211 protein-coding genes, 3 tRNA genes and 1 pseudogene (1 of these 215 cut by a window edge) are annotated in these 225,138 nt (G+C 64.2%); 108 read left to right on the top strand and 107 right to left on the bottom strand.

The features are described from left to right. The first annotated feature begins 74 nt into the window (after positions 1-74). Positions 75-1,487: an MFS transporter gene (locus AC1RGE_RS26505; RefSeq protein ID WP_492585296.1), complete on the top strand. Its 1,413-nt coding sequence runs from the start codon at positions 75-77 to the stop codon at positions 1,485-1,487. Here AC1RGE_RS26505 and AC1RGE_RS26500 read toward each other — a convergent pair. Further along, entirely contained in the window at positions 1,470-2,564 is a 1,095-nt protein-coding gene (locus tag AC1RGE_RS26500) for a bifunctional transcriptional activator/DNA repair enzyme AdaA (RefSeq protein WP_011058754.1), read from the bottom strand. The genes AC1RGE_RS26505 and AC1RGE_RS26500 overlap by 18 nt on opposite strands. Positions 2,565-2,935: 371 nt before the next feature. On the opposite strand from AC1RGE_RS26500, the gene glnL reads away from it, so the two are divergent. Together glnL and ntrC are read left to right on the top strand one after the other, a co-directional pair. After that, complete coding sequence (gene glnL / locus AC1RGE_RS26495; protein ID WP_011058753.1) at positions 2,936-4,021, top strand: nitrogen regulation protein NR(II); 1,086 nt, start codon at positions 2,936-2,938, stop codon at positions 4,019-4,021. After that, positions 4,018-5,454, top strand: a complete 1,437-nt coding sequence (gene ntrC / locus AC1RGE_RS26490; protein ID WP_011058752.1) for a nitrogen regulation protein NR(I) — start codon at positions 4,018-4,020, stop codon at positions 5,452-5,454. The genes glnL and ntrC overlap by 4 nt, the downstream gene beginning before the upstream one ends. 767 nt (positions 5,455-6,221) lie before the next feature. Here the strand turns inward: ntrC and AC1RGE_RS26485 are convergent. Beyond that, entirely contained in the window at positions 6,222-6,662 is a 441-nt protein-coding gene (locus AC1RGE_RS26485; protein WP_103290634.1) for a hypothetical protein, read from the bottom strand. Here AC1RGE_RS26485 and trmL point away from each other — a divergent pair. Beyond that, entirely contained in the window at positions 6,661-7,116 is a 456-nt protein-coding gene (gene trmL / locus AC1RGE_RS26480) for a tRNA (uridine(34)/cytosine(34)/5-carboxymethylaminomethyluridine(34)-2'-O)-methyltransferase TrmL (protein WP_047283558.1), read from the top strand. The genes AC1RGE_RS26485 and trmL overlap by 2 nt on opposite strands. Before the next feature lie 95 nt (positions 7,117-7,211). On the opposite strand, the gene secB is transcribed toward trmL, so the two are convergent. The 3 genes from secB to AC1RGE_RS26465 are packed head-to-tail and all read right to left on the bottom strand — an operon-like array spanning position 7,212 to position 8,401. Further along, entirely contained in the window at positions 7,212-7,691 is a 480-nt protein-coding gene (secB, locus tag AC1RGE_RS26475) for a protein-export chaperone SecB (protein WP_011058749.1), read from the bottom strand. 42 nt (positions 7,692-7,733) lie between these two features. Then, positions 7,734-7,988 (bottom strand): glutaredoxin 3, encoded by a 255-nt coding sequence (grxC, locus tag AC1RGE_RS26470; RefSeq protein ID WP_011058748.1) that lies wholly within the window; start codon positions 7,986-7,988, stop codon positions 7,734-7,736. Then, positions 7,988-8,401, bottom strand: a complete 414-nt coding sequence (locus AC1RGE_RS26465; protein ID WP_011058747.1) for a rhodanese-like domain-containing protein — start codon at positions 8,399-8,401, stop codon at positions 7,988-7,990. The genes grxC and AC1RGE_RS26465 overlap by 1 nt, the downstream gene beginning before the upstream one ends. A 164-nt stretch (positions 8,402-8,565) precedes the next feature. Between AC1RGE_RS26465 and gpmI the strand changes: the two genes are divergently transcribed. The 5 genes from gpmI (at position 8,566) to AC1RGE_RS26440 (ending at position 14,910) form a co-directional block, all read left to right on the top strand. Next, positions 8,566-10,107: a 2,3-bisphosphoglycerate-independent phosphoglycerate mutase gene (gene gpmI / locus AC1RGE_RS26460; RefSeq protein ID WP_011058746.1), complete on the top strand. Its 1,542-nt coding sequence runs from the start codon at positions 8,566-8,568 to the stop codon at positions 10,105-10,107. Positions 10,108-10,273: 166 nt separating this feature from the next. Beyond that, positions 10,274-11,188, top strand: coding sequence for a DUF1460 domain-containing protein (locus AC1RGE_RS26455; RefSeq protein WP_492585294.1), 915 nt, complete (start codon positions 10,274-10,276; stop codon positions 11,186-11,188). Positions 11,189-11,359: 171 nt separating this feature from the next. Then, on the top strand, positions 11,360-12,646 hold the full coding sequence (locus AC1RGE_RS26450; protein WP_019093876.1) for a murein hydrolase activator EnvC family protein: 1,287 nt from the start codon (positions 11,360-11,362) through the stop codon (positions 12,644-12,646). A 31-nt stretch (positions 12,647-12,677) separates the two neighbouring features. Beyond that, positions 12,678-13,988 (top strand): S41 family peptidase, encoded by a 1,311-nt coding sequence (locus tag AC1RGE_RS26445; protein ID WP_011058743.1) that lies wholly within the window; start codon positions 12,678-12,680, stop codon positions 13,986-13,988. Between the two features lie 115 nt (positions 13,989-14,103). After that, a complete protein-coding gene (locus AC1RGE_RS26440; RefSeq protein WP_492585292.1) occupies positions 14,104-14,910 on the top strand; it encodes a divergent polysaccharide deacetylase family protein in 807 nt (268 codons plus the stop codon). 38 nt (positions 14,911-14,948) lie between these two features. Here the strand turns inward: AC1RGE_RS26440 and AC1RGE_RS26435 are convergent, their stop codons facing one another. The 7 genes from AC1RGE_RS26435 to AC1RGE_RS26405 form a co-directional block, all read right to left on the bottom strand. Next, the gene (locus tag AC1RGE_RS26435; protein WP_169892965.1) at positions 14,949-15,704 is read right to left on the bottom strand and encodes a substrate-binding periplasmic protein; all 756 of its coding nucleotides are present in this window, start codon (positions 15,702-15,704) and stop codon (positions 14,949-14,951) included. 63 nt (positions 15,705-15,767) lie between these two features. Further along, positions 15,768-16,538, bottom strand: coding sequence for an imidazole glycerol phosphate synthase subunit HisF (hisF, locus tag AC1RGE_RS26430; RefSeq protein WP_492585290.1), 771 nt, complete (start codon positions 16,536-16,538; stop codon positions 15,768-15,770). Positions 16,539-16,547: 9 nt separating this feature from the next. After that, entirely contained in the window at positions 16,548-17,285 is a 738-nt protein-coding gene (gene hisA / locus AC1RGE_RS26425) for a 1-(5-phosphoribosyl)-5-[(5-phosphoribosylamino)methylideneamino]imidazole-4-carboxamide isomerase (protein ID WP_011058739.1), read from the bottom strand. 42 nt (positions 17,286-17,327) lie between these two features. Further along, a complete protein-coding gene (locus AC1RGE_RS26420) occupies positions 17,328-17,588 on the bottom strand; it encodes a DUF2164 domain-containing protein (RefSeq protein WP_011058738.1) in 261 nt (86 codons plus the stop codon). After that, positions 17,589-18,227, bottom strand: coding sequence for an imidazole glycerol phosphate synthase subunit HisH (gene hisH / locus AC1RGE_RS26415; protein ID WP_011058737.1), 639 nt, complete (start codon positions 18,225-18,227; stop codon positions 17,589-17,591). Next, positions 18,227-18,820 (bottom strand): imidazoleglycerol-phosphate dehydratase HisB, encoded by a 594-nt coding sequence (gene hisB / locus AC1RGE_RS26410; RefSeq protein WP_011058736.1) that lies wholly within the window; start codon positions 18,818-18,820, stop codon positions 18,227-18,229. Before hisB ends, hisH begins: the two co-directional genes overlap by 1 nt. A 237-nt stretch (positions 18,821-19,057) precedes the next feature. Beyond that, entirely contained in the window at positions 19,058-20,719 is a 1,662-nt protein-coding gene (locus tag AC1RGE_RS26405) for an OFA family MFS transporter (protein ID WP_011058735.1), read from the bottom strand. 343 nt (positions 20,720-21,062) lie between these two features. On the opposite strand from AC1RGE_RS26405, the gene AC1RGE_RS26400 reads away from it, so the two are divergent. The 5 genes from AC1RGE_RS26400 to AC1RGE_RS26380 all read left to right on the top strand — a co-directional run bounded on the left by AC1RGE_RS26400 (position 21,063) and on the right by AC1RGE_RS26380 (position 26,278). Next, a complete protein-coding gene (locus AC1RGE_RS26400) occupies positions 21,063-23,288 on the top strand; it encodes an AsmA family protein (RefSeq protein ID WP_492585288.1) in 2,226 nt (741 codons plus the stop codon). Next, the gene (gene mutY / locus AC1RGE_RS26395; protein WP_011058733.1) at positions 23,285-24,352 is read left to right on the top strand and encodes an A/G-specific adenine glycosylase; all 1,068 of its coding nucleotides are present in this window, start codon (positions 23,285-23,287) and stop codon (positions 24,350-24,352) included. Before AC1RGE_RS26400 ends, mutY begins: the two co-directional genes overlap by 4 nt. Beyond that, positions 24,349-24,621, top strand: a complete 273-nt coding sequence (locus AC1RGE_RS26390) for an oxidative damage protection protein (RefSeq protein WP_011058732.1) — start codon at positions 24,349-24,351, stop codon at positions 24,619-24,621. Before mutY ends, AC1RGE_RS26390 begins: the two co-directional genes overlap by 4 nt. Before the next feature lie 105 nt (positions 24,622-24,726). Continuing rightward, positions 24,727-24,802 (top strand) — tRNA-Phe (locus AC1RGE_RS26385). 321 nt (positions 24,803-25,123) lie between these two features. Next, the gene (locus AC1RGE_RS26380) at positions 25,124-26,278 is read left to right on the top strand and encodes a Fic family protein (RefSeq protein ID WP_492585286.1); all 1,155 of its coding nucleotides are present in this window, start codon (positions 25,124-25,126) and stop codon (positions 26,276-26,278) included. 73 nt (positions 26,279-26,351) lie between these two features. Here the strand turns inward: AC1RGE_RS26380 and AC1RGE_RS26375 are convergent, their stop codons facing one another. The 3 genes from AC1RGE_RS26375 to AC1RGE_RS26365 form a co-directional block, all read right to left on the bottom strand. Then, positions 26,352-26,564, bottom strand: coding sequence for a hypothetical protein (locus tag AC1RGE_RS26375; protein WP_492585284.1), 213 nt, complete (start codon positions 26,562-26,564; stop codon positions 26,352-26,354). A 240-nt stretch (positions 26,565-26,804) separates the two neighbouring features. Continuing rightward, positions 26,805-27,263 (bottom strand): hypothetical protein, encoded by a 459-nt coding sequence (locus AC1RGE_RS26370; protein ID WP_019093885.1) that lies wholly within the window; start codon positions 27,261-27,263, stop codon positions 26,805-26,807. 252 nt (positions 27,264-27,515) lie between these two features. After that, positions 27,516-27,857 (bottom strand): isochorismate lyase, encoded by a 342-nt coding sequence (locus tag AC1RGE_RS26365; protein WP_492585282.1) that lies wholly within the window; start codon positions 27,855-27,857, stop codon positions 27,516-27,518. Positions 27,858-27,979: 122 nt separating this feature from the next. Here AC1RGE_RS26365 and AC1RGE_RS26360 point away from each other — a divergent pair, with 122 nt between their 5' ends. Both AC1RGE_RS26360 and AC1RGE_RS26355 read left to right on the top strand, forming a co-directional pair. Continuing rightward, positions 27,980-28,309, top strand: coding sequence for a hypothetical protein (locus AC1RGE_RS26360; protein WP_041751913.1), 330 nt, complete (start codon positions 27,980-27,982; stop codon positions 28,307-28,309). A 49-nt stretch (positions 28,310-28,358) separates the two neighbouring features. Then, positions 28,359-29,336 (top strand): alpha/beta hydrolase family protein, encoded by a 978-nt coding sequence (locus tag AC1RGE_RS26355; protein ID WP_492585280.1) that lies wholly within the window; start codon positions 28,359-28,361, stop codon positions 29,334-29,336. Here the strand turns inward: AC1RGE_RS26355 and gltS are convergent, their stop codons facing one another. From gltS to AC1RGE_RS26340, 3 genes are read right to left on the bottom strand one after another with little or no spacing between them, the layout of a single operon-like run. Next, positions 29,337-30,545, bottom strand: a complete 1,209-nt coding sequence (gene gltS / locus AC1RGE_RS26350) for a sodium/glutamate symporter (RefSeq protein ID WP_011058726.1) — start codon at positions 30,543-30,545, stop codon at positions 29,337-29,339. Between the two features lie 52 nt (positions 30,546-30,597). Beyond that, a complete protein-coding gene (gene hutG, locus AC1RGE_RS26345; protein ID WP_492585278.1) occupies positions 30,598-31,536 on the bottom strand; it encodes a formimidoylglutamase in 939 nt (312 codons plus the stop codon). A gap of 18 nt (positions 31,537-31,554) precedes the next feature. Next, positions 31,555-32,280 (bottom strand): IclR family transcriptional regulator, encoded by a 726-nt coding sequence (locus AC1RGE_RS26340; RefSeq protein ID WP_011058724.1) that lies wholly within the window; start codon positions 32,278-32,280, stop codon positions 31,555-31,557. Positions 32,281-32,539: 259 nt separating this feature from the next. Between AC1RGE_RS26340 and AC1RGE_RS26335 the strand changes: the two genes are divergently transcribed. Further along, positions 32,540-32,950, top strand: a complete 411-nt coding sequence (locus tag AC1RGE_RS26335; protein ID WP_011058723.1) for a hypothetical protein — start codon at positions 32,540-32,542, stop codon at positions 32,948-32,950. An 82-nt stretch (positions 32,951-33,032) separates the two neighbouring features. Here AC1RGE_RS26335 and AC1RGE_RS26330 read toward each other — a convergent pair whose 3' ends face one another. From AC1RGE_RS26330 to gabP, 3 genes are all read right to left on the bottom strand, one after another. Beyond that, on the bottom strand, positions 33,033-33,353 hold the full coding sequence (locus AC1RGE_RS26330; RefSeq protein ID WP_011058722.1) for a hypothetical protein: 321 nt from the start codon (positions 33,351-33,353) through the stop codon (positions 33,033-33,035). A gap of 358 nt (positions 33,354-33,711) precedes the next feature. After that, on the bottom strand, positions 33,712-35,742 hold the full coding sequence (locus tag AC1RGE_RS26325; protein ID WP_492585276.1) for a DKNYY domain-containing protein: 2,031 nt from the start codon (positions 35,740-35,742) through the stop codon (positions 33,712-33,714). Positions 35,743-35,930: 188 nt separating this feature from the next. Continuing rightward, complete coding sequence (gene gabP / locus AC1RGE_RS26320; RefSeq protein ID WP_011058720.1) at positions 35,931-37,322, bottom strand: GABA permease; 1,392 nt, start codon at positions 37,320-37,322, stop codon at positions 35,931-35,933. 831 nt (positions 37,323-38,153) lie between these two features. Here gabP and AC1RGE_RS26315 point away from each other — a divergent pair. The 5 genes from AC1RGE_RS26315 to AC1RGE_RS26295 all read left to right on the top strand — a co-directional run bounded on the left by AC1RGE_RS26315 (position 38,154) and on the right by AC1RGE_RS26295 (position 42,397). Continuing rightward, a complete protein-coding gene (locus tag AC1RGE_RS26315) occupies positions 38,154-38,927 on the top strand; it encodes an ABC transporter ATP-binding protein (protein ID WP_011058719.1) in 774 nt (257 codons plus the stop codon). Between the two features lie 13 nt (positions 38,928-38,940). Beyond that, positions 38,941-39,693 carry an ABC transporter substrate-binding protein gene (locus tag AC1RGE_RS26310; protein WP_492585274.1) on the top strand — a complete coding sequence of 251 codons (753 nt, stop codon included), beginning with the start codon at positions 38,941-38,943 and terminating at the stop codon, positions 39,691-39,693. A gap of 65 nt (positions 39,694-39,758) precedes the next feature. After that, complete coding sequence (locus AC1RGE_RS26305) at positions 39,759-40,451, top strand: ABC transporter permease (RefSeq protein ID WP_011058717.1); 693 nt, start codon at positions 39,759-39,761, stop codon at positions 40,449-40,451. Beyond that, positions 40,451-41,140, top strand: coding sequence for an ABC transporter permease (locus AC1RGE_RS26300; RefSeq protein ID WP_011058716.1), 690 nt, complete (start codon positions 40,451-40,453; stop codon positions 41,138-41,140). The genes AC1RGE_RS26305 and AC1RGE_RS26300 overlap by 1 nt, the downstream gene beginning before the upstream one ends. A 48-nt stretch (positions 41,141-41,188) precedes the next feature. After that, positions 41,189-42,397 (top strand): methyltransferase, encoded by a 1,209-nt coding sequence (locus tag AC1RGE_RS26295; RefSeq protein WP_492585272.1) that lies wholly within the window; start codon positions 41,189-41,191, stop codon positions 42,395-42,397. Positions 42,398-42,682: 285 nt separating this feature from the next. Here the strand turns inward: AC1RGE_RS26295 and AC1RGE_RS26290 are convergent, their stop codons facing one another. Then, the gene (locus tag AC1RGE_RS26290; RefSeq protein ID WP_103290615.1) at positions 42,683-44,266 is read right to left on the bottom strand and encodes a zinc-binding metallopeptidase family protein; all 1,584 of its coding nucleotides are present in this window, start codon (positions 44,264-44,266) and stop codon (positions 42,683-42,685) included. A gap of 283 nt (positions 44,267-44,549) precedes the next feature. Between AC1RGE_RS26290 and AC1RGE_RS26285 the strand changes: the two genes are divergently transcribed. The 9 genes from AC1RGE_RS26285 (at position 44,550) to AC1RGE_RS26245 (ending at position 55,128) form a co-directional block, all read left to right on the top strand. Beyond that, positions 44,550-45,467 (top strand): LysR substrate-binding domain-containing protein, encoded by a 918-nt coding sequence (locus AC1RGE_RS26285; RefSeq protein ID WP_011058712.1) that lies wholly within the window; start codon positions 44,550-44,552, stop codon positions 45,465-45,467. Between the two features lie 149 nt (positions 45,468-45,616). Continuing rightward, on the top strand, positions 45,617-46,708 hold the full coding sequence (locus AC1RGE_RS26280) for an ABC transporter ATP-binding protein (RefSeq protein WP_019093895.1): 1,092 nt from the start codon (positions 45,617-45,619) through the stop codon (positions 46,706-46,708). An 85-nt stretch (positions 46,709-46,793) separates the two neighbouring features. Then, positions 46,794-47,906: an ABC transporter substrate-binding protein gene (locus tag AC1RGE_RS26275; RefSeq protein ID WP_015633809.1), complete on the top strand. Its 1,113-nt coding sequence runs from the start codon at positions 46,794-46,796 to the stop codon at positions 47,904-47,906. Between the two features lie 10 nt (positions 47,907-47,916). Continuing rightward, positions 47,917-48,753, top strand: a complete 837-nt coding sequence (locus tag AC1RGE_RS26270) for an ABC transporter permease (RefSeq protein WP_011058710.1) — start codon at positions 47,917-47,919, stop codon at positions 48,751-48,753. 7 nt (positions 48,754-48,760) lie between these two features. Beyond that, positions 48,761-49,576 (top strand): ABC transporter permease, encoded by an 816-nt coding sequence (locus AC1RGE_RS26265; protein ID WP_019093897.1) that lies wholly within the window; start codon positions 48,761-48,763, stop codon positions 49,574-49,576. Positions 49,577-49,980: 404 nt separating this feature from the next. Next, positions 49,981-50,457 (top strand): formate dehydrogenase subunit gamma, encoded by a 477-nt coding sequence (locus AC1RGE_RS26260; protein WP_019093898.1) that lies wholly within the window; start codon positions 49,981-49,983, stop codon positions 50,455-50,457. Next, positions 50,457-52,016, top strand: coding sequence for a formate dehydrogenase beta subunit (locus AC1RGE_RS26255; protein ID WP_492585270.1), 1,560 nt, complete (start codon positions 50,457-50,459; stop codon positions 52,014-52,016). Before AC1RGE_RS26260 ends, AC1RGE_RS26255 begins: the two co-directional genes overlap by 1 nt. Further along, positions 52,013-54,910 carry a formate dehydrogenase subunit alpha gene (gene fdhF, locus AC1RGE_RS26250; protein ID WP_492585268.1) on the top strand — a complete coding sequence of 966 codons (2,898 nt, stop codon included), beginning with the start codon at positions 52,013-52,015 and terminating at the stop codon, positions 54,908-54,910. The genes AC1RGE_RS26255 and fdhF overlap by 4 nt, the downstream gene beginning before the upstream one ends. Further along, positions 54,907-55,128 (top strand): formate dehydrogenase subunit delta, encoded by a 222-nt coding sequence (locus tag AC1RGE_RS26245; RefSeq protein WP_011058705.1) that lies wholly within the window; start codon positions 54,907-54,909, stop codon positions 55,126-55,128. Before fdhF ends, AC1RGE_RS26245 begins: the two co-directional genes overlap by 4 nt. A gap of 53 nt (positions 55,129-55,181) precedes the next feature. Here AC1RGE_RS26245 and AC1RGE_RS26240 read toward each other — a convergent pair whose 3' ends face one another. Beyond that, positions 55,182-55,826, bottom strand: coding sequence for a hypothetical protein (locus AC1RGE_RS26240; protein WP_011058704.1), 645 nt, complete (start codon positions 55,824-55,826; stop codon positions 55,182-55,184). A 198-nt stretch (positions 55,827-56,024) separates the two neighbouring features. Here AC1RGE_RS26240 and AC1RGE_RS26235 point away from each other — a divergent pair, with 198 nt between their 5' ends. From AC1RGE_RS26235 to AC1RGE_RS26190, 10 genes are all read left to right on the top strand, one after another. Then, complete coding sequence (locus AC1RGE_RS26235) at positions 56,025-57,410, top strand: sodium:solute symporter family protein (protein ID WP_053148563.1); 1,386 nt, start codon at positions 56,025-56,027, stop codon at positions 57,408-57,410. A 29-nt stretch (positions 57,411-57,439) separates the two neighbouring features. Further along, on the top strand, positions 57,440-58,396 hold the full coding sequence (speB, locus tag AC1RGE_RS26230) for an agmatinase (RefSeq protein WP_019093902.1): 957 nt from the start codon (positions 57,440-57,442) through the stop codon (positions 58,394-58,396). 113 nt (positions 58,397-58,509) lie between these two features. Further along, a tRNA-Thr gene (locus AC1RGE_RS26225) sits at positions 58,510-58,585 on the top strand. 265 nt (positions 58,586-58,850) lie between these two features. Continuing rightward, positions 58,851-59,834, top strand: coding sequence for a helix-turn-helix domain-containing protein (locus AC1RGE_RS26220; protein ID WP_123431230.1), 984 nt, complete (start codon positions 58,851-58,853; stop codon positions 59,832-59,834). Positions 59,835-59,995: 161 nt separating this feature from the next. Then, entirely contained in the window at positions 59,996-61,030 is a 1,035-nt protein-coding gene (locus tag AC1RGE_RS26215) for a DUF1254 domain-containing protein (protein ID WP_053155951.1), read from the top strand. Between the two features lie 213 nt (positions 61,031-61,243). Next, a complete protein-coding gene (locus tag AC1RGE_RS26210; RefSeq protein WP_174395549.1) occupies positions 61,244-62,095 on the top strand; it encodes a MipA/OmpV family protein in 852 nt (283 codons plus the stop codon). Positions 62,096-62,130: 35 nt separating this feature from the next. Further along, positions 62,131-62,958 carry an acid phosphatase gene (locus AC1RGE_RS26205; protein WP_011058698.1) on the top strand — a complete coding sequence of 276 codons (828 nt, stop codon included), beginning with the start codon at positions 62,131-62,133 and terminating at the stop codon, positions 62,956-62,958. 13 nt (positions 62,959-62,971) lie between these two features. After that, complete coding sequence (locus AC1RGE_RS26200) at positions 62,972-63,766, top strand: hypothetical protein (protein ID WP_492585266.1); 795 nt, start codon at positions 62,972-62,974, stop codon at positions 63,764-63,766. Positions 63,767-63,845: 79 nt separating this feature from the next. Continuing rightward, the gene (locus AC1RGE_RS26195) at positions 63,846-64,232 is read left to right on the top strand and encodes a c-type cytochrome (RefSeq protein ID WP_011058696.1); all 387 of its coding nucleotides are present in this window, start codon (positions 63,846-63,848) and stop codon (positions 64,230-64,232) included. Between the two features lie 24 nt (positions 64,233-64,256). After that, the gene (locus tag AC1RGE_RS26190; protein ID WP_492585264.1) at positions 64,257-65,387 is read left to right on the top strand and encodes a lysozyme inhibitor LprI family protein; all 1,131 of its coding nucleotides are present in this window, start codon (positions 64,257-64,259) and stop codon (positions 65,385-65,387) included. Between the two features lie 71 nt (positions 65,388-65,458). Here the strand turns inward: AC1RGE_RS26190 and AC1RGE_RS26185 are convergent, their stop codons facing one another. Then, on the bottom strand, positions 65,459-66,154 hold the full coding sequence (locus tag AC1RGE_RS26185; RefSeq protein ID WP_011058694.1) for a tetratricopeptide repeat protein: 696 nt from the start codon (positions 66,152-66,154) through the stop codon (positions 65,459-65,461). A 5-nt stretch (positions 66,155-66,159) separates the two neighbouring features. Further along, complete coding sequence (locus AC1RGE_RS26180; protein ID WP_232643933.1) at positions 66,160-66,825, bottom strand: hypothetical protein; 666 nt, start codon at positions 66,823-66,825, stop codon at positions 66,160-66,162. 136 nt (positions 66,826-66,961) lie between these two features. Between AC1RGE_RS26180 and AC1RGE_RS26175 the strand changes: the two genes are divergently transcribed. Next, on the top strand, positions 66,962-67,810 hold the full coding sequence (locus AC1RGE_RS26175) for a hypothetical protein (RefSeq protein WP_492585262.1): 849 nt from the start codon (positions 66,962-66,964) through the stop codon (positions 67,808-67,810). A 79-nt stretch (positions 67,811-67,889) separates the two neighbouring features. Here the strand turns inward: AC1RGE_RS26175 and AC1RGE_RS26170 are convergent, their stop codons facing one another. The 3 genes from AC1RGE_RS26170 to AC1RGE_RS26160 form a co-directional block, all read right to left on the bottom strand. Beyond that, positions 67,890-69,176 carry an OprD family porin gene (locus AC1RGE_RS26170; RefSeq protein ID WP_342403520.1) on the bottom strand — a complete coding sequence of 429 codons (1,287 nt, stop codon included), beginning with the start codon at positions 69,174-69,176 and terminating at the stop codon, positions 67,890-67,892. 238 nt (positions 69,177-69,414) lie between these two features. Continuing rightward, positions 69,415-69,804, bottom strand: coding sequence for a nuclear transport factor 2 family protein (locus tag AC1RGE_RS26165; RefSeq protein WP_015633792.1), 390 nt, complete (start codon positions 69,802-69,804; stop codon positions 69,415-69,417). A 27-nt stretch (positions 69,805-69,831) separates the two neighbouring features. After that, positions 69,832-70,527 carry a DsbA family protein gene (locus AC1RGE_RS26160; protein ID WP_492585260.1) on the bottom strand — a complete coding sequence of 232 codons (696 nt, stop codon included), beginning with the start codon at positions 70,525-70,527 and terminating at the stop codon, positions 69,832-69,834. Between the two features lie 262 nt (positions 70,528-70,789). Here AC1RGE_RS26160 and AC1RGE_RS26155 point away from each other — a divergent pair, with 262 nt between their 5' ends. Continuing rightward, positions 70,790-72,889, top strand: a complete 2,100-nt coding sequence (locus tag AC1RGE_RS26155) for a TonB-dependent receptor (protein WP_011058688.1) — start codon at positions 70,790-70,792, stop codon at positions 72,887-72,889. Between the two features lie 81 nt (positions 72,890-72,970). Here AC1RGE_RS26155 and AC1RGE_RS26150 read toward each other — a convergent pair whose 3' ends face one another. From AC1RGE_RS26150 to AC1RGE_RS26135, 4 genes are all read right to left on the bottom strand, one after another. Further along, a complete protein-coding gene (locus AC1RGE_RS26150; RefSeq protein WP_011058687.1) occupies positions 72,971-73,171 on the bottom strand; it encodes a hypothetical protein in 201 nt (66 codons plus the stop codon). A 244-nt stretch (positions 73,172-73,415) separates the two neighbouring features. Further along, positions 73,416-74,522: an agmatine deiminase gene (aguA, locus tag AC1RGE_RS26145; RefSeq protein WP_011058686.1), complete on the bottom strand. Its 1,107-nt coding sequence runs from the start codon at positions 74,520-74,522 to the stop codon at positions 73,416-73,418. A gap of 5 nt (positions 74,523-74,527) precedes the next feature. Beyond that, the gene (gene aguB, locus AC1RGE_RS26140) at positions 74,528-75,406 is read right to left on the bottom strand and encodes an N-carbamoylputrescine amidase (RefSeq protein WP_011058685.1); all 879 of its coding nucleotides are present in this window, start codon (positions 75,404-75,406) and stop codon (positions 74,528-74,530) included. A 269-nt stretch (positions 75,407-75,675) separates the two neighbouring features. After that, positions 75,676-78,594 (bottom strand): aminotransferase, encoded by a 2,919-nt coding sequence (locus tag AC1RGE_RS26135; protein WP_103290598.1) that lies wholly within the window; start codon positions 78,592-78,594, stop codon positions 75,676-75,678. 239 nt (positions 78,595-78,833) lie between these two features. Between AC1RGE_RS26135 and rfbB the strand changes: the two genes are divergently transcribed. The 7 genes from rfbB (at position 78,834) to AC1RGE_RS26100 (ending at position 86,025) form a co-directional block, all read left to right on the top strand. Then, a complete protein-coding gene (gene rfbB / locus AC1RGE_RS26130; RefSeq protein WP_011058683.1) occupies positions 78,834-79,916 on the top strand; it encodes a dTDP-glucose 4,6-dehydratase in 1,083 nt (360 codons plus the stop codon). Then, complete coding sequence (gene rfbA / locus AC1RGE_RS26125; protein ID WP_011058682.1) at positions 79,913-80,788, top strand: glucose-1-phosphate thymidylyltransferase RfbA; 876 nt, start codon at positions 79,913-79,915, stop codon at positions 80,786-80,788. The genes rfbB and rfbA overlap by 4 nt, the downstream gene beginning before the upstream one ends. Then, on the top strand, positions 80,785-81,330 hold the full coding sequence (gene rfbC, locus AC1RGE_RS26120; protein ID WP_019094903.1) for a dTDP-4-dehydrorhamnose 3,5-epimerase: 546 nt from the start codon (positions 80,785-80,787) through the stop codon (positions 81,328-81,330). The genes rfbA and rfbC overlap by 4 nt, the downstream gene beginning before the upstream one ends. Continuing rightward, on the top strand, positions 81,327-82,208 hold the full coding sequence (rfbD, locus tag AC1RGE_RS26115) for a dTDP-4-dehydrorhamnose reductase (RefSeq protein WP_072443789.1): 882 nt from the start codon (positions 81,327-81,329) through the stop codon (positions 82,206-82,208). Before rfbC ends, rfbD begins: the two co-directional genes overlap by 4 nt. 34 nt (positions 82,209-82,242) lie before the next feature. After that, a complete protein-coding gene (locus AC1RGE_RS26110; RefSeq protein ID WP_011058679.1) occupies positions 82,243-84,051 on the top strand; it encodes a sensor histidine kinase in 1,809 nt (602 codons plus the stop codon). 74 nt (positions 84,052-84,125) lie between these two features. Beyond that, complete coding sequence (locus tag AC1RGE_RS26105) at positions 84,126-85,532, top strand: sigma-54-dependent transcriptional regulator (protein ID WP_011058678.1); 1,407 nt, start codon at positions 84,126-84,128, stop codon at positions 85,530-85,532. Positions 85,533-85,569: 37 nt separating this feature from the next. Continuing rightward, positions 85,570-86,025 carry a YiiD C-terminal domain-containing protein gene (locus AC1RGE_RS26100; protein ID WP_011058677.1) on the top strand — a complete coding sequence of 152 codons (456 nt, stop codon included), beginning with the start codon at positions 85,570-85,572 and terminating at the stop codon, positions 86,023-86,025. 141 nt (positions 86,026-86,166) lie between these two features. On the opposite strand, the gene cysQ is transcribed toward AC1RGE_RS26100, so the two are convergent. Continuing rightward, entirely contained in the window at positions 86,167-86,994 is an 828-nt protein-coding gene (gene cysQ, locus AC1RGE_RS26095; RefSeq protein ID WP_019094905.1) for a 3'(2'),5'-bisphosphate nucleotidase CysQ, read from the bottom strand. An 11-nt stretch (positions 86,995-87,005) separates the two neighbouring features. Continuing rightward, positions 87,006-87,572 (bottom strand): ADP compounds hydrolase NudE, encoded by a 567-nt coding sequence (gene nudE, locus AC1RGE_RS26090; RefSeq protein ID WP_019094906.1) that lies wholly within the window; start codon positions 87,570-87,572, stop codon positions 87,006-87,008. A 224-nt stretch (positions 87,573-87,796) separates the two neighbouring features. Here nudE and yrfG point away from each other — a divergent pair, with 224 nt between their 5' ends. After that, the gene (gene yrfG, locus AC1RGE_RS26085; RefSeq protein ID WP_015633779.1) at positions 87,797-88,459 is read left to right on the top strand and encodes a GMP/IMP nucleotidase; all 663 of its coding nucleotides are present in this window, start codon (positions 87,797-87,799) and stop codon (positions 88,457-88,459) included. A 68-nt stretch (positions 88,460-88,527) separates the two neighbouring features. Here yrfG and lysM read toward each other — a convergent pair whose 3' ends face one another. Beyond that, positions 88,528-88,968, bottom strand: coding sequence for a peptidoglycan-binding protein LysM (gene lysM, locus AC1RGE_RS26080; protein ID WP_011058673.1), 441 nt, complete (start codon positions 88,966-88,968; stop codon positions 88,528-88,530). Positions 88,969-89,104: 136 nt separating this feature from the next. Here lysM and AC1RGE_RS26075 point away from each other — a divergent pair, with 136 nt between their 5' ends. The 3 genes from AC1RGE_RS26075 (at position 89,105) to AC1RGE_RS26065 (ending at position 93,395) form a co-directional block, all read left to right on the top strand. Further along, positions 89,105-89,992: a LysR family transcriptional regulator gene (locus AC1RGE_RS26075; protein WP_011058672.1), complete on the top strand. Its 888-nt coding sequence runs from the start codon at positions 89,105-89,107 to the stop codon at positions 89,990-89,992. Positions 89,993-90,273: 281 nt separating this feature from the next. Next, positions 90,274-92,622, top strand: a complete 2,349-nt coding sequence (locus AC1RGE_RS26070; protein WP_011058671.1) for an FdhF/YdeP family oxidoreductase — start codon at positions 90,274-90,276, stop codon at positions 92,620-92,622. 299 nt (positions 92,623-92,921) lie between these two features. After that, the gene (locus AC1RGE_RS26065; protein ID WP_011058670.1) at positions 92,922-93,395 is read left to right on the top strand and encodes a glycine zipper domain-containing protein; all 474 of its coding nucleotides are present in this window, start codon (positions 92,922-92,924) and stop codon (positions 93,393-93,395) included. Positions 93,396-93,597: 202 nt separating this feature from the next. On the opposite strand, the gene AC1RGE_RS26060 is transcribed toward AC1RGE_RS26065, so the two are convergent. From AC1RGE_RS26060 to AC1RGE_RS26040, 5 genes are all read right to left on the bottom strand, one after another. Continuing rightward, positions 93,598-94,032: an acyl-CoA thioesterase gene (locus tag AC1RGE_RS26060; protein WP_011058669.1), complete on the bottom strand. Its 435-nt coding sequence runs from the start codon at positions 94,030-94,032 to the stop codon at positions 93,598-93,600. Positions 94,033-94,099: 67 nt separating this feature from the next. Then, positions 94,100-95,326 carry a 3-hydroxyacyl-CoA dehydrogenase gene (locus AC1RGE_RS26055; protein WP_492585258.1) on the bottom strand — a complete coding sequence of 409 codons (1,227 nt, stop codon included), beginning with the start codon at positions 95,324-95,326 and terminating at the stop codon, positions 94,100-94,102. Positions 95,327-95,430: 104 nt separating this feature from the next. After that, complete coding sequence (locus AC1RGE_RS26050) at positions 95,431-97,365, bottom strand: RecQ family ATP-dependent DNA helicase (protein WP_346625227.1); 1,935 nt, start codon at positions 97,363-97,365, stop codon at positions 95,431-95,433. A 168-nt stretch (positions 97,366-97,533) separates the two neighbouring features. Next, positions 97,534-98,664: a polysaccharide deacetylase family protein gene (locus AC1RGE_RS26045; RefSeq protein WP_492585256.1), complete on the bottom strand. Its 1,131-nt coding sequence runs from the start codon at positions 98,662-98,664 to the stop codon at positions 97,534-97,536. Between the two features lie 67 nt (positions 98,665-98,731). Next, the gene (locus AC1RGE_RS26040) at positions 98,732-99,889 is read right to left on the bottom strand and encodes a YfaP family protein (protein ID WP_053148509.1); all 1,158 of its coding nucleotides are present in this window, start codon (positions 99,887-99,889) and stop codon (positions 98,732-98,734) included. 233 nt (positions 99,890-100,122) lie between these two features. Here AC1RGE_RS26040 and AC1RGE_RS26035 point away from each other — a divergent pair, with 233 nt between their 5' ends. Beyond that, on the top strand, positions 100,123-100,476 hold the full coding sequence (locus AC1RGE_RS26035; RefSeq protein WP_492585254.1) for a DUF1493 family protein: 354 nt from the start codon (positions 100,123-100,125) through the stop codon (positions 100,474-100,476). 40 nt (positions 100,477-100,516) lie between these two features. Further along, positions 100,517-101,371: an EamA family transporter gene (locus AC1RGE_RS26030; protein WP_181000791.1), complete on the top strand. Its 855-nt coding sequence runs from the start codon at positions 100,517-100,519 to the stop codon at positions 101,369-101,371. A gap of 115 nt (positions 101,372-101,486) precedes the next feature. Here AC1RGE_RS26030 and AC1RGE_RS26025 read toward each other — a convergent pair whose 3' ends face one another. Together AC1RGE_RS26025 and hslO are read right to left on the bottom strand one after the other, a co-directional pair. Continuing rightward, positions 101,487-103,031, bottom strand: a complete 1,545-nt coding sequence (locus tag AC1RGE_RS26025) for a phosphoenolpyruvate carboxykinase (RefSeq protein WP_011058662.1) — start codon at positions 103,029-103,031, stop codon at positions 101,487-101,489. 179 nt (positions 103,032-103,210) lie between these two features. After that, complete coding sequence (hslO, locus tag AC1RGE_RS26020; RefSeq protein WP_011058661.1) at positions 103,211-104,113, bottom strand: Hsp33 family molecular chaperone HslO; 903 nt, start codon at positions 104,111-104,113, stop codon at positions 103,211-103,213. A gap of 98 nt (positions 104,114-104,211) precedes the next feature. On the opposite strand from hslO, the gene AC1RGE_RS26015 reads away from it, so the two are divergent. Beyond that, the gene (locus tag AC1RGE_RS26015; protein WP_492585252.1) at positions 104,212-105,024 is read left to right on the top strand and encodes a phosphatase PAP2 family protein; all 813 of its coding nucleotides are present in this window, start codon (positions 104,212-104,214) and stop codon (positions 105,022-105,024) included. 38 nt (positions 105,025-105,062) lie between these two features. Here AC1RGE_RS26015 and AC1RGE_RS26010 read toward each other — a convergent pair whose 3' ends face one another. Then, entirely contained in the window at positions 105,063-105,467 is a 405-nt protein-coding gene (locus AC1RGE_RS26010) for an RNA-binding S4 domain-containing protein (protein ID WP_011058659.1), read from the bottom strand. Positions 105,468-105,582: 115 nt separating this feature from the next. Here AC1RGE_RS26010 and rimA point away from each other — a divergent pair, with 115 nt between their 5' ends. From rimA to rimK, 3 genes are read left to right on the top strand one after another with little or no spacing between them, the layout of a single operon-like run. After that, on the top strand, positions 105,583-106,362 hold the full coding sequence (gene rimA / locus AC1RGE_RS26005) for a S6 modification regulatory phosphodiesterase RimA (RefSeq protein ID WP_011058658.1): 780 nt from the start codon (positions 105,583-105,585) through the stop codon (positions 106,360-106,362). Between the two features lie 16 nt (positions 106,363-106,378). Continuing rightward, positions 106,379-106,861, top strand: coding sequence for a retropepsin-like aspartic endopeptidase RimB (gene rimB, locus AC1RGE_RS26000; protein ID WP_007931742.1), 483 nt, complete (start codon positions 106,379-106,381; stop codon positions 106,859-106,861). Further along, entirely contained in the window at positions 106,858-107,763 is a 906-nt protein-coding gene (gene rimK, locus AC1RGE_RS25995) for a 30S ribosomal protein S6--L-glutamate ligase (protein WP_007931744.1), read from the top strand. The genes rimB and rimK overlap by 4 nt, the downstream gene beginning before the upstream one ends. Positions 107,764-107,838: 75 nt before the next feature. Here rimK and AC1RGE_RS25990 read toward each other — a convergent pair whose 3' ends face one another. Together AC1RGE_RS25990 and ompR are read right to left on the bottom strand one after the other, a co-directional pair. After that, positions 107,839-109,152, bottom strand: coding sequence for an ATP-binding protein (locus AC1RGE_RS25990; protein WP_011058657.1), 1,314 nt, complete (start codon positions 109,150-109,152; stop codon positions 107,839-107,841). A 105-nt stretch (positions 109,153-109,257) separates the two neighbouring features. Continuing rightward, complete coding sequence (gene ompR / locus AC1RGE_RS25985; RefSeq protein WP_011058656.1) at positions 109,258-109,998, bottom strand: osmolarity response regulator transcription factor OmpR; 741 nt, start codon at positions 109,996-109,998, stop codon at positions 109,258-109,260. Between the two features lie 359 nt (positions 109,999-110,357). Between ompR and AC1RGE_RS25980 the strand changes: the two genes are divergently transcribed. The 7 genes from AC1RGE_RS25980 (at position 110,358) to tauD (ending at position 118,770) form a co-directional block, all read left to right on the top strand. Continuing rightward, positions 110,358-112,682 (top strand): Tex family protein, encoded by a 2,325-nt coding sequence (locus AC1RGE_RS25980; RefSeq protein ID WP_492585250.1) that lies wholly within the window; start codon positions 110,358-110,360, stop codon positions 112,680-112,682. Continuing rightward, positions 112,682-113,065, top strand: coding sequence for a PaaI family thioesterase (locus tag AC1RGE_RS25975; RefSeq protein WP_011058654.1), 384 nt, complete (start codon positions 112,682-112,684; stop codon positions 113,063-113,065). The genes AC1RGE_RS25980 and AC1RGE_RS25975 overlap by 1 nt, the downstream gene beginning before the upstream one ends. A 215-nt stretch (positions 113,066-113,280) precedes the next feature. Further along, positions 113,281-114,864 carry a glutamate--cysteine ligase gene (gene gshA / locus AC1RGE_RS25970; RefSeq protein ID WP_026020196.1) on the top strand — a complete coding sequence of 528 codons (1,584 nt, stop codon included), beginning with the start codon at positions 113,281-113,283 and terminating at the stop codon, positions 114,862-114,864. A gap of 169 nt (positions 114,865-115,033) precedes the next feature. Next, positions 115,034-116,011 (top strand): taurine ABC transporter substrate-binding protein, encoded by a 978-nt coding sequence (gene tauA, locus AC1RGE_RS25965; RefSeq protein WP_492585248.1) that lies wholly within the window; start codon positions 115,034-115,036, stop codon positions 116,009-116,011. Positions 116,012-116,038: 27 nt separating this feature from the next. Then, entirely contained in the window at positions 116,039-116,833 is a 795-nt protein-coding gene (tauB, locus tag AC1RGE_RS25960; protein WP_011058651.1) for a taurine ABC transporter ATP-binding subunit, read from the top strand. After that, positions 116,830-117,669 carry a taurine ABC transporter permease TauC gene (tauC, locus tag AC1RGE_RS25955; protein ID WP_053148493.1) on the top strand — a complete coding sequence of 280 codons (840 nt, stop codon included), beginning with the start codon at positions 116,830-116,832 and terminating at the stop codon, positions 117,667-117,669. The genes tauB and tauC overlap by 4 nt, the downstream gene beginning before the upstream one ends. A gap of 261 nt (positions 117,670-117,930) precedes the next feature. Then, complete coding sequence (gene tauD, locus AC1RGE_RS25950; protein ID WP_011058649.1) at positions 117,931-118,770, top strand: taurine dioxygenase; 840 nt, start codon at positions 117,931-117,933, stop codon at positions 118,768-118,770. Positions 118,771-118,827: 57 nt separating this feature from the next. Here tauD and lpdA read toward each other — a convergent pair whose 3' ends face one another. The 8 genes from lpdA to AC1RGE_RS25910 form a co-directional block, all read right to left on the bottom strand. After that, entirely contained in the window at positions 118,828-120,282 is a 1,455-nt protein-coding gene (gene lpdA, locus AC1RGE_RS25945) for a dihydrolipoyl dehydrogenase (RefSeq protein WP_492585246.1), read from the bottom strand. Next, positions 120,279-121,040, bottom strand: coding sequence for an alpha/beta hydrolase (locus AC1RGE_RS25940; protein WP_169892889.1), 762 nt, complete (start codon positions 121,038-121,040; stop codon positions 120,279-120,281). The genes lpdA and AC1RGE_RS25940 overlap by 4 nt, the downstream gene beginning before the upstream one ends. 202 nt (positions 121,041-121,242) lie before the next feature. Then, positions 121,243-121,440, bottom strand: a complete 198-nt coding sequence (locus AC1RGE_RS25935; RefSeq protein ID WP_011058646.1) for a rubredoxin — start codon at positions 121,438-121,440, stop codon at positions 121,243-121,245. A gap of 37 nt (positions 121,441-121,477) precedes the next feature. Then, a complete protein-coding gene (locus AC1RGE_RS25930) occupies positions 121,478-123,457 on the bottom strand; it encodes an alpha/beta fold hydrolase (RefSeq protein WP_015633761.1) in 1,980 nt (659 codons plus the stop codon). A gap of 18 nt (positions 123,458-123,475) precedes the next feature. Beyond that, entirely contained in the window at positions 123,476-123,796 is a 321-nt protein-coding gene (locus AC1RGE_RS25925) for an acyl carrier protein (protein WP_011058644.1), read from the bottom strand. 52 nt (positions 123,797-123,848) lie between these two features. After that, complete coding sequence (locus AC1RGE_RS25920) at positions 123,849-124,805, bottom strand: acyl-CoA desaturase (RefSeq protein WP_015633760.1); 957 nt, start codon at positions 124,803-124,805, stop codon at positions 123,849-123,851. 31 nt (positions 124,806-124,836) lie between these two features. Next, on the bottom strand, positions 124,837-125,745 hold the full coding sequence (locus AC1RGE_RS25915; protein ID WP_015633759.1) for an acyl-CoA desaturase: 909 nt from the start codon (positions 125,743-125,745) through the stop codon (positions 124,837-124,839). Then, the gene (locus AC1RGE_RS25910; protein WP_041115188.1) at positions 125,742-127,523 is read right to left on the bottom strand and encodes a fatty acyl-AMP ligase; all 1,782 of its coding nucleotides are present in this window, start codon (positions 127,521-127,523) and stop codon (positions 125,742-125,744) included. Before AC1RGE_RS25910 ends, AC1RGE_RS25915 begins: the two co-directional genes overlap by 4 nt. Before the next feature lie 371 nt (positions 127,524-127,894). Between AC1RGE_RS25910 and AC1RGE_RS25905 the strand changes: the two genes are divergently transcribed. Then, the gene (locus AC1RGE_RS25905; RefSeq protein WP_011058640.1) at positions 127,895-128,941 is read left to right on the top strand and encodes a GlxA family transcriptional regulator; all 1,047 of its coding nucleotides are present in this window, start codon (positions 127,895-127,897) and stop codon (positions 128,939-128,941) included. 14 nt (positions 128,942-128,955) lie between these two features. Here the strand turns inward: AC1RGE_RS25905 and AC1RGE_RS25900 are convergent, their stop codons facing one another. Next, a complete protein-coding gene (locus tag AC1RGE_RS25900) occupies positions 128,956-130,551 on the bottom strand; it encodes a DHA2 family efflux MFS transporter permease subunit (protein WP_011058639.1) in 1,596 nt (531 codons plus the stop codon). A gap of 77 nt (positions 130,552-130,628) precedes the next feature. On the opposite strand from AC1RGE_RS25900, the gene AC1RGE_RS25895 reads away from it, so the two are divergent. Further along, entirely contained in the window at positions 130,629-131,816 is a 1,188-nt protein-coding gene (locus AC1RGE_RS25895) for an HlyD family secretion protein (RefSeq protein ID WP_011058638.1), read from the top strand. Positions 131,817-131,911: 95 nt separating this feature from the next. Here the strand turns inward: AC1RGE_RS25895 and mgrA are convergent, their stop codons facing one another. From mgrA to AC1RGE_RS25880, 3 genes are all read right to left on the bottom strand, one after another. Continuing rightward, positions 131,912-132,949 (bottom strand): L-glyceraldehyde 3-phosphate reductase, encoded by a 1,038-nt coding sequence (mgrA, locus tag AC1RGE_RS25890; RefSeq protein WP_011058637.1) that lies wholly within the window; start codon positions 132,947-132,949, stop codon positions 131,912-131,914. Between the two features lie 150 nt (positions 132,950-133,099). Continuing rightward, complete coding sequence (locus AC1RGE_RS25885) at positions 133,100-134,428, bottom strand: LLM class flavin-dependent oxidoreductase (RefSeq protein WP_492585244.1); 1,329 nt, start codon at positions 134,426-134,428, stop codon at positions 133,100-133,102. 143 nt (positions 134,429-134,571) lie between these two features. Next, positions 134,572-136,830: a TonB-dependent receptor gene (locus tag AC1RGE_RS25880; protein ID WP_103290583.1), complete on the bottom strand. Its 2,259-nt coding sequence runs from the start codon at positions 136,828-136,830 to the stop codon at positions 134,572-134,574. A 205-nt stretch (positions 136,831-137,035) separates the two neighbouring features. Between AC1RGE_RS25880 and AC1RGE_RS25875 the strand changes: the two genes are divergently transcribed. Next, on the top strand, positions 137,036-138,082 hold the full coding sequence (locus tag AC1RGE_RS25875; protein ID WP_492585242.1) for a LacI family DNA-binding transcriptional regulator: 1,047 nt from the start codon (positions 137,036-137,038) through the stop codon (positions 138,080-138,082). 138 nt (positions 138,083-138,220) lie between these two features. On the opposite strand, the gene AC1RGE_RS25870 is transcribed toward AC1RGE_RS25875, so the two are convergent. Further along, positions 138,221-139,111, bottom strand: coding sequence for a LysR family transcriptional regulator (locus AC1RGE_RS25870; RefSeq protein WP_011058633.1), 891 nt, complete (start codon positions 139,109-139,111; stop codon positions 138,221-138,223). A gap of 132 nt (positions 139,112-139,243) precedes the next feature. On the opposite strand from AC1RGE_RS25870, the gene AC1RGE_RS25865 reads away from it, so the two are divergent. Both AC1RGE_RS25865 and AC1RGE_RS25860 read left to right on the top strand, forming a co-directional pair. Further along, the gene (locus tag AC1RGE_RS25865) at positions 139,244-139,984 is read left to right on the top strand and encodes an SDR family oxidoreductase (protein WP_019094920.1); all 741 of its coding nucleotides are present in this window, start codon (positions 139,244-139,246) and stop codon (positions 139,982-139,984) included. Positions 139,985-140,036: 52 nt separating this feature from the next. Next, entirely contained in the window at positions 140,037-140,294 is a 258-nt protein-coding gene (locus tag AC1RGE_RS25860; RefSeq protein WP_015633747.1) for a hypothetical protein, read from the top strand. 9 nt (positions 140,295-140,303) lie between these two features. Here AC1RGE_RS25860 and betT read toward each other — a convergent pair whose 3' ends face one another. Next, positions 140,304-142,265 carry a choline transporter BetT gene (gene betT / locus AC1RGE_RS25855; protein ID WP_161466434.1) on the bottom strand — a complete coding sequence of 654 codons (1,962 nt, stop codon included), beginning with the start codon at positions 142,263-142,265 and terminating at the stop codon, positions 140,304-140,306. A gap of 386 nt (positions 142,266-142,651) precedes the next feature. Continuing rightward, entirely contained in the window at positions 142,652-143,578 is a 927-nt protein-coding gene (gene epsC / locus AC1RGE_RS25850; RefSeq protein WP_011058630.1) for a serine O-acetyltransferase EpsC, read from the bottom strand. Between the two features lie 189 nt (positions 143,579-143,767). On the opposite strand from epsC, the gene AC1RGE_RS25845 reads away from it, so the two are divergent. The 11 genes from AC1RGE_RS25845 (at position 143,768) to AC1RGE_RS25795 (ending at position 155,166) form a co-directional block, all read left to right on the top strand. Then, positions 143,768-144,763, top strand: a complete 996-nt coding sequence (locus tag AC1RGE_RS25845) for a D-cysteine desulfhydrase (RefSeq protein ID WP_011058629.1) — start codon at positions 143,768-143,770, stop codon at positions 144,761-144,763. Positions 144,764-145,142: 379 nt separating this feature from the next. Next, positions 145,143-145,940 (top strand): cystine ABC transporter substrate-binding protein, encoded by a 798-nt coding sequence (tcyJ, locus tag AC1RGE_RS25840; protein WP_011058628.1) that lies wholly within the window; start codon positions 145,143-145,145, stop codon positions 145,938-145,940. Further along, positions 145,940-146,605, top strand: coding sequence for a cystine ABC transporter permease (gene tcyL / locus AC1RGE_RS25835; protein WP_011058627.1), 666 nt, complete (start codon positions 145,940-145,942; stop codon positions 146,603-146,605). Before tcyJ ends, tcyL begins: the two co-directional genes overlap by 1 nt. A 4-nt stretch (positions 146,606-146,609) precedes the next feature. Next, the gene (gene tcyN / locus AC1RGE_RS25830; RefSeq protein ID WP_011058626.1) at positions 146,610-147,371 is read left to right on the top strand and encodes an L-cystine ABC transporter ATP-binding protein TcyN; all 762 of its coding nucleotides are present in this window, start codon (positions 146,610-146,612) and stop codon (positions 147,369-147,371) included. Between the two features lie 486 nt (positions 147,372-147,857). Next, complete coding sequence (locus AC1RGE_RS25825) at positions 147,858-149,099, top strand: SfnB family sulfur acquisition oxidoreductase (RefSeq protein WP_011058625.1); 1,242 nt, start codon at positions 147,858-147,860, stop codon at positions 149,097-149,099. Between the two features lie 39 nt (positions 149,100-149,138). Then, entirely contained in the window at positions 149,139-150,338 is a 1,200-nt protein-coding gene (locus AC1RGE_RS25820; protein ID WP_492585240.1) for an SfnB family sulfur acquisition oxidoreductase, read from the top strand. Continuing rightward, entirely contained in the window at positions 150,338-151,705 is a 1,368-nt protein-coding gene (locus AC1RGE_RS25815) for an LLM class flavin-dependent oxidoreductase (RefSeq protein WP_492585238.1), read from the top strand. Before AC1RGE_RS25820 ends, AC1RGE_RS25815 begins: the two co-directional genes overlap by 1 nt. Positions 151,706-151,817: 112 nt before the next feature. Then, the gene (locus AC1RGE_RS25810; RefSeq protein ID WP_011058622.1) at positions 151,818-152,627 is read left to right on the top strand and encodes a MetQ/NlpA family ABC transporter substrate-binding protein; all 810 of its coding nucleotides are present in this window, start codon (positions 151,818-151,820) and stop codon (positions 152,625-152,627) included. A 1-nt stretch (position 152,628) separates the two neighbouring features. Continuing rightward, positions 152,629-153,753 carry a methionine ABC transporter ATP-binding protein gene (locus AC1RGE_RS25805; RefSeq protein ID WP_492585236.1) on the top strand — a complete coding sequence of 375 codons (1,125 nt, stop codon included), beginning with the start codon at positions 152,629-152,631 and terminating at the stop codon, positions 153,751-153,753. Then, on the top strand, positions 153,743-154,387 hold the full coding sequence (locus tag AC1RGE_RS25800; protein WP_011058620.1) for a methionine ABC transporter permease: 645 nt from the start codon (positions 153,743-153,745) through the stop codon (positions 154,385-154,387). Before AC1RGE_RS25805 ends, AC1RGE_RS25800 begins: the two co-directional genes overlap by 11 nt. A gap of 152 nt (positions 154,388-154,539) precedes the next feature. After that, the gene (locus AC1RGE_RS25795; protein WP_492585234.1) at positions 154,540-155,166 is read left to right on the top strand and encodes a class I SAM-dependent methyltransferase; all 627 of its coding nucleotides are present in this window, start codon (positions 154,540-154,542) and stop codon (positions 155,164-155,166) included. A gap of 174 nt (positions 155,167-155,340) precedes the next feature. Here the strand turns inward: AC1RGE_RS25795 and AC1RGE_RS25790 are convergent, their stop codons facing one another. From AC1RGE_RS25790 to AC1RGE_RS25780, 3 genes are read right to left on the bottom strand one after another with little or no spacing between them, the layout of a single operon-like run. Further along, complete coding sequence (locus tag AC1RGE_RS25790) at positions 155,341-158,427, bottom strand: efflux RND transporter permease subunit (protein WP_011058618.1); 3,087 nt, start codon at positions 158,425-158,427, stop codon at positions 155,341-155,343. Beyond that, a complete protein-coding gene (locus AC1RGE_RS25785) occupies positions 158,424-159,494 on the bottom strand; it encodes an efflux RND transporter periplasmic adaptor subunit (RefSeq protein WP_210692854.1) in 1,071 nt (356 codons plus the stop codon). Before AC1RGE_RS25785 ends, AC1RGE_RS25790 begins: the two co-directional genes overlap by 4 nt. After that, the gene (locus tag AC1RGE_RS25780; protein WP_011058616.1) at positions 159,491-160,585 is read right to left on the bottom strand and encodes an efflux RND transporter periplasmic adaptor subunit; all 1,095 of its coding nucleotides are present in this window, start codon (positions 160,583-160,585) and stop codon (positions 159,491-159,493) included. Before AC1RGE_RS25780 ends, AC1RGE_RS25785 begins: the two co-directional genes overlap by 4 nt. Before the next feature lie 274 nt (positions 160,586-160,859). On the opposite strand from AC1RGE_RS25780, the gene AC1RGE_RS25775 reads away from it, so the two are divergent. After that, positions 160,860-162,056: an AAA family ATPase gene (locus AC1RGE_RS25775; protein WP_011058615.1), complete on the top strand. Its 1,197-nt coding sequence runs from the start codon at positions 160,860-160,862 to the stop codon at positions 162,054-162,056. 223 nt (positions 162,057-162,279) lie between these two features. Here the strand turns inward: AC1RGE_RS25775 and AC1RGE_RS25770 are convergent, their stop codons facing one another. From AC1RGE_RS25770 to AC1RGE_RS25720, 11 genes are all read right to left on the bottom strand, one after another. Continuing rightward, on the bottom strand, positions 162,280-163,164 hold the full coding sequence (locus tag AC1RGE_RS25770) for a transporter substrate-binding domain-containing protein (RefSeq protein WP_011058614.1): 885 nt from the start codon (positions 163,162-163,164) through the stop codon (positions 162,280-162,282). Next, positions 163,161-163,943: an amino acid ABC transporter ATP-binding protein gene (locus tag AC1RGE_RS25765; protein ID WP_011058613.1), complete on the bottom strand. Its 783-nt coding sequence runs from the start codon at positions 163,941-163,943 to the stop codon at positions 163,161-163,163. Before AC1RGE_RS25765 ends, AC1RGE_RS25770 begins: the two co-directional genes overlap by 4 nt. Further along, positions 163,940-164,599 carry an amino acid ABC transporter permease gene (locus AC1RGE_RS25760; protein ID WP_011058612.1) on the bottom strand — a complete coding sequence of 220 codons (660 nt, stop codon included), beginning with the start codon at positions 164,597-164,599 and terminating at the stop codon, positions 163,940-163,942. The genes AC1RGE_RS25765 and AC1RGE_RS25760 overlap by 4 nt, the downstream gene beginning before the upstream one ends. Beyond that, positions 164,580-165,245, bottom strand: a complete 666-nt coding sequence (locus tag AC1RGE_RS25755; protein ID WP_011058611.1) for an amino acid ABC transporter permease — start codon at positions 165,243-165,245, stop codon at positions 164,580-164,582. The genes AC1RGE_RS25760 and AC1RGE_RS25755 overlap by 20 nt, the downstream gene beginning before the upstream one ends. A gap of 471 nt (positions 165,246-165,716) precedes the next feature. Then, positions 165,717-166,499, bottom strand: a complete 783-nt coding sequence (locus AC1RGE_RS25750; protein ID WP_011058610.1) for a MetQ/NlpA family ABC transporter substrate-binding protein — start codon at positions 166,497-166,499, stop codon at positions 165,717-165,719. Positions 166,500-166,786: 287 nt separating this feature from the next. Then, entirely contained in the window at positions 166,787-167,719 is a 933-nt protein-coding gene (locus AC1RGE_RS25745; RefSeq protein WP_011058609.1) for a sigma 54-interacting transcriptional regulator, read from the bottom strand. Between the two features lie 57 nt (positions 167,720-167,776). After that, complete coding sequence (locus tag AC1RGE_RS25740; protein ID WP_011058608.1) at positions 167,777-168,358, bottom strand: alpha/beta hydrolase; 582 nt, start codon at positions 168,356-168,358, stop codon at positions 167,777-167,779. A 422-nt stretch (positions 168,359-168,780) separates the two neighbouring features. Continuing rightward, complete coding sequence (locus AC1RGE_RS25735) at positions 168,781-169,182, bottom strand: ExbD/TolR family protein (protein ID WP_011058607.1); 402 nt, start codon at positions 169,180-169,182, stop codon at positions 168,781-168,783. A gap of 1 nt (position 169,183) precedes the next feature. After that, positions 169,184-169,909: a MotA/TolQ/ExbB proton channel family protein gene (locus AC1RGE_RS25730; protein ID WP_011058606.1), complete on the bottom strand. Its 726-nt coding sequence runs from the start codon at positions 169,907-169,909 to the stop codon at positions 169,184-169,186. Between the two features lie 55 nt (positions 169,910-169,964). Beyond that, positions 169,965-170,780 (bottom strand): energy transducer TonB, encoded by an 816-nt coding sequence (locus AC1RGE_RS25725; RefSeq protein WP_011058605.1) that lies wholly within the window; start codon positions 170,778-170,780, stop codon positions 169,965-169,967. A 512-nt stretch (positions 170,781-171,292) separates the two neighbouring features. Beyond that, positions 171,293-172,156 (bottom strand): LysR substrate-binding domain-containing protein, encoded by an 864-nt coding sequence (locus AC1RGE_RS25720; RefSeq protein WP_011058604.1) that lies wholly within the window; start codon positions 172,154-172,156, stop codon positions 171,293-171,295. Between the two features lie 108 nt (positions 172,157-172,264). Here AC1RGE_RS25720 and AC1RGE_RS25715 point away from each other — a divergent pair, with 108 nt between their 5' ends. The 4 genes from AC1RGE_RS25715 to AC1RGE_RS25700 all read left to right on the top strand — a co-directional run bounded on the left by AC1RGE_RS25715 (position 172,265) and on the right by AC1RGE_RS25700 (position 175,236). Further along, positions 172,265-172,927 (top strand): ankyrin repeat domain-containing protein, encoded by a 663-nt coding sequence (locus AC1RGE_RS25715; RefSeq protein ID WP_011058603.1) that lies wholly within the window; start codon positions 172,265-172,267, stop codon positions 172,925-172,927. A gap of 28 nt (positions 172,928-172,955) precedes the next feature. After that, positions 172,956-173,417: a nucleoside deaminase gene (locus AC1RGE_RS25710; RefSeq protein WP_011058602.1), complete on the top strand. Its 462-nt coding sequence runs from the start codon at positions 172,956-172,958 to the stop codon at positions 173,415-173,417. Beyond that, positions 173,404-174,609, top strand: coding sequence for a CynX/NimT family MFS transporter (locus tag AC1RGE_RS25705; RefSeq protein WP_065364769.1), 1,206 nt, complete (start codon positions 173,404-173,406; stop codon positions 174,607-174,609). The genes AC1RGE_RS25710 and AC1RGE_RS25705 overlap by 14 nt, the downstream gene beginning before the upstream one ends. 150 nt (positions 174,610-174,759) lie before the next feature. Beyond that, positions 174,760-175,236, top strand: coding sequence for a DUF6392 family protein (locus AC1RGE_RS25700; protein WP_015633728.1), 477 nt, complete (start codon positions 174,760-174,762; stop codon positions 175,234-175,236). A 179-nt stretch (positions 175,237-175,415) separates the two neighbouring features. On the opposite strand, the gene AC1RGE_RS25695 is transcribed toward AC1RGE_RS25700, so the two are convergent. Next, positions 175,416-176,612, bottom strand: coding sequence for a type II toxin-antitoxin system HipA family toxin (locus AC1RGE_RS25695; RefSeq protein WP_093407305.1), 1,197 nt, complete (start codon positions 176,610-176,612; stop codon positions 175,416-175,418). Further along, positions 176,612-176,863, bottom strand: coding sequence for a helix-turn-helix transcriptional regulator (locus AC1RGE_RS25690; protein WP_072452164.1), 252 nt, complete (start codon positions 176,861-176,863; stop codon positions 176,612-176,614). The genes AC1RGE_RS25695 and AC1RGE_RS25690 overlap by 1 nt, the downstream gene beginning before the upstream one ends. Before the next feature lie 227 nt (positions 176,864-177,090). Here AC1RGE_RS25690 and AC1RGE_RS25685 point away from each other — a divergent pair, with 227 nt between their 5' ends. The 5 genes from AC1RGE_RS25685 (at position 177,091) to AC1RGE_RS25665 (ending at position 179,512) form a co-directional block, all read left to right on the top strand. Next, positions 177,091-177,669 (top strand): hypothetical protein, encoded by a 579-nt coding sequence (locus tag AC1RGE_RS25685; RefSeq protein WP_065364767.1) that lies wholly within the window; start codon positions 177,091-177,093, stop codon positions 177,667-177,669. A 9-nt stretch (positions 177,670-177,678) separates the two neighbouring features. Next, positions 177,679-177,894 (top strand): helix-turn-helix domain-containing protein, encoded by a 216-nt coding sequence (locus tag AC1RGE_RS25680; RefSeq protein ID WP_011058598.1) that lies wholly within the window; start codon positions 177,679-177,681, stop codon positions 177,892-177,894. A 75-nt stretch (positions 177,895-177,969) separates the two neighbouring features. Continuing rightward, positions 177,970-178,641, top strand: coding sequence for a hypothetical protein (locus tag AC1RGE_RS25675; RefSeq protein ID WP_047335383.1), 672 nt, complete (start codon positions 177,970-177,972; stop codon positions 178,639-178,641). Between the two features lie 95 nt (positions 178,642-178,736). Continuing rightward, positions 178,737-179,174 carry an SMI1/KNR4 family protein gene (locus AC1RGE_RS25670; RefSeq protein WP_011058596.1) on the top strand — a complete coding sequence of 146 codons (438 nt, stop codon included), beginning with the start codon at positions 178,737-178,739 and terminating at the stop codon, positions 179,172-179,174. Then, the gene (locus AC1RGE_RS25665; RefSeq protein WP_170866341.1) at positions 179,171-179,512 is read left to right on the top strand and encodes a hypothetical protein; all 342 of its coding nucleotides are present in this window, start codon (positions 179,171-179,173) and stop codon (positions 179,510-179,512) included. The genes AC1RGE_RS25670 and AC1RGE_RS25665 overlap by 4 nt, the downstream gene beginning before the upstream one ends. Before the next feature lie 57 nt (positions 179,513-179,569). Here the strand turns inward: AC1RGE_RS25665 and AC1RGE_RS25660 are convergent, their stop codons facing one another. Both AC1RGE_RS25660 and AC1RGE_RS25655 read right to left on the bottom strand, forming a co-directional pair. Further along, the gene (locus tag AC1RGE_RS25660) at positions 179,570-180,919 is read right to left on the bottom strand and encodes an aryl-sulfate sulfotransferase (RefSeq protein ID WP_072443766.1); all 1,350 of its coding nucleotides are present in this window, start codon (positions 180,917-180,919) and stop codon (positions 179,570-179,572) included. A gap of 66 nt (positions 180,920-180,985) precedes the next feature. Next, a complete protein-coding gene (locus AC1RGE_RS25655; RefSeq protein ID WP_492585232.1) occupies positions 180,986-183,358 on the bottom strand; it encodes a TonB-dependent receptor in 2,373 nt (790 codons plus the stop codon). Between the two features lie 154 nt (positions 183,359-183,512). Here AC1RGE_RS25655 and AC1RGE_RS25650 point away from each other — a divergent pair, with 154 nt between their 5' ends. Next, positions 183,513-184,457 carry a LysR family transcriptional regulator gene (locus AC1RGE_RS25650; RefSeq protein WP_492585230.1) on the top strand — a complete coding sequence of 315 codons (945 nt, stop codon included), beginning with the start codon at positions 183,513-183,515 and terminating at the stop codon, positions 184,455-184,457. A gap of 241 nt (positions 184,458-184,698) precedes the next feature. Beyond that, positions 184,699-186,315 (top strand): alkaline phosphatase family protein, encoded by a 1,617-nt coding sequence (locus AC1RGE_RS25645; protein WP_492585228.1) that lies wholly within the window; start codon positions 184,699-184,701, stop codon positions 186,313-186,315. Between the two features lie 158 nt (positions 186,316-186,473). On the opposite strand, the gene AC1RGE_RS25640 is transcribed toward AC1RGE_RS25645, so the two are convergent. Further along, positions 186,474-187,379: a TauD/TfdA dioxygenase family protein gene (locus tag AC1RGE_RS25640; protein WP_011058590.1), complete on the bottom strand. Its 906-nt coding sequence runs from the start codon at positions 187,377-187,379 to the stop codon at positions 186,474-186,476. A 183-nt stretch (positions 187,380-187,562) separates the two neighbouring features. Between AC1RGE_RS25640 and AC1RGE_RS25635 the strand changes: the two genes are divergently transcribed. Further along, entirely contained in the window at positions 187,563-188,483 is a 921-nt protein-coding gene (locus AC1RGE_RS25635; RefSeq protein ID WP_011058589.1) for a LysR family transcriptional regulator, read from the top strand. A 151-nt stretch (positions 188,484-188,634) separates the two neighbouring features. On the opposite strand, the gene AC1RGE_RS25630 is transcribed toward AC1RGE_RS25635, so the two are convergent. Then, positions 188,635-189,657, bottom strand: a complete 1,023-nt coding sequence (locus AC1RGE_RS25630; protein WP_492585226.1) for an ABC transporter substrate-binding protein — start codon at positions 189,655-189,657, stop codon at positions 188,635-188,637. Positions 189,658-190,025: 368 nt separating this feature from the next. Between AC1RGE_RS25630 and AC1RGE_RS25625 the strand changes: the two genes are divergently transcribed. Genes AC1RGE_RS25625 through AC1RGE_RS25615 form a run of 3 tightly spaced genes read left to right on the top strand, consistent with a single transcriptional unit; the run spans position 190,026 to position 194,058 of the window. Then, positions 190,026-191,621, top strand: coding sequence for an ABC transporter permease (locus tag AC1RGE_RS25625; protein WP_019095371.1), 1,596 nt, complete (start codon positions 190,026-190,028; stop codon positions 191,619-191,621). Further along, the gene (locus AC1RGE_RS25620) at positions 191,618-192,433 is read left to right on the top strand and encodes an ABC transporter ATP-binding protein (protein WP_346625238.1); all 816 of its coding nucleotides are present in this window, start codon (positions 191,618-191,620) and stop codon (positions 192,431-192,433) included. Before AC1RGE_RS25625 ends, AC1RGE_RS25620 begins: the two co-directional genes overlap by 4 nt. A gap of 14 nt (positions 192,434-192,447) precedes the next feature. Further along, positions 192,448-194,058: an arylsulfatase gene (locus tag AC1RGE_RS25615; protein WP_236203004.1), complete on the top strand. Its 1,611-nt coding sequence runs from the start codon at positions 192,448-192,450 to the stop codon at positions 194,056-194,058. A gap of 82 nt (positions 194,059-194,140) precedes the next feature. Here the strand turns inward: AC1RGE_RS25615 and AC1RGE_RS25610 are convergent, their stop codons facing one another. Both AC1RGE_RS25610 and AC1RGE_RS25605 read right to left on the bottom strand, forming a co-directional pair. Then, entirely contained in the window at positions 194,141-194,587 is a 447-nt protein-coding gene (locus AC1RGE_RS25610; protein WP_077933186.1) for a pesticin immunity protein, read from the bottom strand. 113 nt (positions 194,588-194,700) lie between these two features. Continuing rightward, positions 194,701-195,774 carry a fatty acid desaturase gene (locus AC1RGE_RS25605; protein WP_220223525.1) on the bottom strand — a complete coding sequence of 358 codons (1,074 nt, stop codon included), beginning with the start codon at positions 195,772-195,774 and terminating at the stop codon, positions 194,701-194,703. Between the two features lie 99 nt (positions 195,775-195,873). Between AC1RGE_RS25605 and AC1RGE_RS25600 the strand changes: the two genes are divergently transcribed. Then, positions 195,874-196,878: an AraC family transcriptional regulator gene (locus tag AC1RGE_RS25600; protein WP_011058582.1), complete on the top strand. Its 1,005-nt coding sequence runs from the start codon at positions 195,874-195,876 to the stop codon at positions 196,876-196,878. Positions 196,879-196,994: 116 nt separating this feature from the next. Here the strand turns inward: AC1RGE_RS25600 and AC1RGE_RS25595 are convergent, their stop codons facing one another. Both AC1RGE_RS25595 and AC1RGE_RS25590 read right to left on the bottom strand, forming a co-directional pair. Further along, positions 196,995-198,383, bottom strand: coding sequence for a heavy metal sensor histidine kinase (locus AC1RGE_RS25595; RefSeq protein ID WP_492585224.1), 1,389 nt, complete (start codon positions 198,381-198,383; stop codon positions 196,995-196,997). Continuing rightward, a complete protein-coding gene (locus AC1RGE_RS25590; RefSeq protein WP_011058580.1) occupies positions 198,370-199,050 on the bottom strand; it encodes a heavy metal response regulator transcription factor in 681 nt (226 codons plus the stop codon). The genes AC1RGE_RS25595 and AC1RGE_RS25590 overlap by 14 nt, the downstream gene beginning before the upstream one ends. A gap of 136 nt (positions 199,051-199,186) precedes the next feature. Between AC1RGE_RS25590 and AC1RGE_RS25585 the strand changes: the two genes are divergently transcribed. Both AC1RGE_RS25585 and uraH read left to right on the top strand, forming a co-directional pair. Further along, positions 199,187-199,675 carry a GlcG/HbpS family heme-binding protein gene (locus AC1RGE_RS25585; protein WP_072452175.1) on the top strand — a complete coding sequence of 163 codons (489 nt, stop codon included), beginning with the start codon at positions 199,187-199,189 and terminating at the stop codon, positions 199,673-199,675. 99 nt (positions 199,676-199,774) lie between these two features. Next, a complete protein-coding gene (gene uraH, locus AC1RGE_RS25580) occupies positions 199,775-200,185 on the top strand; it encodes a hydroxyisourate hydrolase (protein WP_011058578.1) in 411 nt (136 codons plus the stop codon). Between the two features lie 361 nt (positions 200,186-200,546). Here uraH and AC1RGE_RS25575 read toward each other — a convergent pair whose 3' ends face one another. Continuing rightward, complete coding sequence (locus AC1RGE_RS25575) at positions 200,547-201,233, bottom strand: Crp/Fnr family transcriptional regulator (RefSeq protein WP_492585222.1); 687 nt, start codon at positions 201,231-201,233, stop codon at positions 200,547-200,549. 102 nt (positions 201,234-201,335) lie between these two features. Between AC1RGE_RS25575 and AC1RGE_RS25570 the strand changes: the two genes are divergently transcribed. Beyond that, a complete protein-coding gene (locus AC1RGE_RS25570) occupies positions 201,336-201,860 on the top strand; it encodes an Mpo1 family 2-hydroxy fatty acid dioxygenase (protein ID WP_041115120.1) in 525 nt (174 codons plus the stop codon). A 141-nt stretch (positions 201,861-202,001) separates the two neighbouring features. On the opposite strand, the gene AC1RGE_RS25565 is transcribed toward AC1RGE_RS25570, so the two are convergent. The 6 genes from AC1RGE_RS25565 to dibA all read right to left on the bottom strand — a co-directional run bounded on the left by AC1RGE_RS25565 (position 202,002) and on the right by dibA (position 208,433). Then, positions 202,002-202,991, bottom strand: a complete 990-nt coding sequence (locus tag AC1RGE_RS25565) for a sulfate/molybdate ABC transporter ATP-binding protein (protein ID WP_011058575.1) — start codon at positions 202,989-202,991, stop codon at positions 202,002-202,004. A gap of 3 nt (positions 202,992-202,994) precedes the next feature. Then, the gene (gene cysW / locus AC1RGE_RS25560) at positions 202,995-203,867 is read right to left on the bottom strand and encodes a sulfate ABC transporter permease subunit CysW (RefSeq protein ID WP_011058574.1); all 873 of its coding nucleotides are present in this window, start codon (positions 203,865-203,867) and stop codon (positions 202,995-202,997) included. A 12-nt stretch (positions 203,868-203,879) separates the two neighbouring features. Then, positions 203,880-204,698, bottom strand: coding sequence for a sulfate ABC transporter permease subunit CysT (gene cysT, locus AC1RGE_RS25555; protein ID WP_011058573.1), 819 nt, complete (start codon positions 204,696-204,698; stop codon positions 203,880-203,882). 150 nt (positions 204,699-204,848) lie between these two features. Then, on the bottom strand, positions 204,849-205,859 hold the full coding sequence (locus AC1RGE_RS25550) for a sulfate ABC transporter substrate-binding protein (RefSeq protein ID WP_011058572.1): 1,011 nt from the start codon (positions 205,857-205,859) through the stop codon (positions 204,849-204,851). A gap of 171 nt (positions 205,860-206,030) precedes the next feature. Beyond that, positions 206,031-206,213, bottom strand: a complete 183-nt coding sequence (gene oscA, locus AC1RGE_RS25545) for a sulfur starvation response protein OscA (protein WP_011058571.1) — start codon at positions 206,211-206,213, stop codon at positions 206,031-206,033. 300 nt (positions 206,214-206,513) lie between these two features. Continuing rightward, positions 206,514-208,433 carry a phosphodiesterase DibA gene (dibA, locus tag AC1RGE_RS25540; RefSeq protein ID WP_011058570.1) on the bottom strand — a complete coding sequence of 640 codons (1,920 nt, stop codon included), beginning with the start codon at positions 208,431-208,433 and terminating at the stop codon, positions 206,514-206,516. A gap of 146 nt (positions 208,434-208,579) precedes the next feature. Here dibA and desA point away from each other — a divergent pair, with 146 nt between their 5' ends. Together desA and AC1RGE_RS25530 are read left to right on the top strand one after the other, a co-directional pair. Further along, positions 208,580-209,764, top strand: coding sequence for a delta-9 fatty acid desaturase DesA (gene desA, locus AC1RGE_RS25535; RefSeq protein WP_011058569.1), 1,185 nt, complete (start codon positions 208,580-208,582; stop codon positions 209,762-209,764). Between the two features lie 216 nt (positions 209,765-209,980). Further along, positions 209,981-210,973, top strand: coding sequence for a GGDEF domain-containing protein (locus tag AC1RGE_RS25530; RefSeq protein WP_011058568.1), 993 nt, complete (start codon positions 209,981-209,983; stop codon positions 210,971-210,973). Positions 210,974-211,067: 94 nt separating this feature from the next. Here AC1RGE_RS25530 and AC1RGE_RS25525 read toward each other — a convergent pair whose 3' ends face one another. The 9 genes from AC1RGE_RS25525 to AC1RGE_RS25485 all read right to left on the bottom strand — a co-directional run bounded on the left by AC1RGE_RS25525 (position 211,068) and on the right by AC1RGE_RS25485 (position 218,765). Then, positions 211,068-212,282 carry a response regulator gene (locus AC1RGE_RS25525; RefSeq protein WP_011058567.1) on the bottom strand — a complete coding sequence of 405 codons (1,215 nt, stop codon included), beginning with the start codon at positions 212,280-212,282 and terminating at the stop codon, positions 211,068-211,070. Between the two features lie 138 nt (positions 212,283-212,420). After that, complete coding sequence (gene gabT, locus AC1RGE_RS25520) at positions 212,421-213,698, bottom strand: 4-aminobutyrate--2-oxoglutarate transaminase (RefSeq protein ID WP_011058566.1); 1,278 nt, start codon at positions 213,696-213,698, stop codon at positions 212,421-212,423. Between the two features lie 177 nt (positions 213,699-213,875). Further along, positions 213,876-215,318, bottom strand: a complete 1,443-nt coding sequence (gabD, locus tag AC1RGE_RS25515) for an NADP-dependent succinate-semialdehyde dehydrogenase (RefSeq protein ID WP_011058565.1) — start codon at positions 215,316-215,318, stop codon at positions 213,876-213,878. Between the two features lie 380 nt (positions 215,319-215,698). After that, the gene (locus AC1RGE_RS25510; protein WP_011058564.1) at positions 215,699-216,013 is read right to left on the bottom strand and encodes a RebB family R body protein; all 315 of its coding nucleotides are present in this window, start codon (positions 216,011-216,013) and stop codon (positions 215,699-215,701) included. A gap of 54 nt (positions 216,014-216,067) precedes the next feature. Further along, entirely contained in the window at positions 216,068-216,382 is a 315-nt protein-coding gene (locus AC1RGE_RS25505; RefSeq protein ID WP_011058563.1) for a RebB family R body protein, read from the bottom strand. A gap of 113 nt (positions 216,383-216,495) precedes the next feature. Further along, entirely contained in the window at positions 216,496-217,053 is a 558-nt protein-coding gene (locus tag AC1RGE_RS25500) for a hypothetical protein (RefSeq protein WP_492585220.1), read from the bottom strand. Between the two features lie 141 nt (positions 217,054-217,194). Next, the gene (locus tag AC1RGE_RS25495) at positions 217,195-217,863 is read right to left on the bottom strand and encodes a hypothetical protein (protein WP_011058561.1); all 669 of its coding nucleotides are present in this window, start codon (positions 217,861-217,863) and stop codon (positions 217,195-217,197) included. 24 nt (positions 217,864-217,887) lie between these two features. Further along, entirely contained in the window at positions 217,888-218,115 is a 228-nt protein-coding gene (locus AC1RGE_RS25490; RefSeq protein ID WP_011058560.1) for a RebB family R body protein, read from the bottom strand. 119 nt (positions 218,116-218,234) lie between these two features. Beyond that, positions 218,235-218,765, bottom strand: a complete 531-nt coding sequence (locus tag AC1RGE_RS25485; RefSeq protein ID WP_492585218.1) for an RNA polymerase sigma factor — start codon at positions 218,763-218,765, stop codon at positions 218,235-218,237. Positions 218,766-218,953: 188 nt separating this feature from the next. Here AC1RGE_RS25485 and AC1RGE_RS25480 point away from each other — a divergent pair. The 3 genes from AC1RGE_RS25480 (at position 218,954) to AC1RGE_RS25470 (ending at position 220,493) form a co-directional block, all read left to right on the top strand. After that, a tRNA-Arg gene (locus tag AC1RGE_RS25480) sits at positions 218,954-219,030 on the top strand. 163 nt (positions 219,031-219,193) lie between these two features. After that, a complete protein-coding gene (locus tag AC1RGE_RS25475; RefSeq protein ID WP_015633705.1) occupies positions 219,194-220,045 on the top strand; it encodes a hypothetical protein in 852 nt (283 codons plus the stop codon). Then, complete coding sequence (locus AC1RGE_RS25470) at positions 220,029-220,493, top strand: hypothetical protein (RefSeq protein ID WP_011058557.1); 465 nt, start codon at positions 220,029-220,031, stop codon at positions 220,491-220,493. The genes AC1RGE_RS25475 and AC1RGE_RS25470 overlap by 17 nt, the downstream gene beginning before the upstream one ends. Before the next feature lie 18 nt (positions 220,494-220,511). On the opposite strand, the gene AC1RGE_RS25465 is transcribed toward AC1RGE_RS25470, so the two are convergent. From AC1RGE_RS25465 to AC1RGE_RS25435, 7 genes and pseudogenes are all read right to left on the bottom strand, one after another. Beyond that, positions 220,512-220,697, bottom strand: a complete 186-nt coding sequence (locus AC1RGE_RS25465) for a hypothetical protein (RefSeq protein WP_011058556.1) — start codon at positions 220,695-220,697, stop codon at positions 220,512-220,514. A 72-nt stretch (positions 220,698-220,769) separates the two neighbouring features. Beyond that, positions 220,770-221,453, bottom strand: a complete 684-nt coding sequence (locus AC1RGE_RS25460; protein ID WP_492585216.1) for a hypothetical protein — start codon at positions 221,451-221,453, stop codon at positions 220,770-220,772. Continuing rightward, complete coding sequence (locus tag AC1RGE_RS25455) at positions 221,450-222,031, bottom strand: RNA polymerase sigma factor (RefSeq protein WP_072443730.1); 582 nt, start codon at positions 222,029-222,031, stop codon at positions 221,450-221,452. Before AC1RGE_RS25455 ends, AC1RGE_RS25460 begins: the two co-directional genes overlap by 4 nt. A 37-nt stretch (positions 222,032-222,068) precedes the next feature. Then, positions 222,069-223,817: a vWA domain-containing protein gene (locus tag AC1RGE_RS25450; RefSeq protein ID WP_492585214.1), complete on the bottom strand. Its 1,749-nt coding sequence runs from the start codon at positions 223,815-223,817 to the stop codon at positions 222,069-222,071. A gap of 88 nt (positions 223,818-223,905) precedes the next feature. Further along, entirely contained in the window at positions 223,906-224,466 is a 561-nt protein-coding gene (locus AC1RGE_RS25445; RefSeq protein ID WP_011058553.1) for a YbhB/YbcL family Raf kinase inhibitor-like protein, read from the bottom strand. Between the two features lie 223 nt (positions 224,467-224,689). Next, a complete protein-coding gene (locus AC1RGE_RS25440; RefSeq protein WP_103407933.1) occupies positions 224,690-224,938 on the bottom strand; it encodes a BrnA antitoxin family protein in 249 nt (82 codons plus the stop codon). After that, positions 224,916-225,138: pseudogene (locus AC1RGE_RS25435) on the bottom strand (BrnT family toxin); it runs 43 nt beyond the window's last position. Before AC1RGE_RS25435 ends, AC1RGE_RS25440 begins: the two are co-directional and overlap by 23 nt.

Raw genomic sequence — 225,138 nt, 5'->3', positions numbered from 1 at the left:
AGCGGTCGGACCTTGCCAGAGGTCCATGCGCCCGATCAGGGGCGCATATAACAATAAAAACGCAGGAATTGAACATGAACGCTGCCCAGGATGCCGCTGCCCACAAGAAAGCCCGCAAGGCGGGTATCGCCTCATTCATCGGCACCACCATCGAGTGGTATGACTTCTACGCCTACGGCATCGCCGCCGCCCTGGTGTTCGGCAAGGTGTTCTTTCCCGCCGACCTGCCCCCCGGCACGGCCACCCTGCTGTCCTTCCTCACCCTGTGGGCCGGGTTCATCGCCCGCCCCGTCGGCGGCATCATCTTCGGCCACATGGGCGACAAGATCGGCCGCAAGACCACCCTGGTGATCACCCTGATCATGATGGGCCTGGCCACCACCTGCATCGGCCTGCTGCCCAGCTACCTGCAGATCGGCGTCTGGGCCCCCATTGCCCTGGTGACCCTGCGCATCATCCAGGGCATCGCGGTGGGCGGTGAATGGGGCGGGGCGATCCTCATCGCCAGCGAAAGCGCGCCCAAGGGCAAGGGCATTCTCTATGCCGCCTTCGCCCAGCAGGGTTCGCCGGCCGGCAACCTGCTGGCAACCCTGGTGTTCTTCGGCCTCAGCGCCCTGCCGGCTCCGGACTTTCTGCTCTGGGGCTGGCGCATTCCGTTCCTGCTGTCGGCGGTGCTGGTGATCATCGGCATGGTCATCCGCCTCAAGCTGGAAGAATCCGATGACATGAAGCGCCTGATGGAGCAGAAAAAGACCGTCAAGCTGCCGATTCTCGAAGTCCTGCGCGACCACTGGCGCCTGGTACTGCTGGGGGCCGGGGTGCTGCCGATCATCCACGTCACCTATTTCAAGAGCACCTTCGCCCTGTCCTGGGCCACCAAGGAGCTGGGCTACAGCCAGGGCAGCTTCCTCAGCGTGATCGTCATCGCCCTGGTGGTGCAGTTCATCACCCAGCCCCTGGGTGCGGTGCTGGTTTCACGCATGGACATGCGCAAGGCCATGGTGCTGATGGTGGTGCCCGAGCTGCTGCTGATGCCGGCGATGTTCTTCGCCGTGGAGACCGGTCACTACTGGATCGCGGTGCTGGGCATGTGCCTGGCCACGGTGCCGCACTCGATGTTCTATGGCGCGGTGGGCGGCATCCTGGCGCGGGCCTTCCCGACCCGGGTGCGCTACAGCGGACTGTCGATCTCCTATCAGCTGTGTTCACTGCTGGTGGGCGGCGCCACGCCGGTGCTGGCCCAGAGCATCCTCAATGGCACCGGCAGCATCATCGGCGTGGCCATCGCCTCGGCCTGCTACGCCCTGGTCTCGCTGGCATGCATGCTGGCCCTGCTCAAGCGCATCGGCCATAACGCCGCCGAACTGTCCACGGCGGAACAGGCGGATGCCGACGAACTGGCACGCCAGACTGGCGCCCAGCCACCTGTAGATAAGGTTTCCCGGCCCGACCCGGTGCCCGGCAGCGAGCTACAGCCCGCTCGCTGATGCACCCTGCAAGTGGTGCAGGCGCCGCTCATGTTCCAGCAGCCAGCGCTTGCGCCACAGACCACCGCCATAGCCGGTCAGGGAGCCATCGGCGCCAATCACCCGGTGGCAGGCAATGACAATGGAAATCTGGTTGGCGGCATTGGCCCGGGCCACCGCGCGCACCGCTGAGGGCGAGCCAACCTGCCGCGCCACCTCGGCGTAGCTGCAGGTGGTACCCAGGGGAATGGCCCGCAGCGCCTGCCAGACGGTACGGGTAAAGGGCGAGGCGCTCATCGCCAGCGGTGTGGCGAAGTGCACCGCCTCGCCGGCGAAGTAACGCTGCAGTTCGGCCTCGATCTGGTCGATGGGGGCAAAACGCCCGAAACCTATGCTCGAACCGCTGCTCTTCTGCAGGTTCTGCAACTCATTGGCCAGTGCCGGGCGGTCGAAGAATTCCAGCAGATGCAGGACCTGGGCGTCGGCCACCGCCAGCATCACGCCGATCGGGGTCTGCAACCAATCGACCTTGAGCAGTTCCCGCCCCCGCAGGTTCGACGGCGGCTGGCCCGCCAGGCGGCTGAAGGCGTGGCGAAAGCCGCTGTCGGAGTCGAAGCCGGCGCTGATCTGCGCCTCGATCACCGGCTCTCCCGAGGCCAGTTGCTGCATGCCCTGGCCCATGCGACGCAGGCGCGCCATTTCCAGGAAGGTGACGCCGAAATAGCGCTTGAACGCACGGCGCACGGTGGATGGGTCCAGCCCCTGGGCGACCAGGTCGTCCTCGTACCAACGGCGTTCCGGGTCGCGGCCCAACTGCTCGAGCAAGGTCTGCACCCAGGGCTCCTGGACCCCGGCCCGCTCCAGCGGACGACAGCGCAGGCAGGCGCGGAACCCTGCTTCGACACAACCCTTGATGGAGCCGAAGAACACCGTGTTCTCGCGCTTGGGCTTGCGTGCAGCGCAGGTCAGGCGGCAGAACACGCCGGTGCTCTTCACCCCGACAAAGGCAAAGCCTTCATAGGCCGGGTCCCGTGCCAGCAGCGCCTGGTACAGGGTGTCGTCATCGGGAAGCTGGAACAGCAGAGGGGCATTTTCCATGGCCGCATCCTAAACCTTGAAGCATCGGGTTCGAGCACTCTAAACCCGCCCTTTGCCCCGCGCCGCTGAAAAACGGGCGTTGATTCTTCTATCAAGGCGCGCCCATCGAGCGCCGCTCAGATTAATGCACTATATTGGTGCAATGCCTTGCACTCAGGTGCCAATACCAGCCCATTTTGGTTCGAAAATACCCGCCAGAGCTGGCAAAACGCCACAGAACCAGGCTTCAAACGCCTGTTTCAGGGCATGCGCGCTTCTTTTCGGAGCCTTGGTTTGGTTTTTGCATTTTCTCCACCACAGCGCCTTAGCCGCGCGCGCACTTCGGGACCGGCCCCGGATTGTCTTGCTTCAAAAGAGGTCACCATCTACCCATGACCATCAGCGACCCACTGCACCGCCTGCTTCTGGACAACCTGACCACCGCCACCATCCTGCTCAATGCCGACCTGCGCCTTGAGTACATGAACCCGGCGGCGGAAATGCTCCTGGCCATCAGCGGCCAGCGCAGCCATGGGCAATTCATCAGCGAGCTGTTCACCGAATCCGCCGAGGCCCTGAGCTCCCTGCGCCAGGCGGTGGAGCAGGCGCACCCCTTCACCAAGCGCGAAGCCATGCTCACCGCACTGACCGGCCAGACCCTGACCGTCGACTACGCGGTGACGCCGATCCTCAGCAACGGCGACACCTTGCTGCTGCTGGAAGTCCACCCCCGGGACCGGCTGCTGCGGATCACCAAGGAAGAGGCCCAGTTGTCCAAGCAGGAAACCAGCAAGATGCTGGTGCGCGGCCTGGCCCATGAAATCAAGAACCCCTTGGGGGGCATTCGCGGCGCCGCACAGTTGCTGGCCCGGGAGCTGCCCGAGGAAAGCCTCAAGGACTACACCAACGTCATCATCGAAGAAGCCGACCGCCTGAGGAACCTGGTGGACCGCATGCTCGGCTCGAACAAGCTGCCATCCCTGGCCCTGACCAACATCCATGAAGTGCTGGAGCGGGTCAGCAGCCTGGTGGAAGCCGAAAGCCAGGGCTGTATCACCCTGGTGCGCGATTACGACCCGAGCATTCCCGACGTGCTGATCGACCGCGAACAGATGATCCAGGCGGTGCTCAACATCGTGCGCAACGCCATGCAGGCCATCAGCAGCCAGAATGAAATGCGCCTGGGGCGCATCACCCTGCGCAGCCGCACCATGCGCCAGTTCACCATCGGCCACGTGCGCCATCGCCTGGTGAGCAAGATCGAGATCATCGACAACGGCCCGGGCATCCCCGCGGAACTGCAGGACACCCTCTTCTTCCCTATGGTCAGCGGCCGCCCGGACGGTACCGGGCTGGGCCTGGCCATCACCCAGAACATCATCAGCCAGCACCAGGGTCTGATCGAATGTGACAGCCATCCCGGCCACACCACGTTCTCGATCTTTCTGCCACTGGAACAAGGAGCCCCATCGACATGAGCCGTAGTGAAACCGTGTGGATCGTCGATGACGACCGTTCTATCCGTTGGGTCCTGGAAAAAGCCTTGCAGCAGGAAGGGATGACCACCCAGAGCTTCGACAGCGCCGACGGGGTGATGAGCCGCCTGGCCCGCCAGGCCCCGGACGTGATCATTTCCGACATTCGCATGCCCGGCGCCAGTGGCCTGGACCTGCTGGCACGGATTCGCGAGCAGCACCCGCGCCTGCCAGTGATCATCATGACCGCGCATTCGGACCTGGATAGCGCTGTCGCCTCCTACCAGGGCGGTGCCTTCGAATACCTGCCCAAGCCGTTCGATGTCGATGAAGCGGTGTCGCTGGTCAAGCGCGCCAATCAGCACGCCCAGGAACAGCAAGGCCTGGAAGTGGCCCCGACCCTGGCTCGCACCCCGGAGATCATCGGCGAAGCGCCGGCGATGCAGGAGGTGTTCCGCGCCATCGGGCGCCTGAGCCACTCCAACATCACAGTGCTGATCAACGGCGAGTCCGGCACCGGCAAGGAGCTGGTAGCCCATGCCCTGCATCGCCACAGCCCGCGGGCGGCCTCGCCGTTCATCGCCCTGAACATGGCGGCGATCCCCAAGGACCTGATGGAATCCGAGCTGTTCGGCCATGAAAAGGGCGCCTTCACCGGCGCGGCCAACCTGCGGCGCGGGCGCTTCGAGCAGGCCGACGGCGGCACCCTGTTTCTCGACGAGATCGGCGACATGCCAGCCGACACCCAGACCCGCCTGCTGCGGGTCCTGGCCGATGGCGAGTTCTATCGGGTCGGTGGCCATACCCCGGTCAAGGTCGATGTACGCATCATCGCCGCGACCCACCAGAACCTGGAAACCCTGGTGCACGCCGGCAAGTTCCGTGAGGACCTGTTCCACCGCCTCAACGTGATCCGCATCCATATCCCGCGCCTGTCGGACCGTCGCGAAGACATCCCGACCCTGGCCAGGCACTTCCTCAGCCGCGCCGCCCAGGAGCTGGCGGTGGAACCCAAGTTGCTGAAAAACGAAACCGAGGAATACCTGAAGAACCTGCCGTGGCCGGGCAACGTGCGCCAGCTGGAGAACACCTGCCGCTGGATCACCGTCATGGCCTCGGGTCGCGAGGTGCATATCAGCGACCTGCCACCGGAGTTGCTGAGCCTGCCCCAGGATTCGGCGCCGGTCACCAACTGGGAACAGGCCCTGCGCCAATGGGCCGACCAGGCCCTGGCCCGCGGGCAATCGAACCTGCTGGACAGCGCGGTACCGAGTTTCGAGCGGATCATGATCGAGACCGCCCTCAAGCACACCGCCGGCCGCCGCCGCGATGCCGCGGTCCTGTTGGGCTGGGGGCGCAATACCCTGACCCGCAAGATCAAGGAGCTGGGGATGAAGGTCGACGGTGGCGACGAGGATGAAGGCGAGGAAGGCTGAAGCCCCGGCGCGGCATGTAGGAGCTGGCTTGCCAGCGAAGAGGCCCTTGAGCCTTGCAGTGCGCCCACAGGCGCTTTCGCCGGCAAGCCGGCTCCTACGATGAGGATGTGCGTGCACCAGGATGGGGTGCATGCACTGCCCGAAGGCGCGCTGCAGTGCCATCCAGCCCGGGTACAACCCGGGCCTCAGCTCTGAAAAGCCCTCCGTCGAAAACGCAAAAGCCCCGGATTACGGGGCTTTCGGCTTTTTATCCCAGCAATCAACGCCTCTGCAGCCAAAACTGGCACGCCACCTGCAATAACCCAGTCACTACCCAGTTTCGGGGACCTTGGTACAGGCAGGCCGGGGATTCCCCTCTTTAACACCAGGCTCGGCACGCACATCGCGACGGCCAAAGGTTTCGGGAACCCCAGTACAGGCAGGCTGGGACTTCCCTCTTTAACACCAGGCCCACCCCGCTCACAGCGACGGGCCAGGCTTTCGGGAACCCCGGTACAGGCAGGCCGGGACTTCCCTCTTTAACACCAGGCCCACCCCGCTCACAGCGACGGGCCAGGCTTTCGGGAACCCCGGTACAGGCAGGTGGCCGGGACTTCCCTCTTTAATACCCGGCCCATCCCCCGCATCGCGACGGGCCACGCTTTTGGGGACCCTGGTACAGGCAGGCCGGGAATCCCCTTCTTTACACCGGGACTCATCGCCTTCGTGGCGCTCAGCCCCTCCCGCTTTTGGGGGCCTTGGTACAGGCAGGCCGGGGTTTCCCTCTTTTATTCCTCCCGCAGGTGGATCGCCAGGCGCCAGCGCCCCTCCTCCTCGCTCCCGTCCCACTGCCCCCGCAGCGGCCGCGCGGCCACCAGGTTCAGCAGCAGGCCCTGGTCCGCCCGGCGCACCCGCCAGTTCACATTGCGCTGATTGACCTGCAACTGGCCCTTCTGTGCCTGCCCCTGGGCATCGAACAGCAGCGCCACGGTGCCATCGATGTGTTCCCCATGGAGCTTGGGCTCATGGTTGAACCACAGCACCAGCCCATCGGGCGCCACCTCGACCTGCTGCAACGCCACCGGATCAGGCTGGGTGAGGCGGCCGATCATCAGCCCTACCATCACCCCGACAATCGCCAGGGAGCCGAACACCCGCAGCATTAGCTTCGGTCGCGAGTACGCTTCAGGCGTAGAATGCAGCCTGTCTTTCTCTTCGGAGCCGTGCATGTTTCACGTCATCCTCTTTCAACCAGAAATTCCGCCGAATACCGGCAACGTTATCAGGCTGTGCGCCAACAGCGGCTGCCACCTGCATTTGATCGAGCCGCTGGGTTTCGAAATGGACGACAAGCGCCTGCGCCGCGCCGGCCTCGACTATCACGAATACGCCACCCTGCAACGCCATGCCGACCTTGCCAGTTGCCTGGAAAGCCTCGGCCAGCCGCGCCTGTTCGCCTTCACCACCAAGGGCTCGCGCCCCTTCCATGACGCCAGCTTCCAGGAGGGCGACGCCTTCCTGTTCGGCCCCGAGAGCCGGGGCCTGCCGGCGGACGTGCTGGACGCCCTGCCCGGCGAACAGCGCCTGCGCCTGCCCATGCGCGAAGGCTGCCGCAGCCTGAACCTGTCCAACACCGTGGCCGTTGCGGTCTATGAAGGCTGGAGACAGTTGGGGTTCAAGTAGAGCCGGGGGTTCGCGGGCAAGCCCGCTCCTACAGGTTTTGCCCGAGCATGAAAAAAGCGCCGTTACAGGCGCTTTTTTCGTACCGCAACCCGCACTTACTGAACGGTGTTTTCGCCAGCGGACTGCAGGCGTTGCAGCTCTTGGGCGTACAGCGCATCGAAGTTCACCGGGGCCAGCATCAGCGCCGGGAACGAACCGCGGGTCACCAGGCTGTCCAGCGCTTCACGAGCGTAAGGGAACAGGATGTTCGGGCAGAAAGCACCCAGGGTGTGGCTCATGGAAGCCTCATCCAGGTTCTTGATCAGGAAGATACCGGCCTGCTGGACTTCAGCGATGAAGGCCACTTCGTCGCCGTTCTTCACGGTCACGGACAGGGTCAGCACCACTTCGTGGAAGTCGGCTTCCAACGCTGTCTGGCGGGTATTGAGGTCCAGGCCGACGCTAGGTTCCCACTGCTGACGGAAGATCGCCGGGCTTTTCGGCGCTTCGAAGGACAGGTCACGCACGTAGATACGCTGCAGGGAGAATTGCGGTGCGCTTTCGTCGTCGGCAACGGTGTTCTGTTGGTCAGTCATCTCAGAGTCCTTCTTGATCTTGGGTCTATAGGGTTGGGAATTTCAGGCCGCTAGCAGCGCGTCGAGCTTGCCGGCACGCTCCAGGGCGAACAAATCATCACAGCCACCTACGTGGGTGGCGCCGATCCAGATCTGCGGCACGGACGTACGCCCGGCCTTCTGGGCCATCTCGGCGCGTACCTGGGGCTTGCCATCGACCTTGATCTCTTCGAAGGCTACGCCTTTGCTCGCCAGCAGATGCTTGGCGCGCGAGCAGTAAGGGCAGTAATCACTGGAGTAGACGATGACCTTGGACATTACTTCACCAATGGCAGGTTATCGGCCTTCCAGCTGGCCACGCCGCCGGACAGCTTGGCCGCGGTGAAACCGGACTTGAGCAGCTCGCGGGCGTGGGTGCCGGCGTGCTGACCCTGAGCGTCCACCAGGATGATGGTCTTGGACTTGTGCTTCTCCAGCTCGCCGACACGGGCGGCCAGCTTGTCCTGGGGAATGTTCAGTGCACCGACGATATGGCCGGCGGCATAGTCCTTGGATGGACGGATATCGATCACGACGCCCTGCTCGCTGTTGACCAGCGCGGTCAGTTCACGGGTGCTGAGGCTGCGGCCACCGCGGCTCAATTCATGAGCGATCAACAGAGCCAGCAGGATGGCGAAGGCGCCGACGAGCAAGTAGTGTTCAGTGGCGAATTGAATCAGGTGAGCAACCATCTAAGGAGGTTCCAGGGCGTTAAAATGTCGGCCAGTATACACAGCCCTCCGGGTCGACCAAACCCCGCCCGGCGGTGACTCCACCGGAACTTCGCTTTAAACTGCCACTCCCTTTTTCAACACCTCCCTTTCATCTCTTTCCTATCCAGCCACGAGTGGACGCCATGACTACCACGCCTAAACCTTTGGTCCTGATGATTCTGGATGGCTTCGGTCACAGCGAAAGCCACGAATCCAACGCCGTCTATGCGGCCAAGAAGCCGGTCCTGGACCGCTTGTGCGCCAGCATGCCCAACGGCCTGATCTCGGGTTCGGGCATGGATGTCGGCCTGCCGGACGGGCAGATGGGCAACTCCGAAGTCGGCCACATGAACCTCGGCGCCGGCCGCGTGGTGTACCAGGACTTCACCCGGGTGACCAAGGCCATCCGTGACGGTGAGTTCTTCGAGAACCCGACCATTTGCGCGGCCGTGGACAAGGCCGTGGATGCCGGCAAGGCGGTGCACATCCTCGGCCTGCTGTCCGACGGCGGCGTGCACAGCCACCAGGACCACCTGATCGCCATGGCCGAACTGGCCTTCAAGCGCGGCGCCGAGAAGATCTACCTGCATGCCTTCCTCGATGGCCGCGACACCCCGCCCAAAAGCGCCCAGTCGTCCATCGAACTGCTGGACGAAACCTTCAAGACCCTGGGCAAGGGCCGCATCGCCAGCCTGATCGGCCGTTACTTCGCCATGGACCGCGACAACCGCTGGGACCGTGTGGCCCAGGCCTACAACCTGATCGTCGACGGCCAGGGCCAGTTCAACGCCGCCACCGCCCAGGAAGGCCTGCAAGCCGCCTACGCACGTGAAGAGAGCGACGAATTCGTCAAGGCCACCACCATCGGCGAACCGGTCAAGGTCGAGGACGGCGATGCCGTGGTGTTCATGAACTTCCGCGCCGACCGTGCACGGGAGCTGACCCGGGTCTTCGTCGAGGACGACTTCAAGGACTTCGAACGCCCACGCCAGCCTAAGCTGGCCGGCTTCGTCATGCTCACCCAGTACGCCGCCAGCATCCCCGCGCCATCGGCCTTTGCCCCGGGCAGCCTGGAGAACGTGCTGGGCGACTATTTGGCGAAAAACGGCAAGACCCAACTGCGCATCGCCGAGACCGAGAAGTATGCCCACGTCACCTTCTTCTTCTCCGGTGGCCGCGAAGAGCCGTTCCCGGGCGAGGAGCGCATCCTGATCCCGTCGCCGAAAGTCGCCACCTACGACCTGCAGCCGGAAATGAGTGCCCCGGAAGTCACCGACAAGATCGTCGACGCCATCGAGCACCAGCGTTATGACGTGATCATCGTCAACTACGCCAACGGCGACATGGTCGGCCACAGCGGCGTGTTCGAGGCGGCGGTCAAAGCCGTGGAATGCCTGGACCTGTGCGTCGGACGTATCGTCGATGCCCTGGAAAAGGTCGGCGGCGAAGCCCTGATCACCGCCGACCACGGCAACGTCGAGCAGATGTCCGACGAATCCACCGGCCAGGCCCACACCGCCCACACCACCGAGCCGGTGCCATTCATCTATGTCGGCAAACGCGCCTTGAAAGTCCGTGAAGGCGGGGTTCTGGCGGACGTGGCGCCCACCATGCTCAAGTTGCTGGGCCTGCCCAAGCCCGCGGAAATGACCGGAACGTCGATCCTGGTGGACCCGGCGCACTGATCCCTCCAGCTCGCCATTGCAGGCAAAAACGCCCGATGCAACCGTCGGGCGTTTTTCATGGTGGCCTTGCACAGGGCGAATCAGGGCGATGGAAGTAAAAGCAGACAAGCGTCGGGCACTTATTGAATAATGATTATCGTTATCAATAACAGCAGAGAGAATCTCCATGAACAAGACGGCTACGCTGCTTCTGGCCTCCCTCCTGTCAGGCTGTGCAAGCCAGATTCCTGCTCAACAGCCGGTGGATGCCAGTGCCCTCGCACAGCAACACAGCCCGGTGGAAATGGATGCTCAGACCGCCGATAAATTGAAAGCACTGCTAAAGATCCAGCCTCCTCGGGGCTCTACCGACATAGGCCAGATGAACGACCTGATTTCCCGGGAGTTCCTGCACACGCCTTACGCGGCGAACCGGCTGCACGGCTCCGCAACCCTGGCCGAGAAGCTGGTGGTCGACTTCAGGGGCCTGGACTGCTTCACCTACCTGGATTACGTCGAGGCCTTGCGCCAGTCCAGCGACGAGGCCGGCTTCATCAACAACCTGGTGCAGATTCGCTACGTGAACGGCGATATCAACTTCCTCAACCGCCGCCACTTCTTCACCGATTGGGCCCATGCCGGGCAACCCATGGCCGAGGATGTGACCGCCCAGCTGAGTGCGAACGCGGTGACCGTGGCCAAGCGCCTCAATCAAAAGGCCGATGGCGGCCGCTACCTGCCCGGCCTGCCCGTGGCCGAACGCGACATCACCTACATTCCCAGCGCATTGATTGACCAGCATCTGCTCAGCCACCTGCGAACCGGCGACTACATCGGCATCTATACCCACCTCTCGGGCCTGGACGTCACCCATACCGGGCTGTTCATCCAGACGGCCCAGGGCCCGGTCCTGCGCAACGCCTCCTCGAAAAAGGACCAGGGCGCGGTGATCGACTCACCCTTCATGGAGTACGTTCACAACGTCCCGGGAATCGTGGTCCTGCGGGCCCGGCAAGACAGCCAGGCCAGCCAGGATGCCTCGGCCGCGCAGGCCGGCACCCAGGCGCTGCCGCATCAGGCTCGCTCGCCCGCACAAGGTTGATCGGCGCCACCGCCCCAGGCCACGGCGGCACGCTGATAGCAAATGGCCCAATAACGGCCCGGAAACGGCTTTTTATGACGAACGCCTCAAAGCAGTTGGCTTTGAGGCGTTTTTTTTGCAGCGATGGGCGGGCATACTAGGCCGTCCCTTTCCCTGGTGTCGCCCGCCTCTATGCTTCGCGCCCTGATTACCCTTGCTCTGATCTGCCTGCTCCAACCGGCTTTCGCCGACGAGCGCGCGCAAACCCAACAACAGTTGGACGCCACGCGTCAGGACATTGCCGAGCTGAAAAAGCTGCTGGGCAAGCTTCAGGAAGAGAAGTCCGGGGTGCAGAAAGAACTGCGCGGCACCGAAACCGAGATGGGCAAGCTGGAAAAGCAGGTCGAGGCCCTGCAAAAAGAGCTGAAGAAAAGCGAATCCGAGCTGCAGCGACTCGATGAGGAGAAAAAAAAACTCCAGAGCGCGCGCACTGAACAGCAGCGACTGATCGCCATCCAGGCCCGCGCGGCCTACCAGAACGGGCGCCAGGAATACCTCAAGCTGCTGCTCAACCAGCAGAACCCGGAAAAATTCGCCCGCACCCTGACCTATTACGACTACCTGAGCCAGGCCCGCCTGGAGCAGTTGAAGAATTTCAACGAGACCCTGCGCCAGCTGGCCAATGTGGAAAAGGACATCTCCCTGCAGCAGGCCCAGTTGCTGGTGCAGAAAAGCAGCCTCGACACCCAGCGCGAAGAACTCGACAAGGTGCGCAAGGAGCGGCAGTTGGCCCTGGCCAAGCTGAACAACGATGTGAAGGCCCGTGACGACAAGCTCAAGGCCCGCGAACAGGACCAGGCCGACCTGGCCAAGGTCCTGAAAACCATTGAAGAAACCCTGGCCCGCCAGGCCCGCGAGGCAGAAGAAGCGCGGCAGAAAGCGCTGATCGCCCAGCAGGAAGCCGAAAAAAAGCGCTTGCGTGAGGCCCAGGCCGACGCCAGCGATGAACCGCGCAAACCCGCAAGATCAAGCCCTGGAGCCCTGGTTTCCAGCGCCGGCCCTTCCTATGGCGGGGCATTTGCTTCAGCCCGGGGAAAACTTCCATGGCCCGTTGATGGTCGACTACTGGCACGCTTTGGTGAAACCCGTGGCGACGACTCCCGCTCCAAGTGGGACGGCGTGATGATCAGCGCCGCCGCCGGCAGCCAGGTGCACGCCGTGCACGGTGGCCGGGTAGTGTTCGCCGACTGGCTGCGCGGCGCCGGCCTGCTGGTGATCCTCGATCACGGCAACGGTTACCTGAGCCTCTACGGACACAACCAGACGCTGCTCAAGGAAGCCGGCGACGTGGTCAAGGCCGGAGAGTCCATCTCCACCGTCGGTAATAGTGGCGGACAGGACACTCCTGCGCTGTACTTTGCAATTCGTCAGCAGGGCCGCCCCAGCGACCCGGCACAGTGGTGCCACGCGCAAGGATAAGCGCTGCATCTAAATTAGGAGTTCGTTCGACATGCTGCATTTGTCCCGCCTTACCTCGCTGGCCCTGACGATCGCCCTGGTGATCGGAGCGCCTCAGGCGTTTGCCGCCGAAACCGCTCAAGCAGCAACCGCCGCGACCACCAAGGCGCCCTTGCCGCTGGAAGAGCTGCGCACCTTCGCCGAGGTCATGGACCGCATCAAGGCCGCGTATGTCGAACCCGTAGACGACAAGACCCTGCTGGAGAATGCCATCAAGGGCATGCTCAGCAACCTCGACCCGCACTCTGCCTATCTGGGCCCGGAAGACTTCGCCGAACTGCAGGAAAGCACCAGCGGCGAATTCGGCGGCCTGGGCATCGAAGTCGGCGCCGAGGACGGCTTCATCAAGGTGGTCTCGCCCATCGACGACACCCCGGCATCCAAGGCCGGGATCCAGGCCGGCGACCTGATCGTCAAGATCAACGGCCAGCCGACCCGTGGCCAGACCATGACCGAAGCCGTGGACAAGATGCGCGGCAAGATCGGCCAGAAGATCACCCTGACCCTGGTGCGCGACGGCGGCACGCCGTTCGACGTGACCCTGGCCCGCGCCACCATCCAGGTGAAAAGCGTGAAGAGCCAGCTGCTGGAGTCGGGCTACGGCTACATCCGCATCACCCAGTTCCAGGTCAAGACCGGCGAGGAAGTCTCCAAGGCCCTGGCCAAGCTGCGCAAGGACAACGGCAAGAAGCTCAACGGCATCATCCTCGACCTGCGCAACAACCCGGGCGGCGTGCTGCAAGCCGCGGTGGAGGTGGTGGACCACTTCATCACCAAGGGCCTGATCGTCTACACCAAGGGCCGCATCGCCAACTCCGAGCTGCGCTTCTCCGCCACCGGCAAGGACGAAAGCGAAGCCGTGCCGATGGTGGTGCTGATCAACGGCGGCAGCGCCTCGGCTTCGGAGATCGTCGCCGGTGCCCTGCAGGATCAAAAGCGCGCAGTACTGATGGGCACTACCAGCTTCGGCAAGGGCTCGGTGCAGACCGTGCTGCCGCTGAACAACGACCGGGCGCTGAAGATCACCACCGCGCTGTACTTCACCCCCAACGGGCGTTCGATCCAGGCTCAGGGCATCGTTCCGGACATCGAAGTGCGCCGCGCCAAGATCACCAGCGAGTCCCAGGACGGCGAGTACTTCAAGGAAGCCGACCTGCAGGGCCACCTGGGCAATGGCAACGGCGGCGCCGACAAGCCCAGTGGCGCCGCGAGCAAGGCCAAGCCGATGCCGCAGGACGACGACTACCAGTTGGCCCAGGCCCTGAGCCTGCTCAAGGGGCTGAGCATCACCCGCGGCAAATGATTGAACCCTTCGCCGGCAAGCCGGCTCCTACAGGAGCCGGCTTGCGTAGGAGCTGGCTCGCCAGCCAAGCGCCCGCCAGGGTGCCCATTCCCCTAAAGGCCTGATCCCGATCCCCATGATTTCCCGCTGCTCACTGCTGTTGCGCTCGCTCCAGGCCTCGCTGCTCACCCTGCTGTGCCTCTTGCCCCTCGCGACCCAAGCCGCCGAACCCACAGCCGTTGCGCCCAAGGCCTACCTGAGCCTGATCATCGACGACCTCGGCCAGAACCTGCCCCGGGACCGCCGCGTACTGGCCCTGCCCGGCCCAGTCACCACGGCGATCATGCCCGACACGCCCCACGCTGCCGAATTCGCCCGCGAGGCCCATCGCGCCGGCAAGATCGTCATCCTGCACATGCCCATGGACCCGGCCACCGGGCCGTTTGCCTGGCACCCCGAGTTGCCCATCGAAGAGCTGCAAAAACGCCTGGACGCCGCCTTCCAGGCCGTGCCCTACACCAGCGGCATCAACAACCACATGGGCAGCCGCATGACCGCCCAACCCCAGGCCATGGCCTGGCTGATGGCCGACTTGCAGCGGCGACACAAATTCTTCGTCGACAGCCGCACCAGCGCCCAGACGGTGGCTGCCGCCGAAGCGCAGAAGATCGGGCTGGCCAGTGTTTCCCGAGATGTGTTCCTGGATGACGAACGTACGGAAGCGGCGATCAGCCAACAGTTGCAGACCGCGATCAAACTGGCGCGCAAACAGGGTTCGGCGGTGATGATCGGCCACCCTTACCCACAGACCCTGGCAGTGCTCGAACGTGAGCTGCCCAGGCTCAAGGCCCAGGGCATCGAGTGGATCGATATCAAGTCGATGATCAGCCTGCGCAGCAACAAGGCCATGGCCGGGCATGGCAAGAACGGGGTTTATCGCTAGAGCCCTTCGCCACAGGAACTGGCTTGCCAGCGAAGCGCCTACAGGTAACGCCCCATGATCTCCTCCACCAGCCCCTCTTGGCGCATCTGGTCCAGGGCCGCCTGGAGCTTGGCCACCACCTCATCGGAGACGTCCTTGTTCAGGGCCAGGTACAGTTCGGCGCTGTTGAAGCGCAGCACGGTCTTGAGGCCGCTGATGCCCTCCTGCTTGGCCAGGTAGCGCCCGGCCGGGTCGCCAGTGGCCCAGAGGTCGATCTGCCCCGCCACCAGCTTCTTGGCGTTGTCCTGGTCGCGCAGTACCACTTGCGGCGCCAGGCCCTGCTTGGTCAGGGTCTCGGCAATGGCATCGCCCTTGTAGGCGCCGATCTTGTACTTGCGCGCCTGCTCCAGGGATTCGAGGCTGATGGTGCTGCCGGCCTTGGCCAGCATGATCCAGTCGTCCGGGCCGATGGGGCCGACCCACTTGAACAGCGGCTCGCGGTCCGGCAGGCGCGCCATGACGAACACACCATAGCCCGGCTGCTCCAGCGCCATCTTGTAGATACGTTCCCAGGGGAAGCGCAGGGTCAGGCTGTAGTTGATTCCAGCACGCTTGAACATTTCGCGGACGATATCCACGGCGATGCCGTCGATATTCTCGCCCTGGGCGAAGTTCTTGCCGTTCTTGGCCATGTTGTAGGGGGGGAAGTTTTCCGTCAGCAACACCAGGGAGGTATCGGCGGGTTCATCAGCGCGGGCGAGGCCGCAAAGAACAAGCGAAGCGCTGGCGACAACCACTAGAAGACGTTTGAACATGACGGGTTACCGGAATCCATGGCGTGCTCAAGAGTGCCGTGAGCCCGCCATGCTGTCCAGTGGCTATCGCACAACAATCCCACGGTGAGCCATGTAGGCCTTGGCCTCGGGGACCGTGTACTCGCCGAAGTGGAAAATACTCGCCGCCAGCACCGCGCTGGCATGGCCTTCGATGATGCCGTCGGCCAGATGCTGAAGGTTGCCGACACCGCCGGAGGCGATTACCGGAATCCCCAGGGCATCGCTGATGGCCCGGGTCACGCCCAGGTCGAAGCCGTTTTTCATGCCGTCCTGATCCATGCTGGTGAGCAGGATCTCGCCGGCACCCAGGCCTTCCATCTTCTTCGCCCACTCCACCGCGTCCAGCCCGGTGGGCTTGCGTCCGCCATGGGTGAAGATTTCCCAGCGCGGGGTTTCACCCGGGCCGGAGACCTTCTTGGCGTCGATGGCGACCACGATGCACTGGGAGCCGAAGTGCTGCGCGGCCTCGCCGACGAACTCCGGGTTGAACACCGCGGCGGTGTTGATCGAGACCTTGTCCGCGCCGGCATTGAGCAGGTTGCGGATGTCCTGCACGGTGCGCACACCACCGCCCACGGTCAGCGGGATGAACACCTGGCTGGCCATGCGCTCGACGGTATGGAGGGTGGTATCACGCCCATCGACGCTGGCGGTAATGTCGAGGAAAGTGATTTCGTCGGCACCCTGCTCGTCGTAGCGACGGGCAATTTCCACCGGGTCACCGGCGTCGCGGATGTTCTCGAACTTGACGCCCTTGACCACCCGGCCGTTGTCCACGTCCAGGCAAGGGATGATGCGTTTGGCCAGTGCCATGGCGAATCCTCAGCCTTGGTACGAATCGCAGAAAGCCTGGGCTTCTGCGACATCGAGGGTGCCTTCATAGATCGCGCGACCAGTGATGGCGCCGATGATTCCTGGCGCCTTGGCGTCCAGCAGGGCCTTGATGTCGCCCAGGTTATGGATACCGCCGGAAGCGATCACCGGGATCCGGGTAGCGGCCGCCAGGGCTGCGGTGAAGGGAACGTTGCAGCCCTGCATCATGCCGTCTTTGGCGATGTCGGTATAAACGATGGCGGACACGCCGTCGGCTTCGAAACGCTTGGCCAGGTCGATGACCTGCACGCTGCTGACTTCAGCCCAGCCGTCGGTGGCGACGAAACCGTCCTTGGCGTCCAGGCCGACAATCACCTTGCCGGGGAACGCGCGACAGGCCTCGGCGACGAACTCCGGCTCCTTGACCGCCTTGGTGCCGATGATCACGTAGCTCACGCCAGCCTTGACGTAGTGCTCGATGGTTTCCAGGGAACGGATGCCGCCGCCGATCTGGATCGGCAGGTTCGGGTAGCGCTTGGCGATTGCGGTGACCACCTCGCCGTTGACCGGCTGGCCTTCGAAGGCACCGTTCAGGTCCACCAGATGCAAGCGCCGGCAACCCCCTTCAACCCATTTGGCGGCCATGCTCACCGGGTCATCGGAGAACACCGTGGAGTCTTCCATGCGGCCTTGGCGCAGACGCACACAGGCGCCGTCCTTGAGATCGATAGCGGGAATAATCAGCATCTGGCAAACCTTCAAGTTCGATTGTTCAGCTTCACTCGGAAATCAGTTTTTCTCGAGCGCCCACAGGTCGCTTTCGATGCTTTCGAACCTCTCCTTGAGGTGCGCCTGCACATCGAAAATCGCCCGGTTGTAATAGTGCGGAGCAATTTCGCGGGTAAACAGTTCAAGAACCTCCGCCGCTTCGAACGAGCCCAGCTCGAGCTCGAACCGATCCTCCAGGAAACGCTTGATCTTGTGCGTCGCCTCGCTCTCCTGTTCGGCAGTGAGGCTCAGGATCGGCGGCTTGGGTTTCTTGATCGCCATTTACCAGCGACCGTCCCAGGCGGCGAAATTCTGCAGCAGCTGCAGGCCGTGGGTATGGCTTTTCTCCGGGTGGAACTGCACGGCAAAACGCGAGCCGTCGGCCAGCGCCGCGGCGAAATCCACGCCATAGTGACCGCTGCCCACCACCTGCCGCGTGTTACCGGCATTGATGTAGTAGCTGTGCACGAAGTAGAAGCGCGCCAGGTCCGCAATGTTGTGCCATAGCGGGTGGTCCACCGCCTGCTTCACTTCGTTCCAGCCCATGTGCGGCACCTTCAGGTGCTCGCCATCCTCGATCAGGCCCTTGCCGAAGAACTTCACCTGGCCGGGAAACAGGCCGATGCAGTCCACGCCTTCGTTCTCTTCACTGTGGTCGAGCAGCGCCTGCATGCCCACGCAGATACCGAGGAACGGACGGTCCTGGCTGACCTCGCGTACCAGGGCATCGAAGCCCAGGCGGCGGATCTCGGCCATGCAGTCACGGATCGCACCCACTCCGGGGAACACCACCCGGTCGGCTTCGCGAATCACGCTGGCATCGCTGGTGATCAGCACCTTGCCGGCGCCCACGTGCTCCAGGGCCTTGGCCACCGAGTGCAGGTTGCCCATGCCGTAGTCGATGACGGCGACGGTCTGCATTACAGCACGCCCTTGGTCGACGGCATCTGGCCGGCCATGCGCTCGTCCAGCTCCACCGCCATGCGCAGCGCGCGGCCGAAGGCCTTGAACACGGTCTCGATCTGGTGGTGAGTGTTGGTGCCGCGCAGGGTGTCGATGTGCAGGGTCACGTTGGCGTGGTTGACGAAGCCCTGGAAGAACTCCTGGAACAGGTCGACATCGAAACCACCGACGGTGGCGCGGGTGAACGGCACATGCATCTGCAGGCCGGGGCGGCCGGAGAAGTCGATCACCACGCGGGACAGGGCTTCATCCAGCGGCACATAGGCATGGCCGTAGCGACGGATGCCTTTCTTGTCGCCGATGGCCTTGCTGAACGCCTGGCCGAGGGTGATACCGACATCCTCCACGGTGTGGTGGTCGTCGATATGCAGGTCGCCCTTGCTTTCGATGTCCAGGTCGATCAGCCCGTGCCGGGCGATCTGGTCCAGCATGTGCTCAAGGAAGGGCACGCCGATATCGAATCGGGCCTTTCCGGTGCCATCCAGGTTGATCGAGGCTTTGATCTGGGTTTCCAGAGTGTCGCGCTCGACAGATGCCTTACGTTCGGCCATCACCAGCTCCGCAAAATCATTGGGCGAAAAAGGCGAATAGTATAGGCCCCACGGCGGCTAAACAGAAACACGATGGACAATATCCTGACGGGCGCCAGCCAATGGCTGCGGGGCTGTACCTGTCATGACAACTATAGAAAACGGCTTGCCGGTGAAGGCGCCAGGCCTGACAGGCCCTGGCACCTTGTTCGCCGGCCAGCGGGCTCCTGCGCAGGAGCTGGCTGGCCGGCGAAGCCCTTAATGGAACAGCACCGCGGTCTTCTGCAGGGTGACCCACACGCCCCACGCCAGGGGAATGCCCACGGCCAGCCAGGCAGCGATCACCAGCGGCAGGCTGGCGGATGAGGCCTTCCATTCCAGCACGACGCTGTTGTCGGCGCCCTTGTCATGGCCCAGGGCCTGCTCGGCCGCCAGTTGCTCGTCGGTCATGAAGTACTTGTCGGCCACCGGGCGCACCAGCAGGTTGCACAAAAAGCCCAGCACCAGCAGGCCGGCGAGGATGTACAGGGTGATGTCGTAAGCCGCAGCGCGCTCGACGCCGATGCTCAGCTGGTACTCGCGCAGGTAGTTCACCAGCACCGGGCCCAGCACGCCCGCCGCGGCCCAGGCGGTCAGCAGGCGACCGTGGATAGCGCCCACCATCTGGGTGCCGAACAGGTCCGCCAGGTAGGCCGGCACCGTGGCGAAACCGCCGCCGTACATCGACAGGATGATGCAGAACGCCGCCACGAACAGGGCGATATTGCCCAGGTGGCCGAGGTTCGGGATCAGCGCATAAAGGGCAAAGCCCAGGGCAAAGAACACGAAATAGGTGTTCTTGCGGCCCAGGTAGTCGGAGAACGACGCCCAGAAGAACCGCCCGCCGATGTTGAACAGGCTCAGCAAACCGGTGAAGCCGGCGGCAATCGCGGCAATCTGCGCCAGTTGCCCGGCGTCCAGCTGGCTGAAGGTCAGGCCATTGCCCAGCAGCTTGCCGGCAAACACTTCCTGCAGCAGGGGCGAGGCCATGCCGAGGATGCCGATACCGGCCGAAACGTTGAGGCACAGCACCAGCCACACCAGGCGGAACTGCGGGGTCTTCCAGGCCACGTTCACGTGCACGTGGCGGTGGGTGATCATCGCATTGGCGGCTTTCTTCGCCGGTGCGGTCCAGCCCTCAGGCTTCCAGCCGGTAGGCGGAACCCGGTAGGCCAGGGCGCCACCGATCATGAACACGAAGTAGATGGCCGCCATCACCAGGAAGCTCTGCCACACGCCAACGCTGGTCGGCGTTGCAAAGTGGCCCATCAGGGCCGCCGCCAGGGGCGCACCGACCATGGCGCCGCCGCCAAAGCCCATGATCGCCATGCCGGTGGCCATGCCGCGCTTGTCCGGGAACCACTTGATCAGGGTCGACACCGGGGAGATATAGCCCAGGCCCAGGCCGATACCGCCGATGACCCCGGAGCCTATCCACATCAGCCAGATCTGGTGGGTGTAGATCCCCAGCGCCGAGATCAGCAGGCCGCCGCACCAGCACAGTGCCGAAACCACACCGGCCTTGCGCGGGCCGGCATGTTCCAGCCAGCCGCCCCAGATCGCCGCCGAGCACCCCAGGAAGATGAAGAACAGGGTGTAGATCCAGCCGAGCATGGAGATCGGCCAGTCACACTGGGACGAAAAGATCTGCGCGATGAAGCCCATGCCGGGCTCGCAAGCCACGGGCGCACTGACGCCCAGGGCCTTGGACAGCGGCAGCCAGAACACCGAAAAGCCATAGGCCATGCCGATGCACAGGTGGATGGCCAGAGCGGCCGGTGGAACCAGCCAGCGGTTGAAACCGGGCTTGGCGATGATGCGTTCTTTGGACAAGAACGCTGGCTGAGCGGACGGACTGGCCGCCGCGTTGCTAGTGCTCATGGATGTTTCCCCCAATTATTAGAATTGTTCATCGGCCACTCTTCTGCGACGACCTTGGCACACCGGCGCGGTCGTTTTATTGAGTAAAGCTCCATTTGGGCAGACGCGACATTAAGTCGCACAAGGGCGGACGAACCGCGAGAGGTTACCATTTGCGACAAACTAAAAAACCAAACTGACATCACCTTTTTTCCCGCAGCTGCTTTGCCCACAGGCCAGGCCGCTGGCCAAAAAAAAACCGCTACAACGAAAAAACCTCTAACTGCAATGGGTGACCAGTCGTCAGGTTCAGAGCGCTATACTCCCCCGCTAAATTTTGAATTCGACATACAAGGACTCGCCCATGAAAGCGTTCGGCAAAATCCTGGGTCTGGTAATTCTCGGGCTGTTGCTGATCATCGTGGCTCTGGGCTTCGCCCTGACCCACCTGTTTGATCCCAACGACTACAAAGACGAGATTCGCCAGATTGCCCGCGACAAGGCCCACATCGAGCTGACGCTCAATGGCGACATCGGCTGGAGCCTGTTCCCCTGGCTGGGCCTGGAACTGCACGATGCCGGCGTCGCCACCCTGGCCAACCCGTCCCAACCTTTCGCCGACCTGCAGATGCTCGGCCTGTCGGTCCGGGTGTTGCCGCTGCTGCGCCGCGAAGTGCAGATGAGCGATGTGCGTGTCGAAGGCCTGAACCTGCGCCTGACCCGCAACAAGGACGGCCACGGCAACTGGCAGGACATTGGCAAGGCCGCACCGACCGACAAGCAGGCCGAGACTCCGGCCGCCAGCACCGGCGAAGCCAGCCAACCACCAGCCGGTGCGGACAAACCCGCGCAGCCGATCCGCCTGGACATCGACAGCCTGACCGTGAACAACGCCCGGGTTGAGTACAACGATGAACAGACCGACAAGCAGTTCACCGCCGAAAGCATCCAGCTGAGTACCGGGCCGATTCACGAAGCCACCAACACCCCGGTCAAGCTCACGGCCTTCCTCGCCAGCAGCCAACCCGCAGTGCGCGTGCGCACCGAACTCAATGGCGAACTGCGCTTCGACCGCGCCCTGAAGCGCTACCAGTTCGAAGACATGCGCCTGTCCGGCGAAGCCGCCGGCGACCCGTTGCAAGGCAAGACCCTGACCTTCGCAGCCCAGGGCCAGCTGCTGCTGGACCAGGCCGCCAACGTTGCCCAGTGGACCGGCCTGAAGGTCTCCCTCAATCAGTTGCGCGCCCTGGGTGAGCTCAAGGTCAACGACCTGGACAAGACCCCGCAGATCAGCGGCGGCATCTCCATTGCCCAGTTCGACCTGGCGAGATTCGTCGACAGCATCGGCCAGACCCTGCCCGCCATGGGTGAAGGCAGCCTGAGCAAGGTCGAGCTGGTCAGCCGCCTGCAAGGCACGCCCACCAGCCTGGCCCTGGAAGACCTGAACCTGAAGCTCGACGACAGCACCTTCAGCGGCCGCCTGGCCATCGAGGACTTCGACAAGCAATCCCTGCGCGCCCAGCTCAAGGCCGACACCTTCAATGTCGACCGCTACCTGCCGCCCAAGTCCGCCGAAGCCAACAGCGCGGCATCGGCCCGCAAGGCCGAAGTGCAGAGCAGCGAAGCCGATGCCATGGCCGGAGCCGGCAGCACCCCGCTGCCCAACGCACCGACCAAGGGCGCCTGGAGCACTGACCGCCTGCTGCCGGTGGAGCGCCTGAGCAAACTCGACGTCGATGCCGACCTGAACTTCGGCCAACTGACCCTGGACAAGCTGCCGATCCAGAATGCCGCACTCAAGGCCTCCGGCCAGGGTGGCCTGCTCAAGCTTTCCAGCCTGCGCGGCGAGCTGTACAACGGCAGCTTCGATGCCAGCGGCAACCTCGATGTGCGCCAGAGCACACCGCAGTTGAGCTTGCAGACCAAGATCAACCGGGTGCCGGTGGAACGCATCCTCGAAAGCCAGGGCCAGAATCCTCCGGTCAAGGGCCTGGTGACCCTGAACAGCAACCTCAGCGGCAGCGGCAACAGCCAGAAGGCACTGATCGACAGCCTCAACGGCACCGCCAGCTTCGTCATCAACAACGGCGTGCTGCTCAACGCCAATATCGAACAGCAGCTGTGCCAGGGCATCGCCGTGCTCAACCGCAAGAACCTCAGCAGCACGCCACGGGGCAAGGACACGCCCTTCCAGGAGCTCAAGGGCAACCTGACGCTGCGCAATGGCGTGGCCAGCAACCCGGACCTGAAAGTGCGCATCCCCGGCATGACGGTGAACGGCAACGGCGACATCGACCTGCGAGTGCTGGGCATGGACTACCGGGTCGGCATCATTGTCGAAGGCGACCTGCGGGATAACCCGGACCCGGCCTGCCAGGTGGGCGAGCGCTTTACCGGCATCGAGCTGCCGCTGCGCTGCCGCGGCCCGCTGGAGCTGGGGGCCAAGGCCTGCCGCCTGGACAAGGACGGCCTGGGCCAGGTAGCAGCCAAGCTGGCCGGTGACCGCCTGCAGCAAAAGATCGACGAGAAACTGGGGGACAAGGTCAGCCCGGAACTGAAGAACGCGCTCAAGGGGCTGTTCAAGCGATGAGAGCCGAGGCGTTTTCAACGGCGGTGCTGGACTGGTACGACCGCCACGGCCGCCATGACCTGCCCTGGCAGCAGGACATCAACCCGTATCGGGTGTGGGTCTCGGAGATCATGCTGCAACAGACCCAGGTCAGTACCGTGCTCAACTACTTCGACCGCTTCATGGCCTCGCTGCCCACGGTGCAGGCCCTGGCCGAAGCCCCGGAAGACGAAGTGCTGCACCTGTGGACCGGCTTGGGCTACTACACCCGGGCGCGCAACCTGCAGAAGACCGCGAAGATCGTCATGGCCGAGTACGGCGGCGAGTTCCCCCGGGACGTGGAAAAGCTCACCGAACTGCCGGGCATCGGCCTGTCCACCGCCGGCGCCATCGCCAGCATCAGCATGGGCCTGCGGGCGCCGATCCTCGACGGCAACGTCAAGCGGGTGCTGGCGCGCTTCACGGCCCAGGAGGGCTACCCCGGGGAGCCCAAGGTGGCCAAGCAGTTGTGGGCCGCCGCCGAGCGCTTCACCCCCCACAGCCGGGTCAACCACTACACCCAGGCGATGATGGACCTGGGCGCGACGCTCTGTACCCGGAGCAAGCCCAGCTGCCTGTTGTGCCCTCTGGAGCGCGGCTGCGAAGCCCACATGCTCGGCCTGGAAACCCGCTACCCGATCCCCAAGCCACGCAAGGAAGTGCCTCAGAAGCGCACCCTGATGCCGATGCTGGCCAACCGCGAAGGCGCCATCCTGCTTTACCGGCGGCCCTCCAGCGGCCTCTGGGGCGGGTTGTGGAGCCTGCCGGAGCTGGATGGCCTGGACGACATCCAGCACCTGGCCCTGCAGCACTCCCTGGAACTGGGCCAGCAACAGCAGATGCCCGGGCTGGTGCACACCTTCAGCCACTTCCAGCTGGCCATCGAACCCTGGCTGATCCGGGTCGAAGAGTCGGCCCTGCACGTCGCCGAGGCCGACTGGCTCTGGTATAACCTCGCCACCCCGCCGCGCCTGGGCCTTGCCGCCCCGGTGAAAACACTGCTCAAACGCGCGGCCGAAGTCTTGAATGCAGGAGAGTCGTCATGACCCGCACCGTAATGTGCCGCAAGTACCAGGAAGAACTGCCGGGCCTGGAGCGCCCTCCCTACCCGGGGGCCAAGGGCCAGGATATTTTCGATCACGTCTCGGCCAAGGCCTGGGCCGACTGGCAGAAACACCAGACCCTGCTGATCAACGAAAAGCGCCTGAACATGATGAATGCCGACGATCGCAAATATCTGCAGGGCGAGATGGACAAGTTTTTCTCCGGCGAGGAATACGCCAAGGCCGACGGCTACGTGCCGCCGGCTGAGTAAAGCTGTTGAAAATCGGGGGTGGAACGTAAGCGACGGTAATAATTAAACATTTTTTTCAAAACTTGCTTGACGCCCCCCTGAAAAACCCGTTTAATGCGCCCCGTTGCCCAGATAGCTCAGTCGGTAGAGCAGGGGATTGAAAATCCCCGTGTCGGCGGTTCGATTCCGTCTCTGGGCACCACCTTCAGCTTTCAGGTGGTGTATGCATCACGTGAAAGCAACCAAGAAACCCGCCTAGTGCGGGTTTTTTGTTGCCTGAGATTTGGCCCTTCCCTCCCCCTGCGCGATACCTCCGCTTTCTTTCCTGCACAACCAAGCCCCCTGCGCGACCATCACGCCGCCAACACAGCGCATCTCGCCTCAGCTTTTCTCAAGCGTTCACTTAAATGAAGAACCATCTTGAGATAATCATCTTTTGATATTCGACCAAAACCCCTATAGAACAGGGCCTACAGCAAAAAAATCATAGATGTTTTTTTTCGGCTTTCGAGATGTTTGCACAATGCCTGCATTCTTCCATCACGATCTTGAGCTGCTAAACCCGTCCTTCGACTCCAATCTGGTGGACGTGCTCAGCGAGCTTGAGCACCTTCGGCGCTTGCGACTGGAAGGCGATACGCCTCCCGCGGTCTTCTATCAGCTGAAAACGATCTTCCACATCCTGGAAAGCCTGGGTTCGGCGCGCATCGAAGGCAACCACACAACACTTGCCGACTACATCGAGAGCAAGGTTGAAGGCACAGCCGAGGACACCGATCAGCTACGCGAAGTGGCGAACATCGAAAAAGCCTTGGACTACATCGAGCAAACCATTCGCCCGGGAACACCGATTACCGAGCTCACCATCAGAGAGCTGCACGCGATGACCGTCCAGGACCTGGAGCGAGAGGGCGATAGGACGCCTGGAGCTTATCGCCAGGGCGCAGTGCAGATCGCTCAGGCCACCCACCTACCTCCTGATGCCCTGATGGTGCCCAGCTACATGCAAGAGCTGGTGGAGTTCGTCAATCGGGAGGACCTGCCCAAATACGACTTGATGAAAGTGGCCTTGACCCATCACCGGTTTGGCTGGATTCACCCCTTTGGCAACGGCAATGGTCGCGTGGTGCGCCTCCTGACTTACGCACAGCTGATGAAATATGGCTTCAACGTCGATACGGGTGGCCGCGTACTCAACCCTACCGCTGTTTTCTTCAATGATCGGGAACGCTACTACGCCATGCTCGCCACCGCGGACCAAGGAACCAAGGCCGGGCTGGAGGCCTGGTGCACTTACGTTCTAGAGGGCATTAGGGACGACCTGGAAAAGGTCAATCGCCTCACCGACTATCGCTACCTGACCCGGCACATCCTGGCTCCTGCCATTACCTTTGCTCGGGATCGACAATGGATCACTGCAGCGGAAGAAACAGTACTGACCACAGCGATCAAGTCAGGCGTTGTTAAGTCGAGCGACATCGCCCAGGCACTGCCCAAGCTGACTGCCGGACAAAGGACCTATCAAATAAAGAAACTGGTGGACCAGGGCATGCTATTGCCCATCAGCGCCAACGCCCGGCAATACACCATCGGTTTCTCCAACAGCTACCTCATCAGAGGAATGATCAAGGCGCTTCGAGAGCAAGGGTTCATACCGGCACCGCTTGAGGCGCCATGACACTCTCTCGGGCTCTCCAAGGGCGCCCAGAATCAAACTGATCCTGGGCGCGCTGGCGCAGCGCCTGCGCCAATCAGAAGGCCTTATCCGCCCGCTCCATCTCCCGCCCCTGAGCCACATCGAGCAGGGCCACGCCATCACCGAGCAGCAGCGCGGCGATGTCGGCGATCTGGAACAGGTCGCTGGCGTCGGCCGTTTGCGCGGTCATGCAGGACAGGCTGTTCATCAGTTTGTGAAGGGCGCGTATGCGCTGATCGGCGCAGGCCAGAAGATCGAACAGCGGCACGCGGGGTAGGAAACGGTCACAAGATCCGGCCACGCCGAAGCGTGCCCGCGTACAGCTGCCATAACGCATAGACAGCAAACAACACCCAAAGCGCTGGGTGCTTCTTATGATCAGGTTCCTACACCCGGCCGCTGATTTGGCAGCGACCCGCAAAAACCCTGAATCACTCGATTCAGGGCTTTTCATGCGTGCAATTGGCCATTGCCCAGACTCAGCACCGGGCAACATTCCAGCCCTCTCTCAGTAACCGTTATTCCAGTGGACGTTGAGATCACGCATGGTCGCCACGCCCATGTCGACCATGCTGCGCTGTTCCAGCCCTTTGCGGGTGGTGATGACCTGGTATCTGCCGGCCGGCAACTGCACAAAGACGATCGGGCCCACTCCGCTCAGGCTCAACAGCTGATGCCCTTGCGGGTTCTGGATCAGCACATCGACATCCGAGGTGTATTCATTCCCTGAGCCGACGGAAAAGGTCATGTGCAGGTTGTAACCCTTGGCCTGCTGAATGGCCCGCGACTCGTCCAGGCCGATGCCGCCGCTGACATAGGAAATGCCGTTCTGTTGCAGCGGCTCTAATTGCACGCCAGCCGGGTCGATCGGCTCATTGCTGGTGGAGGCGGAGCGCACGCTCACTGGTGCGGCCAATAGCAGCACCGCGATAACACCTGACAGGACACTCATAGAAAAGGACTTCATGATGACCACTCCCGGGTTCGTCTCGAACCACTGAATGGGACGCCACCGTCAGGCCTCTAGCCCCGGGACGGCAGCGCCCGGGTCTCCCCTGCTTCATCTTGAATGGCCAGGCCATGTCTCAGGCCAGAAGCCGAATTAAAACCCTCGCTCGCCTTGTGCAACCAGGCTCGCCCATAGCTCCTGCTATTGAGTGTAAAACCTGACACAGGGCGGTTTAGATCGATTCGGCGTGAGGCCTTTAACCAAAGGTACCTAGGCTAGGGGACCAGCCCCTCGGCTCGGAGCCTGCGCCGCCTGCCAATGCTTCATCTCCTCGGCGATGAAGTGCTGCACCAGATCGCTGTACATCTTCTCGATGGCATCCGGGTTCAGGCCTTCGGCCGCCGCCCAATCGCGACGAGTGGCCAACATGGCTTTGAAACGCTCCTCGGCGCGCACGGTGGCCGCCGAGGTCTTGAATTTCGATGCCGCCAGTACGTACTGGAAGCGCGCGCCGAGCAAGGCGATGACCGCTCGATCCAGGACATCGATTTCCCGGCGGATATCGTCCATGCCCTGGCATTGTTCCGGGCTAATCTGGTTCTTCACTTCCATGCTCAAGGCTCCATCGACGAATAGGGATACCCGGGCTCGACCGGGCCCGGATTATTCCCATGGGCCCGCCTGGGAGTAAAGTTGCAGGCATCCGCCCATCCGGGCGCAAAGGAACTGCTCTCGTGAACCAGAAGCGAACCCGAGTCCGCCTGCCCCACCCCCAGCCCGGCAAGACCCGCAGCGGGGCCTGGTTTTTTTTGCTGATCGGCAGCGTGCTGCTGGCACTGACTGCGCTGCTGGGCTGGACCCTGGTAAGCGCGCTGCTGGACGGGCAGATCGTCACCAGCAACCGTGCCGGGCCGAAGCTCGCCTACAGCCAGGCGTTGCAGCCCACCAAGTTTTATATCGAGCTGCTCTGGCAGGGCACCAGCACCCTGTTGCTGGGTGCCCTGGCAGTTGCCGCGCTGTGGATCGCCCGGGTATTAATGGGCGCACAAAAAAATCGTCGCTGAACGCCAGGGGTCGGCCCTGCCCGTTACAGCCGCCAAGGAACAACCGCCCATGTCCCTGCTGTCCTCGCTCGACCTGCCGGCCGCCGGCCCCGCCACTGCCGAGCCGGCGCCCGGCCCCAGTGAACGCTTCAGCGAAGTGGCGGCGGACGGTTTCCGTCTTGGCGGCTTCAGCTGGCGCCACGCGCAAGCCGATCCGGCGCGCGCAGTGGTGATCATCAACGCCGCGACCTCGGTGCGCTGCCGCTATTACTTTCGCTTCGCCGACTACCTGTTCGCCAACGGCTTCGACGTGATGACCTACGACTACCGCGGCATCGGCGAGTCGCGCCCGGCCTCGCTCAAGGGGCTCAAGGCATCCTGGTCGGATTGGGGCGCTCTGGATTTCGAAGCCATGCTGCAACGCGCCCGGCGCGAGTTTCCCGGGCAACCGATCGACGTGGTGGGCCACAGTTTCGGCGGCTGCGCCCTGGGCCTGGCGGCCTCCGCCGGGGTGATCCGCCGCGCGGCCACCATGGGCGCGCAGTTCGCCTACTGGCGCGACTACGTGCCCGCCCAGCGCTGGCGCATGCTGGGCAAGTGGCATGTGCTGATGCCCCTGCTGACCCGCCTGTACGGCTACTTCCCCGGTAAGCGCCTGGGCTGGATGGAAGACACCCCCGCCGGGGTGGTCCGCGACTGGGCCACCCCGCACCCACGCTACGAAGGCCGCCCCAGCGGCCGCAGGCTGGCCGCAGAGCGCAGTGGGCAGCCCTTCGCCCAGGTCAGCGCCCCGATCCTCGCCATCAGCGTCAGCGACGACCCCTTCGGCACCGTGGCAGCCATCGAGCGGCTACTGGGCTACTTCGACAACAGCACGCGCACCCATTGGCGCATTCGCCCCGAGGACATCGGTGAGGTCGAGATCGGCCACTTCGCCTTCTTCCACAGCCGCTTCGAAAGCCGGCTCTGGCCGCTGCTGCTGCACTGGCTGCAGCACGCAAGCCCGGCCCCGAACAGCCCAGGGCAAGAGCTGACGCCGGGGCGCTGATCAGGCAAAGGCGTTGATGAACCAGGTGATCAGCGGGATCGCCACGATGTCGATCAATACCGCACCGCACAGCGGCACGATGATGAAGGCCTTGTAGGAAAAGACCTTGTAGTGATCACAGATCGCGCCCATGTTGGCCACCGCATTGGGCGTGGCCCCCAGGCCGTGGCCCATGAAGCCGGCACACAACACCGCCGCGTCGTAGTTGCCGCCAAACAGGCGGAACAGCAGGAACACGCACAGCAGCACCATCACCAGCACCTGCACCACCAGGATCACCAGCAGCGGCAGGCCGAGCTGTTCCAGTTCCCAGAACTTCAGGCTCATCATGGCCATGGTCAGGAACACCCCCAGGCATACGTCGCCCAGGGTGCTCACGGCGCTGTCGGGGATGTCGATGATCCGCGCCCGGTCATTGAGATTGCGCAGGATGATCGCCACGAACATCGCCCCCACGTAGCTTGGCAGGACGATGCCCAGGTGCTCGTTCAGCGCGCTGCCGATCCAGAAACCCAGCACCATGATCAGCAGAATGCAGGTCAGCAGGCGCAGCAGGGTCGGTGCATCCAAAGGCGCCACCGAACCCTGGGCAGCGCTTTCCAGGTGCTGCAGGGTACTGACCTGATCGGCCTGGATCTGCAGGCGGTTGCGCTCGATCAGCCAGCGCGCCAGCGGGCTGCCCAGCAAGCCGCCGGCAACCATGCCGAAGGTGGCCGAGGCCAGGGCCGCCGTGGTGGCCCCCACCGCCCCGAGGTTTTCCGCGATCGGGCCAAAGGCCGCCGCCGCGCCAAAGCCACCCTCCAGGGACACCGCACCGGCCATGATGCCCAGCAGCGGGTCGATGCCCAGCGCCTTGGCGGCACCGACCCCCACCAGGTTCTGCAGCAGCGCCAGGGACCAGCAGGCCCCCAGATAGACGAACAGGATCTTGCCGCCACGACGCAGCAGGCCGAGGCTGCCCCCCAGGCCCACGGTGGTGAAGAACGCCACCATCAAGGGCGTCTGGATCGCGGTGTCGAGCTTGATCGCCAGCAGTTGCTGATCGCGCAGCAGCCAGACGATCAGGGCAAAGCCGAAACCGCCGATCACCGGCGCCGGGACACAGAGCTGGGTCAGCCAGCGGCTGCGTTTCTTCAGCTGGGCTCCCACCCCCAGCAGGATCAGGGCCAGCGCCAGGGTGGTCAGCGCGTCCAATTCAAAAGTCGGCATGGCAAACATCTCTTCTTGTCATTGTGGTGTTGCGCGGCGAGGGGCATGCCCCTCAGTGAATCAGGCTGGCCAGCAGACGCGCGGCCACGCGGGCGGTGCGTTGGTCCTGGTCGAGCCCGGGATTGAGTTCGGCAATGTCGGCCACGCGCAATTTGCCGCTGGCCCGAGCACGGCGTACCAGGTGCTCGACCACCTGCACATCCACCCCGTGGGCCGAGGGCGCGCTGACGCCGGGAGCCTGGCTGGCCGGCAGCACATCCAGGCACAGGGTCATGTAGAGCACGTCGATACCGTCGAGAAAAGCGTCCAGGCAGGCCTCGACTGCCGGCAGGTTCCAGCCCTGCATCTGCCGGTCCAGCAGGTAGCGCACATCGAGCTCCCGGGCTTGCTCGAACAGCGCCTGGGTGTTGCTCAACTCGCTGACCCCCAGGCAGCAATACTCGAAAGGCATGCCGGCCTGCCGGCAGTACTCGGCGATCTGCCGGAACGGCGTACCGGAGCTGCTTTGCGGCGCATGGCGCAGATCGAAGTGGGCATCGAAATTGAGAATGCCGATGCGCGGGCAGGGCTGTTGGCGGCGCAGGTGATCGGCCAGGCCACTGAAGCTGGCAAAGGCGATTTCATGACCACCGCCCAGCCCCAGGACCAGGTGCCCCTGTTCGAGCAACAGGCCGAGGCGCTCGGCGTAGCGCTTCTGGGCGCTTTCCAGGTGGTGGTCGGTGCAGGTCACGTCCCCTGCGTCGTACAGCGGTCCGGTGCCGTGCCAGGCCAGGTTGGCCAGGGCCGCGCGCAAGGCTGCCGGGCCCTGGCTGGCACCGGTGCGCCCCTGGTTGCGCTTGACCCCCTCGTCACAGGCCAGCCCGAGCAAGGCGATACCCGCCGGCTGCTGTACGGCCCAGGGCTGCACCCACTGGTGCCAGCGCCGGGCGGCAAGGCCTTCGGCCAGGTCGATACGACCCTGCCACAGGTGCATGGGGGCGTTGCTGATCATGGTCTTGCTCCAGTCAATTCAATCCATTCGGGCGCTCAGGCGCTGGGCCGCTTCGCGGGTCCAGCGGATCAGCCGCTCACTGCGCTGTTCGGCGCGGAACGCCGGGGCCATGAGGCTGATGGCGCCTTGCAAGCGGTCACGGCTGTCCAGCAAGGGCGCGCTGACACCCCAGATGCCCAGATCGATCTCGCTCAGGCTCACCGCATGCCCGGCGGCGCGAATGGCCCCGTAGCTGTCCAGGTGCGCGGCGAAATCCGCCTCCTCGACGCCCTGCTGGCGCAGGATCGACAAGCACAGCTCAGGCTCCATGTAGGCCAGCAACACCTTGGCCGAGGCGCCCAGCAGCAGCGGCTGCGCCAGGCCTTTCTGGTAGCAGCAGCGCAAGGGCTGCGGGCTGTCCACCAGCTCGATGCAGATCGCCTGCCCGTTGCTTGGCACCATCAGCGCGACGCTTTCCTGGCTGAGTTCGGCCAGACGGTTGAGCTCCGGCTTGGCCAGGGTCACCAGCAGGCCTTCGCGGTCGAACTTCTTCGCCAGTTGCAGGCAAGCAGGCCCGGGCAGGTAACGGCCCTGGCCATTGTCCTGGGCCAGCCCCCAGCGCAGCAGGGTCTTGAGGTGGCGATAGGTGCTGCTCAGGGGCTGCTGCAGGTTCAGCGACAGCTCCTTGGCAGACATGGCCTCCGGGGATTGCCCCAGGGCCACGAGTATTTGCAGCAGACGGTCAGTGGGCGTGTGGTAGTGCATAGCGGCCTCTTGCAGCCATGGTGCATGGAGTTTCCCGGCAAATGAAATCAGATTCCCAGGCAGTGGGAAAAGGCTGCAAAAAACCTTTGGCACAGGTGCTGCGCCGCAATGGACCTCGGCCCATGCAGGATCGTCGGTACCCGCCTTGAGGCCTTGGCGAGTGCCAGCGCAGCGATTTGCTGGCATCCTTTCCCGCCTGACCGGCCGTTCGCCCCGAATCCGCGAGCGCCGCCCCTTTGCGCAACAAGGTAAGACGCCCATGGCATCGATCGACAAACAACACAAACGTGCCGCCCGGGCAAAGGCCAAGGCCAAGCAGAACCGCGCCAAGCGCACTGCACCGACCTCGGAGCTGGAACTGGACCCCAACGACAGCCGCATCGACTTCGAATCGGTGGACCTGACCGAGCTGTTCGTGAAGATGCGCGACGCCGAGAAAACCAGCCAGCAGGCGCTGTGCACGGTCTTCCTCTCGGACCCGCTGCTGGAGCTGGTCTATGAGCAGGAGGGCGAACAGGGCGCCACGGACTTCATCCTTGCGGCGCTGATCGAATACCGTAACTGGTCCACCGAGGCCGACGAGGCCACGGCCCTGGCCTGGATCGAGTCCGAGGCCTTCCAGGCCGACTACATGGCCGCATCCCAGGCACTGTTCAGCGCCGAAGGCTGAGTTTCTTCCGGGCATGAAAAAAGGGCGCATTCAGCAATGAATGCGCCCTTTTCCGTTTCAGCTAAACAGCCTGGCGTGATGCTCAGGCAGCTTCCAGCCGAGGGATTTCCATGCCGATGCGCGAGCTGGCGAAGTTCAGGTCGCCGCTGGCGATGGACTGGGCCTTGAAGCCTGCGCCGATCAGGTCGCGTACATACAGCTTGTTGTAGATGAACATGAACACCAGGTTGCTCAGGCCGAAGGTGAACATGGCCAGCAGGAACATGATGGCAGCCCATTTCCAGTCGGCGCGGAACAGCGCCGGGATGAAGCCGAAGAAGAACACGGTCCAGGAGAAACCAACTGGCGCTTCCTTGATGGCTCCGGTGTTCGGGTTTTTGAAGATGATTTTAGTGAACGCCATGCGCGTCTCCTTGCCGCCCTTTCTTTAAGGGACCAATGGCCGGGCGATCACCATTGAACCCTGAATGCTCGTTCTTCGAGCCGGGACTGTCAGGCAGGCGCTGACACTCAGGAACCATGGCGGCTACGCAGGGAACAAGGGACAGAGGCAGAAGGCGGATTCAGGGCCCCGACAAGCATTCAATCCCTTGCAATACAGCGCTATTCCATAGCTCCTCTCACGCTGGCACGCAAGAGCTCTTATCGAAGAGCGCGCAGGCTACTATTTCGCCAGCGGGCTGTCCATGAAACGCCATGTAACAAGTCACAAATCCAGCAAAAAGGCCACCGTCAATGCTGACGGCAGCCTTTTTTGCCTTTCAGAACGCCAAACTCTCAGAGTCGGCGTCCCCTGCCGGGGCCTTCTTCAGTGCCTGGTGGTACTGCTCGGCGCTGATTTCGCTGAGCGTCGCGTAACCGTCGTACTGGTAGAAACGCTGCTTGTCCCGGGCATAGCGCTGGGCAACAAACTCCAGGCTGGCCAGGTCGATGCGCTTGGCACTCACCGGCCGCCGGCCACAGAACAGCTTGCGCGTGCCCAATTGCAGAAAGTCCGGATGAGGAACCATCACTTCCTCCGGGCTGAATTCAACCTCCAGCGGTTTGCCGGCAGCAAACATCAGTGTCGCGGTGAAGGCGTAGCTGCCCATGACGCGAGTGTACGCCGGGTCGAGGGGCTTCTTTCTTGCGCCGTAGTAGTACACCGCCCCCTTGTCCCGGGCCCAGCCATGCCCGCATGACTCGAAGCTGGCCAGATCCGCTTTGGCCATAGGCTCGGGCACCTGATAAAAGACACTGTGGCAAAAAACCCTCTGGCCATCGGTCAGGTACGGGCCGCCCAGGGCACGGTAATGATCGGCGCAGGCCGAAGAGAATCGCTCCGGCACCCGGGTCTCGGCGCGATGAAAGGGGATCAGATACAAGCCATTGGCGTCGCCACACAGGTGTGTGTCCAGCAGCTTGAAACTACCGGCATCCAGACCATTGATGGGGCGGCCATGGAAGTGCACCTGGCTCCCCAGCTCGAACCCGGAGCCGATGGAACGCAAGGCCTGGGCTGTTGACGCCGATGGTGCCTGCAAGCGATGCCACCAATAATCTTGCAACTGCGGATGCGCCTCGAAGTACGCCGACCACTCTTGCAGCATGATGTCATCGATCACCCCATCCGAACCGAGCGGGCCGTGCCTGTCACCCACCAGCAACGGCGAATAGTTGCCTTCGCCACGCTCCAGCTGGGCCACCACAAAACTCTCTACATCCACGTCCAGCGGCTTGCTGCGCCGGTAGACGCGATGCCGGTCAGCGTAGTAGTCGAATCCCAGGTGACGGAAACTCGGGCCATCGGCACCACGCAGGCGGGTGCCATTGCAGTAGACGAACTGATCGTCCACGGCAAAGTACGGGTCCGCCGCTTCACTCTGGCTCAAGATCCGGCCACCGGCATCGAACACCGACTGAACACGGTTCAGCAGGCGGAAGTCACCGACATAGCGCAGGGTTTTTCCGGTCAGGTAATAAGCCCGGCGTGCGTCCTTGGCGTAGCGCTCGTTGAGCACGCTGAAAGTCGCCAGATCGACGTTGTCGATGCGGTAGAAATACTCATAGGCGATGCTCGAGCCCTGCTGCGCCTGGACGATCACCGAATGCCCATCCGTACCCCAGCGCCAGGCCAGCATCTGGAAGCCATCCGGATTGGCAATCGGCAACGGCGAACCGTCCTTCTGATGCAGCACAACGCCGCCCCGGCAGACTTGGCCGCTGATCACTTGATAAGCCGGATGGTTGGTACCGCGTACCTGCTGCTCCGCGCTGGCGATCGCTCGGGCGCCGAGGAAGACCTTGTCCCCGTCACTGAACAGCACCGACCCCGCAGGCCAGTTTTCTGGCACCGGGTGCACAAGCGCCAGGCGCTCAGGCTGCGCGCCGTCGATCACCTCCTGCCCGTAGTCATGACAGAAGTAGGCACGGCACTGATCACGCCAATGGTCATGGCCCAGGCTCTGCAAGCCCCGACACACACGCACCGGCAAGGCTTGCAACGGGTGGTAGCCATAACGCGCGAAGTAACGGGGCAACGCATAATAATCGGCCCGCGCATCACGCAGCAGGTGCCGATGAACACGATGTCGCCAGAGCGGCTCGCCCTCTACCAGGGGGGAAGCCGGGAATTGCTCGGTCGCGGCCTGGCAAGCCTGCTCAGCCGGGGTCCGCCCTTCACGCTGCAGCATGAGGTACACGTCACGGGCTCGCTCCTCCACCAACAGGGCCCCTTCCACGAAGGCGAACCCTTGATGCCATTCGAGGTCGAGCAGTTCCCACTCGGCATCATCCATATCCAGGTCTTTCATCGCTGCATCCCAAGCTAACCGAGTGGAGGATTATCAGCAGGCGCCCCGGGTGGGTAAAGCGCCCCGTCGCCAGGCCGCGAGCGAGCCTCTGCCCGCCACCAGCAGCCCCCCCCAAAGTTGCATCCGGGCATGAAAAAGGCCGCGGTCATTTCTGAGCGCGGCCTTTTCATAAAGAGCGGAGCAAACCGTCAGTTCAGTGCCAGGGCACCATTGCGCTCGGCCTTGCGCCGACGGGCCACCATCAGGCCGGCAGCGATGACGATGACACTCAGCAGGCCAGTGGCGAGGATCTCCACCCGGTGCTCTTCCTGGAACAGCATGATGCCCAGCACCGCGACGATGAACACGATCACAGCGTAAGTCAGGCCCGGGAACAGCCACATGCGGAAGGCGATCTTCTCGCCGGCAGCCATGCGCTTGTGGCGCATGCGCAGTTGCGAGACGGCAATCACCAGGTACACCAGCAAGGCGATGGCGCCGGAGCTGGCCAGGAGGAATTCGAACACCGCCGCCGGAGCGACATAGTTGGCGAACACCGCGAGGAAGGCCGCAGCGGTGGACAGGATCACCGCCCAGTAAGGCGTGCCGCTGGCGTTGGTGCGCTTGGCGGCGGCCGGGGCATCGCCACGCTTGCCCAGGGAGAACAGCATGCGCGAGGCAGTGTAGAGCGCCGAGTTCAGGCAACTGGTCACGGCCACCAGCACCACCAGGTCAACGATCAGCTTGGCATTGGGGATGCCCATGCGGTCGAGCACGGTCTGGTAGGAGCCGACCTGGGCCAGGCTCGGGTCGTTCCACGGCACCAGGGCCACAACGATAAAGATCGATACCAGGTAGAACAGGCCGATCCGCCAGATCACCGAATTGGTGGCCTTGGAGATCTGCTTGCCCGGGTTGTGGGATTCCGCCGCGGCGATGGTGACGATCTCGGTGCCCATGAAGGAGAACATGGTGGTCAGCATGGCGGCCAGTACCGCGCCCATGCCGTTGGGCATGAAGCCCTGGGTGTCCACTAGATGCGATACGCCGCTGACCTGGCTGTTGGGGAGCAGGCCGCAGATGGCGGCGAGGCCGAGGATCACGAAGCCGATGATGGCTACCACCTTGATCAGGGCGAACCAGAACTCGAACTCACCGTAGTTCTTCACGCTGAACAGGTTGGTGGCGGTCAGCAGCAGGGTGATCACCAGAGTGAAGACCCAGATCGCCACGTTGGGGAACCAGGCATGCAGAATGGTCGCGGCAGCGTTGGCTTCCAGGGGAATCACCAGCACCCAGAACCACCAGTACAGCCAACCGATGGTGAAACCGGCCCAGTGGCCGATGGCGCGGTCCGCGTAGGTGGAGAACGATCCGGTGTCCGGCGAAGCCACGGCCATTTCCGCCAGCATGCGCATCACCAGCACCACCAGGGTGCCGGCGGCAGCATAGGCCAGCAGCACGGCGGGGCCGGCTTCGGCAATGGCGTGGCCGGAGCCGACGAAGAGGCCTGCGCCGATCACACCGGCAATCGACAGCATGGTCACATGCCGCGGCTTGAGCCCCTGTTCGAGGTCATTGGAGAGTTGCGTACCGCTCATGAAAAGCACCTTTGCAACGAAAAAAGAGTAACTCCACCCGGTCTGCATTCGTTCTCGTAAAAAGAATCCAACAGGGCGTTCTTTATATCGCACGCAAGAATTGCGCCAAAATGTTACAGAACCCCGGGCAACAAGGGTTGGCGAGCCGACCGATGGAAATCCCAAGTCATTGAGAACAATGGCATTTCGCCATTTCGTTACCGGCCGACTCACTTGCAGGACGAAATGGCGCACCAAAAACACACCCGAAAAGCAGCCGATGAGCGATTAGAGTGCAGATCCATGACCTTTGGCCCGTTAACCCTTCCAACACCCGGCCAAAGCTGGCACCATCGCGCCTTTTTTTACGCGACACCTACCGGATTTCAGGCGGATCCAGGGTTCAAACAGGCGTTCGGTTGTTGATGGGGCGACAGTCTTCTGTGCTGATGCGACAACCTGCCACACACCGTCTGTTTACCTCCGGTAGCGCTGTTGGCTGCGCTTGGAACCCTATGCTAGGGTCTGTTCCCGTTTGGTGACAGGCCGCGACGGGAGCCCACTGGGCACAGGGCAAGGCGCGAGGAGCGCGGTTTGGTTGTTCCAAATAAGCTCCGAGCAACACCGCCCTGTGCCCAGTGGGTTCCGTCCCTTCGGGTTGCGTGCCAAACGGCGCGAGGCTGCGTTGCGGGATTTGCCAAGGGAACAACCATTGGCGGCATCCCGCGCCTTGCCTCGCGCCGTTTGGCCCAGCAACGCGGCTCGTCACCAAGCGGGAACAGACCCTAATTGGCGCCTCGCCAGGAAGGCCGCCCAACAGCAGGAGCACAATGAACTCAATGAGGACCGCACATGGCTGAGGCCACGCCCGCGCTTGAAATCCGCAACTTGCACAAACGCTACGGCACTCAGGAGGTACTCAAGGGTATCTCGCTGACCGCACGCGACGGTGACGTGATATCGATCCTGGGTTCCTCCGGCTCCGGCAAGTCCACTTTCCTGCGTTGCATCAACCTGCTGGAAAACCCGCACCAGGGGCAGATCCTGGTAGCCGGCGAAGAGCTCAAGCTCAAGGCCGCGAAAAACGGCGAGCTGGTAGCCGCCGACGGCAAGCAGATCAACCGCCTGCGCAGCGAAATCGGGTTCGTCTTCCAGAATTTCAATCTCTGGCCGCACATGAGCGTGCTCGACAACATCATCGAGGCGCCACGCCGGGTGCTGGGCCAGAGCAAGGCCGAGGCCATCGAAGTGGCCGAGGCGCTGCTGGCCAAGGTCGGCATCGCCGACAAGCGCCACGCCTACCCGGCACAGCTGTCCGGCGGCCAGCAGCAGCGCGCCGCCATCGCCCGGACCCTGGCGATGCAACCCAAAGTCATCCTGTTCGACGAGCCGACCTCGGCCCTGGACCCGGAAATGGTCCAGGAAGTCCTCAACGTGATCCGCGCCCTGGCCGAAGAAGGCCGCACCATGTTGCTGGTCACCCACGAAATGAGCTTTGCCCGTCAGGTCTCCAGCGAAGTGGTGTTTCTGCACCAGGGTCTGGTAGAAGAGCAAGGATCGCCACAGCAGGTCTTCGAGAACCCGCTTTCGGCACGCTGCAAACAATTCATGTCCAGCAACCGCTAACGGAGCTACACGCATGCAGAGCTATAAGAAAATCCTCCTGGCCGCTGCCGTCACCCTGGCCTTCAGCGCCAGCGCTGCCGCCGAGACCCTGAAGATGGGCATCGAAGCAGCCTACCCACCGTTCAACAACAAGGACGCCAGCGGCCAGGTCGTGGGCTTCGACAAGGACATCGGCGACGCCCTGTGCGCCAAGATGAAAGTCGAGTGCACCGTGGTCACCTCCGACTGGGACGGCATCATTCCGGCCCTGAACGCGAAGAAGTTCGACTTCCTGATCTCCTCGCTGTCGATCACCGATGAGCGCAAGCAGGCGGTGGACTTCACCGACCCGTACTACTCCAACAAGCTGCAGTTCATCGCGCCCAAGGCCAGGACCGACTTCAAGACCGACAAGGCCTCGCTCAAGGGCAAGATCATCGGCGCGCAGCGGGCGACCCTGGCCGGTACCTGGCTGGAAGACAACCTGGGCGACGACATCACCATCAAGCTCTACGACACCCAGGAAAACGCTTACCTGGACCTGACCTCCGGCCGCCTGGACGCGATCCTGGCCGACAAGTACGTCAACTACGAGTGGCTCAAGAGCGACGCGGGCAAGCCTTATGAGTTCAAGGGCGAGCCAATGGTGGAAAGCGACAAGATCGGGATTGCCGTGCGCAAGAAAGATCCACTGCGCGAGAAGCTGAACGCCGCCCTGAAGGAAATCGTGGCCGACGGCACCTACAAGAAGATCAACGACAAGTACTTCCCGTTCAGCATCTATTGATACTGACTTGCCTGACCGGCGCTCGCCCCCTGGGCGCCGGTCCTTAGCAAAGCCATCCAGACCCCATGAATATCGATCTCTACGGATTCGGCCCGGCGCTCGCCGCCGGCGCGCTGATGACCGTCAAGCTGGCCCTCTCGGCGTTATGCCTGGGACTGGTGCTCGGCCTGCTCGGCGCCTTGGCCAAGACTTCCCCGTACAAGCCACTGCGCTGGCTTGGCGAAACCTATTCGACCATCGTGCGCGGCGTCCCGGAACTGCTGTGGGTGCTGCTGATCTACTACGGCACGGTGAACATGATGAGCGCGCTGGGCGAGCATTTCGGCAACCCCGATCTGGCCCTCAGTCCGTTTCTCGCCGGGGTGATCGCCCTCGGGCTGTGCTTTGGCGCCTATGCCACTGAAGTGTTTCGTGGCGCGATCCTGGCCATCCCCAAGGGCCACCGCGAGGCCGGCACCGCGCTGGGCCTTTCCAAGTTTCGGATATTCAGCCGCCTGATCCTGCCGCAGATGTGGCGCATTGCCCTGCCGGGCCTGGGCAACCTGTTCATGATCCTGATGAAGGACACCGCGCTGGTGTCGGTGATCGGCCTTGAAGAAATCATGCGCCACGCGCAGAACGCCGTGACCTTCGCCAAGCATCCCTTCACCTTCTTCATGGTCGCGGCCTTCATGTACCTGGGCCTGACCGTGCTGGCCATGACCGGCATGCACTTCCTGGAAAAACGCGCCGCCCGCGGCTTTGTGAGGACGACGTAATGGAATGGGAAGTCATCTACAAATGGCTGCCGAAGTTCATCCAGGGCGCGACGCTGACCCTGGAGCTGGTGGGCATCGCGGTGATTCTCGGCCTGCTGCTGGCCATCCCGCTGGGCATCGCCCGCTCGTCCAAGCTCTGGTACGTGCGCGCCCTGCCCTACGCCTACATCTTCTTCTTTCGCGGCACGCCGCTGCTGGTGCAGCTGTTCCTGGTGTATTACGGCCTGGCGCAGTTCGATGCGGTGCGCGACAGCTTCATGTGGCCCTACCTGCGCGACCCGTTCTGGTGCGCCACCGCCACCATGACCCTGCACACCGCGGCCTACATCGCCGAGATCCTGCGCGGCGCCATCCAGGCCATTCCCCCCGGTGAGATCGAAGCCGCGCGGGCCCTGGGCATGTCCCGGCCCAAGGCGCTGTTCTATATCATCCTGCCGCGGGCGGCGCGCATCGGCCTGCCGGCCTACAGCAACGAAGTGATCCTGATGCTCAAGGCCAGCTCCCTGGCCAGCACCGTGACCCTGCTGGAGCTGACCGGCATGGCGCGCACCATCATCGCCCGCAACTACCTGACGGTGGACATGTTCTTCACCGCCGGGGTGTTCTACCTGTTGATGTCGTTCATCCTGGTCCAGGCCTTCCGCCAACTGGAACGCTGGCTGCGGGTCGACGCCTGCCAGGGACGCTGATCTTCTCCCGCTCCCGCCAGGGAGCGGGTCTGCCCCGGACTCGACACCATGCCCGCCATCCTCCAAGGCCCCGCGCTGCTCGATCGCTTCCAGGCCCTGGACGGCTTCCTGCTTGAACACCAGGATCTCTGGCGGCCTCGTCCGTTCCAGTATCTGCACCTGCCCTGGGAAACCTCCTACCCGGAACTCGCCCAGTGGCTGCGCCAGCGCACCCTGGAAGACGCCGAGGCTGCCCACAACCACCCGGAACACCTCCAGGCACCCGCCCCCTTCGGCGAATTGGCCGCGCGCTCCGGGGCCCTGTCTGCCGTGGCCGAATGGCCCGGCCAGGCATTGCCGCCCCTGCGCCAGCGCCTCAGTGTCGACGTCCCCGGGCGCAAATGGCAGCAGATCGAAGCCTTCGCCGGCCGCCTGCACTTCACCCAGGCAACCGAGCACTGGCTCGACTGGTGTTCGGGCAAGGGCCACCTGGGGCGGCGCCTGCTGCAGCCCGGACAACAACTGACCTGCCTGGAATACGATCCGGCGCTGGTGACCAGCGGCGCGCAGCTGAGCCAGCACCACGGCCTGCCTGCCCGGCACCTGCACCAGGATGTACTGGCCGCCGACGCCGACCGCCACCTCGATGCCCGACACACCCCAGTGGCCCTGCACGCGTGCGGCGATCTGCATGTGCGCTTGATCCAGCTGGCCAGCCAGCAGGGTTGTCCACAGCTGGCCATCGCCCCCTGCTGCTACAACCGCACCCGCGCCAGCCACTACCAGGGCTTATCCACAGCCGCCCAGGCATCCCCCCTGGACCTGTCCCTGGAAGACCTGGCCTTGCCCATGAGCGAAACCGTCACTGCCGGTGCCCGAGTTCGGCGTCAGCGCGACACCTCCATGGCCCGCCGCCTGGCATTCGACCTGCTGCAACGGCAAGTGCGTGGCCTCGACGAATACCTGCCGACGCCATCCCTGCCCAGCCACTGGCTGGACAAGCCCTTCGCCGACTACTGCCGCGACCTTGCCGTGCTCAAGGAGTTATCCAAAGTGGGCCAGCCAGACTGGCCGGCCCTGGAAGCCGCCGGCTGGCAGCGCCTGGCCCAGGTGCGCAACCTGGAACTGCTGCGCGGCCTGTTCCGCCGGCCATTGGAACTGTGGCTGGTGCTGGACCGGGCATTGTTTCTGCAACAGCAGGGCTACCAGGTACGCCTGGGCACCTTCTGCCCTGCGCACCTGACCCCGCGCAATCTGCTGCTTCTGGCGGAGCGTTGAGAGCCTGCGACGGCCTGTCGCGACCTGTGGATAAGTCTGTTGATGGAATTCAATGAAAGCCCATGAAAGCCTGGCCTGGAGCCAAAAACAGAGGCTGGTCATTTTTTGTTCACAAAATAAACTGTCGAAAAAACAGCCAGTTGCGCAAGGAATGAGAAACGGTCCACAAAACCGGCCCGTCCAGGCCCTGGCAACCCATCCGTTGTGCATAAACACCTGAACGAACGGGCATAACGCCCTCTCGTCCAGGCCGTTTCCACAGGCTCTGTCACCTCCTGCCGCGGGCTATTCGTCCGCTCGCGCCGGGATCCACCATTCTTCGCCCCGGGCGGTACTGATGTACTCCGGCCAACGGAAATCGTGGGGCACCTTGAAGTCCTCGGGCAGCAGCGGCGCCTGCCAGCGACTGCCGCCGATACCGCCACCGGTGCGCTCGACGAACTCGGCCTTGGCCGCGCTGAGCAACGCCTCGTCGGTCAGCAGGTCCACCAGGGTTGCGGCAATGGTCTTGGCGGCGACCTCGATCATCGGGTCGATGGTCTGGCGGATGCCGCCCAGGGCGTTGGACACCCAGTCCGGATAGACTGTGCCAGCTGGCGCACTGAGCATCGGCCGGGCCACCAGCAGGCGCACGGTGGGGCAGTGCCAGGTGTATTCCGGGTAGTCATCGGAGGTCAGGTAGTTCTGCCAGGCGGGCATTTGCAGGCGCATCTGGCGCTCGCATTCCTGGGGTTCGATCAAGGCTTCGGTGGCCGGCAGAAATGGCCGTTCCATGGCTTCGAGGCCAAGGTTGCGCTGGATTTCCCGAGCGATCTCCCGGGCTTCTTCGTCCCACTGTGGAGCGCCCACCGCCGCCAGGTTGTCGTAGGTGGCCTGGGCCATGATGTGGTTGGGCAGGCCGCCCCGGGACTTGCACACCCAGGTCTTTTTCCAGCGGCAGCCAGTGGCCATGGCGGCCGCTGCGGCGTTGTTGTCCATGACCTGGGAGATGGTCTCGGCCTGCTCGATGGAATCGCAGCGCAGCAGGTACTGGATCTGCGACAGGTGCGGCGGCAGGTTGTCCGCGGTGGCCTGGCCGGCGGTGAGGATCGCTTCGTTGTAGCTCCACAGGCCGGTGAACGGCAGGGTCGAACGGCGCAGGCTTTCGTTCAGGGTGTAGAAATGCACCAGGGCGTCGTTGGCCCCCGGCGCCCGGGCCGCCAGATGGTTCTGCGGGATCGGGCTGTAGCGATCGGCGGCGATCCAGTTCTGCGGATCCTCGCAGGTAAAGCTGTAGATGTAGGCGTAGGCGATGCCGCAGTGGGTGTCCCAGGTGGTGGTGTTGTTCAGCGGCAACATGTAGGTGGGGTGGAAACTGATGGCGGCATCCAGGTCATCGTAGTAGCCCTTGGCGGCGTGGACCGGCTTGGAGGCGCGGAGCTTTTCCGCCGGCTCGCCGAAGAACCTGATGCTGCCCTGCAGGCCGAATTCCACCATGGTCGCCTTGGCCGCCAGGGCCCCGCCGAGGGCGCTGATGCCCAGGGCCGAGTGCGGGTCGGTGTGCCCCGGAGCGAAGCGCGACAGGCCATCGCGCGGCTGCTTGCGCGTAGTGGCCGCCTGGCAGTTGCCGGGCACCGCGTCGTATTCGCCGTAGGTGGCCAGCAGCGGTCCCTGGCCCTGGGTGAAGGTGGCGCAGAAGGCCGTGGGCATGCCGCCGCTGGCGCGCTCGACGGTGAAGCCCTCGGCTTCCAGCAGTTGCACGTACCAGGCGCTGGACTTGTATTCACGAAAGGCCGGCTCGGCGTAATGCCAGATGATCTGGTGCCAGTCCGACAGTTGCTGGCGGTGGCGTTCAACCCAATCCATGGCGAATTCTTTGTAACGGGACATCCGCGGCACTCCTGGTTATCCAGGTTCCGGCCGGCCGGCGCCAGGACGCCACAGCGCCCCCACTCGGCCTGCGGGACCTCTTGTTGTTATTAGGCTTGTCCGGTCGGCTAAAGGCCGGATCGAGGCTCAGTATTGGTGAAGCGCCGATTACATCAATCGAATTTTTTAGGCGGCAATGTCAAAGTAAATTGACCAGTTTGCCGAGAGGGCGGCCCATACTGCGCCGCACTATGTGCGGAATACGAACGCCGTCGAACACAGGTTCCCTTGACCCGGAGGTTGTATGCGCTACCCCTCGATCACCGCCCTGCGCGCCCTCGACGCGGTCGCCCGGCTGGGCAGCGTCACTGCTGCCGCCCAGCAACTGAGCCTGACCCGCAGCGCCATCAGCCACCAGATCATCAGCCTGGAACAGAGCCTGGGTTTTGCCCTCACCGAACGGGTTGGGCGCGGCATCGGCCTGACCTACCAGGGCCAGTGCTATGCCCGGGAGGTGCGGCGCATCCTGGCCGACATCCAGGACGCCGGGCGGCGTTTCGACGGCCTGTCGGTGTCCGGAAAACTGCGCATCAGCTGCAACCCGGGGTTCGCCAGTTTCTGGCTGTGCAATCACATCAACGGTTTCCTGCGCCAGTACCCCCAGGTGCAGTTGCAGGTGGTCAGCCCGCGCTCCCAGGACGACACCAGCGACGCCGAAGCCGACCTGTTCATCGCCTATGGCATCGGCGACTGGCCGGGGCTGCTGGTGGAGCAGATCGTTACCCTGCGCTTCTCACCGGTGTGCAGCCCACGCCTGATCAACGCCATCGGCGGCCTGAAGACCCCACTGGACCTCAAGGACTTCCCGCTGATCCACATGAGCGACACCAGCGACTGGCGGGTCTGGCTGGCAGCGGCGGGCGCCAGCCAGGTCAACGCCGACAGCGGCATCACCTTCTCCGATGCGCACTGTGCCCAGTCGGCCTGCATCGCCGCCCAGGGCGTGGCGATTGGCGACAACCTGCTCAGTGGCGACGCCCTGGCCCGGGGCCTGCTGGTGCGCCCGTTCGACATCAGCATCAGCGCCTTGCGCGGCTACTTCCTGGTGATCGACCCGGCCAAGGCCGAGCGCTCGGTGGTCCAGGCCTTCAGCGCCTGGTTGAAGAACCAGTTGCAGACCAGCGCCCAGCACATCTCGGACGCCCCCTCCGGCGAACCCTGAGGCGCTCGCGACTGGGAAATTTCACTCACCAATGAGACAAAAATTATTCCATTGATGTGGCGTTGCTTTTCACAATAATGAGCCGACCGCCTGCTGTTCCGACAATAAAAATTCCATAGCGCAGGCCGGCTTTGCGGGAGATCTCCGTAGTGTCCAGCAGTCCCTCGACTCAACTCAGCGCCCAAGGAATCAGCCAGTTCTACGGCAATTTCACTGCCCTGGACGGCATCGACCTCGACGTTCGCCAAGGCGAATTCCTCACCCTGCTCGGCCCCTCGGGCTCAGGCAAGACCACCCTGTTGATGATCCTCGCGGGCTTCCTCACCCCCAGCGCCGGCAAGCTGCTGGAGCGCGGTGTGGACATCAGCCGGCGGCCGGCGGAAAAACGCAACTACGGCATGGTGTTCCAGGGCTACGCGCTGTTTCCCCACATGAGCGTGGCCGACAACGTCGCCTACCCGTTGCGCATCCGAGGCGTGAAAGCCGAGGAGCGCCAGCGCCGGGTCAAGCACATCCTCGAAGTGGTGGGCCTGGGCGCCCACCTGAACAAGAAGCCGTCCGAACTTTCCGGTGGCCAGCAACAGCGCGTCGCCATCGCCCGGGCCCTGGTGTTCGAGCCGGACATGCTGCTGCTGGACGAGCCGCTCTCGGCCCTGGACAAGAACCTGCGCGAGCAGTTGCAGACCGAGCTGCAACGCATTCATCGCCAGGTCGGCACCAGCTTCGTCTTCGTCACCCATGACCAGGGTGAAGCCCTGGCGCTGTCGACCCGCATCGCCATCTTCAACCAGGGGCGGCTGGCACAGATCGACACCCCGGAAACCATCTACGACCGCCCGCGCAACCGCTTCGTCGCCGAGTTCCTGGGCAAGATGAACCTGTTCCCGCTGCAAGGCATTTCCCGCAACGGCAGCCAGGCCAGCGGACGCTTTGGCGACAGCCCGCTGCAGGCCACCACGTCCGGGGAAATCAGCAGCCAGCCGCAATTGCTGGCGGTACGCCCGGAACACATGACCCTGCACACCGAGCGCCCGCAAGCCGGCGAGCACAACGTGCTGCCCGCCTGCCTCGGCGAGCGGGTGTACCAGGGCTCCAGCACCCACCTGGCGCTGAACATCAGCCCGGAACTGGCACCGGTGAACCTCTCGGTGCCCGGCGACCACCCCGGCGCCCGATTGCCCAGCGGCACCCCGGTGTGGCTGAGCTGGCCGGTACGCCACAGCTTCCTGCTGGAAGCCTGAGCCGGCCGCTCCCCCATCGCGCACAGCTCTCCCATAACAATAATCGGCCGGCGCGCCCTGCACCGGCCTCGCGAGGACTTGCCCCATGAGCCAGCACCATCAACGCGACTGCATTGAAATCCTCATCGAAAAAGCCCGCGGCGGGCAGGTCAGCCGCCGCACCTTCCTCCAGGCCATGGGCCTGCTGGCGGCGGTGCCCCTGGCATTGCGCAGCGGTATCAGTTGGGCCGCCGACAAGCCCCTGGTGGTGGTCAACTGGGGCGGCGACGCACTCAATGCCTTTCGCAGCGCCTGGACCGACAGCTTCACCAAGAGCACCGGCATCCCGGTGCGCATCGACGGCGCAGGCCCCACCGAAGGGGCCATCCGTTCGCAGCTGGCCAGCGGCCGGCCGAGCTGGGACGTGGTCGACGTGGACAGCTACAGCGCCATGACCCTGGGCCGCGACAAGGTCCTGCAACCCCTGGACTACAGCGTGGTGCAGCGGGACCTGGTGGCGCCGTCGCTGTCCCACGAGCACGGCATCGCCGGCTACCTGTTCAGCTACGTGATCGCCTGGGACAGCCAGAAGTTCGGCGACAACGGCCCCAAGGACTGGGCGGATTTCTGGAACGTGGAGAAATTCCCCGGCAAGCGCACCCTCTACAAGTGGATGAACGGCATGCTCGAAGCCGCGCTGCTGGCCGATGGCGTGGCCGCCGAGCAGTTGTACCCGCTGGACGTGCCCCGCGCCTTGCGCAAGATCGATGAGCTCAAGCCCCATGTCCTGTCGTTCTGGGGGTCGGGTGCGGAAAGCCAGCAGTTGATGATCGAAGGCGAAGCCTCCATGGGCGCCATCTGGCACACCCGCGCCACCCTGCTCCACGAAGACAGCGGCGGCCGCATCAAGTGGGGCTTCGACCATGCCTTCCTCAACGCCAGCAGCTGGGGCGTGCTCAAGGACAACCCCGCGGGCACCGCACCGGCCATGCAGTTCATCCAGCACGCCTTGCAGCCGGCCGGGCAACTGAAGCTGTTCGAGGCCCTGGGCAACGGCCCGTCCAACGCCGCCACCCAGCAACTGATGAGCGCCGAACAGCGGGAGATCAACTGCGCCTCCGAAGCCAACATGAAGAAGCAGATCTTCCTCGACACCCAGTGGTACGCCGACCACTACTCCAGCACCCTGGAGCAGTACCTGACCCACCTGTCCAAATGAGCCGCCGACCATGAGTGCAACCCGAACCGCACGCCTGGAACGCAGCCTGCTGCTGTTCCCGCTGCCGCTGCTACTGGTGGTGTTCTATCTGTTGCCGTTCTTCGGCGTGGTGAGCTGGAGCTTCACCCTGCCGGAGACAGGCTTCGGGCAGTACCAGCGCATCGCAACCGATCCGGCGATCCACGACATGCTCCTGCGCACCCTGCGCCTGTGCCTGACCGTGAGCCTCTTGGCCCTGGTGATCGGCTACCTGCTGGCCTACTGCTGGGTGTTCAGCCCGCCGTTCTGGCAGCGCATGGTGGAGATCTGCGTGTTCATCCCGTTCTGGATCTCGGTGCTGGTGCGGGCCTTCGGCTGGCTGATCGCCCTGCGCAGCAACGGCGTGGTCAACGACAGCCTGCTGTCCCTGGGCTGGATCGATCACCCCTTGCAACTGACCCGCAACGAACTGGGGGTGGTGATCGGAATGCTGCACTTCATGATCCCCTATGCCCTGTTCCCGCTGCTGTCGAGCATGCGCCAGCTGGATCAACGGGTGCTGCTGGCCTCACGCGGCCTGGGGGCCGGCGCCCTGCGCACCTTCTGGCAGGTGCTGCTGCCGCAGACCCTGCCGGGGCTGCTGGGGGCCTTCATCATGGTCTTCGTGTTCTGCCTGGGCTTCTTCATCACCCCGGTGCTACTGGGCGGCGGGCAGACGGTGATGATTGCCGAATACGTGTTCCTGCAGATGTTCCAGACCAGCAACTGGGGCCTGGGCGCGGCCCTGAGCCTGGTGCTGCTGACCCTGGTCAGCGCGCTGATCTGGCTGCTGATGCGCATCACCCGTGTCAATCGACTGGTGGGTTGAGGTCACTATGAATACACATCGCACTGCCCTGAGTACCCGGCTGATCGCCGTGGTCGCCATGGCCTTCATGCTGTTCCCGCTGCTGACGGTGATCCCGGTTTCCTTCACCGCCAAACGCTACCTGTCGATGCCCGACGGCCACTGGTCGCTGCGCCACTACGAGGCGCTGCTGAGCAACCCCGACTGGCTGTCGAGCATCGGCCAGAGCCTGGCCATCGCCAGCGCCACCAGCCTGATCGCCACCTTGCTGGCGGTGAGTTTCAGCCTCGGCATCTGGTACCTGCGCTCGCGCCTGGCAACCCTGCTGATCGGCCTGGTGCTGCTGCCCATGGCCATTCCGCCGGTGATCTCGGCGCTGGTGCTGTACTTCATGGAAACCAACCTCGGGCGCATCGCCCCGGGCTGGGGCTACGACACCCTGCCCGGGGTGGTGATCGCCCATGTGGTGATGGTGGTGCCCTACGGCGTGGTGACCATGCTCGTGGCGCTGAGCCAGGTGGACCGGCGCATCGAACTGGCCTCGCGCAACCTGGGGGCGAGCCTGATGCAGACCACCTTCCTGGTGATGTTGCCGAACCTCAAGCTGGGGATCTTCTCCACCGCGCTGCTGAGCTTTGCCCTGTCCTGGGAGGAAGTGGCGGTGACCCTGTTCATCACCAGTGTCGACGTCAACACCCTGCCGCGGCGGATCTGGAGCGGCCTGCGCGATAACGTCGACCCCAGCGTGGCGGCGATCTCGGTGCTGCTGATCGGCCTGACCCTGCTGGTACTCATGGGCCGCCTGGCCTTGCAGTACGCCGCCCAGCGCCGCGCCCGCTCCTAGCGCCCGTGGCGAGGGAGCTTGCTCCCTCGCCACGGGGCCCACCCTACTCCCTGGCTATTCGCTTCCGAGCTGACCGAAGTCATCCCTCACTCCCCGCGTTTTATCCGATAGTGCCCCGCTCGCCCACCCGGTTGCCCAGGCTCTTCTAGACTCAATGGGTGGTCGTAGATGGAACCGAACAAGTCGCTTTCGTGCAGATGAACCAGAAGCAGCGTGTCAAGCTGCCCTTTATGCCCTGAACAGGTGCGGCAACGACCGCGCCGGGTACAACAAGATGCCCATTCAGGGTGCATGGCCAACGGCCTGAAACGCCGCGCTACCGTGACGCGGCAACCAGCGCCGCAGCCGACACTTTCGGACAGCCGACAACCACCAGGTGTGTCCGTGACCGTGAGGAATGCTGTATGCCTGATGAAACACTGCACCTGCCTCTGATCCACCGCCTGCTGGAGCGCCACAAAGACTCCCCGGGCGCGCTGCTGCCGATCCTCCACCAGATCCAGGAAGAGCTCGGCTACATCCCCGATCCCGCCATCCCGGAAATAGCCCACAGCCTCAACCTGAGCCAGGCCGAAGTTCGCGGGGTAATCAGCTTCTACCATGACTTTCGTACCTCGCCGCCGGCGCGGCACATCCTGCGCCTGTGCCGCGCCGAATCCTGCCAGAGCCGCGGCGCCGAGCAACTGGCGGCGCAGCTGCGCGAGCGCCTGCAACTGGACGACCACGGCAGCAGCGCCGACGGCAACATCAGCCTGCGGCCGGTATATTGCCTGGGGGCCTGCGCCTGCTCGCCAGCCCTGGAGCTGGATGGCCAGCTGCATGCACGCCTGAGCGCAGAGCGCCTGGACGCGCTGCTCGACAGCTGCCGGGAGGACGCGTGATGCCCAGCCTCTACCTGCCCTGTGATTCCCTGGCCCGCGCCGTGGGCGCCGATGAAGTGGCCAAGGCCATCGCCACCCAGGCCGAACAGCGCCAGCTACCGCTGCAACTGCAACGCACCAGCTCCCGTGGCCTGTACTGGCTGGAGCCGCTGCTGGAAGTCGACACCCCGGACGGGCGCCTGGGCTTCGGCCCGGTGGGCGCCGCCGACGTACCGGCGCTGCTGGACGCCCTGCAAGGCGATGCCGCCAGCCATCCCCTGGCCCTGGGCCGGGTCGAAGACCTGCCCTACCTGAAGAACCAGCAACGCCTGCTGTTCGCCCGCGCCGGCATTACCCGGCCGCTGTCCCTGGCCGACTACCGGGCCCACGGCGGCTTCGAGGGCCTGACCCGCTCCATCACCCTGGGCGGCGAGCAGACCGTGGCCGCGGTGCTCGATTCCGGCCTGCGCGGCCGTGGCGGCGCGGCCTTCCCCGCCGGGATCAAATGGCGCACCGTGCGCGACACGCCGCAGCAGCAGAAATACCTGGTGTGCAACGCCGACGAAGGCGACTCCGGCACCTTCGCCGACCGCATGCTGATGGAAGGCGACCCGTTCCTGCTGATCGAAGGCATGGCCATTGCCGGCCTCGCGGTCGGCGCCAGCTACGGCTACATCTACGTACGCTCGGAATACCCCCAGGCCGTGGCGACCCTGCGCGAGGCCCTGGACATCGCCCGGGATGCCGGTTACCTCGGGGCCAACGCCGGCGGTAGCGGCCAGGCCTTCGACATGGAAGTGCGGGTCGGTGCCGGGGCCTATATCTGCGGCGAGGAGACCGCCCTGCTGGATTCCCTGGAAGGCAAGCGCGGCATCGTTCGCGCCAAGCCGCCGATCCCGGCGCTGCAAGGCCTGTTCGGCCAGCCGACCCTGGTGCACAACGTGCTGACCCTGGCCTCGGTGCCGCTGATCCTGGCCAAGGGCGCGGCGTTCTATCGTGACTACGGCATGGGCCGGTCCCTGGGCACCATGCCCTTCCAACTGGCGGGCAACGTGCGCCACGGCGGCCTGGTGGAACGGGCCTTCGGCCTGACCCTGCGCGAGCTGGTGGAAGGCTATGGCGGCGGCACCGCCAGCGGCCGGCCACTGAAGGCTGCGCAAGTCGGCGGCCCGCTCGGCGCCTGGGTACCGCCTTCGCAGTTCGATACGCCGCTGGATTACGAAGCCTTCGCCGCCATGGGCGCGATGCTCGGCCACGGCGGTGTGGTGGTGGCCGACGACAGCCTGGACCTGGCCCGCATGGCGCGCTTCGCCCTGCAGTTCTGCGCCGAGGAATCCTGCGGCAAATGCACCCCGTGCCGCATCGGCTCGACCCGCGGCGTGGAGGTCATCGATCGCCTGCTGGCCGCTCCCGATCAAGGCCGCCGCGATGAGCAGGCGCTGATCCTCAAGGACCTGTGCGACACCCTGCAATACGGCTCGCTGTGCGCCCTGGGCGGGATGACCTCCTACCCGGTGGCCAGCGCCCTGAAGCACTTCCCCGCCGACTTCGGTCTGGCGCCCTCGGAGGCCGAGCAATGATCACTCTTTTCGACCCAGCCACAGACATCGATCTCAATGCCGTGGACTTCGGCACCCCGGCCCGCGACAGCCAGGTGCAGGTCAGCCTGAACATCGACGGGCGCAGCATCAGCGTGTCCCAGGGCACCTCGGTGATGCGCGCCGCGGCCCTGATGGGCACCACCATTCCCAAACTCTGCGCCACCGACAGCCTGGAAGCCTTCGGTTCGTGCCGCATGTGCCTGGTGGAGATCGACGGCATGCGCGGCTACCCGGCCTCCTGCACCACCCCGGTCAGCGAAGGCATGGTGGTGCATACGCAAACGCCGAAACTGGCGACCCTGCGCCGCAACGTGATGGAGCTGTACATCTCCGACCACCCCCTGGACTGCCTGACCTGCTCGGCCAATGGCAACTGCGAACTGCAGACCGTCGCCGGCCAGGTGGGCCTGCGGGAAGTGCGCTACGGCTATGACGGCGCCAACCACCTGGACGATCAGAAAGACACCTCCAACCCCTACTTCGACTACGACCCGAGCAAGTGCATCGTCTGCAACCGCTGCGTGCGCGCCTGCGAGGAAACCCAGGGCACCTTCGCCCTGACCATCAGCGGCCGCGGCTTCGAATCCCGGGTTGCGGCGGCCGGTGGCGACAACTTCCTGGACTCCGAATGCGTGTCCTGCGGCGCCTGCGTGCAGGCCTGCCCCACCGCCACCCTGATGGAAAAGAGCGTGGTACAGATGGGCCAGCCGGAGCGGGCGGTGATCACCACCTGCGCCTACTGCGGCGTGGGTTGCTCGTTCCGCGCCGAGATGAAGGGTGACCAGCTGGTGCGCATGGTTCCGGACAAGAACGGCCAGGCCAACCACGGCCACTCCTGCGTCAAGGGCCGCTTCGCCTGGGGCTACGCCACCCACCCGGACCGCATCACCAAGCCGATGATCCGCAAGCACATCAGCGACCCGTGGCAGGAAGTCAGCTGGGACGAAGCGGTGACCTACGCCGCCAGCGAGCTGCGGCGCATCCAGTTCAAGTACGGCCGCGACTCCATCGGCGGTATCACCTCCAGCCGCTGCACCAACGAAGAAACCTACCTGGTGCAGAAACTGGTGCGGGCAGCCTTCGGCAACAACAACGTCGACACCTGTGCGCGAGTCTGCCACTCGCCCACCGGCTACGGCCTCAAGCAGACCCTGGGGGAGTCCGCCGGGACCCAGAGCTTCGACTCGGTGATGCAGGCCGACGTGATCCTGGTGATGGGTGCCAACCCCAGCGACGCCCACCCGGTGTTCGGTTCCCAGCTCAAACGGCGCCTGCGTGAAGGGGCCAAGCTGATCGTCATCGACCCGCGACGCATCGATCTGGTGGACTCGGTGCACGCCCGCGCCGAGCTGCACCTGGCCCTGCGCCCGGGCACCAACGTGGCCATGCTCAATGCCCTGGCCCATGTGATCGTCACCGAAGGGCTGGTCAATCAGGGGTTCGTCGATGCCCGCTGCGAGCCGGAAGCCTTCGCCCAGTGGAGCGCCTTCGTCAGCCGCGCCGACAACTCGCCGGAAGTGCTCGGCGCCATCTGCGGCGTACCTGCCGCCGATATCCGCGCCGCCGCGCGCTTGTACGCCACCGGCGGCAACGCGGCGATCTACTACGGCCTGGGCGTCACCGAACACAGCCAGGGCAGCACCTCGGTGATGGGCATCGCCAACCTGGCCATGGCCACCGGCAACATCGGCCGCGAAGGGGTCGGGGTGAACCCGCTGCGGGGGCAGAACAACGTCCAGGGTTCCTGCGACATGGGCTCCTTCCCCCACGAGCTGCCGGGCTATCGGCACATCTCCAACCAGGCGGTGCGCCAGCAGTTCGAGCAGGCCTGGAACGTCACCCTGCAGGCCGATCCCGGGCTGCGCATTCCCAACATGTTCGAAGCAGCCCTGGGCGGCAGCTTCAAGGGCCTGTACTGCCAGGGCGAGGACATCGCCCAGAGCGACCCCAACACCCAGCACGTGACCGCGGCCCTGTCGGCCATGGAATGCGTGGTGGTGCAGGACATCTTCCTCAACGAAACCGCCAAGTTCGCCCACGTGTTCCTGCCGGGCAGCTCGTTCCTGGAAAAGGACGGCACTTTCACCAACGCCGAACGGCGCATCTCCCGGGTGCGCAAGGTCATGGAGCCGCTGGGCGGCAAGGCCGACTGGGAAGGCACCCTGGCCCTGGCCGCGGCCCTGGGCTACCCGATGCACTACAGCCATCCCTCGGAAATCATGGATGAGATCGCCCGCCTGACCCCGACCTTCACCGGCGTCAGCTACGCCAGCCTGGACCGCCACGGCAGCCTGCAATGGCCGTGCAACGACGCCGCGCCGGATGGCACGCCGACCATGCACATCGACGAGTTCGTGCGTGGCAAGGGGCGCTTCATGCTCACCGGCTACGTGCCCACCGACGAGAAGGTCAACGGTCGCTACCCGCTGCTGCTGACCACCGGCCGCATCCTCAGCCAGTACAACGTCGGCGCCCAGACCCGGCGTACCGACAACGTCGCCTGGCACGCCGAGGACCGCCTGGAAATCCACCCCACCGATGCCGAGAGCCGGGGCATCAACGAAGGCGATTGGGTGGGCATCGGCAGCCGCGCCGGGCAGACCGTGCTGCGGGCCCGGGTCACCGAGCGGGTGGCACCGGGGGTGGTCTACACCACCTTCCACTTCCCCGAGTCGGGGGCCAACGTGATCACCACCGACAACTCCGACTGGGCCACCAACTGTCCGGAATACAAGGTCACCGCGGTGGAAGTCAGCCGCGTCTACCACCCTTCCGAATGGCAGAAGCGCTACCAGGCATTCAGCGAAGAGCAGCATCGCCTGCTGGACAAGCGTGGCCGCTCCCGGGGCGGCAAGGCGGAGGTGCGCCGATGAGCACCGCCAACCTGATCAAGATGGCCAACCAGATCGCCTCGTACTTCGCCAATGAGCCGGACCAGGTACAGGCCGTGCTCAGCGTACGCAACCACATGCAGATGTTCTGGACCCCAGGCATGCGCAAGGAACTGCTGGCCTGGCAGACCGAGCAGCAAGGGGCCGAACTGCATCCACTCGTGCAGCAGGCGGTGCGCGACGCGGGCTGGGAGGCCTAGACCAGCCCTCACCCCCGGCCTGCTACCCCAGGCCGGGGCTACCCTCCAACGGCTCAGCTACCCGGGCACTTGCTGTCCACCGGCGGCTTGGCCTGGACCGCCATCGGCATGACCGCTCCCGGCTTGCCCAGGGGCAACAACTGGTACACCGCAAAGGCACACATGGCTGCGGTTTCGCCGTTCGCCTGGGGGATGTAGTTCAGGCCGACATAGGCCTCGTAGCTCTTGCCCGGCTCGAACAGCACCACCTTCCTCACCTCAGGGCAGGTGCTGTAGGTGCTGCCATAGCCACCTGCCGCCACGCCCCCGCCTTCCAGCAGGAAAGGCCGGCCCGCCGGTACCCGGTACTCGGTGGCGATCTCGTTGTAGGCGCCCTCGCCCCTGCGGATCGCCCCTGCGTAGGCCGGCAGTTTCGGCGCGAACCTGGGCAGCATGTCGATCTGCCGGGGCTGCACCGGGAACTGCGGGTAGTTGATGTTGGCCTGTTGATCGCTGCCGAAACGCCCGGCCTTGGCCAGGCGCTTGCTGTCCCCCAGGCACCCGGCATAGGCGTCCCCGCGCACCTCGCCGTTGGTGATCACCCGCAACTGCGCGGTCGGCACGCTCAGGGGCGGTTCCGAATAGGGCTGTACCGGTTTGACACTGCAAGCGCCGAGCAACGCCAACGCGGCCAGCAGGGTGGGAGTTGCGAGATTCATCACTGAAGTTTCCTTTGACTGAAGCGGCCACCGGGCCCGCACAGGCTATCGGCCGAGTGCCCGCAGCCTTCACTGCCACCCAGGCACTTTCCACAAAACACAAGCCAGCTTGTGCCCGCCGGGATGTACCCGGCAACCCCTGCCACCTACGCTGCGCCGACCTGCCTTCAACAACAAAAACAAAAGGAAGCGACGGTTATGGCACTCGATTATCTGGTAATGGCGATCTACGTCCTGCTGATGGCCGGCCTCGGCTGGTGGGGCATGCGCAAAGTGAAAAGCCAGGATGACTTTCTGGTGGCCGGGCGCCGCCTGGGCCCGGCCCTGTACCTGGGCACGCTGTCGGCGGTGATGCTCGGCGGCGCTTCCACCATAGGCTCGGTGCGCCTGGGCTACAGCTACGGCATTTCCGGGCTGTGGCTGGTGTTCATGCTGGGCCTGGGGATCATCGTGCTGAGCCTGGTGTTCTCCCGGCAGATCGCCCAGTTGCGGGTCTTTACCGTGACCCAGATCCTGGAGCAGCGCTATCAGGCGTCCTCGCGGCTGATCGGTGGCTGCGTGATGGTGGCCTACGACCTGATGGTGGCGGTGACCGCCACCATCGCCATCGGCTCGATCACCGAAGTGGTGTTCGAGATCCCGCGGATCACCGCGATCCTCTGCGGCGGCGGCCTGGTGATCTTCTACTCGGTGATCGGCGGCATGTGGTCGCTGACCCTCACCGACATCATCCAGTTCGTGATCATGACCCTGGGGATCTTCGGCGTCCTGCTGCCCATGAGCCTGGGCCAAGCCGGCGGCCTGGAAGCCTTGCAGGCCAACCTGCCGGCGGGCTTCTTCGAGCTGGGCAATATCGGCCTGGACACCATCCTCACCTACTTCCTGCTGTACTTCTTCGGCGCCCTGATCGGCCAGGACATCTGGCAGCGGCTGTTCACCGCCCGCAGTGAAAGCGTGGTGCGCTACGCCGGGCTCGGCGCCGGGATCTACTGCATGTTCTATGGCGCCGCCTGCGCCCTGGTGGGGGCCGCCGCCAAACTGCTGCTGCCGGACCTGGCGGTGGCGGAAAACGCCTTCGCCGAAGTCACCCGCAGCGTGTTGCCCGCCGGCCTGCGCGGCTTGGTGGTGGCCGCGGCCCTGGCCGCCATCATGTCTACCGCCAGCGCCTGCCTGCTGGCGTCGGCCACGGTGCTCAAGGAAGACATCTACAGCCGCTTCCTTACCCGGGGCGGGGAAAACCACTTGGCCAGCAGCCGCTGGATCACCCTCGGGCTGGGGGCGGCGATGCTGTTGATGGCGTGCCTGGTGAACGACGTGATCGCCGGGCTGAGCATCGCCTACAACCTGCTGGTGGGCGGCCTGCTGGTGCCGATCATGGGCGCGCTGCTGTGGCGCCGCGCCTCGGCCAGGGGCGCCATCGCCTGCATGCTCACCGGCAGCCTGACGGTGATCGCGTTCATGGTCCGCGACGGCATTCTCGCCAACACCCCGATCTACTACGGGCTTGGGGTCAGCCTGCTGACCTTTGTCGGCGTCAGCCTGACAAGCCGGGCGGCACCGGCACTGCGCAGCGCCACCGAATAAATCCTTCACAGCGAACAAGGAACCCCGCCATGTCCAAGCCCTTTCCCCAACCCGTGGATGCCGCCCTGGTCCCACGCTTCGCCGGCATTCCAAGCTTCATGCGCCTGCCGCTGTTCGACGACCCGGCCCAGGTGCAGATCGCCCTGGTGGGCGTGCCCTGGGACGGCGGCACCACCAACCGTGCCGGTGCCCGCCACGGCCCGCGGGAGGTGCGCAACCAGTCGAGCCTGATGCGCAAGGTGCACCATGTCAGCCGCATCGCCCCCTATGACCTGGTCCGGGTCGGTGACCTGGGTGATGCACCGGTGAACCCCATCGACCTGCTGGATTCGCTGAAACAGATCGAAGGTTTCTTCAGCCAATTGCACCAGGCCGGCGCCGTGCCCCTGGCGGTGGGTGGCGACCACCTGGTGACCCTGCCGATCTTCCGCGCCCTGGCCCGCCACCGGCCCATCGGCATGGTGCACTTCGATGCCCACTCCGACACCAACGACCGCTACTTCGGCGACAACCTCTACACCCACGGCACGCCCTTTCGCCGCGCCATCGAAGAAGGCCTGCTGGACCCCAAGCGCACGGTGCAGATCGGCATTCGCGGTTCGATCTACAGCGCCGACGACGAGGCTTTCGCCCGGGACTGCGGGATTCGCGTGATCCACATGGAAGAGTTCGCCGACATCGGCGTCGAAGCCACCCTGGCCGAAGCCCGGCGCGTGGTGGGCGACGGCCCGACCTACATCAGCTTCGACGTCGACGTGCTCGACCCGGCCTTCGCCCCCGGCACCGGCACCCCGGAGATCGGCGGCATGACCACCCTCCAGGCCCAGCAGATGATCCGCGGCCTGCGCGGCCTGAACCTGGTCGGCGCCGACGTGGTGGAAGTCTCGCCGCCCTTCGACGTCGGCGGCGCCACCGCCCTGGTGGGCGCGACCCTGATGTTCGAGTTGCTGTGCATCCTCGCCGAATCGATAGCGCAAGGCTCCTGAGGAGGGCCAGCCAATCGTTTGCCAGCGGACGCGGCCCTGAGCGCTTCGCAAAAATAGTCAGATTTCAGGGGTTTACAGAAGCCCGCCAATCGCTATAATCGTCGCCCTGACACGCCGGTATAGCTCAGTTGGTAGAGCAACTGACTTGTAATCAGTAGGTCCCGGGTTCGACTCCTGGTGCCGGCACCATACAAAACAAAGCCCTCGCAGCGATGCGAGGGCTTTGTTGTTTCCAGGGTCAAACAATCCTCTCCCGATGCCTTCAGCACCTTGCTGGACCCGGCATCACTGCGCTTCAGCCCCCCTTACCCTTCTTCGCAAGTCCCACAAGCACAATGTCCTTCGTGTTTAATGCACATCGCCAGCACGACTCCGGCAGGTGTTTTGCGCTAGTGTTTCCTGCGGACTCGGACGTTCCTCACGTGCACGGCCTTTGAACCAGGTGCAAACGCTCATGACCCATGCAACGCCCTCCATCAAACTCAGCACGCTTCAGCAAATAGCGCCCTACCTGAGCATGCGCGGGGTGTCGCCGCTGGAGTTCTTCCGGCGTTACGGGATTTCCCCGCAGGTTTTTCAATACCCGGATGCCTGGGTGCCGCGAGCGACCTGTTTTCACATCGCCAATGAAATGGCCGCGGTCGCACAGGACCCCTTCGCGGGTGCAACGGTGGGGCATCTGATCGAAGTACGCTCACTCGGCGCCTGGGGCGGGTTGATCCTGGGTTCGACCAACCTTGCCCAGGCGTGCGCAGTGGCAGCGATCCATACGGACTTACTGCATCAAGGGAGTGACGTAAGAATCGTTACCGAAGGCCGTACGACGAAGCTGATCCAGCAATTCACCGGGCAGCACGGGGCTGATCCGAAGCAGGTCATTCTCGGCACTCTGGCGCTGCTGAGGAAAGTGCCGCTCATGTCCGGCGAGCCTTGCGCCATACGGGTGCATCTGCAAAACCCGCGGGAGCGAGGAGATGAGGCGCTGGAGGAGTACCTGGGGCCGAATCTGCACATGAACGCGAAGCACAACATGATCGAATTCGACCGTGAGCTGCTCGACACCCCACTGCAACCTGCCCGGGATGACGCCTGGAAAGTCACCGAGGCCTTGAAGTCGACCGCGCAAGCCGCCGGTGTGCTGATCGAACGGATCGCGGATCAGGATCGATCCAAACTTACCGCTATTTCAAGAAACATCGGCTTGTCTTCCCGAACGCTACAGCGGCGCCTCAAGTACTGCGGCATGGACTTCGAAGACCTGCGTGACGAAACCCGTCGCAGCGAAGCACTGCAATTGATTGCCAGCGGCAAATACACCGCGACCGAGATTGCCTACATGGTGGGCTACAGTGACCAGGCGCACTTTACCCGAGCCTTCAAGCGCTGGACCGGAAGTTCGCCGTCACGCTACCGCTCGCTCTTGAAAGATGATCGTTAACCTCTTCGCCTGACCCTCCCGCCCCACTATCGGGCGCCTTCAAATAACCCACTTCGCGGTACTTGCCTGGTGTGCTTTTGGCACCAAATGGCAAGTTTCCAGCGGGGTGTTCTTTTACAGTCTGAAAAGGTAATGCCCACTTAAAAACGCTAGAGGTTTACATGCCCGATTCATCCACGGCCTGCATCGTCGCCCTGACGCTGGCCACTTTTGCCAGTGCACACGCTCAGTCATCCGCTGATGCGCCGGTGCGGGTAAATGTCGATAACTTTGCTCGCGCCGAGTCCGACCTCTACATGGGCAAGAGTGTGAAGAGTGGAGGCTTGGGGCGGTTTGTTCACAGCCGCGAAGCGGTTGCCATCGACGCTCAGGATGTCATCCGCATGAACAGGGACACGCTTTACTCGTCAGCGGTGTTCGATCTCGATGCCGGCCCGGTGACTGTCACCTTGCCTGAAGCCGGTGAGAGGTTCATGTCGATGCAAGTGGTCAACGAAGATCACTACGTGCCGGCAGTCATTTATGGGCCAGGTCCCCATACGCTGGCGAAAGAGGACATCGGCACACGCTATGTATTTGTCGCTATCCGCCTGTTCTTCGACCCCACGGATCGCAAAGACCTCGAGCAGGTGCATGCGCTGCAGGACGCCATCCAGGTCAGCCAGGCCAGGCACGGGGAGTTCGTGGTTCCGAAGTGGGATCAGGCGAGCCAGAAAAAAGTGCGTGATGCCCTGGCTGTTCTGGGTTCGACCCTTCCCGACTACAACCAGTCCTTTGGCCCGAAGGGCAGGGTCGATCCGGTGCGCCACCTGATCGGAACCGCAACGGGCTGGGGCGGCAACCCGAGCAGGGACGCCATCTACCTCGGAGCAGTATTGCCGCACAACGATGGAAAAACCGTCTACCGGCTCAAGGTTGAACAGGTACCGGTCAAGAGTTTCTGGTCTGTGAGTGTTTACAACGCCGACGGGTACTTTCAGAAAAACCCCTATGACGCCTATTCGCTGAACAACCTCACTGCCAAGAAAAGTGCCGATGGTTCAATTGTCATCCAGTTCGGGGGTTGCGAGGCCAAGGTCGTCAATTGCCTGGTTACGACACCCGGCTGGAACTACACCGTCAGGCTCTATCGACCGAGTAACGAAATACTCAGTGGCCAATGGCGTTTTCCAACGCCCGAGCCCGTCGATTTGTAAATTCGATTATTCGAGCAAGTGCAAGTTTGTCGAAACGACGGACTCCTGCCATCGGTACTTGTAAACGCACTGGGGCGATCCATGAGGCCAGCGCTTGCGCCGGGGGTTTACCGGCCTGCACTCGCCTCGGATACCAGCACCTGCAAGTTGAATAGTGGTGATCAACTCAGCAATGGCTCTGCACTACAGAGTTCACACCCAAGGAAATGAACAATGACACTCAAGGATCATTCACATTCTTTCAGGTCTCCCGTGGTGTTCTCCCTAGGTGCAGCCCTTGCATTGATGCTGGTGCCGCCTGCCCAGGCTGCCCCGGCCGATTCAGGCGGCACGCCATCGGTGACGGTAGGCGGCGGCTTGGCTGTTGGCCCGTTGTACCAGGGCGCTTCCCACTACGCCGCCTTCCCGTCACTGAAGCTCAAGGCGGTCATGCCGACCCAGGACTGGGGCACCTTTACCGCGGCCTTTCCGGAAGGACTGCGATGGGATCTGCCGGGGCTGGCGCCTTTCGGCGTGGCCCTGCTGGTGGGTTATGACCCGGGGCGCAAGGAACGCATTCACACCCTGGACGGCCGTGATGACTACCTGCGGGGCATGGGCAACCTGGACAGCACCGCCCTGGTGGGGGCGGAAGCGTACTGGATCCTGCCCGCCGGCCGCTTGTTCGTACGCGGCCTGCAATCGAGCCAGAGGCGCAATTACGGTGGCGAAAGCCTGGGCCGTACGGCGTACCTGGAAGCCGGGGTCGCCACCACCTACCCGCTGTCTTCGACCTTGACCCTGGACTCGACGCTGTACGGCACCTGGAGCAACGAGAACGACATGATGGCCCGCTTCGGCGTCACCGCCCAGCAAGCCGCACGCACCCGGTTCGATGAATACCACCCCGGTGGCGGGATGCGCGACGTGACCTTGAAGCTGGGCCTGACCTGGCAATGGCAGCCACAGCTGGCGCTGGAAGGGGGCATCAAGACCTACGCCCTGGTCTCCGACGCCCGTGACAGCCCGCTGACGGGGGAAAAGGTCGGTGCCGGAGCCTATCTGGACGCCTTGTACCGGTTCTGATCAGCCGTGGTCATGGATAGAAAAGAGAACGCACGATGAAAAAAATACCTGAACCCTTCGCGGTGACACTGTCCCTGGCCGGCCTGCTCTGGTCGGCATGGGCGCTGGCCGAGGACGCCGCCACGAAGGTCACCGACCCGCACTTCAAGCTGGCGCCAGGCTACCTTGAACCGGCTGACTTGCCTGTACGCCTGGCATTGCTCGGGGCCCCGCCAAAACCGGGCTCCGCGGCCCTCGCGCGGGATGAAGAAGCACGGCGTGCGGCGCTGGCGCTGCGTGGCTCGAGCCGGGAGAAACTCGCGGCAACCGATGCAGAACTGTCATTCCCCGGCCCGGCGAAAACCTTCTCTTGCGCGCTGGGCACGCAGATCAGCGAAAAGAGCACCCCCCATCTCTATACCTTGATGCAGCGCACCCTGACGGATGCGGGGGGCTCCACCTACGCCGGAAAGAATGCCTACAACCGTACTCGCCCCTTCGTGGTGCATGACGAAGGCACGTGCCGCAAGGACATGGAGCCACTGCTGCGCACGGATGGCTCCTGGCCCTCCGGCCACTCCGCCGCGGGCTGGGCCTGGGGGCTGGTCCTGGCCGAGATCAGCCCGGCCCGCGCCACCGAACTGATGACCCGTGGCCTGGCATACGGCCAGAGCCGGGTCATCTGCGACGCCCACTGGCAGAGCGACGTGGACGCTGGCCGCATCATGGGGGCCGCGACGGTCGCCAGCCTGCATGGCAATCCGGCATTCCTCGCCGACCTGGCGGCCGCGAAGGAGGAGGTCAAGGCAGCGCAGCAGGCCGGCCTGAAGCCTGCCGAGGACTGCGCAGCCGAAGGCGTGGCTCTTGGGCTGACCCAGCACTGATCGGAGAAACAGCATGATCCACCGTGACCATCCGCACTCACCGTTGCTGCACCGGCGTACCCGCCTGGCGCTGCTGCTGGGCGCCTTGACGACCGCCGGAACCAGCCTGCCGCCCGTGGCCATGGCGGCAGACGACGATGGCTGGCGGTTCAACGGCGGCCCGTACGTGTGGGGCGCCGGGATCCGCGGGCACGTAGGCCACCGCAGCACAGGGACCCAGTTCATCAAGCCCGACTTCTCGGACATCGCGCGCAGTGTCGACATGTCGGTGATGCTGATGGGCGAAGCGCGGCGCGGCCCCTACAGCGTGCTCGCCGACCTGATGTACATCGACACCGACACCCGCAACCGGCTGCCAGCCGGAGCGCTGGCGTCCAAGCTAGAGGTGCAGAGCAAGACCGCCTCGGGTTTCCTGGGGGGCGGCTACCAGGTGCTGGGGGATGACGATCATCGCCTGGACATCGCCGGCGGCGTGCGCGTCTGGTACAGCAGCACCAGCATCACCCTGCACGGTGGGCCGGCCGGAGGCCTGTCGGGCTCGGACAAGGCCACCTGGGCCGACGCGATGGCGGGGTTGCGCGGGCACTACGCCGTGAACGAGCGGTTCTGGCTCTCCGCCTGGGGCATGGCGGGCGCCGGGCAGTCCCGGGAAGACTGGGACCTAGCCGCACTGGCGGGCTGGGAGTTCCTGCCGGGCTTTTCGGCGGTGGCCGGCTACCGGGCCATGGGGGTCGATTATCGCCATGACGGGTTTGTCTACGACATCGTCCAGAAGGGCCCGCTGCTGGGTATCAGTGGGCGCTTCTGAGCCTTGTATCGCAAGGCTCCCCCCAGGCATGCGCTTCATGCTCCAATAGCCGCCGATTCCAGCTGCACGCAGGCCGCCCATGAAGCCCATCGCCGTATCGATCCTGACCCTGTTGCTCCACTCCCTGCTATTCAGCGCCCCGGCCCTGGCCGGTGATGCCGAAGCCGGCGCCAAGCTGTTCAAGCGCCTGTGCAGCGGCTGCCATAACATCGGGCCTTCGGTACGCAGTTCCTTCGGGCCGCAGCTCAATGGCATCATCGACCGCCCCGCCGGCAGCGCCGCGGACTACCAGTACTCGACGGCCATGAAGTCCTCGGGCATTGTCTGGAGCCGGGACAAGCTCATCCAGTACCTGGAAGACCCCAAGGCCGTGGTGCCCGGTACCCGGATGATTTTCTGGGGGCTGAGCGATGAGGAAAAAATCGATAATCTGCTGGCCTATCTGCAGACGTTCCAGACCCCCTGACCCGTTTTCGACAAGGATGTGTTGATGAAGCTCCCTTTGCTCTCGCTGGCGGCCATGAGCCTCGCCCTGGGCGCGCTGACGCCCGATCTGCAGGCCGCCGGCTTCGACTGCGCCAAGGCCTCGACCCAAGTGGAAAAGACTGTCTGCGCCACGCCGACGCTGTCCGCCAAGGACGAGGAGATGACCCGCCGCTACCAGGCGCTGAAGCACTTGCAGGTGTTCCGCCTGCTGCAAGGCCATTGGTTGAAGAACACCCGCAATACCTGCCCCGACACCGATTGCCTGGAGTCGGTCTACCGGGCCCAGGTGAAAATGCTCACGTCGCTGCCGATTCCTCCCGAGCCCGCCCCGAACGCACTGCGCCCACTGGCTCCCGGCGAGGCGTACCTGGTCTATGACCCGGACGACTGGCAGAACTTCACCCTGGCCACCTTCAACAGTACCCTGCCCCAGGGCGACCAGCAGATCGTCGATGCCCAGGTGATAGCCGGGGTGCTGCATGTGGTGCTGTTTGTCGGGCGCTATCAGGAGGGCAAGCCGGTGTATGTCGGCACCCTGTATGAGTACGCCGATGACCAGCCGGGGCTGCATCCCATCGCCCAGGACATCGCCTTCGCCGGCTGGGCCAATCCCGGGGCCAACGACCAGGGGCCGCGCTACGCCGGGATAGTCGATGGCCAGTTCTACTACCGCGAGCAGATGGCGGGCCAGTTGCAGCAAAGCATGGTCTACCGCCTGGGTTCGCGCAGCGCGCCCGCCAGCACCCAGCAGGTGTTCCAGGTTGGCTCCAACACCTTCATGCACGCCCGGGCGCGGGTGGAGCAGGACCTCAATCGCGACAGCAGCCAGCTGTCCCTGAACTATGACCGCGCCAACGCGGGCAGCCATTCGGAGAACATCACCGAGCAGAAACAGCCCGATGCCGGATGGGCCATCGTCAACCCGACCTGGAGCACCACGCGCCCGGTGCTGTACTTCGATAACCAAGGGCCCCGGGCCTGTATCTGGCGGGTCGATATGCGGGGCAAGGAGTTGTCGAAGATAGTCACCGATCACGACGCAATGTCGGCCCGGCCGGTGGATATCCATGGCCGTGAAGCGGTGGTCTACCTGCAGGGCAACCAGCTGAAGCTCGCCATCAATCCGGACGACTGACGAACAGCGCTCGCGGATAAAAAAGGCTCGCAATCCGGCGAGCCTTTTTTATTGCATCACCCACGCTGCATTCAAGGCAGCTTGATCTTGTACTCGGCCAGCTTGGCCTGGTGCTGCGGCTCGACGTACTTCTGGTTCACCAGCTTGGCGAACTGGGCAAAGTCGGCGCGGGCGTCGTCGGTCTGGCCCAGTTTGTCGTAGGCCAGGCCGCGGTGGTAGAAGGCCCAGGCATAGTCGGGCTGCTTCAACAGGCCGGTGCTGTAGGCTTCCGCGGCCTCGCGATAGCGACCCAGGTCGTACAGCGTCTGGCCCAGGTGGTAGTAGGTCGGCATGTTGAAACCGCTGCCCTTGCCCGCCTCGCCCAGGTTGTTGTCAAGGTTGGACTGCACCAGCTCCAGAGCCTTTTGCGGGTTGCCCGCTTCGCGATACAGACGGCTCAGGTCCAGCACCGCCCGAGCATCGGGCTTGGGGCCCAACTCGATGGATTTTTCCTTGGCGGCGATGGCTTCCGGGTAACGCTTGAAGCTGGCGTAGGCATCGGATTTGAGCCAGTACACCAGGCTCTGCATGGGCTGGCTCAGCTGGTTCTTCTCAAGGCACAGGTCGGCCTCTTGCAGCACCACGTCGAATTTTTCGGCCTTGGAAGCCTGGCCCACCATGCGGCAATGGGCGTAGTTGATCTGGTCCTGGCTCTGCAGGCTGGCGCAGCCAGTCACAGCAAGGGCACACACAAGCAGGAGCGACCCGCGTACAGACAATGAAGGCATGTTTTTCAATCCAGCAGATGGGCGTTGAGGTCAGGGCGATACACCTGCAGCAACGGCGCGGTGACCGTACCCTGCAAGCTGCAGAAGATCGTGGTGCGTCCGGCAATCGGTGCGTGGGTGGTACCGATGTCGATGCTCAGGATGCGTTCGACATAACCGAACGGCGTAGCCACGCCACCGCCCGCCAGGCCTTCGGTGCGCCACTGGTCGATGGGGTCGCCGACCCGGCGGATCTCCACCCGGCTCATGGCGCTGCGGTCTGCCTTCAGGCGGCTGTTGTCCACCAGCAGCGGCTTGAGCGCCGCGGCCACGTCCTTGGGCTGGCCCTCGGCGACAAAGCCCCAGAACAGCAGGTTGCCCACCGACTTCAGCGACTGAGCTTCGTTGTAGTAGCCCACCAGGCGCACGCCATTGACCAGCAGCGGCTGTTCGAAGGCCTGGTAGCGCCCGCCTTCCTGCAAAGGGTTCATGACCTTGGGCGCGCTTACCGCACCGTACCGGGCCAGGCTCAAGGTGCCGGTCGGCAGTCGGGCGGTATTCAGGTTCTGGAAGAACTGCGCATCGCAGCGGGAGAAGTCGCTCAGCAACTGCTCGGGCGCAGTCGCTTGCTGGCCGTGGGCGATGCTGGCGACGCTCAGCAGGCACAGGCCGGATAGCAGGGTACGGAACATCGAAATCATCCGTGACAAGACAGGGGGGTGGACTGTAACAAGATTGATATGCGCCAACCACTGGCTGAAAATCCCGGCGCCCCGCGACTTGGCCATTCATGCCCTAGCTTTCCCTGCCCCAAGGACCACCTATCAAATGGAACTCTCGGAACGACTGCTGAATATCCTCAAAAACAACCCCAGCTGGATCGGGCGGGTATATGAGTCATTCATCATTTCCGCGATCAAGGAATTCGAGCGCAACAATCCGCCGGCCCATAGCCCCGACTTTGATCCAAAGACCAACCAGCGGCCTTACGGATACCGGCACAACAAGCTGTTCGACCCGGCCAGTGAAGACAATGGCGAAACCGATGTGGCGGATATCTATTTTGGCTACCCACAACCGCTGCTGGATGCGTGCAAGATCACCACAGATCCGTTGGTAGAGGACCAGAGCTGGTTCTGCCGGACAACCTGGAACGGCTGGGCAGTGGAGGTCAAAACCAAGCGCGTCGACAAAACAGATAGGCCGCTGCATCACCTGGCCTTTGCCGGGAAACTGAACACCGCACTGCCCGTGGCGCGCAAGACAGCCTGGATGCAGACCCGCAACGGCGAGGAATTGATCAGCAACCAGCTCAAGCGCCGCTGGGCAGACCTGTACGTCTACATCCTCTACCAACTCGATGACGGGCTTCCCGACTTCACGGGCGCCACCGGCACTTACATCCTGGTGATCCCAACGCTTCTCTTGAATGAAGCCTTGAGAGACACAAGTGAAGACGCAGAAACCATACAGCTGAACAAACTCATGAAGATTCTGGACCTTCATCACCTGCGCTACTTCACCCACCTGACGCAAAACATTCCGGGAAAAATGCTCCAGCTCGCCAGTGAACAGTGGCAAGCAATGTTTGCCTACAAGCGTGAAGGCGACGCCTTGAAACGACAGTGGTACGAAAACACCTACCTGCCCTCGCTGGAAAAACCCCAGAAACAATAACCCGGACATGAAAAAGCCCCGAACCAGTCGGGGCTTTTTCCATTGCGCCACCTGAAGTCAGGCGGTGATCAGGCGTTCATCAGAACACGTTGATCGGGTAGTCGACGAACACACGCAGTTCGTTGCCACCCACGTTGTACTCGGAAGACTTCTGCGAAACCCGCAGTACCGAGCTACGTACTTTCACACTCAGGTCCTTGGCTGGACCGCTCTGTACCACGTACTTCAGCTGGTTGAAGATTTCACGCTCGCTGCCGCCAGTGGTAGTGGAGGTGGTGATGTTGTCGCCACGCACGTAGGCCACGTTATAGGTCAGGCCCGGTACGCCGAAGGCGCCGAAGTCCAGACCGTAGCCCAGCTGCCAGCTGCGCTCGTCTTCGGCGTTGAAGTCGGACCAGTAGGAGTTGGCCAGGTAGATGGTGTTGCCGCCATCGCCCACTCGGTTCTGACCGCGCTGGTAGCCGCCGTAGGCATAGCCCAGGTGGCTGTCGCCGGTGCTGCGCTGGTGCGCCAGGGTGAAGGAGTGCGGGCCCATGGCGTAGGTGGCTGCCAGGCTCCAGATCTTGTTGTCTTCGCCGCCGGCTTTAGCCTTCTCGGCGTAGGACTTGTCCAGCTCGGTACGGTAGCCGTTGAAGTCCAGGGTCAGGGACTGGTCAGTGGCCAGCGGGAACACGTAGTTCAGGTTGATGTACTGCTTCTTCAGCACGTCTTCGACGTCGGAAGCGTACAGCGCGCCCTTGAACTGCTCGGTGAACTGGTAGCTACCGCCCAATACGTTGATCGACTTCAGGCCACCACTGTCACGGCCTTCGGCGCTCTTGCGCGATTCGGCGGTGAAGTGACCGGCGTTCAGCTCCAGGCCCTTGATCTCCTTGGAGGTGATCAGGGTACCGGTGTAGCTTTCCGGCAGCAGGCGCGAGTTGTCGTAGTTCAGCACCGGCAGGGCCGGCATCTGGTCACCGTAGGTCAGCACAGTGTTGGAGAAACGGAACTTGACTGCAGCACCGGCCTTGGCCAGGTCGTCTGCAGCGCTACCGCTGTCACCCTGCTTGAAGAAGTCGATGCCGCCGGCACCGCTGCGACCCTTGCCGCCGTCCAGGCGCAGTGCGTACAGGCCGAAGGCGTCAACGCCCACGCCCACGGTGCCCTGGGTGAAGCCCGAGGAGAAGGTGCCGATGAAACCCTGGCCCCATTCAGCCTTGTCCGGGTTGCCATCTTTGTAGTCACGGTTGATGTAGGCGTTGCGCAACAGCACTTTCAGGCTGCTGTCTTCAACAAAACCCTTGGCGTCGGCCTGGCCGTCGGCCATGGCCTGTGTTGCGCTCAAAATCCCCAGTGCAACCAAGCAGATCCGCTGTTTAAACATTTTATTTTCCTTATTACGGGTTGGTGACGCGCTGTGAGCTCCGCGGCTATGGCGATTGAACGCTCTTCTACCGTTGAAACAAAAAAGCCCGACCGCGGGTGAGCACGGTGGGCCTTTTATTATTCTGAAATATGGCTCCTGGCCACAGGCGTTGGGGCGAATCCTATCTGCGCCTTTAACAACGTGTCAATTTCGTGAATCGTCTTTGAATAGCTGAAAATATTCTAAGAACTGCGGGCTAGAGCATTGCCAGCTGCACACTGTGACTGTCCACGAATTGTTCGAAGTGGGTGACCTTGCCATCTTTAAGTGTCCACAAGTGAGCCACCCGTACATCGATCGGTTTGCCCGAGGCCTTGTAGACGCCCTGGTAATTGCCATAGGCGAACACCTTGTCGCCCTGGGCCACATAGTTCTCGACCTTGAAGGTGAAGTCCTGCCATTCCGAGCCCAGGCGCTTGAAGACGTGCTCCAGCACCGCCTCGAACCCTATGTAGGTGCCGGCATAGGGAAAGCCCGCCGCCTCGGTCCAGCGGGCATCGGGGGCCAGGGCCGCTGCGGTGTTGCGCGCATTTTCCTGGGAGTTGGCACCTTCGTAGGTGCTCTTGATCAACGCTAGGTTATCCATGAGTGACTCCACGCAGGTCAGGTGAGTTCAGGGTGTGCAACCGTCCAGGCCACAGGCCTGGACCACGCCATCGTGAGGGCCGCTATCGGCGCCCAGGGAGGTCTTCAGCCAGCCGGCGAAGGCCTCGGGTTTGCCCAACCAGGGGCTGATGTCGAGCAACTGGTAACGACCATCGCGCTCCAGCACCAGGGTCGGGAAGCCTTGCCCGCCGACCTTGGCCAACAGGGCCCGGCTGGCCTTTATATGGTTGTCCAGTTCATGGGCCACCGCCTGGTCGAAGGCCGCCTCGAAGGCGGCCGGGGCAAACCCTTGGGCCTGCGCCAGCTCCAGCAGCACCTGCCGGTCGGCGATCCTGCGTCCTTCCAGATAATGCGCCGTCTGCAACCGGCCCAGAAATTCCAGGCCCCGCCCTTCCATAGCCTGGGCCGCCAGTACGGCGGCAATCGGCGGCGCCGAGTCGAAGGTGGCCGTCTCATCCCGCAGCAGGCCCTCGAAATAGGCCTGGCCAAAAGGCTGCCCGGTGTACTCGGCGATCCGCCGGTCATGGGGCATGACGTAATCGCGCAGTTGCGGCGAGACCGGCTGGCGGTTGCGCCCGGTCATCATGCCGCCGGCATGGGCCACCACCGGCACCACCGCCTGGGCGGCCTGCACCAGCGGCTTGGCACCGTAGCACCAGCCGCACAGGGGGTCATATATATAGTGAAGGGTGGCCAAGGACATATCGGGGCTCCAGCAAGGTCTTGAAAATTCGATGTCACGCAGACTAGGCCGCGCGCGCCAAGGGAAAAACCTCGAATTGGCTTTTAGTCTGTTGCTGTAACCGGTCGAATCCGTCTGTTTAGCTTCAGTATGCGAACCGATACCCGAAAGATACATTCAGAAACAAATAGCCAAGGGAACTTATTAGGGAATATTTAACATCTGGTAATGACAAGCATTACCATTCGCACCCTCGAATTTCCCCTTCTCGGATGCGTTTCAGATGCCTGCCCATTTCCGCCTCATGCCCCTGTCCCTGGGTCTTTGCACCCTGCTGGCCAGCGGTTTTGCCTGCGCTGCCAGCACTACCCTGCCGATGACCTCCATCAGTGCCGAGGCCGAAGCCGACCCCGATGACCCTCGGGTCAAGGAAGTCAGCACTGCAACCCGTACCTCGACCCCGGCGCGCTACGTGCCCCAGGCCATCGACACAATCAAGACCGCCAACGTGCTGGACTACGGCGTCAACGACCTGGGCAGCGCCCTGAGTGGCATTCCCAACGTCAGCAGCGGCTCGGACACACGCTTCGACAGCCTGCGGATCCGCGGCTTCGATGCCAGTAACGACTTCTACCTGGACGGCATCCGCGACGACAGCCAATACGTGCGCGACCTGCACAACATCGAGCGCATCGAAGTGCTCAAGGGCCCGGCGGCAGTGCTCTACGGCCGTGGCAGCCAGGGCGGGATCATCAACCGGGTGAGCAAGCTGCCGGAATTCGGCCGCCGCTCCAGCGTCGAAGTCCAGGGCGGCAGCCAGGACCTGCGCAGCCTGTATGCCGACCTCAGCGCCGACCCGACAGAGAACATCAGCCTGCGCCTGAACCTGGGCAACGAGGACCGGAACAGTTTCCGCAAAGGCGTCAGCGGCAACCGCCAATTGTTCGCCCCGTCCATGAGCTGGCAACTGACCCCGGACCTGAACTGGCTGGTGCAGTACGAATACAGCCGCTACAACCGCACCCCGGACCGCGGCATCCCCGGGGTCAACGGACGCCCGGCGGACGTCAGCCGCGACACCACCTACGGCGATCACCGCGACTACATCGACGACAAGTCCCAGTCCCTGCGCTCCAAGCTGAGCTACGAGCTCAGCGAGAACTGGCAACTGCGCCACACCCTGGGGGTATTCAAGCTCGACAGCGACTTCGACAACACCTACCAGACCGGCTACAACGCCACGACGGGCAAGGTCCAACGCCAACGCTGGCAGCAGGACCTGAAGACCCGCAACGTCTACAACAACACCGAACTGGAGGGCCGTTTCGACACCTTCGGCCTGGAACATCGCCTGCTCACCGGCCTGGAGCTCGGCAGCCAGCGCCGCGACCCGATCCTCTACAACGCCGCCACTTCCGGGCCGGGCAGCCAGGCGGTGCCCGCCGTCGACCTGTACAACCCCAACCCGTACCAGAGCCACACCGGCCGCATGCAGGTCTCCAGCAACAACCACACCGAGGTCGAAAGCCGAGCCCTCTATGTGCAGGACCAACTGCGCCTGAACGATCAATGGCAATTGCTCGCCGGCCTGCGCTACGACAACTTCGATGTGCAGACCAGCAACCGCAAGAACGGGCTCTCCGAAAGCCGCGAGAGCCATAGCGTCAGCCCGCGCCTGGGGGTGGTCTGGACGCCGCTGGAGCACCACTCGTTCTATGCCTCGTGGAGCAAGTCGTTCTCACCGGTGGGCGGCGGCCTGATCGGCATCACCCCGAACGCCGCCGGTAACGGCAACGACCTGAGCCCCGAGCTCACCCGGCAGAAGGAAGTCGGAGTCAAGAGCGACTGGCTGGGCGAACGCTTGAGCACCACCCTGGCGGTGTATGAGCTGGAGCTCTACAACCGTCGCACCTCCGATCCGCAGGACCGCAGCATCACCCTGCTCACCGGGCTGCAACGCTCCCGCGGCATCGAGCTGACGGGCACCGGCAAGATCGTCGGCAACTGGTACCTGCGCGGCGGCATCGGCCTGCAGGACGCCGTGGTGGTCAAGGACAACAACGGCTTCGAAGACAAGCGCGTGAACAACGTCGCCAAGCGCAATGGCAGCCTGTTCATCACCTGGAAACCGGAACTGGGCTGGTACGCCGAGACCGGCCTGACCCTGGTCGGCGACCGCTTCGCCGATAGCAGCAACACCGTGGCGCTGCCCGGTTATGGCCGCTGGGACGCCCTGGCCGGTTACCGGCACAAGGACTGGGACGTACGCGCTGCGCTGAACAATATCGCCGACCGCGAGTACTACAGTTCCGCCACCAGCGCCTTCCAGATCCAGCCGGGCGACCCTCGCAGCCTGGTGGTCACCGGCAACTACCGCTTCTGACGCCCGGATGCCCGGCATCTGAATGCCAGGCAAAAAAAAGCGCTGCCATCCCGGCAGCGCTTCGCACAATCCCTTGTTTGTCTATCCTTTCACCACATCCCACAACGCCTGCAGTTCCGCCTCGCTGAGCAATCCAGCGGGGTAACGCTCAATGATGATCCGGCGCGGATCAGGTTCCCTGATCTGACGCGTTCCATTGGACTTCAACCACTGGGCCAGCACCTGCAGCGACTCGTTATTCATTGCCAAGGGATGGGACGCCCGCTCGCTGACCATGTTCATTCCAGCGCTCTCCTGGTATCTGAGCGGCCTAACTTATCCAAGCTTTATGACAGAACAACACCGTTCTCCATGTCTCAGAATCACGCCAGGAGAGATACAAGAGCTATGCCAATGTGCCACCTGTGCCGATATACGGCCATGAAAAAGCCCGCGGCCTGTCTAGGCTGCGGGCTGGCTGGCGAAGCTCAGGCCATGGGCCGGGCCGGCACCGGCAAACAACCGGCATCGGCTGTTACAACGGCACTCAAATCCGCTGTGGCGCGGGCTGTTGCTGGGTAAGGCAGTGGATATTGCCGCCCCCCAGTAACAGTTCACGGCCCGGCACCATCACCACTTCGTGCTCGGGAAACAGCTGCTGCAGGATGGCCTTGGCCTGGGCGTCCATCGGGTCGTCAAAGCTGGGCGCGATGATCCCGCCATTGACGATCAGGAAGTTCACGTAGGAACCCGCCAGACGCACCGAAGGGTTGCGCTCCTGGCTGCCCTCTACCGCGTCGACCCCGGCGCATTCCTCTTCGGTGGCGTACAAGGGGCCGGGAATCGGCATCTTGTGCACCTTGAAGGTGCGGCCCTTGGCGTCACGGGTGTTTTCCAGCACCTGCAGGGCGGCCTGGCAACGCGGGTAGTTCGGGTCCTGAGGGTCGTCGGTCCAGGCCAGCAGCACTTCGCCCGGGCGCACATAGCAGCAGAAATTATCCACATGGCCGTCGGTTTCGTCGTTGTACAGGCCATCCGGCAGCCAGACGATCTGCTCCACCGCTAGATGCTCGCGCAGTACCGCCTCGATCTCTTCGCGGGACAGGTGCGGGTTGCGGTTGTGGTTGAGCAGGCATTCCTCGGTGGTGATCAGGGTGCCTTCGCCATCGACGTGGATCGAGCCACCTTCGAGCACGAAGCCCTCGGTGCGGTACTCCTGGCAACGTTCGATTTCCAGCACCTTGCTGGCGACCTGCTCGTCGCGGTTCCACGGCGAATACAGGCCGCCTTCGAAGCCGCCCCAGGCGTTGAATCCCCAGTGCACGCCGCGCACTTCGCCGCTGGCGTTGATGACGAAAGTCGGGCCGGTGTCGCGGACCCAGGCGTCGTCGCTGGACATTTCCACCACACGGATATTGGGCACGTCCAGGCGTGCCCGGGCGTTTTCATACTGGGCCGCGGACACCGCTACGGTCACCGGTTCAAAGCGCGCGATGGCCTTGGCCACCGCGGCATGGGCGGCCTGCGCCGGCTTGCCGCCCAGGCGCCAGTTGTCCGGGCGCTCGGGCCAGATCATCCAGGCCTGGGTCTGGGTCGCCCATTCGGCGGGCATGTAGAAACCGTCGGCGCGCGGCGTGCTGTGCAAAGTGCTCATAGTGTTCAGGACTCCAGGGAACCGTCGAGGGTTTTCAGCGCGCCATAGAGGTTCGGACGACGGTCACGGAAACTGCCCCAGGCGCTGCGGATGTGCTCGAGCTCGTCGAGGTCGAAGCTGTGCACAAGGATACCTTCTTCAGTTTGGTTGAGCTCCTGAACCTTCTCGCCGAACTGATTGGCGATGAAGGACGAGCCGTAGAAGGTGATGTCGTAGCCGTCCTGCTCTTCGTTGCCGATGCGGTTGCTGGCGATCAGCGGCATCAGGTTGGCCCCGGCATGGCCCTGCTGCACCCGCTGCCAGTGGTCGCGGGAGGAAATTGTCTGGTCGTGGGGCTCGCTGCCGATGGCGGTGGGGTAGAAGAGAATTTCCGCGCCTTGCAGGGCCATGCTGCGGGCGCACTCGGGGAACCACTGGTCCCAGCAGATGCCCACGCCGATCTTCGCGTAGCGGGTGTTCCATACCTTGAAGCCGGTATCGCCCGGGTTGAAGTAGTACTTTTCGTGGTAGCCGGGGCCATCCGGGATGTGGCTTTTCCGATAAATCCCGAGGTTGCTGCCATCGGCATCGATGATCGCGATGCTGTTGAAACGCGCCCGCCCGGCCAGCTCGTAGAAGCTGATGGGCAGCACCACTTGCAGCTCCCTGGCGACTTTCTGGAAGTGCGCGATGGCGGCGTTGCTGTCCACCGTGGTGGCCAGTTGCAGGTAATCCGGGTTGGGCTTCTGGCAGAAGTAAGGCGCCTCGAACAGTTCCTGGATCAGGATGATCTGCGCCCCCTTGGCCGCGGCTTCGCGTACCAGTTTCTCAGCGGTTTCGAGGTTGGCCTCAAGGTCCCAGGAACAGGCCATCTGGGTAGCGGCGACGGTAACGGTACGGCTCATGGATCAACTCCTGGGCAAGGCGAAGCGGTCGATGACAACGGACACAAGGCACCGGGCACGGCGAGGCCGAGCCTGGATATGGCCACTTTATATCCGATAAATATCGACTTTAAAAGCTGAAAAACCATTAACTACGATAAATTAACGACAAAAAGCCGATAACAATCGAATTATAAAGAAACGCATTCGCCGGCAAGCCGGCTCCTACCAAGCGTTGCAGGAGCCGGCCTGCCGGCGAATGGAGGTCAACGCAAAGCAGAGCCCTGCGCCTACAGCTCTTCGCTCAACACCTTGGCCAGCATGTCGACGAAGAAATCCACGCTCTGGCGAGTCGTGACCATCGGCGGCTTGATCTTGAGGATGTTCAGGTGATCGCCGGTAGGTTGCATGAAAATCCCCAGCTCGCGCAGGCGTTCGCACAGCAGGGTGGTTTCCTCGGTGGCCGGTTCCAGGGTGGCGTGATCGCGGATCAGTTCCAGCCCCAGGTAGAAACCGGAACCATGCACCGCTCCCACCAGCGGGTGGTTTTCCTTGAGCGCCTCCAGGCGCTGCCGGAAGTGTTCACCGACCACCTGGGCGTTTTCCCAGAGTTTCTCCTCCTGCATCACGTCCAGCACCGCAATGCCGATGCGGCAACTGACCGGGCTGCCGCCGGACGAGGAGAAGAAATAGCCTTCGGCCTCCAGCGCTTCGGCGATTTCCCGCCGGGTGATCACCGCACCCAGGGGCTGGCCGTTGCCCATGCCCTTGGCCATGGTGATGATGTCCGGGGTCACGCCCTGCTCCTCGAAGCCCCAGAAGAACTGGCCCATGCGCCCGTAGCCGACCTGGATCTCGTCGGCGATGCACACCCCGCCCCGGGCCCGCACCCGCTCGTAGACCTGCTGCAGGTAGCCCGGTGGCAGCGAAATCCCTCCGGCGTTGCCATACACGGGTTCGCAGATGAAACCGGCCAGTTGGCGTTGCTGCTCATCCAGCTTGTGCAGTTGCTGGTCGACGCTGCGCAGGTAGTGCGGGGTGCTGTCCTGGCCGCGGAACTCGCCGCGATAGGTGTTGGGCGCGGTCACCGGGTGCACCCACTCCGGACGGCTGGTGAGGGCCTGGGGGTTGTCGGCGATGGAGGTGGACACTGCGTCAGCCGCCACCGACCAGCCATGGTAGGCCTCCAGCACACTGAGCATGTCGCGCCCGCCGCTGTAGGCCCAGGCCAGGCGGATCGCCAGGTCATTGGCCTCGGTGCCGCTGTTGACCAGGAACACCCGGTCCATGGAATCCGGTGCCAGGGCCAGCAGGCGCTCGGAGAACTCGGCGATCGCCGCATAGTGGAAACGCGAGTTGGTGTTGAGCAGCGACCATTGCCGCGCCGCTTCAGCGGCCATGCGCGGGTGACCGTGGCCCAGCACCGCGACGTTGTTGAGCATGTCCAGGTAGGAACGCCCCTGCATGTCGATCAAGTGGTTGCGCCAGCCGCGCTCGATCCGCGGCGGATCGACGTAATAGTGCTTCTGCGAGCGGGCAAAACTGGCGTCACGACGCTCCAGCAGGGTTTGCGGATCCAGTTCCGGCTCGGCATCGCAGGCCAGCCCCAGCAGCGCCGCCGGCGAGGGGCAAAGGGCTTGCCAGGCCGGGGCTCGGGACGGCGTACAAAACAGCGGCGGATCCAGTTCGGCAGCGCGACACAGCTGCACCTTGAGCCGACCATCCGCCGCCACGGCGCCCAGCACCTGGCCCTTGACCAGCGCCGCTCCCGGCTGCAGCGAAGGCTCGACGCCCCACAGGTGCATACTCAGGGTCGGGCCATCGAGGCGCAACAGGCCTTGCTCGGCACGGTGCAGGACCCCGGCGAACGGCGCTTCCACAGCGGTGCCTGGCGGCACTTGCAGTTGTACATGCAAGGGGCAGGTCGAGGGTTCCTCGGCGCTATCGGGACGGGTCTGCGACAGGCGGTACTGTCCATAGCGGCTGGCCGCCAGGCCATGGGCGGCGCAGGCTTCGGCCAACAGGCGATCGTCGATCCCCGGCTGCTCCCAATTGCCCGCCTCGAAGTGCGGGCTGAGCACGCCCAGGTCGATCAGGGCGAATTCGCGCCCCACCAGGCTCGGCAACAGCGGGGCGAACCCCTCACCGCCGATGGCAGGCAGTGCGTGCCCGACAGCGGTGAGAATCGCCGCCTCCATGAACTCGAACGACACCGAGTTGGCGACCTGGAAAATCTCCCACTCGTGGCTCAGGTTGGCACGGCTGTAGGCATTGCCCGGGTCGATGCTGACCTGCTGCTCGCCACTGAGCACCAGCACCGCCGCCCGGGCCACGATCAGAGGCCAGAGCGCCAGCAGCTCCGCCCGTTGCAACGGGTTGACCTGATGGTAGGCCTGGATCGCCGGGAGGATGCGCAGCGGGTCGCCCTCGGCGTGATGCAGCAGCGCCGCGCAGGTCACCGACAGGTCGGTGATGCGCCAGGTGCGGATCAGGTCGCCGAAATCGATCACCCCCTGCACCTGCCAATGCCGTGCTTCATCCCGCTGCCAGACCACATTGTCATCGGTGATGTCCATATGGATGGCCTGCACCGGCAGTTGCTCCAGCAGCGGATGCAAGCGGCGCTCGGCGCGTTGCGCGGCACTGGCGATCACCGCTCGTTGCTGCGGGTCGGCAATGACCGGCAGCAGATGCCCGATCAATGCCTGGGCATGCCGGGCGTCCCATTGCAGGGTGCGCTCCAGGCCCGGATGCTCGAAATCCGCCAGGGCCAGGTCCATCTGCCCGCACAGCCGGCCCAGGCCCGCCACCAGCTCACCGCCCAGGTGCGGCAGCTGGGTCAGGGAGCGGCCTTCTATATAGTCCAGCAGGCGCACGTGCAGCGCTTGCCCGGCGATCTCCAGGGACAGCAGGTCCGCGCCGTTTGTCGCCGGGATGACCCTGGGCACTCGCAGCTCCGGGTGCTGTTGCAGATGCTTGAGGCCGGCGTGCTGCGCCTGCAACTCCAGGACCGAGTAGTCGCCGCGGCAGATCTTCAGGACAAACCGCCCCTGGGGGCTGTCGACGCGATAGTTGAGGTCTTGCTGGCTACCCAGCGAGTGCAGGGTGCCGTGCAGGCCGTAGTGGCTTTCCAGCAACTCCAGCGCTTGCTGCGCTAAGACTTGCGGGCTGGGCAGACTGGCACGGTGGATCAAGGTGGCGAGCAACATACAACGACCCCTGGAATTGTTATAGGGCGCTTATATCGCCACTGCGCAAGTTAATGCGCAACCCCAAACCGCGCAGGCAAGACCAGAGCCTTGCCTGCTGTAAACTTCGGCCGGCGAAATTTCCGACGGTTCGCAGAGCAATCAAGCGGTTGTTGCTATTGCACCCTAGGCGTCCTATCGACAAGCTATGCTGCATTCGTCGCAGCAAATGACCGTTTTCAAGGATACAGGCCCCAAATATGCGCATTCTCGTTACCGGCGGAGCCGGTTTTATCGGCTCGGCCCTGGTCCGCCATCTGCTTCAGCACACGGAACACGAAGTGCTGAACCTGGACAAACTGACCTACGCAGGCAACCTGGAATCGCTGCACAGCATCGCCAGCAACAGCCGCTATGAGTTCGTCAAGGCCGATATCGTCGACCAGGCCACCGTCAGCGCCGTGCTGGCGCGCTTCCAGCCCCACGCAATCATGCACCTGGCTGCCGAGTCCCATGTCGACCGCTCCATCGACGGGCCGTCCGACTTCATCCAGACCAATATCGTCGGAACCTACAGCCTGCTGGAAGCGACCCGCGCCTACTGGCACGCATTGCCCGAGGCGGAAAAAGCCGCTTTCCGTTTCCACCATATTTCCACCGATGAAGTCTATGGCGACCTGCATGGCGTCGATGACCTGTTCACCGAAACCACGCCCTACGCCCCCAGCTCGCCCTACTCCGCCAGCAAGGCCGCATCCGACCACCTGGTCCGCGCCTGGCAGCGTACCTATGGGCTGCCGGTGCTGATCACCAACTGCTCCAACAACTACGGCCCGTTCCACTTCCCCGAAAAGCTGATTCCGCTGGTGATCCTCAACGCCCTGGCAGGCAAACCGCTGCCGGTGTACGGCAACGGCCTGCAGGTGCGCGACTGGCTGTATGTCGAGGATCACGCCCGGGCCCTGTTCAAGGTGATGACCGAAGGCGCGGTCGGCGAGACCTACAACATCGGCGGCCACAACGAGCAGAAGAACATCGACGTGGTACGCGGCATCTGCAGCCTGCTGGAAGAGCTGGCCCCGCAGAAACCCCAGGGCGTGGCTCACTACGCCGACCTCATCACCTTCGTCCAGGACCGCCCCGGCCACGACCTGCGCTACGCCATCGACGCCGGCAAGATCGAGCGCGAGCTGGGCTGGGTTCCGGAAGAAACCTTCACCAGTGGCCTGCGCAAGACCGTGCAGTGGTACCTGGAAAACCTCGAGTGGTGCCGCCGGGTACAAGACGGCAGCTACCAGGGCCAACGCCTGGGTTCCACCGACATCAAGGATCTGATTGCATGATCAAAGGCATTGTTCTGGCGGGCGGCTCCGGCACCCGTCTGCACCCCATCACCCTCGGTGTGTCCAAGCAGCTGCTGCCGATCTACGACAAGCCGATGATCTACTACCCGATCTCGGTACTGATGCTGGCCGGCATCCAGGACATCCTGATCATCTCCACCCCTCAGGACCTGCCGCAATACCGCAACCTGCTGGGTGACGGCAGCCAGTTCGGCGTGCGTTTCAGCTATGCCGAACAGCCTTCGCCGGATGGCCTGGCCCAGGCCTTCCTGATTGGCGAGGAGTTCATCGGCAATGACCCGGTGTGCCTGATCCTGGGCGACAACATCTTCCACGGCCAGTACTTCGGCGAACAGCTGCGCGATGCCGCCAAGCGCACCCGCGGCGCCACGGTGTTCGGCTACTGGGTCAAGGACCCGGAGCGTTTCGGGGTCATCGACTTCGACAGCGAGGGCCGTGCCCTGTCCATCGAAGAGAAACCCAAGAAGCCGAAGTCCAGCTACGCGGTCACCGGCCTGTATTTCTACGACAATGACGTGGTGCAGATTGCCAGGGACGTCAAGCCTTCGCCCCGGGGCGAACTGGAGATCACCGACGTCAACAACGCCTACCTCCAGCGTGGCGACCTGCACGTGGAGCGCTTCGGCCGGGGCTTCGCCTGGCTCGACACCGGCACCCACGACAGCCTGCTGGAGGCCTCGCAGTACGTGCAGACCATCGAGCATCGCCAGGGCCTGAAAGTGGCCTGCCTGGAAGAGATCGCCTATGAGAACCGCTGGATCAGCCGCGAGCACCTGCTGGAGCGCGCCGCTTACTTCGGCAAGACCGGCTATGGCCAGTACCTGTTCACTCTGGCGGGGGAAGCGCAATGAAGGTCATCCCTACCGACCTGCCCGGCGTACTGATCATCGAGCCCAAGGTCTTTGGCGACGAGCGTGGCTTCTTCTACGAGAGCTTCAATGCCAAGGCCTTTGCCGAGGCCACCGGCATCGACGCGCAATTCGTCCAGGACAACCATTCACGCTCGCAGAAAGGCGTGCTGCGTGGCCTGCACTATCAGTTGCAGAACACCCAGGGGAAACTGGTGCGAGTGACCCAGGGCGAGGTGCTCGACGTGGCAGTGGATATCCGCCGCAGCTCCCCCCACTTCGGCCAATGGGTAGCGGTACGCCTTTGCGCACAGAATCATCGCCAGCTCTGGGTGCCCGAAGGGTTTGCCCATGGTTTCGTGGTGCTCAGTGATTTCGCCGAGTTCCTCTACAAGACCACGGACTACTACACCCCTTCCGCCGAGCGCTGCATCCGCTGGGACGACCCGACCCTGGCCATCGACTGGGAGCTCGACGAGCCCCCGCAACTGTCCGCCAAGGATCAGGCCGGCGCCCTTCTGACCGAGGCCGATCTGTTCCCATGAACGCTCCTCTGAAAATCCTTATCAGCGGCCAGCACGGCCAGGTCTCCCGGGAGCTGCAGCAGCGCCTCGGCGACCTCGGCGAGCTGGTGGTCCTGGGTCGTGAGCAACTGGACCTGAGCCACCCGGAACAGATCCGCCAGCAAGTGCGCGCCATTCGCCCGGACCTGATCATCAATGCCGCCGCCCACACCGCCGTCGACCAGGCCCAGAGCGAGCCGGACCTGGCTTTTGCGATCAACGCCACGGCCCCCGGGATCTTCGCCCAGGAAGCCTTCGAGCTGGGTGTGCCGCTGATTCACTACTCCACCGACTACGTGTTCGATGGCAGCAAGGAAACGCCCTATGTGGAGGACGACGAGCCCAACCCGCTGAGTGTCTACGGCGAGAGCAAGCTGGCTGGCGAACGGGCGATCCGGCTGGTCCAGGGCCAGCATTTGATCCTGCGCACCAGCTGGGTCTATTCCAGCCATGGCAAGAACTTCCTGCTGACCATGCAGCGCCTGCTGCAGGAAAAACCCGAGCTGCGGGTAGTGGCCGACCAGATCGGCGCGCCCACCTGGGCCGGCACCATCGCCACCAGCACCCGGGCGCTGATCGAGCGTTGGCGAGCCGGGCAGCCCGGCGCCTGGGGCACCTACCACCTCACCGCCCACGGCGAGACTTCCTGGTTCGGCTTTGCCCAGGCCATCGGCGAGCAGTTGCTGGCCATGGACAAACCCTGCGCCGTCCTTGAAGCCATCCCTTCCAGCGCTTACCCGACACCGGCGCCGCGGCCGTTGAACTCGCGTCTGGACTGCAGCCGCCTGGCACGGGAGTGGGGCGTGGTCCAGCCGGACTGGCACACCGCATTGCGCGAGTGTCTTGCCGAGCAGGGCTAGGCATAATGCGCCTGTATCCACAGGCGCCTTTTCCATGACCCCACCCCTTCCCCGTCGCCCTCGCTGGCGCAGCCTGGCCTTGCTGGCACTGTGCCTGGCGCCGTTGCTGTGGCCGCTGGAGCATCTGGCGGAGCGCTACTACCGCAACGAGCTGACCAGCCAGAACCGCCAGACCCTCGACCTGTACGTGGCCAACCTGCTGGGCACCCTGCACCGCTACGAAGTGCTGCCGCAGATCCTCGGCGACCTGCCGGCACTGCGCGCGGTACTCGGCGCCCCGGACGATGGCGTGACCCAGGGCAACGCCAACCGCCTGCTGAAGAACATCAGTGCCCAGACCGGCGCCGAGGTGATGTACCTGATGGACACCAGCGGCAAGACCCTGGCGGCCTCCAACTGGGACAAGCACGACAGCTTCGTCGGTCGCAATTTCGCCTTCCGCCCCTATTTCAGCGAGGCCATGGCCGGGCGCCTGGGGCGCTTCTTCGGCCTGGGCACCACCTCGGCCAAGCGCGGCTACTTCTTTGCTGCCGCGGTGCGCGATGGCGAGCGGATCCTTGGCGTGCTGGTGGTCAAGGTCGACCTGGACCACACCGAAAGCCTGTGGGGAAAGACCCCGGAACAGTTGCTGATGACCGACCACAATGGCGTGGTGATCCTCACCTCGCGCCCGGAATGGCGCTTTCGCGCGACCCGGCCGCTGAGCGACGAGGAACGCCAGGCGATCGTCGCTATCCAGCCCTATCCGACTCGCGACCCAAGGCCGCTGAACCTCAACCCCAATGCCTGGCTGACCCAGACCCAGCAGATCGACGAAACCCGCTGGGCCGTGAGCATCCTCGCGCCGCGCACTCTGATCGACCGGCCGGTGCGCACGGTAGTGGCCGTGGGCGCCGCCGCGCTGCTGGTACTAATGCTGTTGCTCGGCCTGATGATGCAGCGCCGCCGCCACTACCTGGAGCGGATCGCCTTCGAAGCCAAGGCGCGGCGCGAGCTGGAGATGCGTGTGGCCGAGCGCACCAGCGACCTGGAAAGCCTCAACCGGCGCCTGAAGCAGGAAGTGCTGGAGCGCGAAACCGCCCAGCAGGAACTGGTGCGGGCCCAGGACAACCTGGTCCAGGCCGGCAAGCTCTCGGCTCTGGGCACCATGTCGGCCAGCATCAGCCACGAGCTCAACCAGCCCCTGGCGGCGATCCGCAGCTATGCCGAGAACGCCGAAGTGCTGCTGGACCACCAGCGCACCGACGACGCCCGAGGCAACCTCAAACTGATCAGCGAACTGACCGGGCGCATGGCCTCGATCATTGCCCACCTGCGGGCCTTCGCCCGGCGCGATCACCACGCCCCGGAAAGCGTGGCCCTGCAACCGGCCCTGGACGACGCCCTGGCGCTGCTGGCCAAGCGCCGCCGGGCCATGGAAGTGGAACTGATCCGCGACCTGCCGGCCGCCACCCTGTGGGTCGAAGCCGGGGAAACCCGCCTGCGCCAGGTACTGGGCAACCTGCTGGCCAATGCCCTGGATGCCCTGACCGAAAAAGGCCCCCCGCGCAAACTCTGGCTGAGTGCCGAATCCACCGCCACCGGCGTCAACCTGTACATTCGCGACAACGGTCCGGGCTTCTGCATGGAAGCGCTGGGTCGCGCCGGAGAGCCGTTCTACACCACCAAGACCCGTACTCAGGGCCTGGGCCTGGGGCTGGCCATCTGCGACACCCTGATGCGTGCCTTCGGTGGTGAACTGTCATTCGCCAACCACCGCGAAGGCGGGGCCCTGATCACCCTGCGCCTGCGGGCCGGGGCCCCCGGGGTCAGCCTGCAGCCTTCCGAGGACCGCGGGGTATGAAGCAGAACGGCAACCCGATATCAACCCTGTCCGGCCCGGCGCTCCCGGCCCCGACACGATCTGGAAAGTGAGCGATGAGCCATCCCGAGAGCCTCGATCCTCAGTTGCAAGTGGTGCTGATCGACGACGATCCCCACCTGCGCCAGGCCCTGAGCCAGACCCTGGACCTGGCGGGGCTCAAGGTGCTGTCCCTGGCCGAAGCCCAGGGCCTGGCGCCGCGCCTGGAGCGGGATTGGCCGGGGGTGGTGGTCAGCGACATCCGCATGCCCGGCATGGACGGCCTGGAGCTGCTCAACCAGCTGCATGCCCAGGACCCGGAACTGCCGGTGCTGCTGATCACCGGCCACGGCGACGTGCCCCTGGCCGTGCAGGCCATGCGTGCCGGCGCCTATGACTTTCTGGAAAAGCCCTTCGCCAGCGATGCCCTGCTGGACAGTGTGCGCCGCGCCCTGGACTGGCGGCGCCTGGTGCTGGACAACCGCAGCCTGCGCCTGGCCCTCAGCGACCGTCAGGAACTCAGTGCACGGCTGGTAGGCCAGTCGGCGCCGATGCTGCGCCTGCGCCAGCAGATCGGCGCCCTGGCGGCGACCCGGGCCGATGTGCTGATCCTCGGCGAGACCGGCGCCGGCAAGGAAGTGGTGGCCCGTGCCCTGCACGATCTCTCCGGACGGCGCAACGGGCCGTTCGTAGCGATCAACGCCGGGGCCCTGGCGGAATCGGTGGTGGAAAGCGAGCTGTTCGGCCACGAGCCGGGGGCCTTCACCGGCGCGCAGAAACGCCGCATCGGCAAGTTCGAATTTGCCAACGGCGGCACCCTGTTCCTCGATGAGATCGAAAGCATGAGCCTCGATGTCCAGGTCAAGCTGCTGCGCCTGCTGCAGGAGCGGGTGGTGGAACGCCTGGGGGGCAATCAATTGATCCCGCTGGATATCCGCATCATCGCCGCGACCAAGGAAGACCTGCGCCAGGCCGCGGACCAGGGACGCTTTCGCGCCGACCTCTACTACCGCCTGAACGTCGCGCCGCTGCGCATTCCGCCGCTACGCGAGCGTGGCGAAGACGTGCTGATGCTGTTCCAGCACTTCGCCGACGAAGCCAGCACCCGCCACGGCCTGCCCCCCCAGGAACTGCAACCCGGACACCGTGCCTTGCTGCTGCGCCACAGCTGGCCGGGCAACGTGCGCGAGCTGCAGAACGCCGCCGAACGCTTCGCCCTGGGCCTGGAACTGGCCCTAGACAACAGCGAGCCGGGTACTCTCGCGGCTGCGGCCCCGAGCCTGATCGAAGGTGGCTTGAGCGAGCAGGTGGAGCACTTCGAAAAGACCCTGATCGCCGCTGAAATGGCCCAGCCCCACAGCTCCATGCGCAGCCTCGCCGAAGCCCTGGGGATTCCACGCAAGACCCTGCACGACAAGCTGCGCAAGCACGGTTTGAACTTCGCCGACGGCGGCGCCAACCAGCCCGGCGACGAATCAGAATGAAGCGTTCCGTTATTCCCTTGACCCCTGAGGCCCCGGCATGAATCGCGACAGTCGATACCTGGAATCCATCCTCCACCACGACATCCCCCTGACACGGGACATGGGTCTGCAGGTGCTCGACTGGCAGGGGCAAGAGTTGCGCCTGCACTTGCCCCTGGAGGCCAACGTCAACCACAAGAGCACCATGTTCGGCGGCAGCCTGTACTGCGGTGCGGTGCTCGCCGGCTGGGGCTGGCTGCACCTGCGGCTCAAGGAACAGGGCATCGATGACGGGCACATCGTCATCCAGGAAGGCCAGATCAGTTACCCGCTGCCGGTGACCGGCGACGCCGTGGCGATCTGCGCCGCACCGGATGACAAGGTCTGGAACAAATTCCTCGCCATGTATCAGCGCTACGGCCGTGCCCGGCTGACCTTGCACACCCGGGTCGTCAATGCCGGCAGCGCAGAAGACGCCGTGCGTTTTACCGGCCAGTACGTCCTGCACCGCTAACCCGTTTGCGACCCGGCTCAAATCTGTAGGAGCTGGCTTGCCAGCGAAGAGGCCGGAAATGCTTGCACAGGGCCCAAGGGCCCCGTCGCCGGCAAGCCGGCTCCTGCACAAGGGTGGCAGAGGCAAGTCGCCGCGAGGTGATCAGGAGCGGGCCAGTTCCAGCAACTTGGCGCGCCAGGGCGCCTTGGCCGGCAGGGCCAGGAAGAAGCCGTTGAGCAACGACTCCCGAGGTGGATAGCAGAACGGCGCACCGCTGAGATCCAGCACCTCGCCGCCCGCGCCTTCGAGCACGCCCTGGGCCGCCGCGGTGTCCCACTGCGAGGTGGGCGCCAGGCGTGGATAACAGTCCGCCGCGCCTTCGGCCAGCAGGCAGAATTTCAGCGAACTGCCGATATTGGCCAGTTGCAATTCACCCAGGGCGGCGCTCAAACCACTGAGCAGACGTTCCTGCTCCGGGCTCGAATGCCGGCGGCTGGCCACCACGGTAAACGCCTCGCCGGCCCCTGGTTGCTCACGCACCTGGATCGCCTGCGGTGCCTGCCCGCGATCCACGCGCCAGGCCCCAAGGCCGGCACCGCCCAGGTAGCAGCGGCCACTGGTGGGCATCGACACCACGCCGAACACCACCCGCCCCTGCTCGATCAGGGCGATATTGACGGTGAATTCTTCACTGCCGGAAATGAATTCCTTGGTGCCGTCCAGCGGGTCCACCAGCCACCAGCGCTGCCAACTGGCGCGGGTGGCCTGGGGAATGTCCGCATCCTCTTCGGACAGCACCGGGATGCTCGGGTTCAGGGCCGTGAGGCCGGCCACGATCAGGTGATGGGCGGCCAGGTCGGCGGCGGTCACCGGCGACTCGTCGGCCTTGTGATTGACCGCCACATCGGCGCGCCAGAACGGCAGGATCGCTTCACCGGCACGCAAGGCCAGCTCGGCAACCGGCGCCAGCAAGGGATGGGGAAAATTCATTGACGTCTCGCTCATGCTTGATAGACCCCGCGCTGGCTCAGCAGGTCGCGGGTCAAGTACAGCGCGGCCAGGGCCCGGCCTTCGCTGAACTGAGGGTTCTGCGCCAGGCTCGCCAGTTCGCGCAGGTTGACCTTGTCGACCCGCATCGGCTCCGGCTCGTCGCCTTCCAGGCGCTCCTCATACAGATCGGTGGCCAGCACTACCTGGATCTTCTGGCTCATGTAGCCCGGGGACAGCGACAGCTCGGTCAGGTGCTCCAGTTGCCGCGCGCCAAACCCGGCCTCTTCCTTGAGCTCGCGCTCGGCCGCTGCCAGCACATCCTCCCCCGGCTCGATCAGGCCCTTGGGCAACGACAGCTCGTAGGCGTCGGTGCCACCGCAGTATTCCTCCACCAACACTGCATGCTCGGCGTCGAGCATTGCCACGATCATCACCGCGCCATAGCCGGCGCCCTTGCCCACCAGGCGCTCATAGGTACGTTCGACGCCATTGGAAAACCGCAACTGCACCTCTTCGACACAGAACAGACGACTGGTGGCGACGATCTCGCGGGCGAGTACGGTGGGTTTCTGGCGCATAGCGGGCTCCTTGGCGATAGCGGGTTACTATACAGCCTGTTTTAAAGTGACTGGGTTGCAGATTGCCGGTGCACAGCACCACGGCGGAACCTATTGTTTACTGCGTGTGACCGTCCTCTTCGAGGCGGCTCCTTTCTATCCGTTCTAGTGACCGGGCCTCCCTGCCCCACTGGCCTTGTCGACCCCGCCGGTCGGCTGTTTTCTTACCACTGGAGAAGTGTTCGATGGCCCTACTGCCCTGGCACCAGATCGATACCGTCCTGCTGGACATGGACGGCACCTTGCTGGACCTGCACTACGACAACCATTTCTGGATGGAACACCTGCCCCAGCGCTACGCCGAGCTGCACGGGGTCAGCCGGGCCATGGCCGAGCTGGAGCTGCAGCCCCTGTTCGAACGCAACGCCGGCCAGTTGCAGTGGTATTGCCTGGACTTCTGGAGCGCCGAACTGCAACTGCCGGTGCGCGAGTTGAAGCTGGAAACCGCGCACCTGATCGCCCTGCGTCCGGACGCAGACACCTTTCTTGCAGCCATCAAGCAAGCCGGAAAGCGGGTGATCCTGATCACCAACGCCCATCGCGACTCCCTGTCATTGAAGCTGGAACGGATCGAACTGGCGCCATACTTCGAACGCCTGATCAGTTCCCACGACTACGGTTTCCCCAAGGAAAGCCCACAGTTCTGGGACGCCTTGCAGGCCGATATCCGCTTCGACCCGGCCCGCAGCCTGTTCATCGACGACACCCTGCCCATCCTGCGCAGTGCGCGGGACTTTGGTGTGGCGCAGTTGCTGGCGGTGAGCCAGCCGGACAGCCGCAGAGGGCCGAAAGACACCGCGGAGTTCGCGGCGGTGGGGGATTACCGGGCGTTGATCGAAGGCTTGTGAAGCCCTTCGCGGGCAAGCTCGCTCCTACAGAACCCCGTGGGAGCGGGCTTGCCCGCGAAGAGAACCGATCATTCGGGAATACGCAGCACCTGGCCCGGGTAGATCTTGTCCGGGTGGGACAGCAGCGGCTTGTTGGCCTCGAAGATCTTGTTGTACTTGTTGGCATCGCCGTACTGCACCTTGGCGATGGCGCTCAGGGTGTCGCCTTTCTTCACGGTGACGAATACCGCAGAAACCACCGCCGGACCGGTCACGGTGATCTGGTCCTCGACACTGCCGACGCCGGAAATGTTGCCCAGGGCCAGCAGGATCTTCTCCTTCTCTTCCTGGCTCGCCACTTCACCGCTGACAATCACCTTGTCACCTTCCACCGTGGCATGAACATTGGGATTGCCCAGGCCAACCTTTTCGATGTGCTCCTTGAGTTGCTCACTGGCATTGGCGTTACCCGGGGTCAACAGGTCGATCAGTTTCTCACCGGCTTCCTTCACAAAGCTGAAAATGCTCATGTCGCACACTCCTTGGTTGATAGATCCAGACGCGAAAGACTAGACCAGCCTGGCCGGATGAGGTTCCCGGGCGACCAGTGACCCAAGGTCACAGGCCCGCGGTAGAATCCCGGCCTTTTGCCGCTCCGGAGCGAAGATGGACCTCAAGCAGCTGAAATTCCTCATCGCCCTCGACGAAACCCGGCATTTCGGCCAAGCCGCCGCGCGCTGCCACATCACCCAGCCGACCCTCTCCATGCGCCTGCGCAGCCTGGAAGAAGAGCTCGACTTGCCGCTGGTCAAGCGCGGCCAGCGTTTCGAAGGCTTCACCGCACCCGGCGAGCGGGTGCTGGCGTGGGCCCGCACCGTGCTCACCGCCCATGACGGGCTATTGGCCGAGGCCGCCGCCTGCCGCGGCAACCTGGTGGGCACCCTGCGCGTAGGGGTGGTGCCGCTGTCGAGTTTCAATCCCCAGCCACTGCTGCAGCGCCTGCATGCCGAGCACCCGAACCTGCGCTTCGAACTCTCGTCCCTGAGCTCGGAACAGATCCTCGAACAGTTGGCCAGCAATCGCCTGGACCTCGGGGTTTCCTACCTGGAGCGCCTGGACAGCGAGAATTTCGACTCCCTGCCCCTGGAACCGACCCACATGGGCCTGCTCTACGACCACCGGCACTTCAGCTTCGGCGAGCAGCCCCTGAGCTGGGAGGCGCTGATCGAACTGCCCCTGGGCCTGCTCACCAGCGGCATGCACTTTCGCCAGTCCATCGACCACAACTTCCACATCCGCGGCCTGCAACCGCAGCCGGTGCTGCAGACCGACGCCGTCCATCAGCTGGTGCAGATGGTCCATGGCGGCCTGTGCTGCGCCGTGATGCCTCTGGACAGCGGCCTGGAAACCCTCACCGAGCACCTGCGCCTGCAACCCATTGCCGATGCCCAGACCCTGGCCCGCCTGGGCCTGATCATGCGCCGCAGCGCGCCGCGCTCGGCCCTGGCACAAGCCTGCTTCGCCCTCTACCAGCAATCCTTCGGCGATTCTTGATCGACGCCATCTATCAATAGATCAGTACTAGCAATTAGACGCGACAGATTGCCGCGCTTAGTCTTGGGAGCCGTTACGCCGCTGGTCACCCCGGCGCGGCGCCAGCCCTGGCGAAACGGGCACCCGCACTCGCTGCCAGCCAGCCCCACAGCATCCCTCGAACGCTAGTACGCGAAGGCATTTGCCCGGCCAGACGCTGGTCGCGCGAGCAGCGTCTCAACCTTGTCCACCTGCCGCCGAGCGTGCGCTGCGGGTCAGCAGCCTGCGATGGAGAGTCGCCCGTGAGTACACATAACCAAGCCGATCAGAAACCCGTAGCCCGCTACAAGCCCTACAAGGGACCCGCCGGTGGCTGGGGCGCCCTGATCAGCGTGGCCCAGGCGTGGCTGACCAGCGACAACGCGCTGAAGAACATCCGCATGATGCTCAAGACCAACCAGAACGGCGGCTTCGACTGCCCGGGCTGCGCCTGGGGCGACTCGCCGGAAAGCGGCATGGTCAAGTTCTGCGAGAACGGCGCCAAGGCGGTCAACTGGGAAGCCACCAAGCGCCGGGTGGACGCAGCGTTCTTCGCCAAGCACAGCGTCACTTCGCTGCTGGAGCAGAGCGACTACTGGCTGGAGTACCAGGGCCGGCTGACCGAGCCGATGAGCTACAACGCCGAGACCGACCGCTACCAGCCCATCAGTTGGGAAAATGCCTTCAGCCTGATCGCCAGGCACCTGCACAACCTGCCCAGCCCGGACATGGCCGAGTTCTACACCTCGGGCCGGGCCAGCAACGAAGCGGCCTACCTGTACCAACTGTTCGTGCGCGCCTATGGCACCAACAACTTCCCCGACTGCTCGAACATGTGCCACGAGGCCAGCGGCGTGGCCCTGGCGCAGAGCGTCGGGGTCGGCAAAGGCACGGTGACCTTCGACGACTTCGAACACGCGGACGCCATCTTCGTCTGGGGCCAGAACCCCGGCACCAACCACCCACGCATGCTCGAACCGCTGCGTGAAGCAGTGAAGCGCGGCGCCCAGGTGGTGTGCATCAACCCGCTCAAGGAGCGCGGCCTGGAACGCTTCCAGCACCCGCAAAGCCCGATCGAGATGCTCACCAACGGCAACCGCCCGACCAATACCGCCTACTTCCGCCCGGCCCTGGGCGGCGACATGGCGCTGCTGCGGGGCATGGCCAAGTTCCTCCTGCAGTGGGAGCGCGATGCGCAGAAAGCCGGCGCGGCGTCGGTGTTCGACCACGACTTCCTCAATGCCCACACCGCCAACGTGCTCGACTACCTGGGCACCATCGACGACACCCCGTGGGAGCAGATCGTCGAGCAGTCCGGCCTGGCCCTGGTGGAGATCGAGCAAGCGGCGCGCATGTATGCCAAGGGCAAGAACGTCATCATGTGCTGGGCCATGGGCATCACCCAGCACCGCCACTCGGTGCCGACCATCCAGGAAATCGCCAACCTGATGCTGCTGCGCGGCAACATCGGCAAGCCCGGCGCCGGGCTGTGCCCGGTGCGTGGCCACAGCAACGTGCAGGGCGACCGCACCATGGGCATCAACGAACGCCCGCCAGTTGCCTTCCTCGACTCCCTGGAGCGGCGCTTCCAGTTCAAGGTCCCCCGGGACAACGGCCACAACGTGGTCGAGGCGATCCACGCCATGCTCGAAGGCCGCTCCAAGGTATTCATGGGCCTGGGGGGCAACTTCGCCCAGGCTACCCCGGACAGCCCGCGCACCTTCCAGGCCCTGAGCAACTGCGACCTCACCGTGCAGATCAGCACCAAGCTCAACCGCAGCCACCTGGCCCACGGCAAGGACGCACTGATCCTGCCGTGCCTGGGACGTACCGATATCGACCAGCAGGCGGGCGGCCCGCAAGCGGTGACCGTGGAAGACTCCTTCAGCATGGTCCACGCCTCCAACGGCCAGTTGCAGCCGCTGTCGTCACAGATGCGCTCCGAGCCCTGGATCCTCGCCGGTATCGCCGCTGCAACCCTGGGCAGCCGGCCGGTGGACTGGAACTGGCTGGCGGCCGACTACGGACGCATCCGCGACCTGATCGCCGACACCATTCCCGGCTTCAAGGACTTCAACGAACGGCTCAAGCATCCTGGCGGTTTCTACCTGGGCAACAGCGCCGGCGCCCGCCAGTGGAACACCCCGTCGGGGCGTGCCAACTTCCGCGCCAACTCGTTGCCCAGGGACCTGATCCACGAGCGCACCCGGGCCACCGGCCAACTGCCGGACCTGATCCTGCAATCGATGCGCTCCCACGACCAGTACAACACCACCATCTATGGGCTGGACGACCGCTACCGCGGGGTCAAGGGCCAGCGCGACGTGCTGTTCGCCAACGAGGCGGACATCATCCGCCTGGGCTTCAAGCCGGGGCAAAAGGCCGATATCGTCTCGCTCTGGGACGACGGCCGCGAGCGCCGGGTCAAAGGCTTCACCCTGCTGGCCTTCGACATTCCGGCCGGCCAGGCCGCGGCTTACTACCCGGAAGTGAACCCCCTGGTACCGCTGGAAAGCACCGGCGACGGCAGCCACACCCCGACTTCCAAGTTCATCGCCATTCGCCTGGAAGCGGCCAGCGACAGCGGCCTGATCATGGCTCGCTCGGCCTGATTCCTGGCTTGAGGACCTCTTCGCTGGCAAGCCAGCTTCTACGGCTAGCGCGTGAATCGTAGGAGCCGGCCTGCCGGCGACAGCCGCTGCGCAGCCTTGAACCGCAGGCACAAAAAAGGCCGCTTTTGTATCAAAGCGGCCGTTCCGAAGTAGCTAAAGACCCGCAAAAATCGCTTAAGTTCCGCATTAAAAACAATAAGTTACGATATTGTGTACAATTCGTGCTATTCGTCGGATTTCGTTTGTAAGCCCCTCGATACAGCCTCAGGATCGCGCCGTCATCCCTTTGAGGCTCCTCTATGAAGTTCTCCTCGATTCTCTTGTTGTCCCTTGGCCTGGTCAGCGGCGTCGCCTCTGCCGGAGGCACCACTGAAGCAGGTGTGGGCGGCGCATTGGGCGGGGTTCTAGGCTCGGTGGTCGGTCAGCAGATCGGCGGCAATACCGGTTCCGCCATCGGTGCGGCCCTGGGCGGCGCCGGCGGTAGCGCAGTGGGCGCGGACAAACGCAGCCGTGGCCAGGCAGCCATTGGCGGCGCCCTGGGCGCAGCCGGTGGCAACGTGGTGGGCCGCAGCATGGGCGGCAACACCGGCAGCCTGATCGGCGCAGCGGCAGGCGGTGGCGCCGGCGGCGCGCTGGGCAACTACATGGGCAATGAAAGTGCCCGGGAAGATCGCGACTACCGCGGCCGCGACGACCGCCGCTACTACCGCGACGGCCACCGTGGCCGTGGCCATGCCTACGGGCATCGCAAGCACCGCCACTACCGCGACTGATCCCCTGTAGCCGCTGCCGCAGGCTGCGAACGAGGCCGCAGGACTCGCCAGAGCAGGCGCTGCGGTGTGTCAGGCGGCTCGTGGAGACAGGTTAGCGTCTCCTGCGGAGCCGATCGCAGCCTACGGCAGCGGCTACAGATTCCAGATTCCAGATTCCAGATTCCAGATTCCAGATTCCAGATTCCAGATCGATTATCGACGTTCACGCCACCAGCAGCTGTTCCAGCGCCGCCCGCAATGCGGGCGGAATCGGCACCGGCTGGTTCGATGCCCGGTCCACGAACACATGGACAAAACGCCCCGCTGCACAGGCATCCGCCTCTCCCGCCTTGAACACCGCTAGCTCGTACTGCACTGAACTGTTGCCCAGCTTGCCGACCCGCAAACCGATCTCGATGCGTTCGGGAAAGGCGATGGACGCAAAGTAATCGCAAGCCGAGCTGACCACGAATCCCACCACCTCGCCGTCATGGATATCCAGCCCGCCCCGTTCGATCAGGTAGGTGTTCACCGCCGTGTCGAAGAAGCTGTAGTAGGTGACATTGTTCACGTGGCCGTAGACATCGTTGTCATGCCAGCGGGTGATGATCGGCTGGAAATGACGATAGTCGCCGCGTTGCGGCATAGGCTCGGACATCAGGGCTCTCTCCCATCGATTGAAGGCCGGGCGATCGGTTGATCGCCCGGCATTTCACCCCAGGCAGCTAAGCCTGGGCAAACCCTTTTCCGGCCGCGGCCAGTTCCTCGATCAACTGCGCCGGGCGCCAATGCGCCCCGTGTTCGGCTTGCAGGTGCTGCAAACGCTGGCGGACCTGCTCCAGCCCCTGGGCATCCGCCCAGCTCATCGGCCCACCCTGCTCCTTGGGAAAACCGTAGCCATTGAGATAGACCCGGTCGATGTCGGCGGCCGACTGGGCGATGCCCTCCTGGAGAATCTTCGCACCTTCGTTGACCAGCGCCAGCAGGCAGCGCTCGAGGATCTCCTCGGAGCCGATGTCCCGGCGCCGGTAACCCAGCTCCTCGCTGACCTGCAGCACCAGCGCATCCACCTGCAGGTCGTGCTCGGCCTGGCGGCTGCCGGGTTCGTAGTGGTAGTAGCCGTCGCCACTCTTCTGGCCGAAACGACCCGACTCGCACAACCGGTTGTCGATCTGCACCTCGGGCGCATCCTGGCCCACACCGTCCAGTTGCCGGGCGCGCCAGCCCAGGTCGATGCCCACCACGTCATACATGCGGAACGGGCCCATGGCGAAACCGAACCCCTGCAAGGCGCCATCCACCTGATAGGGAAACGCCCCTTCCAGCAGCATCTTGCGCGCTTCGAGCACGTAGGTGTTGAGCATGCGATTGCCGATGAAGCCGAAGCAGTTGCCCGCCACCACACTGACCTTGCCCATGCGCTGCCCCAGGGCCAGGGCAGCGTCGAGCACCGCAGGAGCGGTCTTGGCCGCGCGCACCACCTCCAGCAGTTTCATGATGTGGGCCGGGCTGAAGAAGTGCAGGCCCAGTACCTGTGGCGCCCGCTGGGTGACTGCGGCAATCGCGTCGATATCCAGGGCCGAGGTGTTGCTGGCAAGGATCGCCTCGGGCTTGAGGGTCGCGTCCAGCTGGCGAAAGATCTGCTGCTTGAGTTCGAGGTTTTCGTAGACCGCCTCGATCACCAGGTCCACGTCGGCGAGCTGTGGATAATCCGCCGCCGGCTTGATCCGCGCCACCCGCGCATCGGCCTCGGCCTGATCGATGCGCTCCTGGCGCACGTTGTGGGCATAGGTGTCCGCCACCGCCGCCAGGGCCTGCTGGAGCATCTGCGGGTTGTTGTCCAGCCAAAGTACCGGCAGGCCGGCATTGACCAGGCACATGACAATGCCACGGCCCATGGTGCCGGCACCGATCACGGCGGCGCGCTGAATATCGAAAGCTGTCTGGCTCATGTTGGCTCTCTTGTGGGCGATCCAAAGACAGCCCCCACCATAGTCAGGCCCTCATCATTTTTGAAATTTATTCCTGTGATGAGCAGCATTCAGCAGATGGATTTTCAGCCTGGCAAATGGGCCTCGCACCACGCCCGCACCGCGGCATAAGGGTAATCTTCCAGTGCCGCGAAACCGGGGATGCTCCGAGCCTTGAGCCGGGTGAACAACGGCACGCTGATACCACAGAGAAAACGGGTCAGGCGTTCCGCCCCGGGTACATCGCCGGTGTGCTGCTGGTGCCTGTGGATAAAGTGGCCACACAGCCCGTCGAAACTCTTATCCACAAGCGCGGGCAGAACCGGCGGCTCCGGCAGCCGCGCCACCTGGCCATGGCACACCGAACAATGCCCGCAACGCTGGGGTGCCTGCCGGTCGCCGAAATACTCCGCCAGGCGGTAACCCAGGCACTGCTCGGTGGCGAACAGGTCGAGCATGGCGTGGATCCGCGCAATTTCACTGCCCTCGTGGCGGGTGAAATAACCGTGCAGGTCGGCACTCAGTGCCGCCAGGTCAAAGTCCGTCTGCAACAGGCTGTAGACCTCGGTCATCTGCTTGCTTTCCAGCTCTACCCAGCCTTTTTCCTGGAAGTAGTCCAGGGCCTTGACCACCCGGTTGCGCGGCGCCTGGTACTGCTCGTAGAGCGCGTCGAAATTCACCGTGGCCCAGGTCCTGGCGCGGCTTGAAGTGTTGATCACGGCCTCGACGAAGTCCCTCCGCTCGCCTTCGAAACACGCCAGCAGGGCCTCGGTTTCCAGCAGCAGTTTGAAGCGGTATTCCGCGAAATAGGCATAGCGCGGCGCGATCAGGCCCCGCAGTTCCAACTGCACCAGCAAGGTCTTGAGTGGCAGCTGGCGAATATTGCTCTGGTCCGCCAGGGGACCGAGCAGGAACTCCCATTGCCCGTCCGCCGCCGATGCCTGCAACTCCTCCAGCACACAACGGATGCCACTCAATTCCGGGGTGTCGCCGTAGACGAAGTTTTCCAGCACGTTGAGGCTGTCGCGGTTGGCCAGCACCAGGCAATCCGAAGGCTGGCCGTCGCGCCCGGCACGACCGATTTCCTGGCTGTAGTTCTCGATGGACTTGGGCAGATCGAAGTGCACCACGTTGCGAATGTCGCTCTTGTCGATGCCCATGCCGAAGGCGATGGTGGCGACGATGCAGTGGCTGCGGCCCTCCATGAAGCGACGCTGGATCGACTCGCGCTGCTCGTGGGGCAGGCCGGCGTGGTAGGCCTCGGCGGCGATGCCTTGCTGGCTCAGGTGCTCGGCGATCTGCTCGGCGGTTTTCTGCAGGGTCACGTAGACAATGCTCGGCTGCCCGGCCCGGTCGCTCATCCACTGCACCAGCCGCCGACGCTTGTCGGCGCCCCGAACCGGCTCCACCAGCAGGTTGAGGTTGGGCCGGTAGAAACCGGTGGTTACTACGTCCTGCTGGGCGATGGCGAACTTGGCCTGCATGTCGGCGATCACTTTGGGGGTCGCCGTGGCCGTCAGTAGCAGGGCCTGGGGGATGTTGAACTGGCGCTGGTAGTCCGGCAGTTTCAGGTAGTCGGGGCGGAAATTGTGGCCCCATTCGGAGATGCAGTGCGCCTCGTCCACCACCAGCAGGGAGATGGGCACCTGCTGCAGAAAATTGCGAAAGCGTTCGTTCTTCAGCCGTTCCACCGAGATCATCAGGATCTTCAGCTCCCCGGAACGAGCCCGGGCCATGACCTCATTGGCTTCATCCCGGCCCTGGGCCGAGTCGATGCTGGCAGCGGCAATGCCATGGCGCTGGAGGAAGGCCAGCTGGTCCTGCATCAGCGCCAGCAGCGGCGAGACCACCAGGGTCAGGTGCGGCAGCAGCAGGGCCGGCAACTGGTAGCACAGGGACTTGCCCGAGCCGGTGGGAAAGATCGCTGCCGCCGAGCGCCCGGCGAGCACCGCGCTGACCGCGGCCTCCTGGCCCGGACGAAACTGTGGATAACCGAAGACCTGTTCCAGGGTGCTGTGCATAAGGGTCACTCCTTGGACCGCTGACCTGTCTTGAAGACTAGCGGGACAGGTCGGAAGGGCCAGAAAAGGTCGAAGGAAAAGCGCTACCGGATGATACCGGGCACAAGAAGCTTCATCGGCAAGCCAGCCCCAGCGCAGTAGCCGGCTTGCCGGCAAAGGAGGCCACCGCTAGCGCAAGGTCCGGCAATCCAGCCACTGCACGCCGTTGTGCTGATTGGCCTTGAGCAAGGCCGGCACCGCCTGGGCGGCCTTGGCATGGGTGTCATGGAACAGAATGATGCCCCGGCGCCAGAGCAGCATCAGTGTCTGCACCCGCTGCGCGGCCGCCTCGGCGCCGACCTTCTTGCTCCAGTCCTGGGAGTCGATGTTCCACAGCATCACCTGCACCCCCTGGGCCTTGAAGAACCCGGCGCTGTCACTGCGACGCTGCCCGTAGGGCGGCCGGAACAGCGGCAGGTACTCATTGGTCAACGTGCGGTTGGCCAAGTTGGCGCTGCGAATCACCGAGCTTTGCCATTCGTTCCAGGAGGAGTGGGACTTGTGCTCCCAGCCGTGTACGCCCACACACTGACCGTCGTACAACTCGCGCATTTTCCCTGCCGAAGACTGGCTCAGGCGCGCCTGAAACGAGTCCCCCAGGACAAAGAAAAGGCTATGCAGATCGTAGGCCCGCAGCACCTCGATCAACTGATCCGTAGGCCCGTCTCTCAGGCTCGGCCCATCGTCGAAGGTCAGCAGAAACTGCCGGTCTGCCAGTTCGTCGCCCAGGCGCTCTGCCGGGTCCATGCGCTGGATCTCACTGCTGACGGCAGGAAACAAGGCGGCCAGGCGCAGCTGTTCATTGAGGTACTGCTGATGAAACTGCCCACTGGCCTCACCCCAGGCGCCGTAGGCCGCCTTGCTGGCGCCGGTGAAACTGGCCGCCAGTTGCCGCAGCTCCCCAAGGCTGCGTACCTGCAGACAGAAAGGCTGGCCATCACAGTCCTGGCTGGCCTGCCGGTAGTTGCCCAGCAATTGGTCCCAAAAACGCTGGCGCAGTCGATCCACCGACTTGCGGTCAAGCTGCCGCACTCCAAGCCGCTGCTTGAGGGCCTTGTCATCCAAGGCCTCGGTGGCCAGCAGGGCTTTGCTGAACATCAGAATCTCGGCCCGGGAGGCGGTATCGAAATCTGCGGCGCTGGTCAGCGGATTCGGCCAGCCACTGCGGTCGATGGTGGCGAACACCAGCGGCCCGGCCGCCTGGGCCACCCCTGTGGTCAGACACAGCGCCAGCAACCAGGGGAAAACACGAATTCGCATACCAACCTCCATAAATGCACAACGCGCCACTGCCGGCGCGTTGTGGAGATAACTTCTGCCTGTGTGATCAGCGGTTCTGCAACCGCTCTATCGCCTTGTCGTACACCGGGTTGGCCTTCTGCTCCCGGGCCTTGCGGTAGTGCTCCAGCGCCGTGACCAATTGCCCGGCATCTTCGTAGATGCGCCCCATGTCGTAGTAGGCGCTGGCGCGTATGGTGGGTGCCGACGGGCCACTGGCCAAGGCGATTGCCTGGCGATCGGCGGCCACGGCCTCGTCGGGGCGGCTGTTCTTGCGGTTGGACAGCGCCAGGTTGCTGTAGGCCTGGGCAAAGCCAGGATCCAGCTCGATGGCTTCGCGATAGTAGATACCCGCACTGCCGAAGTCGCCCTTGCGGTAGGAAGCCTCGCCTTTCTGGTTGAGGCTCTTGGCATCCACCGGCCCCTCGTCCCTGGCCAGCACTTCATCGATGGGCTTGCCATTGGCCAGTAGCAGCGGATCGAGGTTGCTCATCCGCGACTCCACTTCCTCGTTGCCTTGCAGCACCCGATCGATGTCCTGCAGTTGGCCATTGGCCGTCAGGCGAAACACTACCCAGAGGTTGCCCTGGCGGTTCTGTGGCACCCGGTAGCTGCGCATCAGCGTCGGGCCCTTATAGACAAAGACCTGCGCCTGGCTGCGGCCCAGGCGCAAGGATTCGGGGTTATTGCCGTTGGTAAAGTCGTGCACCGCATACACGTAGGCATCGCCCGGCACAGGCTGTTCGATGGTGAGGGTCTCCGGCCCGCGGCTGTCGGTGCTATCCACATTCATCCGCGCCCCCGGCCCGGTGCCGGTGGCGTAATACAGCAACCGGTGGGGATAGCTCAAATGCGCATCCAGGTCTTCCCCCGGTGCACTCCAGCTCAGCACCACGCGCAGGCTTTGCGGATCCTTGAGCACCGGGCTCATGGCGTAGCTCAGCCCCTGGCACGGGCACTTGGCCCGCAGGTCGGCATATCCGAGCTTGCGGATCAGCAGTTCACTGCCCGGCGAATCAGCGGCCTCCAGCGTCACTCGCCCCTGGGCATCGGTCCGCCCGGAAGCCTGCCCCAACTGCACTTCGGCATCGGCCAGTACCGCGTCCTTGACCACCGCATCCAGCACCTGGAGCGACAACGACTGAGCCTGCACCGGACTCATCAGCATCCCTAGCCACAACAACGCCGCCAGGCGGAAAAAAGCCATAACAAAATCCCTGTAGATAACGATGGCCGGACCTCTGTCCCGCCCCACCCATCAGCGGCGAACCATACACAGTTTTGCCCGCCAATGCTCGGCCTGGCGCCGTAAATACAGCGTAAAACGACAGTCTTGCCTACCCGGAGCAACGCCCCCCGTCCCGACCTCCAAGCACTTGCAAGCCAAACCCCTACTCGCCTTACACTGCAGCTCCTGGAAACCGCAAGTGAACCGCGACCATGCAACTGGCCCCCGGCTTTCCCGACGACGACATCATGCGCCAGCTCATGCAACTGCTGCATGAGGAAATAGGCCTGCCCGAGCGCAAGACTCTTCGCCTGAACACCGCGATCAATCTCGACCTGGGTTGCGACGGCGCCGACGCCCGGCATTTACTCAACGCTCTGGAAGAACAGTTCGATATCGATTTTGTCGATTTCGACAGCTATCGCTACTTCCAGCCCGAAGGCTACGATGTGTCCCTCAAGCGTCGCGCCAAGGGTCGGGGAGACAAGCTCCCGCTGACCATCGGCATGCTGTACCGGGCGCTCAAGGAGCAACGCTGGGACACTCAGGAGCTGGAAGGCCTCTAAGGTCCACGGCAGTACATAAGGAAATGCCGTGGACGTACTGATGGGCTTGCTCGCCGCCCTGCTCTGGGGCGGCACCGATTTTCTCGTGGGGCTCAACGTGCGCGCCGTGGGCGTGAAACGTGCGGTGTTCTTCAGCCAAAGCCTGGGGTTCACCCTGATGAGCCTGCTGCTGGTGATCTTTCCCGCCTTCCTGCTCAAGGCCATGGCCGCGCCCCTGGAGGTCTGGCTGATGGGCGTGGTCGCCGCGGCCTTCACCGTCTCCGGCGCCCTGGCCCTGGGCAAGGCCTTCGCCCTGGGTAAAGCCTCCATCGTCGCCCCGTTGGTGACCTCCTACGGTGTGGTCACCACCTTGCTGTCCTGGGCCAGCGGCGAGCAGATCAGCCTGCTGCAGCTCATGTGCATCCTGTTGTGCGTGATCGGCGTGATCCTCTCCAGCCTGCACTCGGACTCCAAGCTGCCCCACAGCACCGCCGCCGGCCGCTCGATCTTCTTCGCCCTGCTCTCGGCCTTCCTCTATGGCACCAGCTTCTGGCTGCAGGGCCGCTACACCCTGCCGCAACTGGGGCCGATCAGCATGCTCTGGCTGGGTTACGCGGTGGGCAGCGGCGTAATGCTGCTGATGGTGCTGAAAGTCGCGGACGGGCTGAAGATCCCGCCGCTGAAGAACTGCGGCCTGCTGGCCTCCACCAGCCTGATGAACCTGGGCGCCTTCTTCGCCTTTTCCTGGGGCGCCATGAGCGGCTCGGTGTCGGTGGTGACGGTAATCAGCACCCTGTCCGGCGGCATCGCTGCGGTGCTGGGCTATGTGTTCTTCAAGGAGCGGCTGACGGCGGTGCAGGTGACGGGGGTGGTGCTGGTGTTGCTGGGGGCGTTGGTGTTGCACTTGAAGACGTGAGGGTGTCTGGCTGGCCCAGGGGATGCCGCGCATCCCATCGCAGCCTGCGCCTGCGGCTACAGCGGCGCACAAAAAAGCCGCCCCGAAGGGCGGCTTTTTAATGGCAGGTCGAAGCTTACAGCTTCGGACCAGCAGCCTTGATCGCGTCGCTCACGTCGAACTTCTTGAAGTTCTCGATGAACAGGCCGGCCAGGGCCTTGGCGGCTTCGTCGTAGGCAGCTTTGTCAGCCCAGGTGTTGCGTGGGTTGAGCAGGCCGGTCTCGACGCCCGGTACGGCTTTTGGCACGTCCAGGTTGACGATGTCCAGGTGCTCGGTCTCGGCACCGATCAGCGCGCCGCTCTGGATCGCTGCAATCACGCCACGGGTGGTGGGGATGTTGAAGCGTTTGCCCACGCCGTAGCCACCGCCGGTCCAGCCGGTGTTGACCAGGTAGACCTTGGAGCCGAAGCCGCGGATGCGCTTGATCAGCAGCTCGGCGTATTCGCCCGCCGGACGCGGGAAGAACGGTGCGCCGAAGCAGGTGGAGAAGGTCGACTTGATGCCCGAGCCCGAACCCATTTCAGTCGAGCCCACCAGAGCAGTGTAGCCGGACAGGAAGTGGTAGGCGGCTTGTTCTTCGCTGAGGATCGACACCGGCGGCAGTACGCCGGTCAGGTCGCAGGTCAGGAAGATCACGGCGTTAGGCTCGCCACCGAGGTTCTTCGGTGCGCGTTTTTCGATCAGCTCGCGCGGGTAGGCGGCGCGGCTGTTCTGGGTCAGGCTGTCGTCGGCGTAGTCGGCTTTCTTGGTGACCGGGTCGATCACCACGTTTTCCAGAACGGCACCGTGCTGGATGGCTTTCCAGATCACCGGCTCGTTCTTTTCCGACAGGTCGATGCACTTGGCATAGCAACCGCCTTCGATGTTGAACACCACGCCCACGCCCCAACCGTGTTCGTCGTCACCGATCAGGTAACGGCTTTCGTCAGCGGACAGGGTGGTCTTGCCGGTGCCCGACAGACCGAAGAACAGGGTCACGTCGCCTTCTTCGCCCATGTTGGCGGCGCAGTGCATCGGCAGTACGTCGGCAGCCGGCAGCAGGAAGTTCTGCACGGAGAACAGGGCTTTCTTCATTTCACCGGCGTAGCGCATGCCGGCGATCAGCACTTTCTTGGCCGCGAAGTTGAGGATCACGGTGCCATCGGAGTTGGTGCCGTCGCGCTCTGGCTCGCAGACGAAGTTCGGCGCGTTGAGGATCTGCCACTCATCCTTGCCACCGGCGTTGTACTGCTCGGGGTTGATGAACAGGCAGCGGCCGAACAGGTTGTGCCAGGCGGTCTCGGTGGTCATTTTCACCGGCAGGTAGTGCGCCGGATCGGAACCTACATGCACATGGGAAACAAAACGCTCGCGCTCGCCCAGGTAGGCTTCAACGCGGTCCCACAGGGCGTCGAACTTGGCCGCCGGGAACTTGCGGTTGATCGGGCCCCAGGCGATAGCGTCCTGGGTGCTGGGCTCTTCTACGATGAAACGATCCACTGGCGAACGGCCGGTACGATGACCGGTGCGAACCACCAGAGCGCCGGTATCGGCAAGCTCGCCCTCACCGCGGTTCAGGGCTTCTTTGACCAGATCATCCACACTCAGATCGGTGTACACGGCGTTATTGGCTTGCGTCATGAGGTTCCCCGTCGGCCATTGGCCGAGTGCTCCAAACGTTTTGTAGTAGAAACTCGCGCACTACTACCGCGAAAAAAGTGCGCCGGATTATGCCAGAAAAGCCCCAAAATAGTAGGGCCCTCCCGTCAGCACGGCGTAATTCCGGCGTTTGCCAGGTGATTTACCTGCGCTGAATCGTTTTAGTGACGAGTATCTGACGGCGTGTCCACGCCCGCCCCCGCGAACAATTGCGCGATATCAGCGGCATCGAACAGGTAGCGTTCGTTGCAGAACTGGCAATCGATCTCGATGCTGCCGCCATGTTCGACCACCAGTTGCTGGGCATCTTCCAGACCCAGGCTGACCAGCGCATTGCCCGACCGTTCCCGCGAGCAACTGCAGCGAAAACGCAGCGGCTGCACGTCGAACAGGCGCACGGCTTCTTCGTGGTACAGGCGGTGGAGCACGGTTTCGTTGTCCAGGCTCAGCAGCTCATCGGCGGTCAGGGTGCTGGCCAGGGCAGTGAGGTGCTGCCAGCTGGCGTCACGCTCTTCCTGATCACGCAGGCGGTCGGCGGGCAGTTGTTGCAGGAGCAGGCCACGGGCGCTGCGGCCGTCGGCATAGAGCCAGAAACGGGTGCCGGTCTGTTGCGACATGACGAAGTAGTTGGTGAAGCATTCCGCCAGGTTGGTGCCGTCCAGGTCGACGATGCCCTGGTAGCGCTGGCCATTGGTCGGGTCCACGGTCAGGGCCAGGACGCCGTTGGGCATCAGGTCGGCGAGGGTGGCATCAGGGGCGATCTGCTCCGCGTCGTAACGGGCCAGGCCACGGATCTCGCGCTCGCTGGAGCACTCGATCATCAGCAGCGGCACCGGGCCTTCGGAGCGGGCCTGGAGAATCAGCAAGCCATCGAATTTCAGGGTGCCGACCAGCAACGATGCCGCCGCCATCAGTTCGCCAAGCAGCTGTGCAACCGGCTCGGGATAGGGGTGTTTGGCGAGGACTTCCGCGTAACTGCGCTCCAGCGCCACCAGCTCGCCGCGGGTGTCGCTCTCATCGAAGATGAAGCGTTGAGTGAAGTCGGTATCCGGCAAATCAGTCATAGGTCTGGGTATCTGAATGATGACAAAAAGGTGACAAGCACCGAAAATTGCGGCTTTGCACCATGAGGGTGCAGTTTTGCGGTGATTGGAGATATTTTATGAACAATCCGGGTTTGTTCCAAGCAAGGTGGAACCTCGGCAAGCTGGTTCTGTGCAATTTACTCCCTTTGGCCCTGCTGGGTTTCTGGTTGTGGCCCACCGGGCAGGCGCTCTGCACGGTCTTCGACGAATGGCTGTTCCACCACCTCAACGCCCCTCTGGCAAGCAACTCGACCTGGCTGCATATCTGGGCCGTGGCCAGCCTGCGGCCGTTCGATATCGTAGTGGGGCTGATCATGCTCGGCCTGCTGATTCGCGGTGACTGGGTGTTCAAGGCGGTGGACGTGCGCCGTGCCTTCTTCGGCTTTCTATCGATCCTGATTCTGATGGTGGTGATTCGCGCGCTGTTTTCCAAGCTGGTGGCCGTCATGAACTGGCAGCACAACAGCCCGTCCATGGTGCTGGAAGGCGCCGTGCACATGAGCGACTACTTCCCGGGCTGGGAAAAGACCTGGGAACTCAAGGACCGCTCCAGCCAGAGCTTCCCGGGCGACCACGCTTCGGTGCTGCTGATCTGGGGCCTGTTCATGGGGATCTACAGCCGCAGCATCGGCCAGTTCCTGATCGTCTGGGGCCTGACCCTGCTGTTCATGATGCCGCGCCTGGTGGCAGGCGCCCACTGGGGCCAGGACGACTACATCGGCGGTGTGCTGCTGGCGGTGCTGGCCCTGGGCTGGGGCTACTACACCCCGTACGCGGCGCGGATGTCGAACTTCCTGCTGCGCCTGACCCACCCGCTGTTCAACCTGTTGAGCCGGATGCCCGTGCTCTCGCGCATGAGCGTGGTGCGCGCCAGCAGCCTGCTGCGCTAAGCAGCCCCGTAGGAGCCGGCTTGCCGGCTCCTACGGTTTCATTCGTGGTTGCTGCCGTGGAACTTGAACAGGTCCCGGCGCTGTTTCTTGCTCGGTTTACCGTCGGTGCTCACTCCTAGGGCACCAGCCTTGCGCTGGGCCGCAGCGGCTTCGCGCTTGGCGATGCTGGCCTCGGTTTCCGCGTACAGGGCCTGCGCTTCAGGAGCGCCACGGCGGACGATGGACAGGGCCTGGACCACCACGGTGCGTTCGTCGAAGCCGGCGCGAATCTGGTATTCATCGCCTACCCGCGGCTCCTTGCCCGGTTTGCAGCGCTCGCCCCGGTGATGCACCTTGCCGCTTTCAATCGCTGTCTTGGCCAGGGCCCGGGTCTTGTAGAAGCGCGCTGCCCACAGCCATTTATCCAGACGAACCTTGTCCTCTTCTTCCTGCTTGTGCGCCACTGGAATTCCCCTCGCTGAAAAATGTCGCAACTTTACCGCCTGCAAGCGGGCTCTCATAAACCCTGCCGCTCACCTAAAATAACCCAGGTTGCGCCCTGATACGCGAGGAGTCCCCGTGACTGACTTCCCCACTTCCCTGACCTCGCCCGGCAACCGTTGCGAAGGTTGCCAGCAAAGCCAGCCACTGGGCTTCGATTTTTCCTTCGCCTACCAGCCCATAGTCGATCTGCGGGACCACTCGGTCTTCGCCCATGAAGCCCTGGTGCGCGGGGTCAATGGCGAAGGGGCGGGAACGGTGCTGGGCCAGGTCAATGACAGCAATCGCTACCGTTTCGACCAGCGCTGCCGGACCCAGGCAATCACCCTCGCCGCCCAGTTGGGGATGCAAAGCCACCTGTCGATCAACTTCATGCCCAACGCCGTGTACCGGCCGGAACTGTGCATCCGCAGCACCCTGGAGGCGGCCCGGGCCCAGCGTTTTCCCCTGGACCGGCTGATTTTCGAAACCCTGGAAAGCCAGCACGTAGATAACTATCGCCATTTGACCAATATTCTGCGTGAATACCGCGAATTCGGCTTCAAGACCGCCATCGACGACTTCGGCTCGGGGTACTCGGGGCTGAACCTGCTGGCGGATTTCCAACCCGACCTGATCAAGCTCGACATGGCGCTGGTGCGCGATGTGGACCAGGATCGCGTACGCCAGGCGATCATCCGCGCGATTGTCACAATGTGTGCGGAGTTGGGGGTTACAGTCATCGCCGAAGGTATTGAAAGCGCCGGTGAACGGGACTTTCTCAGCGACTGTGGAATTTATCTGATGCAGGGCTACTGGTTCGCCAAGCCTGCATTCAAAGCCCTGGCCGAGGTTCCGGCCGCGGCCTGGAACAGCTAATTGCGGATTTTCCTTATTGAAGACTTTTGACCATTTGACCGTTGTCGGTCTGCGCGAGTGGGTGGCGCTCCCGGATCTGGGCGTGGCCGGCCTGCGCGCCAAGATCGACACCGGGGCCAGCACCTCCAGCCTGCATGCCACCGAGATCGAGCCCTTCGAGCGCGACGGTGAGCAGTGGGTGCGCTTCAATGCCCACCTGGGCAGTGTGGTGCAGTTGCGTCACCGGCGCTGCGAAGCACCGCTGGTGGCGATGAAAACCATTAAAAGCTCCAACGGCCAGGCCCAGGTGCGCTACGTGATCAGCACCACCCTGGCCCTGGGCGATCGGGTGTGGCGGGTGGAGTTCACCCTCGCCTGCCGCAAGGCCATGCGCTATCGCCTGCTGCTGGGTTCCAAGGCTCTGATCGACGGCCAACTGGTGGTCAATCCGGGCATCAAGTACGTACAAGACAAACCGGTGTTCCCGGTATCCACTACCTCTGCCACAGGTGTTGCATGAAGATCGCTGTGCTGTCGCGTAACCCGCGTCTGTATTCCACTCGTCGTCTGGTCGAGGCCGGCACCGAGCGTGGCCATGAAATGGTGGTGGTCGATACCCTGCGGGCCTACATGAACATCGCCAGTCACAAGCCGCAGATCCACTACCGCGGCAAGCCCCTGGAAGGCTTCGATGCGGTGATCCCGCGGATCGGTGCCTCGGTGACCTTCTATGGCTGCGCGGTGCTGCGCCAGTTCGAAATGATGGGGGTGTTCCCCCTCAACGAATCGGTGGCCATCGCCCGCTCCCGGGACAAGCTGCGCTCGCTGCAGTTGCTGTCGCGGCGTGGCATCGGCCTGCCGGTGACCGGCTTCGCCCATTCCCCGGACGACATTCCCGACCTGATCGAGATGGTCAACGGCGCGCCATTGGTGATCAAGGTGCTGGAAGGCACCCAGGGCATCGGCGTGGTGCTGTGTGAAACCGCCACGGCGGCGGAATCGGTGATCGAGGCCTTCATGGGCCTGAAGCAGAACATCATGGTCCAGGAGTACATCAAGGAGGCCGGCGGCGCCGACATCCGCTGCTTCGTGGTGGGGGACAAGGTGATCGCGGCAATGAAACGCCAGGCCAAGCCGGGGGAGTTCCGCTCCAACCTGCATCGCGGCGGCAGCGCCAGCCTGATCAAGATCACTCCCGAAGAACGCATGACTGCGCTGCGGGCGGCCAAGGTCATGGGCCTGAGCGTGGCAGGGGTGGATATCCTGCGTTCCAATCACGGGCCGCTGGTGATGGAAGTCAATTCCTCGCCGGGCCTGGAAGGCATCGAGACCACCACCGGCAAGAACGTGGCGGGAATCATCATCGAGCACATCGAGAAGAACGGCGGGCCGAACATGACCCGGACCAAGGGCAAGGGCTAGGGATCGCGTTGCCGGCCTTGCGCTGGCAAGCCAGCTCCTACGGGCTATGTGCTGCCTGCAGGAGCGAAGCCCTGATCAATCCGCATCACGGGGCAGCAGCAAGCCCAGCGGCAGGCGTACCCGCGCTTCCAGGCCACCATCGGGGCGGTTGCGCAGTTCGACATTGCCACCGTGCATGGCGGCAATCCGCTTGACGATGGCCAGCCCCAGCCCGGTGCCCTTGCCGCCCCGGGCACGGTCGCCACGGGTGAAGGGGTTGAAGATCGCTTCCAGTTCCGAAGGATCGATCCCCGCGCCACGGTCCATCACGCTGAGCACCACATAGGGCGCATTGGTGTCACCGGACACATAGGCCGCCACTTCCACTTCCGTACCCGCATGATTCAAGGCGTTACCGATCAGGTTGTTGAGCAGGCGCTTCATCGACACCCGGCGCAGCGGGAACGGCTGGATCGGCTCCAGGCGCAGGTGCACCCGTTCTTCGTTCTGGTTGTAGGGCGCCGCCACTTCCTGCACCAGATCGCCCAGGTCCACCTCTTCCACCGACTCGTCGCGCCCATCGCGAATGAAGGCCAGGAACTGGTCGAGAATGGCGTCCATGTCCTCGATATCCCGCACCATGTCGTCGGTCAGGTCAGTGTGATCGCCCATCAATTCCAGGGACAGGCGCAGCCGGGTCAGCGGCGTGCGCAGGTCGTGGGACACCCCGGCCAGCATCAACTCCCGTTCTCGCCCTGCCTGTTCCACGTCCTCGGCCATCTGGTTGAACGCGCGGTAGACCTCGGTCATCTCGCTGGGCGTATCGCTGATGGGCAGGCGCACGCTGCGTCCCTGGCCCAGTTGCCGGGCGGCATACACCAGGCGCTTGAGGGGCTGGTTGAGCTGGCTGACGAAGATCCAGGCCGAGGCGGTGGACAAGAGGCCAATGGCCAGGAACCAGCCCAGCACGCTCCAGATCTTCTGCCCCCGCAGCGGATGGGGGTACAGCGGCACCTTGAGCCAGCCGTCCCCCAGGCTCGGCGCCCGCACCCAGAGCGCCGGCGGCGCATGCATGCGCAGGCGCACTTCGGTGTCGGCGCCCAGTTCGGCCTGCATCTGCCGCTGGTAGATCTCGCTGTAGGGCCAATGCTGCTCGCCGGCCGGTACGCCGCTGCCCACCACCTTGATCAGGCCGGCAGCCTCGGCGATCTGGTCACGGTTGGATTCATCGGCGGCCCAGTAGGCGCGCAGGGTCAGGGCCACGCCGTGGCTGTACTGCCGGTCCACCAGCACGTCCTCGTTCATCAACAGATAAACCAGGGTCAATGCCTTGGAAAACAGCACCACGATCAGCACCAGCCACAGGGTGCGGGAGAAGAAACTCTGGGGGAACCACAGCGGGGTTTTCATAACAGCCACTACACACTTTGCAGGAGCGACTCGCGCTCGCACCGTTGCGGAATGCGAACGCCCGGGTCGTTACCGGCCCGGGCGTTGGCTCCTACAAATCAATGATCACTTGGTCGCGGTGCCATCCGGCACAAAGACATAACCCACGCCCCAGACGGTCTGGATGTAGCGCGGCTTGGAAGGATCGGGCTCGATCATCCGACGCAGGCGGGAGATCTGCACGTCAATGGAGCGCTCCAGGGCGTCCCATTCGCGACCACGGGCCAGGTTCATCAACTTGTCCCGGGTCAGCGGCTGGCGGGCGTTCATCACCAGCGCCTTGAGCACCGCGAATTCACCGGTGGTGAGCATGTGCACTTCATTGCCGCGCTTGAGCTCGCGGGTGGCCAGGGACAACTCGTAGTCGCCGAAGGTCACGCTTTCGTCTTCGCTGCCCGGCGCACCCGGCACCGGGGCGGACTGGCGACGCAATACGGCCTTGACCCGCGCCATCAGCTCGTCGGGGTTGAACGGCTTGGCCAGGTAATCGTCGGCGCCCAGTTCCAGGCCCTTGATGCGGCTCAGCTCGTCGCCCTTGGCGGTGAGCATGATGATCGGAATCTGGTTGTTCGCGCTGCGCAGGCGGCGGCATGCGGTCAAGCCGTCTTCGCCGGGCAGCATCAGGTCGAGTACCACCAGGTTGAACACTTCGCGACCCAGCAGGCGGTCCATTTGCTCGGTGTTCGGTACTGCGCGGGCACGGTAGCCCTTGCTGACGAAGAAACGCTCCAGCAGGCTGCTCAGCCCCGGGTCGTCGTCAACAATAAGAATTTTTTCGCCTTCAGCAGTTTGTACAGTGCTGCTCATTGGATGCTCCTCTAATCTCGGTGCGCATTATGGCGTAGCTGCCGTTATACGCACCGAGTGCATTGTTAGCAGATTTTTCCTCTATCGCCAGCAAACCCGCTGTCGGCCTGAGGCTGGCGATCACCCCGCAACGGCTAACGCTGGGTATAATGCGCCGCCTTTTGTGTTGGGCAATATCTGATCAGTACGCCTGCGGCCGGTTTATTTTTTTACCCGGGCCGGCAGTATTTTTTCGATTTCACGGGTCAACAGGCAGCCTTTTGATCCAGGTGGCGGCGCGTGCCAGGCCGCTCAACCAGACTCGCCGGGCCTTATTTTCGTGCCCGCGGGCCTGCTTTCACAATTTGTCAGGTGGTTTTATGGACAGCATCAACAGCCGCATTGCCGAGGAACTCGGCGTACGCCCACAACAGGTCGAAGCGGCCGTCGCTCTATTGGATGAAGGCTCCACCGTGCCCTTCATCGCCCGCTACCGGAAAGAAGTCACCGGCAGCCTCGATGACACCCAGCTGCGTCATCTGGAAGAGCGCCTGCGCTACATGCGAGAACTCGACGAACGGCGGATCAGCATCCTGGCCAGCATCGAAGAGCAAGGCAAGCTGACCCCGGAACTGGCCCGCGACATCAAGCTGGCCGACACCAAGACCCGCCTCGAAGACCTTTACCTGCCTTATAAGCAGAAGCGCCGCACCAAGGGCCAGATCGCCCTGGAAGCCGGCCTCGGCGAACTGGCCGACGGCCTGTTCAACGACCCGAACCTGGCTCCGGAAACCGAAGCCGCACGCTTCGTCGACGCCGAAAAAGGCGTGGCCGACGTCAAGGCCGCCCTGGAAGGCGCCAAGTACATCCTGATGGAGCGCTTCGCCGAAGACGCCAGCCTGCTGGAAAAGCTGCGCAATTTCCTCAAGCAGGAAGCCACCATCAGCGCCCGCGTGATCGCCGGCAAGGAAGAGGAAGGCGCCAAGTTCCGCGACTACTTCGAACACGATGAACCACTCAAAAGCATGCCGTCGCACCGCGCCCTGGCAATTTTCCGTGGCCGCAACGAAGGCATTCTCAGCTCCGCGCTGAAAGTCGGTGACGAACTGCCGGGCACCATGCACCCGTGCGAAGGCATGATCGGCCAGCAATTCGGCATCCAGAACCAGAACCGCCCGGCCGACAAATGGCTCGGCGAAGTGGTGCGCTGGACCTGGAAGGTCAAGCTCTACACCCACCTGGAAACCGACCTGCTGGGCGAACTGCGCGATGGCGCGGAAACCGAGGCGATCAACGTCTTCGCCCACAACCTGCACGACCTGCTGCTGGCCGCTCCGGCCGGCCCGCGCGCCACCCTGGGCCTGGACCCGGGCCTGCGCACCGGCTGCAAGGTGGCGGTGGTGGATGCCACCGGCAAGCTGCTGGACCACGCCACCGTCTACCCCCATGTGCCGCATAACAAATGGGACCAGACTCTGGGCATTCTGGCTGCCCTGTGCGCCAAGCACTCGGTGGACCTGATCGCCATCGGCAACGGCACCGCCAGCCGGGAAACCGACAAGCTGGCGGCCGAGCTGATCAAGAAATACCCGGCCATGAAGATGACCAAGGTCATGGTCTCCGAAGCCGGTGCATCGGTGTACTCGGCCTCGGAGCTGGCGGCCAAGGAATTCCCGGACCTGGACGTATCGATCCGTGGCGCGGTGTCCATCGCCCGCCGCCTGCAGGATCCACTGGCCGAGCTGGTGAAGATCGACCCCAAGTCCATCGGTGTCGGCCAGTACCAGCACGATGTCTCGCAACTGAAACTGGCCCGTGGCCTGGACGCGGTGGTGGAAGACTGCGTGAACGCCGTGGGCGTCGACGTCAACACCGCCTCCGTGGCCCTGCTGGCGCGGATCTCCGGCCTCAACGCGACCCTGGCGCAGAACATCGTCAGCCACCGCGACGAACACGGTGCCTTCAAGACCCGCGCCGCGCTGAAAAAAGTCGCCCGCCTGGGTGAAAAGACCTTCGAACAGGCCGCCGGCTTCCTGCGTGTGATGAACGGCGACAACCCGCTGGACGCTTCCGCAGTGCACCCGGAAGCCTACCCGCTGGTACAACGCATCGCTGCCGACACCGGCCGCGACATCCGCTCGCTGATCGGCGACAGCGGCTTCCTCAAGCGCCTGGACCCGAAAAAGTTCACCGACGAAACCTTCGGCCTGCCCACCGTCACCGACATCCTCCAGGAACTGGACAAGCCCGGCCGCGACCCGCGCCCCGAGTTCAAGACCGCCGAGTTCCAGGACGGTGTCGAAGACCTCAAGGACCTGCAACTGGGGATGATCCTCGAAGGCGTGGTGACCAACGTCACCAATTTCGGGGCCTTCGTCGACATCGGCGTGCACCAGGACGGCCTGGTGCACATTTCGGCGCTGTCGGAGAAGTTCATCAAGGACCCACGCGAAGCGGTGAAGGCCGGTGACGTGGTGAAAGTGAAGGTCATGGAAGTCGATATCCCGCGCAAACGCGTCGGCCTGTCGATGCGCATGGGCGACACCCCGGGCGAGAAGATCGACGGTGCCCGTGGCTCCCGCCCCGGCTCGGCGCCACGCTCCTCCCAGGGCAATGCACCGCGTAAGGAGAGCGCCGCGCCCGCCCCGAGCAACAACGCCATGGCCTCGCTGTTCGCCAACGCCAAGCAGTTGAAGAAACGCTGATGCAGATCCCTGCCGGCCTGACCGAAAGCGCCTTCAGCCAATTGCTCGGCTGCCGTCTGCAACGCCTGGAAACCGGCGAAGCGGACGTCGCCCTGGAGCTGACCCCGCAACTGCGCAATCGCGGGCAGAAGCTGCACGGCGGGGCGATCTTCAGCCTGGTGGACATTGCCATGGGGCTGGCCTGTTCCAGCACCCACGGCTTCGACCAGCAGAGCGCCACCATCGAGTGCAAGATCAACTACATCCGCGCCGTGGCCGAGGGCGAGGTGCTGTGCCGGGCCAAGGTGATCCACCCCGGCCGCCGCACCCTGGTGGTGGAAGCGGATGTGATCCAGGGCGACAAACTGGTCGCAAAAGCACAAGGCACCTTCGCGGTCCTATAGCTCCCTGTCATGTATTTGGGTTAATTTCGGCGCTGCAAAAGCGGCGTCGGAGTTTTCTGCCCGCGCTAAAGCCAGATTCAGGGATGAAGGATTGGCGTTTTCAGGCGAGTCGGCTTGACTCAAAAACCAGGCGAAAACGCCAGTTTTAACTTCACCCTTGTAGACCGTCCTGCCCACCCCCATATTGGGGCGACTGACGCGTGAAGGAATCCAACTTGAGCGAACTTCTCAACCGCCGCCTGGCTCTGCTCGGCGAGCGCGCTAACCTCTCTCTGCTCGAGCAGTGCCTGCACGGTATCGAACGTGAATGCCTGCGTGTCACCGGCGAAGGCCGCCTGGCACAGACCCCGCACCCGGAAGAACTGGGTTCCGCGCTGACCAACGAACAGATCACCACGGACTACTCCGAGTCGCTGCTGGAGTTCATCACCCCGGCCCTCAAGGACCCGGCGGACACCCTGGCCAGCCTCGACAAGATTCATCGCTTCGCCTACAGCAAGCTCGGCAACGAGTACCTGTGGAGTCCATCGATGCCGTGCCCGTTGCCGGCCGAGGAAGATATCCCCATCGCCTACTACGGCACCTCCAACATCGGTCAGCTCAAGTACGTGTACCGCAAGGGCCTGGCCCTGCGCTACGGCAAGACCATGCAGTGCATTGCCGGGATCCACTACAACTTTTCCCTGCCAGAACAGCTATGGCCGCTGCTCAAGCAGGCCGAGGGCTTTGTCGGCACCGACCGTGACTACCAGTCCTCGGCCTATATCGCGCTGATCCGCAATTTCCGTCGCTACAGCTGGCTGCTGATGTACCTGTTCGGTGCCTCGCCGGCCCTGGACGCGGGCTTCCTGCGCGGCCGCTCGCACCAGCTGGAGCAGTTGGACGCCGAGACCCTGTACCTGCCCTACGCCACCAGCCTGCGCATGAGCGACCTGGGCTACCAGAGCAAGGCCCAGGCCGGCCTGACCCCTTGCTACAACGACCTGAACAGCTACACCGACAGCCTGCGCAAGGCCGTGGCCACGCCCTACGCGCCCTATGTGGAAGTCGGCACCCACAAGGATGGCGAGTGGGTGCAACTGAACACCAACATCCTGCAGATCGAAAACGAGTACTACTCCAACATCCGCCCCAAGCGCGTGACCTACACCGGCGAGCGGCCGATCCAGGCGCTGATGGCCCGGGGTATCCAGTACGTCGAAGTACGCTGCCTGGACATCAACCCGTTCCTGCCACTGGGCATCGACATCCAGGAAGCTCGCTTCCTCGACGCCTTCCTGCTGTATTGCGCACTCAACGACAGCCCGCTGTTCGAGAACAACGAGTGCGGCAATGCCACCTCGAACTTCCTCGCCGTGGTCAAGGAAGGCCGGCGCCCGGGCCTGCAACTGCAACGCCAGGGCCAGCCGGTGGAAATGAAGGAGTGGGCCGCCCAACTGCTGGAGCAGATCGCCCCTCTGGCCGCCCTGCTCGACCAGAGCCATGGCAGCGACGTGCACAGCAAGGCCCTGGACGCCCAATTGGCCAAGGTCAAGGATTCGTCCCTGACCCCTTCGGCCCAGGTGCTGGCGGCCATGAGCGAGCACAAGGAGAGCTTCACCCAGTTCTCCCTGCGCCAGAGCCAGGCCCATGCCGAGTACTTCCGCAGCCAGGCCCTGAGCAAGGAAGAGCAAGCCGCGTTCGAAGAAGCGGCGCGCAAATCCCTGGAACAGCAGACCGAGCTTGAACAGAACGAGGTGGGTGATTTCGACGTGTTCGTCGGTGCCTACCAGGCCAGCATCCTGGCCATCAGCAACTGACGCTTCGCCGGCCGGCTCCTACACCCCTCCCGTAGGAGCCGGCTTGCCGGCGAACAACACGCTGCATATTCCCCTCATAAGCTAATGCAAATAAGTTATTTATTTCTGCATTCTTAGATCATTTAGTCTCCTCCCACGCCGATCACCGGCCGCCTATGAGGAGCCTCCCATGAAACTGCATTTCCCCCTTCGCCTCCTGGCGGCCGCGTCCCTGGCCGCAGCGAGTTTCTTCGCCCAGGCGGCCGACGTCACCGTCGCCTACCAGACCACCGTCGACCCGGCCAAGGTCGCGCAAGCCGATGGCAGCTATGAAAAAGCCACCCAGGCCAAGATCAACTGGCGCAAATTCGATAACGGCGCCGACGTCATCGCCGCCATCGCTTCCGGCGATGTGCAGATCGGCTACCTGGGCTCCAGCCCGCTGACCGCCGCCATCACCCGCAAGGTGCCGGTGCAGACCTTCCTCATCGCCACCCAGATCGGCGCCGCCGAAGCCCTGGTGGCCCGGGACGGTTCCGGGATCAAGAGCCCTCAGGATCTGGTCGGCAAGAAAGTCGCCGTGCCCTTCGTTTCCACCGGCCACTACAGCCTGCTGGCAGCCCTGAAGCACTGGAACATCGACCCCTCGAAAGTGCAGATACTCAACCTCGCGCCACCGGCGATCATCGCCGCCTGGAAGCGCGGCGATATCGATGCCACCTACGTCTGGGACCCGGCCCTGGGCGTGGCCAAGGAAAACGGCAAGGTGCTGATCACCTCCGGTGAACTGGCCAAGTTCGGCGCGCCGACCTTCGATGCCTGGATCGTGCGCAAGGATTTTGCCGAGAAGCATCCGGAAATCGTCACGGCCTTCGCCAAGGTGACCCTGGATGCCTACGCCCAGTACCGCAAGGACCCGCAAGCCTGGCTGGCCAACCAGGGCAACGTCGACAAGCTGGTGAAGCTCTCCGGGGCCAAGGCCAGCGATATTCCGCTGCTGCTGCAGGGCAACGTCTACCCGCTGGCCGCCGACCAGGTGGTCAGCCTCGGTGCGCCGACCACCAAGGCCATCACCGACACCGCCGCGTTCCTCAAGGAGCAGGGCAAGGTGGAGGCAGTGCTGCCGGACTACGCCCCCTACGTCAGCGCCAAGTTCATCCCTGAATAACCCGCGTCAGGACAGGAGATAGCCGTCATGGCCTTGCTACAACTGGAGCGCATCAGCGCACAGTACCCCGGCGCCGCCGAACCGGTGCTGGCGGATATTTCCCTGACCCTGGGGCCACAGCAACTGCTGGTCGCCCTGGGCCCTTCCGGCAGCGGCAAGACCTCGCTGCTGAACCTGATTGCCGGCTTCGTCGAACCCAGCGCCGGGCGCATCCAGCTCGATGGCGTACCGGTGCAGGGCCCCAGCGCCGAACGCGGCGTGGTGTTCCAGGACGATGCCCTGCTGCCCTGGCAGGACGTGCTGGGCAACGTCGCCTTCGGCCTGGAGCTGGCCGGCGTGGCCCGCGACAAGCGCGAAGCCCGGGCTCGGGAAATGCTTGCCCTGGTGGACCTGGCCGGCTTCGACAAGCGCCGCATCTGGCAGCTCTCCGGTGGCCAGAAGCAGCGTGTGGGCCTGGCCCGCGCCCTGGCGGCCGACCCGCGGGTGCTGCTGATGGACGAACCCTTCGGTGCCCTGGATGCCTTCACTCGCGAGCAGATGCAGGAGCTGTTGCTGCAAGTCTGGCGGCGCACTGCCAAGCCGGTGTTCCTGATTACCCACGACATCGAGGAAGCGGTGTTCCTGGCCACCGACCTGATTCTCCTGGCGCCCAACCCGGGGCAGATCGTCGAACGCCTGAACCTGGACTTCGGCCAGCGCTACGCCGCCGGCGAGTCGGCGCGGGCGATCAAGTCCGACCCGCGGTTCATCGAAACCCGCGAACACGTGCTGGCCCGGGTGTTCTCCCAGCGCAGCGCCACCCAGCAGCAGGAGCGGCCATGAGCAGCTACGAGATTCCCGCCACCGCCACCGGCGAGGCCAACCCCAAAGCGCCACAAATCGCGCGCCGCAGCCTGAGCACCCGCTGGATCAGCGTGCTGACCCTGGTGGTCCTGCTGGCCTTGTGGTGGGCCGTCACCGCCACCGGCCTGATCGAGCCGCTGTTCCTGCCGCCCCCTTCTGCGGTGCTGCAAAAGGGCTGGTTGCTGGCCACCAGCGGCTACATGGATTCCACCCTATGGCAGCACCTGGCGGCGAGCCTGCAACGCATCGGCCTGGCCCTGGGCTTTGCCGTGCTGACGGCGATTCCGGTGGGCATCGCCATCGGCGCCAACCGCATCGCCCGTGGCGTGCTCGACCCTTTGATCGAGTTCTACCGGCCGATTCCGCCCCTGGCCTACCTGCCGCTGATCGTCATCTGGTGCGGCATTGGCGAGCTGTCCAAGGTGCTGCTGATCTACCTTGCGATCTTCGCCCCGATCGCCATCGCCACCGCCACCGGCGTGCGCACCGTGGACCCGGCGAAGCTGCGCGCCGCCCAGTCCCTGGGGGCTACCCGGGCCCAGCTGATTCGCCATGTGATCCTGCCCAGCGCCTTGCCGGACATCCTCACCGGCGTGCGCATCGGCCTGGGCGTGGGCTGGTCGACCCTGGTGGCGGCAGAGCTGATTGCCGCCACCAGCGGCCTGGGTTTCATGGTGCAGTCCGCCGCGCAATTCCTGGTCACCGATGTGGTGGTGCTGGGGATCCTGGTGATTGCCCTGATCGCCTTCGCCATGGAAATGGGCCTGCGCGCCCTGCAGCGCAAGCTGGTGCCCTGGCATGGCCAGAGCCACTGACTGGCGCCTGCCTTGCGTCGATTGCCTAGGCTGTCTGTACCGCTGCCGAGCCCCCGCGAAGCTGTGACCGAGCGCACAGCGCTCGCAGCGATCGACCAGGACGACCGCGCTGCAAGGGTTTGCGTCTGCTGCGCAGCCGTTCGCAGCCTCGCCAAGGCTCGGCAGCGGCTACAAGAGCCGTGCATGCCAGCGATTTCAAGATTGATGCAGATAAACCGAATCCGACCACGCCGACGTCCGGCGCCGTACAAGAGAACGACCATGAGCCTGACCATCACTCCTCTAAGCTCCGCCCTCGGCGCCCAGATCGGCGGCATCGATATCAGCCAGCCCTTGAGCATCGAACATCGTGACGCCATCGAGCAGGCGCTGCTCAAGCACCAGGTACTGTTCTTTCGCAACCAGCCGGTCACCCCGCAGCAGCAGGCGCGTTTCGCCGCCTGCTTCGGCGACCTGCACATCCACCCGATCTACCCCAATGTGCCGGAGCAGCCGGAGGTATTGATCCTCGATACCGCCGAGACCGACGTGCGCGACAACGCCATCTGGCACACCGACGTAACCTTTCTGCCGACCCCGGCCCTGGGCGCGGTGCTCAGCGCCAAGCTGCTGCCGGAGTTCGGCGGCGATACCCTGTGGGCCAGCGGCATTGCCGCCTACGAGGCGCTGTCGGAGCCGATGAAGAATCTGCTGCAGGGCCTGACCGCGACCCACGACTTCACTAAGTCCTTCCCTCTGGAGCGCTTCGGCAACACCACCGAGGACCTGGCGCGCTGGGAAGAAACCCGGCGCAAGAACCCGCCGCTGTCGCACCCGGTGATCCGCACGCACCCGGTGAGCGGGCGCAAGTCGCTGTTCGTCAACGACGGCTTCACCACCCGGATCAACGAGCTGTCGGAAAGCGAAAGCGCAGCCATCCTGCAACTGCTGTTCGCCCACGCCACCCGCCCGGAATTCACCATTCGCTGGCGCTGGCAGGAGAACGACATTGCCTTCTGGGACAACCGCGTGACCCAGCACTATGCGGTGGACGACTACCGTCCACAGCGCCGGGTGATGCAGCGCGCGACCATTCTTGGGGATGTGCCGTTCTTGCGCTGAAACGCGGGGATGCAGCAAACCCCGGCCGCGCTGCATGAGCGGGGCCGGGGCCACTGGTTATTTGACGCCGGCGGGGGCTTTCTTCTTGCGATTGCCGATATGGATCGCCTGGCCATTCACGGCCAGCGCGGCTTCATGCAGGGCTTCGGACAGGGTCGGATGGGAGAACACCATCATCCCCAGGTCCTCGGCACTGGTGCCGAACTCCATGCCGATGGCCCCTTCCTGAACCAGCTCCGCCGCGCCCGGCCCGATCACATGCACGCCCAGCACGCGGTCGGTGCCTGCATCGGCAATCACCTTGACCAGCCCGGCGGTGTCGTTGGCCGCCATGGCCCGGCTGCTGGCAGCGAACGGGAAGGTGCCGATGTTCAACTCGACGCCCTCGGCCTTGAGGGCCTGCTCGGTCTGGCCGACCCAGGCGATTTCCGGGTGGGTGTAGATTACCGAGGGGATCAGGTCGTAGTTCAACGGGTGCCGATGCCCGGCAATCCCCTCGGCCACCATCACCCCCTCTTCAGAAGCCTTGTGCGCCAGCATCGGGCCGCGTACCACGTCGCCAATGGCGAACACCCCGGGGACGCTGGTGCAGCACTGGCCATCGACGTGGATAAAACCGCGTTCGTCCAAGTGCACGCCGCTGTCGGCGGCCAACAGATCGGTGGTCAGGGGGCGGCGACCGACGGCGACGATCAGCCGGTCGAACACCTGCTGCTTGTCCTCGCCGGCCTCACTGAGGCTGACCTTGACGCTGTCGCCCTGCACTTCGCAGGCCGTCACCCGGGCGCCCAGGCGGATATCCAGGCCCTGCTTGCCGAGGATCTTCTGCGCCTCCTTGGCGATCTGCGCATCCACCGCCGGGAGGAAGCTGTCGAGGGCTTCCAGCACCGTGACTTCAGCCCCCAGGCGTGCCCAGACCGACCCCAGTTCCAGGCCGATGACGCCGGCACCGATCACCCCGAGGCGCTTGGGCACCTGGGTGAATTCCAGGGCGCCGGTGGAGTCCACTATCACCTCGCCGGCCAGGGGCGCCGCGGGAATGTCGATCGGCCGCGAGCCGGGAGCCAGGATGATATTGCCGGCGCTGATGCGTTGCGTGCTGCCATCGGCGGCGGTGACTTCCACTTCCTTGTTGGCCAGCAGCTTGCCGTGACCTTCCAGCAGGGCCACGCCATTGGCCTTGAACAGCGAGGCAATGCCGCCGTTGAAATTGCGCACCACGTTGTCCTTGCGCGCCAGCATGGCCGGTACATCCATCTGCGGATTGCGGATGGCGATGCCGTGCACTTCGAATCCGTTGCGCGCTTCGTAGTAGTGGTGGGAACTGTCCAGCAGTGCCTTGGAGGGAATGCAGCCAACGTTCAGGCACGTCCCGCCCAGGGCGGTCTTGCCATCCTTGCCCTTGTAGCGCTCGATGCAGACTGTCTTGAGCCCCAGTTGCGCGGCCCGGATGGCGGCGACATAGCCGCCGGGACCCGCACCAATAACGATCACATCGTAACTTTCACTCATAGGTTGCCGTCCTTTGCACAGACAAACTCGACCACGGCCTCCATGGTCGCGCTGTCCTTGAGAATTTTCAGATGGCCCAACCCGCGAGTCTGCAAGACCCGCCGGTGTCGCAAGCCTTCGGCGAAGGATTGCAGGTCATCTGCCGGGACTTCCTGATCCTGCTGGTCATGCACCAGCAGCACCGGGACCTCCACCTGGCGCCCATAACGGCTGACCGCCAGGCTGGCCATGTCCTTCTGATAGCGTTGCTCAACCAGAAGTTGCATGCGTTGCCTGACGTCATCGTTGATCCACAAAAATGCGCCAAAGCGCCGGACCACGTTTTCGATATCGGCCGGCGCGGCCACCAGGACCGCCCGCTGGAAACCCTTGCCGACCGGAGTGCTCAAGGCATACCCGGCGGCAGCGCCGCCCAGGGAGTGACCAATCACGGTGTCGAAGGGCCCCAGTTGCTTTTGCACCTGGTCGAGCATGCTGACGAAGGTCGGCAGCGAGGCCTGCCGACCGCCGCTGCCGCCATGGCCGATGCAGTCGAAGGAGAGGACCTCGCAGCCCTCCTCCAGCAACAGCGGGATCAGGTACTGCCACTGGGTGCTGGCGCCACTCCAACCGTGCACCAGCACCACGCGGCGCCGGACCTGCGGTGGAGTCCAGCGAAAGCAGCGCAGGCGCCCCTGGTCGGTTTCCAGGTCCTGCACCGTGGCGCTGGGCAAGGTCTGCGGAAAATGCTGGCGCAGCCGTTGTGGCGTCGTGAACATCTTCAGCGCCCGTGCTGCAGCGCGCTGGGGAAAAAGCCGCGACTCAATCCAGAAGCTGCAGCGAAGCAGCCCCAGAACCCCGTTGTAAATGCCCTTGAAGAGCATCTTCCTGAAGCTGTTGCGCCGGCCCCTGGCAGGTGCCGGCCTTGGCTCTTGGGTCGCCATCTTCCTTCCTCATCGACTACAGAATTCAAGCGCTGGGCTACAGCTTCACCATGTTGAAGTCCAACTTGCTCACGCCGCATTCCGGGCAGGTCCAATCCTCGGCAATGTCGTCCCAGGCGGTGCCCGGAGGCACCCCCGAATCCGGATCGCCAAGGCGTTGATCGTAGATCCAGCCACAGATCAGGCACATCCACAGGCCGGACTCGGCCACAGCGTTTTCAGCGTAGGTGCTCATGGGTGGTCAACCATCATCAAAGGGTTATGCGTTGTTCTCATGCGCTGGCCTGGGCCACTTCGGCCACCTTGACGTTCTCCACGAGGAACTGCGCCACCTGCTCCAGCACCGCGGCATCGGAGAGGATCCGCACATGCCCGAGCCCGGACACCGGCTCCAGCTTGGCCCATGGCATCAGCGTGGTGATCTGCTGCGCTTCGCAGAACGGCACGATCGGGTCGTTGAGGTCATGCAGCACCAGGGTTGGCAGTTGCAGGGCGTTGCCCAGCGCCGGGATATCCCAGTGCTCCACCGGCACGCCGTTGCGTTTCCACAGTTCCCGGTGCATGGCCTGGACCACCGCCGGCTTGAGCTTCAGGTAGCCGTTGGCCCAGCGCTGGATCACCACCGGCAGGTTGGCGGGCGAGCCCAGCAGGCACAGGGCCTTGATCCGATGAGTCTCGGCCAGTTCGGCCAGGGCTCCGGTGGCGGCGATCCCGCCCAGGGAATGGGCAACGATACCCACCACGTCGCCGAGGGCGACAATCGCCGCTTTCACCGCGTCCTTGAACTCGGTCATGGTGCTCAGCGAGCCCGGCGAGATGCCGTGGGCCGGCGCATCGAAGGTCGCGACCTTGAAGCCCTGGCGCTGCAGGACCCGGGTGAAGGAATACAGGCTGCGGCTGTCCGCACCCCAGCCATGGACCAGCAGGATGGTCTGGTTGCCCGTGCCCCACTGATAGCCATGGGGAACGCCGGGGATACCCTTGATATGGAAACGCTGGGCGCCCAGGGGGCTCATTTCCTTGTCCGGCTGCTTGATGTATTCCCGGGTGTAGCCGAACAGGTCGGTGGCCTTGGCCCCGGCGGTCTCCAGCGACACCGATCCCAGCACGCCCATGTAGCTGCGCAGCATCTGCTGCTTCATGGTCAACGGGCCGTTGGCGGCCCGGGCTCCGGGGGTGCTCGGGTCACCGGCCGCCTGGGCTGGTTGGTCGAAGGACTCATAGAAACCGTTCACCGGGTCGTACAGGTGGCAGCTACGCGCCACGTGCCACACGTCCTGCACGGTCATGGGCTTTTCCCGGACCATGCCGGGGAAGGCCGTCTTCAACGCGGCCTGGGCTTCGGGCAGGTTGTAGTGGGGAATGATCGGCGCCACATGGTGCGCGGTGTGCACCGAAATGTAGTGGGTCAGGAACAGCAGCCACTTGGGGTACATGTAGTCGGTGGTCAGCAGCAGGCGGCTGCTGTTGAAGCTCCAGTGTTCCTTGGTGAGGAACGGGGTCTCGTCGCTGATGTGGTGCATCATGGTGGTCAGGCTGAACCAGGCATGGGTCGCCAGCCACGGGGCGATGAAGTACAGGAACAGGCCGGTGAAGCCGGTGAAGTAGACCAGGGTCGGCAGGTAGATCAGCGCAGCCACCACCATGAACAGGATCGAGCGACGCACTTCGTTGCGCGCTTCGAGCTTGTGGAACATCGACGGACGGAAGCCCGAGTGACGCTGGTAGTTGACCGTGCCCAGCCAGAACAGCCAGGTGCGGGTGCTGCTGTAGACCAGCTTGTCCCACCAGGGCATGGCGTCATATTGCACGCGCAGCACCGGGCGCCAGTCGACGTCCATTTCCAGGTTGTTGGTGTTGGCGTGGTGCATGTTGTGCATGTGGCGCCAGCCGTGGAACGGGTACAGCAACGGCAGCAGCGCGATGTGCCCGAGGATGTGGTTGAAGCTGCGGTTGCGCGAGAACGAGTTGTGCCCGCAATCGTGAGCGACACAGAACAGGCCCCAGCCGCCCAGGCCCGCCACCAGCCACAGCGGCAGGTAGAACATCCAGTGCACGTGGGCGACCGCCACGATGGCACCGATGTAGAGCATGTAGCTGACGACGAAGCTGAGCATCCCGCGCCATACCCGCGGCTGATACAGGTGCTTGGGGATTGCGTCGGTCAGACGCAGGCCCTCGATCTCCTGAGAGCGTCGGAGCAGGTCATTGAATTTATCGTTTTTTTGCGAGGGCATCTGTGCAATGGCCATGGCCAAGCTCCTGCGAAGTCAAACTTCGGATGTGGTCAGTTCATTGGCCAGGTATTTGGACAGGTCATCGATGCTGGAGTATTCGAACAGCAGGGCCGGCGACAGGCGCTGCTCCATGAACTTCTCCAGGTCACCCGCCACCTTCACCGCTACCAGCGAATCGAGGCCGTAGGACTCGAAGCTGCGGGCGGTATCGACCTGGGAAGGATCGATCTTCAAGAGCGCGCCCATCTTCTGCACCAGCCAATGCTTGATGCTGTCCTCGTTGAGTTCGACCGCCGCCTGTTTTTTCTCTGAGAAGCTCAGAGTGCTCAGCAAATTGGAGATGAAATTGGACATAGGATCTTCCTTGATGAGTGAGGTGGTTAATACGATCAGCCGATTGGGCGTTTCAGGACGAGGCCTGGCGCTTGCGGACTTTGTCGATCATTGCCTGGGACGGGGAACGCAGGTCTGAGACCAGTCTCAGCTTGCCCATTAACGCCAGTGTCCAGCCCGACAGGTCGGGCTCCCACCAGTGCACGCCATGCCGGTACCAGGCAGGGAATGCGTGGTGATTGTTTTGCAGCCCCTCGCCAAAGGTGAGGAAGGCCACGATCCAGTTGTTGGTGCTCTGGTCGTGGGTCACGAACGGGCGAGCGCCGTAGCGGTGGCAGATGGAGCCCACACACCAGGCCGCCTGGTTGGCGACGAAGATCCGCGCCAGGCCGCCGAAGATCAGGCCGCTCCAGGCACCGGACCAGCTCTGGCTGACCAGCCCGCCGATCACCCCTGGCAGGATTACCCCCAGGGCCACCCAGAACAGGTAGGTCTGGTTGTAGAAGAACAGCCGGCGGTCGCGCAGGATGTCCGGGGCGAAGAAGTTCCAGCTCGACATGTCCGGGGCCAGCATCCACGGCATGTGCGCATGCCACAGCCCCTTGGCCCGTTGCCAGCGGCTCTGGCCCATGAGGTTGGGGGAATGCGGGTCACCGTGCTGGTCGCTGTAGGTGTGGTGCCGGCGATGGGTGGTGACCCAGAACAGGATCGGTCCCTGGGCCGCCATGCAACCGGCGATCAGCATCAGGCTGCTCATCAGCCGCGAGGTCTTGAACGCACGATGGGCCAGGTAACGGTGGTAGCCCATGGAAACCCCGAACATCTGCACCGCGTAGAACACCGCGAAGAGGATGAAATCCAGGGCATGGACCTGGCCGGTGAACCATAGCCGGATTGCCTCGAAGGTCCCGAACAGGGGCACCAGCATGACTGCCAGCGCGATCCGCGCCTTGGTCCTGGCCGCACTCGGGCTCAGCTGGGCAACCCCGCCGACCTCTGGTGTCGCTGTGTTGGTGAGTATCTCGTCCATGAATTGCTTCCTGTGAGGTAGGGACCGGCAATCAGCTTTCTGAAGGTTCTGCAGCCACGGTCGGGCCGGGCCGTTTGACATCCCAGGCCAGGCCGCAGAGGGCGAGCAGCTCGATGAACAGGCCGCCAATATCCAACTGCCAGGGTTTCAGGCCGGCATGGGCCAGCGCCGGGAAGGCATGGTGGTTGTTGTGCCAACCGCCCCCTACCGTCGGAATCGCCAGCCAGAACACGTTGCGGCTGGTATCCCGGGTCTTGTGGTCGCGGCCGCCAACCCGGTGGGCAAAGGAGTTGATGCACCAGGTGGCGTGGTCCACCAGGAAGATCCGCACGAAGCCGCCCCACAGCAGGCCGCTGAGCGCGCCCTCCCAGCTGCGGGTTATCAGCCCGCATGCCAGGCTGGGCAGCAGCAGGCCGAGGATGATCCACAGGTAGTAGCGCTGGTTGATCTGCATGATCAGTCGATCGCGCAGCAGGTCCGGCACGAACTGGCTCCAGTTCTGCTTGCGCAGGCTGAACAGCCAGCCCAGGTGAGCGTGCCACCAGCCCTGGATATTGCCGATAAAACCCGCCTTGAGCGGGCGCGGCGAATGCGGGTCGCCTTCCTTGTCGGTGAAGGCGTGGTGCTGGCGATGGGTCGCCGCCCAGAACAGGATCGGGCCCTGCGCCGCCATCGAACCGGCGATGCCGAAGAATGCGGTGATCACCGGGCCGGCCTTGAACGCATGGTGGGAAAAGAACCGGTGCATGCCCACTTCCACTCCCAGGGCGGTCAGCAGGTACATGCTGGCCAGCGCGCCGATTTCCAGCCAGCCGATGCCCTGATGCCAGGCCAGCACCAGGGCCACCACGGTGCCCACTGCCGGAGTTGCGACCGTCAGCCAGGCCAATTGCCGCTCGCGCTGGCCGGTGCGGTCGATATGAGGATTCATGGCCGTCATGACAGGGCATCCGTAGCAGTTTTAAGGGTAGGTGCCGCAGCCGCGCGACTGGCGCCATAGCGCGCCAGCGTGTCGTTGAGCAGGGCCTTGCGGGTGGCCTGGCGCTGGACCTTGCCACTGGTGGTCAGTGGAATGCCGCCCATGGGCGCCAGGTGGATGCGCGCCGGGGCCACGCCGAACTGGCTGACCAGCGCACTGGTGATCACCTGGCGCAGCTGTTCCTGCTGGGCTTCATCGAGTTTCTCGCTGCGCTTGACCTCGGCCACGATCGCCAGTTGTTCCTGCTGGCCGTTATCGATGCCCACCGCCACGCAGCCGTTGCTGCGGATGCGCGGGTCGGCGCTTTCCACCGCCAGCTCCAGGTCCTGGGGATACAGGTTGCGCCCGGCAATGATGATCAGGTCCTTGAGGCGCCCGGTGACGAACAGCTCATCGCGGTGCAGCGCGCCAAGATCGCCGGTGCGCATGAAACGCCCATGGATGCCCGGCAGGCTGGCGCGAAACACCTGCTGGCTCAGCGCTTCCTTGCCCCAGTAGCCGGCGCCCACGTTGTCGCCCTGGACCCAGATCTCGCCGATCTGGCCGTCCGCCACCGGTTGCAGGCTGACAGGGTCGACAATCGCCACGCGCAGGCCCGGGGCGACCCTGCCGCTACTGACCAGCGGCAGGGCCCGGGCATCCTCGGCATCGACGATGGCCAGGGTGCCACTGGCGAGTTGGTCCCGATCCACCTGGGTATTGAACGCCGGCTCATCGTGGCGCTTGCCCGAGACCAGTACGGTGGCCTCGGCCAACCCGTAGCAGGGGCCCAGGGCCGCCGGGTTGAAGCCGGCGGCGGCAAAACGTTCGGAGAAGCGCGCCAGGGTGCTCTGGCGCACCGGCTCGGCCCCGCAATAGATAGCCTTGAGCTTGCTCAGGTCGAGCTCTGCCAGTTCCTCGTCGGTGATGTTTTCGACACACAGGTCGAAGGCGAAGTTGGGCGCGATGGTGACGTCGGCGCCGTACCTGGACACCGCATCCAGCCAGCGCAGCGGTCGCTGGACAAAGTGCCCGGGGCTGATGAGCACGGTAGGGAAGGCATCGAAGATCGGCTGCAGGATTCCGCCCATCAGGCCCATGTCGTGATAGGGCGGCAGCCAGCTGCAACCCACGCGATTCCTGGCCGGGCCCATCCACTGGCTGGCACTGCGGCAATTACTGTAGAGGTTGTCGTGGGTCAGCATCACGCCCTTGGGCGCCGAGGTGGAGCCCGAGGTGTATTGCAGCAGGGCCAGTTGGCCGTGGGCGAGCGCCTGCCCGCGCCAGGATGAATCCGCCTCGGCCAACTGCTCCGGGTCAACCCACTGGGGCGCGGGCAAATCACCCTGGAGCAGAGCGTTGACCCGCTCCTGGGACCGCATGAAGCGCGAGCTGGTGAGCACCAGTTGCGGATGGGCATCAGCGCAGATCAGTGCCAGCCGCTCCAGCCCCCGGGTCCCCACTGGGGGAAAGGCCGGGATCGCCACGGCACCGGCCAGCAGCAGGCCGAACAGTGAAACGATGTAGTCGATACCGGTCTCGAACAGCATCAGCACCCGTTTTTCACGGGGCTCGAAGATCTGCAGCGCGGCGGCCAATCGTTGACTACGCTTCCACAGTTCGGCGTAGCTGATCGACGCCTCCTCCCGCTCGCCATCGAGCAGATGGATGAAGGCAATGGCATCGGGTTGCCGCCATGCGCGATAGGCCAGTACTTCGGTAACCGAACTTAAACATTCGATGCCCGGGACTTCGGCCAACGGCAGATCATCAACTGCTACATGCGCTGAGATGGCTGGATTGACATCATTAAGATAATCACGAGGCACGGCGTAGTTCATTCAAAATCCTTTTTAAATGGAGAGCCATATATTGACCTGAAGGTCGTTTATTATTTTCAGCACTAAGGAACCGAACAAACGCCCCTAAGAAGGGGAGCTCTTACTAGGCAGTAGACAAAGATGTCATTTTATTGACAGAGCAACGCATTCACTTGATGAATGCATATTTTTTTATGTCCCACAGGGAATAGCGTGGGCAGGAAAGTGAAATCTGGATGCGTTGAGAAGTCTGCCACCAGCTTGTATATTTTGCTAATGCACAAATGGACACTTACAGGGAGAAAATGGACATGGATGTGCTCACGCTTATTGCGCTGGAAGGTGCCATGGGATCGAGTGTCGCGATCACCCTGGATGTGCTGCGAACAGCTAACCAGGTCGCCGAAGTCATGGGCCGGCCAACCATCACCTGGAAGATTATCGGCAGCAGCGAATCGGTTCGCATGCGCAACGGCATGCGCCTGGATGCCCAGCCACTGGACAAGGTCCAGGCCATCGAAGGCAGCATGCTGGTGATCCCGGGACTGGGGCTGGAGAACACCCAGGAGCTGGATTTCTTTGGCTGTCGCCGGGAAAAAAGGCTGCCTGGGCTCAGCCTGTCCAGCGAACTGATCACCCGGCTCGGGCACGCCGATATCCGCAAGCTCAGCCAGTTGGTGCATGACCATCACCGCCGCGGGCAGCAGACGGCGGCGTCCTGTTCAGCAGTTTTCGTCCTGGGTGAGGCGGGGGTTCTGGAGGGGCATACGGTCACCACTCATTGGCAACTGTATGAAACTTTCAAAGAGCGTTATCCCGAAGCGATACTCGACACAAAACGCATGCTTATTCATGACGGAAATATGATTACAGCAGGCGCAGGCATGTCGCAAATGGATCTAATGCTCTACATATTGCGTAATAAGATGGGCAATCAGATTGCTGAACTGACCATGCGTTATCTGTTGATAGATGGTCGACCGGCGCAATATCACTACATGGCCCTGTCCAACTTGCAAACGGAAAACCGTGAAGTTTTGTTAATGGAGAAGTTCATCGAGGATTGCCTGCCCAACGTTCCGCCACTGAGCACCATTGCCGAACATTTGCGTATAACCGAGAAGACCTTATCCCGTAGAATTCGTAGCGCCACGGGAAAGCCGCCCATGGCCTTCATTCAGAAAGTTCGCCTGCAACATGTTCAAAGCTTATTGGAAACCACCAATATGAGCATTGAAGAAGTTGCTTTCAAAGTGGGCTATGCCGATTCCACCGCTCTACGCCGCCTGATGTGGAAAAACATGGGCTGCACCCCCAGCCAGTTGCGCAAGACCCGCTCCGGGCCGCCGATCATCTAGGCCCCGGCTGCTTATCACTTCTCCTCCTCGGCTGCGCCTGGCGCGGCCGGGGGCACCTTGCACAACGGCACCAGCAACAACGCCACCACGAACATCATCGCCATCAGGCGGAACACATCGCCAAAGGCCAGGGTCAGCGCTTCACGCCCCACCAGGCGGCCGAGAATGCCCTGAGCCATCAGGAAAGCGTGGCTGGCATCCGGTGTATCGGCGGCAATCTTCAGCGCCAGTTGGCCCATGAGTTCCTGGGCGGCGACAGCCTTGCTCCCCAGCGACTCGGACAGGCGCAGGACCTGAGTCCGGGCATCGTCCTGCAGCCAGGTGTTGACCGTAGCAATACCAATGGCGCCGCCCAGGTTGCGCATCAGGTTGAACAGCCCGGAGGCCTGGCGCAGTTCAACCCCCTGGAACGAACTCAAGGCCATGTTCACGCTCGGCACGATGCACAGCATCAGGAACAGCCCACGCGCCACCTGCGGCACCAGCAACTCATCGAATCCCCAGTTGGAAGTGACCCGGGAAGTCAGCCACAGGCTCAGCGCCAGGCCGAGGAAACCCACCGAGATGATCAGGCGCCGATCAACTTTTTCCGAGGCCCGGGCAGCAATAATCGTACTGACCAACTGCCCGATACCCACGACAAAAACCGTGGTGCCGATTTCCAGGCTATCGAAGCCACGCACCCGGCCAAGAAACACCGGCACCAGGTAGGTCGACGAATAAAGGCCAAAACCGATCACCAGGTTCAACAGGCAGGCAATGGAAAAGGTGCGGTCGCGAAACGGCACCAGGGACACGATCGGGTTGTTCGAATACAACGAGCGCTCGATGAACAAACCAAAGGACACAAGGGACACCCAGGCCGCGATGACGATCCCGGTATCGCTGAACCAGTCCTTGCGCGGCCCCTCCTCCAGCACGTATTCAAAACACCCCAGGGCCAGCGCCATGGCGACGAAATGCAGCCAGTCGATACGCCGCAGCATGGACAGGTCCGGGCGATCCACATCGATCAGCAACGCCGCGCCGATGCAGATCACCAGCCCCGGCAGCACGTTGATGAAGAAGATCCAGCGCCAGTCCAGGTAGAAGGTCACCAGGCCGCCCACCGTGGGGCCCAGGGTCGGTGCCAGCACCGCGGTCATGCCAAGGATTGCCGGGACCATCGCCCGCTGCTTGCCTTCGAACAACACGAACCCCACGGCGAATACCGTGGGCACCATCGCCCCGCCGGCAAAGCCTTGCAGGGCCCGCAGCACGATCATCGACTCGATGTTCCAGGCCATGCCGCAACCCACGCTGAACAGGGTAAAGAACGCCGCGCTGGCAGCGAACAGCCAGCGGGTGGAAATCGCCTGGGCGAGAAACGCCGAGAAGGGAATCATGATCAGTTCGGCAATCAGATAGGCGGTCTGCACCCAGCTCACTTCATCAGGGCCGGCACTGAGCCCGGCCTGCACGTCGTTGAGCGAGGCCGCCACGATCTGGATGTCGATCAGCGCCATGAACATGCCGAAAGCCATGATCGTGAAGACCAGAAACTTGCGCTTAGTGGACTGTTGGCCGGGCTGGGCACCCGCTTCGGAGAGGTCAGTTGCGCTTGTCGTCACGGTAGGTACTTCCCTGTAGTATTGCGACCGACATGTGAATATTATGATCGTAATTCAAAACAGCATGGAGCTTCAACATGGAGCAGAGCACCCAGACTCAGAACGCCATCCTGCAAGCCGCCCAAGAGTCCGAGAAGCCGCGCAAGCGTTCCAAGCGCCCGCTGATCGCCGGCGCTATCGCCCTGACATTGGTAGCAGTCGGGGTTGGCTGGGTGCTGATGGCGCCGTCGACACAGGCCACGGACGATGCCTACATCGCCGCCGATGCGACCTCCGTCGCGCCGCGGGTCCATGGCCTGGTGACAGAGGTGCTGGTCAAGGATCACCAGAACGTCACCGCCGGGCAGCCCCTGGTGCGCATCAACAGCGAAGAGTTCGACAGCCGGGTATCCCTGGCCGAAGGCGATCTGGCGGACAACCAGGCCCAGGTCGCCCTGGCCGAGGCCGCGCTGACCATCCAGGACGCCGAGCAGCGCCTGGCCAGTGCCCGCGTGCAGGCGGCGCGCACCTCGATCCGCACCAACCAGGCCGAATCCAAGCGTGCCGGTGCGGAGCGCAATCGCTTCGATACCCTGGTCACCACCGGCGCCGTGGCGCGCAACGAGGTGGAGAAATACAGCACCCAGGCCATCTCCGCCGAACAAGGCCTGGCCTACGCCCAGGCCATGTTGCAAGTGGCGGAGAACGACCTTGCGGTCACCACCGCGCAACGGCAACGCCTGCAAGCGCAATTGCAGATGGCCAAGGCCAAGGTGGTAACCGCCAAGGCGCGGCTCGAACTGGCCCAGCAGGACCTGCGCCACACCACCATCTATGCACCGATGGACGGCACCGTCGGCAATCGGCAGATCCAGGTTGGCGATTACGTGCAACCGGGTTCGCGCCTGCTGACCCTGGTGCCGCTGCATGACCTCTATGTACTGGCCAACTTCAAGGAGACCCAGACCCAGCACATGTACCCGGGGCAATCGACGCAGATCAAGATCGATGCCCTGCCAGGCGTCAGCATCACCGGCACCGTGGAAAGCCTGGCTCCGGGTTCAGGCTCGACCTTTGCCCTGCTGCCCTTCGAACCGGGCACCGGCAACTTCACCAAGATCGTCCAGCGGGTGCCGGTGCGCATTCGCTTCGACGCCAACCAGTCCGGCCTCGAACGCCTGCGGCCGGGCCTGTCGGTGACCGCCAAGGTCGACCTCGATGATCCCCAGGACCGCACCGTGGCCGGCAATCCGTCTTCCTTGAAAGTCAGCAGCACGACCAGGTAACGACGCCTGCCGCCCCGCTCCAGGCGGCAAAGCCAACAGCCCCCGGCAGATCGCTCTGCCGGGGGCTGTTTTATCGGTGCAGGGGCAGATTTACCTCACTCTGCCGTCGAAGGTTTTTCCCACAGGTTGATGCGCCCTTCTTTGGCGAAATGATCGATTTCCGCCAGTTCCTCGACACTGAAGCTCAAGTTCTGCAACGCCCCGACGTTCTCGACGATCTGCTCCGGCCGGCTGGCACCGATCAGCGCCGAGGTCACCCGCGGGTCGCGCAGGGTCCAGGCCAGGGCCAGTTGCGCCAGGCTCTGGCCGCGGTTCTTGGCGATCTCGTTGAGCGCGCGGACATGGGCGATATTGGCCTCCGACAAGTGCGAAGCCTGCAACGAGCCGCCCCCCGGACGATTGACCCGCGCATCCTCGGGAATGCCATTGAGGTACTTGTCGGTAAGCAGGCCCTGGGCCAGCGGCGTAAAGGCGATGACCCCGGCGCCGAGCTCCTCGGTGGTGTCCAGCAGGTCCTTCTCGACCCAGCGGTTGAGCATGTTGTAGGCCGGTTGATGGATCAGCAGCGGCACCTTCCACTCCTTGAGCAACGCGGCGATTTCCCGGGTCTTGGCCCCCGAATAGGAAGAAATACCGATATACAGCGCCTTGCCCTGCTGCACGGCGGTGGCCAGGGCGCTGGCGGTTTCCTCCAGCGGCGTATCCGGGTCGAAGCGGTGGGAATAGAAGATATCCACATAGTCCAGGCCCAGGCGCTGCAGGCTCTGGTCGAGGCTGGCCAGTACGTACTTGCGCGAACCGCCGCCCTGGCCGTAAGGCCCGGGCCACATGTCCCAACCGGCCTTGCTGGAGATGATCAATTCATCGCGATAGGCCTTGAAGTCTTCCCGCAGCAGGCGGCCGAAGTTGATTTCGGCGCTGCCGTAGGGCGGGCCGTAGTTGTTGGCCAGGTCGAAGTGGTTGATCCCCAGGTCGAAGGCGGTGCGCAGCAAGGCACGCTGGGTGTCGATCGGCGTGCTGTCGCCAAAGTTGTGCCACAGCCCCAGGGACAGCGCCGGCAGTACCAGGCCACTGCGGCCGACACGGCGATAGGGGATGGAATCGTAGCGGTTTTCAGCAGCTATGTAAGTCATCGAATCCTCTCTGAGTCAGGTCTTTCCAAAACGACTAAACGTCGATCAAAGCGCCCCACGGTAGGAGCCGGCTTGCCGGCCAAAGGCCCGCAAGCCTTGGCCACCACGAGCGCTTTCGCTGGCAAGCCGGCCCCTGCGCCAGCCGCGTTGTCACACAAACTGATTTTTCGGTCGCGCCAACCCCAGGTTTTCCCGCAGGGTTCGGCCCTCGTATTCAGTTCTGAACAGCCCGCGCCGCTGCAGTTCCGGAATCACCCCGCCGGCAAAGTCCCGTAGCCCACCAGGGAGATGCGGCACCAGCACATTGAAACCATCGGCCGCGCCCTCCTCGAACCAGGCTTGCAGTTCGTCGGCTATCTGCCCGGGCGTACCGATCAGGCTGTAGTGCCCACGGCCACCGGCAATCCTGCGCCCCAGCTGGGCCAGGGTCAGGTTGTCCTTGCCGGCCAGCTCGGTGAGCAATTGCTGGCGGCTCTGCTGGCCGCTCTCGGTCAGTGGCAGCGCCGGCAACGGTGCATCCAGCGGGTAGCCGGACAAGTCGAAGTTGCCCAGCATCCTCCCCAACAGGGCCACGCCCACTTCGGGCTCCACCAGGTCCTGGAAGGCTTCGAACTTTTCCCGGGCCTGACTTTCGCTGTCCCCCACCACCACGAATACCCCAGGCATGATTTTCAGGGATTGCGTACTACGATCGTACTGCTTCAGGCGCCCTTTCAGGTCGGCATAGAAGGCCTGCGCGGCGGCCATGGAAGGCTGGGCGTTGAATACCACTTCGGCGGTCTGGGCCGCCAGCTCACGACCGCTCTCGGAAGAACCGGCCTGGACGATCACCGGGTATCCCTGGGGTGGGCGCGCCACATTCAATGGCCCTTTGACCTGGAAGAATTCACCGCGATGGTCCAGTAAATGCTGCTTGTCTGGGTCGAAATACTTGCCACTGGCCTTGTCGCGGACAAAGGCGTCGTCCTCCCAGCTGTCCCAGAGCCCGGTGACCACCCGATGGAACTCCCGGGCCCTGCGATAACGTTCCGCGTGCCCAAAATGTTCCTCCCGACCGAAATTCCGCGCTTCGGCGGCATTGTCGGAAGTCACCAGGTTCCACCCCGCCCGACCACCTGAAAGATGGTCCAGCGACGCGAATTTACGTGCTACGTGGTACGGTACGTTATAGCTCGTAGTGCTAGTGGCAATTAGCCCTATCCGCTCGGTCACGGCCGCCAGGGCCGCCAGTAACGTCAAGGGTTCGAAGTAATCGGAGCGGGCCATGCGGCTGGCGATGGGGCCGGTAGGGGCTGCCAGGCTGTCGGCGACGAACAGTGCATCGAAGCGCGCGGCTTCGGCGATCTGCGCCAGTTCTTTATAGACGGCAAAATCCAGCCCTGCCTGGGCCGGAACATCCGGATGACGCCAGGCGGCAACGTGGTGACCGGTGGCCATGAGAAAGGCGCCGAGCTTGAGCTGGCGAGTGGAACGGGACATGGATCACTCCTTGTTTCATGCTGCAAAAGGGACACCGCCAAAGCCCGCTGTAGGAGCTGGCTTGCCAGCGAAAGCGCCCACAAGACCTGCTCCCAGTTCGCCGACCCATTCGCCGGCAAGCCGGCTCCTACAACGGCAGGGCATCAGAAATCCTTGCGCAACTGCACGCCGAAATAACGTTCGTCATCCCGGGGCACGGCGCGGTAGATGTAGTTGCCGCCACTGGCCAGCAAGGGCGAATAGGACTTGTCGGCGAGGTTCTTGCCCAGCAACGCCACGCGCCAGCCATCGTTGTAGTCGGCCAGGGCAATGCTGGCGTTCCAGATGCCGTAGGCGCCCTGGCGGGTGTCGAGGTTCTGGCTGATGTCGTACTGCACTTCGCTTTGCCAGCTGTAGTCAGTGCCCAACTCGATATCCAGGCCGTTATCCAGGGGAATGCTGTAGTCGGCGCGCACGTAGCTTTTCCAGTCCGGGCTGAAAGGCAACGGCTTGCCGTTGACGTTGCACGAAGCCGCCGCGCCCGCCGGGCAGGCGAATTCGTCGATGCGCGCCCGGGTGTAGGCCAGGGCCCCGGAGAACTTCAGTTGCTGGGTGGCCTGCAGGGCGTAATCCAGTTCCACGCCCTCGCTGCTGACGCTCCCGGCATTGATCAGGCGGGTCACTACCTGCCCGGCCACGGTGTCGAAGAAGTTGGCCTGGTAGTTGTCGTATTCGCTGTGGAACACCGCGAGGTTGGTGGTCAGCCGGTTGTTCCAGCTGCTGGCCTTGATCCCCACCTCCCAGGTGTTGGAGGTTTCGGGTTTCAGTGCTTGGGTGTCCCGCGGCTGCATGTTGAAGAACACGTTGTAGGCCGGGCCCTTGTAGCCCCGGGAATAGGTCAGGTAGCTGGTGACCGTGGCGCTGAGGTCATATTGCAGGCCCAGGCGCCCGGACCAGCCATCCTCGTCCACCGAGCCGGAACTCTGGGTGCCCGGCTGGATACCGCTGACCGTGGTCGCCGAAGTCGAGACCCGGCGGTGATCGTACTTCAGGTCATCGTGGGTCCAGCGCAGGCCGGCGATGCCACGAAAGTCCTCGGTGAAATTCAGGGTGCTCTCGCCAAATACCGCGTAGCTGTCGTTGGTGGTGCTGTAGTCGGCAATGCCCCGGTTGGCGCCGGTGGTCGTGGTCAGGGTGCGCTGGTAGGTTTCTTCATCCTTGCCGTGCATGTAGAACAGGCCGCCGACGTACTCCAGGAACCGCCCCTTGGGCGATGCCAGGCGCAGCTCCTGCGAGTACTGGTTGTAGTCCAGGTCACCCTTGTCGGCGGTCCCGGGGAACGCCGCAGTGACCGTGCCAAGACGGTCGCCGTCCTGGTACTGGGTATTGTTCCAGCCGCGCCAGGCGGTGATCGAGGTCAGGATGTAGTCGCCCAGGCTCCAGTCCAGCTGGCCGGAAAGGCCCTTGTTGATATCGTCCACATGGGTACGGGTGTCGGTGTTGATGTCCCGGTTGTCGCTGCTGGCGCGCACGGGGTTCAGGGCATTGGCGAAGGCAGGTGTCAGGGCCTTGCTCACCACCCCGTTGGGGGCGTCATCATGGGATTGCATGTAGTCCGCCGCGAAGGTGAACTTGAGGTCCTCGCTGGGGGTGAACTCCAGCTTGCCGCGCACGCCCTTGCGGTTGTAGCCGTTGACCTCCTGGCCGTTGTGGCGGTTATCCACATTGCCGTCGTAACTGCCGAACAAGGTGGTGAACGAGCCCTTGAGGGTGTCGGGAATCAGGCTGCCGCCAATGCCGAAACGGGTGCGGCTTTCATTGCCGCTGTAGTAGGCCTGGTCGATGTAGCCATGAGTCTCGGCCGTAGGCGCCTTGGTGATGACATTCAGCACCCCGGCCGAGGCGTTCTTGCCGAACAGGGTGCCCTGGGGCCCGCGCAGGACTTCGATCCGTTCCAGATCCAGCAGGTCCAGGGTGGCCTGGCCGGGGCGGCCGTAGACCACGCCGTCGATCACCGTCGCCACCGTGGGCTCCACCCCCGGTGAGGTGGAAATGGTGCCCACGCCACGGATGAACAGCGAGGTGTCCTTGTTCGAGGCACCCGTGCGGAAGTTCAGCGATGGCACCTGCTGCACGATGCTTGCAACGCCGTTGCGGTTATCCCGCTCCAGTTGCTCGCCCTCCACTACCGAGACCGCCACCGGGACTTTCTGCAGCGATTCCTCGCGGCGGGTGGCGGTGACGGTCACCGACTTCAGGGTCGGTTCCTGATCCTGTGCGCTGGCGCCGCTGCCAGCGGCATAAGCCGCCGGCAGCGGCAAGGCGGCCAGCCCCGCCAGCAACCAGCCCAGATGGGGTCGCAATGGCGTGGCACCACGGATCGACTGCGTGAGACTGTGCTGTTCCCCAAGAAAGTTCTGCATGCTGCACCTGCTGAAAAATGCCCCGAACCGCTGCCGATCTGTGCCGGCAGCGCCTGAAAACTGTCTTGGGCATTCGCTCGAGCGAGTAGCAGACATGGCGCTTTGTTAGCGCTAACATCGCCAGTATCGACAGGCTCCTGATAGAGCGTCCAATACTGAAAAATTACTTTTATATGCCTTTTTGTTCAGCCAAAGGAATGCGCTCATGAGCTCTGACCAAGCGCCTGGCCGCAAGCGCCGCGGCGCCGGCCGCGTAACCCTGAACACCGTGGCGCGCCAGGCCGGGGTGTCGGCGATCACCGTTTCGCGCTATTTCAACCAGCCCGACAGTGTTTCCCCCGAGCGCCGTGAACGCATCGCCGCGATGGTCGCCGAACTCGGCTATGTACCGAACCTGGTGGCCGGCGGGCTGGCCTCGGCCCGCGGGCGGATTGTCGCCATGGTCATCCCGAACATTTCCGGGCCGATTTTCGCCCAGACCATCCAGGGCTTCAGCGACACCCTCAGCCGCCATGGCTACCAACTGCTGCTGGCTTCCAGCTACTTCGACGCAAGGCAGGAGGAGAGCGCGGTAAGGGCCTTTCTCGGCTGGTCGCCGGCAGCCCTGGTACTGACCAGCCACTTCCATAGCCCGGGCACGGAAAAGATGCTCGCCGACACCGAGATCCCGGTGATCGAAACCTGGGACTACCAGCCCCAGCGGCAACCGCTGCAGATCGGCTTTTCGCACTTTCAGGTAGGGGTCACGGCCGCTCGCCACCTGCACGCCAAAGGCTACCGGCGCATCGCCTTCGTGCAGAACAGCGCCCCCGGAGACTTCAGTGCCCTGGAGCGGCGCGACGGCTATCTGGCAACGCTGGCCGAGTTGGGGCTGGCGCCCCGGGTGTTTGCCCCGGATGCCGACCGCGCGCCCTTCGAGGCCGGCAAACAGGCCATGGAAGCGCTGATGGGCAGCCCGGAACGCCCCGACGCGATCATCTTCGCCAACGACAACCTGGCGGCCGGCGGCCTGCTGGCGGGGCAACGAGCCGGGCTGAAGATCCCCGAGGAATGTGCGGTGCTGGGCTTTGGCGACTATCCCTTTGCGCAGATGCTGCTGCCCAGCCTGAGCACCATCCAGCCACCGGCGCTTCAGATCGGCGTACTGGCCGCGACCCGGGTGCTGGAGAGCCTGGGAGTGCTGCCAGTGGCAGGCACGGTGCAACGCCTGAACCTGCTGCAATGCCGGCTGATCGAGCGCGAAAGCAGTTGAGCCCATTGCCCCTCAGGCAGAGAGCTCGCGCAGCGCCCCATACGCCACCGGCGTAGTCGGGGTTGTCCAGGTGATCCACTGGGTTGATCAATACGCTGGCGGCCCATAGCTCCTGCGCATGGCGTGCCAGCGGGGGCGTCAATGCGCCTCGGTAAACACCTGCGCCAGCCAGTCGACAAATACCCGCACCCGCGGCGACATGTGCCGACTGTGGGGGTAGACCACCGACACCGGCATTGCCGGGGGCGGCGTGTGACAGAGAATCTCGCGCATCGACCCCTGCTCGATCTGCCGCGCCACGTGATAACGCGGACACTGGATGATCCCCAGCCCCGCCAGGGCCGAGGCGCCGTAGATCTGCGCACCGAACACCGACAAGGCGCCATCGATGGCCACTTCGCGCACCTGCCCCTCGACCAGGAACTCGAAGGGGAACGAGCGGGTGGCGGTACGCGAAACGTAGTTCACCGCCCGATGCGCGCCGAGTTCGTCCAGGCTCTGCGGTTCGCCGTATCGCGCCAGGTAGGCGGGGCTGGCGCAGGTCACCTGCTGCAGGTTCGCCACCCGCCGGGCAATCAGCGAGGAGCCTTCCAGGTTGCCGGCACGCAGCACGCAGTCCACGCCCTCGGCGACCAGGTCGACAAAGTGGTCGGCCTCGCTGATGGCCAGTTCGATCTGTGGATAACGTTGCATGAACTCCCCCAGCCGCGGGATCACGAAGTGCTTGGCCAGGGTGCCGTGCATGTCCACCCGCAAGCGCCCATGGGGCTCCACAGTGCGAAACGCCAGTTCAGCCTCTTCCAGCTCCGCCAGCAGTTGCACGCAACGGGGGTAATAGGCCTGGCCATCCAGAGTCGGGCGTACCCGGCGGGTGCTGCGCTCCAGCAGCCGGGTGCCGAGCCAGGCCTCGAACTGGTTGAGGGTGTGGGTCAGGGTCGCCCGGGGCAGGTTCAGGTCATCGGCGGCTAGAGTGAAGCTGCTGCGCTCGTAGATCCTTACGAACACTTTCATCCCTTTGACTTGGTCCACAGGAGGCTCCAGAAGCTCGATTGTTGGCGAATATTGAACAGTCAAGGCAACTCTGGCGTATTTATCCAGCACGGTAAATCCGTGAACCTGTTGCCCAGACAAGCCGTTCAACCTCCATGAAGGACTGACCCCATGACCGCTCAAGCCGCAAAAGTCGCCATTGTCACCGGAGCCTCCCGAGGCATAGGCGCAGTGATCGCCCGCCAGTTGGCCAAGGAGGGTTACGCCGTGGCGATCAACTACGCCAGCAGCAGCGAGGAAGCTTCCCGGCTGGTGGTGGAACTGCGCCAGGCCGGGCACCGGGCCATAGCGGTCAAGGCCGACGTGGCCAGCGCCAGCGATGTGCGCCGGCTGTTCGAAGAGACCGAGACCCAACTGGGCAAGGTCGATGTGCTGATCAACAACGCCGGCATCCTCAAGGTGCTGCCCCTGGCCGAGCACAGCGACGAGCTCTACGAGCAGACCTTCGCCATCAACACTCGCGGTACCTTCAACACCCTGCGCGAAGCCGCCGGGCGCCTGAATGACGGCGGCCGTATCGTCAATTTCTCCAGCAGCACCGTCGGCCTCAACCTGCCGGGCTACGCGGTGTACATCGCCAGCAAGGCGGCGGTGGAATCCCTGACCCAGGTGTTTGCCAAGGAGCTGCGCGGGCGCCAGATCACGGTCAATGCCGTGGCGCCGGGGCCGGTGGCCACCGAACTGTTCCTCAAGGACAAGACTGCCGAGCAGGTGGCCAGCTTCGCCAGGATGCCGCCCCTGGAACGCCTGGGGCAGCCGGAGGATATCGCCAGCATCATCAGCTTCCTGGCGAGCCCGGCGGCGGCCTGGGTCAACGGGCAGATCCTGCGGGCCAATGGCGGGCTGGTTTGACGCCTATGCTCGATATATGCGCCGGCACACCGGCTCCCGGGGAGTACCCATCATGCACACCACCATCATCATCACCTTTGGCCTGATCCTGCTGGCACTGGTGCTGTTTATCGGCGAGCGACTGGGTTTCAGCCGCCAGACCCTGGGCTATGGCTTCTCGGGGCTGTGGCTGGCGTTGACGGTCATCAACGGTGCGGTGGGCATGGTCACCGCCCACCAGCCCCTGCGTTCGGAGCTGGCGGTCGGCAGCCTGGTGTTTGCCGTGCCGGTGCTGGCCCTGGTGTTCTACCTGTTGCTCACCAAGGCCTGAGCGAACGGCTCAGCGCACCAGATGCAGGAACTGCATATGGCGTTCGTACTGGTCGAGGATGTCGTTGATGATCTGTTCCTTGGTGTAGCCCATCAGGTCGTAATCCTGACTGCCCTCGGCCAGATGCACCTCGGCCCGGTAGTAACGGCGGTTGCGCAGCTCCTTGGGCCCCATGCCGCCACGGGCGAAGGACGGGGTGAAGTAACCGCGCATCTGCACCTGATAGATGAACGGGTGCTGGTCGCCATGGCCGATTTCCAGGCTCACGCTGTCGTTGGCCGGGTCGGGCTGGGTCACCACGTTCAAGCCCTTCTCGACGAACACCGCGGTCACCTCTTCGATGGCCGGGCGCACTGTCTGGTCGAGGAAGCGATACACCTCATCCCGTGACGGGAAATGCACCGCCTGGCTCAGGCGCTGGCGCCAGCCGCCCTTGCCCCGCCGCGAAGGTGCAACCGGCGCCAGGGAATGCAACTGGGCGATGCGCCGCTGGGATTCCAGGTAGAACGCCTTGTGCAGCCCCCACATCATCAACAGCAGGATCAGCGAGAACGGCAGCGAGGTCAGCACCACCGCCGACTTCAGCGAGTCGATGCTGCCGGCGAACAACAGCGCACTGGTGACCAGGGCGGTCATCGCGCCCCAGAACACCCGCAGCCATTTCGGCCCGTCTTCATCGGCGTTGCCGCCCTTGGCCGACAGGGTCGAGAGCACCACGGTGCCGGAATCCGCCGAGGTGACGAAGAACACGAAGCTGATGAACACCGTGACCGCAATCACGGTCTTGCTCCAGGGGTAGGTTTCCAGCAGCAGGTAGAGGGTCATCGACGGGTTGTCGATAGCCGACATGCCCAGGGCGCTCATACCGTGGTTGAGCACCTGGTCGATGGCGCTGTTACCGAAGATCGACATCCACGCCAGGGTGAAGCCCAGGGGAATCAACAGCACGCCGAAGACGAACTCACGAATGGTCCGGCCACGGGAAATCCGCGCGATGAACAGGCCCACGAACGGCGACCATGCAATCCACCAGGCCCAGTAGAACACCGTCCAGCCGCCCAGCCAGTCGCTGGGCTTGTTGTAGGCGTAGACGTCGAAGCTCTTGGTGGGCAAGGCGCCCAGGTAGTCGCCCAGGTTCTGGATCAGGGTGTTGAGCAGGTGCTGGGTGGGCCCGGCGAACAGCACGAACAGCAGCAGCGCCACCGCCAGCAGCATGTTGATGTCGGACATCACCCGCACGCCCTTGTCGACCCCGGACACCGCGACAATGATCGCCGCGCCCATCATCAGGGTGATCAGGCCAACCTGGATCCACTGGGTGTGGGCGATGCCGAACAGGTAGTCGAGGCCGGAGTTCAGGTGCAGTACGCCAAAGCCCATGTCGGCGCCCAGGCCGAACACCGTGGCGATGATGCCGAAGCCATCCACCGCGTAGCCGATAGGGCCGTTGATGCGCTTGCCGATCAGCGGGTACAGCGCCGAACGCAGGGCCAGCGGCAGGTTGTGCCGATAGGCGAAGTACGCCAGGGCCATGCCGACGAAGGCGAACACGCCCCAGCCGTGCAGGCCCCAGTGCAGGAACAGCAGCTGCATGCCCTGGCGCGCCGCCTCGGCGGTGCCGGCCTCGCCCTGGGGCGGTTGCAGCATGTGGGTCAGGGGCTCGGAAACGCAGAAGAAGAACAGCGTGATGCTGATCCCGGCGGCGAACAGCATGCCGGCCCAGGACAGGTAACTGAACTCGGGTTCGTCGTGGTCGGCACCGAGCTTGATCTTGCCGTAGCCGGACAAGGCGGTGACCACCACGAAGACCAGGTACAGGGTCATCGCCAGCATGTAGTACCAGCCGACCGTATTGGCCGCCCAGTTTTGCGCCGCCAGCAGCCAGGCGCCGGCCTGTTCCGGCATGGAAATGACCACCACGCCGAAGATCAGGATAAAGCTCGCGGCGAAGTAGAACACCGGAGGGTTCATGCGAATCAAAGCATTCGCGGAGGTGGATGGTGCACTCATGAACGGTGCACCTCGAAGGGATGAAACATGGCTGAAATAGACGGACTCAGCAAAGGCAAGCCTCCTGTTGTGAGCGGGCAGCGAACCACCGGTTTAACTTGAACAAGCGTTCAAGTTAAACATGGATAGGGGGCTCAGGACTAATCGCAGGGCTCAGCGGTACCTTTTGTACGCTAGCTCAGGGAAGGGTATGACGTGTGTCGAACGCAATCGTTCAGCAGAAAAAGCCCCTTGCCGGGCCGGCCTCTCTCCCGTAGGAGCCAGCTTGCCGGCGAATAGGCCGGCAAGTCCTGCATCGCTCTCAGAGACGCCCTCGCTGGCAAGCCAGCGCCTACACAAGCCAGCGCCTACTTCTGCGAGCCGTCGTCGTGCTGCAGGTTGGCCTGGGTCAGGTTGCAGCCGGCCGGCACGCTGCGGGTCAGCCAGACGTTGCCGCCAATGGTCGAGCCCTTGCCGATGGTGATGCGCCCCAGGATGGTCGCGCCGGCGTAGATCACCACGTCGTCCTCGACGATCGGGTGGCGCGGGTGGCCCTTCTGCAACTGGCCGTCCTCGTCCGCCGGGAAGCGCTTGGCGCCCAGGGTCACCGCCTGATAGATGCGCACCCGCTCGCCGATGATCGCGGTCTCGCCAATCACCACGCCGGTACCGTGGTCGATGAAGAAGCTGCGGCCGATCTGCGCACCCGGGTGGATGTCGATGCCGGTGGCCGAGTGGGCGATTTCCGAGCTGATCCGCGCCAGCAGCGGCAGGCCGGCGCGATACAGATGGTGCGCCAGGCGGTGGTGAATCACCGCCAGGATGCCGGGGTAGCACAGCAGCACCTCATCCACGCTGCGGGCCGCAGGGTCGCCGTGATAGGCCGCCAGCACATCGGTGTCCAGCAGCACCCGCAGGCCGGGCAGGGCCAGGGCGAAATCCTGGATCAGGCGGATCGCCCGGGCGTTGACTTCGGCATCGGCCTCGCCGCTCTGCCGGGCCACATAGCGCAGCTCCAGGCGCGCCTGGGCCAGCAAAGCGTTGAGCGCCGCGTCCAGGGTGTGGCCCACGTAGAAATCCTCGCTCTCTTCGCGCAGGTCCACCGGCCCCAGGCGCATGGGAAACAGGGCACCGCACAGGGCCTCGAGGATTTCCGCCATGGCCGCCCGCGACGGCAGCTCACGCCCGCCCTGCTCGCCGCTGACCCGACCGTTGCGGGTACGCCACTGGTCACGGGCATCACGCAGTTGGCCAACGATGGTCTGCAATTGCCAATGGCTGGAACGCTCGCTCACGATAAGACTCCTTACTCGGGCGGCCGGACAATCGGGCCGCGCAAACGGCGATCACTTTACGCCCGGCGACGGCGGCGCTTAAGAACTAATTGTCTGGCTTCAAGCACTTTTTCGCATAAGCGATTGGCGGTTGCCCGGGCAAAAAGGGCTGCCTATAGTCCTTGCACCTTCCCTGTTCCGTGCGGCCCCATGATCAAACAACAGCTCGCCCGCTTTAACCGTCTCGACCTGCTCAGGTCTACCACCGCCCTGGAAAAACTCGAACGCCTGTCGGCCTGGATCGGTCGCGATGTCTACGTCAAGCGTGACGACAGCACACCCCTGGCCATGGGCGGCAACAAGCTGCGCAAGCTCGAATACCTGGCCGCCGATGCCCTGGCCCAGGGCGCCGACACCCTGATCACCGCCGGTGCCATCCAGTCCAACCATGTGCGCCAGACCGCAGCCCTGGCTGCCAAGTTGGGGCTGGGCTGCGTGGCCCTGCTGGAAAACCCCACCGGCACCCAAGACCCCAACTACCTGGGCAATGGCAACCGCCTGCTGCTGGACCTGTTCGACGCCAAGGTGGAGCTGGTGGAAAACCTCGACCAGGCCGACGAGCAACTGCACGCCCTGGCCGCGCGCCTGCGCAGCAACGGCAAGAAACCCTACCTGGTGCCCATCGGCGGCTCCAACGCCCTGGGGGCCCTGGGCTACGTGCGCGCCGGCCTGGAGCTGGCGCAGCAGATCGAAGACAGCGGCCTGGAATTTGCCGCCGTGGTCCTGGCCTCCGGCAGCGCCGGCACCCACAGCGGCCTGGCCCTGGCCTTGAGCGAAGTGCTGCCGCAACTGCCGGTGATCGGGGTCACCGTGTCGCGCAGCGAAGAAGACCAGCGGCCCAAGGTCCAGGGCCTGGCCGAACGCACCGCCGAACTGCTGGGAGTGAAGCTGCCCGACGCTTTCAACGTGCAGTTGTGGGACGAGTACTTCGCCCCCCGTTACGGCGAACCCAATGCCGGCACCCTGGCGGCGGTCAAGCTGCTGGCCAGCCAGGAAGGCCTGTTGCTGGACCCGGTGTACACCGGCAAGGCCATGGCCGGCCTGCTGGACGGGGTCGGTCGCCAGCGCTTCGACGATGGCCCGCTGATTTTCCTGCACACCGGCGGCGCCCCGGCCCTGTTCGCCTACGCCGGCGCCTTCTCGTAGCAGCGCAAGCCTTGCATCGCCCTCGATGCCGCCTTCTCTGGCAAGCCAGCTCCTGCGGGGTCAGGGCAATGGAGTTCTTTGTAGGAGCCGGCTTGCCGGCAAAGAGGCCCACGAGCCTTGCATCGCCCTCGATGCCGCCTTTTCTGGCAAGCCAGCTCCTACGGAAGGATGGTGCGAGGAGAACCAAACAAAAAGGAATAACAAAGTAAATTTATATTATTTTTAAACCTATAAATGCCGTCTTATAGTCGCGCCGCAGGCCCAATTGCCACGAGACGCGCCACGCGCATTTAAGGCAGGATAAAGCACAGTTCGCGCCTCACCGATTGACCTGCAACTCCACCCGCATCGTGCATAAGAAAACACACAGGGGCTTGTCATGAATTTTTCCGTACTGCGTCGCAATCTGCTGATTGGCACACTGGGCCTGGCCTTGGGTGCCGGACTGATGGGGCAAGCGGTTGCCGGCGAGCAACTGCAGAAAATCAAGGATGCCGGAGTCATCAACGTCGGCCTGGAAGGCACCTACCCACCGTTCAGCTATGTGGACGAAAACGGCAAGCTGACCGGCTTCGAGGTGGAATTCTCCGAAGCCCTGGCGAACAAGCTCGGGGTCAAGGTCAAGCTGCAGCCGACCAAGTGGGACGGCATTCTCGCCGCCCTGGAGTCCAAGCGCCTGGACGCCGTGGTGAACCAGGTGACCATCTCTGAAGAGCGCAAGAAAAAGTACGATTTCTCCATCCCCTATACCGTCTCCGGCATCCAGGCCCTGACCCAGAAGAAGGACGAAGGCAAGTTCAAGACCGCCGCCGACCTGGGTGGGCACAAGGTCGGCGTGGGCCTGGGCACCAACTACGAGCAGTGGCTCAAGGACAACGTGCCCACCGCCATCATCAAGACCTACGACGACGATCCGACCAAGTACCAGGACCTGCGCGTAGGCCGTATCGAAGCCATCCTGGTGGACCGCCTGGCGGCCTTCGAGCTGATCAAGAAAACCAAGGACACCCTGGTGGTATCCGGCGAACCCTTCTCCCGCCAGGAAGCCGGCGTGGCCCTGCGCAAGGGCGAACCTGAGCTGCTGGCGGCGGTGAACAAGGCCATCGAGGAACTGCGGGCGGACGGCACGTTGAAAAAACTCTCGGAAAAATACTTCAACGCTGACGTCACCCAATAATGGAAGCAGGCCTGCAACTGGCGCTGGAATCAGCGCCATTTCTTCTCAAAGGCGCGTACTACACGGTCATCCTCAGCCTCGGCGGCATGTTCTTCGGGCTGCTGCTGGGCTTTGGCCTGGCCTTGATGCGCCTGTCACACCTGGCCCTGGTGAGCTGGATCGCCCGCATCTACGTGTCGTTCTTTCGCGGCACGCCGCTCTTGGTGCAGCTCTTCGTGATCTATTACGGCCTGCCGCAACTGGGGCTGGAACTGGACCCGCTGCCCGCGGCACTGATCGGTTTCTCCCTGAACATGGCGGCCTATGCCTGTGAAATCCTCAGGGCTGCCATCGGCTCCATCGAACGTGGCCAATGGGAAGCCGCCGCCAGCATCGGCATGACCCGCGCGCAGACCCTGCGCCGGGCGATCCTGCCCCAAGCCATGCGCACGGCCCTGCCGCCGCTGGGCAACAGCTTCATTTCCCTGGTCAAGGACACGGCCCTGGCCGCCACCATCCAGGTGCCTGAACTGTTCCGCCAGGCGCAGCTGATCACCGCCCGCACCTTCGAAATCTTCACCATGTATCTTGCCGCCGCCCTGATCTACTGGATTCTCGCCAGCGTGCTCGCGCACCTGCAGAACCGGCTTGAAGAGCGGGTCAATCGGCACGACCAGGAGTCCTGAAGCCATGATCGTGGTGGAAAAACTGACCAAGCAGTTCAAGGGCCAGACGGTGCTCAATGGCATCGACCTGGAGGTCAAGGAAGGCGAAGTGGTCGCCATCATCGGCCCCAGCGGCTCGGGCAAGACCACCTTCCTGCGCTGCCTGAATTTTCTCGAAGAACCCACCAGCGGCCGCATCCGCATCGGTGACATCAGCATCGACAGCAGCATCCCCCTGAGCCATCAGCAGGGCCGGATCCGCCAGTTGCGCCAGCAAGTGGGCTTCGTATTCCAGAACTTCAACCTGTTCCCCCACCGCACCGCACTGGAGAACGTCATCGAAGGCCCGCTGGTGGTCAAGAAGACCCCGCGGGAGCAAGCCGTCGCCCTGGGTCGCGCGCTGCTGGCCAAGGTCGGGCTTGCAGGTAAGGAAGATGCCTACCCCAGGCGCCTGTCCGGCGGCCAGCAACAGCGGGTAGCGATTGCCCGGGCCCTGGCCATGGAACCGCGGGTGATCCTGTTCGACGAACCCACCTCGGCCCTGGACCCGGAGCTGGTGGGCGAAGTACTGGCCACCATCCGCAGCCTGGCCGAAGAGAAACGCACCATGGTCATCGTCACCCACGAGATGGGCTTTGCCCGGGACGTGGCCAACCGGGTGATCTTCTTCGACAAGGGGGTGATCGTCGAACAGGGCGAAGCCAAGGCGCTGTTCGCCAACCCCCAGCACGAACGCACCCGACAGTTTCTCAGCAAGTTCCTCGGCGCAAGCCACGCCCCCTTGTAGGAGCCGGCTTGCCGGCGAAGAGGCCCTCAAGCCTTGCATCGCCCTCGCGGACGCCTTCGCTGGCAAGCCAGCTCCTACAGCAGATCACGCCCCCTCCCCCGTAGGAGCCGGCTTGCCGGCGAAAAGGCCCTCGAGCCTTGCACCGCCCTCGCGGACGCATTCGCTGGCAAGCCAGCTCCTACATGCAGGCACGGGGTGGTTTTGGGGGACATTCGTCGCTAGAACCACAGCCGTGGAAGCACGCTAAGGCCTTGATCCATAACGCCTGCGGGCTTCGATTCAACCCTTCTATTCATATTCCTAAAAGTTAGTTTATTTAATTTTTATACGCGCATAGGGTATATGCACCGGACCACCGGACATTCTTGATTCTGATTTCGCCGCATGACGCGGCCTATCCAAAAGATGTGAGGTAGGTATGGTCCGGAACACAATCACCCCAGTGCAGATCGCCAGGGCATTGCGTGCAGCCAAGGAGTGGCACTGATGTCCAGTCTGATCGAAGCCCAGGTCCAGAGTGACCTGGATATCGCTCCCCTTTTGCTGCCCGCTCGGGTTCTGCGCAACGACGCCGAAGCCCTTCAGGCTGCCCATGAATTGGCCGACGCGGCCCGCCAGCAGGCCGCCCAGCGCGACCGCCAGCGCAAGCTGCCCTGGGCGCAGATCGAACAATTCACCCGCAGCGGCCTGGGCAGTATTTCCGTGCCCCGCGCCTACGGCGGGCCACAGGTTTCCTTCGTCACCCTGGCCGAAGTCTTCGCCATCATTTCCGCGGCCGACCCGGCCCTGGGGCAGATCCCGCAGAACCAGTTCGGCATCCTCGGCCTGATTCTCGGCTGCGGCACCGAGCGGCAGAAGAAACAGCTGCTGCAGAGCGTCCTGGAAGGCTGGCGCATCGGCAATGCCGGCCCGGAACGCGGCACCAAGAACACCCTGGAACTCAAGGCACGGATCACCGCCGACGCCGACGGCCACGTGATCAATGGCCAGAAGTTCTACTCCACCGGCGCCCTGTTCGCCCACTGGGTGGCGGTCAAGGCACTCAACGAGGAAGGCCGCCAGGTGCTGGCCTTCGTCCGTCGTGGCACCCCGGGGCTGCGCATCGTCGACGACTGGTCGGGCTTCGGCCAGCGCACCACCGCCAGCGGCACCATCCTGCTCAACGATGTGCGGGTGGACGCCGAGCTGGTGCTGGACAACTGGCGGATCAACGAAACACCGAATATCCAGGGCGCGGTATCCCAGCTGATCCAGGCCGCCATTGACGCCGGCATCGCCCGGGAAGCCGTGGCCGACGCCATCCGTTTCGTTCGTGAACGAGCACGCCCGTGGATCGATGCCAACGTCGAGCGGGCCAGCGATGACCTGTATGTGATCGCCGACATCGGCAAGCTGCAGATCGAACTGCACGCCGCCGAAGCCCTGCTGCGCAAGGCCGGGCAGGTGCTGGACCAGGTCAGCGCGGCGCCGATCACTGCCGAGTCCGCGGCCCGCGCCTCCATCGCCGTGGCCGAAGCCAAGGTGCTGACCACCGAGATCTCGCTGCTGGCCAGTGAAAAGCTCTTCGAGCTGGCTGGCAGCCGCGCCACCCTCGCCGAATTCAACCTCGACCGTCACTGGCGCAACGCCCGGGTGCACACCCTGCACGACCCGGTGCGCTGGAAGTACCACGCCGTGGGCACCTATCACCTGAACGGCACCTTGCCTGCCCGGCACTCCTGGATTTAACCGCCCAGAACGCTTTTGACCAGATCTCTGGAGAAACACATGTCTCTTTCCCAACACGTCGCGGTCATTACCAGCGATGAGCAAGCCCTGATTGTCGCCAGCGACCTGGCGGAAGATTTCAAGCGCGACAGCGCCCTGCGCGACCGCGAGCGGCGCCTGCCGCACCCCGAGCTGGAAGCCTTTTCCCGCTCCGGCCTGTGGGGCATCAGCGTGCCCAAGGAATACGGCGGCGCCGGGGTTTCCAACGTCACCCTGGCCAAGGTCATCGCCCTGATCGCCGAGGCCGACGCCTCCCTGGGGCAGATCCCGCAGAACCACTTCTACGCCCTGGAAGTGCTGCGGGTGAATGGCAGCGAGCCGCAGAAGCAGCGGCTGTATGCCGAAGTCCTGGCCGGCCGGCGTTTCGGCAACGCCCTGGCCGAGCTGGGCACCAAGACCGCCCACGACCGCACCACCCGCCTGAGCCGCGACAGCAACGGCCCGGGCTACCGCATCGACGGGCGCAAGTTCTACGCCACCGGCGCCCTCTACGCCCAGCGCATCCCCACCTCGGTGGTGGATGAACACGGCGTGCAGCAACTGGCCTTCGTCCCCGCCGACGCCCAGGGCCTGGACGTGATCGACGACTGGAGCGGCTTCGGCCAGCGCACCACCGGCAGCGGCTCGGTGCAATTCGACAACGTGTGGGTGGACGAGGCCGACGTGGTGCCGTTCCAGAGCGCCTTCGAGCGCCCGACCCCAGTCGGCCCGCTGGCGCAGATCCTCCACGCCGCCATCGACACCGGCATCGCCCGCGCCGCCTATGAAGACGCCCTGCGCTTTGTGCGCACCAAGACCCGGCCGTGGATCGACTCCGGCAACGACAAGGCCACCGAAGACCCGCTGACCATCAAGAGCTTCGGCCACCTGAGCATCCGCCTGCACGCCACCGAGGCCCTGCTGGAACGCGCCGGGGAATTCCTCGACCGGGCCCAGGCCGACACCACCGCCGACACCGTGGCCGCCGCGTCCATCGCCGTGGCCGAGGTCCGCGCCCTGAGCACGGAAATCTCCCTGGCCGCCGGCAGCACCCTGTTCGAACTGGCGGGCAGCCAGGCAACCCTGGCCGAGCACGGCCTGGACCGCCACTGGCGCAATGCCCGGGTACACACCCTGCACGACCCGGTGCGCTGGAAGTACCACGCGGTGGGCAACTACTACCTGAACCAGCAGAACCCGCCACTGCGGGGGACCATCTGATGGCCGCGCCACAAACCACCAAGAAGAAGATCCTGCTCAACGCCTTCAACATGAACTGCGTCGGGCACATCAACCACGGCCTGTGGACCCACCCGCGGGACAACTCGACCCAGTACAAGACCCTCGAGTACTGGACCGAGCTGGCCCAGTTGCTGGAGCGCGGGCTGTTCGACGGGCTGTTCATCGCCGACATCGTCGGGGTCTACGACGTCTACCAGAACTCGGTGGACGTGCCCCTCAAGGAGTCGATCCAACTGCCGGTCAACGACCCGCTGCTGCTGGTCTCGTCCATGGCCGCGGTTACCAAGAACCTGGGGTTCGGCCTCACCGCCAACCTCACCTACGAGGCGCCCTACCTGTTCGCCCGGCGCCTTTCCACCCTCGACCACCTGAGCCGTGGCCGGGTCGGCTGGAACATTGTCACCGGCTACCTGGACAGCGCCGCCCAGGCCATGGGGCTCAAGGAGCAGATCGAGCACGACCGCCGCTACGACCAGGCCGACGAGTACCTGGAGGTGCTGTACAAACTCTGGGAAGGCAGTTGGGAGGACGACGCGGTCCTTAACGACCGCGAACAGCGCATCTACGCCCAGCCGGGCAAGGTGCACAAGGTCGAGCACCAGGGCGAGTTCTACCAGGTCAGTGGCTACCACCTGTGCGAGCCGTCGCCGCAACGCACCCCGGTGCTGTTCCAGGCCGGCAGCTCCGACCGCGGCCTGCTGTTCGCCGGGCGCCACGCCGAGTGCGTGTTCATCAGCGGGCAGAACAAGGCCGCGACCAAGGCCCAGGTGGACAAGGTCCGCGCCAGCGCCGTGGCCGCCGGGCGCAATCCCGGAGACATCAAGGTGTTCATGGGCCTCAACGTGATAGTCGGCGAGACCGAGGAACTGGCCTGGAAGAAACACGCCGAATACCGCAGCCATGCCAGCGCCGAAGCCGGCGTGGCGCATTTTTCCGCGTCCACCGGGATCGATTTTTCCCAGTACGAGATCGACGAGCCGATCCAGTACGTGAAGAGCAATGCCATCCAGTCGGCCACCAAGAACCTGCAGAACAACGACTGGACCCGACGCAAGCTGCTGGACCAGCACGCCCTGGGCGGCCGCTACTTCACCGTGGTCGGCTCGCCGCAGCAGGTGGCCGACGACCTGGAATCCTGGATCGCCGAAACCGGCCTGGACGGCTTCAACCTGACCCGCATCGTCACCCCGGAAAGCTACGTCGACTTCATCGACCTGGTCATCCCCGAACTGCAGCGCCGCGGCTCCTACAAGACCGCCTACGACGACGGCACCCTGCGGGAAAAGCTCTTCCGCCAGGGCCGCAAGCTGCCCGAACAACACACCGGCGCGGCCTACCGCCGCTAAACGCTTCGCCGGCAAGCCGGCTCCTGCACACCTCACTGTAGGCGCTGGCTAGCCAGCGAAGAGGCCCGCAACCACACCCCATTTCCTGGCCCCGACTCGGACCCTGACCCCTATGAAAACCAAACGCCTGCGCCACCCGCTCAAAGCCCTGGCCCTCGCCCTCGGCCTGTTCAGCAGCGCCGTCTTCGCCGCCGACGCGCCGCTCAAGGTCGGCACCACCGCCGCCTTCGCCATTCCCCTGGAGGCCGCCGTGGAAGAGGCCGGCAAGCAGGGCCTGAAAGTCGAGCTGGTGGAGTTCACCGACTGGATCGCGCCCAACGTCAGCCTCGCCGCCGGTGACATCGACGTGAACTACTTCCAGCACATCCCGTTCCTGGAAAACGCCAAGGCCGCCGCCGGTTTCGACCTGGTGCCCTTCGCCCCGGGCATCATCAACAACGTCGGCCTGTACTCGAAAAAATACAAAAGCTTCGCTGAACTGCCACAAGGCGCCAGCGTGGCCATCGCCAACGACCCGATCAACAGCGGGCGCGGCCTGCAACTGCTGGCCAAGGCCGGGCTGATCACCCTCAAGCCGGGCGTTGGCTACAAGGCCACCGAAGAAGACATCGTCAGCAACCCGAAGAAGATCAAGATCCTCCAGGTCGAAGCCGTGCAGCTGGTGCGCGCCTATGACGACGCTGACCTGGTCCAGGGCTACCCGGCCTACATCCGCCTGGCCAAGACCTTCGATGCCGGCTCGGCGCTGCTGTTCGACGGCCTGGACCACAAGGAATACGTGATCCAGTTCGTGATCCAGCCCAAGAGCAAGAACGACCCGCGGCTGATCAAGTTCGTCGATATCTACCAGCACTCGCCTGCCGTTCGCGACGCTCTGGATAAAGCCCACGGCAAGCTCTACCAAGCCGGTTGGGAAGGTTGAGATGAGTGTCGCGACGCTACAGCGCAAGCTGCCGGAAGCGGCGCCCCGGCGCGCCGGGCAGACCGAGCTGCACCCCGAACTGAATCGCGCCCAGGTGCGCTTTATCGGCCTGGGCAAGACCTACCAGGGCCAGCAGGGTCCGGTGCAGGCCTTGCACGATATCGACCTGTCGATCCAGCGCGGCGAGGTGTTCGGCATCATCGGCCGCAGCGGCGCCGGCAAGTCGTCGCTGATCCGCACCATCAACCGCCTGGAGCAGCCCAGCAGCGGCCGGGTGCTGATCGACCAGGTGGACATCGGCGACTTCGACGAAGACCGCCTGGTGGCCCTGCGCCGGCGCATCGGCATGATCTTCCAGCACTTCAACCTGATGTCGGCCAAGACCGTGTGGCACAACGTCGAGCTGCCGCTGAAGGTGGCCGGGGTGCCCAAGGCCGAGCGCCAGCGCAAGGTCCGCGAGCTGCTGGAACTGGTGGGCCTCAAGGACAAGCACCAGGCCTACCCGGCGCAGTTGTCCGGCGGCCAGAAGCAGCGGGTGGGGATCGCCCGGGCCCTGGTCCACGATCCCGAGATCCTGCTGTGCGACGAGGCCACTTCGGCCCTGGACCCGGAAACCACCCAGTCGATCCTCGGCCTGCTGAAAGAGATCAACCAGCGCCTGGGACTGACCATTATCCTGATCACCCACGAGATGGCGGTGATCCGCGATATCTGCGACCGGGTGGTGGTACTGGAGCACGGGCGCATCGTCGAGCAGGGGCCGGTCTGGGAAGTCTTCGGCAACCCGCAGCACGAGGTCAGCAAGACCCTGCTGGCGCCCCTGCAGCACGGCCTGCCGGAAGAACTGCAGAACCGCCTGCAAAGCCATCCGACGTCTTCCGATGCGGCGCTGGTGCTGAGCCTGCGCTTCACCGGCAGCAGCCATGAGGAACCGGACCTGGCGGCGCTGTTCGGCGCCCTGGGCGGCCGCGTACGCCTGCTGCAAGGCGGCGTGGAACGCATCCAGGGCCACGCCCTGGGGCAACTGCTGCTGGCAGTCCAGGGCTCGTCCCTGGAGGCTGCGCAACTGCGCCAGCGCGCCGGGCAATGGGCACAACAGGTGGAGGTACTGGGCTATGTGGTTTGATCGCTTGTTGCAGGGCATTCTCGACACCCTGCTGATGGTCGGCGTGTCCTCGCTGATTGCCCTCCTGGCGGGGATTCCCCTGGCGGTGATCCTGGTCACCAGCGGCAAGGGCGGGATCTACGAGGCGCCGAACCTGAACCGGGCGCTGGGGGCCTTTGTGAACCTGTTCCGCTCGATCCCGTTCCTGATCCTGATGGTGGCGCTGATCCCCTTTACCCGGCTGATCGTCGGCACCACCTACGGCGTGTGGGCCGCCGTGGTGCCGCTGACCATCGCCGCCACGCCGTTCTTTGCGCGGATCGCCGAAGTCAGCCTGCGTGAGGTCGACCACGGCCTGATCGAGGCCGCACAGGCCATGGGTTGCCGGCGCTGGCATATCGTCTGGCACGTGCTGCTGCCCGAAGCGCTGCCGGGCATCGTCGGCGGCTTCACCATCACCCTGGTGACCATGATCAACTCCTCGGCCATGGCCGGGGCGATTGGCGCGGGCGGCCTGGGGGACATTGCCTACCGCTACGGTTATCAGCGGTTCGACAGCCAGATCATGCTCACGGTGATCGTGCTGCTGGTGATTCTGGTAGCGGCGATCCAGCTGGGTGGCGACCGTCTGGCGCGGGTGCTGAACAAGCGCTGAGGGCTGTGGTGTCCGTTCGGACGCCTTCGCGAGCAAGCTCGCTCCTACCAAGGACCGTGATCATCCCGTAGGAGCGAGCTCGCTCGCGAACAGGCCGCCAGGTCGCCATTGGAGGTATATTTGCTGCCTCCCTTCTACCCACGCAGCCCGCCATGAAACTCGCCCCCGACGATCTCGACAGCATCACCGCCACCACCCTCGGCCACTACAACCAGGTGGCCGAAGGTTTTCGCGAAGGCACCCGCGACCACGATGTGAGCCAGAACATCGACGCGCTGCTGCGGCATATCCAGGGCCCGGCGCCATTCACCGTGCTGGATTTTGGCTGCGGCCCCGGCCGCGACCTGCAGGCCTTTACCCTCCTGGGCCATGTCGCCGTCGGCCTCGACGGCTGCGAGCGCTTCGCCCAGATGGCCCGGGAAGACAGCGGCTGCGAGGTCTGGCAGCAGGACTTCCTCAAGCTCGACCTGCCGGCTGAACGCTTCGACGGGATCTTCGCCAACGCGGTGCTGTTCCACATTCCCCGCCAGGAACTGCCGCGGGTGCTCAAGCAACTGCATGCCAGCCTCAAGGACGGTGGCGTACTGTTCAGCTCCAATCCCCGGGGTGACAACCAGGAAGGCTGGAACGGCCCGCGCTATGGTGCCTACCACGACCTGGCGGCCTGGCAGGCGTTGCTGACGGATGCCGGGTTCGTCGAGCTGGAACACTACTACCGCCCCGCCGGCCTGCCCCGGGAACAGCAACCGTGGCTGGCCAGCGTCTGGCGCAAGGCCTGATCCCCCTGCGAGGAGCCGGCTCGCCAGCGCCTACGAGGCCGTGGGGGGCCTACGCCCTCTGCAACGCCGCATACCCCGTAGGAGCCGGCTTGCCGGCGAAGGCGATTTCAGATCAGGCGCCCGCCTCTCGGGCCTCTTCGCTGGCAAGCCAGCCCCTACGGAAATAGCCAGCGCCTACGAGGCCGTGGGCCGGGTGCGCTCGGTGTCCTTGCTCGGTTCCTTGATCTTGTACCAGGCCACGTACAGCGCCGGGAGGAACAGCAGGGTGAGCAAGGTGGCAACGATGATGCCGCCGATCATGGCGTAGGCCATCGGCCCCCAGAACACTTCCCGGGCAATCGGGATCATCCCCAGGCTGGCCGCCGCCGCGGTCAGCAGGATCGGCCGCCGTCGATGGTGGGTGGCTTCCAGCACCGCGTCCCAAGGGTGATAGCCCTCACGCTCGTATTCGTCGATCTGGGTCACCAGGATCACCGAGTTGCGGATGATGATGCCGATCAGCGCCAGGATCCCGAGGATCGCCACAAAGCCCATGGGCGTGCCCGTGGGCACCAGGGCCAGGACCACGCCGATCAGCCCCAGGGGCGCCACGCTGGCCACCAGGAACAGCTTCTGCACGCTGTGCAGCTGGATCATCAGGAAGGTCGCCATGAGGAACAGCATCAGCGGCACCACCTTGGCGATCGGCCCCTGGGCCTTGCCGCTTTCCTCCACGGTGCCGCCGGTGGCCACCGAATAGCCGGCGGGCAGTTGCGCGGCGAAATGGTCGATGTCCGGCTTCAGTTGCTTGACCAGGTCGGTTGGCTGGATCGCATCGCGCACCGCGGCCTTGATGGTGATGGTCGGCTTGCGGTCGCGACGCCACACCAGCGGCTGCTCCAGCTCGTAGCGCACGCTGGCGAACGCCAGCAACGGGATCGAAGTGCCGTTGGGGGTGACGATCTGCAGGTTCTGCAGGGTTTCCGGGGAGCCGCGCTCGTTGTCGTCGGCGCGACCAACCACGTTGATCAGGTAGATGTCGTCATGCACCTGGGTCACGGTGGAGCCGCTGACGATGCTGTTCATCAACTGCGCCACGTCTTCGGAGGACAGCCCCAGTTGCCGCGCCTTGTCCTGGGCGATGTCGATGCGCAGCACTTTGCCGGGCTCGTTCCAGTCATAGATGATCTCGCCAATGTGCGGGTTCTTGTCCAGCTCGGTGGCCAGTTCGATGGCGTGCTTGCGCACCTGGTCGATGTCCTTGCCACTGACCCGGTACTGAATCGGCCGCCCCACCGGCGGGCCCATTTCCAGGGCCTGCACATAGCTGCCGATGCCGACGAAATCTTCCCGCAGGCGTTTCTGCAAGCGCTGGGTCAGGGCCGTGCGCTGCTCCAGGCCCTTGCTGACGATCACCAGCTGGGCGTAGTAGGGGTTCTGCAGTTGCTGGTCCAGGGGCAGGTAGAAACGGATCGCGCCCTCGCCGATGTAGGTGCTCCAGCGCTCGATATCCGGGTCGTCCTTGAGGGTGGCCTCCAGGCGGTCCACGGCCTGGCGGGTCTCGTTGATCGAAGCGTTCTGCGGCAGGTTGAGGTCAACGAGGATCTCCGGCCGGTCCGATGACGGGAAGAACTGGTTCTGCACGAAACGCATGCAGAACACCGAAGCCACGAACAGCAGCACGGTGATGCCGATGGCCCACCAGCGGTTGCGCATGGCCCACAGCAGGCCACCGTTGAAGGCCCGTCCGATACGCCCCGGCTCATCGGAATGGGGTTTGACGTTGGTGCTGAGGATGTGGATGCCGATCACCGGGGCAAACAGTACCGCGACTATCCACGACACCAGCATGGCCACCGCGATCACCGCGAACAGGGTAAAGGTGTACTCACCGGCAGAACTGGCGTTGAGGCCGATGGGCACGAAGCCGGCCACGGTCACCAGGGTCCCGGTGAGCATGGGAAAGGCGGTGGAGGTGTAGGCGAAGGTCGCTGCCTGCTCCTTGCTCTCGCCCTTCTCCAGCCGCGTGACCATCATTTCCACGGTGATCATCGCGTCATCCACCAGCAGCCCCAGGGCGATGATCAGCGCCCCCAGGGAGATCCGCTGCATGGTGATGCCGCTGTACTCCATGAACACGAAGACCATGGCCAGCACCAGCGGAATCGAGCAGGCCACCACCAGCCCGGCGCGGACCCCGAGGCTGATGAAACTCACCACCAGCACGATGATCACCGCCTCGAACAGGGCACTGGTGAAACCGCCCACTGCCTCTTCCACCACCTCGGCCTGGTCGGAAACCTTGTGCACCCCGACGCCCACCGGCAGGTCGGCGGTGAGCTGGTCCATGCGGGCGTGCAAGGCCTTGCCGAAGTCCTGGATGTTGCCGCCCTTCTTCATGGCGATCGCCAGGCCGATGGCCGGCTTGCCATTGAAGCGGAACAGCGGCGTGGAAGGGTCGACATAGCCGCGGCTGATCTCGGCGATGTCCGCCAGCCGGTAGAAGCGGTCGTTGAGCCGCAGGTTGACCGTGGCCAGGTCCTTCTCCGAGGCGAACTGCCCGGACGTGCGCACCGAGATGCGCTCCGGCCCAGCCTCGATCACCCCGGCCGGGGTCACCGCGTTCTGCGATTGCAGGCTCTGCAGGACCTGGCGCTGGTCGATGCCCAGGGCCGCCAGCTTGCGGGTGGAGAAGTTCAGGTAAATGACTTCGTCCTGCTCGCCGACCATCTCCACCTTGCCCAGGTTCGGCACTTCGCGGATCTGCGCCCGTACCTGCTCCACGTAGTCGCGCAGCTGGCGCATGCTCAGGCCATCGGCGGTGAAGGCGTAGATCGAGCCGAACACATCGCCGAACTCATCGTTGAACCCCGGGCCCTGCAGGCCCTGGGGAAAGTCGCCGCGGATGTCGTTGATCTTCTTGCGCACCTGGTACCAGATCTCGGGAATGTCCTTGGCACTGGTGGTGTCGCGCAGGTAGACGAAAACCGTCGATTCGCCGGGGCGGGTGTAGCTTTTCACGTAGTCCAGCGAGTCCAGCTCTTCGAGTTTCTTCTCGATGCGGTCGGTGACCTGCTTCAGGGTTTCTTCCTGGGTCGCACCGGGCCAGCGGGTCTGGATGACCATGGTCTTGATGGTGAAGGAGGGGTCTTCCTCGCGCCCCAAATTCATGTAGGAAAACACGCCCATCAGCAGCGCAACGAACATCAGGTACCAGACGAAGGACTGATGCTTGATCGCCCACTCGGACAGGTTGAAGCTCCCTTTGCTGTCGGGCGTCATTGTGCGCGGTCCTCATCGATTTTGACTTTCTGCCCCGGCTTGAGGCTGTTGACCCCGGCACTGACCACCCGCTCGCCGGGCTTGACGCCCTGGCTGATCAACGCCGAAGCGCTGTCGCGGCTGAGCACCGTGACCTCGCGCGGAGCCACCGTCTGGCTCTGGGGGTCGACGACCCAGATCCGGGTCTTGCCCTGCACCTCTTGCAGGGCGGTCAGCGGCACCTCGGTGCGCGGCTCGATGGCCGAGCTCAGGGTCACGCTGATGGCGGTGCCCAGGCGAAAGGCCTCGGGCGTGTCCTTGAGGGTCAGGCGGGCGCGGCGGGTACGGGTTGCACTCTGGGCCTGGGGTTCGATCTCACGCACCGTGGCGGTGGTGCTGATGCTCGGATCCAGCTGTGCCGCGACCTTGAATTCCACACCGGCCGGCAACTGGTCCACCAGGCTGGCCGGCAGGTCGATCACCGCTTCCTTGATCTCCGGCCGGGCCAGGGTCACCACTTGCTGGCCGGCGGTCACCACCTGCCCGGCCTCGGCGTTCCAGGCGGTGATCACGCCGCCGTGATCGCTGCGCAGTTCGCTGTAGTTGAGCTGGTCCCGGGCCTGGCGTACCGAGGCCTTGGCCTGGTCCAGGGAGGCACCGGTGGTCTTCAGGTCGGTCTGGGCGATGTCCAGTTGCGCCTGGGCGCCCACGCCGCGATCGAACAGTTCCTGCTGGCGCCTGGCATTGGCCTGGGCGTTGATCCACTGCGCCTCGACCTTGGCCAGGTCGCCCTGGGCGGCCCGCAGCTGGTTCTGCTGGTCGGTGGGATCCAGAGTGGCCAGCAAGTCCCCGGGGCCCACTTCGGCACCGACATCGACATTGCGGTTGGCAATGCGCCCCGGCACCCGGAAGCCCAGGTTGGTCTCGTAGCGGGCCTGGATGGTGCCGGCAAAACGCCCCAGGCTTTCCTCGGCCTGGGGCGCCACCCGGAACGACAGCACCGGGCGCACCGGCTCCGGCGCCGGCTCTTCCCGGGAGCAGCCCAGCAACAAGGCACTGGCACACAACAACGGCAGCAGGCGCTTCATGGCTGTGCTCCCTGGTCGCTCGTTTGCGAGGCGATCTCCACGAACATCCCCGGGTGCAGCAACTGCCCACCCGCCACCACCACTTTCTCGCCGCCCTTGAGGCCGTCGCTGATGATCACCTTGCCGGTGAGGTAGCGCCCGACCTTCACCGTGTGCAGGGCCGTCTTGCCGTCCTCGCCCACCAGCCACACGGCAGGCTCGCTGAGATTCTTGGTCAGGGCCGACCAGGGCAGCACCACACTGGCCTTGCCATGGGCCCGGGCGGTGGCGCTGACCACCGAGCCCAGGTCCATGCCCGCCGGCAACGAATCGAGCACCACCTTGACCTGCACCGTGCCGCTCTGGGCCGAGACCACCGGTGTCACCTCGCGGACCTTGCCGGTGGTGGTCACCTTGGGGTTGTCCAGCAGGCTGATGTGAATGGTTTCCTGGCCCGGTGGCTGCATCAGCAGCGACTCGTAGACGTTGAACACCGCATCGCGCTCGCCATCCCGGGCCAGGCTGAAGATCGGCACCGTGGCCTGCACCACCTGGCCGACCTCGGCCTGGCGCGCGGTGATCACCCCAGGAGCCTCGGCCACCAGCTCGGTGTAGCTCAGTTGCTCGCGGGCGTTGGCCAGTTGCGCCTGGGCCGCGCTCAGGGCGCTCTGGCTGCTGCGCAGGGCGGCCTGGGCCGAATCGTATTCGCTCTGGCTGGTGTAGCCCTTGGGCAAGAGTTTCTGCTGGCGGACAAACGCCGCGCCGGCCTGCTTGACCCGGGCCTGCTCGGCGAACACCGAGGCGGCGGCAGAATCGACATTGGTCTGCAGGTCCTTGGGATCGAGCTTGGCCAGTACCTGTTGCGCGGTAACCCGATCGCCGACATCGACCATGCGCTGGATGATCTTGCCGCCGACGCGGAACGACAGTTCGGTCTGCACCCGGGCCTGGACGTCACCGGTCAGGGTCACCGAAGGGGCGAAGTCACTGCTCTGCACCTCCAGGATGCGCACCCGCGGGCGCTCCTTTTCCCCGGGCTTTTCCGCCCCGCAGCCGCCAAGCAGCAGCAACAGGGTCAATCCCACTATCCACTTCGAATTGAACGCAGCCATGCAGGCTCCTTTTGCGTGATGCTGTCTCGCCAGTGACGTTACGACTGTGAGCTTAGAACAGGGTTCAACCGCTGCACGCCAGTCTCATCAGAGAGGGTTTCGGTGGCGCGGAGCTTGCTCCCGCTGGCCGGCCGGCGCCCCGGGGCGCAGCAGCCGCAACGGCCCTCGACGCGCTCTATCCTGGCAAGCACAACGTCGGTTTCGAGGGCAGCCGCAAGCAAGCTGCGTCTCCACAAATCAGGCACACTGCGCACCACGCAACAGGAGACCCGGCATGCTCAAGACCCTGGCGGTGGCCAACTACCGCTCCATCAACAAACTGGTGATCCCCCTGGGTCGGCTGAACCTGGTCACCGGCGCCAACGGCAGCGGCAAGTCCAACCTGTACCGCGCCCTGCGCCTGCTGGCGGAGACCGCCCAGGGCGGCGTGGTCAACGCCCTGGCCAAGGAAGGCGGGCTGGAATCGACGTATTGGGCCGGGCCGGAACAGATCAGCCGACGCATGAGCCAGGGCGAGGTGCCGATCCAGGGCGGGCCACGCAAGGCCGCCAGACGCCTGCAACTGGGCTTTGCCGGTGAGGACTTCGGGTACGCGATCAGCCTGGGGCTGCCGGATTCCAGCGGCCATTTCATGTTGCCCGGGCACAGCTCGCCGATTGCCTCGCGCTTCACTCTCGACCCGTGGATCAAGCGCGAGAGCATCTGGGGCGGGCCCCTGTACCGCTCGGCCAGTGCCCTGGTGGACCGCCAGGGCCCGATGATACGAGCCCGTGCGGGCCGCCAATGGGAGGTGCTGGCGCAGCACACGAGCAGCGGCGACAGCCTGTTCGACCGGGTGGGCAACCTGAGTTCATCGCCCGAGGTCCTGCATCTGCGCGAGCAGATCCGTGGCTGGCGTTTTTATGACCACTTGCGCACCGACAGCCAGGCACCCGCGCGCCGACCACAACTGGGCACCCGCACCCCGGTGCTGCACCACGATGGCCGGGACCTGGCCGCCGCGTTGCAGACCATCATCGAAGTGGGCGATCAGCAGGCATTGCACGAAACCATCAGCGATGCCTTCCCGGAGTCGCGGCTGGAGATCGATGCCGTTCCGGGGGGGCTGTTCGGGGTGCAGTTCTATCAGGAAGGCCTGTTGCGACCGTTGTCGGCCGCGGAACTGTCCGACGGCACCTTGCGCTACCTGTTGCTGGTAGCGGCCCTGCTGACCCCACGACCACCGACCCTGATGGTGCTCAACGAACCGGAGACCAGCCTGCACCCGGACCTGTTGCCGGCCCTGGCGCGCCTGATCATTCGCGCCTCGCAGCAGTGCCAGGTGTGGGTGGTGTCCCACGCCCGGCGGCTGATCGCAGCCTTGCAGCAAGACCCCGAATGCAACTGCATCGTGCTGGAGAAACAACTGGGCCAGACCGGCATCGTCGGCCAGCGCATGCTGGACGAACCGGCGTGGAACTGGCCCGATTGACCCCTCCCCGCCGGCCCCGACTGCCATGCCCCCCGTAGGAGCCAGCTTGCTGGCGAAGAGGCCCTCAAGCCCTGCACCGTCCTCACGGACGCCTTCGCTGGCAAGCCAGCTCCTAAAATACACCCTCTGTAGGAGCCAGCTTGCTGGCGAAGAGGCCCTCAAGCCCTGCACCGTCCTCGCGGACGCCTTCGCTGGCAAGCCAGCTCCTACAGGTCGTGCAGGATCAGCCCTGCCACTTGCCGCCTTCGACAATCACGCTCTCGGGCTTGGTGTCGTCGCTCAGTTCCTTGCGCACGTACTGGTCATACAGCTTGAGCAGGTATTTCTCTTCGCCCAGTTTGGCCAGTTCGGCATTCACCCAGTCCCGCAGTTCGATGTTGCCTTTCTTCACCGCCGGGGCAATCGGCGCCTGTTCGCCCAGGGTCTGAGGCAATACGCGGTAGCCCGGGTTCTGCTTGGACCAACTGAACAGAATCAGGTTGTCCTGGGCATAGGCGTCACCGCGACCGTTGGCCAGGGCTTGCAGGGACTCGGTGTTCTTCTCGAACTTGAGCAGTTTCCAGTCCGGGTGGTTCTGGGTCAGCCAGATGTCCGCGGTGGTGCCGGTGGTGACGATGGTGGTGCGGCTCGCCAGGTCATCCAGGCTCTTCACTGCACTGCCTTCAGGCACCAGGGCCTGGACCGCCACCTTGAGGTTGGGGTTGGTGAACTCCACCGCTTCCTTGCGCTCCGGGGTCACGGTCATGTTGGCCAGGATCAGGTCGACCTTGTCGCTCTGCAGGAACGGAATACGGCTGGCCGGCTCCACGGCGACGAATTCAACCTTGTTCTCGTCCCCCAACAGGTCCTTGGCGAATTGCCGGCCGATGTCGGTATCGAAGCCCACGTAGCGCCCGGTTTCATCGACGAAACCGAACGGCGGCTTGTCGGTGAATACACCGACGATCAGCTTGTCCCGGGCCTTGATCTTGTCCAGGTAGCCGGCCGCCGGCGCGGCGCTGGCGGCCGTGGCCGCAGGCTTGGGTGCATCATTGGATTTATCGCAGCCGGCCAGCAGGGCCAGACCGAACAGCGGCAGTAACAACAGCGAAGACTTGGCAGTTTTCATAAGAGCTCCAGTTCCTTTTTAGGGGCTTTCTTGGGCAGTGCTTCAACGAAGGAGAACTTCTCCAGGAACTGCTGCGCGCGTGCGCTCTGCGGGTTCGTGAAGAAAGCCTCGGGGGTGTTCTGTTCCACGATGCGCCCGCCGTCCATGAACACGACACGGTCGGCCACGGCCCGGGCGAAGGCCATTTCATGGGTGACGATCAACAGGGTCATGCCGTCGCGGGCCAGGCCCTGGATCACTTGCAGCACTTCCTTGACCATCTCCGGGTCCAGCGCCGCGGTGACCTCGTCGAACAGCATCACCTGGGGGTTCATGCACAACGAACGGACGATGGCGATGCGTTGCTGCTGGCCGCCGGAAAGCTGCCGGGGAAAGGCCTCGCGCTTGTCCAGCAGGCCCACTCGTTCCAGCAGCGCCTCGGCCTGGGCCCGGGCTTCCCGGGGCTCGCGCTTCTGTACCTTGAGCGGCCCCAGGAGGATGTTGTCCAGCACGTTCATGTGGGGAAACAGGTGATAGCTCTGGAACACCATGCCGATCTGCTGGCGCACCTGGCGCCAGTCGGTGGCGGGGCTCAGCAGTTCGCGCCCGGCAAAACGCAGGTGGCCGCTGTGGGCGGTTTCCAGGCCGTTGAGGCAGCGCAACAGGGTGCTCTTGCCGCAGCCGCTGGGGCCGAGGATGACGATCACCTCACCCGCCGCCACGCAGAGGTCAACCTCCTTGAGCACCTGCTGCGGGCCGAAGAACTTGTTGAACCCCTGGAACTCGATCAATGCGCTCATGCTTGCGTCCAGCGCCGTTCCAGCACGCGGGAGGCGGCCGACAACGGGTAGCAGATAAAGAAGAAAAACAGAAACAGCACGCCGTATATCAGTACCGACTCGTAGGTGCGCTCGATGATCTGCTGGCCGACCTTGATCACGTCCACCACGCCGATCAGCACCGCCAGGGAACTGGTCTTGATGATCCGCGTGTAGACGTTGATGGTCGGTGGCGTCATGCGTTTCAGCGCCTGGGGCAGCAACACGTAGCCGTACAACTGGGCACCGGAAAGGCCGATGGACAGCCCTGCCTCACGCTGGCCCCGGGGCAGGGACTGCAGCGCCCCGCGCACCACCTCGCCGACCTCGCTGGCGCCCCACAGCGAGAGCACCAGCACCGCGCAGGTGAAGCTGGGAATGCTGAGGCCGAAGAAGATCGGAAAACCGAAGAACAGCAGGTACAGCCAGACCAGCACCGGAATCGCCCGGAACAGCTCCAGGTAGATCCGCAGCGGCACGTCCAGCACCTTGCGCTGCAGGCTGCGCAGCACGCCATAGAGCACGCCGCCCAGGGTGCTGAAGGCAATGCTCAGCAAGGAAATCGACAAGGTCTGCGCAGCGCCCCTGGCCAGTTGCGGCAGGGACACCAGCAACAGCTCAAGACCCGAACTGGCCATGCTGCAACCTCCTTTCCAGACGGCTGAGCAACAGCGACAGGGGCAGGAACAACAGCACACAGATCAGCGTCAGCACCGCGAGCATTTCGTAGGTCTTGTAGTACAGGGCGATGTAGCTCTTGGTGGTGTAGAGAATTTCCGGCACTGCCACCGCCGAGACCACGGTGGTTTCCTTGAGCAGGAAAATGAAATTGGCGAACAGCGATGGCAGGCTGAGGATCCCGGCCTGGGGCAGGATCACGTAGCGCAGCAACTGCCACTGCGACAGGCCGATGGAGCGCCCCGACTCCAGCTGCGCCTGGGGCACGGCTTCCACGCCGGCCCGCAGCACCTCGGTGAGGTAGGCGCCGCCAAGAAAAGTCATGGTGATGATCGCCGCGGTGAAGCCGGAGACCTTGATCCCCAGGGCCGGCAAGGCGAAGTAGACGAAGAACAGTTGGATCAGCAGCGGTGTATTGCGCGCCAGTTCCACGTACAGGCCGATCAGCCGGTGCAGGTAAGGGGTGCGAAATACCAGGAGCGTGGCGTTGATCAGGGCCACCAGCAGGGAAGTGCCGATGGCGATCAGGCCGACCTGCAGGGTTACCCCAACGGCTTTGAGAAAGGCCGGCAGGGTGCTGAGGATAAAGGCGTAGTCGAGGGTCATTGAAAGTCCTGGACGCCGCTGGGATACAGCGGCGGTGGTGCAGTCCATGGGGCGATGGGTAACCGCCCGGCTGCCGCGACTTTATAGCTATAAAAAGCAGAATTTAAATACCGTTAAGGCATATTGATATCACCCAAAAACCTAACCCGCGGATTTGCCGGGCTGGCGCCCAGCTACTACCTTCTCTGCCGGGCCTGCCGGGTTCTTTCGCGCTCGAACAGCCCCACTGGACGCTGCACCTCTCAAGGACGACCACCATGGCCGATGCAAAGACCCCGCAACCCCTGGACCCCCATGAACTGATGAAATGGCTGGCGGCCCTGCGCCGGGCCACCCAGCCCACCGCCCAAAACGCCCCTGTGTAGGCGCCGGCTCCTACGGTTTTTTCGGGCGCAATAAAAAACGCCGACGCTGCGCTAGCCGTCGGCGTTTAAACCTTGAAGGGGTTTGTCGCGTCAGTAGCCTAGTTCATCAGAACGCCGGCAGTACTGCGCCGCTGTATTTTTTCTCGATGAAGGCTTTGACTTCCGGGCTGGTCAGGGCCTTGGCCAACTTCTGGATGGCCGGGCTGTCCTTGTTGTCCGGGCGGGCCACGAGGTAGTTCACATAAGGCGAATCGGAACCTTCGATGATCAGCGCATCCTTCGCCGGGTTCAGGCCGGCTTCCAGAGCGTAGTTGGTGTTGATCATGTCCAGGTCAACCTGGTCCAGGACCCGCGGCAGCATGGCCGACTCAAGTTCCTTGAACTTGAAGTTGTGCGGGTTCTTGGCGATGTCCTTGGGCGTGGCCACGGCGTTCTTCGGGTCCTTGAGCTCGATCAGGCCGGCCTTCTGCAGCAGGATCAGGGCGCGGCCACTGTTGCTGCCTTCGTTGGGGATGGCGATGGTTGCGCCATCTTTCAGCTCGGCCAGGGTCTTGACCTTCTTCGAGTAACCGCCGAAAGGTTCGACGTGCACGCCGATCACGGTTTCCAGGTGGGTGCCTTTGCCTTCGTTGAAGCTTTTCAGGTAGGGCAGGGTCTGGAAGTAGTTGGCGTCCAGGCGCTTCTGGTCGACCTGCACGTTGGGCTGCACGTAGTCGGTGAAGACCTTGATTTCCAGGTCCACGCCTTCCTTGGCCAGGGTCGGCTTGATCAGCTCGAGGATCTCGGCGTGGGGCACCGGGGTCGCAGCGACCACCAGCTTCTCGCCAGCCTGGGCGATACCTGCGCTCAGGGCTGCCGCCAGTGCGGTGAACAACAGAACTTTTTTCATGCAAGGTCCTTAGGTGTCGAGGTCGACGACGGCTTCAAATAGGGAACTGATTGAGGTGCCAGTGAAGTGCCACTGCTGGCGTGAGGCGGACAATACCGAGATTTTTTATTCCCGAACAATATCTTTTATTCACGTTCATATTCCATTTTGTTCATACAGCCTCCCGGCGCTCTAGCCTGCGATTTCCCACCTGCCGGGCCAGCCTTGCCGGCGAAGAGGCCCTCCGGCCCTACGTCGCCCTAGCGGAGGCCTTCGCTGGCAAGCCAACTCCTACGGTGGCCGGGGTTTCAGGTCAGGGCGGTGCGTTGCAGCAACTGGTGCAGCGCCTGGCGCTCGACAGCGGATCCGATCTCGGCGATCTGCTGCAACAACTGCTGGATCTGCTCCAGCGGCGAGGGCGTCGGCGGCAGGTTGAGGTGCTCGGGCAGTATCTCCTCGCCGCTGCTGACCAGCAGCGCAAAGTGGATGACGTTCTCCAGCTCCCGGGTGTTGCCCGGCCAGCTGTGGCGATTCAGGGCCTGCTGCGCGGCTTCGCTGATCAGCGGCACCGGCAGGTCCAGGCGCTGGCTGTAGATGCCGAGGAAGTATTCGGCCAGGGACTCGATGTCTCCCACCCGTTCCCGCAGCGCCGGCAGTTCCAGCTGGCCTTCGCTGAGGTAGCGATACAGGCGCTCGTGAAACTTGCCCGCCGCCACCGCCTGGGCCAGGTCGATGCTGGTGGCCGCCACCAGGCGCACGTCCACCGGGCTCGGTTGCTGGGCGCCGACCCGGGTCACTTCGTGGTTCTCCAGGGCGGCCAGCAGCTTGGTCTGGATCGGCAGCGGCAGGTCGCCGATTTCATCCAGGTACAGGGTCCCGCCGTTGGCCGAGCCGAACCAGCCGGCGCGGCTGCTGGCCGAACCGCTGAAACTGCCGGCGGCATAACCGAACAGTTCGGCGTCGGCGTAGGTCGGGCTGATGGCGCCGCAGTTCACCGAGACGAACAGGCCACTGCGATCGCTGGCACGGTGGATGTGCCGGGCCAGCAGCTCCTTGCCGGTGCCGGTTTCGCCACGGATCAGTACCGAGACCGAACGCGGCGCCAGCTGCTCCAGCTCTTCGCGCAACTGCCGCGAGCGCGGGTCGACGAACACCAGCGCCTTGGCGCGGATGCTCAGGGGGCTTTTCTCGGCATCGGGAAAGGTCAGCAACGGCTGACCGAATGGGGTATGGGCACTCATGGCAGGCTCCCGCCCCAGACCGCCGGGGGACGGGGCGTTTAAACGAAAAAAGGACGATCAGGCACGACGCAGGGCGTGTTGTTCCATGCGGTTCTGCAAGCGGTACAGATAGGCGAAACCCTGCTCCCAGCGATGGTGGCCGGACTTGACGTTGATATGGCCGGCGCCGGCCAGGATCCCGGCTTCGGCGCCCCAGTCACGGGCCAGCTCCAGGGCCCGCGGCGCGCTCACGGCACTGTCGTTATCCGAGCTGACCACTTGGCTGGGGAACGGCAGCAGGTGCCGGGGGATCGGCGCGAAATTGCGCAGCGCCGGGGCACAGGCCGGGCGCTCGACGTCCGCCGGGGCCACCAGCAACGCACCGCGCACCTGGCGCAGGGCCGCTACGGGCGCGCGCGCGGCCCAATGAGCCACGGTAATGCAACCCAGGCTGTGGGCAATCAGGATCACCGGAGTGTCGTCGGCGGCAATGGCCTCGGCCAGGGCCGCCACCCAATCTTCGCGGCGCGGCGTCAGCCAGTCGGCCTGCTCCACCCGCGCGCTGTTGGGCAGGCTGTTCTGCCAGTGGGTTTGCCAATGATCTTCTGGCGATCCTTGCCAGCCCGGCACAATCAAGTAGCGAATGGATTCGTTGCGCATGGGGAACTCTCCTGCTGCGTGTCTGTTCCCGGACGAGTATAGGGAGGGGATTTATATTCGTTAAGGAATAAGAAGCTATTTATTAATGCCTTAAACGAATATAAAACTTCCCCCCGGCCTCCGTAGGAGCCGGCTTGCCGGCGAAGGGGCCCGCAAGCCTTGCACCGCGCTCAAGGGCGCCTTCGCTGGCAAGCCAGCTCCTACATCTAGCGCGATTACGGCGGTGTTCTTGTAGGGGTCGGCTTGCGGGCGAAACGGCCCGCAAGCCTTGCACCGCGCTCAAGGACGCCTTTGCTGGCAAGCCAGCGCCTACGGCTGGCGCGATTACGGTGGTGTTCTTGCGGGGGCTTTTTCGCCAGGCAAAAAAAGGCCGCACCCTGCCAAGGAGACGGCCTGAAAAGTCGTGGCGTTGTTGCTCGGTCTCAGCGCGCGGTAATCACCGACAGTTTGGTGATGCCCGCACGCTCGATGGACGCCATGGCCCGGGCCACTTCGCCGTAGTTGACGCCATCGTCGGCCTGCAGCTGGACCCGCACTTGCGGGTCCTTGGCCTTGGCCGCTTGCAAGTTGGTTTCCAGCAGGTCCGGCTGGATCTCGTCCTTGTTGATAAAGAGTTTGCCGGCACCGTCGATGCTCACCACCAGCGGGTCTTTCTGCTCCACCGGGGCCACGGCCTCGGTCTTGGGCAGGTTGATCGGAATGGCGTTGGTCAGCAGCGGTGCGGTGACGATGAACACCACCAGCAGCACCAGCATCACGTCCACCAGCGGTGTGACGTTGATCTCACTCAGCACTTCATCGCTGTCTTGGGTGGAAAAGGCCATGTCAGGACGCCTCCTTCACTTTTTGCGGGCTGCCCTGGGCCGCGGCCTTGTGCACGCTCGGGTGGATCAGCACGCGGAAGGAGTTCTTCTGCGCCAGGCTGTAGAAGTCGTGGGCGAAGTCGTCCAGGTCCGCGGCCGTGAGCTTCAGGCGCCGCAGGAAGTAGTTGTAGACCAGCACCGCCGGCACTGCGACGGCGATCCCCACCCCCGTCGCCACCAGGGCTGCGCCAATGGGACCGGCCACGGTTTCCAGGCTCGCCGAACCAGCAGCGCTGATGCCTTTCAAGGCTTCCATGATCCCCCACACGGTGCCGAACAGGCCGATGAAGGGCGAGGTGCTGCCGATACTGGCAACCACCGCCAGGCCGGTTTCCAGGGAACGACGCTCACGCACGATCTGCTGGCGCAGGGCACGTTCGAGACGGTCCTGGTGGTTGATTGCCTGGCTCAGGTCCGCCGCGTGGGGCGCTTCGCCAACCTGGATCGCCGCATAGCCGGCCTGGGCCACCCGGGCCGCCGCGCCGGGCTGGGTTTCACTCAACGAGGCAGCGGAGTCGAGGCTGGACGCTGCCCAGAACTGATTGTGGAACTTGCGATCCTGGGACTTGAGGCGGGCGAACTGCACGCCCTTGACCAGGGCCAGGCCCCAAGTGGCGACGGAGAAGACCACCAACAGCCAGATCACCGCGCTTTCGATGGATTCCAGTGGAGATGCCAGTAACGTCATGATGTGTTCCCTCTGTGTAAGCGTTTAGCGCGTGTTGGTTGATCGGCCTTGCGGCTCAATGAATCTTGAAATCTATGGGTACGCTGACCCAGCCGTCCTGGGCCACGTCGCCCTGCTTGGCAGGGACGAAACTCCAGCGCTTGACCGCGGCCAGGGCGGCGTCATCGAGTTGCTGGCGACCACTGCTCTTCTGGATCTGGATCTCGCCCGGCTTGCCGCTGGCCAGTACATGCACCCGCAGCAACACCGTGCCTTCCCAACCGCGACGCTGGGCCAGCGACGGATATTCCGGCGCCGGGTTCTTCAAGTACGCGGCATTCGCCGAAGCCGGGGTCACGGGCGCCGGGGCCGGTGGCGCGGGCGGAGCCGGAGCGGCTACCGGGGCCGCGGGCTGTGGCGGCGCCGGAGTCTGCTGCACCGGTTTGGGCGCAGGTTTCGGCTCGGGCTTGGGCACCGGCTTGGGTTTGGGTTTGGGCACCGGCTTGGGCGGTGGCGGCTTCACGGCCAGCTCGTCCTCCACCGGCGGTGGCGGCTCCACCACCGGCTGTACCGGTTGTGGCGGTGGGGGCTCGACCACCGGCGGCGCCGGGCGCGAGAACTCGATGGTCATGGGCGGGATTTCCGGCGGCACGATCGGCAGCACCGGGGTCGGCTTCTGGCTCAGCCAGTAGATCACTGCCGCGTGCAGTACCAGGGCCGCGGCGCCGAGGATGATGGCCTCACGGCGACGCAATATCCCCTTGGGCGTGCGTTGCAGACGCAATTGGCCCAGCGGCAAGCGGTGAGGCCGGCCGAGGTCGACCAACTCGCCGCTCGGTGCCTGGCGCCACAGCACCTCGTGTGCACTGGCGGCGGTCTGGACATTGCCCATGGATTCACTCCCTACGATCTTTTGAAAAACCCGGCACCGGCGTTTGAACTGCCCCCACGCAACGGTGCCGCGGGGTCAATGATCAGTGCCCCGCGCTTATCTCTTAAAGTAATCTTTCAAGTTATAGATAGATCGAAATCGAATACATGATTTCGCGAAAAAGCCCCAGGCCCCGTGGTTCAGGGGCTGCAGCCAAGAGGGAAAAACACCATGCCTTGCGGGCATCGAAAATATTCCCGCAAAGCATCGAAACAAGACGCTTGGCGGAGGATGGAACAGCTCTCCAAGCAGCAGCGCCCCCTCAAGATCAGCCCTTGCGCTGCTTGAACAATCTTGTGAAGGGGCATTCCAGTGCCGCTGGGGCACTGTGCTACCGGCATGAGGCGATGAGATCCCGGCGGCCGCCTGTTATCGAACGCGCGACGGCTAGACGAACCTGTTCCGCAACTCGCCCCCCGGATGATCGGCCTGTACAGCCCTGGTGCAGACGAACCTGGCCAACCAGCAGACAGTTATCGCCTGGCCACTTGCGGCTTGACGCTTGCCACTGCCCGCAACTGTTCCTGTAGCTCCTTGCCGGCCCGGCTCAAGCCACTGCCGGCGTACAACGCCAGGCGCACGCCCTGGATGTCCGGCAAACCGCTGTCGGCGTCGAGCACGCGATGCCCCTTGCCCAGCACCCGTACCGGCAACAGGCTGATGCCCAGGCCCGCCGCCACCGCCGAACAGACGCTGGCCAGGCTGGCGCTGGAATAGGCGATGCGCCACGGCCAGCCTCCGACCTCCAGGTGATGGAGCATTTCCTGGCGGTACAGGCCGCCTACCGGGAACGCCACCAAAGGCAACGGATCGCGGCCAAAGGCGGGCTGGCGAACGCTATCGACCCAGCACAGCGGCTCGGGCCAGGAGTCCACGCAGTCATCGCTGTGGCCCATCTGCTTGACCAGCAGCAGGTCGAACTCACCCCGCCGGTACTGGCGCAACAGCTCAGGGCCCAGGCCGCTGCTGACCTCCAGGCGCACTGCCGGGTAGTCCAGGCCAAAGCGCGAGAGCATGGGCATCAGGCGCTCGGCGGCGAAATCTTCCGGCACCCCGAGGCGCAGGACTTCTTCGCCGCGCTGGTTGACCAGCATATCGCTGGCCTCTTCATGCAGCGCCAGGATGCGCCGGGCGTAGGCCAGCAGCCGCTCGCCCTCCACCGTGGCCACCACCCGGCGCTGGTCACGGTCCAGCAACTGGCAGCCCAGGCTCTCTTCCAGGCGCCGCACCTGCTGGCTCACAGTGGACTGGGTGAGGTGCAGGCGCTCGGCGGCGCGGGTGAAGTTCTGACTGTCGGCGACCGCGACAAAACTGCGTAACAACACCGGATCCAACATGTTGACCTACCATCCTGACTGCCACTGGTTGGCATGATTATATTTAATTTCAGGATACCCAGAGCCGTCACCATACTTCCCTTTCATCAGCCGGAACGGGAGGTTCTCATGCAACTCAAGCGTTTTCTCAAACGCGGCCTGATCGCCGCCGGCCTGTTCACTGCGGGGGTGGTCATGGCCAGCGATGGCGCGTTGCTGGAAGCGGTACGCAAGGGGCAACTGCAACAGGTGCAACAGTTGCTTGAGCAAGGCGCGGCGCTCGATGGCCGTGGCCTGGACGGCAGCAGCCCGCTGCTGGTGGCCACCCGGGACAACCGCATCGACATCGCCCGGGCGCTGATCGAGGCCGGGGCCGACGTCAACCGCAAGAACCTGATCCAGGACAGCCCCTACCTGCTGGCCGGCGCCAGCGGTCACAACGAAATCCTCAAGCTGACCCTGGCCCACGGCGCCGACCTCAAGAGCACCAACCGCTACGGCGGCACCGCGCTGATCCCGGCCTGCGAACGCGGCCACGTGGAAACCGTGCGCCTGCTGATCGAGGCCGGCGTCGAGCTGGACCACGTCAACCACCTGGGCTGGACCTGCCTGATGGAAGCCATAGTGCTGTCCGACGGCGGCCCGGCGCACCAACAGATCGTCGCCCAACTGATTGCCGCCGGCGCCGACCTGAACCTGCCGGACCGTGCCGGCCTCAGCCCGTTGCAACAGGCCGAGCGCCGTGGCCAGGGCGCCATCGCCAAGCTGCTGCGCGATGCCGGCGCTGCCTGAGCCGGCCCCTCTTTTGAAGGAACCTTGCATGCACGACGATCAACACTACCTGCAACAGGCCGTGGCACTGGCCCGGCGCAATGTCGAACAGGGCGGCCGCCCGTTCGGCGCATTGCTGGTGCGCAACGGCCGGGTACTGGCCGAGGCGGTGAATGAAATCCACCTCAGCCAGGACCCCACCGCCCACGCCGAGATGCTGGCCATCCGCGCCGCCAGCAGGCAATTGGGCCCGCGCCTGGATGATTGCGTGATCTACGCCAGCGGCCAGCCCTGCCCCATGTGCCTGGCCGCCATGTACCTGTGCGGCGTGTCCCGCGCGGTATTCGCTGCCAGCAATGAGCAAGCTGAGCCGTTCGGCCTGTCCACCGCGGCCATCTACCAGCAACTGAGCAAGCCCCTGGAAGCCCAGCGCCTGCCGGTGCTGCACCTGCCCCAGGCAGCGATGAGCGCCCTCTACCAGGATTGGCAGGAGCGTCATGCAGCGAACTGAATCCACCTTCCAGCGCTGGGCCGGCTGGGCCCTGCTGGTGTGCCTGGGGCTGAACCTGCGGCCGATCCTCAGCTCGGTCAGCCCGCTGCTCAACGAGATCCGCGGCGCCACCGGCATGAGCTTCCAGAGCAGCGCCTGGCTCACCAGCCTGCCGGTGATCTGCATGGGCCTGGTGGCCTTGCTCGGTGTACGCATCGAAGCCCGCCTGGGCGAGCGTCGGGGCGTTTCCCTGGGCTTGCTGCTGGTGCTGCTGGCCTGCCTGGTGCGGCTGTTCTTCGGCCAGGCCGCGGCCTTGCTCGCCACCGCCCTGCTCGGCGGCGCCGGGGTGGCCTTGATCCAGGCCCTGGTACCGGCGTTGATCAAGCGCCAGTTCCAGCACCGGGTGGCCCTGGCCATGGGCGTCTACTCGGCCTCGCTGATGGGCGGTGGCGGCATTGCCGCCCTGCTCAGCCCGCAGGTGGCCAGCCACTTCGCCAACTGGCAGGCGGGGCTTGGCGTCTGGCTGCTACCGGCGATGGCGGCGCTGCTGCTCTGGGCCTGCCTGCCCCTGGGGGCCGGCCGCCGCAACGGCAGCCCGGCTCCCCTGGCCGGGCTCTGGAACAACCGCCGCGCCTGGCTGCTGGCGTTGTATTTCGGCCTGGTGAACTGCGGCTACATGAGCATGGTCGCCTGGCTGCCGGCCTACTACCTGCAGATGGGCTGGAGCGCCAGCCAGAGCGGTTCGCTGCTGGCCTTCATGACCCTGTTCCAAGTCAGCGCCGCCCTGCTGATGCCGGCCCTGGCCCAGCGCAGCAGCGACCGCCGCCCGCTGCTGGGCATCAGCCTCGCGGCCCAGGCCGCGGGTTTTCTCGGGCTGGTGCTGTGGCCCTTGCAGAGCCCGCACCTGTGGGTGGCGCTGATCGGCTTCGGCCTCGGAGCGTGCTTTGCCCTGAGCCTGATCCTCACCCTGGATCACCGGCGCGACCCTCGGGAAGCCGGGCAACTGGCGGCTTTTGTCCAGGGCGTGGGCTTTCTGATCAACGCCGTCTCGCCATGGCTCAGCGGCTGGCTGCGGCAAGTCACCGGCAGCTTTGTCAGCGCCTGGTGGGTGCTGATCGTGGGTGTCCTGGCGATGCTGTTCCTGACCCGGATCTTCAGCCCCGCCAGCTATCAGGCCCGGGCCCAGCTCGATACCGCGCCCCAACCGGCCTGACACCGGCCCTCCAACCCACCGCCTGCCAGCACGGCAGGCGGCGTTCTTCATGTCGCCACAGCACCACTATCCTTCTCGACCGGCTAAGATCGGCCGCCAACGCCACTCGCGACAACGGGCACACACTCAACTCAGGACACAGGAATAGCGATGGACGCTGCAACGATCGGCCGCTGGGTAAGCAGCCTGGGGCTCAGCCATGAAGAACTGATCGCCCGGGGAGAACGCATCGAGACCCCGACGGACAAGATCTACGATGAATTCGATTGGCTGACCGTGATCGTCGAGCCCGGCCTGATGCTGGACTTCTGGGAAGACAGCCTGGCCCTGGAAAAGGTATTGATCGAACTCATGCCCCTTGAACAGGGGCGCTCCTTCTACAGGGGCGAGCTGCCCGCCCCGTTCTCGCGCAGCATGACCCACGCCGACATCCGCAACCTGCTGGGTACGCCCCTGCGATCGGGGGAGCGCAGGCCATCAGCAGATGGGCAATACACGCTCAACGCCTGGGAGAGCTACCGCCTGCCGGAGCACCTGCATCCCGGTGCGCGGGTTGGGTTCGTCTATAGCGCCGACCGGCAGATCAAGGTCCTGTCGTTCGACTTGCTGGAGCCGCAGCGCGACTGATTCGACCACACAGAGTGGCTCGTGGAAACTCGCGGCGATCCGCCAGGCATCAGAGGACCGGCGCGAGATCGCCAAGCAAGGCCCTGCGGTCCTTTTCGCAGCCTCGCAGGCTCGGCAGCGGCGACAGGGTACGTGGCGGCCGGTAGGCCGCCGCCACGCACGGCCCGGCGACAAAGGCATTAGCCAAAGGTTTTCATAAAGGGCTCGGCACAGTGCCGGATCGCGGCGACGACATTCGGGGCCCGTTCGGCCCATTCGGCCGATCGGTTCAACACCCGCTCCAGTGCTGCCAGCTGCCCGCGAATGACCTCTTGCGGACGAGCCACATCACAGACCTTGGCAAACTCCAGCAACCCCTGCCGCGAAGCAAACAGGGACTTGTTGCCCAGCAGATCCAGGGCCAGCACGTCCTGCGGGATGTAGGCCGTGGTGTTGACGATGTCGTAGGCCGGCGCCAACCGCGCATCGCGCTGACCAGGATCGGAATACAACAGCCCGAAGTTTTTCAGGTGGGCATCGCCATTCCCCACAATGCAGCTCAGGCTGACCATGGCAAACAACTGCGCCAGTGAACCTGGCACCTGCTCAGGCGGGCAAAACAGGCGGACGGCCTTGGCAATGGCCGAATAGCTCTTGCTGTATTTCTGCTCCGCCCCCAGCCCCATCAACGCCGCCATGTCTTCAAACCCCAGGCAACCGAGCTGCTCGTCCCGATCGAAGCGGCGCATGACGAACAGTTTGGCGTTATCGGAGAGGTAGAACTCGGGCACCGCGATCCCCGCCTCCCTGGCCACCGACATGCAAAGGAACTCGTTGATTGCCAACCCCGGAAACTCATCCCGGCCGCTCTTGATGATCAGTTCGCAGGTGTTCGAGGTAAAGCGCCGCGCTCCAGCATCAGGCCGCTCGGGCACCATGACCTTGGGTTGCACGCCAGATATCCCGGCACGCAGGATGTAGCGGTCCACCAGGTCGGCAAAAATATCCTCGGCGCCATCCCACGCGAGGATTTCTTCCAGTTTCTCCCCGGGAAACTGCTGTCGCTGCAACAGCCCATCGACTTCGGGCGAGCTCACCGCGACCCGCCCGATCGGCGCACTGCTGCCGGACAGCGCCAGCAGCAACATCGGGTCGACCTTCACCACCTTGGCCAGGCGGTTGCGCAATTGTTCCAGCACATAGCCTTCGGGCAGGTTCATCTGGAAGATCGGGTGCAACTCCCGATAACGGTAGTCATCCAGACGCACAGGCATCAACAGGCTGATCGCCGCCTGCACCCGGGCATCATCCTGATAGCGAAACAGATAATCACCAGCGCCACGGTGGATTTTTCCGCTCTCACCGGCCGGGGTTGATACCTGCAGAACCGTGGCCATCAGTCGAACACTCTCTGGATCTCGTCCAATGTCGGCATGGCAGCCGGCACCAGGGTGAGTTCACAATCCAGGGCTCCCAGCACCCGCGCATAGGCCGCCATGCCCACCGACAAATCGCCCCGCTCGATGGCGATGACCTTCTGCCGGGTCACGCCGGCCAAGGCGGCCAGGCCGGCTTGGGTCAGGCCACGATGCAGGCGGCGCTGGCGAACCTGCTCGCCAAGGCGCGCGGTGATAAGAAAGTAGTCCATGTTCTATATACGTAACAAAATTTAAGGTATGTAACGTATACCTAACATAGCAGAAAATCAAAGCACCACTGCGCGCCGGGACGCCGGCCGCACGCACGGGAACAAGCTCCCTCGCCACAGCATGATTCCCGGCTTGGAGTCGTGACGATTATTGAAAATAAATTATTGTAATTCGATAATTTTTTATCAATAATTTGCCACCCCCAAAGTTTTGCAAGGAATAACGCATGAACTCCCAAATCAACGGCTCGGCCCAGTACCGCTTACGACGGGTCGGCCTGCTGGCCGCGATCCTGGCCTGGGTCATGGGCGTGGTGGAGCTGGGCGGCAATGCCGGGCTCTGGATCTACAGCAAGGACCAGGTCCTGGGCGCCCTGCTCAGCGTATTCGCCGAACACTCGCCGCGCCTGCTGGAAGCCGACTTCAAGCTCTCGTCGCTGAGCTTCGCCCTGCTGGTGATCCTCGACTTCCTGCCACTGCTGCTGTCGAGCTTCGCCCTGTACCTGACCGGCGTGTTCTTCCTGCGCCTGTCCCGTGGCGAAACCTGGAGCGATCGCAACATCCGCATCCTCTGGCGCGTGGGCATGCTGTGGATAGTCGCCCCGGCCACGTTCCCGATGATGGAAACCCTGCAAGGCCTGGCCCTGTCCATCGACCTGCCGCCCGGCCAGCGCATCCTGCAGATTTCCGCGGGCTTCTCGTCCTACGCGGCCTACGAGGTGGTCAAAGGAATCTTGCTCTGCTCGTTTTCCATTATCATGCGCGACGCCAAAGTCCTCAGTGATGAGCACAGTCACTACATATAGAACAATGAGATGACCATTATCGTTCGGCTTGACGTTGTCATGGCTAAAAACAAGATTCGCTCGAAAGAGTTGGCCGCCATCCTGGGCATTACCGAGGCCAATCTGTCGTTGCTGAAAAATGGCAAGGTCAAGGGGATGAAAATCGAGACCCTGGACAAACTCTGCGCCGCACTCGACTGCCAGCCCGGCGACCTGCTGGAATATCAGGCCACCGAGCCCGCGTGACACCCCCGCGTTTGTTTGATCCGAGTCCCGATCGTTAAAGCCTTACCACTCCTCACGTTGCACATTGGCTTATTCATGACTCGCTACCTGCTCTGCCCGCTGCTTTTGCTCGCCTGTCTTTTGACCGGCTGCGCCAACAAACTCGAAGTGGCGATTGCCGCCACTCCGGCCCCGGACTACTACTTCGACCCTCAGGCCCCGGTGCTGGTAAGCATCAACGGAGCCAACGATGCCCACGGCCTCAACGCCAGCTACTACCTGCGCGACATGGTCGCCGCCCTGCATGGCATGGGTTTCAAGCAGGTCTACACCGATACGTCGCTGCCCAAGAACCATCCGCCGTTCCGAATGAACTTCACCCTCGACGTGGGCAGTGAAAAGGTCAGCTACCGCTACACCGCCACCGACTACGGCCAGGTGCCCAGCAGCACCAAGACGGTGTGCAAGCAGAGCACCCATAAAGACAAGAACCTGGTGTGCAACAGCACCCCGACCACCACCTGGGGCCCGGTGGGTTCCTCGGAGCGCACCGGCTACACCACCCTCAGTACCTTCAACATCAAGGCCAAGGACGAGCAGAGCCGGCGCACGGTATTCCTGCTGCGGGCCTCGTCCTATAACGAGGACTGCCAGGACGCCAAGGTCGAGGATTTCCTGGTGCAGGAAAGCCTGGACAACCTGGACTTCCGCAACCGGGTGCAGCGCAAATACACCGTCACCCTGCCCGAAGGCCATAGCTGCAAATAAGCGCCTACCCCGCACCGAGCGACACGCCTACAATCGCCCCTCGACGCCCACCCGATCCTCCATCGGGCGGGCGCGGCCCCTCAACGACAAGGCGCATGTCGAGCATGACCCTGGATTGGAATGCCTGGGAAATAGAACCCGGATCTATCGTGGACGAACAGCTGATCGCCCAGGTGCAGCATCGCCTCGGCGTCGAGTTTCCGTCGCTGTACCTGGAGCTGGTGCAGTACGCCGAGGCCGCCACGCCGGGGATCGGCGGCTTCGCCTATGACGGCGGCTACACCTGCATCAGCGAGTTCTTCGAATTCGGCCTGAGCAGCCAGCCCTGGACCCTGCTCTGGTACGCCAGCCCTGGCCGTGTGCCGGGGCTCGCCGCAGGCTGCCTGCCGATTGCCCGGGATGCCGGCGGCCTGCTGATCTGCCTGGACTTCAACAGCCCGGCCGTGGCGGTGGAAATCTTCGACCCCGAGAGCGCCAGCCGTTACCCGGTGGCCGCCGATTTCAAGGCCTTTGTCGAGCTGTGGCAGCCATGAACACACCGCGCAAATGGATAGTCGTGCCCACCAACAAAGACGCCCAGCAACGCCTGGACCTGGACCAGTGCCTGCCAGGAGACCTGGAGGAACTGGCGCTGTCCCCGGAGCAGTGGGCAGCCCTGTCCCGCAGCGACCTACTGCCCAGTTTGAACCGTGCCCTGGGCACCCTGATCGATGACTACGAGGACGCGTCGATCCAGGGCCAGGCCGCCCTGGCCACGGCCCTGTCGATCCTGACCCGGGCCGCTACGGCCGAGGATGAACTTATCCACAAGCTCATCGCCCTGAATCAACTGGCCCTGGAACGGGACACCGGTCTGTTCTTCTATTTCTGAGGCCGTCACCCAGGGCTGCCCTCGCCGCAGGTCGGCCTCAACAGCACGGCCGCAAGCTCAAATCCCCGCGCTGGCACTGGCCTGTTTGAGCCCCGAGTCCGGCACGCTCACTGCCGTTTCCGAACGCGGCGTGCCCTGGGGCACCCAGTCGTAACTCACCGGCAGAGCCCGGTACACCCAGTTGCTGATGGCCTCGCTGCCCGGTGCCTTGCCCAGATAGGGGCTGACGTATTCCCAGACGATTTCACCGCCGGCCGTCACCTGGAAGAAGCGCCCGTTCATGCCTTCGTCGATCAGGGTATTGCCGTTGGGCAGGCGCCGCGCACTGCTGATGAACGAGCTGTAGAAAGCCCAGCCCGGCTGCCGGGAACTGGCGGCGCTGTACTGCCAGACGATCTGGTTCTTGATCGGGTCGATCTCCAGCACCCGGGAGCCGGCGATCAGCCCCAGGGGCACCGAGGGGTAACCGGCGGTGCCCTGGTTGTCGAACACCAACAGATGCCCGGCCCCTGGCAAGCCGGCGGGAATGATGTGGGCGTCATGCTGGCCGACGAACTGGTCCACCGGGCGCGGCACCTTGGCGGCGGTCTTCGGGTTGATCGGCGACAGGTTCGGCCCCAGGCGCCAGACCACCTTGCCGCTGTGCTTGTCGAGGATGGCGATGAAGTTGGCGTTGCGCGAGTCGATCAGCAGGTTGTCCGGGGCGAAGCGTTTATCACCGGCGTCGAACCACTGGTTGGGGCCCACCACGCTGAGGTTGTTGATGTGCAGGTAGTCCGGGTTGTCGGTGCCGTACACCAGCTTCAGTTGCGCCGGGGTAAAGCCGAATTCCTTGAGGTGTTCGGAGGCCAGCCACTGCCATTTGACCTGGCCCTCGGGGCTGACTTCATAGATCGCGTCGTCGATTACCTGGGGCACCTTGAACCCCGCCACCTTGTGCACCTTGTTGGCCAGCACCAGGGTGTTGCCGTTGCTCAGCCGGCGCTGGTCATGATGCTGCTGGGCCGCGCCGCCCGGGGCCTGGTCGCCCCACTGCCAGACCAGCTTGCCGTTCCAGTCCAGCTCGCCGACGCTCTGGTTGCCCAGGCCGTTGCCCGCCGAACCCAGGGGCCCGGGCTCCTTGTCCTTGAGCTGCAACAGCACCCGGCCACGCTCGCCGCCCACCAGTTGCGGGTCGATGATGGCCGAGGGGAAACCGGCCTGGGGCCAGTTCTTCACTTCGTTGCCGTTCATGTCGATCAGGTGGGTCTGCTTATCGGCACCACTGAAGATCACGTACTGGTTATAGGCCCTGGCCGGGTCGTAGCGAGTGACGCCGGTGGGGTAGACGCTGGGCGCGGCCTGCACCGCCGAGGCCAGCAGGGCGGTGGACAGCAGCAGGGGCAAAGCGGTGGTGAGGCGCAACATGACAAGCACTCCTATTCAAGTCGAAAGGCGCCGGAGAACCCGGCGCAAGGTGCGAAAAGCCGGGTATCAGAAATCGTAGCGACCGGTCACGCCCAAGGTCCGCGGGGTGCCCAGCAGGCCTTCGTAACCGCCGTTGCCGCCGGTCCAGAGGGTGGTGTAGTAGGTCTTGTCGAAGGCGTTCTTCAGCCACAGCGAAACGTCCCACTGGCCCTGCTCGTAGTTGCCGCGCAAGCCGGTGGAAAGGTTGACCACGGCGTAGCTGGGGATCTGCCCGTACTCGGAATCCTCCACGGTGCCCACCGCCTTGGAACGGAACGCATAGCTGGCGGTGACGTACTCTTCCAGGCCGTTGTCCAGGTTCCACTTGTATTCGCCGTTGGCGTTGCCGATCCATTTCGAGGCGCCCACCACCTGGTGGCCGCTGAGATCGCACGAGGCCGGAGCACCGGGGCGCAGGCTGACTTCCGGCGGGCACGGCGCATCCTTGTAGGAGAGGTAGCGCACGTCGTTGTAGGAACCGTTGAGGTTCAGGGTCAGGCCACGGATCGGCACCAGGGTGCTTTCCACTTCCACCCCGCGCGAGCGCACCGAACCGGCGTTGGTCAGGTACTGCACGCGGTTGACGTCGTCGTAGGCGTTGGTCTGGTAGCCGTTGACCTGGGTCCAGAACAGGTTGGCGTTGAGTTGCAGGCGGCGGTCCCACAGGGTGCTCTTGAAACCCAGCTCGGCGTTGTTGGCGCGCTCGGTGCCGATCAGCAGCGAATCGGCCCCGGCGGTAGGCGCCGACCCCACCGTCAGGTTGACCCCACCGGACTTCTCGCCGTGGGACAGGGTGGCGTAGCCCAGCAGGTCGTCGGTGATGCGGTAGCTGAGGTTGAGCAGGCCCGAGGGGCTGGTGCTGTACTGGTTGAGGTCGCCGGAGTCATAGGCTCCGGTGCGCCCGCGCCGCGCGTTGGCGGCGGCGCCGGCCACCGCCACGCCGCCCACCGGGGCGTTACGGGTCACCCAGGCGCTTTTCTCCTCGTAGGTGCCGCGCAGGCCGGCGGTGAAATCCAGGCGCTCGGTGAGGTGCCAGGTGCCCTGGGCGAACAGGGCGAAACTGTTGGTCTGGATATGCCCGTTGCCGATGCTGGTGACGTTGCTCAGGGCGCCGGCCGGGGTGCCGTTCCAGATGTCCGCCTTGGGCCCGTAATAGGCGAAGGATTTGTTGTCCAGGTCGGAGCCGAAGTAGTAGGCGCCCAGCACGTAGTCGAAGAAGCCGCCGGTGGGCGAGGCCAGGCGAAATTCCTGGGACCACTGCTTGTCTTGCACCGAAACCCCGGCGTTGTAGCTGGCCGGAACGTTGAGGCCATCGTCGTTGCGCGGGGTGAAATTCCACCAGCGGTAGGAGCTGACCGAGGTCAGGGTGAAGTCGCTGGGCAGGGTCCAGTTGGCCTCAAGCGAAGTGCCGCCCTGGAACACCGTCACGTGCTGGTCGTTGTCCAGGTTGACCTTGCGGTGCGAACCATTGACCAGGGTCGCGCCGGCCGCCGCCGCGCGCGACTCGTAGACATTGGTGCCGTTGATGGTCGGGCCGGTGCTGTACAGCACTCGGGTGCCGGCGCTGGAATCCTCTTCGTTGTAGTCGCCGATCCAGCGCAGGTTGAAGCTCTCATTGGGCTTGTACAGCAACTGCCCGCGAAAGCCCTGGCGTGAGCCGCCATTGAGGTCGTGGCCGTCGAATTCGTTCTTGATGTCGCCGTCGCTGCGGGTGCGGTAGGCGGAAAAACGCCCCGCCAGCTCATCGGTCAGCGGCCCGGAAATCGTGCCCTTGGTCTGGAAGTATCCATCCTCGCCGAGGGAGGTTTCGATGCTGCGCTCCGGGGTGAAGCTCGGCGCCCGGGTGCTGATGTTGATCACCCCGGCGGTGGTGTTCTTGCCGAACAGGGTGCCCTGGGGGCCGCGCAGCACTTCCAGCTGCTCGATGTCCATCAGGTCGAACACCGCCATCCCCGGCCTTCCGAGGTAGACGTTGTCGATGTACAGCCCGACGCTGCCTTCCAGGCCGTCGCTGGCCGGGTTGTTGCCCAGGCCACGGATCGACACGCTGGACTGGCGCGCATGCATGTAGGCGACGTTGACGCTGGGCACCAGTTGCTGCAGATCCTGGATGCGGTACACCCGCTGGCTCTCCAGGGCCTGGCCGCTGACCACGCTCATGGGGGTGGGCACGCTCTGGGAGCTTTCCTCGCGTCGACGGGCAGTGACGGTCACCGTCTGCAACTGGCCATCACCGGCCTTGGCCTTGTTGGCACTGCTCTTGGCCGGGGTGGCTTGCGGCGCCGGGGCCTCTTCGGCCCAGGTCGGTGTCCAACTGGCACTGCCGGCCAGCAACAGCGCCAGGGGCAGGCGCTTGAGCCGCCGGGGCGAGAGGGGTGAAGCGAGGGACAACGGGCTCATGGGCGGCTCCTGGTCAGAAAATATACAGCCTTGTATATTCCTTAAAGTTATTTATTTATGTTTTTACAAAGATTTACTGCATAAGAGATTGCCTTTATAAGGAGTCGACCTAATGCATAGCCAATGCATTTCCCCGATATTTTTTATGTGAAAAATGCATATCGACCTGCGCCAGCTCCGCCACTTCATCGCCCTCGCCGAACAGCGCAGCTTTGTCGCGGCCGCAGCGGCGGTGAACCTCTCGCAATCGGCCTTCAGCCGCAGCATCCAGGCCCTGGAACACAGCGTCGGCTGCCAGCTGGTGGATCGCGGGCGCAAGGACCTGGCGCCGACCAAGCAGGGCCAGTTGCTGCTGGAGCACGCGCGCCGGCTGGTCAGCGGCGCCCAGCAGATGGCCAACGAGATCAGCCAGTTCAATGGCCTGGAAGCGGGAGAGTTGCGCTTCGGCTGTGGCCCGGCGCCAGCCGCAGGGCTGATCCCCCGGGCCATCGGCAGCTTCATCGGGCGTTATCCCAAGGCCCGGGTGCAGTTCCAGGTGGATGACTGGCAAAGCCTGAGCAAGCGCCTGCTCAGCGAAGAGTTCGAATTCTTCGTTGCCGACACCCGGCACTTCGAGGCCGATCCGGACTACCTGACCCAGCGCCTGCGCCCGCGCAAATGGCATTTCTGCTCCCGCGCCGGGCACCCCCTGGCCCAGCGCGAAAGTGTCAGCGCCAGCGAACTGATGAGCTACCCACTGGCGGTGACCATCCGCCCGCCCAACCTGCGCAAGGTCATTGTCGACCTGAGCGGCAAGCCGGACTTCACGCCCAATGTGGAATGCGAAAACAGCTACAGCCTGCTGGGGGTGGTCATGCGCTCGGACGCCATCGGCATCGTCGGTTCCTACAGCGACGCGTTGCACAACGCCAAGGGCGAGCTGGTGTGCCTGAAGATCGACGGCCTGGCCGACGACCTGGAAGAGCTCTACACCCGCTACGGCATCGTCAGCCGCGCCGGCTATCGCCTGTCGCCTTTGGCCGCGGCGATGATCGACGAGATCAAGCGCATCGACGAACAGGACGAGGACGTGTGCAGCCTGGACAACCTGGCGGTCTGAGCCACCTGCATGCTCTCACCGTAGGAGCCGGCTTGCCGGCGAAGAGGCCCTTGAGCCTTGCAGCGCTCTCAGGGACGCCTTCGCTGGCAAGCCAGCTCCTACAAGACCCTGCCGTCCGCACACGACGTGGGGGGGCCGGTCGGCATTGCATGAAACGCATCGAAACTATTCGGCAAATGCGCTTGCCGGAAGCCCCCGCCGGAGGCGAAAAACCTCGCCTGTCTTCCCCTTGGTGAACCCCATGTCCAATACCCATCCGCCCGTGCGCAACGTGCTCTACATCATGTGCGACCAGCTGCGCCGGGATTACCTCTCGTGCTACGGCCACCCGCACCTGCATACCCCGAACATCGACCGCCTGGCCAACGCCGGGGTGCGCTTCAGCCGCGCCTACACCCAGGGCACCATCTGCGGCCCGTCGCGCATGTCGGCCTACACCGGGCGCTACGTCAGCAGCCACCAGGTGGCCTGGAACGCCGTGCCCCTGCCCCTTGAAGAACTGACCCTGGGGGACTACCTGCGACCCCACGGCATCCGCACCGCGCTGGTGGGCAAGACCCACGCCACACCCAACCTCGACGCCCTGCAACGCCTGGCCATCGACCCCGAAAGTGCCCAGGCCGAGGTGCTCAACGAAGTCGGCTTCGAGCCCTATTTCCGCCATGACGGCATCTACCCCGACGACCCGGTATTCGACGACAAGCGCGAGTCGGCGCCCTACACACACTACCTGCGCGACCTCGGCTACCAAGGGCGCAACCCCTGGCACGACTGGGCCAACGCCGGGGCCGGCGAGCAGGGAGAAATCCGCAGCGGCTGGAAAATGCGCAACGCCCACCTGCCGGCCCGGGTCGCGCAAGAGCACTCGGAAACCGTCTACACCACCGACCGCGCCATCGACTTCATCAGCGAACAAGGCGAGCAGCCCTGGTGCCTGCACCTGTCCTACATCAAGCCCCACTGGCCCTATATCGCACCCGCGCCCTACCACTCGCTGTATGGCCCGGAGCAGGTGATCCCGGCGGTGCGCGCCGCGCCAGGGCAGCTCAGCGATCACCCGGTCTACGCCGCCTTCCGCCAGCATGAAGAAAGCCTGAATTTTTCCCGGGATGAGGTGCGCCTGAACGTGGTGCCCACCTACATGGGCCTGATCAAGCAGGTGGATGACCAGCTCGGCCGGCTGTTTGACTTCCTGCAGAGCAACGGCCGCTGGGACGACACCCTGATCGTCTTCACCAGCGACCACGGCGACTTCCTTGGCGACCACTACCTGGGGGAAAAGGAATTTCTGCTGGAACCGGCGGTGGGCGTGCCGCTGATCGTCCGCGACCCGCGCACGGCGGCAGACAGCAGCCGCGGCACCGTGGACGAACGCCTGGTGGAAACCATCGACGCCCTGCCGACCTTTCTCGAGGCCCTGGGCCTGCCGGGGGCCGAGCATCGCCTGGAAGGCCGCTCGCTGATCCCCCTGCTGCACGGCGCCGAACCGGCCTGGCGCCGCTACGCCATCAGCGAATACGACTACGCCTTCCAGGCCCCTGCGCGAGAGCGCCTGGGCCAGCCCATCGACCGCTGCCGCATGACCATGGTGCGCAGCGAGCGCTGGAAGTACCTGGCCTACGATGGCTTGCGCCCGCAGTTGTTCGACCTGCACAACGACCCCCAGGAGTTGCACGACCTGGGGGCCGATCCGGCCTATGCCGCGGTGCGCGAAGAACACCTGGGATATGTGCTGGAATGGCTGCGCGGCCTGAAACGCCGTACCACCATCAGCCATCAAGAAATCGACCTGCGCGGCCAGCGTTTTCGCTACGGCGAGCCGGAAAGCGAAAAGCTGGTACAGATCGGCGTGTGGTAACCCCCACCCGTACCTGCACCTTCCCCCGTAGGAGCCGGCTTGCCGGCGAAGAGGCCCTCAAGTCTTGCAGTGCTCTCGAGGGCGCCTTCGCTGGCAAGCCAGCTCCTACAGTGGGCAGGTTCATCGGGTAAATGCCCGTAGGGGCTTGAGGGGGCGGGTCAGAGGCCTTTGGTGGTCTGGCTGCGCTGGCCGTGGACGCCCACCGGGACGTCGCCCTTGAGGGTCACGCGGCGCACGATGCGGTCCTGGGTGCCGTAGTCGTCCACGGCATAGTGCTGGGTCGAGCGGTTGTCCCAGATCGCTACGTCCCCTGCGCTCCAGCGCCAGCGCACGGTGTTTTCCAGACGGGTGACGTGGCTTTGCAGCAAGCCGAACAGATGCGCCGAGTCCGCCTGGGAATAGCCCTTGATGCGCTTCACGAAGTGCCCCAGTACCAGGCTCTTTTCACCGCTCTCGGGGTGCACGCGAACGATCGGGTGCTCGGTCTCGAACACCGTGGAGGTGAACACCTTGCGGTAACGCTCCAGCTTCTCCGCCGAAACGTCCGGCTTGGCCCCGGCGTAGTCGTATTCATTGCTGTGCACCGCCCAGAGCTTGTCCGCCAGCTCCCGCAGTTCCGCCGACAGTTCGTTGTAGGCCGTGGCGGTGTTGGCCCAGACGGTGTCGCCACCGGAGGCCGGGGCCACCACCGAGCGCAGGATCGAGGCCTTGGGGTAGGCGTCGACGAAGGTCACGTCGGTGTGCCAGGAGTTGGCCCGCTGGCCCTGGGCGCCATCCAGCTCCATCAGGTAGCGGGTGCCGTCGCGTACCGGCACGGTGGGGTGGGCCACCGGTTCGCCCAGCAGGTGCGAGAAGGCTTCCTGGCTCTGGTCGTCGAGGTGGGTCTGGCCACGGAAGAAAATCACCTTGTACTGCACCAGCGCTTGCCGGATCGCTTCCACGGTGGCGGCGTCGAGATCGCCGGACAGTTGCACGCCACGGATCTCGGCGCCGATACGGCCGGCCACCGGGTGAATATCAAGGGCATGAACAGCAGGTTGAACGGCTAAGGCGGCATTGCTCATCAGGTACACCCTCATCGGACTGCTTACGGTGGAACCGCCGCGAAACAACGCTCTATCTATATTCAATTTAGATCTAATAGATAACTACATGCTTCGTTGACGGAATAAGAGCTTGCATTTAAAACCTCATTCCTCACTCGTCGCAAATGCCTTCGAGCTATTTTTCGGATGCCGGGAAAGCATATGGATCTTCGCCAATTGCGTTACTTCATCGCCCTCAATGAACACCGCAGTTTTGTCCGCGCCGCCGACGCCATGGGCATCACCCAGCCGGCCTTCAGCCGCAGTATCCAGGGCCTGGAACAGGAGTTCGGCTGCGTGCTGGTGGACCGCGGCAACAAGGATCTTCGCCCCACCCCGGAAGGCCAGGTGGTGCTGCAGCACGCCTTGAGCCTGGTGCAGGGGGCGGCCTTGCTCAGCAGCGAAGTGACCCAGATGACCAAGCTCGACGCCGGCGAAGTGCGCTTCGGCTGCGGCCCGGCCCCGGCGGTGAAGTTGGTGCCCGATGCGGTGGCGCAATTCACCAGTGCCCACCCGAAGGTGCGCACCTGCTTTGCCGTGGACAACTGGGAAAAACTCAGCCGCAGCCTGAACCGCGAAGAGATCGAATTCTTTATTGCCGATATCCGCCATTTCGAGGCCGACCCGAACTACCAGACCCAGCCCCTGACGCCCAAGCGCGGGGTGTTCTTCTGCCGCCCCGGGCACCCGCTGCTGGCCAAGGAGAGCCTGTCCACCAACGACATGTTCGATTACCCCCTGGCCACCACCCTGATCCCCCCGGGGATCCGCAAGCTGCTGGCCAACCTCAGCGGACGCATCGATTTTTCCCCGACCATCGAGACCGAGCACTTTCCGGCGCTGGTGAAGATCGTCCGCCAGTCCAATGCCATCGGCGTGGGCACCGCCGAGGCCTTTGCCGAAGACATCGCCCAGGGTTCGCTGGCGCTGCTGCACTGGCGCAACCTGCCGCAGAACATCGACAGCCTGAATGCCCGTTGCGGCATCGTCAGCCGCAGCGGTTTTCGCCTGTCGCCGGCGGCGCGCAAGATGATCGAAGTGCTGGTGGCGGTCGACCAGCAAACCCACAGCATCGCCGTCTGACCCTGTAGCCGCTGCCGAAGGCTGCGAACGACGACACAGTCGGCGCAAGACGGCACCCGGCTCCTCCAGGTAGACCGCGTTGCCGGCACTGGCGGCCCCTACGGTGCCGAACGCAGCCTGCGGCAGCGGCTACAGGGGTTCAGGAAGGGGTTTACAGGCCGGCAGCGGCCAACTGCGGGGCGACCCAGGCATCCACCTTGAACGGCTTGCGAATCAAGCGTTCCTTGGCCGCCAGGTCTACCGAATCCTGCAGTTTGCCGAGGAACACCGGGTCCAGGGTCGAGGGGAAGATCTCGCTCAGGCGCTGGTCCTTGAGGTCATCCTGCAAGATCACCGGCGGGTAGCTGGCCAGCCCCGAAACCAACTGGATGTAGGCTTCCTTGTTGCTGTCCTGGGTCAGCCACTCTACGGCCTGCTGCTGGGCCTTGAGCAGTTTTGCCACGGCCTCGGGATGCTCGTCGACAAACTTGCCGGCGCCCACCAGCACGCTCTGCACGCTGCCGGCACCGCCCAGGTCCTTGGTGCTCAGGGGCAGTTCGGCCAGGCCCTTGCTGCGCAGGGCGGAAAGCCCGGTGCTGCCCCAGGACGCATCGATCTGCTTGGCCGCCAGGGCCGCCACCGCCGCGTTGAAGTCAAGGTTGACCACCTTCAGGTCCTTCTCGCTCAGGCCCCGGCTGGCCAGGGCCGCGTCGAACGACAGCTGGGTGGCAGTGCCACGGAACACCGCTACGCGCTTGCCCTTGAGGTCTTCTAGGGTCTTGATCCCCGAACCCGGCACCACCCCCAGATAGTGCTTGACCCCACGGGCCGAGGCGCTGAGCAGGCGGGTATCCAGGCCGTTGGACTTGCCGATGATGGCGGCCAGGTCCCCCAGGTACGCCAGGTCCACCTGGCCGTTGGCGAAGGCCTCGTTGATCACCGGGCCTGCGCCCTTGAAGAAATTCCAATGGATCTTGATGCCCTGGTCGGCGAAGGCCTTTTCAAAGATCTGTTGCTGGCGCAGCACATCCACCACCCCACCGCCGCTGTGCTGGGTGCCGGCACTGAGGTCGGGCACGGCAATGCGGATTTCCTTGAGTTCGTCGGCCTGGGCCAGCAGCGGCAGGCAGCCCAGGAGCCCCGCCAGGGCCAGGGCGGCGAACAGGCTGATGACGCGTTTGAAGGGAAGGTTCATGGGTGCGGCTCCTGGTGGCAAAGGCTGAGAGGAGCAAAAGGTAGGCACTGAATCGTTCAACATTTAAATACTATAAATTCACATTTTAATAACCATATCGAATAAGCCAGCTGCCACGGGCGTCCCCGGGGATATGCATGAAATGCATGAAAAATATTCTTCAAATGCATTGGATGCGTGTCGGCGAGAAGCCTTAAATGGCCTTTCTTATCTCTTAATAGAATTGATAATAATTTTAATAGATCACAAATGCATAATACGTAGAAACCGCCTTGCCAGCGAAGAGGCCCTCAAACGCTGATTCGCCGACAAGCCAGCCCCTACGGCATCGACCCACGCCATGCAGTACCCGACGACGGAGGTCATCCATGGCCCGTGTTTCCCTGCTCAGCCTGCCCCTGGCGGCGCCGTCCGACGGACGCCCGGGCTGGCCCCTGATCAGCCAGCGGCTGCTGCCCTGGCTGTTGCCCATCAGCCTGTTCGCCCTGTGGTGGCTGGCCAGCCGCAATCAATGGATGAGCGAACAGATCCTGCCGGCCCCGGCCCTGGTCTGGAGCAGTGCCCTGGAGCTGGCCCACGGCGAGCTGTGGAGCCATCTGGCGATCAGCCTGCAACGGCTGTTCTGGGGCCTGCTGGCGGGTATCGCCGCCGGCGCCCTGCTGGGGGGTGCCCTGGGCTTCAGCCGACGCCTGGAGCGCCTGGTGTTTCCCACCTTCGGCGCCCTGTCGCAGATCCCCACCCTGGCCTGGATCCCGCTGTTCATGGTGTTTTTCGGCATCGGCGAAGTGCTCAAGCTAGTGGTGCTGATCAAGGCGGTGGTGGTGCCCGTGACCCTGCACACCCTAGTGGGCGTGCGCGATGCCCAGCCCCGGCTGCGGGAAGCCGCCGCGGTGCTGCGCCTGCCGCCGGCGCTGCTGGTGCGCCGCCTGGTGCTGCCCGCTGCGCTGCCGGCCTTCATGGCCGGGGTGCGCCTGGCGCTGGCCACCGGCTGGACCTCGCTGCTGGCAGTGGAACTGCTGGCCTCCAGCGAAGGCATCGGCTACCTGATGGTCTGGGCACGCCAGCTGTTCATGCTGGACATCGTCTTCGTGTGCATCCTGGTGATCGGCCTGCTGGGGGTGTGCATGGACCGCGGCATCGGCTGGCTCGACCGCCGGCTGGTGCACTGGCCGCACCCGGCCACCGCCGAATTCCGTCGCGGCCCGCGCTACCAGGGCTGGCAGCGCCTGCAACCCTGGCTGCTGCCCCTGGCGCTGCTAACCCTGTGGCAAGTGGCGAGCGACCAGCAGTGGGTCGACCCGAACATCCTGCCCAGCCCCCTGGCGGTACTCGCCACCACCGGCAACGGCCTGCTCGATGGCAGCCTGCTGGGGGGCATGGGCCTGAGCCTGGGCCGCACCCTCGGCGGCCTTCTGCTGGGCGGCGGCCTGGGCTTTGCCTTTGGCCTGCTGCTGGGCCTGTCGCGGTTCAGTGAACGCCTGCTGGGCCCGACCCTGGCCGCCATCCGCCAGATCGCCATCTTCGCCTGGGTGCCGCTGCTCACCGCCTGGTTCGGCCTGGGGGAACTGGCCAAGTGGGTGTTCGTCGCCCTGGCCGCATTCTTCCCGCTGTTCATCGCCACCCAGCGCAGCGTCGCCCAGCTCTCGCCGCAACTGGCGGAAGCCGCCCAGGTACTGCGCCTGAACCTCTGGCAACGGCTGCGCCGGCTGGTGCTGCCCGGCGCCGCGCCGGGGATTTTCGCCGGCCTGCGCATCAGCCTGATCTACGCCTGGCTGGGCACCATCGGCGCGGAATACTTCATGCCGTCCAACGGCGGCATCGGCAGCCAGATGATCAGCGCCCAGCAACTGCTACGCATGGACCTGATCATGGCCGGCATGCTCCTGGTGGGCCTTACCGGGGCCCTGCTCAACCTGATCGGGCAACAACTCGAACTTCGCGCCACCCGCTGGAGACACGCATGAACGCACCCCTGGTCAGTTTCACTCACGTGGGCAAGACCTTCGCCGTCGCCGGTGGCGAGGTGGAGGCGATCCGCGAATTCAACCTGGACATCGCCGAAGGCGAGTTCGTCGCCATCGTCGGTTCCAGCGGTTGCGGCAAGTCCACCCTGCTGCGCCTGCTGATCGGCCTGGACACCGAGTTTCGTGGCCAGATCCGGGTCGACGGCAAGGCCGTCAGCGGCATCGGCGGCGAGCGCGGCATCGTGTTCCAGGAACACCGCCTGTTCCCCTGGCTGACGGTGGCCGAGAACATCGGCCTGGGCCTGGTCAACGAGCCCCTGAGCGCCGCCGAGCGCCAGCAGCGGGTCGGCGAATTCATCGAACTGGTGGGCCTCAAGGATTTCACCCGGGCCTATCCCCATCAGCTCTCCGGCGGCATGGCGCAACGGGTGGCCATTGCCCGTGGGCTGGTGGCCAGCCCGCGGATCCTGCTGCTGGACGAACCCTTCGGCGCCCTCGACGCCCTGACCCGCCAACAGATGCAGGACGAACTGCTGGCGATCCGCGAGCGGGCCAAGATCACCACGGTGCTGGTGACCCACGATGTCGAGGAAGCGATTTTCCTCGCCGACCGGGTGGTGGTGATGGAGCCGCGCCCGGGGCGGATCAAGCGCGTGGTCCAAGTGGCCTTGCCGCACCCACGCCAGCGCAGCAGTTTCGACTTCCACCAACTGCGTGAGGAGCTGCTTCACGAACTGACCCGCGACGAGCTCTACCAGGCGCCTTCGCCGGTACAGATCCGCGACCTGCCCTTGACCTTCATTGCTTGCTGAACAGGAGTGCCGCGATGCCGCAACGTCCCAACTTTCTAGTGATCCTGGCCGACGACCTGGGCTTCTCCGACCTCGGAGCCTTCGGCGGCGAGATCGCCACGCCGAACCTCGACGCCCTGGCCGCAGGTGGCCTGCGCCTGACCGACTTCCACACCGCCCCCACCTGCTCGCCAACCCGCTCCATGCTGCTCACCGGCACCGACCATCACATCGCCGGGATCGGCACCATGGCCGAAGCCCTGACCCCCGAGCTGATCGGCAAGCCGGGCTATGAGGGTTACCTCAACGACCGCGTGGTGGCCCTGCCGGAACTGCTGCGCGAGGCCGGCTACCAGACCCTGATGAGCGGCAAATGGCACCTGGGGCTGACTGCCGAACGCGCGCCCCATGCCCGGGGCTTCGAGCGCTCGTTCTCGCTGTTGCCGGGGGCGGCCAACCACTACGGCTTCGAGCCGACCTACGACGAGCACACCCCCGGGCTGCTCAAATCCACGCCGGCGCTGTACATCGAGGACGACCGCTTCATCGATGAACTGCCAGCGGGTTTCTATTCCTCCGATGCCTTTGGCGACAAGCTCTTGCAGTACCTGAAAGAGCGCGACCAGAGCCGGCCGTTCTTCGCCTACCTGCCGTTCTCGGCGCCCCATTGGCCGCTGCAGGCTCCGGAGGAAATCGTCGCCAAGTACCGGGGCCGCTATGACGCCGGCCCCGAAGTGCTGCGCCGCGAGCGCCTGGAAAAACTCCAGGCCCTGGGCCTGGTGGACCCGCAGGTCGAGCCCCATCCGCTGATCAACCTGAACGCCGAATGGAACGCCCTCAGCGAAGAACAGCGCCAGGTGTCGGCACGGGCCATGGAGGTGTATGCGGCGATGGTCGAGCGCATGGACTGGAACATCGGCCGGGTGGTGGACTACCTGCGCCAGCAAGGCCAGCTGGACAACACCCTGATCCTGTTCATGTCCGACAACGGTGCCGAGGGCGCGCTGCTGGAAGCCTTCCCCAAGTTCGGCCCGGAGCTTTTGACCTACCTCAACCAGCACTATGACAACCGCCTGGAGAACATCGGCCGGGCCAACTCCTACGTCTGGTACGGCCCGGCCTGGGCCCAGGCGGCCACCGCGCCATCGCGGCTGTTCAAGGCCTTCACCACCCAGGGCGGAATTCGCGTGCCGGCGCTGCTGCACTACCCGCAACTGCCGCTCAAGGGGCAGATCAGCCACGGCTTCGGCACGGTGATGGACATTACTCCGACCCTGCTCGACCTGGCCGGCGTGCGCCACCCGGGCAAGCGCTGGCGCGGGCGCGATGTGGCGCCACTGCGGGGCAAGTCGTGGCTGGGCTTTCTCTCCGGCGAAACCGCCCGGGTGCATGACGAACAAACGGTAACCGGCTGGGAGCTGTTCGGCCGCCGGGCAATTCGCCAGGGCCAGTGGAAGGCGGTGTACATCCCCGGCCCCGTGGGCCCGGCGACGTGGCAGCTGTACGACCTGGGCCAGGACCCGGGGGAGATTCACGACCTGGCCCACAGCCAGCCGGAAAAACTGCGCACCCTGCTGGAAGAATGGCAGCGCTACGTGGATGAAACCGGAGTGATCCTCAGCGAATCACCGTTCCAGCCCGATTGACCCGGTGGGAGCTGGCAATCGGACCATGTAAGAGCTGGCTTGCCAGCGAAAAGCGTCCCCCGGGCTGCGCCAGGCGCTGGCCTCAGCCTCGGGTGATGCGGCAAGCCGGGGTTTTCGGCAGTTCCTTGACCACGACGTAATGCCCAGCCCGGTTTTTCTCGACCCGCAACGGCGAAGCGGCCAAGTAGCTGCCGCGCAGGCTCTGGTCGACAAAACAGATGGCGATGCCCTGCTTCCCCTGCTCCATCACTCTGACGCTGTAGACCCAGCTTTGCTCTTCGTCCACCGCGCTGTAGGTGCCCTCGGCGCCTGCGGCCTTCTCGTAGATCCGATAGGGCGTCTGGCCCAGCGTGGTGCCGTCCGGGTAATGCCGCGGCCGCAAGGAATTGCGAAAACCGTTCACTTCCAGATGCTTCAAGATACTCAGCGCCAGTGCCTCGTCACTGCCCTGCGCCACCGAGTCGGCCAGCGACACGCTGCCCACACTCATCAAGGCAACGGCGATCAATCGCCTTACCGCACTGCCCATACTGTCTCCCTGTCGTTGCCTCTTCGCGGATTCCGGGCGTTTCCCGGCACCGCGTGACCTTGGCTTAACGTTATCGGTCCTTGGATATTTAACCAGAAAGACAGTCCGCCCCCTCAAGCCCGGGCGTTATGCGCCGGTTGCATCGCTTCGCGCTCCTGCCGGGTAAAGCGGTTGGCCCGGGCAAAAGTGCCGAAATCGTTGAAGCGCACGCCCATCTCGGCCATCACTTTATGCGCCACCGATGCCGTCATCTGGCGGATGTAGAACGGCTCCCTGACCACGAAATGGTGGATGCCGTGGGTGCTGCCGAAGTTGCAGCAGAAGGCCTGCAACGGCCACATCCACCAGGGGTTGAGCACCTGGGTCTGCTGGATCACGTTGCCCGGCTCGATGTCGCCGTAGTAGTGCATGTTGGAACTGACAAAGTGCAGGCAGAAGGTGCGCAGCACGTTGGGGCCGATGATCACCACCACGGCGATATCGACGTAGTGCATCAGCGACACGGTGTCTTGCGACCACTGGATCGGGCTGCCCAGCAGGGCGGCCACGCCGTTGGCCCCATGAAAGCCCAGGAACACATACCAGGCGCCCCAATGCAGCAATGCCAGCGGCGCGTACACCGCCAGGGTACGAACGAGGATGCCCAGCTTGCGCCTGGCCCCCGGCGCCCGCAGCAGGCGGATGAAGGCCGCCATCATGTTGTCCCCCACCATCAGCAGGCGGGCGATGCCCCAGGGCTCGCCGTTGGTGATGGCGCGCTCCTCGATGTCGCTCTCGCTGCCGGACACCTTGTGATGATTCAGGTGCAGGTGGCGGCGCACCCAGGGGTTGATGGTACTCGGCCGCGCCAGCCACACCAGCCCCAGCATCAGGTTGTGGGGCAGGCGCTGCTTGCGAAAGTACATACTGTGGATCAGGTCGTGTTCCAGCTCGTGGGTCAGGGAGGCGAAAAAGGCATTGAGCAGCAGGCACGCCCACCAGGCCAGGTGACCCGTGACATAGAGCAGCGCTGACCCCAGCATCCCCGACAGAGCGAACGCAAGGATCCCCGCGCCCAGCGCGTCCTGGTGCCGCAGCAAGGGAAAACGCCGGCGCAGTTCATCACCCCGGGCCAGGACCACCTGGCGTACATGCGCCGCCCGCTGCTGTGCGTTCATCCGCTCGGGGCTTGCAGAAATACCCTGCATGATTCCATCCTCTGGTCAGTGATGTGTGCATCCTGCCCCGAGCCCCGGCTCCGGGCGCTAGCCGTAAACGCCAACCTGTTGACCGGACGCGCCAATCGCATGACCGAAGCCACCTCCCTTGCCAGCTGGACCCGCGCCTTGCGCAAGCAACTGGACGCTCTGGACCTCGACAGCGCCGCACTGTGCCGCGAAGCCGGGCTCGACCCGCAATTGATGGACGACCCCAACGCCCGCTACCCGCTGTCGGCCACCACCCGCCTGTGGCATCTCGCCGTGCAGGCCAGCGGCGACCCGGCCATCGGCCTGCGGGTGTCGCGCTTTGTCAGCCCCACCACCTTCCATGCCCTGGGCTACGCCCTGGTGGCCAGCGGCAGCCTGCGGGAAGTGTTCGAGCGCATCGTGCGTTATCACCAGGTGGTCAGCGACGCCCTGGAACTGGCCCTGACCCGGGAAGCGGACCGCTACCGGTTCTTCCTCAAGGTGCCCGAAGGCGCGCCGCAACCGGCCTTCGAAGCCATCGACGCCTTTGCCGCGATCTACGTGCGCACCTGCCGCAACCGCCTGGGCCGTGACTACGCGCCGTTGGCCGTGCAATTGCGGCGCCCGGCCCCGGCGGACCCGAGCCAGTGGCACAAGGTATTCCGCTGCCCGGTGCAGTTCGCCGCCGTGGACGACTGCCTGGAGTTCGGCCTGCACGATTTCGACAGCCACCTGGACGACGCCAACCCGGAGCTGGCCGAGCACAACGAAGCGGTGCTCAAGCGCACCCTCCTGCAACTGCGGCCCCTGACCTGGGAGCGCAAGGTACGCGGGGTGATCGAAGCCCAATTGCCCGAAGGCGAACCTTCGGCGGAGCGAGTGGCCCAGGCCCTGCACCTGAGCCTGCGCAGCCTGCAACGGCACCTGGCGGATGAAGGCACGCGCTTTGACACCCTGCTCAACGAATGCCGGGAAAACCTCGCCCTGCTGCACCTGCGGGACCTGGAATGCTCCCTGAGCGAGATCAGCTACCTGCTGGGCTTTGCCGATGCCAGCAGTTTCAGCCGGGCATTCAAGCGCTGGACCGGGATGACCCCGGGGCAGTTTCGCGACGGCCTGCGCTAAGCCCCAGCAGCCTTGTAGCCGCTGCTGAGCCTGCGAAGCTGCGAACGACCGCAACGCGGGCGCAAATACTGCAGGCCGCTGAAGGCCTGGCGGCCTTGTCGCAGCCTCGGCAGTGGCTACAGGAGGGGGAAGCCCAGTTCGAATACCGTGGCCTGCTCATCGCTCGTGACCCGCACCTGGCCGCCATGCAGCAGCATGATCGAGTGCACGATGGCCAGCCCCAGGCCCCCGGAGTCCCCCGGCTCGGCTCGGGACGGGTCGACCCGGTAGAAACGGTCGAACAGCCGGGGCAGGTGCTCGGGGGCGATCGCCGGGCCCTGGTTGTGCACCTGCAACCAGCACCAGCCCGCTTCGTCGTGGCGCCGCAGGCGGATCAGCGACCCTGCATCGGCATGACGCACGGCATTGGCCAGAAGGTTGCCCAGGGCCCGTTGCAGCAATTGCTGGTCAGCCCGCAGCTCGCCGGAAAAACCGTTCTCCAGGCGCAACTGGCGGTCGTCGGCCAGGGCTTCGAAGTAGTCGCACAGTTGCGCCCCGACACAGCCCAGTGACAGTACCTGCAGGTCCAGCACCGCATCGGCCTGCTCGGCCCGGGCCAGGAACAGCAGGTTCTCGGCCATGCGCCCCAGGCGCTCGAACTCTTCCATGTTGGAGGCCAGCACTTCCTGGTACTCCGCCGCACTGCGCGGCTGGTTCAAGGCCAGGCCATTGCTGCCCAGGAGGTTGTGCAACGGCGTGCGGATCTCGTGGGCCAGGTCGGCGGAAAATTGCGACAGACGCTCAAAACTCTCTTCCAGGCGCGCCAGCATGGCGTTCAGGGCCTGCACCGGCTCGTGGAATTCCGCCGGGATGCCGTTGGTGTGCAGGCGCCGGTCGAGGCTGCGCAGGTCGATCTGGCGGGCCGCTTCGCTGAGCTGGCGCAAGGGCTGCAAGCCCCGGCGCAACAGCAGCAGGCCCAGGGCGAAGGCCAGCAAGGCCCCCAGCCCCACCGCCAGGTACAGGCGCAGGCGGTAACTGGCGAGCATCTGCTCGCGCTCGCTGAGAACCTTGCCGGCGACCACGGTCAGGGCTTCGCCCTTGGGCCCCCGGGCCTGGCCCGCCAGCAGCGCCACCGGCACATCGTCCGGCCCCGGCCAGAGGCGGACATCGGTGCGTTGCGGCGCCTGTTGCAGCGCAATGGGGTCGAGCGCGGGCAGGGGCTGCCGGCGCGGGTTGATGTCGATCACCGTCGAGCCATCGGCCCGCAGCACCAGCAGCAGGCTTTCCTGGTTGCCCAGCATGTTCTGGTACAGCCGGGGCCGGGCTTGCAGGGCATCCAGGCTGTCGCTGTCCTGCAGCAGGGCCCGCACCTGTTCCAGGCGGCCGAGCAGGGCCAGGTCGTCGCGGTAGGCGATTTCCCCGGCCAGGGAACGGTAGAGGAACACCCCGATCACGCTGAGCACCAGGGCGCAGACCGCGGCAAAGGCCAGGGCCAGCCGCCAGGCGATGGAACTAGAGCGCTTCATCCGGGGCTTCCAGCTGGTAGCCGACGCCACGCACGGTGTGGATCAGCTTGGGCATGTAGGGGTCGTCGACCTTGGCCCGCAACCTTCGTACCGCTACTTCCACCATGTTGGTGTCGCTGTCGAAGTTCAGGTTCCACACCTGGGAGGCGATGAGGGTCCGCGACAGCACTTCGCCCTGGCGGCTGGCCAACAGGTGCAGCAGGGCGAACTCCTTGTTGGTCAGGGCGATGCGCTGGCCGCCACGGCTGACGCGACGGCGCAGCACGTCGATCTCCAGGTCGGCGATGCTGAAGGACTCGGCCTCGCGCAGCGGTCCGCGGCGCAGCAGGGTGCGCACCCGGGCCAGTAGCTCGGCAAAGGCGAAGGGCTTGAGCAGGTAGTCGTCGGCGCCCAGTTCCAGGCCGCGGACCCGGTCCTCGATAGCGTCGCGGGCGGTGAGGAACAGCACCGGGGTGGCACCGCGCTGGCGCACCAGTTGCAGCAACTGCCAGCCGTTGAGGCCGGGGAGCATGACGTCGAGGATGATCAGGTCGTACTCCTGCTGCTCGATGAAATAGCGCCCGTCCAGGCCGTTCAGGGCCACGTCCACGGCAAAGCCGGATTCTCCCAGGCCCTTGGCAAGGAAATGGGCGGTCTTGGCTTCGTCTTCAACTACCAGCAAACGCATGGCGCACCTCGGAAATGATCGGCACAGGCTAGGCGCCCGGCGCCCGCTTGCCCATTACAAACTTGTAATCAAGACGACGGAGTTCTGACGGAGTGCGCTGGCTAAGGTGGCCACCGGTCTTTATGGAGCTCGTTCGATGATCTGCAAACCTCTTGTCCTGGGCCTCGGCCTGAGCCTCGCCGGCACGGCCCTGGCGGCGCTCGAACTGCCGCGCCATGCCGAACTGGACCTGGCCGCCGCCCGCCAGCTGGCCGATGCCAGCCTGGCCCAGTGCACCGCGGCGGTATCGGTGCTGGACCGTGGCGGCAACCTGCTGGTGGCGATGCGCGGCGATGGGGTGGGCCCGCACAACGGCCCGGCCAGCCAGCGCAAGGCCTACACCGCGCTGTCGACCAAGACTTCGAGCCGGCTGTTCGCCGAACGGGCGCGCAACAACCCCGAGGCGGCCAATCTCAATACCTTGCCGGAGCTGTTGTTGCTCGGTGGCGGCCTTGCGTTGTTTGCCGGCAAGCAGTTGGTGGGGGCCATCGGGATTGCCGGGGCCGGTGGCGCAGCGCAGGACGAGGCGTGTGCGCTCCAGGCCGCGCAGCGGGTGGGGTTGGCTGCCGAGGCCGGTCGTGAGTGATCGTGAAAGCCTGCGCCCGCGTTGCGGTCGTTCGCAGCCTCGCGGGCTCGGCAGCGGCTACAGGTTCTGTTGTTTGTTCAATCGAGGAAGGAGTGGGGCATGAATGTTTTGCGTAATAGTCTGGCGGCCATCGGCCTGTGTGGTTTGTCGAGCCTGGCCCTGGCGGCAGGCAATCCGTTGAGCGTGCACGTGCTGAACCTGGAGAACGGCCTGCCATCGCCGGGGGTCAAGGTGACCCTGGAGCAGCAGGTGGGCCAGGACTGGAAGCCCTTGTCCGAAGGGGTGACCAATGAGCAGGGGCGGATTGCCGAGCTGTTTCCGGCGGGCCGGGCGCTGACGGCCGGCGAGTATCGGGTGGTGTTCAAGACCGGCGAGTACTTCAGGCAAGCCAAGCGCGAGACCTTCTTTCCGGAGATCCCGGTGATCTTCGAGGTCAGGCAGACCGAGCAGCATTACCACATTCCGTTGTTGCTCAGCCCTTATGGGTTCTCGACCTATCGTGGCTCGTAGGAACCGGCTGCCGGCGAAGGCGATCTCGCGGGCCTCTTCGCTGGCAAGCCAGCTCCTACGGGAGGCAGGAACAACGCGGGGGGTTTCTGTAGGAGCCGGCTTGCCGGCGAAGGCAATCTCGCGGGCCTCTTCGCTGGCAAGCCAGCTCCTACGGGAGGCAGGAACATCGCGGGGGTTTCTGTAGGAGCCGGCTTGCCGGCGAAGGCTATCTCGCGGGCCTCTTCGCTGGCAAGCCAGCTCCTACGGGAGGCAGGGACAACGTGGGGGTTTCTGTAGGAGCCGGCTTGCCGGCGAAGGCAATCTCGCGGGCCCCTTCGCTGGCAAGCCAGCTCCTACGGGAGGCAGGGACATCCGGGGGCTTCTATGGCGAGGTCAGGGCGCGCAGGCGCTCGGTGTCGAGGATTTCAATCTCCCCATAGCTCAGGCGCAGGATGCCCTGGTGCTGCAGCTCCTTGAGGATCTGGTTGGTGGTCTGGCGCGACAGCGAGAGCATCAGCGCCAGTTGTTCCTGGGGCAATTGCAGCACGCGGCGGGCCTGGGCCACTTCACCGTAGCCGGCGGCCATCGCCAACAGGCGGCTGGCCACCCGCGCCGGGGCCGGCATCAGGCTCAACTGCTCCAGGTTGATAAAGGCCAGGCGCAGTTTATGGCTCATCAGCAGGGCGAACTGGCGCCAGTATTGCGGCTGCTGCTCCAGTAGTTGCAGCAGGTTCGCCTGCGGCACCTGGAGCAGGGTGCAGGCGCCCTCGGCGTAGGCATCGTGGGTACGGGGCTGGCCGTCGAACAGGCAGATCTCGCCGAACCAGTGGGGCGCTTCCATCAGGCTCAGCAAGGCCTCCTTGCCCTGCTCGCTGACCGCGCCCACCCGCACCGTGCCCTCGAGCACCGCGTACAGCCCGCAGGGCGGATCGCCGCGCCGGAACAGGCACTGCCCCGCCGTCAGCCGGCGCAGGCGCGCACTGTCGAGCAAACTATTCTGTAAGGAATCCGGCAGGTGGCTGAACCACTGGCCGGTCATCAGGCATTCACGCCACTGGTGCAGGTCCATGAACAGGTCTTTCCCTCAGGGCATCGCAATGATTGTCGCCTAGCTGACAGAGCCGAGCACCGCCGCCGGGCATGATCGAGCCACCCTAACGGAGGAACAACAATGAAAAGCCTCGTTGATCATCTCAGTCAATACGCCGCCTACCACCGCGACCCGCGCAATATCGCCAGCCACTTTATCGGCATTCCGATGATCGTGGTGGCGGTGGCCGTGCTGTTGTCGCGTCCCGCCTGGAGCATGGCCGGGCTGTCGTGGTCGCCGGCGTTGCTGCTGGCCCTGGCCGCATCAGTGTTCTACCTGCGCCTGGAAGTGCGCCTGGGGGTGCTGATGACGGTGCTGATGGCGCTATCGGTGTGGGCCGGCCAGGTGCTGGCGGCACAAAGTACCGGGCTCTGGCTGAGCAGCGGCCTGGGCCTGTTCGTGATCGGTTGGGTGATCCAGTTCATCGGCCATTACTACGAGGGCCGCAAGCCGGCCTTCGTCGACGACCTTTCGGGGCTGATTGTCGGCCCGCTGTTCGTGGTGGCCGAACTGGCCTTCCTGCTGGGCCTGCGCCATGACCTGAAGCAGGCCATCGAGCAGCGTTCCGGGCCGGTGGCCCTGCGGCACAAGAAAGCCATGGTCTGAAGCCCGGGAACGCTTCGGGAATATTGGGCCGGCCCCCGCAGGAGCCGGCTTGCCGGCGAAGAGGCCTTCGAGCCAGGTGCAAACCTGAAGGACGCTTTCGCTGGCAAGCCAGCTCCTACAGCGGGCGTGATGTCGGCGGGGTCAGAGGCTGGCGTGTTTCTGCCAGACCTTGGGCTTGAAGAACAGGGTTTCGCCACGGGCCAGGCCGATCAGGCTGTCGTGGTCCTTCACCACTTCGGCTTCGATCAGTTCGCTCTGCCCTTCCACCTTCAGGGTCACCCGGGTGGTGGCCCCCAGCGGACGGATATCCCGCACTTCGGCGGCGTGGTGGTCTTCCAGTTCGGAACGCGACAGCGACACTTCGTGAGGCCGGAACAACACGTGGTTGTCCTCCCCCAGGTGCAGGCGGTTGGAGTCGCCGAGGAAGTGGTAGACGAAGTCGCTGGCCGGGTTCTCGTAGACCTCGCCCGGGGAACCGATCTGCTCGATCACGCCCTTGTTCATCACCACGATGCGGTCGGCCACTTCCATGGCTTCTTCCTGGTCGTGGGTAACGAATACCGAAGTCAGGTTGATGTCTTCGTGCAGCCGCGCCAGCCAGCGCCGCAGCTCCTTGCGCACCTTGGCGTCGAGGGCGCCGAAGGGTTCGTCCAGCAGCAGCACCTTGGGCTCCACCGCCAGGGCGCGGGCCAGGGCGATACGCTGGCGCTGGCCGCCGGAGAGCTGTTCCGGGTAACGGTCTGAGAGCCAGTCCAGCTGCACCATGTTCAGCAGCTCGTGGACCTTCTCGGCGATCTTGCTCTCGCTGGGGCGCTGGTTCTTCGGCTTCATGCGCAGGCCGAAGGCAACGTTGTCGAACACGCTCATGTGGCGGAACAGGGCGTAGTGCTGGAACACGAAACCGACGTTGCGATCACGCACGTCGTGGCCCGAGACATCCTCGCCGTGGAACACGATGCTGCCTTGGTCCGGGGTTTCCAGCCCGGCGATGATCCGCAGCAGGGTGGTCTTGCCGCAGCCGGACGGGCCCAGCAGGGCCACCAGCTCGCCGCTCTGGATGTCCAGGTTGATGCTGTTCAGGGCCTTGAAGGCGTTGAAGTTCTTGCTGACGTTACGGACTTCGATCGACATGACTTATTCCTCCGCGGCGCTGGCGCGCAGGCGGTTGATTCGGGATTCGCTCCACTGCTTGAGCAGCAGGATGAACAACGCAAGGATCAGCAACAGGCTGGCGACGGCAAAGGCGGCGACGTGGTTGTACTCGTTGTAGAGGATTTCCACGTGCAGCGGCAGAGTGTTGGTGACCCCGCGAATGTGCCCGGAAACCACCGACACCGCGCCGAACTCACCCATGGCCCGGGCGGTACACAGCACCACGCCGTAGATCAGGCCCCATTTGATGTTGGGCACGGTGACGTGCCAGAACATCTGCCAGCCATTGGCCCCCAGCAACCTGGCGGCCTCCTCTTCCTGGGTGCCCTGCTCCTGCATCAGCGGGATCAGTTCCCGGGCAACGAAGGGCACGGTGACGAAGATGGTGGCCAGGACAATGCCCGGCAAGGCGAAGACGATCTGGATGTCGTGGTCCGAAAGCCACGGGCCGAACAGGCCCTGGGCGCCGAACATCAGCACATAGACCAGGCCGGCGATCACCGGCGACACCGAGAACGGCAGGTCGATCAGGGTCACCAGGATGCTCTTGCCGCGGAACGAGTACTTGCTCACGCACCAGGCCGCGCTGACCCCAAACACCAGGTTCAGGGGCACCGAGATCAGCACCGCGATCACCGTGAGTTTCAGCGCCGACAGGGCGTCGGGCTCGAAGATCGCATCGAAGAACGCCCCCAGGCCGAGCTTCAGGCCCTGGGACACCACGATGAACAGCGGCAGCAGCAGGAACAGGGCGAAGATCAGCCAGCCGAGGCCGATCAGCAGGCGCCGCGAGGTGGCGCTGCCACGGCGGGCGGCGTTGGCGGAGGACGCGGCGGAAATGGACGATTGGGACATGGTCGCGCCTCCTTAAGGTCGTTCGATGCGTCGCTGCAGCAGGTTGATCAGCAGCAGCAGAATGAAGGAAACCACCAGCATCAGCACGCCGATGGAAGTGGCGCCGGTGTAATCGTACTGGTCGAGCTTGACCATGATCAGCAGGGGCAGGATCTCGGTCTTCATCGGCATGTTGCCGGCGATGAAGATCACCGAGCCGTACTCGCCCACGCCCCGGGCAAAGGCCAGGGCAAAACCGGTGAGCCAGGCCGGCAGCAGGGCCGGTACCAGGATATGGCGGAACACCTGCCACGGCTTGGCACCCAGGCAGGCGGCGGCTTCTTCCACTTCACGAGGGATGTCCGCCAGCACCGGCTGCACCGTGCGCACCACGAATGGCAGGGTGACGAAGGTCAGTGCCAGGGTGATGCCCAGGGGGGTGTAGGCGATCTTGAAACCCAGGTCGGTGGCGAACTGCCCCACCAGGCCGGTGGGCGCGTAGAGCGCGGTCAGGGCAATGCCCGCCACGGCGGTGGGCAGGGCGAATGGCAGGTCGATCATGGCATCGATGATCTTGCGCCCGGGGAAGCTGTAGCGCACCAGGACCCAGGCCAGCAGGGTGCCGATGACGCCGTTGATGATGGCCGCATACAACGCGGTACCGAAGCTCAGCTTGAGCGCGGCGAGCACCCGTGGCGCCGAAATGATCGCCCAGAACTGTTCCCAGGTAAGTTGCGCGGCATGCACGAACATCGCCGCCAGGGGGATGAGCACAATCAGGCTGAGGTACACCAAGGTGTAGCCCAGCGTCAGCCCGAAGCCGGGTATGACGGGGGAGATACGACGCGACATAAGAGTCCTTGGTTAACGAAACGGATACGCAAAACCCGCAACTCAATGCGGGCTCTGCCTGGTAGGAGCCGGCTTGCCGGCCAAAGGGCCCGCAAGTCGTGCTTTGCCCTCAGGGGCGCCTTCGCTGGCAAGCCAGCCCCTACAACAGGGTTATTGCGCCGTGTAGATCTGGTCGAACACACCACCGTCATTGAAGAATTTCGGTTGGGCAGTTTTCCAGCCGCCGAAGTCCTTGTCGATAGTTACCAGGTCCAGTTTCGGGAACTGCTGGGCATATTTGGCGGCGATGTCCTTGTCCCGTGGGCGGTAGAAGTTCTTCGCGGCAATTTCCTGGCCGGCCGGGCTGTACAGGTGCTTGAGGTAGGCCTCGGCGATCTGGGTGTTGCCTTTCTTCTCGGCGTTCTTGTCCACCACCGCCACCGGTGGCTCGGCGAGGATCGACAGCGAAGGCACGACGATATCGAACTTGTCGGCGCCGCCGTCTTCCTTGAGGGCCAGGAAAGCTTCGTTTTCCCAGGCCAGCAGCACGTCGCCCTGGCCGTTGTTGACGAAGGTGATGGTCGAGCCGCGGGCCCCGGTGTCCAGTACCGGTACGTGCTTGAACAGTTCTTTCACGTATTCCTGAGCTTTGGCCTCACTGCCACCGGCCTTCAGGCCGTAGGCCCAGGCGGCGAGGAAGTTCCAGCGTGCACCACCGGACGTTTTCGGGTTCGGGGTGATCACCGAGACGTCTTTCTTGATCAGGTCGCCCCAATCCTTGATGCCCTTGGGGTTGCCCTTGCGCACCAGGAACACGATGGTCGAGGTGTAGGGCGTGCTGGCGTCGGGCAGGCGCTTCTGCCAGTCCGCCGGCAGGGTCTTGCCGAGCTTGGCGATTTCGTCGATGTCACCGGCCAGGGCCAGGGTCACCACGTCGGCGCGCAGGCCGTCGATCACCGCCCGGCCCTGCTTGCCCGAGCCACCGTGGGATTGCTGGATCTTCACGTTGTCGCCCGGGTGGTCCTTCTTCCAGAAGTTCACGAACTCGGCGTTGTAATCCTGGTACAGCTCACGGGTCGGGTCATAGGACACATTGAGCAGCTCATAGTCCTTGGCAACGGCGGAACCGGCGAAAACGGCGCTGGCGAGGGCGGCCAGGGCATAACGGCGAATCGACGACATGGTGAAGCTCCTGAAATTTTTTAAGGTGCTGGCATTTTTCTTATGGCGATTTCAGCCCGCATTCGAAAAGGAACGCTGGGATTCGTGCAGGGGGTCATGGATAACGCCCTCCGGTTGACCAGTCGGGCCTCTCGTTCGCGAGAGGGTGACGCGGTGTTCAGCGAGGTACTTTCAACTCGGTTTGTGGCCGGGCTGCTGCAGACGGAATTTTTCCTTGCGTTCGATCTGCACGACCTGGGCGTTGTGCACGGTGATTTCCACCGCACCGAAGCGCAGGTCGCGCAGTGCGCTTTGAATTTCCCGCAAGATGGTTGCTTCGTCCTGGCCGTCAACGCTACGTAGAGATGCGCTCATGGTGTTGCTCCTGAGTGGGATGTGCCTGGCAGTGGCGGCACTGCTTGCGGCGTGGGAGCAATACTAGATAGGGCCGGATATTCTTAAAAATACTATTTAAGAATGTTTATATAACCAGAAGAAATTATTCGAGCTGACAGCAGCTTAGCCCCAACCCTGTAGCCGCTGCCGAGCTTCAGCGAGGCTGCGCAAAGGCCCCCAGGGCCTTGCCTGGCGCCCTTGCGCCAAACCTCAACACCGCGCCTGCCACGTCGGTATGCCGCCCAAACCGTTCGCAGCCTGCGCCAGCGGCTACAGGGATCAACGGATCTGCGGGGCGTTGCTCCAGACCAGTTGCGCCGCCGGCATCGGCCGGCCGAACCAGTAGCCCTGGCCCAGGTCGCAGGCGTGTTCCAGAAGAAAACGCGCCTGTTCCACCTGCTCGATACCCTCGGCATGCACCTGCATGCCCATGCTCTGGGCCAGGGCAATGATGACCCGGGATATCGCTGCATCGTCCTCGTCGAACGGCAGGCCGGCGACAAAACCCTGGTCGATCTTGAGCTTCTGCACCGGCAGGCGCTTGAGCCGCAGCAGGGAGGAGTAGCCCGTGCCGAAGTCGTCGATGGCCAGGCGAATACCCAGCTCGCGCAAACGGTGCATCTGCTCCAGGGCCACTTCGGGATCGTCCATCACCGCGCTTTCGGTGACTTCCAGCTCCAGGTAGGCCGGGTCCAGCCCGGTCTCGTGCAGCACCTGGGCCACCTGCTGGTACAGCTCGCTGCGGGCGAACAGGCGGGTCGAGACATTCACCGCGATAAACGACAGCACCACGCCATCGGCCTGCCACTGGCACATCTGCCGGCAAGCCTGCTGCATGACCCAGGCATCGATCTCGGCAATCATCCCGGTGCGCTCGGCAATCGGTATGAACTCCGCCGGCGACACCAGCCCGCGCTCGGGATGCTCCCAGCGCACCAGGGCCTCGACGCCTACCAGGCGGCTGGTCTTGAGGTCGTGCACCGGCTGGTAATAGACCCGCAGTTCCTGCTGGTCCAGGGCGCGGCGCAGCTCGAAGGCGATTTCCACCCGCTGCTGGGCATGGGCGGTGAGCTCCTCGGTGTACAGGGCGTAACCGTTGCGCCCGGCGCTTTTGGCCTTGAACAGCGCCGCATCGGCGTTGCGCAGCAGTTGGCTGGCACTCAGCGCGTCGCTGGGAAACAGGCTGATACCGATACTGGCGTTGATCACCACCTGCTGCTCGCCAAGCTGGAAGGGCTCCTTGAGGCCGTCGATGATGCGCTGGGCCAGGGCCGCCGCCTGCACCAGCTGCGGGCAGCTTTCGGCCAGCACCGCGAACTCGTCGCCGCCCAGGCGCGCCAGGGTGATGCCCGGGCCGAACATCCCGCCCAGGCGCTCGGCAACCGCCTTGAGCAGTTGGTCGCCGACGTTGTGCCCCAGGCTGTCGTTGATCATCTTGAAGTGGTCCAGATCGATCATCAGCATGGCGCAGCCGCGCTTGTGGATCTGCGCCGAAGCCAGGGCCTGTTCGGCACGGTCGGTGAACAGCAGGCGGTTGGGCAGGTCGGTCAGCGGATCGTGATGGGCCAGGTGAGCCAGCTCGTGCTCGGAATCCTTGATCGCGCTGATGTCGGAAAATACCGCAACGTAATGAGTCAGCTCGCCCTGCTCATCGCGGATCGCGCGGATGGTCTGCCATTGCGGGTAGATCTCGCCGCTCTTGCGCCGATTCCAGATTTCACCGCTCCACTCATCGGTCTTCTGCAACGAGTCGAACATCGATTGATAGAACTGCGCCGAATGATGCCCGGACTTGAACAGGCTCGGCTGGCGGCCCAGCACCTCTTCGCGCTGGTAGCCGGTGATTTCGATGAAGGCGCGGTTGACGTGGACGATCTGCCCCTGGGTATCGCTCACCAGCACCCCTTCGCGGGTGCAGTCGAACACCGCCGCCGCCTGGCGCAGGCGCTCGCGGTCCTTCTGCTGGTGGCGCAGCCAGCGATCGGCCCCCAACACCCGCAGCAGACGGGCCCGGGCGAAGAAGATCAGCACCGCGCTGACCACCGCCCAGGCATAGCCGCCAACCAGTTGCCAATGGGCCCGATCGGAAAACTCATCGAAGAAACTGCTCAATAAGTAACCACTGAACTGCAACCAGACCAGCGACAACAGCAGATAGAGCAGCGCGGCACGCAAACCATTGCGATAAGAAACCGACATAAGTCCGTCTATTTCCACACGAAAAGTTTGGGATTATAGAGGAAGAAACATTCCGCCACTCTTATCTGAAAGGGCGACTGGTTTTCTCAGTGGGCTTAGTGATAATGCCTGGGCTGTTTTTTTCTTTATCGAGGGCCTTATCGCCTATGTGGTACGAAGGTTTACTTGGCTTGTCCGCCTGGCAACTGGTGGCAGTCACCCTGTTGATGACCCACGTGACCATTGTCGCGGTCACGGTCTATCTGCATCGCTATTCCGCGCACCGTTCCCTGGAACTCAACGCCGGCCTGAAACATTTCTTCCGCTTCTGGCTGTGGCTGACCACGGCGCAGAACACCCGCGAGTGGACCGCCATCCACCGCAAGCACCACGCCAAGTGCGAAACCGCCGACGACCCCCACAGCCCGGTGGTCAAGGGCCTGTCCACCGTGCTGCGCAAGGGCGCAGAGCTGTATCGCGAAGAGGCGAAGAACCCGGAGACCCTGCGCATCTACGGCAAGAACTGCCCGGAAGACTGGATCGAACGCAACCTCTACAGCCGCTACAAGCTGGGCGGCGTGGCGCTGATGGCAGCCATCGACCTGCTGCTGTTCGGCACCATCGGCATCACCATCTGGGCCATCCAGATGATGTGGATTCCGTTCTGGGCCGCCGGGGTCATCAATGGCCTGGGGCATGCGGTGGGCTACCGCAACTTCGAATGCCGCGACGCCGCCACCAACCTGGTGCCCTGGGGCATCATCGTCGGCGGCGAAGAGCTGCACAACAACCACCACACCTACCCCAACTCGGCCAAGCTCTCGGTGAAGAAGTGGGAGTTCGACCTGGGCTGGGCCTGGATCAAGGTCTTCAGCTTCCTGCGTCTGGCCAGGGTCCAGCGCGTGGCGCCCATCGCCCACCGGGTCGAAGGCAAGGGCCACCTGGACATGGACACCGCCATGGCCATCCTCAACAACCGGTTCCAGATCATGGCCCAGTACCGCAAGCTGGTGATCGGCCCGCTGGTGAAACAGGAACTGGCCAAGGTCGATCATTCGGTGCGCCACCAGTTCCACCGCGCCAAGCGCCTGCTGTCCCGGGAAACCAGCCTGCTGGAAGACCGCCACCACCTGCGCATCCAGAGCATGCTGGAGCACAGCCAGGCCTTGAAGGTGATCTACGAGAAGCGTCTGGCCCTGCAGCAGATCTGGGTCAAGACCAGCTCCAACGGCCACGACATGCTCGCGGCCATCAAGGATTGGGTACACGAGGCCGAGGCCAGCGGCATTCAGTCCCTGCGTGATTTCGCCCATCAGCTCAAGACCTATTCCCTGCGTCCCACCACCGCCTGACCCCAGCCCCTCGCCACTCCCGTGGCGAGGGGCTGCCCTTCTGAAATCAAGCCTTGCAGGCCCCTCTCGACCGTCTGGCGGGCGCTCGCGCTATCGCTGTAGCGGCCGGGAACTTAGCGCCCGATCCCCTATCTCAAACAACACTTCGCCACCCAGGCGGGCTTGGTTGTAGCCGCTGCCTAACGGCGCGCGGCACGCCCTTTGAGATCTGTGCCGATGGTCAACAAGAACCCACACACTCCCTCTGCGCTTCCACAGTGGCCCGAAGCCGCGCAAACCCTGATGGCCCTGATGCATGCACAGGGCGAAGTGGCCCGCCTGACCGAACGCGAGCAGCTGTTCAGCTCGCTGCTGGTCAGTGTCAACGCGGTGCTCTGGGCCTTCGACTGGGACAGCCGCCAGGTGCTGTACGTCAGCCCGGCCTATGAACGGATCTTCGGTCGCCCCGCAGGCCTGCTCCTGGCGGACTGCAATCAATGGCGCGACAGCATCTACCCCGATGACCTGGAGTACGCCGAGCGCAGCCTGGCCCAGGTCCTGGAAAAGGGCGCGGTGGAAGATCGCGAGTACCGCATCATCGATGCCCAGGGCCAGGTGCGCTGGCTCAGCGACAAATGCTTCATCAACCGCAATGCCGAGCCCGGGCAACGCCTGATCGTGGTCGGCATCGCCGAAGACATCACCGAAAAGAAGCAGCTGGAAACCGAGTTGCAACGCCTGGCCACCACCGACGTGCTGACCCAGAGCAGCAACCGTCGGCACTTCTTCGAATGCGCCAACCGCGAGTTCGAGCAGGCGCGCCTGCAAGGCTCGTCCCTGGCCTTCCTGCTGCTGGATATCGATGACTTCAAAGTGATCAACGACACCTACGGCCACCCCGAAGGCGACATCGTCCTGCAGCGCATCGCCGAAAGCGGGCGCGCGGCCCTGCGTCGCGGCGACCTGTTCGGGCGGATCGGTGGCGAGGAGTTCGCCGCGGTTTTTCCCGGCTGCACCGCGGACATGGCGCGCCAGGTGGCCGAGCGCCTGCAACGGGAGATCCAGCGCCAGAATTTCAGCCACCAGGGCCAGACGTTCACCATCACCGTGAGCCAGGGCCTGACCGGCCTGCTGGCGGAAGACGAAAGCCTGGACAACCTGTTCGCCCGCGCCGACAGCGCCATGTACGAAGCCAAGCGCCAGGGCAAGAACCGCATCATCACCGGATAAACCCGCGACCACTCGCCCGTAGGAGCTGGCTGGCCCGCAAGGCTTGCACAAGACTCCAAGGCCTCTTCGCCGGCCAGCCGGCTCCTACAGTGGTTCAGCCCTTGCGCAGGCGGGTCAATTCCGGCAGCCCGACCTTCAGCAGCCGCGCGGTCTTGCAGCGCGCGATCTCTTCCACCCCTTCGTGCTCGGTCAGCCGCGCCAGCTGCGCCGCCAGGTTCATCACCAGTGCCTCGCGGGAATACACCCCACCGCCCAACTGGTAGATCGAGGCAATCAGTTCCCGCAGTTCAAGGGGCATGCGCCAGCGGGTCCGCAGCGCCGAGCCGTAGGCCGCGCCAAAGCGCTCCAGGGCATCGCCGATTTCTTCCTGGTCGTCCAGCTCGCCGCCGGCCTGTTTCCACTCCTGCAAGCAACGCAGCAACGCCAGATCGCCCAGGCGATGCAGTAGCCCGGCGCAGTAGCAGCGCTCCTGGTCCAAGTCCAGCAGGCGCGCCAGGGTCCGGCCGTATTCCGCGGTATGCAGGGACAGCTCCCAATAGCGCTCGGCATAGTCGGCCAGGGCCGGATCGCTCAGGCGCGCGCTGCGCTTGAGGGTCAGGCCGAGGATCAGGTTCATGCTCTGCCCGGTGCCCAGCCGATGCAGGGCCTGGGACAGGGTCTGCACGCCGTCGCCATGGTGCTGCGCGGCGCTGTTGGCTGCAGCGATCAGCACCGCGGTGACCTGGGGATCGGTGCGGATCTCTTCCTCCAGCACCTTGAGGTCCAGGCCTTCGGGGTTGAGGCTGCGCTTGACCGCCAGTTGCACATCGGTGAGCAGCGGCGCGCCGTCGGCCACATCGCGTCGGCGTTCGAGAAAGGGCCACAGGGTCATGCCCGGCGCCAGGGCCGGCACCTCGCAGGAGACTTCCTGGCCGGCGTCCAGCAGCAGGCCCTGCAGGCGCTGGGTCAGCCCTTCCATGTTCAGGGGCTTGGTCAGGTAGGCAGTGGGCGCCAGGGGCAAGGCCTCGCGCACGCTGGCGCTGTCGCTACGCACGCTCAGCAGGATGAACGGCTGCACCGGGTTGCGCTTGCGCTGGCGCACCGCGCGCAGCAGCGACAGGCCATCGATGCCCGGCAGCTCCCAATCGGCAATGATCAGGTCATAGGGTTTGGCGCTCAGCAGGTCCATGGCCTCCTGACCGTCGGCACACAAGTCCAGACGCGCATCACAGCGCACGTTCAACAGCACTTGCTTGAGCAAATCACGAGACCAGGGATCAGCCTCGGCAATCAGCACGCGAGGTACAGCGGGTAAATCAACAGCGGTCATGCAGCACGCTCCCTAGGCAATCCCTTGCACCTTAGTCAATGCGCGGGCTTCCATACAACGCAAATCCCCCTGGAGCCGCCTGAGGGCGAAAAAAAACCCGCCGAAGCGGGTTTTTCTGTCGATCAGGTCACAGCGTCATCAGAGTTCAGCGAAGCACTCTTCGATGATGGCCAGGCCTTTGTCCAGCTGGGCATCCGGCGAGGTCAGCGGTACCAGAACCCGCAGAACGTTGCCGTAGGTGCCGCAGGACAGCAGGATCAGCCCCTTGTCGCGAGCCTTGGCCACGACCTGGGCCACGGCAGCGGCGTTCGGCTTGTGGCTGTCGCCATTCTCGAACAGTTCCACCGCGATCATCGCGCCCAGGGCACGCACTTCACCGATCACCGGGTACTTGGCCTGGATGGCCTTGAGGCCGGTCACCAGGCGCTCGCCAACAGCCTTGCAGCGATCCAGCAGGTGCTCTTCCTCGAACACTTCCATCACCGCCAGGGCCGCCGCACAAGCGATCGGGCTACCGGCGTAGGTGCCGCCCAGGCCGCCTGGAGCGATGGCGTCCATGTACTCGGCCTTGCCGCAGACACCGGCCAGCGGGAAGCCGCCGGCGATGGACTTGGCGAAGGTGGTCAGGTCGGCGGTAACGCCCATCTGTTCCATGGCGAAGAAGGTGCCGGTACGGCCAGCGCCGGTCTGCACTTCGTCAGCGATCAGCAGGATGCCGTGCTGGTCGCACAGGGCGCGCAGGCGCTTCATGAACTCTTTGGGCGCGACGTAGAAGCCGCCTTCGCCCTGTACCGGCTCGATGATGATCGCAGCGATATCACGGGGCTCGGCGTCGTTCTTGAAGATGCGCTCGATGCTGGCGATGGAGTCGTCGATGCTCACGCCGTGCAGTTCATTCGGGTACAGCGCGCGGAAGATGCCGCCTGGCATCAGGCCCATGCCAGCCGAGTACGGCACGACCTTGCCGGTCAGGCCCAGGGTCATCATGGTGCGGCCGTGGTAGGCGCCGGTGAAGGCGATCACGCCGGCGCGGCCAGTGGCGGCACGGGCAATCTTCACGGCGTTCTCGACGGCTTCGGAACCGGTGGTCACCAGCAGGGTTTTCTTGGCGAAATCACCTGGCACCTTGGCGTTGATTTTCTCGCACAGCTCCACGTAAGGCTCGTAGGCCAGGACCTGGAAGCAGGTGTGGGTCAGCTTGTTCAGTTGCTCGGTCACCGCGGCGATGATCTTCGGGTGCACGTGACCGGTGTTCAGTACCGCGATACCGCCGGCGAAGTCGATGAACTCGCGGCCTTCAACGTCGGTGACGGTGGCGTTCTTCGCGCTGTCGGCGAAGATCGGGTGAATCTGGCCAACACCGCGCGGTACAGCGGCTTCACGGCGTTTCATCAAAGATGCGTTGGTCTTGCTCATAGTGTCCTCATTCACCGCTGCGGCAGCGGTGTGATTCAAGGGTTGCGGGGCGGGGAAGCGCCTGCGACAGCATGCGATGATCGACTGTCGGAGCGGTCCCGGGCCACCTTGAAAAGTGCGTTTTTTAAAGCTGCGCAGGGGGACAGCGCTCTCGTGCCCCCGGCGCTTGAAACCGGATCAGATACCCAGGCAGAGGTATTTGATTTCCAGGTAATCCTCGATCCCGTACTTGGAACCTTCACGGCCCAGGCCCGAGGCCTTGATGCCGCCGAACGGCGCCACTTCGTTGGAGATCAGGCCGGTGTTGACCCCGACCATGCCGTATTCCAGGGCCTCGGCCACACGGAACACACGGCCCAGGTCGCGGGCATAGAAGTACGAGGCCAGGCCGAACTCGGTGTCGTTGGACATGGCGATGACTTCGGCTTCGTCTTTGAAGCGGAACAGCGGCGCCAGTGGGCCAAAGGTTTCTTCCTTGGCCACGGCTGCATCCTTGGGCACGTTGACCAGGATGGTCGGCTCGAAGAAGTTGCCTTCCATGGACTTGCCGCCGGCCAGCAGGGTCGCGCCTTTTTTCAGGGCGTCGGCGATGTGTTCCTGGACCTTGGCCACGGCTTTTTCGTCGATCAGCGGGCCAGTGGTGGTGCCTTCTTCCAGGCCGTTGCCGATCTTCAGCTTGGCCACTGCTGCCTTCAATTTCTCGGCGAAGGCGTCGTAGACCGAATCCTGGATGTACAGGCGGTTGGCGCAGACGCAGGTCTGGCCGTTGTTGCGGTACTTGGAGATGATCGCGCCTTCGACGGCCTTATCCAGGTCGGCGTCGTCGAACACGATGAACGGCGCGTTGCCGCCCAGCTCCAGGGAGACTTTCTTGATGTCCTTGGCGCATTCGGCCATCAGCTGGCGACCGATCTCGGTGGAGCCGGTGAACGACAGCTTGCGCACGATCGGGTTGCTGGTGAGCTCGCCGCCGATGTCGCCGGCGCTGCCGGTGACCACGCTCAGCACGCCTTTCGGGATGCCGGCACGGTGCGCCAGTTCCACCAGGGCCAGGGCCGAGAACGGGGTTTGCGAAGCGGGCTTGATGACCATGGTGCAACCGGCGGCCAGGGCCGGGCCGGCTTTACGGGTGATCATCGCCGCCGGGAAGTTCCACGGGGTGATGGCCGCGGTCACGCCGATCGGCTGCTTGATCACGATCAGGCGCTTGTCGGGCTGGTGGCCGGGAATCACGTCGCCGTAGATGCGCTTGGCTTCTTCGGCGAACCATTCGATGAAGGAGGCGGCGTAGGCGATTTCGCCCTTGGCTTCGGCCAGCGGCTTGCCCTGCTCCAGGGTCATCAGGCGACCCAGGTCGTCCTGGTTCTCGATCAGCAATTCATACCAGCGGCGCAGCTTGGTGGCGCGCTCCTTGGCGGTCAGGGCACGCCAGGCCGGCAGGGCCTTGTCGGCGGCCTCGATGGCGCGGCGGGTTTCGGCAGCGCCCATCTTTGGCACGGTACCGAGGATTTCACCGGTAGCGGGGTTGTTGACCTTGATCGTCTGGCCGTTGTCCGCGTCGACCCAAGCTCCATCGATGAAGGCTTGTTGGCGGAACAACTGGGCGTCTTTGAGCTGCATGTCGGCTTCCTTAACAGCACCGCGCATACGCGGGGCGAATTGTGATTGTAGAAAGGCGCCAGGTCAGGAGGAGAGCGCCGGGGCGCTGTCACCAGCCCGTGGCCAGGCTGCCGTCAGGAAAATCGTTCACTGGGTAAAAGCACGAAAAAGTCGCACACAAGAATAGACGTGCGTTTGGGCACCCAGGCAAGAGCGTTTGAAATCTCAAACGAATCCTAGGGTCAACGGGGGTAAAGGACAATAGGCTGTTCGAAAAAAAGAACGTAAAGGCGCCTAGCGGTAAAAAATCCGCTTCAACCTCCCATGCCGCCGGGCAAAAGACAACGCCCCCGCAGCCTATGGCAGGCGGCGGGGGCGCTGGCATGGCGCCTGGGGAACGGTCAGCTACTGAACGACTTGAGCACCGTCAACAGGCTGGTGAGGTTGTCGGCCACACCGCCCTGGGCGACTTTCTCGGTGGCCGACGCACCGGCGGTGGTGTCGACGCTGTAGATCTGCATCACGCCCTGGTTGGTGGCCGCCTGGGCCAGGGTGTTTTGCTGCTGCTGCGCCGAAACCGAGTTCTGGAACAGGATGGCCACGGACTGGCCCATGGACTGGTAGATGGTGCCCATCGACATGGCTGGCGCTTCGGCGACGACCTTGACGTTGGTCTGGGTGACGGCATCGGTGATTTGCGGACTGACTGTGCTCATAAAAACTCCATTTTTTCAGCAGGTAGGTTCAACGGAAAATCAGGCTTTCAGCCATCAGCTCTGAAAGGACTTGAGAACCGTCAACAGGCTGGTGAGGTTGTCGGAGACCCCGCCCTGGGCGACTTTTTCGGTGGCCGCCGCCCCGGCGGTAGTGTCGACGCTGTAGATCTGCATCACGCCCTGGTTGGTGGCCGCCTGGGCCAGGGTGTTTTGCTGCTGCTGCGCCGAGACCGAGTTCTGGAACAGGATCGCGGTGGCCTGGGCCATGGATTGGTAGATGGTGCCCATCGCCATGGCCGGCGCTTCGGCGACGACCTTGACGTTGGTCTGGGTGACGGCATCGGTGATTTGTTCGTTTACAAGTGGCATGGCTCAACTTCCTTTGTTAGGCACACGGAGCATTCCGTGTCATTGAGTGAACGTGGCAGCCCTGATGCTGTGAAGCGGGGCTTGAACGGCCTTGCGGTTATTTCAGGGGGCCCTTATTGCCCACCGCCGGCGGTCAGTTGCTTGAGGGTGTCTTCGACTTTCTGCGACAGCCCGGCCATCCGCGCCTCGACCGCGGCTTTCACCTCCTGCTGGACCAGGGCGTTGATCATTGCCTTGAGCTGCGGATCGTCCACCGGGAAGCTGGCCGGGGACAGTGCCGGCGCCAGCGCCGCCGCGGCGGCTGCAGCGGCGGCGGTCGTCACCAGGCCGGCCCCGGGGGGCGATACCGACAACGGCTCCTCGGACTCGGCGGCCGCCAGCAATTGGCGCAGCACCAGCTCCCGCGCCTGGGGATCGGCCTTGCCCGCGGCGGCGGAACCGGCCAGTTGATCGATGATCTGCCGGGTGCGCAGCCCATCGGACTGCATCAGCTCCGTGGCCCGCTGCCGCGCCTGATCGACGCTCTGTTGCGCGGCCCTGGACATGTCCAGCGGCTTGTCCTGGGCAAATGCCTCCAGTACCTGGCGCTCGACCTGGGTCAACGGGCGTTTCAGATACTTCTCGGCAAAGCCGAATATCGTCGCCATCGGGGTCTGCTCTTCATTCGCCATTGCATGCTCCTTACTCAATGAATGACGTTGAAGGGCTGGGCACCGGGTCCGTCGAACTTCAACGCCAGGGGAAAAGCCTGTGTCGCGGTCATGCTCCTGGCCGTGCAGGCCCCGGGCACCTGGCGCGCCCGGGGCGCTTGCTCAGGAGGACGGTGTGCGATTGGCCAGGGTGCTGCTGTACTTGGCGATGCTCTGGTCGATCTTGTCGATGGCCACGCCGGCCGCGTCGGCCTCCATGGCTCCGGCAGCCGCCGCCACCGCAGCCGCCGCGCCCACCAGCAGATCGGTGACCAACGCGCCCAGGGCATCCTCGGCAGCCCCCTTGACGTTCTCTTTGACGATGTTCTCGGTCATCTGCTTGAGCAGCACCGCCTGGGCCGCCAGGGCCAGCTTGCTGACCCCGTCGAAATACCCCGCCGCCGACTGCGCCACCAGGCCGGCGGCCTGGCTGATCATCATGTCCGGCGCTGCTGCGATCTGCGCCGGGGCATAGCTGAAGGTCTGGGCATTGCTGAACTGCACCGCCTGGACAATCTGGCTGTTCAGGGCATCGGTGCTGTCGCTGCTGGGCGTGCCGGCCTGCTTAAGCAGGTGCGCGTTCATCGTCTGCATCATCGAGGGCTGCGCCGGGCCTGCAGGCGATGGCGCAGGATCGGGCGCCGGCGCGCTGGCCGTCGAGGCGGCGTCACCGGCCATCGCCGAGGGTGCCTCAGGCTCGGCGGCTACTGCAGCGGCGCCAGGGTCGGCCGCCGCGCCGGCGCTTTCATCGGCCGCGGCTGCGGGTGGGGTTTTCTTCTTGAACCAGGCCATGACGATTCTCCCAGGCGATCAGCCCTACTCGCCAATCGCCATGATCAGCGCCACGGCCTTGGACACCACCGCATTGGAGATCTGGTTGAGCGCCTGCTGGCTGTTGACCGCGTTCTGTAGCGACAGGCCGGCCGAGTGGCTGGCCACCTGGTACAGCGAGGCGATGGCCTGGGCCGGAGCCTCGGCCACGACCTTGACGTTGGTCTGGGTGACGGCATCGGTGATCTGCGAGTTGACCATTGGATCGGGCATACATCTCTCCTTAGATGGAATGGCCCACCGCAGAAGGCGGCGGCACCGGCTACAGCATCGAAAACAGGCTCACTGAACAGGAACGCCCGAGCGAGCCGGCTGTGAAACCTCAGGCCGCATCAACGCAACTGCGCCCGCAACAGCTGCACATACTTGCGCGCCAAGGGCTGGTTCATGCCCAGCTCGGCGGCGATGTGGGGATAGGGCAGGTCGTCGACAAACTTTAGTTCAAACAGGCGGCGCTTCTTCGGCGGCAGTTGCGCCACCCGTCGACTGAGCAGGGCCAGGGTCTCCAGCAATTCCACCTGGTCGAGCACCGACATCTGCGGGGCCTCCAGCTGCTGCAGCGGGTCATCCTCGAGCCCGGCGAAATCCACAAACAGGCGCTGCTCCCGGGCCTGCCGGCGGCAGCTGTCGACAAACACATGATCGAGCACCAGGAACAGAAAGCCCTGGGGGTCGCGAATCCGCTCCGGCGAGCGACGAAAGAACAGCAGCGCCTTGATCGCCGTGGCCGCCAGCCACTCTTGGGCACCATCGGCGTTGCCCCGCGCCAACTGCCGGGCGCGGCGCTGCAAACCGGGCAATACCGCCCTCCAGCTGGCTTCGAACAGTTGGTCCGGCAGGCCGCCCGGCATGGAACAGTTCATCTCCTGCACCTCCCTGTGCCCCGTGATTGCACGGTTCTGGCTGCAGGTTGCGCGCAGGTACGAAGAAGCTTCAGCAGGAAAAACTGCCACTACGGCCCAGGTTTCCGGGGGTTGCGACGGACAAGCACCAGCCGATGAAAACCGGCGTGGACGCCCCGAGTCGACATAGGTATGATGTCGCCCGCACTGCACTCGTAGCTCAGCTGGATAGAGTACTGCCCTCCGAAGGCAGGGGTCGTGGGTTCGAATCCCGCCGAGTGCGCCATCTTCAGCGAAAAAGCCCCAGGTCTTACGGCCTGGGGCTTTTTTGTTGATCCGCGATGCAAAACGGCGCGATGCCCGGACGGCACCCCGCACACATGACGGCCCCGGGCTGTCCTGGCGAGGCGCAACTTGCTACATTCGCCGCCCCCGGACAGGAGGTCCCGATGCTGCGCCATCCCCTGCACAATCAACCCTTCGAGCCCCAGATACGCGACTGGGTCACCTGGTTCATGGGCTATGACATGCCCCCGGCCCTGGATGCCGAACTGAACCGCTACAACCCCAATGACCCGGACGACCGCGAATACCTGGTCCGCCACTACGGCCTGATGCGCCACGGTTCCCGGGAAAATTTCCGGCATCGACAGCGGCTGGTGGAGGTGCTGCAAGCGGCCCTGGATGACCCGGACTACGACTTCGAACAGATCTGGGAGCCCATCGAGGACGACTACGAATACGATCAGTGGCCCAGCAACTGGCCAGGGGTGATCGACAACAGCCGGGACCTTTTCCAGCGCCTGCTGAACGCGGCACGGGAGCGCTGGCAGGAAGACCTGGTCCGCGCGCAATTGCCTTCGCTGGCAGAGTGCCGGGCAATCCCGCACCGTGAGCGTTTCGGCGGGGATTGGCTGTTCGGCATCGACAACCCTGAAGCCTGGCGGGCCGAGTTCGATGTGACCGCCACGCCCTATGACCTGGAGACCCAGGGCCCGCAGTTCCAGGGCGAGCAACTGAGCCTGCACCTGAGCGGTGAACTGCCGCGCTTGTCTGTGCCTGCCAGCTGGCCGGTGATCGAGGCGGCGACCCACTGCAGTTTCGTGCTCAAGGTCCAGGGCATCAGCGAACTGGCGGTCAGCGGCACGCGCTTCGACGGGCGCATGCGCACCCAGCTCACTCGCCTGGGCCCCGGTTATCACCTGCGCCTGGAAATCGGCTTCGATTGCGTGATCGAATGCGTGGCGTTATCTGTGAGCATCGCCGACGTCAAGGGAACACCCGATGAAAAGCAACTTTGAAGTGGCTCTGGAGCGCGAGGAAGTGCTGCAGTTCTTTCGCGGCCAGGGCCAGTACCTGACCCGGGACGGCGATTGGGACGAGCACCTGTACTGCATCAATTGGCCGGGGATCTTCGCCTACCTGCGGGACAACGCCGACGGCGCACAGCAACTAAGTGCCAGCTTCGAGCGCTACGCGTACAGCGTCGAGGAAAGCATTGAGGACTGTTTCGGCCTGCGGGAAAACCTGTTCTGCTACTACTCGACCCGAGCCCGCTGGGCGCCCGAGAGTGTCGACCTGCTGGGGCAATTGCCGGAGCCCTGCCGGCGGCGGATCGTGCAGCGCCTGAGCTGGTATCGCTGGCAAGTGGAAAACCACGCCCGGCTGCTGCCGGAACGGGCTCGGCGCATGACCGCGGACGGTGCCTGCGCCGAGTTCATCGAGTTGCCCGCCACCCCCTACGCCTGAGCGCTGGGGCTGCCAGGGTCACTCCTCCTCGACGGCGTCGGAGTGCGGGGCCGCCTGATCGTCTTCGTCGTCGGCCTGCTGATCGAGGTCCTCGCCCTCTTCAAGGCCAAAGTCCTTGCGGCTTTCCTTGATGGCCTGGCGCAGCTCCGCGCCCTTGATCGGGCAGTTCAACATTGCAGCAATACGGTCGATGCGGGGTGCCATGACCGGCCTCTCACTTTCTGGAAACTGGGCAGATAGTGCGCGTTTTCCGCTGCGACAGCCAACCCCCGCACCTTATTGACGACGCAAGGCTTGCAGGCGCGCGTCCAGATCCTCCTGTGGATAAGTTTCCTGCAGCTGGAGCAGCAGCTCGGCCGCCGCGCGGTTCTGGCCCTCGTCCCATAGACGCAGCACTGTCTGCAGTTGCTCATTCAATCGCTTGATCGCCCGGGGCGCGGCCGGCGCCGACATGCGCTTGGCCAGCTTGCTCGACTCGGCCCTGGGCTTGGCCATCGCAGGTGGCGCTGCATCAGCGGACGCTTCCATCTCCGGCGCCGCGGCAAAACTGCCGACAGGGGCCGCCGGAGCGATGGGCGAAGGGGCAGCCGGCTCAGGGACGCTCAAGGCCCCGGCCAGCTCGGCGGAACGTGGCGCCGCCTGGCGCGCCATGGGCGCAGCTGGGGCTGGAGCGGGCGCAGGGACAAAGGCCTGCTCTTGTGGATAGTGCTCCGGGGAGGGCCGCAGCAAGCCAATGACCAGGGCCACGCCAAACAGGCTGGCAAAGGCCAGTTGATAGCGCGGCCGCTGGCAGGCGCGCATCCAGCGCTGCCAGAGGCTCGGCCTGGGCGCCGGGGCTTCGCGGCGGGCAGTGGCCAGGATCAGGGCATCCAGATGGGCCGGTGGTTCCTGGGCGCTGTGTTGGCGGATATGCGCCAGCATCTGCTCTTCGAGGGTTGGGGTCTGTCGGGCGTCAGTCATGTGAGTACCTCCTCGGCCAGGAGCCGACGCAATTTTTTCAACGCATAGCGGAAACGGCTTTTCACCGTTTCCAGGGGAGCCTGGGTCAGGCTGGCGATTTCTGGCAGTTCCAGGTCGCCGTGGGCCCGCAGCAAGAACACCTCACGCTGGTCTTCGGGCAGGTCCTGCAGGGCGGCTTCGATACGCTGCTGGTCGCGGCACAGGCTCAGTTGCTGCTCGGGGCCGGGGGCATGGTCGGCTTCACCGTGCAGTTGTTCGTCATAGCTGTCGTGCAACGGGTTGCGCTGGCCGTGCTTGCGCCAGTGGTCGATCAAGCGGTTGCGGGCAATCTGGTACAACCAGGTCCGGAAGCTGGCCCGGCCCTGGGGCTGGCTGGTGCTGCGGATCAGGCTGAGCCAGGTTTCCTGGTAGACCTCATCCGCCAGCTCGGCCTTGCCACACAAGCTCAGCACAAAGCGATACAAGCCCTGGCGATGGCGCTGGTAAAGCACCTCGAAGGCCGCGGGGTCTCCGGCACGGTAACGCGCCAGCAGCGTTTCATCGCTGCTGGCGTCGCTGGTGGATTGGGCAGCAGACATAGGGCGGTTGAACTCCTGTTCACTGCGGGTCTGAGGTCTACTCAAGGCGGCTCTGCACTTGGCTCAAGTCCACGGGCTGCGCCGCCTGGGCTTTCGGCGCCTGAGTTTGCAGGCTTTGCGCCAGCTCCACCAGCTGTACGAACTCGCCTCGCAGGCCGTAAGGGTCGGCACCCTTGGCGCCCTGGGCCAGCTTGACCGTGTCGGCCAGGCTGAAGTTGCCGGTGTAGCGGCCGTCCTTGAGCTGCTGGGAGAACGCCGCCACGGCTGCGGCGAAGCGCAGGTCGGGGCTGGCCGCCGCCAGGCTGCCCGGCTGCTGGGCACTGATGGGCCGTTCGATCAGGCGGCTGCTGCCGCCTTCCGGCGCCTTGTAGCGCAGCCGCAGCATGGCCAGTTCGCCCTGCTTGCCACTCTGTTGCGGCGCCTTGGCCTGGGTATAACGCAGCGGCTCCAGCCAACCCTTCTCGCCAGCCGGGACAATTTCATACAACGCGGTAACCGTATGCCCTGCACCGATTTCCCCGGCGTCGACCTTATCGTTGCTGAAGTCTTCTCGCTCGAGTGCACGGTTCTCATAACCCAGCAGGCGGTATTCGCTGACCTGGGCCGGGTTGAACTCTACTTGCAGCTTCACGTCCTTGGCCACCACCGCCAGGGTCGAGCTGAGCTGGTCCACCAGCACCTTGCGCGCTTCGCGCAGGTTGTCGATGTAGGCGTAGTTGCCGTCACCGGCGTCGGCCAGTTGCTCCATCAGGTGCTCGTTGTAGTTGTCCACGCCGAACCCCAGGGTGGTCAGGGAGACACCACTCTTGCGCTTCTCGGCGGCCATGGCCTTGAGGCTGTCGAAGTCGCTGACGCCGACGTTGAAGTCGCCGTCGGTGGCCAGCAGGATGCGGTTGATGCCCTGGTCGATAAAACCCTGCTGGGCCATCTGGTAGGCCAGCTGGATACCCGAGGCGCCCGCCGTGGAACCACCCGCGGTGAGCTGGTCGATGGCAGTGCGGATCTTCGCCTTGTCACGACCGGACGTGGGCTCCAGCACCACCCGTGATTCACCGGCGTAGACCACCAGCGACACCCGATCCTGGTCCCGCAGTTGATCCACCAACAGCTTGAGGGTGCTTTTCACCAGGGGCAGGCCTTCACGGCGATCCATGGAGCCGGAGACATCCACCAGGAACACCAGGTTGGCCGGGGCCAGCTCCGCCACCGCGCGATCCGATGCCTTGATGCCGATGCGCAGCAGGCGGGTATGGGGATTCCACGGCGACGGCGCCAGCTCGGTGGTCACGCCAAAGGGCGAGCCGTCCGTGGGCAGGGCGTAATCGTAGGGGAAGTAGTTGACCAGTTCCTCCAGGCGCACCGCGCCCTCCGGCGGCAGGCTGCCCTGGTTGAGCAAGCGGCGGACGTTGGCATAGGCACCCGTATCGACGTCGGCGCTGAAGGTCGAGACCGGTGCTTCGGCGACGCTGTGGATCGGGTTGTCCGGCAGTTTCTGGTACTGCTCCCGGGGCTCGTCGCGGTAACCGGCCACCAGCGAATCCCGTGAGCTAACGGGCGCCGGCATCGGCGCTGACAACCTCATGGGATGCACAGCGCGCTTGGCCATGGTGGCATCGGCATGCTGCACCTCGTACTGCGCTTGAGGCGCAGCCTGCAATGCTCCCTGAGTTGACGAGCCGGCAGCGGATTCGGGCTTGGACGACACACCACAGCCGGCAACTGCCAGCAACAGGCCGGCGGCAAAACCCTGGGCGGCCGGACGAAGGAAATGCACGGGAAGGGACATGGGGCTGACCTCGGAAAGAAATGATCCATTCCCCCCTTCAGACGAAGCCCCTGGGCGATTCGGGTTAAGCCTTCGAAAAAAATTTCACTCAGCGGGAATAGCGGCGCACCACACTGCTGTTGCGCAGTACGTGACCGTTGATCTTTTCTAGCAGTTGGGCGCGGGTCAGCCCGGCGGGCAGGGCTTCCGGCGGCAGGTCCAGGGCGTAGATCTGGATGATGTAGTGGTGCGCGCTGTCACCCACCGGCGGGCACGGGCCCATATAGGAAGTACCGTTGCGGCTGTTGAGGCCGGCCAGCCCTTCCAGGTTCGGCTTGTTGCCGGCACCGGCGGGAATCTGCCGGGTGGTGGGCTTGATGCCGTAGTGCACCCAGTGATCCACGCCCTGGCCCTTGGCCCCGTCCGGGTCGTGCATGACGATGGCGTAGCTCAAGGTCCCGGTCGGGCCGGCGGTCCAGTTCAAGGCCGGGGAATTATTGTGCCCGCCACAGCCCTTGGCATCGCTGGCATTGCCCGTAGTGAACAGCCGGTCATCCGAAACCCCGGGAATGTTCAGGGTAAAACGCTCCTGTGCCTGCACGGGCAAGTGCAGGCACAGCAACGCGGCACCAACGGCCAGCCAAGTATTGCGGGAGGCAAAGCGAGACATACGAAAGCACCTTATTTGCGGATGAGGTCAGGGTGAGCACAAGACTATAGCCTGCACGAAAGAGCGCACTCCTTCGCACCAGGCAAGGGAGCAGATTGAGCTTGAGGACGGGGGTAGTTGTAAATGAATATTTCAGACAGGAATCGCAATGGCGACCACCCTCCACGGCCGGCCGGAAAGAGCGGCGGGCCATCCGCCCGCCTCCTGAAATGATGCACAGGCCTCAGTCCCGGTGGGCCTGCATGTACTGGCGCAGCAATTGGTTGATCCGCGTCTGGTAACCCGCGCCCTGGCCCTTGAACCACTCCAGCACATCGGCGTCCAGGCGAATGGTCACGGCCTTCTTGCCCGGCAGGTGCACCTCGGCGCGGCGAAAGAAATCGTCATCCAGCTCGGGAATATCAGAAGTATCGATGCCCTCGTCATCGGTTTTCGCCAGGCGATCCCAATCAGTTTTCGATCCGTTGGACATAATATTTAGCCTCCCGCTTAGTGGCTTTTCGCGCCGAGATAATGCGCATCGCTTGGCCTCGCCGCTCGGTATGGACCACCACGCCCACCAGGGTCCTGATCCAACCGAGGCTGATCCAGCGCTCCTCGCCGTAGTCCAGGCGCTCATCGCGCAAGGACAGCACCGGGCCACCGCATCGTTGAAATCGATGCCGTGCTTGA

The organism is Pseudomonas sp. GW823-FHT02C05 (assembly GCF_058797595.1).
This window is presented reverse-complemented; position numbering and strand designations above follow the sequence as displayed.

Coding starts and splice junctions, on each gene's coding strand:
- AC1RGE_RS26505 (WP_492585296.1), top strand. CDS start 75: ATGAACGCTGCCCAGGATGCCGCTGCCCACAAGAAAGCCCGCAAGGCG.
- AC1RGE_RS26500 (WP_011058754.1), bottom strand. CDS start 2,564: ATGGAAAATGCCCCTCTGCTGTTCCAGCTTCCCGATGACGACACCCTG.
- glnL (WP_011058753.1), top strand. CDS start 2,936: ATGACCATCAGCGACCCACTGCACCGCCTGCTTCTGGACAACCTGACC.
- ntrC (WP_011058752.1), top strand. CDS start 4,018: ATGAGCCGTAGTGAAACCGTGTGGATCGTCGATGACGACCGTTCTATC.
- trmL (WP_047283558.1), top strand. CDS start 6,661: ATGTTTCACGTCATCCTCTTTCAACCAGAAATTCCGCCGAATACCGGC.
- AC1RGE_RS26485 (WP_103290634.1), bottom strand. CDS start 6,662: ATGCACGGCTCCGAAGAGAAAGACAGGCTGCATTCTACGCCTGAAGCG.
- secB (WP_011058749.1), bottom strand. CDS start 7,691: ATGACTGACCAACAGAACACCGTTGCCGACGACGAAAGCGCACCGCAA.
- grxC (WP_011058748.1), bottom strand. CDS start 7,988: ATGTCCAAGGTCATCGTCTACTCCAGTGATTACTGCCCTTACTGCTCG.
- AC1RGE_RS26465 (WP_011058747.1), bottom strand. CDS start 8,401: ATGGTTGCTCACCTGATTCAATTCGCCACTGAACACTACTTGCTCGTC.
- gpmI (WP_011058746.1), top strand. CDS start 8,566: ATGACTACCACGCCTAAACCTTTGGTCCTGATGATTCTGGATGGCTTC.
- AC1RGE_RS26455 (WP_492585294.1), top strand. CDS start 10,274: ATGAACAAGACGGCTACGCTGCTTCTGGCCTCCCTCCTGTCAGGCTGT.
- AC1RGE_RS26450 (WP_019093876.1), top strand. CDS start 11,360: ATGCTTCGCGCCCTGATTACCCTTGCTCTGATCTGCCTGCTCCAACCG.
- AC1RGE_RS26445 (WP_011058743.1), top strand. CDS start 12,678: ATGCTGCATTTGTCCCGCCTTACCTCGCTGGCCCTGACGATCGCCCTG.
- AC1RGE_RS26440 (WP_492585292.1), top strand. CDS start 14,104: ATGATTTCCCGCTGCTCACTGCTGTTGCGCTCGCTCCAGGCCTCGCTG.
- AC1RGE_RS26435 (WP_169892965.1), bottom strand. CDS start 15,704: ATGTTCAAACGTCTTCTAGTGGTTGTCGCCAGCGCTTCGCTTGTTCTT.
- hisF (WP_492585290.1), bottom strand. CDS start 16,538: ATGGCACTGGCCAAACGCATCATCCCTTGCCTGGACGTGGACAACGGC.
- hisA (WP_011058739.1), bottom strand. CDS start 17,285: ATGCTGATTATTCCCGCTATCGATCTCAAGGACGGCGCCTGTGTGCGT.
- AC1RGE_RS26420 (WP_011058738.1), bottom strand. CDS start 17,588: ATGGCGATCAAGAAACCCAAGCCGCCGATCCTGAGCCTCACTGCCGAA.
- hisH (WP_011058737.1), bottom strand. CDS start 18,227: ATGCAGACCGTCGCCGTCATCGACTACGGCATGGGCAACCTGCACTCG.
- hisB (WP_011058736.1), bottom strand. CDS start 18,820: ATGGCCGAACGTAAGGCATCTGTCGAGCGCGACACTCTGGAAACCCAG.
- AC1RGE_RS26405 (WP_011058735.1), bottom strand. CDS start 20,719: ATGAGCACTAGCAACGCGGCGGCCAGTCCGTCCGCTCAGCCAGCGTTC.
- AC1RGE_RS26400 (WP_492585288.1), top strand. CDS start 21,063: ATGAAAGCGTTCGGCAAAATCCTGGGTCTGGTAATTCTCGGGCTGTTG.
- mutY (WP_011058733.1), top strand. CDS start 23,285: ATGAGAGCCGAGGCGTTTTCAACGGCGGTGCTGGACTGGTACGACCGC.
- AC1RGE_RS26390 (WP_011058732.1), top strand. CDS start 24,349: ATGACCCGCACCGTAATGTGCCGCAAGTACCAGGAAGAACTGCCGGGC.
- AC1RGE_RS26380 (WP_492585286.1), top strand. CDS start 25,124: ATGCCTGCATTCTTCCATCACGATCTTGAGCTGCTAAACCCGTCCTTC.
- AC1RGE_RS26370 (WP_019093885.1), bottom strand. CDS start 27,263: ATGAAGTCCTTTTCTATGAGTGTCCTGTCAGGTGTTATCGCGGTGCTG.
- AC1RGE_RS26365 (WP_492585282.1), bottom strand. CDS start 27,857: ATGGAAGTGAAGAACCAGATTAGCCCGGAACAATGCCAGGGCATGGAC.
- AC1RGE_RS26355 (WP_492585280.1), top strand. CDS start 28,359: ATGTCCCTGCTGTCCTCGCTCGACCTGCCGGCCGCCGGCCCCGCCACT.
- gltS (WP_011058726.1), bottom strand. CDS start 30,545: ATGCCGACTTTTGAATTGGACGCGCTGACCACCCTGGCGCTGGCCCTG.
- hutG (WP_492585278.1), bottom strand. CDS start 31,536: ATGATCAGCAACGCCCCCATGCACCTGTGGCAGGGTCGTATCGACCTG.
- AC1RGE_RS26340 (WP_011058724.1), bottom strand. CDS start 32,280: ATGCACTACCACACGCCCACTGACCGTCTGCTGCAAATACTCGTGGCC.
- AC1RGE_RS26335 (WP_011058723.1), top strand. CDS start 32,540: ATGGCATCGATCGACAAACAACACAAACGTGCCGCCCGGGCAAAGGCC.
- AC1RGE_RS26330 (WP_011058722.1), bottom strand. CDS start 33,353: ATGGCGTTCACTAAAATCATCTTCAAAAACCCGAACACCGGAGCCATC.
- AC1RGE_RS26325 (WP_492585276.1), bottom strand. CDS start 35,742: ATGAAAGACCTGGATATGGATGATGCCGAGTGGGAACTGCTCGACCTC.
- gabP (WP_011058720.1), bottom strand. CDS start 37,322: ATGAGCGGTACGCAACTCTCCAATGACCTCGAACAGGGGCTCAAGCCG.
- AC1RGE_RS26315 (WP_011058719.1), top strand. CDS start 38,154: ATGGCTGAGGCCACGCCCGCGCTTGAAATCCGCAACTTGCACAAACGC.
- AC1RGE_RS26310 (WP_492585274.1), top strand. CDS start 38,941: ATGCAGAGCTATAAGAAAATCCTCCTGGCCGCTGCCGTCACCCTGGCC.
- AC1RGE_RS26305 (WP_011058717.1), top strand. CDS start 39,759: ATGAATATCGATCTCTACGGATTCGGCCCGGCGCTCGCCGCCGGCGCG.
- AC1RGE_RS26300 (WP_011058716.1), top strand. CDS start 40,451: ATGGAATGGGAAGTCATCTACAAATGGCTGCCGAAGTTCATCCAGGGC.
- AC1RGE_RS26295 (WP_492585272.1), top strand. CDS start 41,189: ATGCCCGCCATCCTCCAAGGCCCCGCGCTGCTCGATCGCTTCCAGGCC.
- AC1RGE_RS26290 (WP_103290615.1), bottom strand. CDS start 44,266: ATGTCCCGTTACAAAGAATTCGCCATGGATTGGGTTGAACGCCACCGC.
- AC1RGE_RS26285 (WP_011058712.1), top strand. CDS start 44,550: ATGCGCTACCCCTCGATCACCGCCCTGCGCGCCCTCGACGCGGTCGCC.
- AC1RGE_RS26275 (WP_015633809.1), top strand. CDS start 46,794: ATGAGCCAGCACCATCAACGCGACTGCATTGAAATCCTCATCGAAAAA.
- AC1RGE_RS26270 (WP_011058710.1), top strand. CDS start 47,917: ATGAGTGCAACCCGAACCGCACGCCTGGAACGCAGCCTGCTGCTGTTC.
- AC1RGE_RS26265 (WP_019093897.1), top strand. CDS start 48,761: ATGAATACACATCGCACTGCCCTGAGTACCCGGCTGATCGCCGTGGTC.
- AC1RGE_RS26260 (WP_019093898.1), top strand. CDS start 49,981: ATGCCTGATGAAACACTGCACCTGCCTCTGATCCACCGCCTGCTGGAG.
- AC1RGE_RS26255 (WP_492585270.1), top strand. CDS start 50,457: ATGCCCAGCCTCTACCTGCCCTGTGATTCCCTGGCCCGCGCCGTGGGC.
- fdhF (WP_492585268.1), top strand. CDS start 52,013: ATGATCACTCTTTTCGACCCAGCCACAGACATCGATCTCAATGCCGTG.
- AC1RGE_RS26245 (WP_011058705.1), top strand. CDS start 54,907: ATGAGCACCGCCAACCTGATCAAGATGGCCAACCAGATCGCCTCGTAC.
- AC1RGE_RS26240 (WP_011058704.1), bottom strand. CDS start 55,826: ATGAATCTCGCAACTCCCACCCTGCTGGCCGCGTTGGCGTTGCTCGGC.
- AC1RGE_RS26235 (WP_053148563.1), top strand. CDS start 56,025: ATGGCACTCGATTATCTGGTAATGGCGATCTACGTCCTGCTGATGGCC.
- speB (WP_019093902.1), top strand. CDS start 57,440: ATGTCCAAGCCCTTTCCCCAACCCGTGGATGCCGCCCTGGTCCCACGC.
- AC1RGE_RS26220 (WP_123431230.1), top strand. CDS start 58,851: ATGACCCATGCAACGCCCTCCATCAAACTCAGCACGCTTCAGCAAATA.
- AC1RGE_RS26215 (WP_053155951.1), top strand. CDS start 59,996: ATGCCCGATTCATCCACGGCCTGCATCGTCGCCCTGACGCTGGCCACT.
- AC1RGE_RS26210 (WP_174395549.1), top strand. CDS start 61,244: ATGACACTCAAGGATCATTCACATTCTTTCAGGTCTCCCGTGGTGTTC.
- AC1RGE_RS26205 (WP_011058698.1), top strand. CDS start 62,131: ATGAAAAAAATACCTGAACCCTTCGCGGTGACACTGTCCCTGGCCGGC.
- AC1RGE_RS26200 (WP_492585266.1), top strand. CDS start 62,972: ATGATCCACCGTGACCATCCGCACTCACCGTTGCTGCACCGGCGTACC.
- AC1RGE_RS26195 (WP_011058696.1), top strand. CDS start 63,846: ATGAAGCCCATCGCCGTATCGATCCTGACCCTGTTGCTCCACTCCCTG.
- AC1RGE_RS26190 (WP_492585264.1), top strand. CDS start 64,257: ATGAAGCTCCCTTTGCTCTCGCTGGCGGCCATGAGCCTCGCCCTGGGC.
- AC1RGE_RS26185 (WP_011058694.1), bottom strand. CDS start 66,154: ATGCCTTCATTGTCTGTACGCGGGTCGCTCCTGCTTGTGTGTGCCCTT.
- AC1RGE_RS26180 (WP_232643933.1), bottom strand. CDS start 66,825: ATGTTCCGTACCCTGCTATCCGGCCTGTGCCTGCTGAGCGTCGCCAGC.
- AC1RGE_RS26175 (WP_492585262.1), top strand. CDS start 66,962: ATGGAACTCTCGGAACGACTGCTGAATATCCTCAAAAACAACCCCAGC.
- AC1RGE_RS26170 (WP_342403520.1), bottom strand. CDS start 69,176: ATGTTTAAACAGCGGATCTGCTTGGTTGCACTGGGGATTTTGAGCGCA.
- AC1RGE_RS26165 (WP_015633792.1), bottom strand. CDS start 69,804: ATGGATAACCTAGCGTTGATCAAGAGCACCTACGAAGGTGCCAACTCC.
- AC1RGE_RS26160 (WP_492585260.1), bottom strand. CDS start 70,527: ATGTCCTTGGCCACCCTTCACTATATATATGACCCCCTGTGCGGCTGG.
- AC1RGE_RS26155 (WP_011058688.1), top strand. CDS start 70,790: ATGCCTGCCCATTTCCGCCTCATGCCCCTGTCCCTGGGTCTTTGCACC.
- AC1RGE_RS26150 (WP_011058687.1), bottom strand. CDS start 73,171: ATGAACATGGTCAGCGAGCGGGCGTCCCATCCCTTGGCAATGAATAAC.
- aguA (WP_011058686.1), bottom strand. CDS start 74,522: ATGAGCACTTTGCACAGCACGCCGCGCGCCGACGGTTTCTACATGCCC.
- aguB (WP_011058685.1), bottom strand. CDS start 75,406: ATGAGCCGTACCGTTACCGTCGCCGCTACCCAGATGGCCTGTTCCTGG.
- AC1RGE_RS26135 (WP_103290598.1), bottom strand. CDS start 78,594: ATGTTGCTCGCCACCTTGATCCACCGTGCCAGTCTGCCCAGCCCGCAA.
- rfbB (WP_011058683.1), top strand. CDS start 78,834: ATGCGCATTCTCGTTACCGGCGGAGCCGGTTTTATCGGCTCGGCCCTG.
- rfbA (WP_011058682.1), top strand. CDS start 79,913: ATGATCAAAGGCATTGTTCTGGCGGGCGGCTCCGGCACCCGTCTGCAC.
- rfbC (WP_019094903.1), top strand. CDS start 80,785: ATGAAGGTCATCCCTACCGACCTGCCCGGCGTACTGATCATCGAGCCC.
- rfbD (WP_072443789.1), top strand. CDS start 81,327: ATGAACGCTCCTCTGAAAATCCTTATCAGCGGCCAGCACGGCCAGGTC.
- AC1RGE_RS26110 (WP_011058679.1), top strand. CDS start 82,243: ATGACCCCACCCCTTCCCCGTCGCCCTCGCTGGCGCAGCCTGGCCTTG.
- AC1RGE_RS26105 (WP_011058678.1), top strand. CDS start 84,126: ATGAGCCATCCCGAGAGCCTCGATCCTCAGTTGCAAGTGGTGCTGATC.
- AC1RGE_RS26100 (WP_011058677.1), top strand. CDS start 85,570: ATGAATCGCGACAGTCGATACCTGGAATCCATCCTCCACCACGACATC.
- cysQ (WP_019094905.1), bottom strand. CDS start 86,994: ATGAATTTTCCCCATCCCTTGCTGGCGCCGGTTGCCGAGCTGGCCTTG.
- nudE (WP_019094906.1), bottom strand. CDS start 87,572: ATGCGCCAGAAACCCACCGTACTCGCCCGCGAGATCGTCGCCACCAGT.
- yrfG (WP_015633779.1), top strand. CDS start 87,797: ATGGCCCTACTGCCCTGGCACCAGATCGATACCGTCCTGCTGGACATG.
- lysM (WP_011058673.1), bottom strand. CDS start 88,968: ATGAGCATTTTCAGCTTTGTGAAGGAAGCCGGTGAGAAACTGATCGAC.
- AC1RGE_RS26075 (WP_011058672.1), top strand. CDS start 89,105: ATGGACCTCAAGCAGCTGAAATTCCTCATCGCCCTCGACGAAACCCGG.
- AC1RGE_RS26065 (WP_011058670.1), top strand. CDS start 92,922: ATGAAGTTCTCCTCGATTCTCTTGTTGTCCCTTGGCCTGGTCAGCGGC.
- AC1RGE_RS26060 (WP_011058669.1), bottom strand. CDS start 94,032: ATGTCCGAGCCTATGCCGCAACGCGGCGACTATCGTCATTTCCAGCCG.
- AC1RGE_RS26055 (WP_492585258.1), bottom strand. CDS start 95,326: ATGAGCCAGACAGCTTTCGATATTCAGCGCGCCGCCGTGATCGGTGCC.
- AC1RGE_RS26050 (WP_346625227.1), bottom strand. CDS start 97,365: ATGCACAGCACCCTGGAACAGGTCTTCGGTTATCCACAGTTTCGTCCG.
- AC1RGE_RS26045 (WP_492585256.1), bottom strand. CDS start 98,664: ATGCGAATTCGTGTTTTCCCCTGGTTGCTGGCGCTGTGTCTGACCACA.
- AC1RGE_RS26040 (WP_053148509.1), bottom strand. CDS start 99,889: ATGGCTTTTTTCCGCCTGGCGGCGTTGTTGTGGCTAGGGATGCTGATG.
- AC1RGE_RS26035 (WP_492585254.1), top strand. CDS start 100,123: ATGCAACTGGCCCCCGGCTTTCCCGACGACGACATCATGCGCCAGCTC.
- AC1RGE_RS26030 (WP_181000791.1), top strand. CDS start 100,517: ATGGGCTTGCTCGCCGCCCTGCTCTGGGGCGGCACCGATTTTCTCGTG.
- AC1RGE_RS26025 (WP_011058662.1), bottom strand. CDS start 103,031: ATGACGCAAGCCAATAACGCCGTGTACACCGATCTGAGTGTGGATGAT.
- hslO (WP_011058661.1), bottom strand. CDS start 104,113: ATGACTGATTTGCCGGATACCGACTTCACTCAACGCTTCATCTTCGAT.
- AC1RGE_RS26015 (WP_492585252.1), top strand. CDS start 104,212: ATGAACAATCCGGGTTTGTTCCAAGCAAGGTGGAACCTCGGCAAGCTG.
- rimK (WP_007931744.1), top strand. CDS start 106,858: ATGAAGATCGCTGTGCTGTCGCGTAACCCGCGTCTGTATTCCACTCGT.
- AC1RGE_RS25990 (WP_011058657.1), bottom strand. CDS start 109,152: ATGAAAACCCCGCTGTGGTTCCCCCAGAGTTTCTTCTCCCGCACCCTG.
- ompR (WP_011058656.1), bottom strand. CDS start 109,998: ATGAGCAGCACTGTACAAACTGCTGAAGGCGAAAAAATTCTTATTGTT.
- AC1RGE_RS25980 (WP_492585250.1), top strand. CDS start 110,358: ATGGACAGCATCAACAGCCGCATTGCCGAGGAACTCGGCGTACGCCCA.
- AC1RGE_RS25975 (WP_011058654.1), top strand. CDS start 112,682: ATGCAGATCCCTGCCGGCCTGACCGAAAGCGCCTTCAGCCAATTGCTC.
- tauA (WP_492585248.1), top strand. CDS start 115,034: ATGAAACTGCATTTCCCCCTTCGCCTCCTGGCGGCCGCGTCCCTGGCC.
- tauB (WP_011058651.1), top strand. CDS start 116,039: ATGGCCTTGCTACAACTGGAGCGCATCAGCGCACAGTACCCCGGCGCC.
- tauC (WP_053148493.1), top strand. CDS start 116,830: ATGAGCAGCTACGAGATTCCCGCCACCGCCACCGGCGAGGCCAACCCC.
- tauD (WP_011058649.1), top strand. CDS start 117,931: ATGAGCCTGACCATCACTCCTCTAAGCTCCGCCCTCGGCGCCCAGATC.
- lpdA (WP_492585246.1), bottom strand. CDS start 120,282: ATGAGTGAAAGTTACGATGTGATCGTTATTGGTGCGGGTCCCGGCGGC.
- AC1RGE_RS25940 (WP_169892889.1), bottom strand. CDS start 121,040: ATGTTCACGACGCCACAACGGCTGCGCCAGCATTTTCCGCAGACCTTG.
- AC1RGE_RS25935 (WP_011058646.1), bottom strand. CDS start 121,440: ATGAGCACCTACGCTGAAAACGCTGTGGCCGAGTCCGGCCTGTGGATG.
- AC1RGE_RS25930 (WP_015633761.1), bottom strand. CDS start 123,457: ATGGCCATTGCACAGATGCCCTCGCAAAAAAACGATAAATTCAATGAC.
- AC1RGE_RS25925 (WP_011058644.1), bottom strand. CDS start 123,796: ATGTCCAATTTCATCTCCAATTTGCTGAGCACTCTGAGCTTCTCAGAG.
- AC1RGE_RS25920 (WP_015633760.1), bottom strand. CDS start 124,805: ATGGACGAGATACTCACCAACACAGCGACACCAGAGGTCGGCGGGGTT.
- AC1RGE_RS25915 (WP_015633759.1), bottom strand. CDS start 125,745: ATGACGGCCATGAATCCTCATATCGACCGCACCGGCCAGCGCGAGCGG.
- AC1RGE_RS25905 (WP_011058640.1), top strand. CDS start 127,895: ATGGATGTGCTCACGCTTATTGCGCTGGAAGGTGCCATGGGATCGAGT.
- AC1RGE_RS25895 (WP_011058638.1), top strand. CDS start 130,629: ATGGAGCAGAGCACCCAGACTCAGAACGCCATCCTGCAAGCCGCCCAA.
- mgrA (WP_011058637.1), bottom strand. CDS start 132,949: ATGACTTACATAGCTGCTGAAAACCGCTACGATTCCATCCCCTATCGC.
- AC1RGE_RS25885 (WP_492585244.1), bottom strand. CDS start 134,428: ATGTCCCGTTCCACTCGCCAGCTCAAGCTCGGCGCCTTTCTCATGGCC.
- AC1RGE_RS25880 (WP_103290583.1), bottom strand. CDS start 136,830: ATGCAGAACTTTCTTGGGGAACAGCACAGTCTCACGCAGTCGATCCGT.
- AC1RGE_RS25875 (WP_492585242.1), top strand. CDS start 137,036: ATGAGCTCTGACCAAGCGCCTGGCCGCAAGCGCCGCGGCGCCGGCCGC.
- AC1RGE_RS25865 (WP_019094920.1), top strand. CDS start 139,244: ATGACCGCTCAAGCCGCAAAAGTCGCCATTGTCACCGGAGCCTCCCGA.
- AC1RGE_RS25860 (WP_015633747.1), top strand. CDS start 140,037: ATGCACACCACCATCATCATCACCTTTGGCCTGATCCTGCTGGCACTG.
- betT (WP_161466434.1), bottom strand. CDS start 142,265: ATGAACCCTCCGGTGTTCTACTTCGCCGCGAGCTTTATCCTGATCTTC.
- AC1RGE_RS25845 (WP_011058629.1), top strand. CDS start 143,768: ATGATCAAACAACAGCTCGCCCGCTTTAACCGTCTCGACCTGCTCAGG.
- tcyJ (WP_011058628.1), top strand. CDS start 145,143: ATGAATTTTTCCGTACTGCGTCGCAATCTGCTGATTGGCACACTGGGC.
- tcyL (WP_011058627.1), top strand. CDS start 145,940: ATGGAAGCAGGCCTGCAACTGGCGCTGGAATCAGCGCCATTTCTTCTC.
- tcyN (WP_011058626.1), top strand. CDS start 146,610: ATGATCGTGGTGGAAAAACTGACCAAGCAGTTCAAGGGCCAGACGGTG.
- AC1RGE_RS25825 (WP_011058625.1), top strand. CDS start 147,858: ATGTCCAGTCTGATCGAAGCCCAGGTCCAGAGTGACCTGGATATCGCT.
- AC1RGE_RS25820 (WP_492585240.1), top strand. CDS start 149,139: ATGTCTCTTTCCCAACACGTCGCGGTCATTACCAGCGATGAGCAAGCC.
- AC1RGE_RS25815 (WP_492585238.1), top strand. CDS start 150,338: ATGGCCGCGCCACAAACCACCAAGAAGAAGATCCTGCTCAACGCCTTC.
- AC1RGE_RS25810 (WP_011058622.1), top strand. CDS start 151,818: ATGAAAACCAAACGCCTGCGCCACCCGCTCAAAGCCCTGGCCCTCGCC.
- AC1RGE_RS25805 (WP_492585236.1), top strand. CDS start 152,629: ATGAGTGTCGCGACGCTACAGCGCAAGCTGCCGGAAGCGGCGCCCCGG.
- AC1RGE_RS25800 (WP_011058620.1), top strand. CDS start 153,743: ATGTGGTTTGATCGCTTGTTGCAGGGCATTCTCGACACCCTGCTGATG.
- AC1RGE_RS25795 (WP_492585234.1), top strand. CDS start 154,540: ATGAAACTCGCCCCCGACGATCTCGACAGCATCACCGCCACCACCCTC.
- AC1RGE_RS25790 (WP_011058618.1), bottom strand. CDS start 158,427: ATGACGCCCGACAGCAAAGGGAGCTTCAACCTGTCCGAGTGGGCGATC.
- AC1RGE_RS25785 (WP_210692854.1), bottom strand. CDS start 159,494: ATGAAGCGCCTGCTGCCGTTGTTGTGTGCCAGTGCCTTGTTGCTGGGC.
- AC1RGE_RS25780 (WP_011058616.1), bottom strand. CDS start 160,585: ATGGCTGCGTTCAATTCGAAGTGGATAGTGGGATTGACCCTGTTGCTG.
- AC1RGE_RS25775 (WP_011058615.1), top strand. CDS start 160,860: ATGCTCAAGACCCTGGCGGTGGCCAACTACCGCTCCATCAACAAACTG.
- AC1RGE_RS25770 (WP_011058614.1), bottom strand. CDS start 163,164: ATGAAAACTGCCAAGTCTTCGCTGTTGTTACTGCCGCTGTTCGGTCTG.
- AC1RGE_RS25765 (WP_011058613.1), bottom strand. CDS start 163,943: ATGAGCGCATTGATCGAGTTCCAGGGGTTCAACAAGTTCTTCGGCCCG.
- AC1RGE_RS25760 (WP_011058612.1), bottom strand. CDS start 164,599: ATGGCCAGTTCGGGTCTTGAGCTGTTGCTGGTGTCCCTGCCGCAACTG.
- AC1RGE_RS25755 (WP_011058611.1), bottom strand. CDS start 165,245: ATGACCCTCGACTACGCCTTTATCCTCAGCACCCTGCCGGCCTTTCTC.
- AC1RGE_RS25750 (WP_011058610.1), bottom strand. CDS start 166,499: ATGAAAAAAGTTCTGTTGTTCACCGCACTGGCGGCAGCCCTGAGCGCA.
- AC1RGE_RS25745 (WP_011058609.1), bottom strand. CDS start 167,719: ATGAGTGCCCATACCCCATTCGGTCAGCCGTTGCTGACCTTTCCCGAT.
- AC1RGE_RS25740 (WP_011058608.1), bottom strand. CDS start 168,358: ATGCGCAACGAATCCATTCGCTACTTGATTGTGCCGGGCTGGCAAGGA.
- AC1RGE_RS25735 (WP_011058607.1), bottom strand. CDS start 169,182: ATGGCCTTTTCCACCCAAGACAGCGATGAAGTGCTGAGTGAGATCAAC.
- AC1RGE_RS25730 (WP_011058606.1), bottom strand. CDS start 169,909: ATGACGTTACTGGCATCTCCACTGGAATCCATCGAAAGCGCGGTGATC.
- AC1RGE_RS25725 (WP_011058605.1), bottom strand. CDS start 170,780: ATGGGCAATGTCCAGACCGCCGCCAGTGCACACGAGGTGCTGTGGCGC.
- AC1RGE_RS25720 (WP_011058604.1), bottom strand. CDS start 172,156: ATGTTGGATCCGGTGTTGTTACGCAGTTTTGTCGCGGTCGCCGACAGT.
- AC1RGE_RS25715 (WP_011058603.1), top strand. CDS start 172,265: ATGCAACTCAAGCGTTTTCTCAAACGCGGCCTGATCGCCGCCGGCCTG.
- AC1RGE_RS25710 (WP_011058602.1), top strand. CDS start 172,956: ATGCACGACGATCAACACTACCTGCAACAGGCCGTGGCACTGGCCCGG.
- AC1RGE_RS25705 (WP_065364769.1), top strand. CDS start 173,404: ATGCAGCGAACTGAATCCACCTTCCAGCGCTGGGCCGGCTGGGCCCTG.
- AC1RGE_RS25700 (WP_015633728.1), top strand. CDS start 174,760: ATGGACGCTGCAACGATCGGCCGCTGGGTAAGCAGCCTGGGGCTCAGC.
- AC1RGE_RS25695 (WP_093407305.1), bottom strand. CDS start 176,612: ATGGCCACGGTTCTGCAGGTATCAACCCCGGCCGGTGAGAGCGGAAAA.
- AC1RGE_RS25690 (WP_072452164.1), bottom strand. CDS start 176,863: ATGGACTACTTTCTTATCACCGCGCGCCTTGGCGAGCAGGTTCGCCAG.
- AC1RGE_RS25685 (WP_065364767.1), top strand. CDS start 177,091: ATGAACTCCCAAATCAACGGCTCGGCCCAGTACCGCTTACGACGGGTC.
- AC1RGE_RS25680 (WP_011058598.1), top strand. CDS start 177,679: ATGACCATTATCGTTCGGCTTGACGTTGTCATGGCTAAAAACAAGATT.
- AC1RGE_RS25675 (WP_047335383.1), top strand. CDS start 177,970: ATGACTCGCTACCTGCTCTGCCCGCTGCTTTTGCTCGCCTGTCTTTTG.
- AC1RGE_RS25670 (WP_011058596.1), top strand. CDS start 178,737: ATGTCGAGCATGACCCTGGATTGGAATGCCTGGGAAATAGAACCCGGA.
- AC1RGE_RS25665 (WP_170866341.1), top strand. CDS start 179,171: ATGAACACACCGCGCAAATGGATAGTCGTGCCCACCAACAAAGACGCC.
- AC1RGE_RS25660 (WP_072443766.1), bottom strand. CDS start 180,919: ATGTTGCGCCTCACCACCGCTTTGCCCCTGCTGCTGTCCACCGCCCTG.
- AC1RGE_RS25655 (WP_492585232.1), bottom strand. CDS start 183,358: ATGAGCCCGTTGTCCCTCGCTTCACCCCTCTCGCCCCGGCGGCTCAAG.
- AC1RGE_RS25650 (WP_492585230.1), top strand. CDS start 183,513: ATGCATATCGACCTGCGCCAGCTCCGCCACTTCATCGCCCTCGCCGAA.
- AC1RGE_RS25645 (WP_492585228.1), top strand. CDS start 184,699: ATGTCCAATACCCATCCGCCCGTGCGCAACGTGCTCTACATCATGTGC.
- AC1RGE_RS25640 (WP_011058590.1), bottom strand. CDS start 187,379: ATGAGCAATGCCGCCTTAGCCGTTCAACCTGCTGTTCATGCCCTTGAT.
- AC1RGE_RS25635 (WP_011058589.1), top strand. CDS start 187,563: ATGGATCTTCGCCAATTGCGTTACTTCATCGCCCTCAATGAACACCGC.
- AC1RGE_RS25630 (WP_492585226.1), bottom strand. CDS start 189,657: ATGAACCTTCCCTTCAAACGCGTCATCAGCCTGTTCGCCGCCCTGGCC.
- AC1RGE_RS25625 (WP_019095371.1), top strand. CDS start 190,026: ATGGCCCGTGTTTCCCTGCTCAGCCTGCCCCTGGCGGCGCCGTCCGAC.
- AC1RGE_RS25620 (WP_346625238.1), top strand. CDS start 191,618: ATGAACGCACCCCTGGTCAGTTTCACTCACGTGGGCAAGACCTTCGCC.
- AC1RGE_RS25615 (WP_236203004.1), top strand. CDS start 192,448: ATGCCGCAACGTCCCAACTTTCTAGTGATCCTGGCCGACGACCTGGGC.
- AC1RGE_RS25610 (WP_077933186.1), bottom strand. CDS start 194,587: ATGGGCAGTGCGGTAAGGCGATTGATCGCCGTTGCCTTGATGAGTGTG.
- AC1RGE_RS25605 (WP_220223525.1), bottom strand. CDS start 195,774: ATGCAGGGTATTTCTGCAAGCCCCGAGCGGATGAACGCACAGCAGCGG.
- AC1RGE_RS25600 (WP_011058582.1), top strand. CDS start 195,874: ATGACCGAAGCCACCTCCCTTGCCAGCTGGACCCGCGCCTTGCGCAAG.
- AC1RGE_RS25595 (WP_492585224.1), bottom strand. CDS start 198,383: ATGAAGCGCTCTAGTTCCATCGCCTGGCGGCTGGCCCTGGCCTTTGCC.
- AC1RGE_RS25590 (WP_011058580.1), bottom strand. CDS start 199,050: ATGCGTTTGCTGGTAGTTGAAGACGAAGCCAAGACCGCCCATTTCCTT.
- AC1RGE_RS25585 (WP_072452175.1), top strand. CDS start 199,187: ATGATCTGCAAACCTCTTGTCCTGGGCCTCGGCCTGAGCCTCGCCGGC.
- uraH (WP_011058578.1), top strand. CDS start 199,775: ATGAATGTTTTGCGTAATAGTCTGGCGGCCATCGGCCTGTGTGGTTTG.
- AC1RGE_RS25575 (WP_492585222.1), bottom strand. CDS start 201,233: ATGGACCTGCACCAGTGGCGTGAATGCCTGATGACCGGCCAGTGGTTC.
- AC1RGE_RS25570 (WP_041115120.1), top strand. CDS start 201,336: ATGAAAAGCCTCGTTGATCATCTCAGTCAATACGCCGCCTACCACCGC.
- AC1RGE_RS25565 (WP_011058575.1), bottom strand. CDS start 202,991: ATGTCGATCGAAGTCCGTAACGTCAGCAAGAACTTCAACGCCTTCAAG.
- cysW (WP_011058574.1), bottom strand. CDS start 203,867: ATGTCCCAATCGTCCATTTCCGCCGCGTCCTCCGCCAACGCCGCCCGC.
- cysT (WP_011058573.1), bottom strand. CDS start 204,698: ATGTCGCGTCGTATCTCCCCCGTCATACCCGGCTTCGGGCTGACGCTG.
- AC1RGE_RS25550 (WP_011058572.1), bottom strand. CDS start 205,859: ATGTCGTCGATTCGCCGTTATGCCCTGGCCGCCCTCGCCAGCGCCGTT.
- oscA (WP_011058571.1), bottom strand. CDS start 206,213: ATGAGCGCATCTCTACGTAGCGTTGACGGCCAGGACGAAGCAACCATC.
- dibA (WP_011058570.1), bottom strand. CDS start 208,433: ATGTCGGTTTCTTATCGCAATGGTTTGCGTGCCGCGCTGCTCTATCTG.
- desA (WP_011058569.1), top strand. CDS start 208,580: ATGTGGTACGAAGGTTTACTTGGCTTGTCCGCCTGGCAACTGGTGGCA.
- AC1RGE_RS25530 (WP_011058568.1), top strand. CDS start 209,981: ATGGTCAACAAGAACCCACACACTCCCTCTGCGCTTCCACAGTGGCCC.
- AC1RGE_RS25525 (WP_011058567.1), bottom strand. CDS start 212,282: ATGACCGCTGTTGATTTACCCGCTGTACCTCGCGTGCTGATTGCCGAG.
- gabT (WP_011058566.1), bottom strand. CDS start 213,698: ATGAGCAAGACCAACGCATCTTTGATGAAACGCCGTGAAGCCGCTGTA.
- gabD (WP_011058565.1), bottom strand. CDS start 215,318: ATGCAGCTCAAAGACGCCCAGTTGTTCCGCCAACAAGCCTTCATCGAT.
- AC1RGE_RS25510 (WP_011058564.1), bottom strand. CDS start 216,013: ATGAGCACAGTCAGTCCGCAAATCACCGATGCCGTCACCCAGACCAAC.
- AC1RGE_RS25505 (WP_011058563.1), bottom strand. CDS start 216,382: ATGCCACTTGTAAACGAACAAATCACCGATGCCGTCACCCAGACCAAC.
- AC1RGE_RS25500 (WP_492585220.1), bottom strand. CDS start 217,053: ATGGCGAATGAAGAGCAGACCCCGATGGCGACGATATTCGGCTTTGCC.
- AC1RGE_RS25495 (WP_011058561.1), bottom strand. CDS start 217,863: ATGGCCTGGTTCAAGAAGAAAACCCCACCCGCAGCCGCGGCCGATGAA.
- AC1RGE_RS25490 (WP_011058560.1), bottom strand. CDS start 218,115: ATGCCCGATCCAATGGTCAACTCGCAGATCACCGATGCCGTCACCCAG.
- AC1RGE_RS25485 (WP_492585218.1), bottom strand. CDS start 218,765: ATGAACTGTTCCATGCCGGGCGGCCTGCCGGACCAACTGTTCGAAGCC.
- AC1RGE_RS25475 (WP_015633705.1), top strand. CDS start 219,194: ATGCTGCGCCATCCCCTGCACAATCAACCCTTCGAGCCCCAGATACGC.
- AC1RGE_RS25470 (WP_011058557.1), top strand. CDS start 220,029: ATGAAAAGCAACTTTGAAGTGGCTCTGGAGCGCGAGGAAGTGCTGCAG.
- AC1RGE_RS25465 (WP_011058556.1), bottom strand. CDS start 220,697: ATGGCACCCCGCATCGACCGTATTGCTGCAATGTTGAACTGCCCGATC.
- AC1RGE_RS25460 (WP_492585216.1), bottom strand. CDS start 221,453: ATGACTGACGCCCGACAGACCCCAACCCTCGAAGAGCAGATGCTGGCG.
- AC1RGE_RS25455 (WP_072443730.1), bottom strand. CDS start 222,031: ATGTCTGCTGCCCAATCCACCAGCGACGCCAGCAGCGATGAAACGCTG.
- AC1RGE_RS25450 (WP_492585214.1), bottom strand. CDS start 223,817: ATGTCCCTTCCCGTGCATTTCCTTCGTCCGGCCGCCCAGGGTTTTGCC.
- AC1RGE_RS25445 (WP_011058553.1), bottom strand. CDS start 224,466: ATGTCTCGCTTTGCCTCCCGCAATACTTGGCTGGCCGTTGGTGCCGCG.
- AC1RGE_RS25440 (WP_103407933.1), bottom strand. CDS start 224,938: ATGTCCAACGGATCGAAAACTGATTGGGATCGCCTGGCGAAAACCGAT.